Source organism: Conexibacter arvalis, from assembly GCF_014199525.1.
Lineage (GTDB): Bacteria > Actinomycetota > Thermoleophilia > Solirubrobacterales > Solirubrobacteraceae > Conexibacter > Conexibacter arvalis.
Genome location: NZ_JACHNU010000004.1, coordinates 1 through 222,755, shown reverse-complemented (window position 1 = coordinate 222,755; position 222,755 = coordinate 1). Strand labels below are relative to the sequence as shown.

The window sequence follows — 222,755 nt, the reverse complement described above, 5'->3', positions numbered from 1 at the left end:
TCATGTACTGCTGCCAGATCGGCGCCGGGATCGTCGCGCCGAAGACCTCGCCGTAGCCGGGCACGGCCGACATCGACGCGGTCTCGTCGGGGTAGCCGACCCAGACGGCGGTCGACAGGCGCGGCGTGAAGCCGATGAACCAGGCGTCGGTGAAGCTGTTCGTCGTGCCGGTCTTGCCGGCCGCCGGGCAGCCGATCCCCATCCCCGCGGCGGTGCCCGACACGAGCACGTCCTGCAGCGGGCGCGTCACCGCCGCCGCCTGGTCCGCGGTGAACTCCCTGCGCCGCGGCGCGGGGCGGCGCGGCTCCAGCTTCTCGCCGTCGCGCGTCACGCGCACGACCGCGGTCGGCGTGTTGCGCCAGCCGCCGCTCGCGATCGTCGCGAAGGCGTCGGCCATCTCCAGCGGGGTGACGCCTATCCGCAGGCCGCCGATCGACTCGGCCGGGAAGCCGTCGAGGTGGGAGGTGATGCCCATGTCGTAGGCGGCCTGGCGGATCGTGTCGCCGCCGAGGTCGGCGCCGAGCTGGGCGTAGACGGTGTTGTCGGAGGCGATGATCGCGTCGGCGAGCGTCATCGTGCCGTGGTAGCTGCCCTCCGAGGTGGCGACGCTCCAGGTCGGCTCCTGCGGCAGCCAGCCGGCGCCGAGCGGGCGCGAGACGTAGGTCTTCGACTCCGGGTCGATCCCCTCGCGCACCGCCGCCATCAGGTCGATCGCCTTGAAGGTCGAGCCCGGCTGGCGGCGGGCGCTGGTCGCGTAGTCGAACTCGCTGTCGGCGTAGGAGGCCGAGGTGACGAGCGCGCGGATCTGCCCGTTGGCCGGGTCGATCGTCGTCAGCGCCGCCGCCGGCTGGCCGGGCAGGGAGAGGTGGTCGGCGATCGCCTGGCGGCCGAGCGCCTGCAGCCGCGGATCGATCGCGGTCTCGACGCGGAGGCCGCCGCGGCGCACCGCCGCCTCGCCCCAGCGCCGTCTCAGCTCGCGCTCGACGAGGTCGACGACGTACGGCTCGCTCCGCTCGCCGTAGTGGCTGTTGCGCCGCACGCCGAGCGGCCGGCGCGACGCCTCCGCCGCCTCGGCCGGCGTGATCGCGTCGTTGTCGACCATCGCCCGCAGCACCTCGGCGCGGCGCTGTCTGGCACGGCGCGGGTGGAGGAAGGGGTTGTCGAGCGTCGGCGCCTGGGGGAGGCCGGCGAGCAGCGCCGCCTGGGGGAGCGTGAGGCGGCGCGCCGGCTGGTCGAAGAAGACGCGCGCCGCCGCCTCGACGCCGACGGCCGTCTGCCCGCCGACGGTCCCGTACGGGACGTTGTCGAGGTAGGTGTCGAGGATCCACGCCTTCGAGTGCTCGTCCTCCAGCTGCTCGGCGAGCTTCGCCTCGCGCACCTTGCGCTCGATCGTCTTGTCGTACTTGGTGCCCGGCAGGTAGAGGTTGCGGACGAGCTGCATCGCCAGCGACGAGCCGCCCTGGACGGTGCGGCCGTTGACGACGTTCTCGGCCGCCGCGCGCACGATCCCGACGACGTCGACGCCGCCGTGGGCGTAGAAGCGGCGATCCTCGATCGCGACCGTCGCCTGCTTCATCACGGTCGGCACCCCGCGGCCGCGGAGCGGATCGCGCACGACGTCGCCGGCGATGAAGCCGAGCCGTCTGCCGTCCGCGGCGTAGACCGCCGAGACGGCCGGCTGGGGCTTGGGGCGCAGCTGATCGATGTCGGGCGTCTCGTCGACGATCTGCACGACCCACGCGCCGAAGACGGTCCCGGCCGCCGCCAACGCGGTGAGCGCGACCGCGAGCGCGCCGAGCAGCGTCGTGCGCAGCGGATGGCCTCGGTGGCGCAGGCGCCGATGTCGGTCCCGACGACTCATCGCGTTGCCGGGAGCGTTCCCGCCGGCGCCGTCGCACCGCCGTCGGCGAGCGGCCCGCGTCAGGTTCCTGACGGTCCCATCCAAGGTGGCGCTCGGAAGCGTCCCCCGCTGCCCGTAGGCTGGTCCGGAATCCAGTCTTGCGCCGGCTGCCGGCGCGAGCGCCCGCAGCCGGTGCGGGCGGGCGGGCTACCGCTTGTGGCGCTGGCCGGCGGCGAGGCCCTGCGTGACCCTCGCGTTGCCGAGCCGCCGGGAGACGTCGGCCGACAGCTGCGGCGCGACGCCCGAGGCGATCGCGCCGAGCCGGAGGCTGAGCGGCGCGACGTCGACCTCGGCGCGGTTCTGCTCGATCGCGCGCTGGACGCCGGCGGCGACGTCGTCGGGGGTGCGGGTTCCGACGCCCTTCGGCAGCTCGACGCCGGCGTCGGCGAACATGCCGGCGTCGCGGATGAAGCCCGGGAAGACGGTCGAGACGCCGACGCCGCGGTCGCGCAGGTCCTCGCGCAGCCCGAGCGCGAAGCCGCGCAGCCCGAACTTCGTCGCCGAGTAGAGCGAGCCGCCCGGCTGGGCCGACTTGCCCGACAGCGAGGAGATGAAGACGAGGTGGCCGCGCCCGCGCGCCGCCATCGGCTCGGAGAGCAGCTTCGCGAGCGCGATCGGCGCGCGCAGGTTGACGTCGAGCGCCCGATCGACCTGCTCGAGCGTGTAGTCGTCGAGCGTCCCGCTGGCCGGCAGCGCGGCGTTGGCGACGAGGATGTCGACGTCGCCGGCCTCGGCGACCAGCCGCTCCGGCGCAGCGCGGTCGGCGAGGTCGGCCGCGAGCGCCCGGCCGCCGATCTCGCGCGCCAGCGGCTCGAGCACGTCGGTCCGCCGACCGGTGAGGATCAGCCTGCCGCCGCGCGCCGCCAGCGTCCGTGCGATCGCCTGCCCGATCCCGCCCGTCGCGCCCGTCAGCAGGATCGTCGTCCCTCGGATCTCCGTCATGGCCGACACCCTGTCAGAAACGACTGGCGACGGGTGCGGGATGGCCGCCACACCGCCGGTCCTACCGGCAGGTAGCATCGCTCGTGTGAAGCTGAGTGTGAGTGTTCCGGACGACGACGTGCGCTTCCTCGACGAGTACGCGCGTGCCCACGGGATGGCGTCCCGCTCGGCGGTCGTCCAGGCGGCGATACGCGGGCTGCGAACGGCCGAGCTGCAGGATGCGTACGGCGAGGCCTTCACCGCATGGGAGAGCGAAGGCGAGACGGCCGTCTGGGATCCCGCCGCCGGCGACGGCCTCTGATGCGGCGCGGCGAGATCCGCATGGTCGATCTCGACCCGGCTCGCCTCGCTCGACGACGCGCTGCGGTTGCACCTGGCGCTGTGAGGCTGCGCCTGCCGGCCGGCGCCGCCGCTCTACGCGCCCGACCGCTGCGCTGCGGATGCGGGCGGCGCCGGGCCGCCGCAGTGTGAGCGGCGGGCCGGGCGGCAAGGCTCACGGCCGTGACCGCGATCCACCGCGCGCCGATGCGAGCCCGTGACCGCGACCTGCCGGACGGCGCGGGCGCCGAGCACGCGCTGGCGCGCGGGGTCGTCGGGATCGGCGACCTGCTGGCGGAGGTTCCCGCGACGCTCGACGCTGCGGTCGCGGCCGCCGCCGCGGCCCACGGCGAGAAGGCCGGCCGCCTGCTGCGCCGCTTCGCGTCGGTCCCCGACGGCGCCTTCCTCTGGACGCGCGTCGGCGACGGCTCCTACCGGCTCGGCCGCCTCGCCGGCCCATGGCGCTACGACGACTCGGCCGCCGCCCGCGCGGTCGGGATCCCGCATGTGCGCCCGGCGCGCTGGCTCGAGCGGCCGTTCGGCGAGCACGACGTGCCGGCCGCGGTCGCCGCGACCTTCGCCCGCGGCGGCCGCAACTTCCAGCGGATCCGCGACCCCGGCGCCGAGCGCGCCACCGCCGCGCTGTGGGACGTTGGCTAACCTAGCTAAGCTGGTCTCGTGATCCAGGTCGGGATGCATGAGGCGAAGACGACGCTCTCGAAGCTGGTCGAGCGCGCCGAGGCCGGCGAGGAGATCGTGATCGCGCGCCACGGGACGCCGGTCGTCCGGCTCGTCCCGGTGCAGCGGCGCAACGCGATGGCGGAGGTCCGCGGCGCTTGGCGCGATCAGGTCGAGCTGGCGCCCGACTTCGACGAGCTGCCCGCCGACATCGCCGACGCGTTCGGCGCGTGAAGCTGCTGCTCGACACGCACGCCGCGCTGTGGTGGCTCGCCGACGACCCTCGTTTCGGCGACGCGGCCGCCGCGGCGCTGGAGGATCCCGGCAACGACGTGCTGCTGAGCGCGGCGGTCGTCTGGGAGGTGGCGATCAAGCGGTCGCTCGGGAAGCTGCGCGCGCCGAGCGACTTCGCCGCGACGCTGGTCCGCGGCGGTGTCCGCGAGCTGCCGGTCTCCGCGGCCCACGCGACGGTCGTCGAGCAGCTGCCATGGCACCATCGCGATCCGTTCGACCGCATGCTGGTCGCGCAGGCGACCGTCGAGGGCGCGACGCTCGTCAGCCGTGACGGGGCGCTCGCGTCCTACGGCCTGCCGGTCGTGTGGTGAGCGGGCGGGAACCCCCGCTCCACCGACCCGCAGCGTCCCGGCTCCACCGCGCCCGTCCCCGCGGACCGCGTGCCCGCTCGACGACGCTACCCGGGGAAGAAGCCCTCGCGGTCCTCGGGGTCGCGCTCGTCGCGGACCTCGCAGACGTCGGCGACGCGCGGCTCGGCGAGGCGCAGCAGGTCGCTGACGGAGACGAGCAGCGAGTGGCGGTGGTCGCCGGCGGCGAAGAGAGCGCGGTCGACCCCGACGAGGCGCACGTCGACGACGTCGATCGCCGGCAGCCGCGGACCGATCGGCGGGACCGCCCCGACCTCGTAGAGCGGCAGGTCGCGCGCCATCTCCTCCTCGCTGGCCAGCCGCAGATGGCTGCTGGCCCCGGTCAGCTCGCGCACGTGGGCGATGTCGAGGTGCTGGTCGGCCGGCACGACCGCGAGCGAGTAGCCGCGATGGTCGTGCAGCACGAGCGTCTTGCCGGCGGCGGCCGGGTCGACGTTGCTGGCCGCCGCGTCGCCGACCGCGGTCGAGGTCACGTCGTGCTCGACCACCTCGTACGCGACGCCGTGCGCGTCCAGGTGGTGGACGACGCTCTCGAAGCCGCTCGTCGCGCTCGGATCCGGGTTCTCCATCGCGCTCACCTCGCGATCCGGATACCCGCGCCCGCGGCGCGTCGATCCACCGGCGGTCAGCGCATCGCGGTCCGCGGGATCTCTCGCGTGCGCGTCAGGCACCGCCGCTGCGCCCCACGCGCGGCGGCCCGCGGCGCCCGCGCTCACGCGAACAGCGCGATCGTCGCGGTGAAGGAGTGCATTAAGCTCTGGCCGCCGACCGGGCCGATCTCGCCGGCGGCGAAGAAGCCGGCCGACGGCGCCCCGCCGAGCTCGGAGGCGAGCAGGCCGGCGTCGTGGTCGGCGATGCCGAACATCTCGCGGCCGCGTGAATGGCACGCGAAGGCGAGCGCCCCGGCCGCGCTGCCGCCGAGCGCCTCGACGCGCAGGCGCAGCTGGTCGTGCAGGTCCCTGTCGGCGGAGGCGGCGTCGCGCGCGTGCAGGCGCAGCACCTGGCCGGGCCGGACCGGCGCGGCGATCGCGATCGTCCCCGCGACCGGGTCGGCGCCGAGCAGGCCGCGCACGAGGAAGTCGCCGTGGCCGTACTCCGGCTGCCCGCCTTCGACGACGAGCCCGACGAGCAGGCCGCCGGCGACGAGCGTCCGCTCGCGCGCGTCGAGCTGCTCGATCGTCTCGCGTATGTGGTCGAGCGCGGGACGGCCGGCCAGCTCGGCGATCACGTTGCCCTCCGCGGCGGTGATCGTCATCTCCGGCCCGACCGGCGTCGCGCCCTGCGAGACGCACGGCAGCAGGTCGATCCCGTCGAAGCGGACGCCGACCGCGCCGCCGTCGCAGACGCGGTCGCCGTGGAAGAGGGCCGTCGAGCCCTCCTTGGTGCGGGCGCTCGCCAGCCCGCCGACGACCGGCACGCCCGGCGCCCGCGTCGCGAGGTCCTGCAGCAGCGCGTCGGTCGGGAAGGTGTACGGGTCGGGCAGCAGGATCGCGCCGCGCGCGCCGGTCAGGCTCTCCATCCCGGTGACGGCGATCGACTCGTCGAGCTGGCGCGCGGTCGCGTGGAAGGTCGTCGCGACGCCGTCGCCGAGCGCCGCCGCCCACACCGCCACCGCCGTCCCGGCCTCGTGCTCGGCGCCGCCGCCGAGCACCCCGCCGGCGCCGCAGCCGACGAGCGCCGGCGGCCGCAGCGCCTCGTGGACGCCCTCCAGCGTCGCCTCCGGCGCGGCGAGGTGGGCGCCGGCGGCGAAGACGACGGCGATGTCGGCCTTCTCGCCGCCGAGCGCCTGGCTGGCGGCATGGCCGGCCTCGATCGCTCCGACGCGCGCGTCGCCGTGCGTCGAGACCCCTGTGCCGATGCGGACCGCGCTCATCGCTCCACTCTACTGCCGGCCGCGAGGCCGCTCGACACCTCGCCCTGCGATGCTGCCGCCCGTGGCAAGAGCTGTCGTGATCGCCATCTTCGGGCCGACCGGGATCGGCAAGACCGCGGTCGCGCTCGCGCTCGCCGAGCGCCTGCGGGCCGCCGGCGAGGATCCGGTCGCGGTCTCGGCCGACGCGCTCCAGGTCTACCGCGGCCTGGAGGTGCTGACCGGCGCCGCCGACGCCGCCGAGCAGGCCGCGCTCGAGCACCGGCTGATCTCCTTCCTGCCGGTCGAGGAGACCTTCAGCGCCGGCCAGTACGCCCAGCTCGCCCACGCCGAGATCGACGACGCGCTCGCCGCCGGCCGCACGCCGATCGTCGTCGGCGGGACCGGCCTCTACCTGCGCGCTGCGCTGACCGAGCTGCGGCTGAAGCCGCCGCCGCCCGAGGGCGCGCGCGAGCGCTGGACGGCCGAGCTGGAGCGGATCGGCGCACCCGCGCTCCACGCCGAGCTGAGACGCCGCGCGCCGTGGGCGGCGACGATGGACCCCAACGACCGCCAGCGGATCGTGCGCGCCCACGAGCTGCTCGACGCCGGCGAGCTGGAGCCGCCGGTCGAGGAGGCCCCCTCGCAGCTGTGGACCGACGAGATGCGCCACCCGACCGTGCTCGCCGGCCTGACGATGGAGCGCGAGGCGCTGTACGCGCGGATCGACGAGCGCGTCGAGGCGATGGTCGCCGCGGGCGCGCGCGAGGAGGTGCTCGCCGCCAACGCCGCCGGCGCCTCGGACACCGCGCGCAAGGCGCTCGGCTTCGCCGACCTGCTCGCCGGCGACGTCGCGGCGATGCAGCGGCGCACGCGCAACTACGCCAAGCGGCAGCTGACGTGGATGCGCAAGCTGGCCGGCGTCGAGACGATCGACGTCACCGGGCGCGACGCGGCGGAGGTCGCGGCCGAGATCGCGGCGGCAGCCGATAATGTCCGCCGCCGATGACCCCGTCCCCGCGATCCCGACCCATGACCCCGGAGGCAGCGTGAAGTTCGAGAAGTGGCAGGCGCTCGGCAACGACTACGCGATCGTCGAGGCGAGAGACCTCCCGTTCGAGCTGACGCCGGCCCGCATCCGCGCCTTCTGCGCCGGCCATTTCGGCGTCTTCGCCGACGGCATCCTGCTGCTGAGCGAGAGCGAGCAGCCGGGCTTCGTCGCCGACCTGAAGATCTTCAACCCCGACGGCTCGGAGGCCGAGCTGTCGGGCAACGGCGCGCGCGAGGCGATCATGTACCTGCGCCAGCGCGGCTGGACCGACGCCGACGAGTTCTCGATCATGACCGCGGCCGGCGAGATCCGCCCGCAGATCACCGGGCCGACGACCTGCAAGGTCGACATGGGCCGTGCGAGGCTGACGTCGAAGGACTTCCCGTCCGGCCCCGCGGACGGCCTCGCCGAGCTGACCGCCGACGGCGCGACCTGGCGCTTCCAGCACGTCTCGATCGGCAACCCGCAGTGCTCGATCCGGGTCGAGTCGGTAGCCGAGCTGGAGGCGCTCGACCTGCCGGCGATCGGCGGCGCGATCGAGCACCACGAGCTGTTCCCCAACCGCACGAACGTCTCCTGGTACGCCGCGCTGGAGCCGGGCCGCATCCGCGCCCGGATCTTCGAGCGCGGCGTCGGCGAGACGCTCTCCTCGGGCACCGGCGCGACCGGCGCCGCGGTCGCGCACGTGATGCGCGGCGGCGGGGCGGGGGAGGACGTCTCGACCGTCACGGTCGTGCTCGACGGCGGCGAGCTCGAGGTCGAGGTCGCCGAGGACCTGCACGTGAACCTGACCGGCTGGGCCGTCCCTGTCTTCAGGGGCGAGCTGTCGGAGAACTTCCTGAAGGAGCTGCATGAGACCGAGTAAGCGACTCGACCTGATCCCGCCGTACCTCTTCGCCCAGCTGGAGAAGAAGATCGCCGACAAGAAGGCGGCGGGCATCGACGTCATCTCGCTCGGCATCGGCGATCCCGACACGCCGACCTATGAGCCGATCGTGAAGGCGATGCAGCAGGCCGTCGCCGACCCGGGCACCCACCAGTACCCGTCCAACCGCGGCCGCCAGGAGCTCCGCGACGCCGTCGCCGCCTTCTACGACCGCCGCTTCGGCGTGACGCTCGACCCGGCGACGGAGATCATGCCGGCGATCGGCGCGAAGGAGTGCATCTTCAACCTGTCGCTCTGCTTCCTCGATCCCGAGGACGTCGCGCTCGCCTCCGACCCCGGCTACCCGGTCTACACCGGCGGCCCGCTGCTCGCCGGCGCCAGAGCGGTGCTGATGCCGCTGAAGCCCGAGCTCGGCTTCGCCCCCGACCTCGACGCGATCTCCGACGCCGACGCCGAGCGCGCGAAGCTGCTGTTCATCAACTACCCGAACAACCCGACCGGCGCGATCGTGCCGGACGGCTTCTTCGAGAAGGTGGTCGCGTTCGCGAAGCAGCACGACATCCTCGTCGTGCACGACAACGCGTACAGCGAGACGACCTACGACGGCTACGTCGCCCCGTCGTTCCTCGCGACGCCCGGCGCCAAGGAGGTCGGCGTCGAGGTCTTCTCGCTCTCCAAGGGCTACAACATGACCGGCTGGCGCGCGGCCGCGATCGTCGGCAACGCGGAGGCGATCGGCGCCTACTGGAAGCTGAAGAGCAACGTCGACTCGGGCCTCTTCGAGGCGGTCCAGCTGGCGGCGGTCGAGGCGCTCTCGCCGGAGGTCGACGCCGAGGTCGCGAAGATGAACGAGGTCTACGCGCGTCGCCGCGACCTCGTCGTCGACGCGCTGAAGCAGGCCGGCGTCGACGTGACCGCGCCGAAGGGCACGATCTACGTCTGGGCGCCCGTGCCGGCCGGCTACGACAGCTCGGCCGCCTACTGCGAGCACGTGCTGGAGCAGGCCGCCGTCGTGATCTCGCCCGGCGGCGCCTACGGCACCAGCGGCGAGGGCTTCTTCCGCATCTCGCTCACCACCCCCGACGACCGCCTCGTCGAGGCCGTCGAGCGGATCAAGCAGCTCGGCTGACGCTCCTGTCGCGCCGCGCCCGGCCGCCCGGGCGCGGCGCCCGCGCGGCGCAGCGCGGCCACCGTCGGGGACGGCCGCCGCCGCTGGCCGCGCCACTAGACTGGAGGGGGTGACGACGACCCGCAGCCGCAACGGCCGAGTGGCCGAGACGAGAGGCCGAGAGAGCGCCGCCGCCGGGCGCGCCAAGCAGCGCGCGCTGATGATCGGCGCGCTGGAGGCGGGAGACGACCTCTCCGAGCTGCGGGAGCTGCTGCGGACCGCCGGGGTGGCGGTCGTCGGGCAGCTGGTCCAGCATCGCGAGAGACCGCACCCGAACACCTACCTTGGCCCCGGCAAGATCGAGGAGCTGAGAGAGCAGCTGAAGCGCTCTGACGCGAACGTGGTCGCCTGCGACGACGAGCTGAGCCCGCGCCAGGAGCGCAACCTGGAGAGACTGCTCGACGTGCCGGTCGTCGACCGCACGACGGTCATCCTCGACATCTTCGCCGGCCACGCCCATACGGCCGAGGGCAAGCTGCAGGTCGAGCTGGCGCAGCTGCAGTACAACCTCGCGCGCATGCGCGGGCTGTGGACCCATCTCGAGCGGCTCGGCGCCGGCGCCGGCGCGCCCGGCGGCGGCCCCGGCATCGGCACCCGCGGCCCGGGCGAGTCGCAGATCGAGACCGACCGCCGTCTCGCGCGCGACCGCATCACCGCGCTGCGCCGCCGGCTGGAGCGCGTGAGAGGGTCGCGCGAGACGATGCGCGCCGAGCGCGCGCGGGCGCAGCTGCCGACGGTCGCGCTGGTCGGCTACACGAACGCCGGCAAGTCGACGCTGCTGAACCGGCTGACCGGCGCCGAGGTCGGCGTCCGCAACCGGCTCTTCCACACGCTCGACCCGACGACCCGCTCCTACCGGCTCGGCGGGCGCGACTACCTGCTGACCGACACGGTCGGCTTCATCCGCAAGCTGCCCCACCAGCTCGTCGACGCCTTCGGCGCGACGCTGGAGGAGACGCGCATGGCCGACCTGCTGCTGCACGTCGTCGACGCCTCCGCGCCCGAGGAGGACCTCAACGAGATGATGAGCGCCGTCGACTCGGTGCTGGGGGAGATCGGCGCCGGCGACCAGCCGCGGATGCTGATCCTCAACAAGGCCGACGCGCTCGACGCCGAGCAGCGGATCGACGTCGGCCTGCGCCACCCCGACGGCCTGCTCGTCTCGGCGCTGACCGGCGAGGGGCTCGACGAGCTCGGCGACCGGATCGAGGAGGAGTTCGCCCGCCGCCTGCGCGACGTCGAGCTGCTGCTGCCCTACAGAGAGGGCGGCAGACTGGCCGAGCTGCACGAGATCGCCGGCGACCTCGTGCGCGAGGACACGCCCGAGGGCGTCCGCGTCACGGCGAGAGTGCCGGCGACGGTCGCCGCTCGCTTCCAGCGCTACGCGGTCGGCTCCGACGGCGCCGGTCCCGCCGCCGACGGCGACCGTCCGACCGCCGACGGCGACCGTCCCGCCGCCGACGGCAGCCGCCCCGCATGAGCACCACCGCAGCGACCACGGCGCCGCTTCCGATGAAGCGGCTCCATCCCGACGCGATCCTGCCCAGGCGCGCCTACGACGGCGACGCCGGCCTCGACCTCCACGCCGTCGAGGCGCTGACGCTGGCGCCCGGCGCCCGCGCGCTGGTCGGCACCGGGATCGCCGTCGCGATCCCGCACGGCCACGCCGGCCTCGTGCTGCCGCGCTCCGGCCTCGCCGCCAAGAGAGGGATCGCGCTCGTCAACGCGCCGGGCCTGATCGACGCCGGCTACCGTGGCGAGCTGCGCGTGCTGCTGCTCAACACCGACCGCGACGAGCCGTGCGAGATCGCCGTCGGCGACCGCATCGCCCAGCTCGTCGTGATCCGCGTCGAGCTGCCGCAGACGGTCGAGGTCGACGAGCTGCCCGACAGCGAGCGCGGCAGCGGAGGCTTCGGCTCCAGCGGCGCGTAGCGCAGGCCCGGCGCCGTCACGTCGCGCTTCCGCGGCGTCGAGCCCGCCGCGCTGCGACGCGCTCACCCGACCAGCTCGCGCAGCCGCTCCGCGTTTCTCGGCGCGAACGCCTCCCAGTCGTTGTTGAAGTAGGCGAAGACCTCGACCTTCCGCCGCCAGCCGCGCAGCCGCCGCGCCCAGGCGCGCAGCTCGGCGTCGGAGTAGTTGCCGCGCCGGCCTCTGCTGCCGTGGTGGAATCGGACGAGCGTGAAGCCGGCGGTCAGCCAGTCGGCCTGGAAGGGCCGCTGCGGCGTGTCGCCGATCACGAGCGCGACGCCGTGGTCGCGCAGCAGCGCCTCGACCTCGGGGACGAACCAGCTCTCGTGCCGGAACTCGAAGGCGTGCCGGCCCGGCGGGCGCGCAGCGACCGCCTCCAGCGCGGACGCGAGCCGCTCGTCGTCGCGGTGGAAGTTCTCGGGCAGCTGCCAGATCACCGGGCCGAGCTTGCCCGACTCGACCAGCGGCGCGATCGAGTCGTAGTAGCGCTCGACGCCGCGCGACAGGTCGGTCAGCCGCTTCATGTGGGTCAGGTAGCGGCTCGCCTTCGCCGCGAACAGGAAGCCCGGCGGTGTCTGCTCGACCCATCTGGCGACCGCGGCCGGTCTCGCGAGGCGGTAGAAGGTCGAGTTCAGCTCGACGGTCGCGAACCGCTCGGCGTAGGCGGGCAGCCAGCGCGACTGCGGGCAGCCCTCCGGGTAGAAGGCGCCGCGCCAATCTCTGTAGACCCAGCCCGAGCAGCCGACGTGGACGGGAGGCATGCCGTCCCGGTGCTACCCGGGACGGCATCGGCGCACCCGCTACAGGAGGCCGTTGGCCTCGAGGTACTGTCTCGCGACCTCGGCCGCGTCCTGCTTGTCGATGTCGACCGCGGCGTTCATTCTCTGCATCGCCTCGGTCGTCAGCACTCTGCTGATCGCGTCGACCGTCTCCTGGAAGCCCTGGCCCTGCGCGTCGAGCGCTCTGGTGGAGACGACCGGGGTGACGTTCTGTATCCCGAATATCTTCTTCGGGTCCTCCAGCACGACGTATCTGCCGCCGACGAGCTGGCCGTCGGTGGTGAAGACCTGCGCGACGTCGATCTTGCCGTTGTCGATCGCCTGGTACTGGAGGCCGATCGTCAGCGGCGAGAATCTCACGTCGGTGATCCCGTAGCCTCTCTCCAGACCGGGCAGGCCGGTCGGGCGGTTGCGGAACTCGGGCGCCGCGCCGAGGCGGAACCCTCTCACCTTCGTGAGGTCGGCGAGGCTTCTGAGCCCGTTTCTCTCCGAGTACTCGGGCGTCACCGCCAGCGCGTCGACGTTCTCGAACGGCGTCAGCGGCAGCAGCGTGAAGCCGTTTCTCTCCGCGTAGGCCTTGCCGGCCGCGTAGGCGGCCTCGGCGTCCGGGTAGGTTCTCGTGTCGCCGGCGACGGTCGTGTTGAAGATTCCGATGTACTCGGGATACATGTCGATCTGACCGCTTCTCAGCGCTCTGTCGGCGATCTCGGTCGAGCCGATGTTCTCCTTCAGGTTGACGGTGAACCCTCTCGCCTCGAGGCCCTGCCGGTACAGCTCGCCGAGCACGAACTGCTCGGTGAAGTTCTTCGTGCCGAGCGTGATCGCCGGCTTGCCCTCGCCGGGCGCGGTCGACGTCGTCTCGGCCCCGCCGCCCGCGGCGGCGGTCGTGCCGCTGTCGTTGTCGTCGTCTCCGCACGCGGCCACTCCGACCGCGAGCACGAGCGCGACCAGCGCCAGGAGCACCGTGCGCAACGTTCCCTGCTTCACGTTGAGTCGTCCTTTCTCTGTCGGCATACCTTCACACCAGCGTCCCCCTCTCCCAGGAACCGGACGTTCCTCCTCGTGCCGTCCGGCACCTCGCTGCGATCGCAGCCAGCACTACGTCTCCGTCGTCGTCGCCGGCCCGACGGCCGCTCCGGCGCGGTGGCGCTCGCGCAGCCCGCGCGGCGTGACCGCCCGCTGGAGCCCGGCGAACAGCAGCTCGGCGACCAGGGCGAGCGCGGCGACGCAGATCGCGGCGCCGAGCACCCCGGGCAGGCGGTACGTCGCCTGGTCGACGATGATGTCGCCGAGGCTGCTGGCCCCGGCGACCGACCCGAGCGTCGCGGTCGCGATCACGTAGACCACGGCCGTGCGGATGCCCGCGAAGATCAGCGGCAGGGCGAGCGGCAGCTCGACCCGCATCAGCACCTCCATCGGCGTCATGCCCATCCCGCGCGCCGCCTCGACGGCGTCGCGGTCGACGCCGTCGACCGCCACGTAGGCGTTCGTCAGCATCGGCGGCACGGCCAGCACGACGAGCGCGACCATCACGTTGACGAAGCCGATCCCGAGCAGCGCGACGCCGATCGAGATCAGCGCGAGGCTCGGCAGCGCGCGGCCGACGTTGGAGATGTTGATCGCGGCGAACGAGCCGCGGTGCAGATGGCCGAGCCAGACGCCGAGCGGGATCGCGATCACGAGCGCGATCCCCATCGCCGCGCCGGTCAGCGCGAGGTGGTCGAGCGTCAGCTGCCACAGCAGCGAGGCGTTGTCGCCGATGAACTGGAAGGCGTCGAGGAAGTCGTTCACGAGCGCGCCGTCCGGGTCCAGGGGGAGAGGGCGCGCTGCAGCAACACCAGCAGCGCGTCGGCGACCAGCGCGAGCGCGACGCACAGCGCGCCGGCGGCGATCAGCTCGGTCTTGAAGGTCTGCTGCAGCGCGCTGTAGATCGGCGCGCCGAGGCCCTCGTTGATGACGAAGACGGCGACGGTCGCGAGGCTGATGACGGTCACGGTCGCGATCCGCAGGCCGGCGACGATCGCCGGCAGCGCCAACGGCAGCTCGACCTTCCACAGCAGCTGGCGGGGCGTCATGCCCATCCCGATCGCGGCGTCTCTGACCTCGGCCGGCACGCCGGAGAGGCCGGCGAGCATGTTGCGGAAGAGGATCAGCAGCGTGTAGGAGACGAGCGCGATCTCGGCGGTGGTGCGCGTCAGGCCCGTGATCGGCACGAGCAGCTGGAAGAGCGCGAGGCTCGGGATCGTGTAGAGGAATCCGGTGGCGACGACGACCGGCGTCGCCAGCCAGCCGCGCTTGTGGGCGGCGAGCGCGAGCGTGAAGGCGATCGCGGAGCCGATCAGCACCGCGATCAGCGTCAGCGCGATGTGCTCCAGCAGCGCCGGCTGGAGCGTGCCCGACCAGTTGTCCTGCACCCAGCTCCAGCAGAAGAGGCCGTTGTCGCGCACGCAGGAGCTGCCTCTGCCGAACTCCGGGATGACCGGCTCGGCCTGGGCGAAGGGCGCTGAGAGCGCGAGTGACACGGCGCTCGTCACCCCGGCGGGCGGAGGGCGTCGCTGATCAGCTCGAGCGAGACGAGGCCGGCGAGGCGGCCGTCGTCCTCGACGACGACGAGCGGGCGGTTGCCGTCGGCGACGACGAGCGAGAGCGCGTCGCGCAGGGAGGTCTCGCGGCGGGCGGTCGCGACGAGCGGCTCGACGTCGGTCTGCGAGACCGGCTGGCCGTTGAGGCGCTCGACCGGCAGCCGGCCGATCGGCACCTCGCCGCCGTCGACGACGACCAGCTCGTCGGTCTGCTGGCGGTCGGCGAGCGCCCGCGCGGCGTCGGCGTCGTCGCCGACGTGGGCGGCGGCGCCGTCGATCAGGGATATGTCGTCGAGTCTGCTGAGCGTCAGCCGCTTGAGGCCGCGGTCGGCGCCGACGAACGAGGCGACGAACTCGTCCGCCGGCTCGGCGAGCAGCTCGTCGGGGGTCGCGTACTGGGCGAGCCGGCCGCCCTCGCGCATGACGGCGATCCGATCGCCCATCTTGATCGCCTCGTCGATGTCGTGGGTGACGAAGACGATCGTCTTGCGGATCTCGCGCTGGAGGCGCAGGAACTCGTTCTGGAGCCGTTCGCGGTTGATCGGGTCGATCGCGCCGAACGGCTCGTCCATCAGCATCAGCGGCGGGTCGGCGGCGAGCGCGCGGGCGACGCCGACGCGCTGGCGCTGACCGCCGGACAGCTCGCCCGGGTAGCGGGCGCCCATCTCCGCCGGGAGCCCGACCAGCTCCAGCAGCTCGTCGATCCGCGCGGCGGTCCGCTGCCTGTCCCAGCCGAGCAGCTTCGGCACGGTCGCGATGTTCTGCGCGATCGTCTGGTGGGGGAAGAGGCCGATCTGCTGGATCACGTAGCCGATCTCGCGCCGCAGCTCGGCGGGCTTGCGCGCGGCGACGCTGACGCCGTCGAGCAGGATGTCGCCGGAGGTCAGGTCGATCATGCGGTTGACGAGCCGCATCGCGGTCGTCTTGCCGCAGCCGGACGGGCCGACGAGGACGCAGATCTCCCCGGCGGGGACCGCGAACGAGAGATCCTCGATCGCGGCTCTGGAGGCGCCCGGGTAGCGCTTGCCGACGTGACGGAACTCCAGCGGGGCGGCTGTCGGGTAGCCCGACGGCCCCTCAGTCTGGGCGGTGTTCTCGCTGTTCACAGAGCAGTCCCTGTGGAAGGGAACGACACAGTCTAGTCTCCGCTCGGACGTCAGCACGCGAACGATCGCCCGCGCGCCAGGCGTCGTCCGGCTGACACGCGATGATCCGATCGCTACAGCACGGGCAGCCCCTGCCGATCCTGTCGGCAAAGCGCCCTCGTCCCGCCGTCAGACAAGGAAGTCCCCCCTCGTGCCACCGCTTCGCCGCGCCCTCAGCACCGGCTCGCCCCTGCTCGCCGCGTCGCTGGCCGGCGTCGCCGCCGCGGCGCTCCTGCCCGCGACCGCGGGCGCGATCGGGGCGCCGCAGCAGCGGGAGGGGCGCCCCACGTTCGACGCGCGCGACAGCGCGGTCGCCGCGCCGGCTCCGACCCCGGCCGTGCGCGAGCGGGCGGCGAGATCGGTCGCGCGGTCGCTCGGCCGCCACGCGGTGGTCGAGCTCGACCCGGTGACGCGCACGCCGCGCGTCATCGGCCGGACCGACGGCGCGCTGACCGGGCGCAGCAGCGCACCGCCAGTCGAGATCGCGCTGAACTGGGTCCGGGAGCGGCGCGGACTGTTCGGCCTCGCCGACGACGACATCGCCGCGCTCGGAGCGCCTGACGACTCGATCACGCCCGCGGGCATCCGCGTCCTGCGGTGGACCCAACGACACCGCGGGATCCCGGTGACCGGCGCTGGGCTGCGCGCGCACGTCGCGCCGGACGGGCGTCTGATCGACGTGCAGGGCCCGCCGCTCGCCGACGCCTCGGTGGAGCGCGTCACGCCGTCGCTCTCCGCCAGCGCGGCGCTCGGACGCGCCCGCGCCGACGCCGGCGCGACCGCTGCCACGCCGTCGGTCACCCGCAGCGACGGCGGCGCGCGCCGGACGACCCGGTTTGCCGACGACTCGATCGCGAGCCTCGTCATCCACCCGGCCGTCGGCGGGAACCGCCTCGCCTGGCACGTTCGCGTGCGCGTCGACAGCACGCACGTCTACAGCTACCTGATCGACGCGGCGGACGGTGAGGTCCTGAAGCGCGACAACATGGTGCGCTGGGCGGCGAGCGGCGACGTCTGGAGTTACAGCCCCTCGCCTGCGATCTCCGGCAACGACGGCCACATCCAGAGACCGCAGCCGTTCGGGGGCGACTGGGTCTACGACGGGTCGATGCTGCTGGGGAACAACGCGTGGGTCTACTCGGACGTCCACGACGACGACTCGCCGTACGGCGACGACGACCTGCCCGAGCCAGCGGACCAGGTCGAGTCGAACACGGGCACGCCGGCGGACCCGGCATGGGCGTATACCTTCGAGGCGGCCGGCGACCCGAGATGCCTGCCGGCGTTCCCGTGCGCGTGGAGACTGGGCGACGCCGACAGCGTCATCGCCAATCGCGAGCAGAATGCGGTGCAGGCGTTCTGGTTCGTCAACACCTTCGCCGAGCACCTGCGCGAGCAGCCGATCGGGTTCGACGAGGCATCGGGCAACTTCCGCTGGGACGACGCCGGAAGGGGCGACGGCGTCTTCGTCGAGACCAGCGACGGCGCCGTGACCGACGGCGGGGTGCCCGACAGATACCACCGCAACAACGCGAACATGTCGACACCGCCCGACGGCGAGTCGCCCGTGATGCAGCTGTATCTGTTCGACAGCCCCGTCGCGGCCAACGCCGGCGACGACGCCTCGGTTGTCTACCACGAGTACGCCCACGGCCTCTCGAACCGCCTCGTGATCGACACCGCGACCCGCGAAGGAGCGCTGACGAGCCCGCAGGGCGGCGCGATGGGCGAGGCATGGAGCGACTGGTACGCGATGGACTTCCTCGTCGGGGACGACCCCGAGGCGCGACTGCAGGCCGATGATCCCGAGGTCGACGGCGAGGTGGTGCTCGCCGCCTATCTCGGGGCGGGCGAGAGCACGCTGCGCTACTCGGCGCTCGACTGCCCGGTCGGCTCGACCGCGCCCCGATGCGCCCGAGGCGGATTCACCTATGCCGACTACGGCAGCGTGTGGCGGTCCGTGCAGGATGGCGAGGCGCTCGGCGCGCAGGTACACGCCGACGGCGAGATCTGGTCGCAGACGCTGTGGGACCTGCGCACGGAGCTGATCAGACGCCACGGTGACGTCGACGGGGTCCGACGCGCCCGCGAGCTGGTCACCGAGGGGATGCGCATCACGCCCGCCGAGCCGACCTTCCTCGACGCCCGCGACGCGATCCTCAGATACGACGCGACGATGAACGCACGCGTCGACCGCGACCTGATCTGGCAGGTGTTCGCGAGACGCGGAATGGGCTATTTCGCGGCGACGAGCGACGCCGCCGACCCCGCGCCGCTGGCCGATTTCGAGCTGGAGCCGCCGGCCGGCGCGTCGGTGACGCTGCGCGGGACCGTGACGGACGAGCAGACCGGGGCGCCGCTGGCCGGCGCGACGGTCGCGCTGCCCGGGCCGGGCGCGCCGGAGGTGACCACCGGCGCCGACGGCAGCTGGTCGCTGACCGCGAGAGCCGGCACGACCTACCCGCGGCTGCGCGTCACGCTCGCCGGCTACGACATCGCCGACACCAGGCCGTTCACCGTCGCCGGCGACGGCTCGTCGACCCGCGATGTCCAACTGCGCCGCAACTGGGCGCTCGCGTCGGGCGGCACCGCGGTGCTCGCCGGCGTCGACCCCGACTTCGGCCAGCCGTGCGCGGCGGAGAACGCGATCGACGGGACGCTCCACAACGGCTGGGCCAGCTACTCGCCGCAGTGGGATGGGGTCGTCAGCGACGACGACGACGAGTTCCCAGACTCGGCGCCCGGGCCGCGCACGATCGAGCTGATGCTCCCGCGGGCGGTCGACGTCGGCACGTTCCAGCTCGACCCGGGCGCGATCTGCGGCGACGACGACACGGCGTCGCTCGGCTCGTTCCGGATCGAGACCGCGGACGACACGCGGCAGTTCAGAACCTCGGTGACCGGCACGTTCCACCGCGCCGACCGGCCCAACCACAGACTGCACACCCTGACGCCGGCGGCCGGCACGACCGCCGCGGTCAGATACGTCCGCATCACGATGCTGAGCCCGCAGCGCAGCAACCCGGGCGACGCCGGCGAGAGATTCATGGACCTCGCCGAGTTCGGCATCCACGGCACGGCGAGCGTCGAGAGAGAGCCCGAGGAGCCGAGAAGACCCGAGGAGCCGAGAAGACCGGAGGAGCAGCCGAGACAGCCGGAGCTGGAGCTCGAGCCCGAGCCCAGACCGCGGCCGAGAGCCGACACGCGCAAGCCGCGGTCGTTGCTGAAGCCGGCTCCGCCCAAGCGCAAGGCGCTGACGGCGCTGCGCAGCCGCGCCGGGATGCCGGTGAAGGTCCGCTTCGACGAGGCGACGCGGGTGGCCGCGACGGTGACGCTGCCCGCGGCGACGGCGCGCAGGCTGGGGCTGACGAGAGCGCGCCGGGGGACGTTCCGACTCTCCTCGGCAGGGATCCGCAGACTGGCCGCACGCAAGACCGGGACGGTGCGCCTCAAGCTCCGCCCGGCGGTGAGACGGAAGCTGGCGCGGGCGCGATCGCTCCGGGTCACGCTGACGGTCACCGCGACCGACGGCGCCCGCAACAGGACGCGGATCGTCGCCAAGCCATTGCTGCGGCGCTGAGGACCCACAGCGCCGCCCGCGCGCATGAGCCGGGCGGCGCAGGCTGGGCAACGCCGCTGCTCGCGGGGCGTGCCGAGCTGCCCTCAGGGGCGTGCCGAGCTGCCCCCAGGGGCGTGCCGCGCATGTCGAACTGCCCCCAGGGGGCGTGCCGCGCTCCCCGCGTGCCGCGCATGTCGAACTGCCCGCGTGCGGCGTTCCGCGGTGCCGTCGCGGGCGTGCCGCGCCGCCCCGCGGGGCGTGCTGCGACCCTCGTGCGGGGCTGTCATGACATGACGTCCCCGTCGATGTCATGACATGACACGACGGAGAAGGGGGTGCGTGTCGTGCGGCCGCGACGGCGCCGCCACGCCAGGCCCGGCGGCGCGCCGCGCTCCACGCCGGGCCCCGGCGGCGCGCAGCGGTCCACGCCAGGCGTCGGGGCGCTCGCGCAGCGGTCCGCGCCAGGCCCCGAGAGGCCTGCTCAGCCGTCTGCGCGAGGCGCCGTGGCTGCCGCTCAGCCTTCCATGATCGAGACGCGCTCGATCACGACCGGATCGACCGGCTCGGAGCCCTGCGGGTCGGTCTCCTTCAGCGGCAGCTGGTCGATCATGTCGACGACGTCGAGGCCGGAGACGACTCTGCCGAGCACCGCGTACTGCGGCGGCAGCTGGGCGTCCTCGCCGGTGACGATGAAGAACTGGCTGCCCGAGGTCCCGTCCGGCTCGGTCGCCGTCTTCGCCATCGCGACGACGCCGTGCGTGTATCTCGCCGATCTCGGCGGCTTCTCGGTGATCGTGTAGCCGGGGCCGCCGGTCCCGTTGCCGAGCGGATCGCCGCCCTGGATCACGAAGCCGGGGGCGATCCGGTGGAAGCTGAGATCGTCGTAGAACCCTCTTCTCGCGAGGGTCGCGAACGACGCGGTCGTGCGCGGCGAGTGCTCCGTGTCGAGCGCGATCGTGAACGAGCCGCAGTTGGTCGAGACGACCGCCTTCCACTCGACCCCCGGGGTCAGCGGTTGCGACGGCTTTCTCGCCGCCTGCTCGGTCTTGGCGCCCGGGGCGGCGACTCTCACGCAGCCGACCGCGGTCGGGGTCGTCGTCGCGTCGTCGTCGGAGCCGCATCCGGCGGCGAGCAGCGCCACCACGACGCCGGCGAGGGGGAGGGAGAAGGAGCGTCGCACGGCAGGGCAGGATAATGGGAGCCGCCGTGTCACCGCTCTCGCAGACCCTCACCCCGCTGCTGCGGGCCTACGACCACCTCCTGCTCGACCTCGACGGCTGCCTCTGGGTCGGCGGAGCGCCGACGCGTGAGGCGCCGCGCGCGCTGGAGGCGCTGCGGGCCGCCGGCAAGCGCGTCGCGTTCGTCACCAACGACACCCGCTCGACCGCCGAGGAGTACGTCCGCAAGCTGTGGTCGCTCGGCTTCCGCGCCTCGCTGGAGGAGGTCGTCACCGTCGGCGGCGCGCTCCAGCACCACCTCGCCGAGACCCACGGCGCGCGCCGCTCGACCGCATACGTGATCGGCACCGCCGCGATCCACCGTCACGTCGCCGACGCCGGCCTGCGCGTCGTCAACGGCACGCCGCACGCGCCGCACGCCGAGGTCGTCGTCGCCGCCGGCCACGACGACCTCCGCTTCGACGAGCTGCGCATCGCGACGCAGGCGCTGATCGGCGGCGCCGACTTCGTCGCCGCCGGCCGCGACCGCACCTTCCCGATGCCCGACGGCATGTGGCCCGGCACCGGCGCGCTGGTCGCCGCGCTCGAGCACGCCGCCGAGCGGAAGGCGCGCGCCGTCGGCAAGCCCGAGCCGGAGATCTTCCGCACCGCGCTCGACCGGCTCGGGGCCGAGCCGGACACGACGCTCGTCGTCGGCGACCGGCTCGACGCCGACCTCGCCGGCGCCCACGCCGCCGGACTCGACGGCGCGATCGTGCTCAGCGGCGCGACGACACGCGCGCAGGCAGACGCCGCCGACCCCGCGCCGGTCGCGATCGCCGCCGACCTCGCCGCGCTCGTGCTCGGCGACGGCCCGCCGACGATCCTCCCGCCGACCCCCGGGCCGCCGGTCCCGCCGCTGCCCCCAGCCGAGTGGAACCGCGCCGCCGGGTAGGGTTCCGCGTCGAGATGGACCGGGACGTCGCCCTGATCGTCAACCCGTCGGCCGGCGGAGGCCGTCTGCTGCGCCTGCTGCCGGGCGTCGAGAGATGGCTGCGCGCGCACCGGATCGGCTACCACGTCGAGCGCACGCGCGACCTCGACCACGCCCGCGAGCTGGCGCTCGCCGCGGCGCAGGCCGGCGAGGTCGCCTGCGCCTTCGGCGGCGACGGGATCGTCGGCGCCGTCGCGGGGGCGCTCGACGGCAGCGACGGCCTGCTCGCCGTCCTCCCGGGCGGCCGCGGCAACGACTTCGCCCGCGCACTGAAGATCCCGCATTCGCCGGTCGCCGCCTGCACCGTCTTCGAGCATCCGCGCGAGCGGCGGATCGACCTCGGCGCCGTCGGCGACAAGCGCTTCGTCGGGATCGCCAGCTGCGGCTTCGACTCCGACGCCAACCGGATCGCGAACGCGACCAGGATCCCGGGCGCGCCGGCCTACGCCTACGCGGCGCTGCGCGCGCTCGCGACGTGGAGAGCGGCGAGCTTCGAGGTCGAGATCGACGGCGCCGCGCGAACGTTCACCGGCTACAACGTCGCCTGCGCGAACGGCTCCGCGTACGGTGGAGGGATGTACCTCGCACCGGACGCGCAGCTCGACGACGGCCTCTTCGACGTCGTGACGATCACGCACGTCTCCCGCGCCCGCTTCGTCTCCCAGCTTCCGAAGGTCTTCCGCGGCACGCACGTCCGCAACCCGGAGGTCGACGTGCGCCGCGGCCGCGAGGTCACGATCAGCTGCGACCGCCCCTTCACCCTCTACGCCGACGGCGATCCGATCGGTGAGCTGCCAGCGACGGTCCGCACGGTCCCGGGTGCCGTGCGCATGCTCGTCCCGTGATGGCGGGCCGGACGCTCGGAGCGAAGATCGCCGTCGCCCGCGCCGTGGGGACGGTCGCGCGCCGCGCCGGCCGCGGCGGCGGCACCAGCCTGCCGGGCAAGGTGCTGATGCGCCTGGAGCCGCACGCGATCGGCGCGCTCGCCGGCCGCCTGCCGCAGGGATCGGTCGCGATCAGCGCCACCAACGGCAAGACGACGACCGCCGCGATGGTCGCCTCGATCCTCGAGCGGCGCGGCACGCGGCTCGTCCACAACCGCGCCGGCGCGAACATGGCCGGCGGGATCGCCTCGACGCTGCTCGGCGCCGCGAGAGGCGGCGGGATCGACGGCCAGCTTGGCCTGTTCGAGGTCGACGAGTTCTGGCTCGGGCAGCTGGTCGAGGAGCTGAAGCCGCGCAAGCTGCTGCTCGGCAACCTCTTCCGCGACCAGCTCGACCGCTACGGCGAGCTGGAGACGATCGCCGACCGCTGGGCCGAGATCGTCGCCCGCCACGGCGCCGCGACGCAGCTGGTGCTGAACGCCGACGACCCGCTCGTCGCCGACCTCGGCCGCGAGCAGCCGCGGGTCGTCTTCTTCGGCGTCGAGGACGACGCGATGGCGCTGCCGGAGATGCAGCACGCCTCCGACTCCAAGCACTGCCGCAGATGCGGTCACGCCTACGAGTACGACGCGGTCTACCTCGGCCACCTCGGCCACTACCACTGCCCGCGGTGCGGCCAGCGCCGCCCGCGCCCTGCCGTCGTCGCCGAGCGGGTCGAGCTGCGCGGCACGCGTGGCGCCGCCTTCGCGCTGCGGATCGCCGACGACGGGAACGGCGGCGGGGAGCAGGTGGCGACGGTCGAGCTGCCGCTGCCTGGCCTCTACAACGTCTACAACGCGCTCGGCGCCGCGGCGCTCTGCCATGCGCTCGGCGTCCCGTTCGCGGAGATCGTCGCCGGCCTGGAGCAGGTCGCCGCCGCCTTCGGCCGCGCCGAGACGATCTCGCTCGGCGAGCGCGACCTGTCGATCCTGCTGATCAAGAACCCGGCCGGCGCCAACGAGGTGCTGCGGACGCTCGCGCTCGAGCCCGAGCAGGTCGACGTGCTCGCCGTCCTGAACGACAACGTCGCCGACGGTCGCGACGTCTCGTGGGTGTGGGACGCCGACTTCGAGCTGCTCGCCGGGCGCGTGCGGCGCGTCACCTGCGCGGGCACGCGCGCAGCCGAGCTGGCGCTGCGGCTCAAGTACGCCGGCGTCGACCCCGAGCGGCTCGTCGTCGTGCCGGAGCTGGAGCGGGCGCTCGACGCCGCCCGCGCCGACGGCGACGGCACGCTGTTCGCGCTGCCCACCTACACCGCGCTGCTGGCGCTGCGCGAGCTGCTCGCCAGACGCGGGCTGGCGCCGGAGTACTGGCAGTGACCGCCGCCGACGCCCACGACGAGCCCGGCTGCGCCGCCGGCCCGGTGCTCTGGCACGACCTCGAGTGCGGGAGCTACGACGCCGACCTGGCGCTGTGGCGCGAGCTGGCGGCGGCCGAGGGCGACCCGGTGCTCGACCTCGGCGCCGGCACCGGCCGCGTCGCGCTCGACCTCGCGCGCGCCGGCCGCCGCGTCGTCGCGCTCGACCTCGAGCCGCGCTTCCTCGAGGAGCTGCGCGGGCGGGCGGAGCGGGCCGGCGCCGCGATCGCCGAGCGGATCGAGACGGTCGCCGCCGACGCGCGCGACTTCGCCTTCCCCGGCCGCGCCTTCCCGCTCGTGGTCGCGCCGATGCAGACCGTCCAGCTGCTCGGCGGCCGCGACGGCCGCGCGGGCTTCCTGCGCAGCGTCAAGGCCTGCCTGGCGCCGGGCGGCCTGCTCGCCTGCGCGCTCGCCGACGCGCTGGAGGGCTTCGACGCCGAGCACACCGAGCCGCCGCTCCCCGACATCGTCGAGCGCGACGGGTGGGTCTACGTCAGCCAGCCGGTCGCGGTGCGGCCGGGGCCCGCGGGGATCACGATCGAGCGGATCCGCCAGGTCGTATCGCCGAGCGGCCGCCGCAGCGCGGAGGGCGACGCGATCCACCTCGATACCCTCGACGGGGACGCGCTCGCCGCCGAGGCGGCCGCCGCCGGTCTGCGCGACGCGGGCCGCGGGCGGATCGGCGCGACCGAGGAGCACGTCGGCAGCGAGGTCGTCCTGCTCCGTGCCTGAGATGAGCGAACCAGCCCCCGCGCCCCAGACCACCGTGAGCGAGCCGGCCGCCACCCTGCGCGTCTGCGCGCTCTATCCCGACCTGATGAACATCTACGCCGACCGCGGCAACCTGCTGCTGCTGCGCCGGCGCTGCGAGTGGCGCGGGATCGGCTTCGAGCTGGTGCCGGTCGGGTTGGGGGAGGAGCTCGGCCGGGCGGGGGAGGAGTGCGACCTCTTCTACATCGGCGGCGGTCAGGACCGCGACCAGAAGCTGTGCGCGCTCGACCTCGCGCAGGTGAAGCGGGACGGGATCCACGCCGCCGTCGCGCGCGGCGCCGCGCTGCTCGCCGTCTGCGGCGGCTACCAGCTGCTCGGCCACTCCTACGAGCTCGGAGAGGAGACGCTGCCGGGCGTCGGCCTCGTCGACCTGGAGACCGTCCGCAGCGACGGCCCGCGGCTGATCGGCAACGTCGCGATCGAGGTCGACCTCGGCGACGGGCCGAGAGTGCTCGCAGGCTTCGAGAACCACGGCGGCCGCACCCATCTCGGGCCCGGCGAGCAGCCACTCGGCCGCGTCCTCAGAGGCCACGGCAACGACGGCAGAAGCGGGTTCGAGGGCGTCCGCCGCGGCAACGTGATCGGCACCTACCTGCACGGCCCGCTGCTGCCGAAGAACGCCTGGCTGGCCGACTGGCTGATCGCCAGAGCGCTCGGCCGCGACGAGCCGCTGGAGCCGCTCGACGACACCTTCGAGTCGGCGGCCCACGTCGAGGCCCGCCGCGCCGCGGGCGCCTAGAAGAGCCCGTCCTGTCTCGGCGCCGCCGGCGCCTGCGCGGCGTTGACGGCCGCGGCGAAGGCGGCGAGGTCGTCGGGCTCGGCCTCGTCGAGGCAGTGCGGCCCGTCGTAGCGGGCGTCGTTGACCGCTCTGGAGACGGCGCGGGCGTGCGTCTCGGCGGCCGGCAGCGGCGCCAGCAGCTGGTGGAGCCGCTCGACCGGGGTCTCCGGGTCGAGCCAGGTCTGCTCGTCGCCCGGCGCGAGGATCACCGGCATGCGCGGATGGATCCCGGCGATCTTGTCGTTCGCGTGCGTCGTGACGATCGTGCAGGTGCGCAGCCAGGCGGCGTCCTCGTCCTCGATCGTCGGGTCCTTCCAGCCGGTCCACAGACCGGCGAAGGCGAACGGGGCGCCGTCCTCGCGCGTGATGTGGAACGGCTGCTTCGCTCTGCCGGCTCTCTCCCACTCGTAGAAGCCGTCGGCGAGGATCAGGCAGCGCCGTCTGGCGAACGAGGTGCGGAAGGCCGGCTTCTCGGCGACCGTCTCCGCTCTCGCGTTGATCAGCCGGTAGCCGATCGACGGATCTCTCGCCCACGGCGGCACCAGGCCCCATCTGAGCATGCGGCCGGTCGGCGCGCCGTCGCGCACGCCGACCGTGACGACCTGGTCGCCGGGCGCGACGTTGAAGCGCTGTCTGATCTCGACGGCCGACTCGCCGAGCGGGAAGCGGTCCCGCAGCTCGTCGGCCGTCGTCGTCGCCAGCGTGAAGCGTCCGCACATCGTGCGAGCGCCTCCGTCGTCAGCCGGCGGCCTTCGCGCGTGCGCGCGCCTGCCGCCGTCGTCCGAGCAGCGCCATCACGCCGAGGATCACGATGATCAGGACGATGCCGAGCAGGAAGCCGCCGATCGTGCCGACGCCGCCGAACGGGAGCGCGACGAGCTTGGCGAGGCCGAAGCCGATCGCCAGCAGCACGACGAAGAGGCCGATGATGATCGCGTAGCCGCGCAGGCGGATCAGGATGCTCGACCCGGGCGGCGGCGCGAGCAGGCCCATGAACTGGAGGATCAGCAGCTGGCGGTTGCTCGGCGGTCTCTGGCCGAGCTTCTCGACGGCATCCTTGAGGTCGCCGGCGCGGCGCTCGGCGAGCGCGATCGAGGCGTCGGCCATGCGACGCAGCTGCAGCCGCTCCTGCGGCCGCGCGGCCGCTATCGCTCTGGAGTACCAGGCGCGGGTCGCCTTCGCGTCGTAGCGCTCCGCCGCGCGGGCGCCAAGGATCGCGTACGCGGCCGCCTTGAACTTCGTCTCGGCCGCGAGATCCTCGTCGCTGCGGCCCTCGAGCCGCTGCATCGCCTCGAGCGAGCCGCGCTGCTCCATTCTCATCGGACGCTGCTTCTGCTGCTTCGCCATATGCCGTCCAGTCTAGTGGGCGGCGCCGGCTCGGCGGCGCGTCACGCGGGGGTGGAGCGGGCCCGCGCGGCGGCGATCGGAGGCGCCTCCGGCGCCTTCGCGCCGCCCGACGGGTCCGACAGGGTCGCCGGCGGCTGCGGCACCGGGACGCTCGGGGTCGCCGAGCGGTTCGGCTTCGCCCTCGGCGGGGCGTTGCGGGCTGCCTTCGCGCCCGGCGGCTGGACGTAGATCCGCTGGTTCTTCAGGTATCCGCCGCCGATCTCCTTGCTCGCCGGCGGCGTGCGGTAGACGTCGACGTGGCGGCCGATGATCGCGCCGCCGACGTCGTCGGCGCTGAACCAGCCGCCGCCCGCGCTGGTGCGGTACGCGGCGATGTAGACCTTGCTGCCCATCGGGATCAGGTCGGGATCGACGGCGACCGAGCGGTAGTACTTCAGCGGCCGCGACGGGCCGGTGCCGAAGCTGACGCCTGGCAGCGGGCGGTATCTGACGCCGCGGCCGTTGGACCAGCCGCCGCCGTCGAGCGGGAAGGTGACCGAGCGGTTGCGCGCGGTCCAGTAGCCGCCGGCCCGCCAGAACGGGCTCCCGCCGCGCCAGCCCTTGGCGGTCGGGATGCTCGGCCGGCCGCGCTCGTTCACCCAGCCGCCGTTGCCGAGGCCTGCGATGTGGTAGCGGTTGCCGTCGAGGCCGATCCCGTCGCCCTCCATCGACATCCCCTTCGACGAGTACAGCCAGTCGATCCGCGACAGCCGCGAGAGGCCGGGCGTCTTGACCTTCTTGCCGATGAACCACCACTCGGGCGCGGGGTAGTACTCGGTCACGGTGACGCCTCTGAGCCAGCCGGCTCTGCGGATCGGCTTCGCGTGGGTCGCCGGGGCGACCGCCGCGGAGACCAGCAGGGCGGCGAGGCCGGCGAGAATCGATGTACGTCTCACGGTCACGGAATGCTTCAACACGGGAACGCGCCAAAAGCTGCGCGCCAGGCTACGCGATCCGGCCCGGCCCGTGGTCCCATGCAAGCGATCGACCGGTCGCGGCCGATCTGGAGCGGGCGTGCGGGCGAGCGGTCAGCTCGCCGACGGCTCGCCGCCGCAGCTGGCGCAGACGCCGTCGACGACGATCGCCGCGCGGCCGGGCGCGAAGCCGGTCTCGCGCGCCGCGTCGAGCACGCCGTCGAGCGACACCTCGTGGTCGAGGTCCTGCACGGCGCCGCACGAGCGGCAGATGAGGTGGTGGTGATCGACGGTGCGCGAGTCGAACAGGACCGCGCCGCCGCCGGAGTTGACCCGCCGCACGATGCCGAGCTGCTCGAACAGCTCCAGCGTCGCGTAGACGGTCGGCAGCGAGGTGCCGGGAAGCGTCTTGGTGACGGCGCCGAGGACCTCCTCAGCCGTGACGTGCTGGTCGCGCGAGCGCAGCATCCGGTTGATCACCAGCCGCTGCGAGGTGACGCGCTGCCCCCGGGCGCGCAGGCGCTCGATCAGGTCGCGGTCGACTGCGTCGGTGTCGGTCGTCACGCGGCCGATGATACCGCAGGACATTTAAGTCACTTGCGTTAGCGCCCCACCGGACGTCACCGCGCGCGCCCGCCGCCGCGCGCCCCCTCGCCCGCCGCGCCCGCGCCGCGCGCCCACCACGCCCGCCTCGTTCTGCATGGGCTTTCTGCATGTCGTGAGCACGTGCAGAAAGCCAATGCGGCCGCGAAGCGCCTCATTCGTGTGGGATTCCGGCGGCGCGGAGGGCCGCGGCGACGGCGGCGCGGCGCGGCGGTTCGCTGACCTCCCACCAGTCGAACCGGAGGACGCGCCAGCCGGCGGCCGCGAGCCGGTTGGACTTGCGCCGGTCGCGCTCGCGGGCGTCATCGGTCCAGTGATAGGCCGCGCCGTCGACCTCGACCGCGACCCGCTGCGCGGGCCACACGGCGTCGACCTCGGCCCCGTCGACCAGCATGTTCATCCGCGGCCGCGCGAGGCGGTGCTCGATCACGAGGTCGAGGAAGAGGTCCTCGGCCTCCGAGCGCGTCCGCTGCGGGCCGTGGCGGCGCAGCTCGGCGAGCGCCGCGGTCAGCGCGGCGTGGCCGCCGCCGCGCCGGCCGCGCGTCCGCTCCATCGCTGCCGCGAGCCGGTGCGCGTCGGCGGCTCGCATCCGCTCCGCCTCGGCGAGCGCCTTGCGCAGGCGGTGCGCCGGGACGACCTCGCCGAGGTCGACCAGCGTCCGCTCGACGGTCGTGACCGGGATGCCGGCGATGGCGGTCCGCTCGTCCGCCGGCAGCGCGCGCCGGTCGTGCGCGTCGATCCGGGCGGTGCTCGCCATCCGCCGCGGGCTCGTCACGTCGATCCGCGCCCGCTCCAAGGAGAGGAGGCCGTGCAGCGCCGCCGCGTCGCGGTGGCTCAAGGCCGCGTCGGGGCCGGCGGCGAGGACGGCGGCCGTCCAGAAGCCGAATCTCGCCAGCCGCCGGTGGCCGAGCGCGTAGACGCCGCGGTGGAGCGGCACGAGCTGCCCGCGCGCCAACCGCGTCTGGATCATCGTCGGCGTCAGCCCCGCATCGACGAGCTGCCGCCGGCTCACCACACCGTGCTGGCGATCTGCCAGCTCGGCGGCGGCGCAGTCGGGCGCATTGGCTTTCCGCACGTGCTCAGGACGTGCGGAAAGTCGATGCTCGGAGGGCGCGGCGGGCATGGCAGGGATCGTGCCATCGGCGCCTGCGCGGGCGGACACGCTGAGCGTGCCGCGTTAGCCTCCAGCGCCATGGAGATTCGCGCAGCAGTCCTGGAAGAGTTCGGCAAGCCGCTCGTGGTGCAGACGGTCGAGCTGACGGAGCCCGGTCCGGAGGAGGTGCTGGTGCGGCTGGTCGCCTGCGGCGTCTGCCACACCGACATGTACACCGCCTCCGGCGCGGATCCCTCCGGCTACGCGCCGTGCGTGCTCGGGCACGAGGGCGCGGGCGTCGTGGAGAAGGTCGGCGCCGACGTGACGCTCGTGAGACCGGGAGACCACGTCGTGACGCTCTTCTCGCCCCAGTGCGGCGAGTGCGTCCACTGCAAGAGCGACAAGACCAACCTCTGCATGAAGATCCGCGCGCAGCAGAACGCCGGCTACCTGCCCGACGGCACGACCCGGCTGAAGCGCGACGGCGAGGAGCTGCGCCACTTCATGGGCACCAGCACCTTCGCCGAGTACACGGTGATGCCGGAGATCGCGCTCGCGAAGATCGACCCGGAGGCGCCGCTGGAGGGCGCGGCGCTGTTCGCCTGCGGCCTCTCGACCGGCCTCGGCGCGGCGCTCAGAACGGCGCAGGTCGAGCCCGGCTCGACGGCGGTGGTCTTCGGCGCCGGCATGGTCGGCCTCGGCGCGGTCGCCGGCGCGCGGCTCGCCGGCGCGGAGCGGATCGTCTGCGTCGACCTCTCGCCCGAGCGGCTCGAGCTGGCCAGAGGCCAGGGCGCGACCGACCTGCTCGTCGGCGGCGACGACACCGTGCAGCGGATCCTCGACATGACCGACGGCTTCGGCGCCGACTACACCTTCGAGGCGACCGGCCTCGTCAGCGTGATGAGACAGGCGGTCGAGGCGGCGCGGATGGGCTGGGGCCTCTGCACGGTCGCCGGCGTCGCCGGAAAGGGCGAGCACCTCGAGGTGATCCCGCGCTGGCTGATCCAGGGACGCCGCATCGCCGGCTCCTCCTTCGGCGGCCTGAAGGGCCGCAGAGACGTGCCGGAGCTGATCGACCGCTGGATGGCCGGCGAGATCGACGTCGACCCCTTCATCTCCCACCGCATCACGCTCGACGAGGTCAACAAGGGCTTCGACCTGATGCACGCGCAGGACGGCATCCGCAGCGTGATCGAGTTCGCCTGAGCGGCGGGGGCGCGGGGCGGCCGTCAGGCCGCCCCGTACTGCTCCTCCGCGTATGCGATCAGGCCGCGCTGCTCCAACGCCGCGACCGGCGCCCGGAAGGTCACCTGCACGACGCCCGGGTGGCGGCCGATCTCGATCGCGCCGGTGATCGTCGCGCGGTTCATGATCTCCGGGACGGTCGCGCCGAGCAGCTCGGCGGCGCGCGCGAGGCCGTTGTCGGTCGCGCTGTTGAGGTCGGGGCCGGTCCCGATCACCGAGATCGGCAGCGACGCCTCCAGCTCGCTCACGCCGTGGCGGGCGCCGAGCGCCGCCGCCTTCGCCTTCTCCTCCGCCGTCAGCGGCTTGGCGAGGAACGGCAGGTCGTCGGCGACCGGCAGCAGGATCGGGCCGTCGATCGCCAGCCCCTTGATCACCTCGACCTGGAGCGTGACGGTGCCGGAGACGTCGGCGGTGTGGCCGGCGATCTCGCCGTCGCCCTGGAGCGCGTGCATGTCGCCCATGTAGACGCCGCCGCCCGGCACCTTCACCGGGCAGATCAGGATCGCGCCGGCGCGCACGGCGTCGACGTCGAGGTGGCCGTCGGTCTTGTGGCGCTGCAGCTCCTCGGCGCTGAGCGCGTACCTGTGCGGGGCGCCGATCAGGAAGGAGCCGAAGTCGCCGGCGTTGTGCGAGTCGGGGATCGTCGTCGAGGGCGTCGTGCCGAGCTGGCCCATGAACGGGCGCAGGCGCGTCGCGAGCGCGACGAGGTCGTGGGGCGCGAACGTCAGGATCGGGTTCTGCCGCGAGCCGTCCGGGAGTCCGGCGGCGCGGGCGGCGTCGCGCGCGAAGCCCTCGGCCGTCTCCCGCGGCACCGTCACGCCGACGGTGTGCTGCTCGTCGAACGCGATCGTGTAGCCGTTGGTGAAGGTGAACGGCGTCGCGTCGGCGCCGCATCTGGCGCAGCGGACCGACGTCTCGCCGATCCCGTCGACGCGCGTGGCTGGCCACTCGTCGCCGCAGCCGGGGCAGACCGCGGCGCAGTACGGATCGCCGTTGAAGCGGCCCTCCATCGCCTGGTCGTTGCCGGAGGAGGTCGCGATCGAGGTGACGGAGATGTCCTTGATGCGGATCGCGATCGCGTCGCCGACCTCGGCGCCGGCGACCGCGACCGGCCGCGCGACCTCGTGGCCGCCGCGGATCGCGGGCGTGATCATCGGCCCCCAGCAGCCGGGCGCCGTGTTGACGACGATGTGGCCGCCGTCGGCGACCGGGCCGAGCATCGGCACCTCGGGGCCGAGCAGCCCGTCGGTGAAGGTGTCGACGAAGACGGTGCGATGGGGTGCGGCGGTGGCGGGTTCGACAGCCATCTGGATCAGCCTCCTGAGACGGGGAGCAGCAGAGCGACCTCGTCGCCGTCGGCGAGCGCGTCGGCGGCCGTCACGTGGCTGCCGGCGCGCACCGGCAGCGCCGACGCGAGCGCCGGCGCCAGCTCCGGCTGCTCGGCGCCGAGCCGCGACCGCAGCTCGGCGACCGTCGCGCCGTCGGGGAGGTCGAGCGTGAGCAGCGGCGCCGCTGCGAGACGGGCCAGTCCAGCGCCGAGGCGGACCTTCACACGCATGACCTCACGTTACCGGTGACCGGAAAGCGGGCTGCTGGGAGGCGCGCGCCTCAGCGGTCGATCGTCGACATGTCGGGGTAGCGCTCGCCGGCGGCGGCGCCGACGGGCGCCGCGGCGTCGATGCGGGCGAGATCGTCGGCGCTGAGCGAGATCGCCGCGGCGGCGACGTTCTCCTCCAGGTATCTGCGCCGCTTCGTGCCCGGGATCGGGACGACGTCCTTGCCCTGCGCCAGCACCCACGCGAGCGCCAGCTGGCCGGGCGTGACCTGCTTCTCGGAGGCGATCGCGCGGATCCGCTCGACGAGCGCGAGGTTGCGCTCCAGCGCCTCGCCGGCGAAGCGCGGGTTGGCGCGGCGGAAGTCGCCGGCGTCGAGCTGGTCGGCCGGCGATCTGATCGTGCCGGTGAGGAAGCCGCGGCCGAGCGGGGAGTAGGGGACGAGGCCGATCCCCAGCTCGCGCAGCGTCGGCAGGATCTCCGCCTCGACGTCGCGTGTCCACAGCGAGTACTCGGTCTGCAGCGCGCTGATCGGGTGGACGGCGTGGGCGCGGCGGATCGTCGCGGGGGAGGCCTCGCTGAGGCCGAGGTAGCGGACCTTGCCGGCCTCCACCAGCTCGGCCATCGCGCCGACCGTCTCCTCGATCGGCGTGTCGAAGTCGACGCGGTGCTGGTAGTAGAGGTCGATGTGGTCGACGCCGAGCCGTCTCAGCGACGCGTCGCAGGCGGAGCGGACGTAGTCGGGCGAGCCCTCGACGGTGCGCGTGCCGTCGTCGTGCAGGACGTTGCCGAACTTCGTCGCCAGCACGACCTGGTCGCGGCGGTCGGCGATCGCTCTGCCGACCAGCCGCTCGTTGGTGTGCGGACCGTACATGTCGGCGGTGTCGAGCAGGGCGACGCCGAGCTCGAGCGCGCGGTGGATCGTCGCGATCCCCTCGTCCTCGTCGGTCGCCCCGTAGAAGGCCGACATCCCCATGCAGCCGAGCCCCTCCTTGGACACGACCAGCCCCTGCGTTCCGAGTCTGCGCTGCTCCAGTGACATGGCGATCCTTTCGCGTCGAGGCCCTCATCGCAGGGTAGACCCACCGGCAGCGTGGCAGCGACCGACTCACCGCCGCCGACTCCGCCGCCGGACCCCTCCGATCGGGAGCGCGACCGGGTTCACCAAGAGCGGCGCGCGATCTGGCTGCTGGGGCTGCCGACGTTCGGGCTGGCGCTGTCGATCACGGTCGTCACGACGTACCTGCCGCTGGTCGCGCAGGAGTTCACCGACAGCTCGCTGGTCGTCGGCGTCCTGATCGGCAGCGAGGGGCTGCTGGCGCTCGTCCTCCCGCTCGTCGTCGGGACCTGGTCGGACCAGCTGAGATCGCCGATCGGCGGGCGCCTGCCGTTCCTGATCGTCGCGACGCCGCCGCTGGTCGTCGCGCTCGCGCTGCTCGGCTTCGCCGGCGGCCTGGTGATCGCGCTCGGCCTGGTGCTGATCTTCTTCGCCGCCTACTTCGTCGCGTACGAGCCCTACCGCGCGCTCTACCCCGACCTCGTCTCCGACGAGCGCGCCGGACGCTCGCAGAGCGTCCAGGCGATCTGGCGCGGCGCGGCGACCGGCCTTGCGCTCGTCGCCGGCGGCCTGCTGTTCGACCTCTCGCCGTGGGTCCCGTTCGTCGTCGCGGCGGTCGTGACGCTGGCGGTGATGGTGCTCTTCATCCACCGGATGGTCCCCACCCCCGGCCGCAGATGGCAGGAGCCCGAGCACCCGAAGCCGCTCGGCGCCGCCGTGCGCGAGCTGCGGATGCTGGTGGAGGGGCGGCCCGGCCTGCAGGCCTACCTCGCCGCCAACGCGCTGTGGGAGGCGTCGCTCGGCGCGCTGAAGACCTTCGTGCTGTTGTACGTGACGATCGGGCTCGGGATCGAGGTCGGCAGCGCCGCGCTGATCGTCGGCGGCGCCGCCTGCTTCGTGCTCGGCGGGGCGGTCGTCAGCGGGATGCTCGCCGACCGCTACGGGCAGCTGCGCGTGCTGCAGGTCACGCTGATCGTCTACGGGCTCGGCCTGCTGGTGCCGGCGGTGACGACGGAGACGCTGCCGCTCGCGCTGATCGCGCCGGTCGCGGCGTTCGGCGGCGGCACGCTGATGACGCTGCCCTACGCGCTGCTGATGCCGCACATGCCGAGCGGCTCGCACGGCGCGCTGACCGGCTTCTACAGCCTCAGCCGCGGGATCGGCACGATGCTCGGCCCGCTGCTGACCGGGGCCGCCGTCGACGTCTTCGCCGGTCCCTTCGACGAGACCGAGGGCTACCAGGCGATGTGGATCATCTGCGGCGGGACGGTGCTCGCGAGCCTCTGGTTCGTGCGCACGATGAAGGCCGTCTACGAGCCGTCGTCGCTCAACGACGCGTCGTAGCGCGAGGCGACCCGTCGCGATGGACGCCAACCGGTGGCGAACGGGTACCAACGTGACGATGAGCACGAGCGAGATGGCGCCGGGGTCGGGCGGCGGCGCGGGCGCGCAGGCGCCGCCGCAGGTCTCCCACGGCCGCGTGCTGGCGATCTTCGGCGGGCTGATGCTCGCGATGCTGCTGGCCGCGCTGGACCAGACGATCGTCGCCACCGCGCTGCCGACGATCGTCGGCGACCTCGGCGGGCTGGAGCACATCTCGTGGGTGACGACCGCCTACCTGCTCGCCTCGACCGCCTCGACGCCGCTGTACGGGAAGCTCGGCGACCTGTACGGGCGCAAGCGCGTCTTCCAGGTCTCGATCGTCATATTCCTCGTCGGCTCGGCGCTGTGCGGGCTGAGCCAGTCGATGCTGGAGCTGATCCTCTTCCGCGCGCTGCAGGGGATCGGCGGCGGCGGCCTGATCGTCGGCGCGCAGGCGATCATCGGCGACGTCGTCTCCCCGCGCGAGCGCGGCCGCTACCAGGGCTTCTTCGGCGCCGTCTTCGGCGTCGCGTCGGTCGCCGGGCCGCTGCTCGGCGGCTTCTTCGTCGAGCACCTCTCGTGGGAGTGGATCTTCTACATCAACCTGCCGATCGGGGCCGTGGCGCTGGTCGTGATCGCCGCGGTGCTGCCGGCCAGCGACATCCGCAGACAGCATGCGGTCGACTGGCTCGGGACGGCGCTGATGGCGACCGGCGTCAGCTGCCTGATCCTCTTCCTCAGCCTTGGCGGCACGACGCAGCCGTGGGGCTCGCCGCAGTCGCTGGCGCTGGCGGCCGGCGGCGTCGTGCTGACGTCGCTGTTCGTGCTCGCCGAGCGGCGCGCCGCCGAGCCGATCCTGCCGCTGCGGCTGTTCTCCAACCGCGTCTTCGCGGTCACGAGCGGGATCGGCTTCATCGTCGGCTTCGGGATGTTCGGCGCGATCACCTTCCTGCCGCTCTTCCTGCAGGTCGTCAACGGCGCGAGCGCGACCGACTCCGGCCTGCAGCTGCTGCCGCTCATGGCGGGCGTCCTGCTGACCTCGATCGCCAGCGGCCAGATCATCGCCCGCACCGGCAGGTACAAGCGCTACCCGATCGCCGGGACGTTCACGATGGCGATCGGCTTCGCGCTGCTGGCGCAGATGGACGCCGCGACCACCACCCTGCAGCGCTCGCTGTCGATGCTCGTGCTGGGCCTCGGCCTCGGCCTGACGATGCAGGTGCTCGTGCTCGCGGTGCAGAACGCCGTCGAGTACAGAGACCTCGGGACCGCCACCTCCGGCGCGACCTTCTTCCGCTCGATCGGCGGCTCCTTCGGCGTCGCGATCTTCGGCGCGATCTTCTCCAACCGGCTGACCGACACGCTCGCCGACCAGTTCCCCGGCGGGCTGCCCGCGGCGCTGGCCGGGGCCGGCGGCGGCCACGGCGGCGGCGTCGACCCGGCCGCGATCCAGCAGCTGCCGGGCGCGGCCCGCACCGGCTTCGTCGACGCCTACGCGGAGGCGCTGCAGACCGTCTTCTGGATCGCCGTGCCGATCGCGCTGCTCGCCTTCGCGCTGACGTGGCTGCTGCGCGAGGTGCCGCTGCGCAGAACGGTCGAGTCGAGCGGCCTGGGGGAGAGCTTCGCGGTCCCGAAGCCCGACGCCTCCTACGACGAGATCGCGCGCGCGGTCAGCGTGCTGGCGCGGCGCGACACGCGCCGCCGCATCTACGAGCGGCTGGCGGCGCGGGCCGGCGTCGAGTTGTCGCCCGCGGCCGTCTGGCTGCTGGCGCGGGTCTCCGAGCTGGCGCCGGTGACGCTGGAGGAGCTCTCGGAGCAGACCGGCGTCCCGCGAGCGCGGCTGAGAATCCCGCTCGGCGAGCTGGTGATGGAGCGGCTGGTCGACGCCTGCGACGTCGGCGGCGGCCCGCTCGCCGCCGACGCCGGCGACCCCGGCTGGGCGCCCGACGGCGTCGGCCCGGAGGCGGCCGCCGCCGGCGAGGTGCCGTTCGTGCTGACGCCGGCAGGCGTCGCCGTCCGCGACCGCCTCCTCGCCGCCCGCCGCGACCGCCTGGAGGAGCTGCTCGACGGCTGGTCGCCCGCGCAGCACGAGGAGCTGGCGGCGATGCTGACGAGACTGGCGCGCGCGCTGAGCGACGATCCCGGCGGCGGGCCGCCGCCGGCCCAGGCGGTGCCGCACCGCCCGCCGGGCACGACCGGCACGCGGTAACGGCGCGGCGTGGCGCGCGGCGCGGGGCGGGCCTACGCGCCCGGTCCGCGCTCCTCGACCCCGTGGGGAGCGCCGTAGTCGGCCAGCAGGTCGAGGAAGGGGGCGGCGTCGAACGCCTCCGGGCCGAGCACGCCCGTCCCCTTCCAGGTCCCGTTCGCGAGCAGCTCGAGCGCGACGACCGGGTTGATCGCGGTCTGCCAGACGACCGCCTGGCTGCCGTACTCGCGCATCGTCGTCTCGTTGTCGGCGACGTGGTGGAGGTAGAGCTCGCGCGGTCTGCCGTCCTTCCCGGTCCCGCGCACCCACGTGCCGGCGCAGGTCTTGCCGGTCATCCGCTCGCCGAGCGTCGCCGGGTCGGGCAGCGCCGCGGCGACGACGTCGCGCGGGGCGACCTCGACGCCACGCACCCGCACCGGCTCGGTCGAGTCGAGCCCGAGCTTGTGGAGCGTTCTCAGCACGTCGATGAACTCGCGTCCGAGGCCGTACTTGAACGTCACGCGGCGGCAGTGGACCCAGCGCGGGATCAGCGCGACCTCCTCGTGCTCGACGTTGACGCACTCGACCGGGCCGATCCCGGCGGGGAAGTCGAACACCTCCGGCTCCGAGAACGGCGGCGTCGTGAACCAGCCGCGCTCGCGCTCCCAGATCAGCGGTGGGTTGAGGCACTCCTCGATCGTCGTCCAGATCGAGAAGGTCGGCGCGAACTCGTAGCCCTCGACGACGAGGTCGGCGCCGTCGCGGACGCCGATCTCGTCGATCTCGGAGAAGAGGTGGTCCTGGGCGTATCTGGCGAAGACGTCGGAGAGGCCGGGCTCGACGCCGATGCCGACCAGCGCCAGCAGGCCCGCCTCCTCCCACGCGGGCGCGGCGGCGAACTGCGCGTCGCCGAGCATCACGCCCGTCTCGCTGTAGGGGTGGGTCGGATGGCGCCGCGACAGCGTCATCGCCATGTCGAGATAGGTGACGCGCGCCGTGTGCGCGGCGTTGAAGATCGGCTCGTTGAAGCGCGGATCGCAGGCGTTGAGGATGGCGTCGGCTCTGCTCGCGTGCATCAGCGCGACGAGCGCCGCCTCGTCGGAGGCGTCGATCTGCGCGGCACTGAAGCGATCGGGCTCGCCGAGCCGGTCGGCGACCGTCTGGGCGCGCGCGCCGTCGACGTCGGCGAGGACCATGTGGGAGAAGAAGCCGCGGCGCTGCGCGATCGCCGCCGCCGCGGCGCCGACCCCGCCCGTGCCGATGATCAGGATGCGCATGGGGCCAGCCTACGCCAGCCCCGACGCACCGGATCCGAGGTCTTTGCGCGGCGCGGCGACGGGATAGGATCCACCGCCATGGAGCACGTCGGCTTCATCGGCCTCGGGATCATGGGTTCGCGGATGGCCGCGTGCGTCCGCCGCGCCGGCCATCCCGTGCTCGTCTGGAACCGCACCCGCGCGACGGCCGAGGCGTGGGCCGCCGAGCACGGCGGCGAGGTCGCCGACACGCCCGCCGACGTCGCGGTCCGCTGCGACGTCGTCGTCACGATCGTCGTCGACGGCGCCCAGGTCGAGCAGGTGATCTTCGGCCCCGGCGGGCTCGCCGAGGCGGCGCGCGAGGGCCTCCACTGCATCGACATGTCGACGATCGCGCCGGCCGAGGCGCGGGCGCTCGCGGAGCGGCTGGCGCAGCACGGCGCCCGCTTCCTCGACGCGCCCGTCACCGGCTCCGCGCCGAAGGCCGCCGACGGCACGCTGACGATCATGGTCGGCGGCGAGCCGGCCGACGTCGAGCGCGTGCGGCCGGTGCTCGACGCGATGGGCGAGACGATCGTCCACGTCGGACCGGTCGGCCACGGCCAGACCGTCAAGGTGCTGAGCAACGCGCTCGCCGCCGCGAACGTGACGGCGCTCGCGCAAGCGCTGCTGATCGGCAAGCGCGCCGGCGTCGACCTCGAGCGGATGGTCGAGGTGCTGCCGAGATCGGCCGGCGGCTCGCGGATGGTCGAGCTGAAGGCGCAGCCGATGCTCGACCACGACTTCGCGCCGCTGTTCAAGCTCGAGCACATGCTCAAGGACGCCGGCCTCGCGCTCGACGCCGCCCGCGAGCTCGGCGTCCCGTTCCCCGCCGCGGCGCAGGCGCGCGAGCTGCTGAGCGCCGGCGTCGGCCGCGGCCTCGGCGAGCAGGACTTCGCCGCGGTCGTCGAGGTGCTCGAGAGCCTCGCCGGCCTGCGGCTCGACGACTGAGCGGACCGGGCCGCGGCAACGCGCCCGCCGGCGCCGGCGCGCGGCGCTCCGTGCCGCCGGTGCCGCCCGCGCCGCCGCGCGGATTGGACGCCCGTCCGCCGCGATCGTTTGCTTAATTCGCGCGCCCCAGGCATGCTCCGATTGATGCAGATCGTCTCGCTGGTGCCTGAGGGGGCGCCCAGCTCGCTGTACCGCTCGTTCATCCCGATGCAGGCGCTGGCGATCAACGGCCATCGCGTCCACGTCGAGGAGCGCAACGCCGTCGGCGACCCGGGCCCCCTGCTCGACGTCGACGTCGTCCACTTCTTCCGCCTCTCGCACCAGCCGGCGCGCCGGCTCGCGAGACAGCTGCGCCAAGCGGGCGTCGGGATCGTCTACGACAACGACTTCGACCTGACCGCGGCGCCCTCCGGCCATCCGGTCGCCGCCGCGCTGAGAGGGCTCGGCGGCCAGCGCGCGATCGCCGACGAGCACGCGATGGTGCGGCTCGCCGACGTCGTCGTCGCGCCGACCGAGGAGCTCGCCGAGCGCTATCGCGCCGCCGGCGCCGCCGACGTGCAGGTCGTCGAGAACTTCCTGCCGCCGACCTTCACGCGCCCGCGCACGCTGCCGGGCAGAGGCGTCACGGTCGGGTGGGCGGCGATGGCCGAGCACCGCTGGGACTTCGACCGGCTCGGCATCCGCGACGCGCTCGTCAACCTGCTCGAGCGCCATCTCCATCTGCGCCTGCTGGCGATCGGCACCGACCTCGGGATCTCGAGCCCGCGCTACGAGTTCCTCGACTGGCAGGCCTACGACGACCTGCCCGGCCAGCTGGCGCGCTGCGACGTCGCGATCGCGCCGCTCGCCGACGTCTCGTTCAACCAGACGCGCTCGAACGTCAAGCTGAAGGAGTACGCGGCGCTCGGCATCCCGTGGCTCGCCTCGCCGGTCGGCGGCTACGCCTGGATGGGCGAGGCCGAGGGCGGCCGGCTGGTCGCCGACGGCGAGTGGTCCTCCGCGCTGCATGCGCTGGTCGTCGACGAGGAGGCGCGCCGGCGCCTGTCGGCGGCCGGCCGCAGATGGGCCGCCAAGGAGGTCGTGCTCGACCACGTCGGCGAGCTGGAGGCCGTGTTCGAGCACGCCGCCGCGGCCGGGCGCGCCGGCTGACGGTCGGGCGCCGGTCGGGCGCCCGGAGCTGCGGCCCGGCGGCGCGCCGCACGCCGGCTCAGAGGCCGTCGAGCAGCCTGGCCAGCCGCCGCATCACGACACCGGCGGCCTCGAGCTCTCGCTCGGAGAGGTCGTCGGTCGCGGCCTCCCAGCAGCCGCGCCAGCGGGCGCGCTTCTCGCGCAGCAGCGCACGCCCGGCCGGCGTGAGCGAGACGACGACCTGGCGGCGGTCCGACTGGCCGCGCCGGCGCTCGACCATCCCCGCCTGCTCGAGCTGGTCGAGCATCGCCGTGACGCTCGCGGGGGTGAGGTCGGCGGCCTTCGCGAGCTCGCCGGCGGTCGCCTGCTCGGCGTCGTCGAGCCGCGCGAGCGCGCGCACCTGGGCGTAGGAGAGCGCGCCGGGCCGTTGCGGGTCGCGGCTGCGCAGCCGCCGCTCGGCCGCGAGCAGCTCGCCGAAGGCGGCGCGCAGCTCGTCGGTCCGCTGCTCGCGCGCGGCCGCCTCCGCGCTCATGCCGCCTCGGCCTCCAGCTCCGCGAGCGCCTCCGGCGGGACCGGCGTCGCCGCGTCGCGCGCGCGGGCGCGCCGCTCGACGACGGTCAGCAGGATCGTCGGCGCGAGCGCGACGACCGTCACCAGCAGCACGAGCAGGTAGGTCGAGCCGAAGGCGTCGGCGACCGCCGCGGGGGTGGCGGAGGCGCCGCCGGCGTCGGCGATCCGGCTGCTGAGCGCGACCGAGAGGATCGCCGTGCCGACCGATCCGCCGACGCGCTGGACGACGTTCAGCTGCGGCGTCGCGTGGTTGATCTGGTCGGGCCGCAGGACCGCGAAGGCGGCGGTCATCGACGGCATCATCGACATGCCGATGCCGAAGCCGCGCAGCACCATCGCGACGCCGAGCAGCACGAACGAGGTCTCGGCGCCGATCAGCACGAACGGGACCGTGGTGACGATCGTGACGACGCCGCCGATCAGCGCGGTCATGCCGCCGCCGAGCCGCTCGGTCGCACGGCCCGAGAAGGCCATCGCGATCGCGGCGCCGAGCCCCTGCGGGATCAGCAGCAGGCCGGTCTGCACGGCGTCCTGGTCGCGCACCGTCTGGAAGTAGAGCGGCATCAGGATCATCGCGCCGAACAGCGCCGCGCCGAGGCAGAAGGTCGTCAGCGACGCGGCCGTGAACGCCTTGTTGGCGAACAGGCGCACGTCGAGCAGCGGTCTCGGGATCCGCAGCGCGCGCACGACGAAGGCGGCGATCAGGACGAGTCCGCCGAGCGCCGGGATCAGGACGCTGTCGTCGGTGAGGCTGCCGGCCGTGCCGCTCTCCGCGAGACCGTAGGTGACGCCGACGAGGCCGACCGCGACGAGCACGAGGCCGATCGCGTCGAGCCGGCCGGCGGCCGGGTCGCCGCTGTCGCCGGGCAGCAGCTTGACCGCGGCGGCGACCGCCGCGACGCCGACGGGAAGGTTGACGAAGAAGATCCACTCCCAACCGGCGTGCTCGATCAACAGGCCGCCGAGCGTGGGGCCGAAGACGGGGGCGAGGATGATCGGGACGCCGATCGCGCTCATGATGCGCGGCAGGTTTCTCGGGCCGGCGGCCTTGACGAGGATCATCTGGCCGATCGGCGCGAGCATGCCGCCGCCGAGCCCCTGCAGCACGCGGGCGGCGATCAGCGTCCCGGGCGACCAGGCGAGGCCGCACAGCAGCGAGCCGAGCGTGAAGAGGACGAGCGACGCGATGTAGAGCCGGCGCGCGCTGTAGCGGGTCGCCGCCCAGCCGGTGACGGGGATCACGGCGGCGAGCGCGAGCATGTAGCCGGTGACGACCCACTGGATCTCGTCCAGCGGGGCGCGCAGCTCCTGTGAGAGGTCCTCGAGCGCGACGTTGACGATCGTCGTGTCGAGGACCGACATGATCATGCCCAGGATCACGACGATCGCGATCGGCCAGACGTGCGAGGGCACGCCGCCGCGGGCGGGTGAGGCAGTATGAGATTCGGACATCGGGGCCTGACGCTAGGAATCTTTAGGTGCCGAAAGATTAGAACACGAACGATCTTTCGCCTGCTGTGACCTCCATCACACGGCGCTCGCGGACGCGCGCGCCGATCGTCGCGCTCGGCGCGCTGACCGCGTTCGGGCCGCTCTCGCTCGACATGTACCTGCCGGGGCTGCCGGAGCTCAGCCGCGACCTCGGCACCTCCGCGCCGATGACGCAGCTGACGCTGACGGCCTGCATGATCGGCCTCGCCGCGGGGCAGCTCCTGGCCGGGCCGCTCAGCGACGCGCGCGGCCGTCGCCGCCCGCTGCTGGCCGGACTGGCGCTGTACGCGCTCGTCTCCGCGCTGTGCGCGGTCGCGCCGTCGATCTGGACGCTGATCCCGCTGCGGCTGGTCCAGGGCGCCGCCGGCGCTGCCGGGATCGTGATCGCGCGCGCCGTCGTCCGCGACCTCCACGAGGGCGAGGCCGCGGCGCGGGCGTTCGCGCTGCTGACGCTCGTCAACGGCCTCTCGCCGATCGTCGCCCCGATCGCCGGCGGCCAGCTGCTCGGCGTCACCGACTGGCGCGGCGTCTTCTGGGCACTGGCGGCGGTCGGCGTCGTGCTGTTCCTCGTCGGCTGGCGCTGGGTGCCCGAGACGCTGCCGGCGCAGGCACGCCACCGCGGCGGCTTCGGCGCGACCATAGGCGTCTTCGGGCGTCTGCTGCGCGACCGCGTCTTCGTCGGCTACACGCTCGCGCAGGGGCTCGGCGCCGCGATGATGTTCTGCTACATCGCCGGCTCGCCCTTCGTCCTGCAGGACATCCACGGGCTGTCGGCGCAGGCGTTCAGCGTCGCCTTCGCCGTCAACGCCCTCGGGATCGTCCTGCTCGCGCAGCTCAGCGGACGGCTGGCGGGAGCGGTCGCTCCGCGGCGGCTGCTCGCCGCGGGGCTGTGGCTCGGCGTCGCCGGCGCCGCCGGCCTGCTCGCCGCGGTCGTGCTCGGCGGCGGCCTCGTCGCGATCCTGCCGTCGTTCTTCGCGATCGTCTCCAGCTACGGCCTCGTCGCGCCGAACGCGACGGCGCTGGCGCTCGCCGGCGACCCGAGCACGGCGGGCAGCGCCGCGGCGCTGCTGGGCCTCTCGCAGTTCGCACTCGGCGGGGCGTTCGCGCCGCTGGCGGGGATCGGCGGCGCGGAGACGGCGCTGCCGCTCGCGCTCGTGATCGCCGGATTGGGCGCGGCGTCGGTCGCGGCCTTCGCGCTGCTGGCGCGGCCGGACGGGCGCGGGGGATCGCTCAGCAGGTCCCGCTGAGCAGGTCGGGGCCGGGCGGGCCCGGCTCCAGCGGGGCGGCGCCGTCGGCCCGCAGACCGTCGAGCACGACGCCGAGGTAGCGGCGCCACAGCTCCGGCTGGCTGGTGCGGAAGCGCTCCATCGTCGTCCCGATCGCGGAGGCGAGCACCGGGATGTCCTCGGCGGTGACGTCGCGGCGCAGGACGCCGGCGTCGCGGCCGCGTCTGAGGATCTCCTCGACGCCGCGCAGCAGCTCGTCCTGCAGCTCCTGGATGCGCGGGTCGCCGAGCAGCTCGGGCTTCGTCGCCTGGCCGAGGCAGCGGTCGGAGGAGGTCTGCTCGACGATCCGGGTCATCAGCGTCGTGAACGCCTCCCACGGATCGGGCTCGGCGAGCGCGGCCTGGAGGTTCTCGCTCATCCCGGCGGCGCGCTCGAGCACGACCGCGACCTCCAGCTCGAGCTTCGTCGGGAAGTGGCGGAAGAGCGTCCCGGTGCCGACGCCGGCGCGTCTGGCGATCGCCGCCACGCCGACGTCGAAGCCCTCCTCGGCGAAGGCCGCGGAGGCGGCGGCGAGGACGCGCTCGCGGTTGCGTCGCGCGTCGGCCCGCAGCGTCCGCTGCGCCTCGCCGCCTCGTGTGGTGTCGACCGTCGCCATCGCGTCTCGCTTCGACGATACCGAGGTCCGCTCCTCCGTCGCCGCCGTCAGTGCGCCATCTGGACCTGCCCGGCCTCGGCCGCGTTGATCGACGCGACGTCCCTTCTGCGGATCAGCAGGACGATCGCGGCGGCGCCGGCGGCGATGAAGACCGCGCCGATCAGGAAGGCGAGGTGGTAGCCGTCGACGAGCGCGCCGACCGGGTTGGAGCCGTCCGCGATCAGGCCGTCGGTCCGCGACGCGGCGAGCGTCGAGAGGATCGAGAGGCCGAGCGCGCCGCCGATCTGCTGGGAGGTGTTGAAGAGGCCGGAGGCGAGCCCGGCGTCCTCGGCCTCGACGTTCGTCGTCGCCAGCAGCGTCAGCGGGACGAACGTGTTGCCCATGCCGATCGACATCACGATCACGGCCGGCAGCAGCTCGGCGGCGTAGGAGCCCTCCGGCGTGATCCGCGTCATCAGCAGCAGGCCGATCGCGGCCAGCGTGAGGCCGCCAAGGATCTGCAGCCGCACGCCGATCCGCGGGATCAGCTGCTGGGCCATCACCGAGCCGGCGATGATGCCGACGGTGAACGGCAGGAAGGCGAGGCCGGCCTTCAGCGGCGAGTAGCCCATCACCTCCTGGACGTAGATCGTCGCGAAGAAGAACATCGCGAACATGCCGCCGGCGACGACGAGCATCACGCCGTTGGAGGTCGAGAGCGAGCGGATCTTGAAGATCCCGAGCCGCACGAGCGGGTCGCGATGGCGGGTCTCTATCGCGATGAAGGCGATCAGCAGCACGATGCCCAGCGCGCCGAAGCCGAGCGTCGCGCTCGAGCCCCAGCTCTCCTCGCCGGCCTTGACGATCGCGTAGACGAGCGACACGAGGCCGCCGGTGACGAGCAGCGCGCCGACGAGGTCGAAGCTCTGGCCGTCGCTCTCGCCCTTGGACTCGGGGATCAGTCTGAGCGAGAAGAGGAAGGCGGCGATGCCGATCGGGACGTTGACGATGAAGATCCACTCCCACGACAGCGACTCGGTCAGGAAGCCGCCGAGCAGCAGGCCGAAGGCCGAGCCGGAGGCGGCGATCGCGCCCCAGACGGCGAGCGCCTTCGTGCGCTCGGCGCCGTCGGCGAAGGTGGTCATGATGATCGAGAGCGCGGCGGGGGAGACGAGCGCGGCGCCGAGGCCCTGGAGGGCGCGGAAGGCGATCAGCGTCCCCTGCGACTGCGCCAGCCCGCACAGCATCGACGCGATGCTGAAGAGGACGACGCCGGCGAGGAAGACGCGCTTGCGCCCGAAGAGGTCGGCGGCGCGGCCGCCGAGCAGCAGGAAGCCGCCGAAGAGCAGCGTGTAGGAGTTGATGATCCAGGCGAGGTTGCCCGGGCTGAAGTTCAGGTCCGACTGGATCGACGGCAGCGCGACGTTCACGATCGTCGCGTCGAGCACGACCATGAACTGGGCGAGGCAGACGAGCACGAGCACGACCCAGCGGTTCGTCTCCGTGCTCGAGGCCTGCGCGGATGCGGCTGGGGCCTGTGTTGACATGCGGTCTTCTTCCGTCCCTTGATGTAACCGGAGTGGTTGATCCGGTTGCGCAAGGTAGCACAAGGGGAGCGGCCGCTCCGGTTAGCGTTCTGTGAAGATCGCCGCGCTCGGGCGGCCGCGTCGGACGGCCGCGTTCGGCGCATCGCGGCGCCGCGGCCGGGGCAGACTCCCGCCATGAGCCGATCGCACGAAGGAAGCCGATCGCGTCGGTCACGGCGAGGCGTCGCTCGGCGACGCGCAGTCGAGCAACCCGCCGGACGACGACGACATGATCACCGCCGACGCGCCGCCGCTCGACAGCGACGTCGACTACGAGGGCGAGGGCACCCCGCCGCCCGAGGAGCGCGACAACGAGGACCCGGCGCCGAACGCGCCGTAGCCGCCCCGCGCGTGGGGAGGAGTGGCGCTTTGGGGGTGCATATCACCCCCAGGGCGCCATTGGTCCGGGTCGGGCGCGTCAGGCGACCAGGAGCGCGGCGCCGATCGCGCCGCCGAGGTCGCCGAGCGCCGCCAGCCGCACGTCCGGCGGGCGGTCGTCGTTGAAGAGGTGGGGCATCATCGCGTCGGCGATCCGCGCGCGGTACTCCTCGCCCAGCCGCAGCCCGAGGCCGCCGCCGATGATCACGACCTGCACGTCGAGCAGGTTGACCGCGGAGGCGACGCCGGTGCCGAGCGCCTCGACCGCCTCGTCGACCAGCTCGATCGCGAGCTTGTCGCCGTGCGCGAGCGCGCGCGCCCAGATGCCGCTCGTCAGCCGCGGTCTGTCGTGCTTCCTCATCAGGTGGAAGAGGTCGGTCTTCTCACCCTCCTGGTGGCGCCTGCGGGCGCGTGCCTCCATCGCGCCGCGCCCCGCGTACGCCTCCAGGCAGCCGCGGCGGCCGCACGGGCATCTCGCGCCGCCCTGCTTGACGACCATGTGGCCGATCTCGCCGGCGGCGCCCTCGCCGTCCCACGTCCTGCCCTCCAGCACGACGCCGCCGCCGACGCCGGTGCCCCAGAAGACGCCGAGCAGCGAGCGCGCGTCCCTGCCGGCGCCGAGCGCGACCTCCGCGTCGGTCGCGACCGAGACGTCGTTGCCGAGTCTCACCGGCACGCCCTCCAGCGCGTCGGTCAGGGCGGCCGCGAGCGGGAAGACGCCCTCCCAGTCGGGCAGGTTGCGGGCCTGGCCGACCGAGCCGGCGCTTGCGTCGATCGCGCCGGGCGAGCCGACGCCGACGCCGGTCAGCTCGCGCGGCTCGACGCCGGCCTCGGCCGCCGCGTCGCGCAGGGCGGCCGCCATCGCCTCGGCGACGTCCTGCGGCCCGCCCTTCAGCGGCGTCGCGCGGCGCGCCTGTCCGAGGACCCGGTTGTCCTCGTCGACGACGACCGTCTGGATCTTCGTCCCGCCGAGGTCGATCCCGCCGCGTGCTGACATGGGGCCAGCATAGTCGGCGATCCTGCGCGCCAAACACGCAGGAGTCCGCGGCGCCGGCGGCCGAGGGGCCGGGCTCTTGGGCCGCCGGCCGCCTGGCGAACGGTCTGTCACACGCGCACTTGTCGTGCGATTGAGTCGGATGAGATGGACGACGCCCGCACCGACGAGGAGCTGCTGCGCGCGACCGCCGGCGAGCCGCGCGCCTTCGAGCTGTTCTACCTCCGCTACGCCGAGGCGGTGCTCGCCTACTTCGCGGTCCGCACGCGCCAGCCGGAGGCAGCGGCCGACCTCGCCGCCGAGACGTTCGCGGCCGCGCTGCGCGGCAGCCGCCGCTACCGGCCGAGCGAGGCGCCGGCGGCGGCGTGGCTGTTCGCGATCGCCCGCAACAAGCTCGCCGACGCCGCCCGACGCGGGGTCGTCGCCGATCGCGCCCGGCGCCGGCTCCGGATGCAGCCGCTGCAGGTGACCGACGACGACCTCGAGCGGGTCGAGACGCTCGCCGACCTCGCCGCCGGCGGGCGCAGGCCGCTGCTGCGGCTGCTCGACGGGCTGCCGGCGGCGCAGCGGGAGGCGGTCGTCGCGCGGATCCTCGACGAGCGCGACTATCCCGAGATCGCGCGCGAGCTGAGCTGCTCTGAGGCGGTCGTGCGCCAGCGCGTCAGCCGCGGCCTCGCGACGCTGCGCGCCCACTTGGAGGAGGAAGCATGAGCGACCTGATCCCGCGCCTCGGCAGCGAGCTGCGTGACGCCGCCGAGCGGCAGACGGCGCGCCGCGGCCTGCGACGCCTCCTCCCGAGCGGAGGTCGGCCTGAACGGCGCGGCGGGCGCGGTCCGATCGCGTGGCTGCGGCGCCGCTCCGGGCGCACGCTGCTGCTGGCCGGCGGCGTCACGGTCGCGCTGGCCGGCGTCGGCGGCGCGGCCGGGCTGCTCGCCGGGCGCGGTGAGGTCGGCGGCCCGCCGACGCTGACGTACGTGCGGCTGACCGCGGAGCAGCGCGCCGCCGGGCTGCGCGAGACGACCAGACCGGTCGTGATCGGACGCGGCCGCCAGCCGCACAGCGGCTGGAGCTGGCAGCTGATCGCCTTCCAGACGACGAGCGGGCTGTGCGTCGCGATCGACTTCCCGGCGATCGCCAACATCGGCGGCGGCTGCGCGGTCGACGTGCCGCGCGAGGGGCGGGCGATCGACTGGCAGGGCTATCTCGACCGGCTCGGCGGTCGCGGTCCCTCGACGTTGCTCGGCGCGGTCTCGCCGGCTGCCGCGCGCGTCACGCTGGCGCACGGTCACGGCGAGCGGCGGGTCGCCGAGCCGGCGCGGATCGTGCGCATGCACGACCGTCGGCTCCTCGACGCGATCGGCGTCGAGCGGCCGTTCGCGCTCTGGGTCGGCGAGGTGACGGAGGCCAACCCGATGGCGCGCGCGGTCGCCTTCGACGGTGCCGGCCGCGAGCTGGGCGCCGTCGGGATCCCCAACGGCGGCGCCGGCAGCGCCGGCTTCCTGCCGCGCGGCTGCGAGCCGCCCGGGATCGACGACGTGACGCTGTCAGACGCCGCGCTGCCGTTCCCGCCGGCGATTCGCGAGGGGTACGGCGCCCTGCGGCGCGCCCAGCGGCCCGACGACCGGCCGGCGTGGCTGGTCCGGCGGCTGCTCGGCAGAGGCGATCCCCGCGGGCGCTTCGCGCGGCCGTTCCTGATGCCGTACCGCGGCGAGATCGACCTCGGCGCGCTGCGCCGGACCGGGACCGCGCCCGACGGCCGGCCGCTCTTCCTCGTCACGATGCGGCGGCAGCTGCCGAAGCCTCCGGACGGCTGCCTGCGGTCGACGACCCCGCGCCTGCGACGCGAGGCGGCGCGGCTCGAGCGGGTGCGGCGGCGGGTGGCGAGAGAGGTCCACGTGATGCTCGTCGACTCGCGGCTCGCGATCTACGGCGGCATCACATCCGACCGCGTCCGCGGCGGGTGGGGCTCCCGCAGCGCCGGTCGCAGACGCGGCTGGTCGCTCGTCCACGGCATCGTGCCCGACGCGGCTGCGACGGTCGAGCTGGCCTTCGCCGACGGCCTGCGGCGGACCGTGACCGTGCGCGGCAACCTCGCGGCCGTCTCGGTCCCGCGCGGCGCCGGCCGCGTCCGGGTCGTCGGCGAGACCTGGCGCGACAGGGCTGGGCGCGTCGTGTGGCGCGGGCGGCGGTGAGGCGCCTGGTGCACGACGCCGCCGTGCGCGGCGCGTTGCGCGGGCGGCGGTGAGGCGCCTGGTGCACGACGCCGCCGTGCGCGGCGCGTTGCGCGGGCGGCGGTGAGGCGCCTGGCGCGCGGCGCCGCTGGGGACGCTGACAGCGCCGGGACGGGGCCAGGCGACGCCCCGGCGGGGGCGGTGTGGTGAACGTCGAGGCGCCGCGGCTACGGCTGCACGACGATCCAGCGGAAGCGGGCGCCCGGCTCGCCGGCGACGACGAAGCGGCCGGTGCGGGTCGCGCGGACGTTGGTCGGGCGCAGGGAGCGGCGGCGTGGGTCGGCGTACTGCACCAGCACGACGCTCGTCGTGCGGACGCGCCGGTCGACGACGGTCGCGAGGCCCTTGCGGCCGAAGCGGCGCGCCTTCGCGCCGGCGACCGCGCCGGCCGGTCCGGGCTCACCCGGCGGTCCGGTCGCGCCCCGCTCGCCCGGCGGTCCGGTCGCGCCCCGCTCGCCCGGCGCGCCGTCCGCGCCGGGCGGTCCCTGGAGGCCCCGCGGGCCTTCCGGCCCGTCCGCGCCGACCGCGCCGCGCGGGCCCTCGGGACCGACCGGCCCGTCCGCGCCGTCCGCGCCGGGCGGGCCCGGGGGACCGACCGGCCCGACCGCGCCGTCCGCGCCCTGGGGACCGACTGGACCGACCGGGCCCTGGGGACCGACTGGACCGACCGGGCCCTGGGGACCGGCGGGACCGGAGGCGCCGGCCGCCAGCAGGTTCCAGCTCGTCCCCTCGGCCGGCTCGACGTTCGTGCTCGGCGCCGTCGCGATCCACGACGAGCCGTTGGCGAAGACGGTGTCGCCGGTCGCGTATGCGGTCAGCGCGTTCCACGTGCCGCGCCAGACGATCAGGGCTGCGGCGCAGCGCGGCGAGGCGGCCGTCGCCTCGGCATCCGCGCCGGTGAGGCGCCACGTCAGCGGGCCGGCGTCGACGTCGTGGGAGACGCTGAACACCCTGCGCCGGACGCCGGGCTGGAACTCGATCGGCTGGCCGGGGCGGAAGTTCGGCGCCTGCAGGAAGTAGTTCGGCACCCCGACGTCGACGGTCACGGTCGTGGGATCGCTGTTCGCGTAGGCGAACCAGACGTTCTCGTTCGCGCCCGCGGTCAGCTCCACGCAGTCGACGAACGGGACGAGGTCTGCCCGCGCGGCCGACGGGGCGAGGGCGAGCGCCGCGCAGGCGGCGGCTCCGGCGATCCAACGGCGCATCCGTGCGTCCCTCCGTAGCTTCGAGCGATCTGCCGGGGCGCGACCGCCGCCGGACCGAGGGGCGTCAGACTAGCTGGCGCGTGGGCCGGCGGGAGCCAGCGCCCCCCGCTCGGCGACCGGTCGGTCGGCGCGCCTGCGGCCGCGGCGTGCGGCGCGCACCGCTCAGCGCGCGGGATCGCCGAGCTGCCGCTCGGCCCACTGCTCGACCAGGCGGCGCTGGACGTCGGTGAGCTGGAGCTCGCGGCCCTGCTCGAGCGCTCGCGCCGCCTGCGGCAGCGTCATCCCGACGCCGGTCAGGACGCTCCCGACGAGCGGCGGCACGTCGGTGCCGCAGAGCCCGGTGGTGCACGCAGGATCGTTGCCCATGCAACCGATCGTAGCGCGATGGCGAAGCGGCCTCGGATCATTGGCGGTTCGTACAGGAACAACCTGTACAAACCGCCAGAGAGCGCGGACGCGCCAGGGTGTCGGGCGCGGGCGGCGGCGGATCAGCGGGGCGGGGCGGGGGCGTCGGCGCCGCGGTCGCCGTCTTCGGCGTCGGCGATCGCCTCCTGGGCGGCCTGCAGCGCGCCCTCCTGCTTCAGCACGAGCCAGGAGAGCCACATGCCGACGGCGAACAGCGGCAGGCCCATCGCGACGCGCGCGACGCCGAGCGCGACGACGGCGCCCGCGAGGTACATCGGCAGCTGGACGGCCAGCCGGGCGGCGAAGACGAAGACCCAGATCCACGTCACGTGCGAGTAGATCCGCACCTTCGCCGGGTCTCTGCGCCATGCCGTGCCGGTCTGCGAGACGAGCCCGAGCGCGACGCCGGCGATCGGCCAGCGCAGGAAGATCGAGCCGGCGAGGCCGATCACGTAGGCGCCGCTGAGCAGCAGCCCGGGGAGGAAGAAGTCCTCGGCCTTGCCGGTGCGGGAGACGATGAAGGCGGCGATCGCGATCCCGAACAGGCCCGACAGCGCGAACTGGACCGTCTGGCGCCGCGCGAGGCGGGCGATCGCGAGCACGACGCCGATCGCGACGGCGACCATCGCCGCCTGCGTCGGCTCCAGCCCGCCGACGGTGTAGGCGATCACGAACGCGGCCGCCGGCAGCGCCGACTCGACGATCCCGAGCGGGCCGCCGAGCGCCTCGGCGAAGGCGGCGCCGGCCGTCGGCGCGCGGGTCGCGGCGGCGACCGAGTCGCGGCGCGGGTCGTGGAGCTGCTGCTCGCTCATCCCGTCAATGGTGACGGAGTCGGGACGGTCGCTGCGTCGCCGTGTCGGCGATCAGGCGGCGACCATGACCGGCGTGCCGATCGCGACGCGCTCGTAGAGGTCGATCACGTCGGCCGGCGCCATGCGGACGCAGCCGTGCGAGGCGGCGCTGCCGATCGAGCCGACGTCGGCGGTGCCGTGGAAGCCGACGGCGCCGTCGAAGCCGATCCAGCGCTCCTTCAGCGGGTTGTCGGGCGCGCCGCCGGGGATCACCTGACCGGCGAGGTCGCCGGCCCACTCGGAGTTCGGCACGTTCCAGGGCGGATCGACCTGCATCGTCTGGACGGCGAACTGGCCCTCGGGCGTCGGGTACTCGGCCGAGCCGACCGCGACGTTGTAGGTCTTCGTCAGCTCGCCTCTCACGAAGACGCGGACGGTCGTCGACGACTTCGACACGGTCACGACCGTCGGGGTCGCCTCCCACACCTGGTCGGTCGTCTTCTCCGGTCTCACGACGGTGACGGCGGCGGCGAATCTGCGTTCGCCGCGGGGCTTGCGGAGCGCGCGCACGAGCTGGCGGCGCAGTCTTCTCGGGTCGGCGAGCCTGGCGCCGTCCTGCGATCTCGTGACGGTGACGCTGTCGAGCGAGATCGCCAGCGCCGCGTCGACGGCCGGTCTGTCGACCTGCTTGGCGATCCGGTCGACGAAGGCGCCGACCGCCTTCTCCTTGACGGCGACCTTCAGCGTCTCGTTGCCGTCGACCTCGCCGCCGGTCAGCTCGCGCCAGCCGCGGGTGAGGAAGTTGCCCTCCTCGCCGCGGGCGAGGGCGCGCTCGATCGCCGCGTCGAAGGAGATCGCGACGCCCGCCCTCGCTGCGGAGAGCTCGACGGTTCTGCCGTCGACCTCGACCTGGACCGGGCGCTGGGCCGGTCTGCCGATCGCGCGGTCGAGCGTTCTGCGCGCCTCCGCGGCGGACATGCCGCCGACGTGGACGCCGCCGATCGTGACGCCGTTCGGGATGCGGTCGCTGGCCGCGTTGGCGTTCCAGCCGAGGAAGCCGACCGCGGCGGCCAGCAGCAGCACGATCGCGCCCGCGATGATCAGGAGCGTCCGTGCTCGAGACGTGTGAGAGCGCGTTGGCACGAGTCCAAGAAGGTAGACGACGCGGCGGCGCGAGTTGAAAGATCGCGTTCAACGATCCTCACCAATGTCAGCGTCTTGACCACGAGGGGAGGAGACGGCGAGGCGCCGCGCGCGCCGCGCCGACGGCGCCGCGAGGCCGCCGGGCAGCCGCTATCGTCGCCGCGGATGCCCGTCCCGTCGCAGGATCAGCGCGCCGCCGCGCCGCTCGCCGAGCTGACGACGCTCGGCCTCGGCGGCCCGCCGCGGCGGCTGGTCGAAGCCGCCTCCGAGCAGGAGCTGATCGCCGCGGTGCGCGAGCTCGACGCCGCCGGCGAGCCGCTGCTCGTGCTGGCCGGCGGCAGCAACGTCGTGATCGCCGACGACGGCTTCGACGGCACGGTCGTGCTCGTCCGCACGCGCGGGATCGAGCGCGACGGCGACAGCCTGCTCGTGCAGGCCGGCGAGCGGTGGGACGACGTCGTCGCGGAAGCCGGCGCGCAGGCGCTCGCCGGGATCGAGGCGCTGTCCGGGATCCCCGGCTCGACCGGCGCGACGCCGATCCAGAACGTCGGCGCCTACGGCCAGGACGTCAGCCAGACGGTCGCCTCCGTCCGGGTGCTCGACCGCCGCAGCGGCGCCGTCGAGGAGCTCGACGCCGCCGCCTGCGCCTTCACCTACCGCCACTCCGCCTTCAAGGGCAGCGACGAGCGGATCGTGCTGTCGGTCCGCTTCGACCTCGACGCCGCCCCGGACGGCCTCGGCCGGCCAGTCGCCTACGCCGAGCTGGCGCGGACGCTCGGCGTCGAGGTCGGCGAGCGCGCGCCGCTGCGGGAGGTGCGCGAGGCGGTCCTCCGCCTGCGCCGCGGCAAGGGGATGGTCGTCGACCCGAGCGACCCCGACTCGGTCAGCGCCGGCTCCTTCTTCACCAACCCGATCCTCGACGCGCCGGCGTTCGCGGCGCTGCGGGCGCGCGCGGCCGCCGACGGCGCCGGCGACCCGCCGGCCTTCCCGGAGCCCGACGGCCGCGTCAAGACCTCGGCGGCGTGGCTGATCCAGCGGGCCGGCTTCGAGCGCGGCCACGGCGACGGCCGGATCGGGATCTCCGCCAAGCACACGCTCGCGCTCGTCAACCGCGGCGGCGGCACGACCGCCGAGCTGGTCGCGCTCGCGCGCGAGATCGCCGCCGGCGTGCAGGCGGCCTTCGGCGTCGCGCTCGTGCCCGAGCCGGTCTTCATCGGCCACCGCTGGTAGGGGCCGCGCCGGCCCGCCGCAGCTCGGCGCTCGCGGCGTCGCGCAGCGCGAGCGCGCCGTGGCGGGCGGCACGCTGCACCACCTGCTCGAGATGGTCGGCCGCCTGGTCTCGCTCGCCCGCCGCCGCCAGCGCGCGGCCGTGCAGGAGCGTCGCCTCCAGCTCCTGCGCGAGCAGCCCGTGGCCGGCCGCGATCCGCACGGCGCCGGCGGCGACGCGGCGCGCCTCGGCGGTCGCGCCGCCCGCCAGCAGCACCTCCGCGGCGGCGCGCTCGGCGCGCACCGAAGTCGCGGGCAGGTCGCCGCTGGCCGCCGCCGCGACCGCCCGCTCGGCCCACCGCTGCGCCTCGTCGTGGCGTCCGAGCGCGAGCGCGGCGCGGGTCGCCGCGAGCAGCGGCACCGACAGCGCCGTGCGGTCGAGCCGCCGCAGCTCCTCTCCGCCGATCCGCGTGAGCGCCGCGAGCAGCCGCTCCGGGTCGTCGCCGTGGAGCAGCAGCGCGTTGCCGACGCGGCTGGCTGCGGTCGCGCCGTGCGGCTGGTGGAGGCGCAGCAGCGCGTCGCTGTCGCGCGCGGCCTCGCGGGCGGCGTCGCGCTCGCCGCGCGCGGCGAGCGCCTGCGCCCGCAGCGCGAGCGCGAACGCCAGCTCGTAGGAGAGATCCTGCAGCCGCGCGACCTCCTCGGCGGCGTCGGCGTGCTCCTGCGCGGCGTCGAGCTCCAGCAGCGGCAGCTCGGCGATCGTCAGCAGCAGGTGGACGTGGAAGACGAGATGGCTCTGGAGCGACTCGCGCGCGAGCCGCATCCCGCGCCGCAGCACCGGCGCCGCCTCCGCGCTGCGCTCGACCCGCGCGAGGTTGCCGCCGACCGTCCAGGCGGCGTCGACGTGCGCCGCCAGCTCGCCGTCGCCGACCGCCCGCAGGCGCCGCTCGGCCTGCGTCATCAGGCCCTGGTCGGGCTCGCCGCGAAGCGTGCGGCCGAGCGCCTGCTCCGACTCGACGGCCGCGCGCAGCGGCTCCATGTCGCGGCCTTCCAGCTCGCGGGCGGCGCGATCGGCCCAGTCGACGATGCCGTCGGGGTCGTCGGCGAAGGCGGCGACCTCGGAGCGGTAGTGGAGCAGCCGCGGCCGGGCGGCCGGCGGCGCCTCCTCCAGGGCGGCGTCGAGCCGCACGGCGGCGGTGCCGAAGGCGCCGAGCAAGACGTCGGCGACGGTGACGGCGGCGAGCAGCGCCGCGCGCCGCTCGGCGGCGTTGGGCGCCAGCAGCGCGAGGCAGTCGTCGAAGGCCGCGCGGCTCTCGTCGAGGCGGCCGGCGGCGCCGAGCGCGAGCGCCAGCGGCGCGAGCAGCTGCGCCCGCCGTGCCGGCTCGGCGTCGCGCAGCAGCGCGAGCGCCGCGGCGTACCAGTGCGCGGCTACCGACGGCGAGGCGTCGAGCGACGCCTGCGCCGCCTCGACGAAGAGCGCGACCGCCTGCTCGTCGCCGGGGCCGGCGAGGTGGCGGACGTGGTGGGCGCGCAGCGCCGGCGAGGCGCCGCCGGCGGCGAGCGCGGCGGCGGCGCGGCGGTGGGCGTCGCGCCGCCAGCCGCGCGGCGTCGCGTCGACGACGATCTGGTGGACGAGCGTGTGGCGGAAGCCGAACAGGTCGTCGCCCTCGCGCCGCACGACCTCGCCGGCGACGAGCGTCTCCAGCGCCGCGCGCGCCTCGGCCTCGGTCAGCTCGGCGGCGGCCGCCGCCACGGCAGGGTCGAACGGGTCGCCGGCGATCGCGGCGCCGTCGAGCAGCGCTCTCGTCCGCGGCCCGAGCACCTCCAGCTCCCGCGCGAGCGACTCCGAGACGGCGTCGGGCGCCGGCTCGTGGTGGGCGGCGGCGAGCATGCAGCCGCGCCTCAGCTCGCGCAGGAACAGCGGGCGGCCATCGGACTCGCGCAGGACGCGCTCGCGGACGGCCGGCTCCAGCCCGGAGCCGAGCACCGCCTTCGCGGCGGCGCGGCCGAGCGGCGCGGGGCGCAGCTCCCGCCAGCCGTCGGTGGCGCGCCCGGCGTCGAGCAGCCTCGCGCCGCCGCGCGACGGGCGCAGCGCGAACAGCAGCAGGAACGGGACCGGCGGCGGGCGGCGCATCAGGTGCAGGAGCAGCTCGATCGTGCCCTCGTCGGCCCACTGCACGTCGTCGAGCACGAGCGCCAGCGGCCGCTCGGCGCCGAGCCGCTCCAGCAGCTTGCGCACCGCGGCGTGCAGGCGGAAGCGCTCGGCCGGGCCGCCGGTCGGCGGCGCGGGCGCGCCGTCGTCGCGCGCCGCCGGCAGGATCGCGCCCAGCTCCGGCGGCAGCGCCGCCAGCTCGCGGCGGCCGAGCGCGGCGGCGGGCCGGTCGAGGGCGGTGACGACGAGCCCGAACGCGACCTCGCGCAGATGCTCGCCGGCGCGGCCGCGCAGCACGGTGAAGCCGCTCGCCGACGCAAGCGCCGCGCCGGCCTCCAGCAGCGCGCTCTTGCCGATCCCGGACTCGCCGCTGACGGCGAGCATCCGCCGCTCGCCGGCGCCGGCGCTCGCGACCGCCTGCTCGATCGCGCCCAGCTCGCCATCGCGTCCGTGCAGCCTCACGACCCGAAGGGTAGATCGCCCGGAGCGCGGTGCGTTCGGGCGGGCGAACGGTTGCGCGCCGGCCCGGCGCGCCGGCGCGATCTCGCGTCGCCGGGCGGCCACGGGAGCGACCTCAGTCGACCAGCCGCACGAGCATCTTGCCGGTGTTGGCGCCGGCGAGCAGGTCGCAGAAGGCCCGCGGCGCGTTCTCCAGCCCCTCGACGACCGTCTCGTGGTATCTGAGCGAGCCGTCGGCGAGCCATCTGCCGGCCTGCTCGAAGAATCTCCGCTTCAGGTGGGCGTGGTCGGAGACGAGCATGCCGCGGATCGTCCCGCGCGTCTGTATCAGGCGGAAGAGGTTGCGCGGGCCGGGCGGCAGTCTCGTCGCGTTGTACTGCGAGATCGCGCCGCAGATCGCGATCCGGCCGTGGACGCGCAGCGCGCCGATCGCGGCTTCGAGCTGCTCGCCGCCGACGTTGTCGAAGTAGACGTCGATCCCGTCGGCGGCGACGTCGTGGAGCTGGTCCTCCAGCTCGCCCTGCCTGTAGTCGATCGCGGCGTCGAAGCCGAGCTCCTCGACGACGTGGATGCACTTCTCGGGTCCGCCGGCGCTGCCGATCACGCGCGCGGCGCCGAGCTTGCGCGCGAACTGGCCGGCGGCGCTGCCGACCGCGCCGGCGGCCGCCGAGATCAGCACGACGTCGCCCGCTCTCACCGGCGCGACCTCGACCAGCCCGGCGTAGGCGGTCAGCCCCGGCATGCCAAGGATCCCGAGGTACGCCTGCTCGGGCACGCGCGAGATGTCGAGCCGTTGCGCGGCGTCGTGTCTGACGAGCGCCATGTCGCGCCAGCCGAGGCCGTGGAGCACGACGTCGCCGGGGTCGAAGCGGCCGCTGCCGCACTTGCAGACGACGCCGACCGCGCCGCCCTCCAGCGGCGCGCCGACCTGGTACGGCGCGACGTACGATCTCGCGCCGCTCATCCGCCCGCGCATGTACGGGTCGACGCTCATCCAGTGGTTGCGGACGAGGATCTCGTCGGGCCCCGGGTCGGGGAGCTGGACCTCCTCGAGCGCGAAGGTGTCGGCGTCGGGGACGCCATGCGGGCGCTGCGCCAGATGGATCTCGCGGCTCACATGGCCCATCTCTCGCGTTCCTCCTCGGTCGGTTCCTCCTTCGAGCATAGGAACCTCGGTCGTCGCCGCCCTGCCGAGGGGGCGAGACGACCGGACCTCACGCCCGCAGGCGCCGGTGCTCGACCTCGCCGCCGCGCGCGATCAACACGTCGGCGACGAGCGACGGCGGGAAGAGGCCGTGCGCGACGACGCCGGGCGTCGCGTCGAGGCCGGCGGCGAGCGCGGCCGGGTCGGCGAGCGGGCCGTCGGGCTCGTGCAGGTCGGCGATCAGGCCGCCGTCGGGCGACGGCTGGGCCGGCTCGCGCAGCCGCGCGCCGGGCAGCCGGCGCAGCGTCGACTCCAGCCCGAAGGCAAGCAGCTCAAGCGGGACCGGCGGCCGCAGCGCCTCGACCGGCTTGTCGGAGGAGACGATCACGACGAACCGCCGCGCCGCCGCCGCGACGAGCCGCTCGCGCGTGTGGGCGCCGCCGCCGCCCTTGACGAGCCAGCCGTCGGGCGCGACCTGGTCGGCGCCGTCGATCGCGAGGTCGAGCGCCGGCAGCGCGAACGGCTCGACCGCCAGCCCCAGCGCGCGCGCCGCCGCCTCGGTCCGCGGCGAGGTCGAGACGTAGCGGACGCCGCGCAGGTCGCGCGCGGCGAGCGCCGGCAGCAGCTGCGCGACCGTCGTGCCGGTCCCCAGGCCGACCGTCATCCCGTCCTGCACCAGCGTCGCCGCCGCCTCCGCCGCGACCCGCTTCTCGGCTTCGATCACGGCCGGCATGCTACGGCGCCGGCTCCGTGCCGGCGGCTCGCAGCGGTTATCGGGCCGCTCGGCTCCTCGTTCACGAGCGCACTCTACGCCGCCGGCAGGCGGCAGCGGGCGGGAAGCCGCTGTCGGGGTCGGACCGCCGGTGCGCCTGCGCGCTCGCTACGTTGCCGGCCATGAACGTCACCACCCGCCACAACCCGAGCTTCGCAGTCGCGCGCGTGCAGCTCTCGGGCAACGAGTCGATCAAGGCCGAGTCCGGCGCGATGATGGCCCACTCGGCCGGGGTCGCGATCGAGGCGAAGATGCAGGGCGGCCTGATGAAGGGCCTCAAGCGCAGCATGCTCGGCGGCGAGTCGCTGTTCGTGACGACCTTCCACGCGCCGGCCGAGGGCGGCTGGGTCGACGTCGCCGCCAACCTGCCCGGCGACGTCACGACGATCGAGCTGAACGGCGGCGCGCTCAACGTCTCGCGCGGCAACTGGCTGGCGTCGGCGGCGACGATCGAGCTCGACACGAAGTGGGGCGGCTTCAAGAACCTGATGGGCGGCGAGGGCGGCTTCCTCGTCCACGCGACCGGGACGGGGACGGTCGTCGTCTCCTGCTACGGCGCGCTCGACACCGTCGAGCTGGCGGCCGGCGAGTCGGTCGTGATCGACTCCGGCCACGTCGTCGCGTTCGACCCGACGGTCCAGTTCACGACCCGCAAGGTGACGAAGGGGATGATGGCGACGCTGAAGTCCGGCGAGGGCCTCGTGATGGAGTTCAGCGGCCCCGGACGGGTCCTGACCCAGTCGCGCGACCCCAGCGCGCTGATCTCCTGGCTGACGACGTCGCTGCCGTTCAGCCGCGCGTAGCCGACGCGGCCGCCGCGAGCAGCCGCACCCCGCCGGGCCCGGCCTCGAAGCGCAGGTGCGAGAGGTCGGGGACGGCGGCGTCGGCGTCGAGCTCGTCGAGGTGGTGGGTGCCGTCGACGGCGAGCGTCGCGCAGCCGGCGGCGCGGGCGCCGGTCAGGCCGGCCGGCGCGTCCTCGACGACGAGGCAGCGCGACGGGTCGAGCCCGAGCGCCGCGGCGCCGGCGAGGAACGGGTCGGGCGCCGGCTTGCCGCGCGTGACGTCGTCGAAGGTGACGACCGCGGAGGGCAGCGTCAGCCTCGCGGCGCCGGCGCGCGCGGCGGCGAGCACGCGGGTGCAGGAGGTGACGAGGGCGGCGGTCCCGTGCGGCAGCGCGGCCAGCGCCTCGTGGCTGCCGGGGCGCGCGACGACGCCGTCGGTGTCGGTCTCCTCGTAGCGGACGATCCGCGCCAGCGCCGCCTCGACCCGCGGCGCGGGCAGGAGGCGGGCGACGATCTCGGCGGCCGGCATGCCGTGGCTGCCCTGCAGCTGGAACAGGTCGATCCGCTCCTCGGCCGCCCAGCGGCCCCACGCCCGCTCCAGCGCGATGCGCGAGTCGATCAGCGTGCCGTCGAGGTCGAAGAGGATCCCGTCGAAGGTGTGGCCGGCGAACGCCTCGGCCGGGTGCGGGGCGGCCATCAGGCGGCCGCCTGCGCGTCGCCGGCACCGGACGCGGTCGCGGCCGCTGCCGTGCGGGCGGCGATGCGGTCGTCGCCGGGCGCCTTCGCCGGATCGACCGGCCCGTCGAGGCCGGCCAGCTCCGCGAGCAGCTCGTACGAGCGCACGCGCGCGGCGTGGTCGTGGATCGCCGAGACGACCATCAGCTCGTCGGCGCCGGTCTCGGCGACGAGCGCGTCGAGGCCGGCGCGGACCGTCTCCGGCGCGCCGACGACGGCATAGCGGAGCATGTGCGACGCCTGCGCCTTCTCGACCGGGCTCCAATACGCCTCGATGTCGTCGATCGGCGCCTTGTAGCGGCCAGGGCGGCCGCGGCGCAGGTCGGCGAAGCCCTGCTGGATCGTCGTGAAGAGGCGGCGGGCCTCGGCGTCGCTCTCGGCGACGACGACGTTGACGCCGATCATCGCGTGCGGTCTGGCGAGCTGCTCGGAGGGCGCGAACCGCTCGCGGTAGAGCCGCAGCGCCTCGTGCAGCGCATCGGGCGCGAAGTGGGAGGCGAAGGCGTAGGGGAGGCCGAGCAGCGCGGCGAGCTGGGCGCCGAAGGTGCTCGACCCAAGGATCCAGACCGGCACCTCGCTGCCGCCGCCGGGGACGGCCTGGACAGGCTGGCCGGGCTCGACCGGGCCGAGGAAGGCGCGCAGCTCCTGGACCTCGCGCGGGAAGTCGTCGGCGCGCGAGGGGTCGCGGCGCAGCGCCTGGACGGTCAGCTGGTCGGTGCCGGGCGCGCGGCCGAGACCGAGGTCGATGCGGCCGGGATAGAGCGCGTCGAGCGTGCCGAACTGCTCGGCGACGGTCAGCGGCGCGTGGTTGGGCAGCATGATCCCGCCGGCGCCGACGCGGATCGTCTCGGTGCCGGCGGCGAGGTGGCCGATCACGACCGCGGTCGCGGCGCTCGCGATGCCCGGCATGTTGTGGTGCTCGGCGACCCAGTAGCGGGTGTAGCCGAGCCGCTCGGCGTGGCGCGCGAGGTCGAGGCTGCGCTGCAGCGCCTCGCCCGGCGACCCGTCGTCGGTGACGGGGACGAGGTCGAGGACGGAGACGGGAGGGAGGACGCGTTGTTCGGCGGACATCGAAGTTCCATGGTAGCGGCGCGCTCCGCCGCCTCCGCGGTGGAGCGCGAGGTGGCGCGTCACACCTTCGCCGTTCGATCCACTGATAGGGCATGGGGAACGACGAACGGGAGGGCTGGCTGGCGACGTCCGCCTCCTTCACCGCCTTCTACCGCGCCCGCTCCGAGCCGCTGCTGGTCTGGTTCGCGCGCCGCGTCTGCGACGCCGAGGTCGCGCTCGACCTGGCCGCGGAGACGTTCGCGCGCGCCTACGACGGCCGCGCGACATTCCGCGGCGGCGACGACGACGCGGCGGGAGCGTGGCTGTACGGGATCGCGCGCAACCTGCTGCGCGACTGGTACCGCCGCGGCCGCTGCGAGCGGAGCGCGCTCGCGCGGCTCGGGGTCGACGTGCCGGCGCTCGCCGACGCCGAGCTGGCGCGGATCGAGGAGCTGGCCGGACTGGAGCCGCTGCGCGGCGCCGTCGCGGCCGGGCTGCGGACGCTGTCGCGCGACCAGCGCGAGGCGCTGCGGATGCGGATCGTCGAGGAGCTGCCCTACGACGAGGTGGCGCGGCGGCTGGGCGTGAGCGAGCAGACGACGCGGATGCGCGTCTCGCGCGGCCTGCGCGCGCTCGCCGGCGCGATCGACCCGGCGGCGACCGCCGAGGAGGTGTCGTGATGGAGGTGCTCGACGAGCTGGAGCGCCGCTTCGCCGCGGCGATCGAGGCGGAGGGACGAGAGGCGGCCGGCGAGGGCCCGCGCGCCCGCCCGCGCCGCGCCCGTCGTCGCATCGGGCCGCTGCCGCGCGCGACCGCGGGCGCGCTCGCCGCGCTGGCCGCCCTCGCGGCGGTCGTGCTGGTCGTCGCGGCCGGCGGCGGGGGCGGCGACGGCACGGGGGAGGAGCGGGTCCCGGCGGCGTCGATCGCGCTGCTGGAGCGGGTCGCCGACGCCGCCGAGCAGGCGCCCCCGCCGCCGGTCCTGCGCGACGGGGAGGTCTGGTACGTGCGCGAGGAGGGGATCGACCAGTGGGGTGTCAGAGGCCCGAGATCGGCGGACGGCGGGATCGAGATGCTCGGCGTGCGGCGCCTGTACTCGATCGAGCGCTGGAGCGGCTTCGGTCAGGTGGGTCGCACGCGAAGCCTGACGGTCCGCACGTGGTTCCCGTTCCGCGGCCACCGCGAGAGATGGCTGCGCAGCCACAGGCGCAGCCGCAGCGCGGCGCGGCCGACGCCACCCGACGCCGACGTCGCCTTCGCGCGCGTCACGGGCCTCCCGCTCGACACCGGGCTGCTCACGCCCGCGCAGGTGCGCGCGCTTCCGAGCGATCCGGCGGCGCTGCTCGACGCGATCGAGCAGGCGGTGCGGGCGCGCGGATCGCTGCCGGCCGCGGAGGAGTTCGGCGAGGAGAAGGCGCTCGCGGCGGCGCAGTTCGTCACGATCCGGTCGCTGTTGGCGCTGCCCGTCACACCGCGGCAGCGGGCCGGGCTCCTGCGCGCGTTCGTGCTGCTCCCGGGCGCGCGCGTGTACGGGATGGGGAGAGACCGGCTCGGTCGCCCGGGCCTCGTGCTGACGTTCCTGTGGCGCAACCGGCCGGAGCACGTGGTCGTCAGAGCGCGCGACGGGCGGCTGCTCGAGACGCGCGGCCCGCGCGGCGGGCGAGCGGACACCGTCGTCGCGGAGGGGGTGGCGCGGAACGTGCGGTCGCTGCCGGACGGCGTCGCGGCGCCGAAGGAGCGGCTGCCGAGAACGCGCTGGACCGACGCGCCGAGGCTGGAGCGACCCGGTCTGCCGTGAGACGGGCGGCGGCTCGCGGGCGGGACCCGCGGCCCGCCGCGAGGCCGGTCGTCGCCGCCGCCCACTACCCTGGCGCGCAGACGTCCCGATCCGCAGGAGCCCGCCGATGTCCCGCCGCCCGTCCCCGCTCACGACCGTTCTCGCCCTGCTGCTCGCCGCGCTGTTCACCGCGGGGGCGGCCGCGATCGCTGGCGCGGCGGCGCGGCCGGCGCCGCAGGCCGGCGCGGCCGCCGCGACGCTCGTCGCCGAGGGCGGGGGATGGGGGCACGGCGTCGGGATGAGCCAGTGGGGCGCGCAGGGCTTCGCGACCAACGGCCGCGGATACCGCTGGATCCTTGGCCACTACTACCGCGGCACGAAGCTCGAGAAGCTGCGTCGCACGCGGACGGTGCGGGTGCTGCTCGGGACCAGCGGCCCGGTGACGATCACCGGCGCCGTCCGCGCCGGCAAGCGGACGCTCAACCCGCGCGTCTCCTACCGCGCGTCGGTCGCCGGGAAGGCGATCGCGCTGCGCGGCGGCGGCCGCACGATCCGGATCGCTGCGAAGGCGCCGGTGACCGGCCGCCCGGTGGTCGGCGTCGGCGGCAAGGGCCGCTACCGCGGCGCGCTGCTGCTGTCGAGGGCGCCGGGCGGCGACCTGCGGGTCGTCAACCGGGTCGGGCTGGAGGACTACATGCGCGGCGTCGTGCCGCACGAGGCCTACTCGACCTGGCACGCGGAGGCGCTGAAGGCGCAGGCCGTCGTCGCGCGCACCTACGCGATCGCGATCGTCAAGGGCGACGGCCGCGACTACGACCAGTTCGACGACACCCGCTCGCAGGCCTACGTCGGGATCGCGAGAGAGACGGCCGCGACCGACGCGGCCGTGCGCGCCACCCGCGGCGAGGTCGTCACCTACGGCGGCGAGCCGGTCCCGACCTACTTCCACGCCTCCTCCGGCGGCCACACCGAGAACGTCGAGGTCGGCTTCCCCGGCAGCTCGCCGCGGCCGTACCTCGTCGGCGTCGACGACCCCTACGACGGCGCCGCCAGCAGCAACGTCAACCACAGATGGCTGCGGCGGATCCCGCTCGCCACCGCGCAGGCGCGGCTGCGCTCGGCCGGCCTGCTCGACGGCTCGCTGCTGGGCGTCGAGGTCGTCAGACGGGGCGCCTCGCCGCGGATCGCGACCGCCCGCGTGCTCGGCAGCGGCGGCATCCGCACCGTCGACGGCGCCGCCCTGAAGACGGCGCTGCAACTGCCCGAGATCCCGTCGAGCCTGACGCTCACGCGCTGACCGGGGCGGGGCGCGGCGCGGGCGCGGCCGGCGACGGGCGAGCGCGGCCGGTGCGCCCGGCCGCCGGCCTACGCGGTCTGCACACGACGGCGCCGGCGACGGGCGAGCGCGGCCGGTGCGCCCGGCCGCCGGCCTACGCGGTCTACACACGACGGCGCCGGCGACGGAGCGCGAGCGCGGCGGCGAGCGCCAGGAGCGCGGCGAGCGAGAGGACCAGCGGCCCGACCGGGGCGCCCGGCTGCTCTGGCGTCTCGCCGGCGCGGTGGTCGACCTGCGCCGGCCCGCCGGGGCCGTCGACCTCGATCCGCACGTCCCACTCCTTCCAGGCGTCGCGCGCCGGCTGGGCGAGCATCACCTCGTAGGTGTTCGCCGCACGCTGCGCCGCGTACGGGCGCGACCAGCCGCCGGCCGCGGTCCGCACGCGCAGCCGCACCGTCGCCGCCTCCTCGGGGCGTCCGTCGCGACGCAGCGTGACGGTGTAGTCGACGGCGCCGCCGCCCTCGCGCACCGGCACGGAGGCGTTCAGCGCGACCGCGTACGGCCCGGCCTCGCGCTCGAGCAGCAGCGCGCCGCCGTGGGCGACCGCCGCCGCCGGCAGCGCCAGCGCCACCGCAACTGTCAGGACGGCCACGGCCGCCAGCACCCGCACGGGGCGAGCAGTGGCGTTCTGGGGGTGATATGCGCCCCCAGAACGCCACTGGTGGCGGTGCTGCGCGCGCTCAGCCACGGTCGACCTCCTCCAGCAGCGGGAAGGCGCGCGCTCGGCGGGGCGGGACGGCGAAGTTCGCCCGCCGCGTGACGCGCATCCACTCGTTGATCCCGTTGTTGAGCTGACCGGTCAGCTGCGGCGCGGCGCGCGAGCGGGCGGCCGTCATCGCCCGCCGCGTCGCGACGAAGTCGTCGACCGAGCGCTGGAGCGCGACGAAGTGGAGCCCGGGGCCGCCGTCGTCGAGCGTGTTGACGTCGCGGCGGAGGATCAGCGGACGGCCGTCGCGACGGACCGTCGCGAGCGCCTGGACGTGGCCGACCCGCCCGTGCCGCGTGGCCGTGCGGGCGACGCTCTCGCGCGGCGCCGGCGCGTCGTCGGTGAAGCGGGTCGCCTGCGCCGGCGTCACCTGCGGCGCGTACATGCGCGCGACGCGATCGCGCTCGCTCAGCTCGTACCAGCTGCGGAGCTCGAGCGCGATCGCGCTGAGGTGGAGCGTCGTGCCGCCGGCGAGCGGGCCGGCGGCGATCGTCACGTCCTCCTCGCTCGCCTGGTTGCGGCGCAGGCCGGACTTGAAGCCCATGAACAGCGGCGCCTCCGCGGCGATCGGCCGCGCCAGCCCGAGCCCGCCGCCGCGCCGCTGCGCCCGCGCCGGCAGCCCGGCGCCCGCGAACCCGGTCCGCCGCTCCCGCAGCCGCAGCACGCCCGCGAAGGCGCCGCCGCTCGCACCGCCGCCGCTCGTGCCCGCCGCGCCGCTGCCGCTCGTGCCCGCCGCGCCGGCGCCGCTCGTGCCCGCCGCGCTGCCGCTCGTGCCCGCCCCGCCGCTGCCGCTCGCGCCCGCCGCGCCGCCACCGCTCGCGCCCGCCGCGGCGCCGTCGCTCGCATCCGTCCCGACCAGCTCCCGCTCGGCCGCGTCGAGCAGCCGCTCGTGGTCGCTGGCAAGGATCAGCAGCGCCGCGGCGTCGTCGATCTCCGGCAGTTCGTCGGCGTCGAGCGGGACGGCGGGCGGGACCGGGGAGGGCGCTCCGATCACGGCGAAGTAGGCCGGGCCCCAGGCGAGCAGCGTCAGCAGGCCATCCGGGCCGTGGGCGTGCCGGCGCTCCAGCCGCCGCAGCGCGTTCTCGACCTGCGCGGCGCCGGCCGCGTCGGGCTCCCGCGCGAGGTCGAGCAGCAGGAGCCGGTGGTGGCGCGGCAGCAGCGCGTTGCCGTGCTCGTCGCGGCGCAGCGTCGCATCCCATGCGTGCTGGGCGGCGGGAAGGCCGGGCGCGGCCGGCACGGTCACCCGTGCCGGCCGGTCGCTCACGGTCCCGGTGGACGACCCCGCGGGCACGTCCCCGCCCGGGCCGCCTGGCTCGCTCGGCCGTCCGCGCGCCAGCCAGGCGGCGGCGAGCGCTCCGCCGGCGGCGATCCCGCCGGCCGCGAGCGCCCCGCGCCGCGTGGCGCGCCCGCTCGCCGGCGCGGCGTCCCGCCTGTCGTCGCTCGCGCCGGGCCGGTCGACGCGCCCGCTCGCCGGCGCGGCGTCCCGCCCGTCGTCGCTCGCGCCGGGCCGGTCGACGCGCCCGCTCGCCGGCGCGGCGTCCCGCCTGTCGTCGCTCGCGCCGCGCCGGTCGACGCGCCCGCTCATCTCGGCGCGGTCCAGTCGAGCGGGAACGAGAGCTTGACCGGTCTGGTCCATCTGCCGGCCAGCTCTCTGTGGCGCGCGACCTCCGGGGCGCCGACGGTCACGACGGCGTCGAAGCGGCCCGACTCCGGCAGCGCGACGTTCTCGCCGTAGTGCATCCCGACGGTCTGCGCGATCATCGGCCAGAGGCGCGTGTCGAGCAGCCGTCTCCCGTCTCGCGACAGCGCGATCTGGACCGAGGAGTACGGGATCCGGTCGCCGGTCTCGACGTCGGTCAGGGTGACCATCAGGTGGGCGTTGTCGTCGGGCTTCGGTCTGTGGTGGATCGTTCTGCCGCCCTCCTCGACGGTGAACGGCTCGGGGCCCATCGCGACGACCTCGATCTTCATCCCGTCCTGCTCCTTGGTCGCGAGCGGTCTCATCTCGCCGTCCATCTGCATCGGGTCGCCGTGGCCGGCGCCGTGGTCCATGCCGGCGTGGCCGCCGGACTCGGCCGGCGTCGTCGCCGGCGCGGTCGCGGCCGCCGTCGCGGCGGCGTCGTCGTCGGAGGAGCTGCCGCAGGCGCTCGTCCCGAGCGCGAGCAGCGCGGCGGCGCACAGCGCCGCACAGGTGCGGGGAATCGTCATCTGTTCCTTTCGTCGGTGGCGGAGGCGGCCGGCCGACAGTCGGCCGGTCGCGGGCGGGGCGCCGCGAGGGCGCCGCCGCGGGTCAGCGCACCGGCGAGGGAGGCGGCCGGACGGCCAGCGACGAGCCGATCAGGAGGCCGCCGCGCGGGACGGCCCGGCCCGGCCGGGGCCGCGGGGCGCGCCCGGCGGTCGGGCGGCGGCGGGCCGGGCCGCGCCGCCGCGCGAGCAGCCCGCGCAGCCGCTCGAGCTGGTGCTCGCCGACGTAGCGGCCCGCGAACAGCAGGCCGAGCAGGAGCAGCAGCGGCGCGAGGTGGAGGACCCCGGCGCCGACGTGCGGGACGAGCGCGAGCGCCGCCGCCAGCACGATCGCGGCGACGGCGAAGAAGGCGCGGCGGGCGGTGCGGGGGCGGAGCACGGCGCCGATCGTACCCCGCCGAGCCCGCGCCCGGCCGCCCGCCGCCCCGCCTACCCGGCCTTGCGGTAGTAGCGGCTCGTCAGCGGGATGAAGATCGCCGTCAGCAGCGCCGCCTCGCCGAGCACGAGCGCGATGTCGCCGCCGTCGGCGTTCCCGTCCATCAGCCCGCGCGTCGCCGTCACGAGGTGGGTGATCGGGTTGACGTCGACGAACGCCTCCAGCGCGGCCGGCAGCGTCTCCGGCGCGACGAAGATGTTGCTGAGGAAGATCAGCGGGAAGAGCGCCATGAAGCCGGTGTTCATCACCGCGCTCGGCGAGCGCATCACCAGCCCGAGCGTCGTGAAGACCCACGCCAGCGCGAAGGCGAAGACGAGCACGACCAGGATCGCCCCGAGCACGCCGAGCACGCCGCCGTCGGGGCGGAAGCCAAGGATCAGGCCGAGCACGACGACGACCGCTCCGGCCGAGAAGGCGCGGATGCTGTCGCCCGCGACCGCGCCGACGAGCGGCGCCGGCCGCCACAGCGGCAGCGAGCGAAAGCGGTCGACGACGCCTCTGGTCATGTCGGTGTTGAGCGCGACGCCGGAGTAGACGGTCGTGAAGAGGACCGACTGGACGACGATGCCCGGCAGGATGAACTGCAGGTAGTCCTTCGTCGAGCCGGCGATCGCCCCGCCGAACATGTAGGTGAACATCAGCGTGAAGAGGACGGGCGTGATCGTCGCGTCCATCAGCTGCTCGGGGACGTGCTTGATCTTCAGGATCCCGCGCCAGGCGAAGGCGCGGCAGGCGGCGAAGGCGCTGGCGCGCGGCGGGCGGGTGCCGGAGGCGATCGCCTTGCGCAGCGCCTCCTGCTCGGAGGCGGTCGAGACGGCCGCCCCGGTCGTCGGTGTCGTGCTCATGCGACCCGCTCCTCGGTCGTCGCGGTCTCGGCGTCCTCGTCGGCGGGACGCCCGGTCAGGGCGAGGAAGACCTCGTCGAGGCTCGGCTGCCCGAGCGAGAAGCCGGCGACGGCGATCCCGTTGCGCCCCAGCTCGGCGATCGCCTCGGCGGCCTGGTCGGCGTCGCCGCACGGCGTCGACAGCGCCGCCGGGTCGACCTCCAGGTGGGTCGTGCCGATCCGCGCCGACAGCACCCGCTCGGCCTGCGGCCGCTGGGCCGGGTCGAGCAGGCGGACGTGCAGCGAGCCCGCGCCGACCGACGCCTTCAGCTGCGCCGGCGTTCCCTCGGCGATCACCCTGCCGCGGTCGATCACCGCGATCCCCTCGGCGAGCTGGTCGGCCTCCTCGAGGTACTGCGTGCAGAGCAGGATCGTCGTGCCCGCGGAGACCATCAGCCGCACGATCTCCCACACCTGGTTGCGCGAGCGCGGGTCGAGGCCGGTCGTCGGCTCGTCGAGGAACAGCAGCCGCGGCGTGACGACGATGCTGGCGGCGATGTCGAGCCGCCGCCGCATGCCGCCGGAGTAGTTCTTGACGAGCTTGCCGGCGGAGGCCTCCAGCCCGAAGGCGTCGAGCAGCTCGTCGGCGCGCTCGCGCGCGGCCGGGATGCCGTGGCCGAGCAGACGCCCCAGCAGGATCAGGTTCTCGCGGCCGGTCAGCTCCTCGTCGACCGAGGCGAGCTGGCCGGTGAGGCTGACGGAGCCGCGCACGGCGTCGGCCTCGCGCACGATGTCGTGGCCGAAGACGCGCGCGCTGCCGGCGTCGGGGCGCAGCAGCGTCGCGAGCATCCGGATCGTCGTCGTCTTGCCGGCGCCGTTGGGGCCGAGCACGCCGTAGACAGAGCCGGTCGGGACGGCGAGGTCGACGCCGTCGACGGCACGGGTCTCGCCGAACGTCTTGACGAGCCCGCTCGCTTCGATCGCGAGCGGTGATTCGGCAGTCATGGAGTTCCTCTGGTCGCTCTCGTGGTCGATCCGCGACGGGGCCTGCGGCGATTGTCGAGCTTCGACCAAGGTTGAAGTCAAGCGCCGCCGTGCGGAGATGTCGGTCATGAGACTGGAGCGGTTCCGAAAACTCATCGCCGCGCGCCGATCGGCCACGCGCTCGGCCTCACGCCGACGTTCGACGAGCTGACCGACCGCCCCGACGGCTGGGTCGACCGCGATCCGGAGAGTTGTCGATGGACGCACCTGCGAGCAGATGATTGGATTGCGCGATCGGGGCGCCGGGTGCGTCCGGGCCGTCGGGATCGGATGGGAGAGGTGCCGAGGATGGATGGGGATTTCGAGTGACGGGCGTGCGCGATCTGAGGTCGGCGGGGAAGGGGCCCTCCGGCGTACGCCCGCGTCGGCCGCGGCGCGTTCGGCGCACGACCGTCGCCGCCCTCGCGGTCGCCGCCGTTGCAGCGGCAGGTACCGCACCGACGGCCGCTCTGTCGCCGACCGCGGCAGCGGCCCCCGCGCCGGCGACGGCTGCGCCGGCCTCTGCCGCGCCGGCTGCCGTCCCGCCGGCTGCCGTCCGCCGGCTGCCGCCCCGCCGGCTGCCGCTCCGCCAGCTGCCGCCCCACCGGCTGCCGCGACGCCGCCCGCGCTGCCGCCTGGGACCGCCGAGCCGGTCGCCGTCGGCGCACCGTCGGCCCGCCTCGCGGCGGCGTCGGTGCCGCGGGCGGCCGTCGACGCGGCGACGCGGTGGGCCCGTCGGTACCTGACGGAGGCCGAGCGGATCCACGGGGTCAGCGGGCGCTGCAGCGTCCGCGCCAAGGGCTGGTGCCAGATCCAGGGGTTCGCGTTCGAGCCGCGGGGAGGGCCGACGGGCGGTCCGACCCAGCGACCGTGGGCGGCATGGGTGCGGCGCGACGGGAAGCGGTGGCGGGTCGTCGCGGCCGACGCACAGCTGCAGGACATCGGCCAGCGCGGCGTGCCGTCGGACATCGCCTGCTCGATCGAGCCCGGCTGCGGCCTGCCGCCGCGGGCGCCGGGCCCGGGCTTCGCGGTCGCGCTCGGCAAGGACGGGCTGCGGGTCGAGTGCTTCGTGTCGGCGGGCAGACTGCGATGCCTGACCTACGGCGGCGAGCGGAGGCCGCCGGCCGGCGCCTGCAACTTCGGCGGCACGATCCCGAGCGCCGCGCTGACCCGCGACGGCCGCCTCGAGGTCGGCTTCACCTGCGTCGACGAGGGCTTCCACGAGTGGTTCGAGCTCGCGCGCGGCCTGACCTTCCGCAGCGGCTCCTTCCGCTGCGCCCACCAGCACACGCGTCGGCGCAGCGCGCTGCGCTGCGTCAGCCGCGGGAGAGGGTTCGTGATCGGCACCCGCGGACGCGTCGGGAGGGCGTGAGGACCGCGGGCGGGCGCGCGGCGGTCGCTACCGCGCGAGCGCCGACCGCCCCGCTGACCGCGCCGCGCGCCGACCGACCGGTCCGGCGCGGACGCCCGCCGCGCTGACGGCCCCGCGCCGCGCGCCGAGCCGAGCGCCCCGGCGTGGATGACGCAAACGCGGAGCGCCGCGCGCCGGACCGAGCGGCCCGGCGCGCACCGACGCGAGCGCGGCACGCCGCGCGGCGGACGGCCGGCGGCTCAGCGCCGCAGCGTCGCCGCGGTCGAGATCGCTCTGCCGCCGGCAGGTGCGAGGCGCACGGTGACGCGGTGGCTGCGCGCGGCGGCGATCGTCCGCCGGCCGGCGGCGCTCGGACGCACCCGCACCGTCGCGGCGCGTCCGGACGCGACGCGGTAGGAGGCGGTCGCGAGCGCGCGCTTGCCCTTCGCGATCCGCACGCTGCCGCGGCAGGCGCCGGGGCCGCCGCAGCGGACCTTGACCGGGATCGCGCCGCCGCGGTAGCGCAGCTTCTTCGCCGCGAGCGCCGGGCCGGGAGCGGCGCCGCCGCCCCAGGCCGGCGTGCTGCCTCTGACGAGCTTGCGCGCTCTGCCGCCGCGCGTCGCGACGACGGCGATCCAGCCGTCGGGCGTCGTGAACGCGACCTGACGGCCGTCGGGGGAGAAGGAGGGGGCCCAGCCGCTCGCGAGGCGGCGGACCTCGCCGCCGCCGGCGGCGTCGTAGAGGCGGACGGCCGACTCCTCCGAGGGCGCCGGCTCGCCGACGGTCACCGCGATCAGCCTGCTGTCGGGCGAGCCGTCCGGGCTGGAGAGCGTCGTCGGCGAGGTGATCGGCGTGCGGCATTCGGAGGAGGCGTCGGTGCCCGGGGCCGAGATCACGCAGATCGAGTGCAGCTCGTCGCCGATCGTGTACCGGGAGCTGAGCAGCGAGCCGTCGCCGAGGAAGCCGACCCCGCCGCCGCCCGGGTGGCGGCTGCTTCTCTCCGCCGGCGGGGTGCCGGTCGTGAAGAAGGCGGCGCTCTGGTCGACGAGCTGGAGGCAGCCGCCGGTCAGCGGGCAGCCGAAGCGGTTCTCGACGTAGGAGTGGCTCTCGGCGACGCCGGAGCCGTCCGGGGAGATCGCGACGTCGTTCATGTCGCGCCAGCCGGCCCAGCGCTCCGTCAGGTTGCCGCCGTAGCCGCCTCTCATCACGTCGCCGCCGCGGGCGGCGACGAGCGTGCGGCCGTCGCGCGAGATCGCCGGCCAGCGGTACGGCGATCTCTCGCCGTCGCTCGTCAGGCGCGCCGAGGCGCCGGTCGCCGGGTCGACGACGCACAGCTCGGGCGCGCAGCTGTAGACGATCTTCGAGGCCGCGGCCTCGGTCGCAGGGGCCAGGACGGCCGCCGCCGCCAGGGCGCCGATCGCGTGCCGTCGTCTCAGGATGCTCCGGTTCATCGAACCTCCGCCGGATCTGGGGATCACGCGGCCGGACCATATGTGAACGTGCCAGCTTCGCGCGGTGCGCTGGCCGGCCGGCGGTCAGCCGTCGGACCGGGCGGCGGCGCCGCGGCGGCCGCGGCTCCAGTGCCGCCGGCCCGCCTCAGACGACGGTGAGCAGCTCGACGTCGCGTCCGGCCGCGAGCTGGTGCAGCCGCGCGTCGAACGTCAGCACGCGGGTGCGGTGGCGACGGGCGAGCGCGAGGAGATGCGCGTCGGTGACCTGCCGGTGGCCGACGAGGCGCGGCACGTCGTCGTCGACCAGCGAGACGTCGTCGGACAGGAAGCGGTGTCCCGCGACCGCGCGCAGTGACCTCAGGACGCCGCGGGCATCCTCGAGCCCGAGCGGGCTGGGAAGCGCCTTCGGGTTCGACGACACGCGCACGAAGCCGCTCTCGGTGACCGGGCAGGTCGCCCAGCCCGCGGCGCCGTGCGCGCGGAACCACTCGACCATCCGGCCGTGGTGGACATGCGAGTCCCACGCCAGCGCGACGAGCGCATTGACGTCCAGCAGCGCCATGCTCGGCTCAGCCCTCGTCGAGCGCGCGCCGCACCATCTCCGGCGTGATCGCCGGCGTCCCGGCTGGGACGCGGACGACCGGCAGCCCGGACTCCGAGGCGACGCGTGCGGGCGTCAAGCCCCGCCGCGCGAGCTCTGAGATCACCGCTCCGAGCGACCGTCTCCCACCGGTCGCCAACTCACGCGCGGCAGCGACCACGTCGTCGTCGATGTCGAGCGTCGTGCGCATGCAGATGATGCTAACGCATCAACGCATCACACCCGACGGCTACGCCCGCAACCTCCCGGCGAGCCCGGAGGCGCGCGCGGCGGGGCGGGCGACGGCCGCGCGGAGCGATTCCTCGGTGCCGACGACGATCAGGTGGCGGCGGGCGCGGGTGACGGCGGTGTAGAGCAGCTCGCGGGTGAGGATGCGCGAGTCGGCGGGCGGGACGACGACGGCGGCGGTGCCGAACTGCGATCCCTGGCTCTTGTGGATCGTCATCGCGTGGACCGTGTCGACGGCGCGCAGGCGGGTGGGACGGACGGTGACGATCTCGCCGCGGCGCTCGAAGGCGGCGGTGAGGCCGCCGGCGGGGCTGGCGATCACGACGCCGGTGTCGCCGTTGAAGAGGTCGAGGTCGTAGTCGTTGGCGGTGACCAGCAGCGGCCGGCCCGGATAGTCGCGGCTCCAGGCGCCGGTCGCGGCGATGTCGGCGGCGAGCCAGCGCTCGACCCGCGGCGCCCACGCCGACACGCCGTGCGGGCCGCGGCGGTGGGCGCACAGCAGCCGGAAGGCGCCCAGCGCGTCGAGCGCCGCGCGCCCGTCGCCGGCGCGGGCGGCTGCGATCACGGCCCGACCGGCGCCAGTCGCCGCGTCATGCACCGGCGCGAGCGCGGCCGCGGTGGCGGTCGCGGGGTCGGCCCCGTCGACGGGGATCCAGGTGACCTCGCCGGGCGCCCCGCCGAGTGCGGCGACCAGCGCGTCGGCATCGCCGTCGCGGACGGCGGCGCTGACGGCGCCGATCCCCGCGCCGAAGCGGTAGACCCGTTCGAGCCGGACGATGCCGTCGCCCGGTCTGGCGGAGCGGACGATGTCGCCGAGCACCGCGCCGGCCTCGATCGACGCGAGCTGGTCGGGGTCGCCGACGAGCACGAGGCGGGCGTCGGGCCGGACCGCCTCCAGCAGACGTGCCATCAGCGTGAGCGAGACCATCGACGCCTCGTCGACGATCACCATGTCGTGCGGCAGGCGCGTGTGGCGGTCGTGGCGGAAGCGGCTGTGGCTGCCCGGCCGCCAGCCGAGCAGCCGGTGCAGCGTCGAGGCGCGCAGGCCGGCGAGGTGGGCGCGCACCTCCGGCGCGGTGTCGAGCAGGGCGGCGCGCTGGTGGACCTGCTCCTCCAGCCGCGCGGCCGCCTTGCCGGTCGGCGCCGCGAGCGCGATCAGCGGCGCCGGTCGGCCGGCGCCGCGCGCCTGCTCGACGACGAGCGCCGCGATCTGCGCGACCGTCGTCGTCTTGCCGGTGCCTGGGCCGCCGGCGACGGTCGCGAACGGACGCAGGGCGGCCGCCGCGACGGCGCGGCGCTGCGAGAGATCACCGGAGCCGAGGCGCTCCAGCCGCGCGCTCAGCTCCCGCTCGTCGACCGGCTCGGGGATCTGGCCCGCGCGGCCGCGCAGCTCGGTCGCGACCTCGCGCTCCTCGCGCCAGTAGCGATCGAGGTAGAGCGCGCTGCCGACCAGCCGCAGCGGCATCGCGCCGCCGCGCGCGCCGCTCGCGCCGCCCACGGCGCCGCCGCCGCCGTCGTCTTCCTCGTCGCCGACCGCGACCAGCGGGCAGGCCGCCAGCGCCGCGGTCCATGCGCCGGGCTCGGGCCACGGCAGCGCGTCGAGGTCGATCGGCTCCTCGGTGTCGACCGCGACGGTCGCGCCGATCGTCGCGAGGTCGACGAGCACGTGGCCGAGCCGCGGCGCGCGCACCGCCAGCGCGAAGGCGAGCAGCAGCTCCGGCGCCTCGACGCCGCCGAGCCGCCCGAGGCGCCGCGCGACCTGGATGTCGGCGATCGACAGGACCCCCGCGTCGTTGAACGCCTCCAGCAGCGGCGGCGCCGTGCGCGCGAGCCGGACGTCGAACGGGTCGCGTTCGCGCAGCGAGGTCATCGCGCCGCCCCGTGCTCGAGCAGGTCGCTGAGCGCCGGCACCAGGCCGGCCGGCGGCCGCCACGTGAAGACGCCGCAGGGCGCGCCGTCGACGACCGGCGTCTCCGGACCGGTCATCCCGCGCAGGAAGAGGTAGAGGACGACCGGCCGGTCCCGCTCGGCGTCGTAGCCGGGTGCGCGCCAGCGCAGGTAGCGGTGCAGCGCGACCGCGTACAGCAGCGCCTGCAGCGCGTAGTGGGAGCGCTGCATCTCCTCGGCCAGCGCGGCGGGGCGGTGGTGCCAGGCGGTCAGCGCCTCGCCCGGGCCGGCGAGCCGGTTGGTCTTGTAGTCGACGAGCGCGTACGGGACGTCTCCGCCGGGGCGGGCGACGAGGTCGATCGCGCCGGCGAGATAGCCGCGCAGGTGCGAGCGCAGCGCCGGGTCCGCGAGCCGGTCGGCGTAGCCGGCGAGCGGGTCGCGCGGGTCGAGGCGCTCGCGCAGCACCCGCGCGACGGCGGCGAGCGTGAGGTCGCCGGAGGGCGCGTCGCCGCCGACCAGCGGCAGCTCGAATGCCGGCTCGTCGAGCCGCGCGCCGCGCGGCAGGTCGCGCAGGCGCCACCCGCCGGCGAGATCGCCGAGCGGCGTCTCGATCGCCGCGCGCAGACCGCTCGCGAGCGCGGCCGGGTCGCCGACGTCGACCCGCCGGCGGCCGAGCGCCGCGTCGATCTGCGCGGCCAGCTCGCCGTCGAGGTCCTCCGCCGCGAAGTCGGTCGCCTCCAGCACGCCGTGGACGAGCGTGCCGATGCGCGTGCCGGCCGGCAGCTCCGACAGCGGCACCGGGCTCGCCCGCAGCGCCGCGCCCGCGTTCGCGCCGTCGGCTCCGGAGGCGCCGGAGGCGGGGAGGAGGCGGGGCTCGTCGCCGCCGTCGTCGGCGCCGGCCGCCTCCTCGACCTCGCTCGCGACGCGCGCCTCGTGCGCGGCGGCGGTGATCGTCGTGAACGAGGTGCGCCGCCAGCGGACGTCGAGCGCGCGGTCGAACGACGCCGCCTCCAGCTCGCTGCCCGGCTCTCGCGGCGGCGACCAGCGGACCCCGTCGGCGACCGTCGAGCGCTCGACCGCGATCGCCCCGCCGGCCGCGGCCGCGAGCTGCTCGAAGCGGGCGGTCGCGGCCTCGTCGGTCGGGGTGAAGCTGCCGGTCGCCGGGACGTTGCCGTGCGCGTCGCGCTCGAAGACGAGCCGCCCGAGCGCCGAGTCGCGGCTCGACCACGAGCCGGCCCACCAGACGACCGCCTGGTGGCGGGCGCGCGTGAGCGCGACGTAGGCGAGCCGCAGCTCCTCGCCGAGCTGCTCCTCCTTGTCCTGGCGGCGGTGACGGCGGTAGTCGGCGTTGCCCTCGTCGAGCGCCACGTCGATCGTGCGCCGGCCGCCGTTGTCTGCGTCGTGGAAGGTGGCCGGGGTCGGCTCGTTCGGGATCCAGATCGGGTCCCACAGGTAGGGGCAGTAGACGATCGGGAACTCCAGCCCCTTGCTGCGGTGGACGGTCAGCACCTGGACCGCCTCGGCGTCGGACTCCAGCCGCCGCGCGCGGTCCTCGGCGTCGGCGTCGCGGTCGCCGGCGTCGATCCGGCGCCGCAGCCACGCCGCCAGCGCCGTGACGCCGAGCTGCCCGTCGACCGCCGCGGCGTGCAGCAGCTCGCCGACGTGGCGCAGGTCGGTCAGGCGGCGCTCGCCGCCGACGGCCTCCAGCAGCCGCACCGCGACCCGCTCGCTCGCCATGATCGTCTCGGTCAGCGCCGCGACCCCGTGGCGTCGCAGCACGCCGGCCCACACGTGCAGCCGCTGCTGCAGCTGGTCCCACGCCTCCTCGTCGGCGGCGGCGACGCGCGCGGCGCTCCAGCCGAGGAAGGCGGTCAGCGCCGCCGCGCGGGCGCGCGCGAGCAGCTCGGGCCGCTCCAGCGCCTCCAGCAGCGTGAGCCAGTCGCGCGCCGACTCGCCGGCGAAGACGCTGCCCGCCCCGGCGACGACGGCGGGCACGCCTGCCGCCTCCAGCGCCGCCTTGATCTCGCGCGCGTGCGCGTTCTTGCGCACGAGCACGGCGACGTCGCCGGGGCCGACCGGCGCGTGGCGCAGCGCGCTGCCGTCGGCGTCGCGCGTCTCGATCCGCGCGCCGGCGTCGAGCAGCGCGACGACGTCGGCGGCGAGGTCGCGGGCGACGTGGGCGCGTGCCGACGGGGCGCTCGCGTAGCCGCCCGGCGTCGTCCTGACGGACGGCGCGTCGCGCGGGACGACGCGGATTCGCAGCGGCGCGGCGCCCGGCGCGCCGTGGAGGCGCGGGGCGCGGTTGGGCGCGGCCGCCCTCACCTGCCGGTAGACGATCTCGTCGTGGCCGAGGCGCGCCTCGCCGAACAGCGCGTCGTAGGCGTCGAGCAGCCCCTGGTCGCTGCGCCAGTTGACGCGCAGGGTGGGGTGGGAGCCGGCCGCTCGCGCCGCGTCGAGGTAGGCGAAGACGTCGGCGCCGCGGAAGGAGTAGACGGCCTGCTTGGGATCGCCGATCAGCACGAGCGTCGTGCCGGTCTCGGCGAAGGCGCGGCGCATGATCGCCCACTGGTCGGGGTCGGTGTCCTGGAACTCGTCGACGAGCGCGACGCGGTAGCGCCGGTGCAGGCGCGCCGCGACGGCCGCGCCGTCGGGTCCCTCCAGCGCGGCGCGCAGGCGCAGCAGCAGGTCGTCGAAGGTGACGAGCGCCGCGGCGCGCTTGCGCCGGTCGAGCTCGGCGCGGGCGGCGGTGGCGAGGCCGTGGCGCATCCCGGCGAAGGTCGTTCTCGGCGCGGCGCTCGGCTCCAGCGCCGCCGACGGGTTGTCGATCGCCTTCAGCGCGACGCGCCCCGCCTCGGCGCGGCCGAAGTGGGGAGGACGGGTGAGGAAGCCGCGCACGTAGAGGTCGTCGACGACCTGGTCGGCGAGGTCGCGGACCTCCTCCTGGAAGCGGTGGTCGCGGTCGAGGTCGGCGGCGAAGCCGAGCTCGCCGAGCGCCTCCTGGCAGAAGCTGTGGATCGTCGTGATCGTCGCCGCGTCGAACTCGGCGAGCGCGCGGACGATCCGGTCGCGGCGCCGCGCGACCTCGGCGTTCGGGCCGGAGGCGAGCAGGCGCACGATCTCGTCGAAGCGCTCGGGGTCGGCGCCGGCGGCGATCGCGTCGAGCGCGTCGCGCGCGGTCGCGAGCCGGTCGCGCACGCGGTCGCGCAGCTCCCCGGTCGCCATCCGCGTGAAGGTGACGATCAGCAGCTGGTCGAGCGGGATCCCGTCGGCGACGTAGCGGGTCGCGAGCGCGGCGATCGTCCACGTCTTGCCGGTGCCGGCGCTGGCCTCCAGCACGGTGACGCCCTCCGGCAGCGGGCCGCAGGGGTCGAAGGCGTCGACGCCGGTGGCGGCGGTCACCGGTCGATCAGCTCCTCGTGCGCGAGCAGGCCGGACCAGAGGCGCCGCGCGTAGCGGCCGAAGCGGGTCGTCTCCGACGGCTCCCACCCGTCGCCCTGCTCGTCGTCGCGCGGCGGCTCGGCGAGCAGCCGCTCGAACGGCAGTCTCGCGCCGAACACGAGCAGGTGCTCGGGGTCGCGGTCCTCGCACAGCGGCTGGAAGTCGGTCTCCCACTGCTTGCGAGCCCGTGCGATCGCGTCGCCGCCGCCGGCGGCGTAGGCGGCGGAGGTGCGGCGGAAGAGGGGCAGCGGCTCGCGCATGCCGCGGTCGTGGAGGTCGACGATCCGCTCCAGCTCCGCGCGCGCCTGCGCGCGGCGGGCCTCCGGGTCGCCGGGCGGCTGCGTGATCCGCGCGATCGTCGTCGTCGCGTCGTCGGCCTCGGCGCGGGCGCGGCCGACGGTCGTCGCCACCAGCGGCCGCTCCGGGAAGGCGGCCGTCAGCGCCAGCAGCCGCACCCACGACTCCAGCCGCCGGCGCGGGTCGACGCGCGAGTAGGTGACGACCGGCAGCACGTAGTGGCCGACGCCGCCGATCGTGCCGGCGAGCGTACGGCCGTCGCCGAGCGCGATCCGCACGTCGACGGTGCGCAGCGGCCCGCCGCCGCCGACCGTGTCGGCGGCCGCGGCGAGCACCGCCTCGACCTCGGCGACGACCCCGTCGAGCACCGCGTCGCCGAGCGCGCCGGGCGGAACCATGCCGCGGGCGCGCTCGTCGGCGACCGCGACGGCCATCTCGACGCCGGCGCGGCGCGCCGCGAGCAGGCGCGCGCCGAGGCCCCAGCGCGCGAGCGGGTCGAGCTCGATCGGCAGGCTGTCGCTCAGCTCCTCGGCGCCGGCGTCGACGCCGACCCCGAGGCGCTGCCGCAGGAAGGCGCGGATCGGGTGGCCGACGAACGCGAGCAGCTGGTCGAGCTCGATCACGTCGAGCTGCCGCGGCGGCAGGGGGTGGGGGAGGAACGGCGGCCGCGCGTGGCGCTCGCCGCCGAGCGCCCGCGCCCCGGCGAGGGTGACGGCGTCGAAGCTCCAGGTCCGCCGGTCGACGAGCGCCGACGGGGCGAAGTTGGCGGCGTCGAACGGCTGCAGCGGGTGGCGGACGACGATCGCGTCGCGCGCCCGACCGCCGGCCGGTGCGCGGGCGGTGCGGTCGATCACGTCGAGCAGCTCGGCGAGCGGCACGGCCGGCGCGCGCTCGGCGTTCGTGCGCTCGCTGTGCCCGGCGTACGTGACGATCAGGCGGTCGCCGGCCGCCATCAGCGCGTCGAGCAGGATCTGGCGGTCCTCCGAGCGGCCGTCGCGGTCGCCGGCCCACGGCTCGTCGAGCAGCACGTCGTCGCCGTCGCGCGGGGAGCGGCGTGGGAAGACGTCGTCGTCGAGGCCCAGCAGGCAGATCACGCGGTGGGGGACCGACCGCATCGGCTGGAGCGTGCAGACGGTCAGGTGGCCGGTGCGGAAGTTCGCGCGCGTCGGCCGGCCGGCGAGGCGGTCGGCGAGCAGCGCGGCGAGGTCGGCGACCTCGAGCGCGACCGGGCTGACCGACCCGTCCGCGGCGGTCGCCTCGGCGACGACGTCGGCGAGCAGCCGCTGCAGCTCGGCGCGCTGCCAGGCGTCGCGGGGACTGGTCGCGGTGAGCGTGTCGGCGGCGGTCGCGATCGCGCTCGCCCACGCGGCGATCGGCTTCGGCGCGGCGAGCGCGTCGAGCGCGGTGCCGAGCCGCTCCAGCAGCTCGGCGAAGCGGCCGGCGAGGTCGATCGCCGCGCTGTCGACGTCGTCGAGCGGCAGGACGCCGGCGAGCGTGCGGCCCGGCTGCTCGGCGAGCGCGACGCCGGTCAGCAGGCGGTCGAGGCCGGCCTCCCACGTGCCCTGCTCGACGCGCTGGAGCTTGAACGGCGCGCGGCGGGCCGCGTCGAGACCCCAGCGGACCCCGCTCGCGGCGACCCAGTCCTCGATCCGCGCGAGATCGTCCTCCTCCAGCCGGAAGCGGCGACGGACCGGTTCGCGGTCGGCGAGGTCGAGCACCTCCGAGGCGGCGACGCGCCCGTCGGCGGCGAGCTCGAGCAGCCGCGTGACGACGCCGAGGACCGGGTTGGTCTGTCGCAGCGAGCGGTCGGCGAGCCGCACGCGCAGCTCGACGGGGTGGGGGCCGGAGCGGTCCGGATCGACGCCGGGGAGCGCTTCCTCGACGTCGGCGTCGCCGGCGCCGAAGGTCGCCTCGATCAGCGGCGCGAACGCCTCGATGTCGGGGCACATCACGATCACGTCGCGCGGCTCCAGCGTCGGGTCGTCGGCGAGCGCGTGCAGGATCGCGTCGCGCAGCACCTCGACCTGGCGGGCGCGCCCGTGGCAGACGTGGACCTGGACGCTGGCGTCGCCCTCGGCGAGCTGCAGCGGCGCGCCGTCGCCGGGCGCGCGGTCGGCGCGGACGTCGGCCTGCAGGCGGGCGAGGAGGGTGGAGGGCGGGGCGGGGCCGTCCGCTTCTGCGGTGTCGCCGGATCGGCCCGCGGCGCCGTGCGGTCCGGCCGCGGCGGTCGTCGCGCCGCCGTCGGCGCCGTGGACGGCCGCGTCCGGCAGCGGTTCGAGCAGCAGCTGCAGCTCGCGCCCGTCGCGGCCCCAGGAGGCGAGCAGCGGGTTGGCCGGCAGCGCGGCGCTCGCCGCCTGCGCGCGGGTGCGCAGCGGCGCGCCGCGGGCGGCCGCCTCCCGCGCGGCGTCGGCGACGGCGCGCCAGGCGGCCGGCGACGGCGTCGAGAGGAAGAGATGGACGTCGCGGCGCTCGGCGAGCGCGCGCAGCAGCGCGAGGTCACGCGCCGGCAGGCTCGTGAGGCCGAACAGCGAGATCCGCTCCGGCAGGTCGCTGAGACCCGGATCCTCGACCAGGCGGACCTCCGCGGTCTCCAGCAGCTCGGCCGGCCCGGCGACGCCGACGCGCTCGCGCAGACGCCGCCACAGCTCGGCCTGCCAGCGGTGCTCGGCGGCGAGCGGGCCGCCCGCGCCGTCCTCGTCGCGGCCCTCGGCCCACGCGCGCAGCATCGACGGACGGTGGAGCGCGTAGCGCTCGTACAGCCGCGCGACGTGCCGCACGGCGCTGAGGCGGCGCGACCGGTCGCCGGCGTCGCGGTCGAGATGGGCGCTCAGCCGTCGCAGCCAGCGCTCGCCGCCGGCGGCGTCGACCAGCTCCAGCAGCGGCCACAGCGCCCGCGCCGGCCGCCACGGATCGGTCGCCGGATCGAGCCCCGCTGCGGCCGCGATCGCCTCCTCGACCAGCCGGCGCGGCGTCGGGAACGCGACGTTCGCGCAGATACCGTCACCGCCGCCGGGCGAGGTCCCGAGCCGGCCGGAGAGCCGCTGCGCCAGCCACCGCTCGACGCCGCGCGTCGGCACCGCGACGACCTCGGCGGCGAAGGGATCGTCCAACGGCGCCTGCAGCACGTCGGCCAGCGCACCGACGAGCCGGTCGGCGCGGTCGGCGTGATGGACGTGGAGCATCTCTGCAGCTTGGCCGGTGCTGTGGGGCAGCCCGCGCGCGTTTCGACGGCGCCCGGCCTTGCAGCGTGTCAACCGTGCCGGACGGACGCGCGCGCGTCGGGAAGCGCGACCGACTTGACCCGCGGGTCAATACGGTATCTCCGCCCGCGACGCCGATCGCGATGCCCCACTTCAAACCGACCGAAGCGAAGGACGTGCATGTCGATCATCCCCGCTCCCAGCACGCGGCGCCCGCTGTTCGAGGACGTCCATGACGACTACCGCGAGAGCTTCCGCAGCTTCCTGAAGGCCGAGGTCGTCCCGCACCACGAGCAGTGGCAGCACGACCACATCGTCTCGCGCGACCTCTTCACGAAGGCCGCCGAGTACGGCTTCCTCGCGATGGCCGTCGACGAGGAGTACGGCGGCTCCGGCGTCGCGGACTGGCGCTTCAACGCGGTCCTCGCCGAGGAAGCGGCCTACGCGATGGTCCAGTCGTCGTGGATGGGGCCGAGCGTCCACAACGACCTCGGCATGCCATACCTGCTCGCCGCTGCGAACGAGGAGCAGAAGCAGCGCTGGTTCCCGGGCGTCGCGTCGGGCGAGAAGATCCTGGCGCTGGCGATGACCGAGCCCGGCACGGGCTCCGACCTCGCCGGCATCGCGACGCGCGCCAAGCGCGACGGCGACGGCTACGTCATCAACGGCGGCAAGACCTTCATCTCCAACGGCATCAACGCCGATCTCGTCGTCACCGCCGTGCGCACCAGCGACGATCCCCACCGCGGTCTGTCGATGTTCGTGATCGAGCGCGGGATGGAGGGCTTCGAGCGCGGCCAGCAGATCCACAAGCGCGGCCAGCACGCCAACGACACCGCCGAGCTGTTCTTCAACGACTGCCAGGTCCCGGCCGAGAACATGCTCGGCGAGGAGGGGACGGGCTTCGGGCAGCTGATGGCCCACCTGATTCCGGAGCGCCTCGGCCTCGCCGTCAGCTCGATGGCCGCCGCGGAGGCCGCGCTCGACCTGACGCTCGAGTACGTGAAGGAGCGCAGAGCGTTCGGCCGCCCGATCGGCTCCTTCCAGAACTCCCGCTTCGTGCTCGCCGAGCTGCAGACCAAGGTCGAGCTGTCGCGCTGCTGGCTGGACCGCACGATCGGCAGATTCGTCGAGGGCACCTGCACGGTGCCGGAGGCGGCGATGGCCAAGTACTGGACGACCGACCTCCTGTGCGAGGTCGCCGACGCCGGCGTCCAGCTGTTCGGCGGCTACGGCTACACGACCGAATACAAGATCAGCGAGCTCTGGGCCGACGCCCGCGTGAACCGGATCTACGCCGGCACCAACGAGATCATGAAGGAGCTGATCGGCCGCTCGATGGGCCTCTGACCTCCTGACGCTCGCCAGCGCGCGAGCCGGCCGCGGGGCGCGGCCCCGCTCGTGTCGCCGGTCATCGGTGACGTGCGAGTTCTGAAGGCGCGCTGCGCTCGTCAGCGGGTCACGAGGGCTGCGTCGAGGTCGGCGAGGTGGGTGGCGACGGGGCCGGCGGTGAGCAGGCCGCTGCCGGCGCCCGCGATCTCCGCGGCGGCTGGTGCGAGCGCTGCACGGGCGCGTTTGCAGCGGTCGTGGTCACCGAGCGCGAGCGCCGCCTGTGCCAGCAGGCACCAGATCGCCTCCATGAGAAGGTCGGGCGGCGGGTCGGGTGCGGCCCGCAGCGCCACTGCCGCGCCGTTCGCGTCACCGTCTGCGAGCAGGACGAGCGGTCGTGCCCATTGCGCGTACGGGCCCCAGTCGAGCGTGCGGTCGGTCGGCGCCGGCTCGCGTCGGGCGATGCGCAGGCAGAGCAGCGCGAGCGCCGGCAGCCCGCGCGTCAGCCCTGGCATGCCTGCGTCGGTGAGCTGGGCTGCGGCTGCGCGGTAGGCGGCGTCGGCGTCGCTGAGCGGTGCGACCGCGGTCGACGCATCGGCGGGAGAAGGCGTCGCCGTCACGGCGACGCGGAGCGCGCGGTACCAGGTGGTGAAGACCCCGGCGAGCGGACGCTCGTGCACTGCGGCGAGCCGGTCGACGGCGACGGCGTGCTGGTCGGCCGCAGCGAAGTCCGCGAGCGCGCTGCGCGCCTGCATCCGGATCAGGTGGCCGAGGATCTCGTAGCTCACGAGGCCATGACGTTCGGCCAGCGGGAGCAGCTCGGCGCCGATCGCGTCGCGCTCCCGCGCGAGGCCCGCGCGCTCGAAGCACTGCATCCATCGGCCGTTGAGCGCGAACGCTAGCAGTGCAGGGTCGTCGATCTCCCGTGCGATCGCCTCAGCCTCACGCGCGGCCTGCGCGGCACGCGAACTGCCGTCGCCGCGCGACTCGAGCGCGATCGTCGCGAGCAGACGCGCGCGGGCTGCGGCGGCGCCGCCTGGGAGCCGTGCCAGCGTCCGATCTGCAGCTGCGACGATCGCTGCCGCCTGGTCGGGGTCGTCGACCCGGGTCCAGCTCGCGGGGACGTCGTAGGCGCCGATCACGCGGGCCGTCAGCTCGGGGTCGCTCAGCTCCTCGGCCGCCGCTGCCGCGGCGACGCGCTGGCGCCGTGCTGCCTGCAGCCCGCCGCCGCCCGCCATGGCGAGGTCACGCAGCAGCCCGATGGTCGATTCCAGCCGCGATCGAGCGTCCGCCGCGACGGCGCGGTCGTAGGCAGCCGCCGTCTCTGTCCAGACGCGGCCGACGGGATCGTCGGCGGAGCGGCCGCCATCAGCGCGCGCGTAGCCCGCACCCTCCGTCAGGTGCTCGGCCTGGACGAGGATGTCGTGCTCCAGCGTCTGCAGCGCCGGCCCGGGCTCGATGGCCAGATGCTCGATCAGTAGCGCCCGCGCCCGTCGCAGCACCGCGAGCGCGTCGGCCTGGCGACCGCTGCGGTAGAGCGCCAGGGCGAGCAGTCGCCAGCCCTCCTCGCGCCACGGGTGCTCAGCGACGTGAGCCGCGAGAGCGGAGGCCGCGACCGGCCCGCGCCCGAGCGCCACCAGCGCAGCCGCCCGCTGCTCGACGGCGTGCAGCCGCAGCTCGGACAGACGCGCGCGCTCCGTACGGGCCCACGGCTCGTCGAGCCCCGCGTAGGCCGGGCCACGCCACCAGCCCAGTGCCTCTTCGAGCTGTGCCAGCCGGGCTGGAGCATCCAAACCGGATGCGGTTGATGTCGCCGCCTCGAAGCGGCGAGCGTCGACCGCTTCCGGCCCGACCAGGAGCGCATATCCCGGCCCGTCGGTGACGAGGAGCTGCGGCCGTGCACGGGGTGGACGCTGCGGCTCGAGCGCCCGTCGCAGCGCGGCGACGAACGTCCGCACTGCTCCGACCGCGCCCTCCGGCGGATCCGCCCAGAGATCATCGACGAGGCGGTCGACCGGAACGACACGGCCTTCGGCGACGAGCAGCCGCGCGAGCACCGCACGGTGGCGCGGCCCTCTCAGTGCGACCTCGGCTCCGTTGCGATCCCACGCGACGACGGGGCCGAGGACTCCGAAGCTGGCCTGCATCTCCTGCACGGTAGAGCGGCCGCTGATCGGATGCTCATCGGCGCGCGCGAGCCTGGTCCTTCCGCAACGAAAGGACTGACGCGATGACCCCGACCATCCCCGGCTTCTCGTACGAACGCGTGACCGTCGCCGACGGCGTCGCGCTGCACGCGGCGATCGGAGGCGCAGGCGAGCCGCTGGTGCTCCTGCACGGCTTTCCGCAGACGCACCTGATGTGGCGCCATGTCGCCGTCGCGCTCGCCGCCGAGCGGACCGTCATCTGCCCCGACCTGCGCGGCTACGGCGCCAGCGAGAAGCCGGCCGAAACAGCCGACGGCGACACCTACTCGAAGCGCACGATGGCCGCCGACATCGTCGCGCTTGCGCAGGCGCTCGGCCACGACCGGTTCGCGCTTGCCGGCCACGACCGCGGCGCACTGGTCGCACTGCGCGCCGGCCTCGATCACCCGGGCACGATCACCCACCTCGCCTGCCTCGACGTGCTGGCGACGCTCGACATGTGGGCGGTCCTGCGCGGCGTCACCGCCGCGCCCGCGTTCCACCTCTACCTGATGGCGCAGCCGCCCGGGCTTCCCGAGCAGCTGATCGCAGGCAGCCCCGACGCCTTCTTCGGCTCCTTCCTCGACGCCTGGGGCGCCAGCCCCGACGCGATTCCGGCCGCTGTCCGCTCCGCCTACCTCGACGCCTGCCGTGCCGCGGTCCCGTCAATCGTCGCCGACTACCGCGCCTCGGCCGGGATCGACATCGCACACGACCAGATCGATCGCGACGCTGGCACGAGGCTGACAATGCCGTTGACCGTCGTGCAGCAGGACTGGGGCGCCGCCCTTGGCTACGACGCACGAGCGCTGTGGAGCGCCTGGGCCGATGACCTCCACCACGTCACCGCCAACTACGGCCACTTCATGGCCGAGACCGCACCGACGGAGATCGCCGCGGAACTGCACACGTTGCTTCAACGCTGAGAGTGACGGTCCTGTTGGCGGGACCGAGTCGCGACCATCCTTGAGTCAGGCCGATGCGAGGGGCACGCGACCGAATCGCGACTCAAGAGGCCCGGCCGTCCCTGAACCGGTCACGGCCCCGAGATCGCCGCCGCGACGTGAGGTAGCGCCCTGAAGGGCGCTGCACTGCGGCGGTTGACGTCGCCCGTCTCGGCGTAGAGCGATCGAATCATTCGGGCGAGTACAACCGAGAGCACGACGCGCAAGCTCAGGGGCGTCGTACCTCTCGTTAGGAGCGCTACCAGGCGAGGAGTGCCACGCTGTCCCGCAACACCGAATACGCTTCGCGTGATGGGGTGGGAAATCGAGTTCTTCTCCGACGCGAACGGAAACCAGCCTGTTCGGAAGTTCCTCAAGGATCTCGACTATCGCAAACGCAACGCGCTTATTGCCGCGATCGAAACGGTCCTTGAACCTATGGGGCTGGATGTGTGCCAGACGGAATACGGAAAAGCGCTCGGTAGGGGGCTCTACGAGTTTCGCCTCCGGCACGACGAAGAAACGATCCTTAGAAAAGCTGGGAGACCTGCCGACGGAGCGAGCAGCACGGACCTGTTACTGCGTGTGTTCTTCCTCGCGTACGGCGAGAAGATCATCCTTCTTCTGGGCGCCTACGACAAGGGCCTCGACCCCTCGAAGCGACGGCAGGAGCGCGAGATTGCTCGCGCCCGGAGACGACTGCGGTCGTTCGAGTTGAAACAACAGCGGCTCAGCGCAGCTGCGAAGCGACAGCCTTGATGCCGAGTCCTTGCGCTTCCTCTAGGGTGATGGTATAAAACGCATCACACCCGATCTTGCCAGGGAGTCGACATGTCCAATAAGTTCCGCGACTTCGTAGAAGAAGTCGAACGTGATGCGACGCCGGCGGAACGTCGCGACCTGGATGCGCGCCGGCGCCAGTTCGGCATTGGCGCCAAACTCCTCGAACGACGACTTGCCGCCGGTCTCTCCCAGCGTCAGCTCGCGGACCTGAGCGGAATCGGGCAAGGCGACATCTCTCGTATCGAGCGAGGTCAAGGAAACCCAACAGTCGAAACGCTTCAAGCGTTGGGTGGCCCACTTGGCGTGACGCTGGATTTCACGCCAAACCTTTCGGCGTAACAGGGAGGTCGAGGTGGCGAAACGCAATCCATACAGCCTGGATCCGATCGACAACCCGCGACTGCTCAGCAGTCGGCGCGCCCAAATCAGACGCGCTGTCGGAGTGGCCACCTCACCTGACTCGATAGGACGCCACGTTCTTGTGCTCGGAGCACCACGCAGCGGACGGACGAGTCTGCTCGAGGAAATCGGACGACAGGCGCGCGAGCATGATGTCCTTGTTGTCCCGCTCCGCTTGGTGGACGAGGAGAACCTCGGCAATGGACTCCCAGCTTCCCTGCTAGCGGCAACAGCCGAAGCGCTCGTTCGAGACCAAGCGACGGCACCAGCCTGGTACCGAGCATGGTGCGATCGTGTCTACTTACGTGATCGCTCGCCGATGGGCGTGAGCGACGTGCTCGTCAGCGCGCTTGCCCTCGCTGCCGAACCCGGTACTTTGCCTGCGCCTGCAGTTCTTGAGCACGACCTTAGGAAGCTGAGCGCGCTCTCGAACGAACGGGGGTTCAAGCGCATTCTCGTCACCGTCGACGACAGTGACGCCCTTCTGGAGGATTGCGGCACCTTTGAGCGACTCGTGACGTTGCTGGATTCAGTGGGCGGATGGACGCTTGCAGTCGCTGCTACGTACCAAGGCGCCGAACATCTGGCCGAAGCAATCTCGCCTGCTCTGCGCCGTTTTGAGCGTGTCTCGCTTCGTCCTTTCTGGAGTCCGGACCGCATCTACCATTGCTTAGCGGCACCGCTGGATAGTGACGTAGCTGATCGCCTCGTTAGAAGAGGAGACCATAGCTTCCTGTTTGACGTCCTTCGACTGACGGGCGGTAATCCGTTCGAGATCGCGCTCGTCGGCCGCCATCTCTGGTTCGCATGTCAGCTTGGCGAACAGGAACATTACGTCTTGACTCCCGCGGTGCTCGAACGTGTCCTCGAAGAGCTGGCGTTGTACACAGGCGCCTCTCAGGAGCTGATCGCTGGCGCGAAGGCCGTCACCGATCTGAGTCCTGAGCGGATCGGTCCTGCTCTCAAGCTTGTCGCGCTTTCAGAGCTGACCACACGGCAGATCGCCATTGCACGGCTGCTCGGGCTGCCCAACGACGACGATCGTATCGCTCGACGGTTACTGACCGCAGATCTGGATGATGAACAAGAAAAGGTCATCGCTGAACTCGAGGCCTTAGAAACCGACGGAGTCGTTACGCTGTGCGATGACGGGCGTTTCACGGTGCAAGGCGGGCCTGCTGCGGCGCTGGCGTTGAAATATCAGGCCCGCATCTTCGCGGGCGATCAAGCTTCCGACGTCTCGTTCGAGATCCCGTTTCTCGCATGCGTGGGGGAGCCACTGGTCAAAGATTGCGCGACCCGGGTCTCAGAGCGCATCGGTGAGGCAACGCGCCTCGGCCATTTCTTCTCAATAGCCAGTAGAGCCTATGCTCCCGGCGCTCGCATGCGGCATTCGCTGAATGCCGTCCCGTTCGCTGGCCTCGAGGTCGACGTAATGCCCTTCGGCGACGAAGAGTTCGATCTCATGGCTGCGGTAATTCGGGGTACGGAAGACTTGGCCATTGCCCTAGTGAACTTTAGTGTGGGGTCTGACGGCGAGGAATTAAGTCGCGGTGAGATCTGGGTGCTGCCCTCAGCCGAGTGGACGGCCCACCAGATCAACGAGATCGTCTCCGAAGAGGTTGACGACTGGATGCCGATAGTCGTCGCTGCGGAGATGACGTGGAGTGGATCACACGTCGTCGTGCTCAGAAATGACGATGCACGAAAGGCCCTCACGCAGCTGATACCAGCCGCCGCCTTCAACGCGATGCACGCTGAGTTCAGAGACTGGGACGGAGGGGACCCTGAGGCCGCGCTCGCCCTCGCAACCAGGACAGTCGCGGCACTGCGAGGGGCGCGCGTGCAAGACACCTGGGATCTGAGTATCGCTCTCAGTCATCTCGGCTTCGTACGAAGTCTCTTTGAGGATCGGCTCAGCGAAGCGAGAGACGCATTGATCGAGGCGCTGGAGCGAGGCCCAGCAGACGGCTGGCCGACACAGTGGAATCTTGCCAACGTCAGCGCACGTGCCGGTGACTCCGGTCACGCGATCGATGTCCTCGACAGACTGCGGCCACAGACGGTTAACGCGCCGCCTGACGCCTCCGTCACGTTCTTCGTTCCCGGCCGACTTGCTCGTGACACCATGGTGAGCATCACCGAACAGAACGCGCTGGCGATGCTCGATCTGCAGCGGTTGGTCATCGGGTTCGTGGAGAATCCCGACAGACTGCCCGACCTCGAGCGAGCGCTTGTCGATGCAATCAATCCTGAGACAGCCGAATGGGTGGCCAGACTGATTGCCCACAGACAGGCCCAATGAGACACGCTCGAACTCGCGTACACGGCTGACGCGAGTGAGCGTACGGCGGCGTCACATCGGGTTGACTGGCGGGACAGAGCGGCCTGTTGAGCCTGCGCGTGCCAGGTAGCCGCGTGGTGGTCGGTGGGAAGCGCGCCATCGATCGTCGCGGTGGCGAGTAGTCGCCGGCGAAGCTGAGCGGGCCGGTCTGTCGGGGACGGCGGCCGCCGTAGCCGCTCGCGTGAATTCGGCATTGCGCGCTCGCGGGCGCCCAGGATCGTCGCCGGCGTCGCGCACGTGCATGAACAGGTCCACACGAAGCCAGCCGAAAGCCCCTTCCGAGTTCGTGGTTCACATAAGATCGATTATCGAGCGTAGGAGGCTCGCGCCCAGCGTTGCGGCCGCGTCCGGCTATCACGGTCAGGTCTCAGCCGAGCTAATCATGCTCCGGGAGAGAGGCACTCGACAGCGATACCAACACAATGCTCGTCTGGAGTGGCGGGATGCGCACCGCGAACGAAACGGCGACGTTCGACGTGGCAGACGTTCCAATCCTCGCCGGCGTTCACGGGCAGCAGATCTTTCTGTCAGCCATCGAGACCTTGCAGATCAGAGACCCCATCTGCGTCGCACAGGTGCCGATCCTCGGCATGGACCCAAACGCATGTCCCCCCGTGTCGCTGGTCAACGGCTGCCCCGTCGGTTCGGCCTTCTTGACTGTGCGGCCACCGACGATCGTCCCAACTCCGCCCGCGGACCCGAGACCCCAGGACGGCGTTTCGCGTGTGGGCGTCGCTGGCACAGTTCCTACTTGCCCGCGCTCACGCCTCAGTTTAGAGTGCCTATCTGCCAAAACACTGGCCGATGTTCGTCGCAGGGGAGGCGAGCACTTCGGGGGAAGGGCAGGGACATCGCGCCTCGATCAGGGAAGGGAGGGCCTCTCTTGGGAGGTTCACGTGTGCCGGTCGGGAGACCAGGCGGTTCGCCATCGCGCCTGGCAACGAGCGCGGGGATGTGGGCGCTGAGCTGTCGCCGTCGTCGTTGCGTGCGCGGCGCTCGCGTTTGCGGCGGGTTCGGCTCAAGCGGCGAGACAGGCGTGGACGTACTGCGGATACGTGTTCAACCCGAACCCGAACGCGTGTTTCGCCGTGAATAGCCACGGGTTCGACCTCAACAGAGCCACCTATCCAGGGTCAGGCAACCTTTGGGTGTGCGAGGGAGCGTACGTCGACATATTGGGCTACTTCGGTCCGCAGCGGTGCGGGAACAAGTACGCCGGCTCTGGCTACGACTTCGAGACCACCAGCGGTCTGCAGAAGCGCGGCTACAACCTGCATCACGGCAACAACCCGCACACGGTAAACGGCGCGATGTGGACAGGATGGTTCTCATGAAGACGGCAGCGAACAAGACGCGCTGGCGGATCGCTGTCGCTGGCGCGGTCGCCGTCGCGGCTGTGGCGGCGGGCGGTGCGATCGCGATTGCCGGCAGCGGCGAGGACACTGAGCATGGGCCCGCTCGGGCGCAGGCACCCGCAAACTCTGTCGACCCGCGCTTGCAGGAGGCCTTCGGACTGTTCCGCACCGATCGCCTGCTCGTCAGCGACAAGCAGACGGCCGAGGCCGGCCCTGCGGCATTCGGTCAGAACAAGGCGCTCGCTCGGGCCGTGCCGGTGCCAGGTGGCGGCAACGTCTTCATCGTTCCGGGCAACGACGCCGTCTGCCTCGGCGATGGCGTCAACGAGGGCCACGCCTGCGTTCCGGTCAACGACGCCGTCGATGGCAAGCTGCTGCTCGTGACGCTTGCGGACCCGAGAACACCGGGCACGACGGTCTCCGGACTTGTGCCCGACGGCGTCTCCGAGGTGTCGATCGCTCTCACCTCCGGCGACATGCTCTCGGTGCCTGTCCGCGACAACGTCTTCGACGCGGTGATCGAAGGGACCAAGCCGGCCGTCGCTGGGGTCGCGTGGAAGAGCGCCTCCGGTCAGACCTACTCCCAAGAGTTCCCCGGCGGCGTGCGACGGCCTGCACCGCCGGACGGCGCGGCGCTCCAAAGCGGCCGGCCCTCGCCGCCGAACTGACGGACTGAGGCGAGCAGCCGTTGGCGCTGTGCGACGAACGGTCGACGGCGCCTCATGGCGAGGAGACCGCGGCGGTCGGGAAGCTCCGACGGCCGCGGTCTCCGCTCGTGAGTCCCCGCAGAGGAGCGCTCCGTACAAGGCCACCAGCCCGCGTCCGGCGCCCCTGCCCCGGCGTCTCCCCTTCGCAGCGGTCAGCTGAGCGCTGGACGCCGCCGCAGAAGCGCTCCCCCTGCGGCCCGGGGCGACGAGCCACGTCGCCCGCATGACCGGCAGCTGCCGCCGACGCGGATCGAGGTCTCGTTGCGGCGGAAGCGCTCCGGCACCGTTTCGGCCAGCTCGCCGCTCGACAGCGCACCTGCTGCCGCAAGTGCGCCAAGCAGTTCCTCGTCCAGTTCGAGCAGCGTTTTGCGCTCCGCGGCATCGAGCGGCTGCTCGTCTCTCTCCCACCGGGCAAGGTTGCCATGCACCAGGTGGTCGGCGCCGCAACAGCGAACTGAACCGGCGCAGATGAGGCAGATAGGACGGAATCCAAGAGTCGCTCGCGCCCGCTGATTGCGTTCCGCTTGCGGTTGCGTTTTGCTTGCGCTACGGTCGAAGCAAATGCCGAGCGTCTCGTCTCCGCTGTTCGATGCGACCGAACCGGCCGAGGTCCTCGAGGAGCTGCGCCGCGACCGCGGCGAGCTGCTCGACGCGCTCGAGCGCGGCCTCGCCGACGGGCTCAGAGGTTCGCCGTCGGGCGCGGCGCTGTACGCCAACGCGGTTCACGAGCTGACGAGCTGGCTGTTCGCGACCGCGTCGAGCACAGGCGCCCCGGCGGCGGAGCTGCTCGTCGAGCTGGTCGAGGACGAGGCGGTCAAGGCGCCGTTCACCGCGTGGCCGCTGCCATCGCTCCACCACGGGGACGCGGCTGCGCTGCATCTGGTCGACGCCGTCCGGGAGTGGATCGACAAGCCTCCGGTCAAGCGCACGGCGAAGCGCTTCATCTCGTGGAGGTACGGCGACCGCGACGCGGAGCTGTTCGCGCGGCGCGTCCGGTCGCGGCTCGCGCACGGCCGTGAGAACGACCTGGAGCGGTTGATGCGGGTGTTCGAGCTGTCGAAGTCCGAGCTCGGGCGGCTGTTCGGCGTCACGCGACAGGCGATCGACGGCTGGCTCCTCGGCGGCGTCCCCGCCGACCGACAGGAGAAGCTGGCGTCGATGCTCGCGCTGGCAGACCTGCTGGAGCGCAAGCTCAAGGCCGGCCGCGTGCCCGGCGTCGCGCGCCGGGCGGCCGACGCGTACGGCGGGCTGACGATGCTCGAGATGGTCGCGGCCGACCGCCACGACGAGCTGCTCGCCTCGGTGCGCGACTCGTTCGACTGGGCCAGAGCGGCGTAGGCGGTGGCGGCGGCACGCGCCCGTTCGACCCCGTGCGGCGGGGCCTACAGCCGACTGGCCGAACCGGGCTGGGCCGATCCGCTCGACACCTCCTGGTCCAGACGCGCAGGCGGTCGCTGGAACGCTCGCGGCAGCTACGGCGTGCTCTACCTCAACGGATCCGACGAGCTGGCCCGCCTCCAGGTCGCCCACAAGCTCGCGGGCCAGCCGTTCGGCGTCGAGGACCTCGACCCCTCCGAGCAGCACGACCTCGTCCGCGTCGACGTCGCCGACCGGGAGGCGCGCGATTGCGTCACCGCCGACGGTCTCGCGGCCGTCGGCCTGCCGGCGAGCTACCCGCGCGACCACGCCGGCGACCTCGTCGGCCACGAGCGCTGCCAGCCGCTCGGCGCGGACGCGCGCGACGACGGCCTCGCGGGCGTGCTGTGCCGCTCTGCCGCGGGGCGCGGCCGCCACGACCACGAGCTGGCGCTGTTCGACTCCGCGATCGACGCCGTCACCCAAGGCGAACGGCTGCCGTTCGACCGGTGGTACTGGGGCGCTCGGAGCTGAGCGCGGGCGGCGACCGATCACGTTCCGCGCGTCGCGCGCCCGGCGATCGCGCCCCCCGCCCTGCACCGCCTGCGACGAAGGTCGTAGCTCCCAGCGACCTCCGGCAGGCGTGCGGCGTCGCGCCGGGACCTACGTTGGCTCGATGCGCCTGTTGCTTCCCCTCGCCCTCGCGGTCGCGCTGCTCGTCGCCGCCCCCGCCGCACACGCCTCCCCCGCCTCGCCGATCGCTGCCGCCGCAGCCAGAAGAGGCGCGGCGACAACGAGAGGCGCCGCCAGAAGAGGCAAGGCGAAGAAGAAGGGCCGGGCGAGAGCGCTCCGCTGCCCGCGCGGGACGGTCGCCTTCGGGTCGGCGAGAGCGCCCCAGGGCTGCGCCCGCCCGCCAGCCTCCGCCGGCGGCCGCTTCGACGCGCTCAACGCCGCACTCGCGCTCGCCCCGAGAGCGTCCCGCAAGGCGAAGGGGCCGAGCGCGCGCGTGCGCAAGCTCGCGCGGCAGCTCGCGAGCGGGATGCTGCAGCGCGTCCAGGCCGGAGAGCCCGCGCTGCGGGTCGTACGCGCCGGCGCCGCCCGCGCCGCCGGGCTCGCCCCCGCCTCGCTCCCCCACGGCATCGCCCGCGTCGCCTCCGGCGCCGCCGCCGCGTCGTTCCAAGGCCTGCCGAGCAGCGCGGGCAGATCGGTCAGCGTCAAGCTCGAGGCCGGCGGCGCGGAGGCCGTCTTCGACGCCGGCAGAGGCGTGACGACCAGAATCGACGTGCAGACCGACGAGAACGGCGACGCGACGAGCGCGACGATGGAGGTCACCGACAGACGCGGCAGCGGGCTCGTCTTCGGGATGGGCGAGAAGGGCCCGCCGACGCCGACGTGCCCGACCGGCGCGGGCGACTTGCCGTCGAGGCTGCGCCAGGAGGTGATCGTCGGGACGATCGCCGTCGACGGCAGAAAGCGCTATCGCCGCGTCGTCAAGCAGGTGATCGAGGGCAGATGGCACGGCTACGTCGCCGTCTCCGCCAGAGCGGAGAGATTCGACGTCGCGCTGCGCGGCGCGCTGGAGGTGCGCGCGCAGACCGAGTCGACCGCGACCGGCAAGGTGCTCAAGCGCGAGGGCACGCGCACGTTCCGGACCGCGCTCGACAAGCGCGGCGTGCCGATCGGGACCGATCCCGCGAGCCTGCTCAGAGAGATGCGGCTGCGCGGCCCGAAGGGCCGCTACCTCTCCTCCGGCGACGTCAGAGAGGCGACGACCCTCGTCGCGTTCACCGCCGTCGCGGTCGGCGACGTGATCAGCGAGCTGCACCGCGGCGACAGACGCTGGTACGACGATCGCGCCTGCGCGACGATCGACTTCACCAGCTCGCCGGAGCGCGTCGCCAAGGGCGGCCGCGCCGACTGGGAGGTCGTCGCGCTCGGCGCCGACGGCCAGAAGGTCGCCGACGCGACCTGGGCGCCGGCGTCGTCGTGCGGCACGCTGACCGCGTCCGGGACGCGCGGCCCGTCGATCACGCTGGCGGTCGTCGACGACGCCGGCAGATGGGGCCCTGAGCCGTACCAGCCGGCCTGCGCGACCGCCGAGGTCACGACGACCGGCGGCCGTCCGCGACCGTTCGACCACACGATCTTCCCGATCGCGAAGACCGACTGGCGCATAGAGATCAACGTCGCCTACCGCGAGGACATGGGCCCGGGGGTCGTCCCGACGGAGATGACCGGCAGCGGCACCGTCGCGATCAGACACGGCGAGGTGACGGCGCAGGGCGACGGCCAGTGGTCGGCACGCGAGTGGGCCGCGGCCGTCGACAACACCTGCGGGCAGGACATGATGCGGGGACGCGACGTCGCCGGCAGAGCGGTCGTCGGCGCGCAGCTCAACGACGACGGCACGATCTCGGTCGCCTTCACCGCGCTCGAGCGGCCCCTGAACATGGCGTGGATCGAGATATTCCCGCTCGAGGGCGGCAGACGCACCGTCACCAACGAGAAGCCGTTCTGCGGCGAGCCGCGACGCGCGAAGACGACCGCCGACATCACCGTCGCGGTGACGAGAGTGGAGCGACCCTGGGGGCAGTGAAGGCCGCGTGCGCTCGCGGTTCGGTAAGGTCGCGGGCGTGAGCGCCGTCACGAAGTAGCTCCGGGCCGTCGCACGGCCCCACGTGCGCGGGAGGCAAGCCGCCGTCCGCGCCTTCGTCGCCCCGCCCGCATAGGGCGGGCCTGTCGTCGACCTCGCAGCGTGCCGTCCGGCACGTCTGCCGAATCCCGGAGCTCTTCATGGATGCATCTCGCACCGCGGCCGGCCGGCCGGCCGCGTCCGCCGACGGTCGCAGCGCGCCGCCGCGCCACCGCTGGCTGCCGCTGGCGTTCCTCTCGCTGCTGCAGCTGCTGATCGCGATCGACGTCACCGTCGTCCACGTCGCGCTGCCGTCGATCGGCGCCGACTTCGGCGCCGGAACCGCGTCGCTGACGTGGGTCGTCACCGGCTACACCGTCGTCGGCGGCGGCCTGCTGCTGCTCGGCGGGCGCATCTGCGACCTGCTCGGCCGCCGGCGGATGTTCCTCCTCGGCGCCGGCCTCTTCGGCGGCGCGTCGCTGCTCGCCGGCGCCGCGCCGAACCTGGAGACCCTGGTCGTCGCGCGCTTCGCGCAAGGCGCCGGCGAGGCGCTCGCGTCGCCAGCGGCGATGTCGCTGATCGCGCTGATGTACCCACAGCCGGCGGAGCGCGCGAAGGCGCTCGGGGTCTGGGGTGCGATCTCCAGCAGCGGACTGGCGATCGGCGTCCTGCTCTCGGGGGCTGCGACCGAGCTGCTCGACTGGCGCTGGATCTTCCTGGTCAACCCGCCGCTGGTCGCGCTCGTGCTGCTCGCGACGCCGCGCCTCCTCCCCGCCGATGGCCCGCCGCGGCGCATGCCGCTCGACCTTCCCGGCGCGGCGCTGCTGACCGTCGCGCCGCTCGCGCTGATCTTCGCGATCGTGCGGGCGGCGGAGGTCTCGTGGGCCGATCCGACGGTCCTCCTCCCCGCCGCGGCGGCGGTCGGGTGCGCGGCGGCGTTCGCGATCGTCGAGGCCCGGTCGCGCCACCCGCTGGTGCCGCTCGCCTTCTTCCGGCACAGCACGCGCCTGGTCGCCAACGCCGCCACCGTCCTGCTCAGCGCCGCGCTGTCGACGACCTTCTACCTCTCGACCTTCGCGATGCAGCAGTCGTTCGGGCTCGGCCCGCTGGAGACCGGCCTCGCGTTCCTGCCGTTCTGCGCCGCGCTGCTGCTGGCGGTCACGCAGGTCGCGCGGCTGATCGGGCGGTTCGGCATGCTGCCGACGGCCGTCGCCGGCCTCGCGTGCACGGCCGCCGGGGTCGCCTGGCTGGCGCGACTGCCCGACGACGGCCGGCTGTGGGTCGACCTGATCCCCGGCATGGTCGTGGTCGCGGTCGGGATGGCCGTGGGGCTGATCGCGCTCCAGAACGCGGCGCTGTCCGACGTGACCGACGACGACGCGGGCACCGCGTCGGGCGTGCAGCGCTCGGTCGACCAGCTCGGCGGCGCGCTCGGGCTGACGGTGATCGTCGGCACGGCCGTGACGACCTCGACCGCCGCGGCCGCGGGCGGCGCCGACGTCGGCGAGTTCCGCACCGCCTTCCAGCTGGCGCTCGTCGGTCTCGCGCTCGCGATCGTCGGCGTCGCCTGGGCGGCGCGCCGCCGGTGACGGCCTCGCTCGGTCACGCCGTCCCCCACCTCGCGTCGTCGGCGGTGCGCGCCGCCCCGCGCCTTATCTGCCGGCCTGGGTGCGGAGGAAGGTGACGAGCGCGGCGAGCTGGGCTCTCGGGATTCTCTGGCCGAAGTCGGTCGGCATCGTCCCCGCCGCGAAGCCCGGGGCGATCACGGCGTCGGGGTCGACGATCGACTGGTGGATGAACGCGGCGCTTCTGCCCGGCAGGACCTCGTCGAGATCCGGTCCGACGCTTCCGGTCGCGTCGGCGGCCGCGAGCGTGTGGCAGCTGCCGCAGCCGTTGGAGTCGAACGCCTCTCTGCCCGTGGCGAGCACCGCGCTCCCGGCCGGTCCCGTGGTGGTGGTCTCGGGCAGCGTCGTGGTCAGCGGCCGCGTCGTGGTCTCCAGCGCGGTGCGGATCGAGCTGGCGGCGCCGCCCCCACTCGTGGTCTCGCCGCCGCCGTCGTCGCCGCAGGCGGCGAGCGCCAGCACCGCGCCGCAGGCCCCGGCCACCGCGAGCAGTCGCATGCGAGGAAGGTGCATCGCCGATTCATACCCGAAACTGGAGTATGGAGACGGTAGGAGCGGCGCTGCCCCAGGCGAGATCACCGCCCCGACCGCGCTCCCGCCGGCGGCCGCCGCGCATGCCCGCCCCTACGCCGGCGTGTCGGCCCCGGAGCGGCGCCGCGTCGCGAGCGCCCCGTACCGCGCCGCGACCGCGTCGAACGCCGCCTTGCGCTCCCACGCGTGCGGGTCGTCGGGCGAGACCTTCACGACGCCGAAGCTCGCCATGTCGAGGTCGTGGCGCGGGTCGTCGGGACGGTGCGGGAAGGCCGGCATCGCGAAGGTGAAGACGAAGGCGCCGTCGACGCCGGCCTCCTCGTACAGCGCGATCAGCTCGTCGAGGTACGCCGCCTGCGTCGCCTCGTCGCGCACCGCGCCGTCCTTGACGCGCGGCGGGCTCGCGAGCCAGTTGACGATCGTGAAGCCGGCCGGGCCGGAGCGCTCGGCGCCGCGGTGCGGGCAGCAGCCGAACTCGGTGATCGCGACCGGCTTGCCGGCGTCGCGCACGAGCGCGCGCACGCGCTCCGCGTAGCCGGCGTCGTCGGCGCCCATCCGGTAGAGGTTCACCCCCACGAGGTCGAAGCGCGACCAGTCGACCTCCTCCCAGTAGCCGGCGCCGTAGGTGACCGGTCCGCCGAAGCGGGCGCGCGCGACCTCGACCGCCTCGCCCAGCAGCGCGTCGAGTCGGCGGCGGATGCGGGCGCGCAGGCGAAAGCGGCGGGCGAACCGCAGCATCCGCAGGCGGACGAGCAGGTGCGGGCCGGGGATCAGCCCGCGCGCGAACAGCGAGTGCTCGCAGCCGGCGACGAACGTCACCCGCCCGGGATGGGCGACGCGCAACCGCTCGGCGGCTTCCGCGCCCCGGGCGAGATGCGCCACCGTCTCGCGCCGCCGCCGCTCCGCCAGCCGCGGCTGCACCCACACGTCGAGTCCCAGCTCGAGCGCGATCGCCCCGGCCGCCTCCAATCGCTCGACGTCGCGGCCGTAGACCATCACGGCGTTGCAGCGCAGCTCGTCGCGGATCGCGAGCAGGTCGCGCCGCACGGTCGCGGGCGCCCATGCGAGGTCGTGGTGGTCGTCGTCGACCGCGTAGGAGATCCCGCCAACCCGCATCGCCCGATCCTACGGCGTGCGAGCGGGGCGGCAGGTACGGCGAGCACCACCACGCCGACGCGCGTTGCGACCACGAGCGATCAAAACGACACCGTTCGCGCAACGGACTGGTGACGACACGATCACGAATCGATCACCGGATCGGCGGCGGGGGTTCATAGCGTCGCCGCGCGATGAGATCACCACTTCCCCGTCGCGTGCGCGGGCGGTTCGCGCTGCTGACCGCGGCCGCCGCGTGCGCGCTGACGCCCCTCCTCTCGCCGCCGCTCGTCGGCGACGCCGCCGCCGCCGAAGGCGACCGGTCGAGCTTCCTGCTGGGCGTGCTGCCCGACACCCAGTTCTATTCCCGCTACTCGACCGCCGGCTCGGGCGAGCTGTTCATGGACCGCTACGGCACCGAGCCGTACGCCGTCCAGACGAGATGGCTCGCCGACAACCGGGACGAGCTGCGGATCCCGTTCGTCACCCATCTCGGCGACGTCGTCGACCGCCACGGGCAGACCCAGGAGTGGGAGGTCGCCGACGAGGCGATGAGAACGCTCGAGCAGGCCGGTCTGCCGTACTCGATCCTGGCCGGCAACCACGACGTCGTCAACGGCTGCTCGGGCGTCGGCTGCCGCGACGACTCGCGCAACCTCGCGAACGAGAACTTCCTCAGATACTTCCCCGCCTCGCGCGCCGCCGAGCAGGCGAGCTTCGGCGGCCGCGACGAGAGCGGCTTCCACGAGTGGCACACCTTCACCGCCGAGGGCCGCACGTTCCTCGCGCTGGCGCTGTCGTGGGAGGCCTCCGACAGGGCGATCCAGTGGGCCCGCGACGTGATCGCCGCGCATCCGAGACTGCCGGTGATCCTCACGACCCACAACATCCTCGCGATCGACAGCGACGCGGTGACGGCCGTCGAGACCGGTCCGGGGCTGCGCCTCTGGAACGAGCTGATCAGAGACAACGACCAGATCTTCCTGACGATCAACGGCCACAACCACGGTTCGGCGCACCTGCGCAAGACCAACGACTTCGGCCACAGCGTCGACCAGATCGTCTGGGACTACCAGATGGCCTACATGGGCGGCAACGCCTACCTCGGGCTGATGGAGTTCGACTTCACCAACGACCGCATCGACACGGCCGTCGTCTCGCCGTGGGTGCGACTGAAGCCGACCGACACGCTGATCCCCGAGTACGACCAGGCGGTCAAGACGGGGCCGAACGAGAACCTCAGACTCGCGATCGACTGGGACGAGCGCTTCTCCCGCTTCGCCGACCCGGTCGCGGCGCCGGCGCCCTCCCACGGCTCGCTGCTCGACGCGGCGAAGGCCAGCGTGCTCGACGGCTACGACGAGCCGGAGGTCAGACAGCCGAGCCTCCCCCACGACGAGCGCGACTACCCGAAGGTCGACGGCACGCTCGCCCACTGGCGCTTCGACGCCTCCGCCGCGGGCGCGCTGCAGCCGGGCGCGGTCGGCGCGAAGGACGTCGAGGGCGGCGCCGACATGCGGCGCGCCCCGCTCGACGCCGAGGACGTCGTCGGCGCCGAGCTCGGCGACCTGACGATCACGCGCGACCACCACGCCCTCTCCTCCAACGGCGCCAGCGCCTGCTTCGCCAACGTCGGCAGACGGATCAGCTACATGAACACCGCCGCCGACGCGGCGGTCAACCGCGCGTGGTTCAGACACGGCTACACGATCGAGACGTTCATCAAGCTCGACGCCGACTGGAGCTCGACCGACAACGCGTGGATGGGCGCGCTGACGCGCGAGGGCAGCCGCCGCGACGTGCCGGGGATGGTCTACCCCGGCTGGAGCTGGGACGAGCCGGTCTTCACGCTGGCGATCTCGAACCTGCGCGAGGTGCAGTGGAACGCCGCCGGCGCCGACCCGATCGCCGAGCGCCCGAACTGGTCGGGCGAGATCATGGCCGACAGATGGATGCACGTCGCGACGGTCAACGACCCGATCGCGCGCACGACCACGATGTACGTCGACGGCGCGCCGGTGCTGCGCAACGCCGTCGACACCGTCGGCCTCTCGACGGCCGACCTCCCGTGGCGGATCGGCTCCGGCATGACGGCGAGAAGAACGGTCAACGGCTGGTCCGGCTGCATCGGCGAGACGCGCATCGTCGATCGCCCGCTGCCGCGCGACCAGTGGCTGACGACCCGCACCCACGTCGCGCCCGAGCCGGAGGAGCCGGGGCCCGGGCCCGAGCAGCCCGGCCCGCAGCAGCCCGGGCCTGAGCAGCCGGGTCCGCAGCAGCCCGGTCCGCAGCAGCCCGGGCCCGGCGGCACGCCGCCGACGACGGAGGCGCCCGGCCCCGGCGCCGTCCCGAGACAGCCCGCCGGCAAGCCGAAGCCGTCGGCGACGCGGGTGCGCGCGCTGCGGCTCCAGGGCCGCCAGCTGCGCGTGCGCGTGAGCGGCCGTGCGCGGCTGCGCGTCGCGCTCCGGCGCTGCAGCGGCAGACGGTGCGCCAGACGGCCGACGCGGACGCTCACCGCGACCGCCCGCCGTGCCGGGACCGTGACGGTCCGCCTTCCGCGCAGACTGCCGGCCGGCCGCTACCGCGTCGCCGTGACCGCGAGATCGAGCGGCGGCACGACGCGCCGCACCGCGACCGTGCGTGTGAAGCGCGCCGCGCGGACCAGGTAGCTGCCGGGCGCTGCTGTGCCGCCGGCGGAGCGGACGTCCGCTCCGCCGGCGGCCCGCCGCGCGCGGGCGTCGCCGCTCTCGCCCGCCCGCGCCGTCCGGCCGGAGTAGACCGCCCGGCCGGACGTGCGCGTCGATCAGGCGCTCAGCAGGAGGTGTTGCTGACGCAGACGGCGAGCGGGATCGAGCGGCTCCAGTTGGAGGAGCTGCCCGGCATGCTCGCCTGGACGTCGTAGACGCCGGTCGACGACGGCATTCTCAGCGTCGCCTCGCCGTTGGCGTCGGTGACGGCGGTCGTGCCGCCGACGGAGACGGTGTAGCCGGCCGGGTTGGTCGGCGGGCTCGGCGGGATGATCCAGTGGCCCGGGTCGTTCGGGTCGGGCGTGCCGAAGATGTCGGTCGGCCGGTAGGCGGTCAGCTTCACCGTCAGCGTTCTGCCGAGTCTGACGGGGCCGCTCGCCGGCGAGACCCGCTCGAGGAAGATCGGGATCGAGTCGGGTATGAAGTCCGGCGACGGGCCGGACTTGCCGGCCTGCCAGAGGACCGTGTCGCCGTCTTCGAGGTGCAGCTCGCAAGCGCCCCAGTCGGCGTAGTCGTTCTCGTGGTAGAGGATCCAGTACTCCTCGTTCGGCGACCAGCTGTGCGACTCGCCCGCGATCGTCTCGACGTAGGTCGAGCGGTCCCAGTTCCCTCTCAGCGCCAGCTCGGTCGCCTGGTAGACCGTGTCGTCGGCGCAGGTGTGCGGCATCGCGCCGACGCCGTTCCACGTGCTCGCCGTTCTCGTCCCGTCGCCGATCGTGACGGTCGTCTGCGCGAGCAGCGTGCCGCTTCTGCCCTCGACCCGCACCGTCACGTCGGCCGCGTGCACCGCGGCCGGGGCCGCCGCGCATGCCGCGGCGGCGAGCGCGGCGGCCAGCAGGGCGCGCATCCCGTGCGCACCGGTCCTTCTCGTGGACATTCGTCCCCCTTCGTTGGTTGGCAAGGCTTGCTCGTCAGCGGACGCGCACGACGATCCGCAGCCGCTCGCGACCGCCGCCGACGACGAGCACGGCGCGTCCGCGACCGATCGCGGCGGTCGCCTTCGCCGCGCGCTTCGCCCGGCGTCCCGCGGTCACGTCGGCGCTGGCGCGGCCGGTCGCGTCCGCCGCGCGGCTCGCGCGCCGTCGCTCCGTCGTGCCGGCGCTCCTCACGGCCATCAGCCGTCCGAGCGTGCCGCGCGCGATCGTGCGGCCGCCGCGGACGAGCCGCGCGCTCGTCGACGCCTTCGCGCGGACCCGCGTCGCGCCGGGCCTGCCCGACACGTACGTCACCGTGCAGCGCGCGCGGCGCGCGGAGGCGAGCTTGCAGGTCACGCGCGCGTCACGACCCCGCGGCCCGCGCGCGCCGCGCGGCCCCGTCGCGCCCTTCGGCCCGGCCGCGCCGGCGGGGCCGGTCGGACCGGACGGGCCGGTCGCGCCGGCGGGCCCCTGCGGGCCGGGCCCGCCCTCCGGGCCGCTCGGACCGGTCGCCCCCTGCGGGCCCTGCGGCAGCGCGCCGCCGGTCCCGCTCAGCGGCAGCTCCAGCGACTCGCCGCCGCCGGTCGGGAGGACCGTCAGCGTCGCGGTGCGCTCGCCGGCAGCCGATGGCGCGAAGCGGACGGCGACGGCGCACGTCTCGGTCGCCGTGAGCGTCTCGCCGCTGCAGCCGTCGTCGACGGCGAGGAAGTCGTCGCGGTCGGCGCCGGTCGCGACGATCCGCTTGACCGTCAGCGGGCCGCGGGGGTTGGTGAACGTCACCCGCTGCGCCGCGCCGAGCGCGCCGAGCGGCTGCTCGCCGAAGCTCAGCGACGCCGTCGCGAACGGAGCGGGCGCGGCGCGGACGACCGCCATGTGGCCGCCCGCGACGCCGCCTGCGAGGCCGGTGGCGGCGATGCCGGGCACCTGCCGCGGCATGTCGCTGCCGGGGCCGGCGTCGGGGCCGAGGCCGAGCAGCCCGCGCCAGTTGCTCCCCCACGCCCACAGCGAGCCGTCGGCGCCGCGGGCGAACTCGGCGCCGGTCGCGCCGACCTCGGCGACCGCCGGCAGGCCGGGGATCGCCACCGGCGCCCAGCGGGTGACGCCGTCACCGCCGCTGAGGCCCCACGCGACGACCGATCCGTCTCCGTGCAGCGCGAGCGCATGGGTCGACCCGGCCGCGAGCTGTCTGACCCCGGTCAGCGCGCCCGCGCCGCCGGGGGACCGCACGGCCACCGGCTGGTGGACCTGCTCGGGCGCGTCGGCGCCGTCGTGGACGAGCCCGTCGCCGAGCTCGCCGTAGCCGCCGTAGCCCCACGCCCGAACGGTGCCGTCGGCGAGCAGCGCGTAGGACGTCCACCCTGCTGCGGCGACGGCGACCGCGCCGGAGATCCCGGGCACGGCGGCCGGCACGGCGCTGTTCGCCGTCGCGGCGGGGTCGACGCCGAGCTGGCCATAGGTGTTGTCGCCCCACGCGATGACGGTCCCGTCGTCGCGCAGCGCGAGCGCGAAGTCGAAGCCGGCGGCGACCGCGGTCGCGCCGCTCGTCGAGACGGCGGACGGCGCCGGGCTCGTGTCGCCGCCGCGGCCGAGCAGGCCGCCGTCGCTCGCGCCCCAGCTCCAGATCGTCCCGTCGCCGCGCAGCGCGAAGCTGGTCGACGTGCTCGACGCGACGGCCGTCGCGCCGGTCACGCCGGCGACGGGCGCCGGGGCCGCGCGCCCGGTCGTCGTGCCGTCGCCGAGCTGGCCGGAGGCGTTCCCGCCCCAGGCGCTGACGGTGCCGTCGCCGTGGACGGCGAGCGTGTGCGAGTCGCCGACCGCGAGCGCGGTCACCGACCCCGTGCCTCTCACCAGCTCGGGGCGGTTCGCGTCAGCTCCCCTCCCGTTGCCGAGCTGGCCGTCGCCGTTGCGGCCCCACGACTCGACGAGCCCGGGCGGGGCGGCCGCGGCGGCCGCGGCGCCCGCCCCACCCGCGAGCGGCACGGCGACGGCGGCCAGCGCCGCCAACCCGACGAGGCGGCGGCCCGCCCGGCCGCGGGGCGACCGGCCGGCGCCGCTCGCCTGCTTCTGCGTTTCGATCGTGCGGACGCTCATCGGAGCACCCCGATCGTCGCGGCCGGACGGGCGGCGGCGGGCGATCGGCGCACGAGGCGCAGCTCGCCGCGCAGCCATCGGCCGCGGTGCTTGACCTCGAGCCGGTAGCTGCCGGCGGGCAGGGTGCGCGTCGCGCGGACGTCGCGCAGCGGCCCGCGCGCCCAGACGCGCCCGGCTCTGCGCAGCCGCGTCGAGGAGCGGGCCGCGACGCGCCGCGATCTCTTCGCCGTGCCGGTCGCGACCGCGCGGCAGCGCAGCCGCTTGGCGCCGGCGAGCCGGCAGCTGACGCGGACGGAGCGGCCGGCGGGCCCGCGGGCGCCCTGTCTCCCCCTGGCGCCGCGCGGGCCCTGTGCGCCGGCCGCGCCGGGCGCGCCGGGCGACCCCGCGGCGCCGGGTTCCCCGGCCGCGCCGGCCGGGCCCTCGGCGCCGGCCGGCCCCGGCCAGCCGGGCGGGCCGGCCGGAAGCGACGTTCCCTCGCCCACGAGCGCGATCGCTGGCGACGCGTCCGCGCCGGTGACGGCGACGGTCAGCAGCGCGCTGCCGAAGCCGGCGCGCGACGGCGCGTAGCGCACGCCGACCGAGCAGCTCTCGTCAGGGGCGAGCGTCTCGCCGCGGCAGTCGTCGCCGACGAGCGCGAAGTCGCCGCCGTCCTCGCCCGCGAGCCGCACCGCGCGGATGCTCACGGGCTCCGCCGAAGCGTTGCGCAGCGACACCCGCCGGGCGCCGGAGAGCAGGCCGATCGGCTGCACTCCGAAGTCGAGCCGGTCGACTTCGAAGTAGACCGGGTCGGGATCGACGAGCCGCAGCGAGACGATCTCCCCGAAGCCGACCGCCTGCGGCCCGGCCGGCTGCTCGGCGCCGCCGTGCAGCGAGGCGAGCCAGCCGCCGCCCGTCGCGTGGTCGATCGCCGTGACGATCCCGTCGTCGCCGACGGTCAGCGCGTTCACGCAGCCGGCCGGCCGCGAGGTGCTTCGCGCCGCCTCCAGGACGGCCGCGACGGTCGCTCCGACCGGCGCGTCGGTCGCGCACAGCCGCGGCGTGCCGCGACCGGCGTCGACGACCAGCGCGACCGGCACGACGGTGCCGTCCGCGACGGCCGGCGGCTGCCGCACGACCGGGTCGGCCGGGTTGGCGCGGGCCGGCGGGTCGACGACGAAGGCGGCGGCGCCGATCGCGCGCATCGCGTCGGAGGTCATGTACTCGTTCGGGTTGCCGTTGACCAGCCAGGCGCCGGCGTGCGGGCCGCTCGTCGCCTGCTGGGAGAGCAGCCAGTCGATCGTCGACTCGTCGTCGGCCGTCCAGTCGGGCGCACCGCGCCGCAGGCCGCATTCGCCGAGGCCGTCGAGCGCCCAGCTGGTCGAGTTGACGTTGCCGATCGCGCCGTTGGCGGCCTGTCTGGAGCGCAGGAAGGCGATCCCGCCGGCGACCGCCGGGTCGTCCGCGGTGCGCCCGGCGGCGCAGAGCGCGCCGATCGCGGCGCCGGTCGAGTCGATGTCGCTCGGTCGCGCTCTCGTGGCGGGGTCGGTCGCGGGGTAGCTGGTGTAGCCGCCGTCGTCGTGCTGGTTGCTCGCGACGATCGCCGCGGTGCGCGCCAGCAGCGTGTCGGGGACCGGAAGCGCCGACAGCGCGAGCAGGCCGAAGAGGGTGTGGTTGAAGAGCGAACTCTGCGACGTGAACCAGCCGTCGCGATAGAACGACGCCATGCCGGCCAGCAGGTTGCGCCCGGCCGACAGCCGCGTCGGCTGGAGGCCGATCGCATGCGCCTGCAGGATCGCCCGCTGCCAGTCGGTCGCCTGCTCATGCGAGAAGGCCCACCAGTCGCTCGGCTCGTTGACGGTCCAGATCTTCAGCTGGCCCTCCTGTGCGGTCGGGGCGGCGGCGTCGCCGCCCGGACGCAGGTCGGCGGCATGGGCGCCGGCGCCGGCGAGTCCGAGCAGGCCCCACGCCGGGTCGAGGCCGCTGTTGGTCCCGAACGAGCCGTCGGGAAGCTGGCGCTGGGCGTACCAGTCGATCGCGCGGTCGAGCGCGTCGCGGACCTCCGCGTCGGTCGCGGCGCGGGCCGGCGGGGCGCTCCCGGCGAAGAGCGGGAGCGTCAGGGCGGCGAGCGCGAGGCACGCCGCGACGAAGGGGCGCAGAGCCCTTGGATGCATGTCGGTGCTCCTGTTTCAGGGGCGGCGACGCGCACGGATCCGGCAAACCGGGTCGGTGAGAGCAGCCGCCTTGATCGCGAGGCGGTTTTCGCTCACCGGGTCTTCGGGCTCGGGCTCGACCTCCCGGATCTCCTTCCCGAGCCGTCGTCCGGCTCAGTGGCACTGCGATCCGTTCGTCACCCACACCGCTGCGCGACAGCCCCGGATTCTCACCGGAGTTCCCCGCTTTCGTGAGCGAAGAGAACGCTAGCGCGCCCGTCAAGCAGATGCCGCCGGTCGCGTCAGACGCGCCGCGAGCGGGCACGCGCCGCCTGCCGCTGCGCTACGCTGCCGCGCCACATATTCGGGATGGGCGGTCCGGGAAGCCGGTGAGAGACCGGCGCGGGCCCGCCACTGTGACCGAGGAACGACCGTCGCACGCGACGACGCAGCCACTGGGCGACGAGCCTGGGAAGGCGCGACGGAACCGCTCGGAAGCCAGGAGACCTGCCGCCGATCCGACCAGTCGAGAGCCCTCGTGGAAAGGGGCCGAGATGCGTTTTCGCCATGGGGCGCGGGTCGTCGCGCCGATCATCCTCCTCCTGCTCGCCGCCGCGCGGCCCGCGCCGGCAGACGTGCACGTCCGCGTCGAGGGCGTGCAGCGGACGCTGTTCGACCGCGTGATCCGCACCGACGGCCGCTCGCTGAAGGCCAGCTCCGACACCGTCGCGCGCCGCTGCGACGGCACCAACCTCGGCGCCAACCCGGCGCCCGGCCCGACCGCGACGGCCGCGACGGTCGACGCGATGGAGACCCTCCGGAGCGACTTCGACGGCAACTGGACGCCCGGCTTCGACGACTACTTCATCACCCGCTTCGGCGCGGAGAGCGACGGCGCCACGCATTGGTGGGGAATCCTCGTCAACCGCGTCTTCACCCCGGTCGGCGGCTGCCAGTTCCAGGTGAGAGCGGGCGACGAGGTGCTGTGGGTCAACGACGCCTTCAGCTCGCGCCCGTTCCTGTGGCTCGACGGACCGAACGGCGCGGACGGGATCGCGACGGCGATCGTCGGCCAGCCGCTCACCGTCACCGTCACGTCGACCGACTCCAGCACCGAGGTCAACCAGACGACGGGCCCGCCGTACGCCGGCGCGGTCGTCGCTGCGGTCGACGCCGACGGGCAGACCGCGCCGGCGGATGTCGCCGTCCCGGCGACGAGCGGCGCCGACGGCCGAGCGGCCGTCACCTTCGCCGTGCCCGGCTGGCAGCGGCTGAAGGCGCGGGCCGGCGGCGTCGTGCCGGAATCTGGTCATCCCGCTGCGATCGCCTCCAACAGCGTCGACGTCTGCGTCGAGGCGGCGCCCGGCGCCGGTTGCGAGGGTGTCCCGCCGAGCCGCCAGCCGGTCATCCCGGCCCGCTTCGTCGACGGCGGCGGTGGAAGCGGCGGCGACGGCGGCGCTGGTGGCAACGGCGCCGGCGGCGGCGGGACCTCCGACCGGCCGCGGGTCGAGCTGTCGAGACCGCGCGTCGTCGCGGGCGGGACGCGCGACGGCAGCGTGCGCGTCCGCTGGACGGTTCGCAGAGCGGGCGTCGGCGTCGCCTCGTGGCGGATCGACGCGAAGCCGCTCGGCGTGCCGCGTGCCCGCTTCTCTCGCGCCGCCTCCGGCACGAGTGCGACCTCCGCGACACTGCGGCTGCGCGCTGGACGCGCCTACGCGCTCCGCTTCACCGTCACGGACAGGGTCGGCCGGGCCGGCACCGCCGGCCTCGGGCAGTTGCTCGTCCCGCTCGACGACCGCGCGAAGGCGCTGCGGCTGAGCGGGCCGTGGCGGAAGGCCGCCGACGCCGGCGCCTGGCGCCGGACGGTCTCGCGCGGCGGCCGCGGGGCGGTGCTGCGGGTCCGGCTCGCCGCCGGGAGGCCGATCGTGCTGCTGCGCGGCGGGCCGGCTGCGCGGGTGCGCGTGAGCGCCGGCGGCCGCAGCCGCGTCGTCTCGCTCGGCGCCGCGCGCGCCGGTCGGACCCGCACGGTAGCCGGTCCGGCGCGCAAGCGGGCGAGCGTCGTCGAGCTGCGCGTCCTGCGGGGCTCGGTGAGCGTCGACGGTGCCGGCGTCCGGCCCTGATCGCCGGCAGAGCCGGCGCGTGCGGCCCGGCCGGCGCGGCGTCGGCTCGTGGCGCCGCGGCTCCCCGCGCCGGCGCATTCGCCGGCGCGTCTCGCTGGCCGCTGTCGCGGCCGGCCTCACGCTGCTCTCGGCTGCGGCGCTCGGCCTGACGCTGTCGAGCGCGGCGGCGCCGTCCGCGGACGACGGCTCGCTCGACCGGATGGTCCGCTACCTCCAGCAGGTCCAGCGCAGGGACGGCTGCTTCCCGATGAGAAGGGGCGGCCCGCCGGATCCGGCCTACGCGAGCTCGTGGGCGGCGATCGCGCTCGCCGCGGCGGGCGTGAACCCGCGCGAGCAATTCCGGCCCGACGGCCACCGGTCGGTGCTCCAGTGCATCCGCGGCGCGGTGAGGGACCTGCGCGTCACGACCGACTACGAGCGCGTGCTGCTGGTCGTCAACGCGGCCGGCGGCGCCGATCCGCGCAGCTTCGGCGGCGTCGACCTCGTCCGGCGGATCCTCGATCGGCAGCGGCCCGACGGCTCCTTCACGCACGACCCGGCGAAGCCGGCGCCCGGGGTCAACACGACGATCTGGGCGGTGCTGTCGCTGGCGGGGGCGCGCGGGCCGGTCGTCGATCGCGCGATCGCCAGGGCGGCCCGCTGGATCCTCTCGGTCCAGGCCGAAGACGGCGGCTGGCCGGCCGTCGCCGCGGGGATGGCGAGCAGCACCGACATGACCGGCGCCGCGCTGCAGGCGCTGCGCGCCGCGGGCCGGCTCGGCGGCGCGCGGGAGGATCGTGCGGCGGCGCGGGCGCGCGACCGTGCGCTCGCCTGGCTGCGGCGCGTGCAGCTGCCGGGCGGCGGCTTCCCGGACCTGGAGGGCAAGACGATCGGCAACTCGGCGTCGACGGCGTGGGTCGCGCAGGGGCTGTGGGCGGTCGGGAAGCATCCGGGGCGTTGGCGTCGCGGCGGCGCGAGCATGCTCGACTTCCTCGCCTCCCTCCAGCGCCCCGACGGCTCGATCGCGTGGACCGCCGCGGACTCCTCCAACGAGGTGTGGATGACCGCCTACACGGCGCCCGCCTACTCGGGCCGCTATCTCCCGCTCGCGCGGGTGCCGTTCGCCGGCAGCGTTCCCGACCCGCGCAACCGGCCGACCCGCGGCGAGGGCGGCGACGGCGCCGGCGGAGGCAGCGGCGGCTCGGGCGGCGACGGCGGCGGCGTGCTGATCGGCGGCGGCGGCGAGGGCGCGCCGCTCTTCAGCCGCCCGCGCCAGGGCAGCAAGGGCAGCACGGTCGGCGGCGTCACGAGCGTCGAGGCCGAGCGCGGTCGGCCCGAGCGGCGCCGAGAGCGGACGCAGCGGGAGCAGGACGAAGATCCGCTGCGGTCCGCGGCCGGCGATGGGACCGACGACGACGGCGGGGCGCCGCCGGCCGCCTCCGATCGGGCTGTCTCCGGGCCGGACGCGGAGCCGGCCGATGCCGCGTCCGGCCCGGCCGCGAGCGGCGGTGCCGATCAGGGCGCAGTCGCCGACGCCGCCGACCGGCGTGCCCGCGACGGCGACGCCGCCGCCGACCGGCGTGTTCTCGGCGCGGGCGGCGACACCGTGATCGGCGGCGCTTCCGGCTCCGGCGCAGACGACGAGCAGATCAGCGGCGTCGTCGTCGGCGGCGTCGGCGGCGACGACCGCACGACCGACGTCGGCGCCGCCTTCGGCCTGCGCGGCGCGTCGACCGGCGGCGACGCCGGCCCGTGGCCCGCCGTCGCGATCGCCGGCTCGCTGCTGCTGGCCGGCGGCCTCGGCGGCCTGCTCGAGCGCCGTCGCCCCGACCCCGACCCCGACCTCGACCCCGAGAGGACCCGATGAGCCCTCCTCCCCTCGCGATCCCGCTCCACGACCGCATCGGCGACGCGCTCGCGCAGCTGGTGTCGGTGCTCGCGATCCCGGTGCTGCTGCTGGCGATCGTCGCGCTGCTCGCATCCGCGCTGGAGTGCGGCCGCTTCGCGACCGAGTCCTGGCAGCGTCGCGCCCGCATGCGCAGGCAGCCGCTGCGCCAGCTCGCGGCGCGCGCCGTCGCGGCCCCCGGCGAGGCGCCCCAGCTCGCGCTCGTCGCGCCGACGGCGTTCGCGGCGGCCGCGGTCCGCCAGCTCGCCGCCGCCGTCTCGGCGAGACGGCCGGAGTCGGCCGAGCACGCGCTCGCCGACTTCGAGCTGGCGGCGCAGAAGCGCCTCGACCGCACGCGCATGCTCGTCCGCGCGGGGCCGGCGATCGGCCTGATGGGGACGCTGATCCCGCTCGCACCGGGCCTTCAGGCGCTCTCCGACGGCGACATCTCCCAGCTCGCCTCCGACCTGCGAATCGCCTTCGCCGCAACGGTGATCGGCCTGCTCGTTGGCACCGTCGCCTTCGCGCTGACGCTGACGCGGACCCGCATGTACACGGAAGACCTGACCGCACTCGAGCGGGCGGCCGCGGCGGTGACCGGGTGAGCCGCATCGGGCTCGGCCGCCACGGCAACCTCGACGACGCAGCCGGCGACCCGCTCGACGGCCTCGTCAACCTCTTCGACGTCGGCATCGTGCTCGCCGTCGCCTTCCTGATCGCCGGTCTCGGCCTCACCGCCGACCAGAGAAGCGCCGCGACCGGCAGGCCGCAGACCGGGCACGAGCGGCAGCGAGACCTCCCCTCCCCGGCGTCGGCGCCGCCGGCCAGCGGCCGCGGCAGAGCGGTCGGCGAGGTCTACCGCCTCTCCGACGGGCGCCTCGTCTACGTCGAGCGAGACGGCGGGCCGTGAGCGCCCCGTCGTGCGCGGTCCTGCCGCCCTGCCGCTACCGCCCCCTCCTGAACGGATCCGAGAAGCGCGGGTCGCGCGACAGGTCGGGGCCGTTCAGCGTCCGCAGGAAGGCGACGAGGTCGTCGCGGTCGCGGCGGCTCAACCTGATCGCTGCGATCAGCGGGTCCTTGTACGGGTTCGCGCGGCCGTCGCCGGCGTGCGGCCCGTCGGCGATCACGCGACCCCCCGCGGCGTAGTGGTCGACCGCCTCCTCGAGCGTCGCGATCGAGCCGTCGTGCATGTACGGCGCGGTCTTCGCCACGTTGCGCAGCGACGGCGCGCGGAAAGCGCCCATGTCCTCCATTCTCCCGGTCAGCTCGAACACGCCGCGGTTGGGCTCGGGGAAGGCGCCCGTTCCGCCGAGGTTGTAGAGCCCGGTGTTGTGGAACAGCGGCGGCTCGCCGGAGGCGCCGACGAAGGTCGCCTGGTCGCTGAAGATGAACGTGCCGTGGCAGTGGTGGCACTCGGCCTGCTCGCCCATGAACAGGTTCATGCCGCGCCGCTCGGAGGCGTTGAGCCGCGCTCTGCCGGCGAGGTGGCGGTCGTAGCGGGATCCGGCGGAGACGATGCTGCGCTGGAAGGCGGCGATCGAGCGGATCACCGTCGCCCACGAGATCGCCCTGCGCGCGCCCGGGAAGGCGCGCGGGAGGCGTCTCGCGTACCAGCGGTCGCGTCTGATGCGCCGCAGGACGCGGTCTCTGTTCGCGTCGGTGACCCCCATCTCGACCGGGTCGGTGCCGAACAGCGGCACCTCCATCTGTCGCTCCAGCGTCACGAGCGCCGGGTTCGCCCACGTCAGCGTCGCGTTGTAGGCGACGTTGACGAGCGATTGCGCGTTGCGCGGATGGACCTCGCCGGTCGACCCGACGGCCTGCGCCCTCCCGTCGGTGAACGCCAGCTCCGGCCGGTGGCAGCTCGCGCACGACTGCGTCCCATTGCCCGACAGGCGGGCGTCGTAGAACAGCCGCCGGCCGACCGCGACCTTCTCTCTGCTCATTTGGTTGGCCTTCGGGACACGCGGCTGCGGGAAGCCGTCCGGCAGTTGCCAGCTCCACGCTGCTCGGCGCACCGGTTTGTCGGCGCCTGCCGACGCCAGCCCGTGCAGCAGCGCGCTGCCGGCGAGGACGGCTGCGAGCGCGAGCGCGCGCACCGCAAGACGGCGCGGGACCGCCGCACGGCGGTCCCTGCCGCGGTCCCGCGCTCGGCTCATCGCTTGATCGCCCGGAAGACCGTCTGGCCCCCGGCCGCGGCCATCGCGTGGCCGCCGTCGCCGTCGGCGCCCGGGTCGCCGCCGCCCGCGTGGTCGCCGTGCCCGCCGGCTCCGTCGCCGGCGGCGGCGGGGAGGCGGAGGCCGAACGCTCTGAAGACGGGGCCGCACTCGGGGTCGCTCGGGTTCGCCATGCAGCCGGGCGCGCCGCCGCCGTTGCGCGTGACGTCGACGCCGGCGAGCAGCGCCTTCAGGTCGACCGCGATCCGCTGTCGCTTCGGGTCGAACCGGCGCAGCGTGACGCCGGCGCGGTTCGCGGCGGCGCAGCGGACCGTCGCGCCGGTGGCGGGATTGCCGGCGCAGCCGGTGCTGCCGAGGTGGACGAAGAACGTTCTCGCCGCCCACGGCGCGGCACCGTCGCCGGGATCGCTGACCTCGATCTTGGTGAACTTGCGGCCGACCTGCCACGACCACGCCATCGCGGCGCTGTTCAGCGGCGCCGGGGCGGTCGTCGCGTCGGTGTGGTTGAGCGCGAACGGCACGCCGACTGTCCAGCGCACGCCGACGTAGTCGCCGCGCCGGACCGTCCCGCGCACCGACGCGTTGGTGCCACGCGTGCCGCCGGCGCAGCCGCCGCGCCCGTTCTCGAGGTCGATCAGCGTCACCGCTGCCTTCCCGCGCGTGACGCGATAGGGCGAGTCGGCGCGGAGTTTCAGCGCGACGGCGCGGCCGTCTCTGCGCAGCAGCCGGACGTCGGAGACGAAGAAGCGCAGGTCGGTCAGCCGCGCCGTCGCCGCGGTCGTCCCCAACCCGGCGATCGGCTTGCCGCAGCTCACCGGCGAGCTGCCGGCGACGGCCGCGAAGTCGATCGCGACCGCCTGGCGTCTGGGCTGCTGCTTCTGTCTGCCTGCCGCGTCGGCCGGCGCGGCGATCACCGCGACGCCGAGCGCCGCGCACAGCGCCGCCGTAGCGGTGCGAACCGTCGTTCCCATGGTCTGCTCCTGAACTGCTCGTCGTTCGGCGGCGCGCGTGCGCCGCCCCTGGGTCGGTCGTCAGCCGCTCAGCGGTTCCCCGGCATCGCCGACCGCGCGGCAGCGGCCGCGCGAAACGCGACCGGACACGCGATCGAGACGGCGCTCACGCGCCGTCGGCCGGCCGTGCGCATCCGCGCGGCCGGGAGGTCGTCAGGGAAGCTGGCTGAGCGCGGCGACCGCCGGGGGCGGGCGCATCGCGAGCGCCGAGGCGCTCATGCGGGTGCGGGCGCGCACGAACACGGCGCGGTGGCCGCGGGCGACGACCGCCGTGGCATGGCGCCGACGCCGCGGCAGGACGCCGCGCCAGCGCAGCAGCAGGTCCTCGCCGGGCGCGCGACCGGCGAGCAGCAGCACGAGCAGGATCGCCGCCGGCGCGAGCATCGCCAGCGTGGCCGCGGAGGTGACGGCGGCGACGGCGACGAGGAGCAGCAGCAGCGCCAACGGCAGCGGCCGCGATCTCAACGGTCGTGTCACGCGGCCTCGGCTCATGCGACGGCGATTCATACCATGCGCCGACCGGCAGAACAGCACAACGTCAGATGTGAGATGACACACCATAAATTGGTTGTGATTCTGACGTGCGATTCTCCATAACTGCGGTCGGCGCGCTGACGCGCTCGGCCGGTGGGTATACGGTGGGCTCATGGGCACCCGGACGCTTGATCGTCGGCGACTCGACAGCCCCCATCGCGACCCGCTGCTCGAGCAGTTCGGGCTCGCGGTCCGCAGATTGCGCGAGCAGCGCGGCCTGACCCGCGACATGGTCGCGACCCGCTCCGGCCTCAGCGCCGTCTACCTCGGCAACATCGAGCGCGGCGAGGTCAACCCGACGCTGTTGACGCAGCGCAGGCTCGCCGATGGCCTCGGCGTGCCGCTCGACGAGATCGTCGCCGCCGCGCTCTGCCCCGAGCCGGCCCCGCGTTGAGCGACGCGCGTCGCGCCGTGGGCATGGCCGGGCCGCTCGGCTCGGGCCGACGCGAGCCGACGCCTCCCCTCCCCCGCGCGCCGCGTGCGCGACCCGCGCCGCACGTCGGAGCGGCGGCGGGGACAATCGACGTATGAGCCTCAACCCCTCCGACGCCGTGCCCGCAGACGACTCCGACTCGGCCGCCGCTTCCACCTTCGCCGATCTCGGGCTTCGCAGCGAGCTGCTCGACGCGCTCGCCGGGCTCGGCTACGAGGAGCCGACGCCGATCCAGCGGGAGGCGATCCCGCCGCTGCTGGTCGGTCAGGACCTGCTCGGCCAGGCCGCGACCGGCACCGGCAAGACGGCCGCGTTCGCGCTGCCGATCCTCGAGCTGCTGGAGCCCGGCCGGACGGCCGCCGCGCCGCTCGCGCTCGTGCTCGTGCCGACGCGCGAGCTGGCCGTGCAGGTGTCGGAGGCGCTCCACCGCTACGGTCGCGCGCTCGGCGCGCGTGTGCTGCCGATCTACGGCGGCCAGCCGATCGGCCGCCAGCTCGGCGCCCTGAAGCGCGGCGTCGACGTGATCGTCGGCACGCCCGGCCGCGTGCTCGACCACATCGGCCGCGGCACGCTGCGGCTGGAGGCGCTGGAGATGACGGTCCTCGACGAGGCCGACGAGATGCTCGACATGGGCTTCGCCGAGGACATCGAGGCGATCCTCGAGCAGGCGCCGGCCGGCTGCCAGACGGTCCTCTTCTCGGCGACGATGCCGCCGCGGATCGACCACATCGCCAGAGCGCACCTGAACGAGCCGGTGCGGATCGAGATCGCGCGTGAGACGACCGCCGCCGAGTCGGGCCGCATCCGTCAGCGCGCCTACGTGGTCGCGCGGGCGCACAAGCCGGCGGCGCTGGGACGGGTGCTCGACGTCGAGGCGCCGACGGCGGCGATCGTCTTCTGCCGCACCCGCGACGAGGTCGACCAGCTGACCGAGACGCTCAACGGGCGCGGCTACCGGGCCGAGGCGCTCCACGGCGGGATGACGCAGGAGCAGCGCGATCGCGTGATGGGCCGGGTGCGCGGCGGCACCGCCGACCTGCTCGTCGCGACCGACGTCGCCGCGCGCGGCCTCGACGTCGAGCAGCTGACCCATGTCGTCAACTACGACGTGCCGAACTCGCCGGAGGCGTACGTCCACCGCATCGGCCGCGTCGGCCGGGCGGGGCGCGAGGGCACCGCGATCACGCTCGCCGAGCCGCGCGAGCACCGCTACCTGAAGGTCGTCGAGCGGATCGCCAGACAGAAGATCGAGATCGAGAAGCTGCCGACGGTCGCCGACCTGCATGCCCGCCGGCTGGAGCTGACGCGCGCCGCGCTGGAGGAGGCGCTGGCCGAGGAGGGCGACGGCGAGCGGCTCGACCGCTTCCGCGTCGTCGTCGAGACGCTCGCCGACGAGCACGACGTCGTCGAGGTCGCGCTCGCCGCGGTCAAGCTCGCCCACGACGCGCTCGGCGGCGAGCAGGACGAGCAGGAGATCCCTGACGTGACCCCGCGCCCGCAGCGCGAGCGCGGCGAGGGCGGGGTGCGCGGAGCGCGCGGCGACCGCGGCGCGCCGTGGGAGCGCGGACGCGGCGCGGGCGGAGCGCAGGGACGCGGCGGCGACCATCCGGGCGGCGGTCGCGGGCCCCGCGGCCGCGGGCCGAGCGGGCCGACGACGCGGCTGTACGTCGCGCTCGGCCGGCGCGCCGGGATCCGGCCGCAGGACCTCGTCGGCGCGATCACCGGGGAGAGCGGCCTCGCCGGCCGCGAGATCGGCGCGATCGAGATCCAGGACCGCTTCTCGCTCGTCGAGGTGCCGATCGAGGCGGCCGACGGCGTGGTGACCGCGCTGCGCGGCAGCACGATCAAGGGCAAGCGCGCGAACGTGCGGCGCGAGCGCTACGAGCGCGGCCAGCGTCCCGACTAGCGCGCGGGCGCGCGGCTGGCCGGCGTCGCGACTTGCGGCCGGCGCGCGGCCAGCGTCGCGACTGGCGCCCGGCGCGCGGCCGGCTTCGCGACTGGCGCGCGGCTGGCCGACGTCGCAACTGGCGCCCGGAGCGCGGCCGGCTTCGCGACTGGCGGCCGGCGCGCCCTACCCGCCCGCCAGCGCGGGCTCGTCGGCGATCGACGCCATCGCGGTCAGGATCTGGTCGGCGAGCCTCGCGCCGTCGCCGGCGTACTCGGGCGTCGCCTGGATCCGCATCACGATCTCGTCGCCGACGAGCTCCTCGAGGCCGATGTCGGGCTGGGCGCGGAGCGGGACGGTGATCGCGTCCTGCAGGACGTTCTGGACGGCGGTCGGCTTCATCTCCTTGCTGAGCCGAGCGCGCAGGTCGACCGACGCCGGCTCCCTCAGCGGGACGACGGCGGCGCTGAGGACGACGCTGTTGGGGACCATGATGCGGTCCTCGCCGCGCGCGAGCGTCGTGTAGAGCAGGCCGAGCGAGCTGACGACGCCCTCGACCTGCCCGGCGATGCCGCCGGCCTGGAGGCGGACCCGTTCGCCGACTCGGAACGGCCGCGCGCTCAGCAGCACGGTGCCGGCGATCAGGTTGCCGAGCGTCTGCTGGGCTGCGAGGCCGACGACGACGGCGGTGAAGGAGCCGGCGACGAGCAGCGTCTGGGGCCGGATGCCGGCGATCCGCAGCGCGACGATCGTGAAGACGACGATCGTCAGCAGCCGCAGCAGGAAGCCGACGGTGCCGGCGGTGCCGGGATCGAGCCGCCGGAAGAGGTCGGGCGCGATCGCGGTCGCGACGTTGCGCGCGAACGCCCAGCCGAGCACGACCAGCGCGACGACGGTGAAGGCCCTGATCGGCGTGTCCCACGCCGCGCCGAAGAGGTCGACGCGATAGCTGTAGAAGACCATCACGCCGGCGAGCAGCGGCAGCATCACGAGCGCTTCGCGTCGCGCTCTCCGTGCCGCCTTCTGCCCGAGCTGCCGCGCGAGGCCGACCTCCTCCCACGCGTGGGTGCGGGTCTGGAGCATCTTCTCGAGCGCCCGTTCGCGGCTGCCCTTGACGCGCTTGATCTTTCTCGACGCCATCGCAAGAACCAACCAGCACGGTGGCGGACGGTTGCGGGATGCCGGCGTGCGGTCGGTCACACCGACCTACCCCCTACGCGCCTGAACATGCGCCGCGCGCCGATGCAGGCTGCACCCCTCCTCGCAGCTCCGCTTCGCTCGGGGCGCCCCACGCGGCCGGCCCACAGCGCAGATCCCGCTCCGCTCAGAACAGCGCCTGCTGCACCCCGTTTCTCGCCAGCCGCCGAACCGGCCGCGCTGCCGCCGGCGCGCCACGCCGCGCACCCGCCGAAGCGGCCGACTGTCGCGGCAGCGGCTCCTGCCGAGCACCCGCCGCTCCGCCCGCCAGCCGCGGCAACGGCTCCTGCCGCGCACCCTCCGCGCCGGGCGCCAGCCGCGGCAGCGCTTCTTGGCGGGAGCCGGTCGATCTCGCGGGCGCCGCGTCGACCGGCCGCGGGTCGGGCGGGCGCAGCCGCCACCGCGACGGCCGCCGGCCGCGGCCGCGCACGAGCGCGCTCAGCCGCGCCCGCTCCGCTCTCGGCGCGTACGCGCCACGTGCATAGAGCCGCTCGTAGCGCGGGACGAGGTCGGGCCGCGCCCCGCGCAGCCAGTCCATGAAGACGCCGCGCACGTCGCCGCGCAGATGCAGCGCGATCCCGCCGATCGAGACGGCGCCGGCCTCCTCGGCGGCGGCGAGCAGCGACTCCACCTGCTCGGGCGCGTCATTGATCCCGGGCATCAGCGGCGCGATCAGGACGCCGGTCGGGATGCCGTTGCGGTTCAGCTCGGCGACTGCCTCCAGCCGCGCCCGCGGATGCGGCGTGTGCGGCTCGGTCGCCCGCCACGCCTTCTCGTCGAGCGTCGGGATCGAGAGGCTCGCGGTGAAGTCGGTGACCGCCGCGAGCTCGCGCATGAGCGGCAGGTCCCGCAGCAGCAGCGGCGACTTCGTCAGCACCGAGCAGGGATTGCGCGCGTCCCGCATCGCCTCCCAGATCCCGGGCATCAGCTTGTAGCGCCCCTCGACCCACTGGTAGGGATCGGTGTTCGTCCCCAGCGCGACGTGCTCCCCTCTCCACGACGGCCGCGCCAGCTCGATCCGCACCACCTCCGGCGCGTTGACCTTCACCACGATCTCCCGCTCGAAGTCCCGCCCCGGCCCGAAGTCGAGGTATCTGTGCGTGGGACGGGCGAAGCAGTTGTGGCTGACGACACCGTTGGCGATGAAGTCCTCGGTTCCCGTCGTGATGTCGTAGAGCCGCATCGCCAGTCCCAGCGGCTCGACGGAGACGACGCAGCGGCCCCCGGCGCTCTTCAGCGCAACGCCGTCGAGCTCGCGCTTGCGCACGATCGCCGGCTCGCATGTGTGGAAGAAACGGAGCCGCTGCACGAGCCCTCCGGTCACGCGTATCGCCCGCACGCCGTTGGCCTGCGCCGGCTCGGTCACGAACGGGAAGCCGAGCCGGCGCAGGCAGGCCTCCGTCCAGGCGATGATCGCGGGGTCGCCGTTCGAGATCCGCAGCGCGCCGCCGCTGCACGATCCCTCCGCGTCGAAGATCCCCGCCAGGAACCCCTTCGCCCATGATTCCGAGGCGTCGAGCGGCCAGGCGATCAGTGCCGCGATCTCTTCCACGCCGGCCCGCCGCTGCGTCCGCACGGCCCGGATCTCGGCCCGCGCGCCGGCCGCCGCGGCGAACAGGAACTCGTCGGTCGCTATCCCGGCGGCGGAGATGAATCGCTGCGCCCGGGCCAGCGCCTCGGGGTCCTTCAGCGCGAGCCGGAAACGGTGGACGCGGCCGTGCGACCGCCCGGGCCGCTCGTACTCGCAGACGCCGAGGGAGCCGTCGCCGCGCACGATTCCGCAGACGTACCCGCGGCGGTAGTCATCGTCCTCGACGGGGCCGGTCGCGAACTGTCCGATGCCGAGCAGCCGGTCATTGCGGGTCAGATGCGGCCGCTGGCCCTCGCCGCGGCCTGTCGGCGTGACGTGCTTCCATCCCCGATTCGTGAGGAAGCGGTGGTCGCCGCTGGCGACCAGCGTCGTCCCGTCGGCGAGCGTCACGCGATAGGCGGGCTTGATCGTCGACCAGTGAGCGAGCACCTCGGTTCTGACGTACCGCCGGTGCCGCCCCTCCAGTCGGGTCCCGTAGATCTGATCGCCGACGCGCAGCTCGGCGAGCCGGCGCGTCGAGCCGTCGCCCATCAGGATCGGCGTTTCGCCGTCGAGGCAGTAGACGCACGCATGCGTGCAACCCCGATATGGGTTGATGGTCCATCTGAATGGCATGCGTGACTGCGGCGGTACGCGATTGAGCGCCGATCTGGCATGGACCTCGTAGAAGCGGATGTCGAGCGCCTCGGGGGCATCGAACCGCCGCACGACCGCGTCGTCTCTGTAGCCCGGGAGCCGGGCCGCCTCCTCGGCCGTCAGGGTGAGGTTGTCCCAACGCATCGAACACATGTTCGCATGCGCGGCGGACGGAGGCGCGCCAGCCGCGCCGAGGGCGTCAGGCCGGCGGCCGCGCCGGCGTGCCGAACTCGCGCCAGCGGTGGCGCGAGCGAGGGAACCAGGCGACGATCTCCTCGGCCGCCCGGCGCGTCTCGGCGCTCGGATGCACGACGCTGGGGTCGCCGGTCCCGATGTGGTCGCGCGCGACCTCGTGCAGATGCTCGGCGAGCCGGTCGGCACGGGCGCGACTGGCGAGCAGCCGGACGATCGGGCGGCCGAAGTCGTGGTACTCGTTCGCGGCGTCAGGGAACCACTCCGCGACGCCGATCGGGTCCCAGCGCCACAGCAGCAGCTCGCGCAGCTCGTCGTAGCCGGTGCCTCGCCACCACTCCTCGAGATCGTCGTCCTCGAAAGGGCGGTAGCGCTCATCCTCGCTCGGCTCGATCCAGCCGGGCGCGGGCGGATGCGTCACGCTCGCGTACCGGTGCCCGCGCCCTCTACGCGACACGCCCCGGCACCTCGTCGAGCGACCGCACGACCTCGGCGCCGGCCGCCAGCAACGGCAGCGCGGCGTCCTCGGGCGCGCCGGCGGGCAGGTAGCCGAGCACGCGCATGCCGGCGGCGCGGGCGCCGCGGATGCCGAGCAGCGAGTCCTCGACGACGACGCACTCGCCGGGCTCCCAGCCGCAGCTGCGCGCGGCGTAGAGGAAGAGGTCGGGCGCCGGCTTCGGCCGCTCGACCATCGTCGCCGAGAAGATCCGCTGGGCCGCGAAGAGATCCGACAGGCCCGTCAGGCCGAGCGTCTGCTCCATCTTCGCCGGCCTCCCCTGCGACGCGACGCAGGTCTCCCACCCGTCGGCTCGCACCCCCTCGACCGCCGCGCGGGCGCCGGCTATCGGCCTCAGCTCGCGTTCGAAGACCTCGGCCCGAACAGCGTAGAACTCGTCCATCCAGCCGTCCGGCACTGGCGCGCCGCGGCGGCGGGACACCTCGCGCTCGATCGTCGCGAAGTCGGTGCCGACGAAGGTCGCGTGGACCTCCTCGAGCGGCATCGGCACGCCGACCGCGCCGATCGCGTCGGTGAGGACGCGCATCGAGATCGGCTCGCTGTCGACGAGCACGCCGTCGCAGTCGAAGATCACGAGGCCGGGAGCGCGCATGCGCCAGAGCCTACGACACCGCGCGCGGCGCGGGTCAGGCGCCGACGCGCGAGAGCAGCGACTCCTCGCCCATCAGCGTCTGGCTGGTCGCGCTCTCGATCTCGACCTGGACGTACTCGCCCGGCTGCGCCAGCCCGGTGAAGTTGACGACCTTGTTGTGGCGCGATCTCCCGCGCAGGCGGGTCGGGTCGGTCCGCGACGGGCCCTCGACCAGCACCTCGAGCGTGCGGCCGACGAACCGCTGGGCGCGCTCGCGGGCGTTGCGCTGGATCACCTCGACGAGCCGCTCCATCCGCTCGACCTTGACCTCGTGCGGGACCTGATCCTCGAACTCGGCCGCCTCGGTGTGACGGCGCGGCGAGTAGACGAAGGTGAAGGCGCCGTCGTAGGCGACCTCCTCGCACAGCGACAGCGTCTGCTCGAAGTCGTCGTCGGTCTCGCCGGGGAAGCCGACGATGATGTCGGTCGTCAGCGCGACGTCGGGGACGTGCTCGCGCAGCAGCGCGACGCGGTCGAGGTAGCGTTCGCGCGAGTAGGTGCGGCGCATCCGCTTCAGCACCGCGGAGGAGCCCGACTGCAGCGGCAGGTGGACGTGCTCGCACAGCGCGGGCAGCTCGGCGTGCGCGCGGATCACGTCCTCCTTCATGTCCTGCGGGTGCGGCGAGGTGTAGCGGATCCGCCTGATCCCCTCGATCGCGTCGATCGCGTGCAGCAGGTCGGCGAAGTTCGCGCGCGGGAAGCCGCGTCTGGCGAGGTCGCGGCCGTAGGCGTTGACGTTCTGGCCCAGCAGCGTCACCTCGCTGACGCCCTCGGCGGCCATCCGCTCGACGTCGGCGACGAGCGTCTCCAGCGGTCGGCCGACGTCGCGGCCGCGCGTCGAGGGGACGATGCAGTACGAGCAGGCCATGTTGCAGCCGACCGAGATCTGCACCCAGCCCTGGAACTCGCGGGCGCGCTTCTCGGGCAGGTCGCCGGTGAAGCCCTCGAACTCGAAGAAGCCCTGCGCGCTGAGCGAGTCGCTCGTGAGGAACTCGGCCAGCTTGTGGACCTGTCCGGGACCGAAGGCGACGTCGACGAACGGGAACTTGCGGAAGACCTCGTCCTTGACCGACTGCGCCCAGCAGCCGCCGACGCCGATCACGACGTCCGGGCGCTCGCGCTTGCGCCGCTTGGCGTGGCCGAGGTGGGCAAGGAACTTGCTGTCGGCCGCCTCGCGGATCGAGCAGGTGTTGAAGAGGATCAGGTCGGCGCCGTCGGCGTCGGGCGCCTCCGCGTAGCCGATCGACTCGAGCATGCCCTTCATCCGCTCGGAGTCGTGCTCGTTCATCTGGCAGCCGAACGTCGTGACGTGATACCGCTTCATCGCCAGGAGAGGGTACCTCGCCGCCGACCGCGGCAGCCGCTCACCCTGGGAGATCGGCCTCTGGCCGATCTCCCGACCAGATGGACGGCCTCTGGCCGGTCATCTGGCGTACTCGACGGCGCGCGACTCGCGGATGACCGTGACCTTGATCTGGCCCGGGTATTCCAGCTCTCTCTCGATCTCGCGGGCGATCGCGTGCGAGAGCAGCGTCGCGCCGTCGTCGTCGAGGGCGGTCGGCGAGACCATCACGCGGATCTCGCGGCCGGCCTGCATCGCGTAGACCTTGTCGACGCCGTCGTGGCGGGTGGCGATCTGCTCCAGCTCGCGCAGCCGTCTGACGTACTGCTCCAGCGACTCGCCGCGGGCGCCGGGCCGGGCGCCGGAGAGCGCGTCGGCGGCCTGCACGATGACCGCCTCGACCGTCTGCGGCTCGACCTCGTTGTGGTGGGCCTCCATCGCGTGGACGACCGCCTCCGGCTCGCCGTACTTGCGCGCGAGGTCGCCGCCGACGAGCGCGTGCGGCCCCTCGATCTCGTGCGAGACGGCCTTGCCGATGTCGTGCAGCAGCGCCGCGCGGCGCGCCGTCTTCGGCGAGGCGCCGAGCTCGTGGGCCATCATCGCGGCGAGGTTGGCGCATTCGACCGAGTGCGCGAGGACGTTCTGGCCGTAGCTGGTGCGGAACTTGAGCCGGCCGAGCAGCTTGATCAGCTCCGGGTCGAGCCCCTGGACCTTCGCCTCGAAGACGGCCTCCTCCCCCAGCTCCTGGACGTGCTCCTCCAGCTCCGACTTCGCCTGGTAGTACATCTCCTCGATCCGCGCCGGGTGGATGCGGCCGTCCTGCAGCAGCTTCTCGAGCGTGAGGCGGGCGGTCTCGCGGCGGACGCCGTCGAAGCCGGAGAGGACGACGGCGTTGGGCGTGTCGTCGATGATGAAGTCGACGCCGGTGAGGTTCTCCAGCGCGCGGATGTTGCGCCCCTCGCGGCCGATGATCCGGCCCTTCATGTCGTCGGAGGCGAGCTGGACGACCGAGACGGTCGTCTCGGTCGCGTGGCCGGCGGCGATCCGCTGCATCACGACCGAGAGGATGTTGCGGACGCGGCGGTCGGCCTCCCGCTTGGTCTCCTCCTCGACCTGGCGGATCAGCTTCGCCGACTCGTGGCGGACCTCGTCCTCCAGGTCCTTGAGCAGCATCTGCTTCGCCTGCGAGGCGGTGACGCCGGCGAGGCGCTCGAGCGACTGCTCGTACTCGCGGCGGCGCTCGGCGACGGCGGCGACCTCGCGCTCGAGCGCCTCGGTGCGGTCGTCGAGCGAGCGCTCGCGGCGGGCGAGGTCGGCGCGCTGGGCGTCGAGCGCCTCCTCCTTCCCAAGGATCCGCTCCTCGATCCTCACGATCTCGGCGCGCCGCTCGCGCAGCGCGGCGTCCACGTCGGCCGCGGCGCGCTCGTTCGCCGCGGCCGCCTGGCCGCTCCCCCGTCTCGCGTAGAGCGCGGCGGCGACCATGAGGCCCACTGCCAGCACCGCCGCCGCGATCACGATTTCCATTGCCGTTCCTCTCCTCGCAGCCCGATCGCGAGATCAGGCTGCTGGTCACTGTCGCTTTGGGTAGCGGCCGACGGGCCGTGCGGGGCACGGAACGGAATGCCAGGTGCGACGCGGAGACGCCGCCCTTCATGTGCCGGCTAGGCCGGTGTTCGTGTCGCCTGCTGCAAGCGCGGACGGCCTGCTGACATGCGGGATCGGACAGTCACGGTTGAAGGTTCTGGTTCCAGGATCTAGGTGATTTGCTGGTGTTTCACGCCCTTGCGGGCCAGTCGTTCGCTGGTCGGGATCGTAATACCGCGCAACAGTTGACGCAATCGCGCAACGGATTGCGCGCCGGCGCGCCGTCAGTCGTCGAGCCCGCCGCCGCGCGCGTGGGCGCGGACGAGATCCCACGCCAGCTCGGAGTCGTAGCCCTTGCGCACGAGCACGCCGATCGCGCGGCGCTGCTCGCGCGGGTCGTCGCCGAGCTGCGGGAAGCGGCGGCGCAGCAGCGCCATCGCCGCCTCGGCCTCGTCGTCGCGGTCGCGCGCGCCGACCGCGGCGCGCACGAGCTCGTCGGGGACGCCGAGCGACAGCAGCTTGCGCGCGATCCGGTCGGAGCCCCACTCGTCGAGCAGGCGCTTGTCCTCGGCGAACTCGCGGGCGAAGCGGGCGTCGTCGACGTATCCCTGCTCGCGCAGGCTCGCGAGCGCCTGCTCGATCGTCTCGGGCTTGACGCGCTTGCCCTCCAGGTACCGCCGCAGCTCGACCTCGGTCCGCGCCCGCGGACCAAGGTATCTGAACGACAGGTCGAGCGCGTGCTGGAGCCGCTGCGCCGGGTCGAGCGCGCGTCTCGGCGCCTCCTCGGCCGCTCCGAGGTCCTCGTCGGCCAGCACGCGAGCGCGCGGCGCCACGTCGTCGTCCGGTGCCCGAAGCTACGCCGCCGCCGGCTCCGGAGCCTTCTCCCCCTCGCCTCCGATCGGCGCGACGAGGTCGCGGTCGAAGCCGAGCGCGGCGTAGATCTTGTCCTCGATCTCCTTCGCCATCTCGGGGTGCTCCTTGAGGAAGTTCTTGGCGTTGTTGCGCCCCTGCCCAAGGCGCTCGTCGCCGTAGGAGAAGAACGAGCCCGACTTCGTGACGATGTTGTGCTCGATGCCGTAGTCGATCAGGCAGCCCTCGGTCGAGATGCCCTGGCCGAACTCGATGTCGAACTCGGCCTGCTTGAACGGCGGGGCGACCTTGTTCTTGACGACCTTGACGCGGACGCGGTTGCCGACCGCCTCGGTGCCGTCCTTGAGCGTCTCGATGCGGCGGATGTCGAGCCGCTGCGACGAGTAGAACTTGAGCGCGCGGCCGCCCGGCTGGGTCTCCGGCGAGCCGAACATGACGCCGACCTTCTCACGGATCTGGTTCGTGAACAGGCACATCGTCTGCGTGCGGTTGAGGTTCGCGGTCAGCTTCCGCATCGCCTGCGACATCATCCGCGCCTGGACGCCGACGGTCGTGTCGCCCATCTGGCCCTCGAGCTCGGCGCGCGGCGTCAGCGCGGCGACCGAGTCGACCGCGACCATGTCGACGGCGCCGGAGCGGACGAGCATGTCGGCGATCTCGAGCGCCTGCTCGCCGTAGTCGGGCTGGGAGACGAGCAGCTCGTCGATGTTGACGCCGATTCTCTGCGCGTAGAGCGGGTCCATCGCGTGCTCGGCGTCGATGAAGGCGCAGACGCCGCCGAGCTTCTGGGCCTCGGAGATGATGTGGTAGACGAGGGTGGTCTTGCCGGAGGACTCCGGGCCGAAGACCTCGACGATCCGTCCGCGCGGGACGCCGCCGATGCCGAGCGCGAGGTCGAGCGAGAGCGCGCCGGTCGGGATCGCGTTGACTCTCACGCGAGCCCCCGGATCGCCCATGCGCATGACGGTGCCCTTGCCGAACTGGCGCTCGATCTGTGTCAGCGCCCCTTGCAGGGCGGCGTCGCGGGCCTTCGCGGCCTTGTCCTGCTCGCTCATTCCTCGAAGCTCCTTGGTCACGTCGTGAGAACTGGAAGGTACGCATCCGGTCGGACGGAATACGAACACATGATCGTGTCGCCCCCACGCTAGGCGACCGTCGTGCGCAGGCGCTACGCGGCTCTGCGCAGGCGCTCGCGCGCGAGCGCCTCGTAGCGCGCGCCGCCGCCTCCGAGATGGGAGCGGTAGAGCGTCACCGCCTCCCCCGCGAAGGCATGCGTCGGCGGCGCCGGCAGCTCGCGGCGCGCGAGCGCTCGGGGGTCGCCGCCGCGGCGCACGCGCGCGACCGTCACGTGCGGCAGGTAGGGCCGCTCCTCCGGCGCGAACCAGCCGCCGGCCGCGAGCGCCGCCGCGAGCGCGCCCTGCAGCGCGCCGAGCGCCCCGTCACGGTCCCTGAGCGCGACCGTCAGCGCGTGCGGCCGCCGGCGCGGCAGCCACAGGGGCGCGCCGAGCGCGAGGCCGCCGACGGCGACGGACCCGCCGGCCGTCACTTCCGCGATCGCCGCCGCCAGCGGCTCCACGGCGGCCAGCGGCTGCTGGCCGAGGAAGCAGAGCGTGACGTGGAGCGCCTCGTCGGCGACCGGCCGCAGCGCCGCGTCGGAGGCGACGAGCAACGGGGCGCGCCACGCGATCAGCTCGGCGCGCACCTCGGCGGGCAGGTCGAGCGCGACGAAGAGACGTGCCCGCTGGCCCTCCATCGCGCTCAGCCGACGGCGCCGCCCGCGGCGGGCTCGTCCGGCGTCCCGCCCCCGCCCTCGGCCGGGTCGTCGAGCTGCCCGAGCAGCACGCGGCGGATCATGTGCATCGCGACGGTCGTCGTGCGGTCGCGCACGTCGGCGCGGTCGCCGGGCAGGTTCAGCCTGCGCGTCATCCGCCGGCCGTCGGCGAGCGCGACCGAGACCCAGACGAGGCCGACCGGCTTCTCGGGCGTCCCGCCGCCGGGTCCGGCGACCCCGGTGATCCCGACGCCGACGTCGCTGCCCAGGCGCGCGATCGCGCCGTCGGCGAGCTGCTCGGCGACCTCGCGCGAGACGGCGCCGACCCGCTCCAGCGTCTCCTCGGAGACCCCGGCGAGCGCGACCTTGGCGGCGTTCGAGTAGACGACCAGCCCGCCGCGCACGTAGGCGGAGGAGCCGGCGCGGTCGGTCAGCCGCGCGGCGAGGAGGCCGCCGGTGCACGACTCGGCCGTCGCGATCGTGCGCGTCTGCGGGCCGTCGAGCAGCGTCGCGACCTGGGCGTCGATCGTCGAGCCGTCCTCGGAGAAGAGCAGGTCGCCGTGGCGCTCGCGCACGAAGGCGGCGAAGCGGGAGTAGAACGGCTCGGCGGCCGCCTCGTAGCGGGTGGCGATCTCGATCTCGCCTCTGCGCAGGCAGGTCGTGATCTCCAGCGGCGCGAGGTCGAGGCCGTCGCGCTCGGCGGCGAGCAGCGACTCGGCGATCTCCGACTCGGGGATGCCGAACAGCCGCATGATCCGCCACTCGAAGCGGGTCGCGCCGGCGATCGCGGCGCGGAAGGCGTCGGTCTCCTGCGCGGCGCGCCACATCGGCTGCAGCTCGCGCGGCGGGCCGGGGAGCACGAGCACGGTCGGCCCCTCCGCGCCGGTGGCCCCCTCCGGCGACGGCGGCACGACGAGGCCCGGCGCCGTCCCGACCGGCTCCAGCACCGTCGCGCCGCGCGGCACGAGCGCCTGCTTGCGGTTGGAGCGCAGGACCGCCTTGGGGTCGAGGTCGGGCCAGCGCGTCATCAGCGGCCTGAGGATCGCGGCGATGCGGTCGAACAGCGGCCCGTCGAGCTCCAGCTCGCGGCCCTGGAAGCGCGCCACGATCTCGGCCGTGAGATCGTCGGCGGTCGGTCCCAGGCCGCCGCTGGTGACGATCAGGTCGACGCCCTCGCCGGCGAGGAAGCGCAGCGCCGCCAGCAGGTCCTCGGGACGGTCGCCGACGACGACGATGTGGGCGGCGTCGACGCCGATCTCGCGCAGCCGCTCCGACAGCCACGGGCCGTTGCGATCGCTGATGATCCCGCTGAGGACCTCGGTCCCGGTGACGACGATCCCGGCCCGGGCGGCCATCAGCAGACCGGCCGCTCGTTCTCTCCGAGCGGCGTCGCGCCCTGCGGGGTGATCGCGAACCCGATCGGGTCCGAGGACGGCTCGACGGCGACCGCTCTGCCGTTGACTCTCATCTGCACGTTGCCGTTGCCGAGCGTCAGCCGCATCGATCTCGCACGCTGCAGCGGGATCGGCTCGCCGGCGGTGTAGATCGTGCCCGGGATCAGTCTGTTGCCGTCCTGGTCGAACAGGCAGACGTAGACGGTGTCCGTCGCGGTCAGGCGCAGGCCCGCCTGCGTCGGCGCCGGCGCTCTTCTCTGCCGTCTGCGCTGCGCTCTTCTCTGTCTCCCCTGTCTTCTCGGCTGCGCGGGCTGCGTCTGGGCCGGCGTCGTCGCGCTGCCGCCGTCGCCGTCGTCGTCGCCGCCGAGCGAGCCGACGAGGTACAGCGCGGCGGCGATGATCGCCAGCAGGCCGAGCGTGATCAGCCAGCGCGGAGCGCTGCCGCCTCCGCCGCCCAATCCGCGCCCCCCGCCGCGCGACCCGCCGCGGCGGTCGCGGCTCAGCCCCGGGCTGACCGCGCGCAGCTCGCTCTCGCTCGGGCGCTCGTAGCGGAGCTTGTACTCCTCGACCAGCGAGCGGGAGTCGATCCCGAGGTAGTCGGCGTACTCGCGGATGAAGCTCTTGACGAAGGTGGAGCCGGGCAGCAGCTGCCATTCCTCGTTCTCGATCGCGCGCAGGTACTTGGCGCGGATCTTCGTCGCCTGCTCGACCTCGGTGATGTCGATGCGGGCGCGCATGCGCGCCTCGCGCAGAGTGGAGCCGATCTCGGGCATGGAGCGGCGAAGGCTATCGAGCCGGGGCCCGTCCGCTAGTGCCCGTCATCGTCCTCATCGCCGGTGCGACCGGAGTCGCCGCCGGCGCTCGGCGTCGGCAGCGGCATCTGGTCGCCGGGCCGCTCGCCGGGCGGCGGGCCGGCTCTCTCGGCGAGCGCGACGAGGATCCGCGGCACGTCGGCCTCGGTGATCAGCACCTGGCGCGGCTTGGAGCCCTCGTAGCCGGAGATGATCCCGCGCCGCTCCAGCATGTCGATCAGGCGGCCGGCGCGCGTGTAGCCGAGTCGCAGGCGCCGCTGGAGCATCGACGTCGACGCCGTCCCCATCTGCGCGACGAGGCCGATCGCGTCCTCCAGCAGCGGGTCCTCGTCGGGGTCGAAGCCGTCGTCGGCGGCGGCCTCCTCCTCGGCGTCCTCGTCGATCACCTCCTCCAACAGCTCCTCCTGGAACTCGGGCTCGCCCTGCGTGCGCCACTGCTCGGTCAGCTCGGCGATCTGGTCCTCGTCGATGTAGGCGCCCTGGATCCGCTGGAGCTTGGAGGAGCCGACCGGCGAGAACAGCATGTCGCCCTGGCCCAGCAGCGACTCGGCGCCGTTCTGGTCGAGGATCACGCGCGAGTCGGTCTGGGAGGAGACGGCGAAGGCGATCCGCGACGGGACGTTCGCCTTGATCATGCCGGTGATGACGTCGACGCGCGGCGACTGCGTCGCGAGCACCAGGTGGATGCCGACGGCGCGCGCCTTCTGCGCGAGGCGGATGATCGAGTCCTCGACGTCGGCCGGCGCGACCATCATCAGGTCGGCGAGCTCGTCGATCACGCAGAGGATGTACGGCAGGCGGGACTCGCCGCGCTCCTCGCGCCGTCTGTTGAGCTCCGGCAGCGAGCGGGTGCGGGCCAGCGACATGATCCCGTAGCGCTCCTCCATCTCCTTGACGAGGTTCTGGAGCGCGTTGGCGGCCTTGCGCGGGCTGGTGATGACCGGCGTCAGCAGGTGCGGGATCGACTCGTAGTGGTTGAGCTCGACCTGCTTGGGGTCGACCAGCACGAGCTTGACCTCGTGCGGATCGGCGTGCAGCAGGATGCTCGACAGCATCGCGTTGACGCAGCCCGACTTGCCGGCGCCGGTGGTGCCGGCGACGAGCAGATGGGGCATCTTCGCGAGGTCGACGCCGATCGCGCGCCCGGCGACGTCCTTGCCGAGCCAGACGGTCAGGGGGCTCCAGTCCGACGGCGGCTCCTGGAAGACGTCGCCGAGGTGGACGACCCTGCGGCGGGCGTTCGGCACCTCGACGCCGACCGCCTGCTTGCCGGGGATCGGCGCGAGGATGCGCACGTCGGTCGCTGCGAGCGCGTAGGCGAGATCGTCCTTGAGGTTGGCGACCCTGCCGACTCTCGTGCCCGGCGCGAGGCGCAGCTCGTAGCGGGTGATGTGCGGGCCGGCGACCATCCCGACGACTCTCGAGTCGATCTTGAAGTGCTCGAGCGCCTCGACCAGCTGCGCGGCCGTTCTCTCCTGGCCGGCGGTGTCGGGACGGGTCTGCTCCGGCGTCGAGCGCTTCAGGAAGCGGCTGGTCGGGACGCGCCAGACGAAGTCGGGCGAGTCGGTGACCGAGGCGCGGTAGCGGCCCTGCGGGGTGAGGTCGGCGGGGTCGACCGCCGGGCGATCGTCCCCGCCAGCCCCGGTCGTGACGCCGGGCTCGTCGGGCTCCTCCAGCTCCAGCTCCGGTATGTCGGCGTCGTCGTCGTCGGCCGGCCCGTCGTCGTCGCTCGCGTCGACGACCGGCGCCGGCGTCAGCGTAGGGAAGTCGTCGGTCTCGGCCTCGTCGGCGAGCGCCGGCGGCTCGAGCGGGGAGTCGTCGCCTTCGTCGTCGTCCCAGGCGAGCGGCGCCGGCGGCGCGACCGCCGCGGCCTCGTCGTCGCCGTAGAGGTCCGGGTAGCGCTCGGCTCCGTCGAGCGACGGCGCCTCGACGTGGGTCGCGCGGACGACCAGTCTCGACGGCTCGAGCTCGGGCGGCGTGAGCGGCTCGGGGACGCCGGCGAGCGTGCCGTCGTCGGCGGCCTCGCCGCCGGCCGCCTCGTCGTCGGGCGCCGCCACGATCGTGCGGCGTCTGCGCGGCGCGCCGGCCGGCGCGGGCGCGGGCTCCTCGACGTAGCGCGACGGCGCCAGCGTGGCGGCGCGGCGGCCGGTCTCGGCGACGCCCTGGCCGGCCGAGCGCAGCACGCTCGCGATCGTCACGCCGCTCAGCAGCACGAGCGCGGCGAGGAAGAGGAAGATGGCGATGATGTGCGCGCCGACGTCGGAGAAGAGCGTCGAGGCGACCCAGTAGAGCGATTCGCCGATCGCGCCGCCGCGCTCCTTCAGCACCTCGGACTCCCACAGGTCGCTTCCGGGGCGTCCGCCGCCGCCGAGGCCGAGCGTGCCGGCCGCCAGCGACAGCTCGATCGCCCCGAAGAGGCACCAGGCGCCGGCGCGCAGCGGCCTGATGCTGGGGATCAGCGAGCGCGCGATCACGAGCACGCCGCCGAGCACGAGCACGACCGGCGCGGCGTAGGCGACCCGTCCGAACAGCAGCATGAGTCCGTCCTGGAGCCCCTCCCCCAGCTGCCCGCCGGCCGAGCCGGCGTACATCACGAAGGCGAGGAAGACGCCGAGCGCGCCGATCGCGAGCCCGACGAGGTCGATCTGATGCGGTGCGAGCTGAGGGAGACCGAGGCCCGGCGCCGAGGAGCGGCGCGCGCGCGATCTCGCGCGAGATCTCGATCTCGCAGGTCTACGGCGGCTGGTTCTGGCCATCTTCCGGTCTCCGTTCGACACGCGCGCGCGCAGACCTCCCGCAGCTGGCGCACCGGTAACGAATCGCTAAAAACCCGCACGGAGCGGGCCTTTCCCCACTACCATCGAACCTCATGAGCGACTACGCCCGCCCTGCCCGCGTGCTCGTCGTCGAGGACGACGACGAGATCGCCCAGGTCCTCCAGCGCTCGCTGCGGATGGAGGGCTATGACGTGCGCACCGCCGGGGACGGCGTCAGCGCGCTCGACGAGGCGCACTCCTTCCTGCCGGACCTCGTGATCCTCGACCTCGGCCTGCCGAAGCTCGACGGGATCGACGTGGCGAAGACGCTGCGCAGAGGCGACGACGTGCCGATCCTGATGCTGACCGCGCGCGACGCGCTGGAATCGCGCGTCGAGGGGCTCGACGCCGGCGCCGACGACTACCTCGTCAAGCCGTTCGAGCGCCAGGAGCTGCTGGCGCGGCTGCGCGCGCTGCTGCGCCGCCGCCCGCCGCGCGGCTCGGCGCCGCTGACCGTCGGGGACCTGCGCCTCAACCCCGACACGCACGAGGTCCACCGCGGCGAGCGCTCGATCGAGCTGACGCAGCGCGAGTTCGAGCTGCTCGAGTACCTGATGCGCAACGAGCGGATCGTGATCTCGCGCCAGCGGCTGCTGGACGAGGTGTGGGGCTACGACCCCTTCTCGACGACGAACACGATCGAGGTGTTCGTCTCCAACCTGCGACGGAAGCTGGAAGCGGACGGTGAGCCTCGACTCCTCCATACGATCCGCGGCGCAGGCTACGTCCTCCGCGTACCGTAGGGTCCCGACCCGCTGGCGCCTCGCCGGCGGGTCGGCGGCGCTCACGTTCGTGATCCTCTGCGGCTTCGCGATCATCGTCGGCTTCCTGACGACGCGCCAGATCGAGATCCAGTTCAACGACTCGGTCCGCAGAACGGCCCAGTACCTCGCCGAACGCGCCGACGTCCGCTACAGCGACGACGGCTTCTCGGCCTCCTGCGGCAAGCTCGGCGACCTCTCCAGCGGCGAGGGCGCCAAGGTCGCCGTCTACGACCTCACCAACCGCCAGCAGATGTGCGTCTTCGGCAGCTCGCTGGAGAGAGCGCTGGTCCCGCACGAGGGCTCCTATCCGCGCGACGAGGGCGGCTATCGCGTCGAGGCGCGCCAGGTCCAGATCCACCCGATCGGCACGGGGATCCTGCTGTACGCGCGGCCGCTGTCGGCGACGAAGGCGACCGCCGCGAAGGTGCGCGTCTTCCTCGCGCTCGGCGTGCTCGGCGGCACGGCGCTGGCGCTCGCCGCCGGCCTGCTGGTCGCGCGGCGCGCGATGGCGCCGGTGCAGGAGCTGACCGCGACCGCGCGTGAGATCGCCCGCACGCGCGACCCGAGCCGCCACCTGCCGATGCCGGAGGCCGACGACGAGGTCGCCGAGCTGGCGCGGACGCTCGACGGGATGCTGGAGGCGCTCGACGCGGCGCAGAGCGAGACCGAGGCGATGCTCGAGCGCCAGCGCGAGTTCGTCGCCGACGCCTCGCACGAGCTGCGCACGCCGCTGACGAGCGTGCTCGCCAACCTCGAGCTGCTCGAGGAGACGCTGGAGGGCGACGAGCGCGACGCCGCCGCCTCCGCGCTGCGCTCCTCCCGCCGGATGCGCAGACTGGTCGCCGACCTGCTGCTGCTGGCGCGCGCCGACGCCGGCCGCGTCGTCCCCCACCATCCGACCGACCTCGCGCAGATCCTCTTCGACGTCGCGGCCGAGCTGGAGCCGCTGGCGGCGCGCGACGGGCACGAGCTGTCGGTCGACGTCGGCCCGCCCGGCGCGGCCGCGGTCGTCTCCGGCGCCCGCGACGAGCTTCACCGGCTCGCGCTCAACCTGATCGAGAACGCGCTGCGCCACACCCCGCCCGGGACGCACGTCCACGCGGCGCTCGGCGCCGACGACGAGGGCCACGTCGTGCTGACGGTCCAGGACGATGGCCCCGGCATCCCGCCGGAGCTGCGCGCCCGGCTGTTCGAGCGGTTCGTGCGCGGGGCGGGCGACGGCGGCGGCAAGGGCGGCGGCTCGGGCCTCGGCCTCTCGATCGTCCGCGCGGTGGCGGTCTCGCACGGCGGCGACGTCGCCGTCGACGACGCCCCCGGCGGCGGCGCCCGCTTCACCGTCCGCCTGCCGGCGCTGCCGATGCCCCAGCACGCGCCGGTCGCCTGAGCGCGGCCGGCGGCGCGAGGGCGGTTCGCTGAGGCGGCGGCTCAGACCTCGACGACGACCGGCAGCACCATCGGGCGGCGCTTGAGGCGGTCGTAGACGAAGGCGGCGAGGTCGTCGTGCAGCTGCTGCTGGAGCAGGTCGACCTCGCGGACGCTGTCGCGAGCCGCCTGGTCGAGCGACTCCTCGACGGCGCCGCGGATCTCCTCGACGAGGTCGTCTGCCTCCGCCAGGAACGGGACGCCGCGGAAGATCACCTCGGGCGGGGCGACCGACTGGCCGTCCTGCTCGGAGATCGTCGCGACGACGATGAAGATGCCGTCGGCCGACAGCATCCTGCGGTCGCGCAGCGCGACGTCGGCCGGGTCGCCGATGTCGACGCCGTCGACGAAGATCATGCCCGACTGGACCTTGTCGCCCCAGCGCGCGCCGCTCTCGTCGATGTCGAGCGGGAGGCCGTTCTCGCCCTGGAAGATCGCGTCCGGGTCGATCCCGACCGCCTCGGCCAGCTGCGCGTGGAGGTGGATGCGCTTGAAGTCGCCGTGGACCGGCAGCACGTATCTCGGCCGCGTCAGGTTGAGCATCAGCTTCAGCTCCTCCCGATAGCCGTGGCCGGAGGCGTGGACCGGCGCGTCGGCGGTCGTGATGACGTCGCAGCCGATGTGGTAGAGCCGGTCGATCGTCTCGTTGACGGCCCGCTCGTTGCCGGGGATCGGCGTCGCGGAGAAGACGACCGTGTCGCCCTCGTGCAGCTTCACCTGGCGGTGGTCGTTGTGGGCCATCCGCCGCAGCGCCGACAGCGGCTCGCCCTGGGAGCCGGTCGAGATGATCACGATCCGATGGTCGGGGAAGTCGTCGATCTCGCGCGGCTGGATCAGCATCCCCTCCGGCACGTCGATGTGCCCGAGCGAGCGGCCGATGTTGACGTTCTTGCGCATCGAGCGGCCGACCAGCGCGACCTTGCGGTTGAGCGCGGCGGCGGCGTCGACGACCTGCTGGACGCGATGGATGTTCGACGCGAAGCTCGTCACGACGATCCGGCCCTCGCAGCGGCCGAAGACCTCCTCCAGGTGCGGGCCGACGCCGGCCTCCGACGGCGAGTAGCCGTCGCGGTCGGCGTTGGTCGAGTCGCCGCACAGCAGCAGGACGCCCTCTCTGCCGAGCTCGGCCAGCCGCTGCATGTCGGCCGGCCGGCCGTCGACCGGCGTCTGGTCGAACTTGTAGTCGCCGGTCAGCAGCACCGTCCCCAGGTCGGTCGTGATCGCGACCGCGTTCGAGTCGGGGATCGAGTGCGTCATGTGGATCAGCTCGATGTCGAACGGTCCGGCCTCGATCGTCTCGCCGTCGTGGACGTCCTCCAGGACGACGTCTCTGATGCGGTGCTCGTCGAGCTTGGAGCGGGCCATCGCCATCGCGAGCGGGCCGCCGTAGACCGGCGGCGCGTCCTCCAGGCCGAGCTCGCGCAGGACCCACGGCAGCGCGCCGAGATGGTCCTCGTGGCCGTGCGTGATGACGATCGCCTCGACGTCGGAGACGCGGCCGCGCAGGTAGGTGAAGTCGGGCAGGACGAGGTCGATGCCCATCTGCTCGGCGGTCGGGAAGCGCAGGCCGGTGTCGACCACGACGATCCGCTCGTCGTACTCGACGACCGTCATGTTCTTGCCGATCTCGCCCAGGCCGCCGAGCGGCAGGACGCGGAGCGTTCCGTTCGTCATCGATTCTCCTCGCGGTCGCGGGCGGGAGCCCCTGGCGAGCGCTCGCCCGGAAGGCAAGCCGTCAAGGCGCGGCCTTCCGCACTCACGCGGAGGCGGTCGCGAGCAGACCGAGCCGTTCGAGGGCAGTGCGGACGACGGCCGTCTCGCGCTCGTCGGCCTCGACGAGCGGGAGTCGCAGGCCGCCGACGTCGTGGCCGAGCAGGTTGAGCGCGGCCTTGACCGGGATCGGGTTGGTCGTGACGCCCATCGCGGCGTAGACCTCGTGGAGCCGCGCGTCGATCTCGCGCCGTCTGTCGGGCTCGTCGACCATCCGCCGCATCTGCTCGCCGACGACGTGGCTGGCGACGAGGATGCCGCCGGCGCCGCCCATGTCGAGCACGTCGGCGAGCATGTCGTCGTTGCCGGCGTAGATCTCGAGGCCGTCGACCGGCGCGAGGTTGTCGGGGTTGGCCTGCTTGACCGCGACGACGTTGTCGATCTGCGCCAGCTCGGCGAGCAGGTCGTTCGGCATGTCGGTGCCGGTGCGCGCCGGGATGTTGTAGAGCACGATCGGCTTGTCGGTCGCCTTCGCGCACTCCTCGAAGTGGCGGACGATCCCGCGCCGGTTCGGGCGGTTGTAGTAGGGCGTGACGTGCAGCAGCGCGTCGGCGCCGAGCTCGGTCGCGCGCTCGGTCAGGTGGACCGCGTGGCGCGTGTCGTTGGAGCCGACGCCGGCGATCACGGTCGCCGGCTTGCCCTTCATCGCGCCGATGACCAGCTCGATGACGCGGAGGTGCTCATCGTCGGTGAGCGTTGTGGCCTCGCCGGTGGTCCCGCAGACGACGAGCCCGTCGGAGCCGTGCGAGACGAGGTGTTCGGCGAGGCGGACGGTCTGCTCCTCGTCGACGCGCAGCTGCGCGTCGAACGGGGTGACCATCGCGGTGAGGATCGATCCCAGCCCTGACATGCGACTTCGCATTATCGCAAGCGCAGCGCATCGGTGAAGCGCCGCGGCACGCGCGGGGTGCCGACGCGGCCCTCCTCCCACAGCGAGATCACGACCAGCTCGCCGCCGGCGCGGTCGCGGCGGCAGACGAACAGCAGGTCGCGGTCGACCAGGTCGCGGACGTAGACGGAGCCGCGCGCGGCGTTGGCGCCGGGCGGCGGCTGCTCGCTGACGCGGCCGGCCTCCCACGCCCGGCGCACGCGGCCGGCGATCTCCGGTCTGGGGTCGAGCGCGCCGGTGCGGCTGCCGACGCGCTGGCGGAAGCGCTCGACGGCGTGGTCGGTGATGGCGATCAGCATCGCGCTCCAACGTAGCGGGGCGCGCGGCGCGTCGAGCGGCCGCCTCACCCCTCCGCGACGACCCGCCGCACCGCGACCCCGGTCGCGCGCTCGATGCGGCCGGGGAGGTCGCGCGCCAGCCAGCGCGAGCGGCCGGGCGGGTGGGTCGCGAGCACGATCTCGTCGAACTCGCCGGGATCCCACGCCTGCGTCACCGCGACGAGCGGGTCGGCGTCGCCGAGCTGGCCGGCGACGTCGAGGCCGGCGCCCCTCAGCCGCTCGACCGCGTCGACCAGCCGCCGCGCCCGCTCGCAGGCGTCGCCGTCGCCGGGCAGCAGCAGCGTGAACTCGGCCGGCCCCGCGGCGGCGCGCGCGAGCAGCGCGCCGCGCAGCGCATCCGAGAGGGCGGTGCGACCGGCGACGACGAGAACGTGGCGGGTGACCTCCGCCATTGCGCTCCTTCCCCGACTCACGCTGAACAGAGAAGCGGACGATAGCCGGGTCGGCCGTGCCGCGGCAACCGCCCCGCGGCGCGCGGCGGCCCTCGACTCGCCGGCCGCGCCGGCCGCGCGCGCCTCTACAGGAAGTGCTCGAGGCCGACGAGCGGCGAGGAGTCGATCGCGGCGACCCTGCGGACCGCCAGCAGCACGCCGGGCATGAACGAGACGCGGTCGATCGTGTCGTGGCGGATCGTCAGCGTCTGGCCGAGGTCGCCAAGGATGACCTCCTGGTTGGCGACCATGCCCGGCAGGCGGACCGAGTGGATCGGCGGCTGCTCTCCCCCGCTCGCGGCGGCCATCAGCTCGGCGGTGCGCGCGGCGGTGCCGGACGGCTTGTCGAGCTTTCTGTCGTGGTGCAGCTCGATGATCTCGGCCTTCGCCATGTGCTTGGCGGCCTCGGCGGCGAATCTCATCATCAGCACCGCGCCGATCGCGAAGTTCGGAGCGTAGAAGGCGTTGGCAGTGGAGGCGGCGCTCGCCTCGCGCAGCGGCTCGATGTCGAAGCCGGTCGTGCCGATCACGACGTGGACGCCGGCCTCCAGGCACTGGAGCGCGTTCGGCAGCGCCGTGTCGGGCCGCGTGAAGTCGACGACGACCTCGGCGTCTCCCAGCACCTCGGCGAGCGTCGTGCCGAGCGCCGGGTCGGCGCGGCCGGTCAGCTCCATGTCCTCGGCGCCGTTCACGGCGTCGCAGACGGTCGATCCCATGCGGCCGGCGGCGCCGGCGACAGCGACTCGGATCAAGGTCAGGCCCTCGCTGGTTGTGGTGAGAGCGGCCCCAGCGCCGCTCTGAAGACGTCCTCGTCGGGGCCGATGCCGGCGGTCGACAGGCGCTCGACCGCGAACAGCTCCTCGGCCAGCTCGGCGACCGTGTCGAGCGCGACGGCGTCGATCCGCTCGACGACCTCGTCGACCGACAGCAGCGGCGTGTCGTTCAGCAGCGCCGAGCCGAGCTTGTTCATGCGCGCGCCGGTCGACTCCATCGACAGCACGACGCGGCCCTTCAGGTTCTCCTTCGCGCGCGCCAGCTCGTCGGCCGAGGCCGGTTCGCGGCGCAGCCGCTCCAGCTCTCTGGCGACGACCTCCATCGCCGGCGCGAGGTTGTCGCCGCGCGTGCCGACGTAGAGGCCGACCTGGCCGGTGTCGGAGAACTGCGCGGTGAACGAGTAGACCGAGTAGGCGAGCCCGCGCCGCTCGCGCACCTCCTGGAAGAGGCGCGACGAGGAGGTCCCGCCGAAGATCGTGTCGAGCACGCGCAGCGCGAATCGCCGCTCGTCGTCGCGCGCGATCCCGGTGCCGCCGAGGCAGACGTGGTACTGCTCGGTCTCCTTGCGCTCGAACAGCGCGCGCGGGGCATGCGCCGCCGGCGCGGCGCTCGGCCGCGGCGCGTCGGCGCTGCGACCGCCGTTCGGCACGCGCCCGGAGGCCCACTCGACGAGCTGGTCGTGGTCGACCGCGCCCGCCGCCGCGATCACGACGTTGGAGGCGACGTAGCGCGAGTCGTGGAAGGCGCGGATCGCGTCGATCGGCGCGCCCGCGACGACGTCGGCGGAGCCGATGATCGAGCGGCCGAGCGGGTGGTCGCCGAAGACGGCGGTGCCGAGCACGTCGAAGACCTTGTCCTGCGGGTCGTCCTCGTACATCGCGATCTCCTCGAGGATCACCTCCCGCTCGCTGTCGACGTCGTCGAGCGCCGGTCTGAAGACCATGTCGCTCATCACGTCGAAGGCGAGGTCGAGGTGCTCGTCGATCACGCGCGAGTAGACCGAGGTCGTCTCCTTGCCGGTGCCGGCGTTCAGCTCGGCGCCCATGCCGTCGAAGATCTGGTCGATCTCCAGCGATCTGTACTTCGCGGTGCCCTTGAAGAGCAGGTGCTCGATCAGGTGCGAGAGCCCCGCCTGCGCGTCGCTCTCGCCGCGCGAGCCGGTCCCGATCCAGTAGCCGAGCGAGACGGACCGGACGGAGGGCACCGCCTCCGTCACGATCCGCACGCCCGAGCTCAGCTCGGTGATCCGGTGGTCACTCATGTCCACGTCGCATCGCAGCTCCGCCGAAGCGGCGGTCGGCGCGCGCAGCCGCGGAGCTCGCGATGCGACGCACGATCAGCCGCGGTCGGGATCGCTGTCGCGGCTGCGACGGCCGCGGCCGCCGCCGTCGCGGTCACGGCTGCGGCGGGCGCCGCGCTCGCCCCGCGGCGGGCGGTCGCCCCGCTCGCCCCGCTCGCCGCGGTCGCCGCCGCCGTTGCCGCCGGCGGCTGCCGCCGCCTTCAGCTCGTCGGCCGACTTGTCGGCGACCGACGGGTCGTCGGCGAGGCGCAGGCCGATGCGGCCGCGCTCGCGGTCGACCTCGAAGACGCGGACCTTGATCTCGTCGCCCTTGTTGAGGACCTCCTCGACCGTCGCGACGCGCTGGCCCGGGGAGATGTTCGAGATGTGCAGCAGGCCGTCGGTGCCCTTCGCCAGCTCGACGAAGGCGCCGAAGGTCGTCGTCTTGACGACTCTGCCGTTGAACTCGTCGCCGACCTCGACCTCCTTGGTCATCGACCGGATGCGGTCGGCGAGGGCGTCGCCGAGCTCGCCGTTCTGGGCGTAGATGAGGACCTGGCCCTCGTCGTTGACGTCGATCTGCGCCTCGAACTCCTCCGAGAGGCCGCGGATCGTCTCGCCGCCCTTGCCGATCAGCAGGCCGATCTTCTCGGGGTCGATCTGGACGGTCGCGATTCGCGGCGCCCACTTCGACAGCTCCTCGCGCGGCGCGGCGAGCGCGTCGGCCATCTTGCCGAGGATGAACTCGCGGCCCTTCTTCGCCTGCGCGAGCGCGTCGCGCAGGATCTCGAAGGTGACGCCGGTGATCTTGATGTCCATCTGGAGGGCGGTGATGCCCTCCGAGGTGCCGGCGACCTTGAAGTCCATGTCGCCGAGGTGGTCCTCGATGCCGGCGATGTCGGAGAGGACGATGTAGTCGTCGCCCTCCTTGATCAGGCCCATCGCGATGCCGGCGACCGGGCGCTTGAGCGGGACGCCGGCGTCCATCAGCGACAGCGACGAGCCGCAGACCGACGCCATCGAGGAGGAGCCGTTGGACTCGAGGATGTCGGACACGACGCGGATCGTGTACGGGAACTCCTCGATCGTCGGCACCATCGGCACGAGCGCCCGCTCGGCGAGCGCGCCGTGGCCGATGTCGCGGCGCTTGGGGCCGCGCATGAAGCCGGCCTCGCCGACCGAGAACGGCGGGAAGTTGTAGTGGTGGAAGTAGTACTTTCTGGTCTCGAGCCCGAGCGTGTCGAGGCGCATCTCCTCGCGCGTCGTGCCGAGGGCCGCGGTCGACAGCGCCTGCGTCTGGCCGCGCGTGAAGAGCGCGGAGCCGTGCGTGCGCGGCGTGACGCCGACCTCGATCGTGATCGGCCGGATCTCGTCGGCCTTGCGGCCGTCCGGGCGCTTCTTCTTGACGGCGATCCGCTCGCGGATGATCGACTTCTCGAGCTTGTCGAAGGCGAGCTGGACGGCCTGGCGCTGCTCGACGTCCTCCTCGTCGGCGGCGAACTTCGCGAAGACCTCCTCCTCGACGGCCTTCGTCGCCTCCTGGCGCTCGAGCTTGTCGACGACGGCGGTCGCTCTGTCGAGCTTTCTGCCGAACGATCTCGTGATCTGTCTGAGCAGTCTCGCGCCGACCTGCGGGACCTCGACCTCGGCCTTCTCCTTGCCGGCCTGCTTGGCCAGCTCCCACTGGAGCGCGCAGAGCTTCTTGATCGCGTCGTGGGCGATGTCGAGCGCGTCGAGGATCTCGGCCTCGGGGATCTCGTTGGCGCCCGCCTCGACCATCAGGATGGCCTCCTCGGTGCCCGCGACGATCAGGTCGAGGTCGGTGTTCTCGAGCAGGTCCTCCTCGTTGGGGTTGACGACGAAGTTGCCGTCGACCTTGCCGATGCGGACCGCGCCGACGGGCGTCGGGAACGGGATGTCGGAGACCATCAGCGCCGCCGAGGCGCCGTTCATCGCGAGGATGTCGTACGGGTGCTCGTGGTCGACCGAGAGCGTCAGCGTGACGAGCTGGGTCTCGCGGCGCCAGCCCTTCGGGAACAGCGGGCGGATCGGGCGGTCGACCATGCGGGCGACGAGCGTCGCCTTCTCGCCGGCGCGGCCCTCGCGCTTGAAGAACGAGCCGGGGATCTTGCCCGCGGCGTACATGCGCTCCTCGACGTCGACCGTGAGGGGCAGGAAGTCGACGTCGCGGAGGTTGCCCGCGGTGGCGGTCGACAGCACCATGGTGTCGCCCGAGCGGACGACGACTGCGCCAGAGGCCTGCTTGGCCATGCGGCCGGTCTCGAACGAGATCTCCTTGCCGGCGATCTCCACGGCAAGCCGCGTAACGGCGTCAGACATGTGGGTAGTTCCCTTCTGCTCCGCCCGTCGGTCGGCGGAGTGCTTTGCGTCTTTTCTGTATCCGAACCCCGTCATCGTAGCGATCTCGCTGCAAAGCGCAGACGTATCCCTCGATGCCCGTCGACGTCCTGACGCGAGCGCGGCCGTTCCCCGCGCGGGGCGCCGCTCAGGCGAGCCGGTCGAGCAGCGCGTCGTCGGGCAGCCCGGGGTGGGCGATGCCGTCGAGGAAGAGCGTCGGCGTCGTCACGACGCCGGCGCGGACGCCGTCGGTGAAGTCGCGTCTGACCCGCGCCGCGACCGCGTCGGAGCGGCGGTCGGCGTCGAAGCGGTCGACGTCGAGGCCGAGCCGCTCGGCGCGCGCCCACAGGTGCGGGTCCTCGAGCCGGCCCTGGTCGTCGAACAGCGCCGCGTGCATCTCCCAGAAGCGGCCCTGCAGCCCAGCCGCCTCGGCGGCCGCGGCGGCCGCCCAGGCGCGCGGGTGCTTCGATCTGACCGGGAAGTGGCGGAAGACCCGCTGCGCGCCGATCGCGCGCAGCCTCAGCTCGAGCACCGCGCAGTAGGGGCACTCGTAGTCGGCATAGACGATCGCCAGCGGCCGGTCGGCGGGACCGGTGCGATGGTCGTCGCCGCGCGGCGGCGGAAGCGGCGCGCTGCGCAAGCCGCTCATCACGTGGTCACCGCGTCTGGAAGAACGAGCCCCCGGGGCGAGTTCTTCCGGCGGAATGCAAGGCCGCAGGCCGCCGCTTTACGCGAGGCCGTCGAAGATGAGGTTGGCGCCCGGCAGGTCGCCCGGGGAGGGCGCCTGGTAGCTCCACTTGACGACGCCCTCGGGATCGACGATCACGAGCGCGCGCTGCGGGAAGCCGCCTTCGTGGAGGACGCCGAAGGCGCGGCAGGCGGCGCCCTTCGGCTCGAAGTCGGAGAGCTGCTCGATCGTCACGCCGAGCTTCTCGCGGAACGCTCTCTGCGTCCACGAGGAGTCGCAGGAGACGCCGTACAGCGTGGCGCCCTGCGCGGCGAACTGGTCGAGCACCTCTTCGTAGAGGTTGAGCTGGTCCGTGCAGACCGGGCTGAACGCGAACGGGTAGAAGACCAGCACGGTCGTTCTGCCCTTGAGGTCGTCGCGGGTGAAGCTCCCGCCGTCCTCGCGCTGGAGCGTGAACTCGGGCGCGGGGGTGCCCGGCTGCAGGACGCTCACTTGCGCAGCCCGAGCTCTCTCACGAGCGCGCGGTACCCGTCGAGGTCTCTGCGCTGGAGGTAGTTCAGGAAGCGGCGACGCCGGCCGACGAGCATGAGCAGGCCGCGGCGCGAGTGGTGGTCCTTCTTGTGGGTGCGCAGGTGCTCGGTGAGATCGTTGATCCGCTCCGTCAGCATCGCGATCTGGACCTCGGTCGCACCGGAGTCCTTCTCGTCTCTGCCGTACTTCGCGATCAGCTCTTGCTTGCGCTCGCTGGTAAGGGTCGTCATCGGCCGGGCAGCGTAGCAGAATCCCCCGCACAGACCGCACGCGCCGTCGCCACGTCGCGGTGCATCTGCGCGATCAGCTCCTCGGCCGAGTCGAACCGCTGCTCGCCGCGCAGGCGGCTGAGGAACTCGACCGTGACCGTGCGGTCGTAGAGGTCGCCGCTGTAGTCGATCAGGTACGGCTCGATCAGCAGGCCGAGGCCGCTGTCGAAGGTCGGGCGGACGCCGACGTTGGTCGCCGCGCACCAGGACTCGCCGGTGTCGGCGAGCGTCACGCGCGTCGCGTAGACGCCGTTGCCTGGGCAGACCAGCTCGGGGTCGGGCTCGAGGTTGGCGGTCGGGAAGCCGAGCTGGCGACCGCGCTTCTCCCCGTGCTGGACCACCCCGCGTATGCGGAACGGCGAGCCGAGGAAGCGGTTGGCGTGCTCGACCTCGCCGGCGAGCACCAGGCCGCGCACGTGCGAGGAGGAGACGATCTCCTCCTCGATCTCGACGAGCGGGACGAAGCGCGACTGGAAGCGCTCGTCGGCGCCCAGCAGCGCGGTGTCGCCCTTGGCGCCGTGGCCGAAGCGGAAGTTCTCGCCGACGGTGACGTGCGTCGCGCCGAGCTTGCCGACGAGCACGTCGTCGACGAACGCCGCGGCGCTCTGGCGCGCGAAGGCGTCGTCGAACGGGATCACGACCAGCTCCTCGACGCCGAGCGAGGCGACCAGCTCGGCCTTCAGCTCGAGGCTGGTCAGCAGCTTCGGCGCCGCCTCCGGTCGCACGACCGCGAGCGGATGGGGCTCGAACGTGAGGACCGTGTCGCTTCCGGCGATGACGGCGCGGTGACCGAGGTGGACCCCGTCGAACTCGCCGACGGCGACGCGCCGGGGCCGCGGCGCGACGTCGGGCAGCCAGGTGATCTGCATGGCGCGGAAGAGTAGTGGTCGAGCGTCCGGGCGCGCGCTTCACCCGCGCAGGCCGACGACCGGCTTGAGCGTCGGCTCGCCGTCGGGGCCGGTGCGCGGCTCGGCGATCGCGATCAGGCCCTCGCCGTCGACCAGGCGGACCGGCCCCTCCTCCTCCCCGCTCCCGGGCACGGCGACGCCGTGGGAGGCTCTGCGCGCGAGATCTCCCTCGAGGCGGACCGACGGCATGATCCGCGCCAGCGCCTCGTCGAGCGGCACGATCCGCTCGGGGTCGGCGTCGGCGACGTCGAACGGGCCGATCGCGGTGCGGCGCAGCTCCTCGCAGTAGGCGTCGCCGAGGTCGGCGACGAGGCTGCGCACGTAGGTGCCCGACGAGCAGCGGATCGCGAAGGCCCGCCGGTCGCCGTCGCGCCACAGCTCGTCGAAGGCGTGGACGGTCACCTCGCGCTCGGGCAGCTCGACCTGCTCGCCGCGGCGGGCGCGGGCGTACGCGCGCTCGCCGTCGACTCTCAGCGCCGAGTAGGCCGGCGGCCGCTGGCGCACGAGCCCGGTCGGCAATGCGAGGTCGCCGGCAGGCACGCGGCCGGTCTCCGCGATCTCGCCCTCGCTGTCGCCGGTGGTCGAGACGGCGCCGAAGCGGGCGATCGTCTCGTAGGTCTTCTCCAGCCCCATCAGGAAGCGCTGCGCGCGCGTGCCGCGGCCGACGAGCACGAGCAGCAGGCCGGTCGCGAACGGGTCGAGCGTGCCGGCGTGGCCGACTCTCGTCCTGCGCGGCAGCGCCCGCCGCACGCGGTAGACGACGTCGTGCGACGAGATGTCGCGGGGCTTGTCGTAGAGGATGACCCCGTCGATCGGGGTGGCACCGCTCACGCGGGCGCTCCTACAGCTGCGCGTCGACTTCGACGCGCAGGAAGGCGATCAGCTCCTCCCACGACAGCGTCGTCGTGAAGCCGGCCGCCTGGCGGTGGCCGCCGCCGCCCTGGGCGCGGGCTATGACGGAGACGTCGACCCGCTCGTCGGCGGCGCGCAGGGAGACCTTGCGCTTGCCCTCCTGGCCGGGGCCGAGGCGGTCGCGGACCATCGCCGCGACGGCCGTCCCCTCGACCGAGCGGAGCTGGTCGATCACGCCCTCGGAGTAGTTCTCCTCCGCGCCGGTCTCGCGGAAGTCCTCCAGCGTCAGCCGCGTGGCGGTCAGGCGGCCGCCGTCGTAGCGCTCGACGTTGGAGAGGCCGCGCGCCAGCAGCGCCAGCTTGCCGTACGGGATCCCCTCGTAGATCCGCCGGTAGATGTCGTGGACGTCGACGCCGGCGTCGATCAGCTCCGCCGCCATCACGTGGGCGCGCGTGCCGGTGTTCTCGTACATGAACTTGCCGGTGTCGGTGACGAGGCCGACGTAGAGCGCCTCGGCGATCGAGGTCGTCGGCTCGACGCCGAGGCCGCGCATCAGGTCCCAGACGATCTCGGCCGTGCACGACGCCTCCGGCACGACGTGGTTGACCGTCCCGAAGTGAGTGTTGTCGTGGTGGTGGTCGACGTTGAGGATGTGCGCGCCCTCGAACTTGAGCGCGTCGGCCGGGTTGCGGTCGATGTTGCCGCAGTCGAGCAGCACGATCGTGCGCTCCTCGATGTCGGGCGGCGGCACGCTGACGAGGCCGTCGAGCGAGAAGAAGCGGTACTCGTACGGCAGCGGGAACTCGTCGGCGTCCATGAACATGATCGAGTCCTTGCCGTGCGCGACGAGGATCTGGTGCATCGCGACGAGCGAGCCGAGCGCGTCGCCGTCGGGGTGCTCGTGGGTGCCGAGCAGGAACTTCTCGGCGCCGCGGATCTCGTCGAGCACCTGCGCGCGCGTCGCGCGCTTGCCGTTGGCGACCGGACCGGTCACTCGCCCTCCCCGGCTTCTCTCAGCAGCTCGTTGATCCGCATCCCTCTGTCGACCGAGTCGTCGTAGGCGAAGGTGATCTCCGGCGTGTACTTCATCCGCACCGCCTGCGCGACTCTGCGCTGCAGGAAGCCCTGGGCCGAGCGCAGCCCCTCCAGGCCGGCGCTGCGCGTCTCCTCGTCTCCAAGGATGCTCACGTAGACGCGGCAGTGGCGGAGGTCTGAGCTTGTTCTCACGGCGGTCACGGTCACGAACCCGACGCGCGGGTCCTTCAGTTCCTGCGTGATGGCGTCGCTGAGAACGGCGCGCACCGCCTCGTCGACACGACGAATCCGACTGCCGCTCATCCTAACCGTCGCTCCGCATCCACGTTCTCACTGTTCACTCACCGCCGCGCAGGTCACCCACCGAGCGGATGTGACGCTCGACGCTGACCCCCTGCGGCAGGCGCTCCTCCAGCCACCGCTCGACGCCGTCGGCGGCCGACTCCAGCGCCGGCAGCGAGCCGCCCGTCAGCGCGACGGTCAGCTCGGCTCGCTGCCACAGATCCTGGTGCGCGGTCTCGGAGACCGCGCAATGGAGGCGCTGGCGGAGCTGCGTCTTGAGCGACGACAGCTCCTTGCGCTTGCCCTTCAAGCTCCCCGCCTCCGGGAAGTGGACGTCGACCACGAGCACGGCGACGAAGCCGCCTGTCATCAGGCCAGCTCGCGCTCGACCTTGCGCGTGGTGTACGCCTCCATCACGTCGCCTTCCTTGACGTCGGCGAAGTCTCTCAGCACGATGCCGCACTCGAAGCCCGAGGCGACCTCTCTGACGTCCTCGTTGAAGCGCTTCAGCGAGGCGATCTCGCCGTCGTAGACGACCGTGCCGTCGCGCACGAGGCGGACCTTCGCGCCGCGCGTGACTCTGCCGTCGGTGACGTAGGAGCCGGCGATCGTGCCGATTCTCGAGGCGCGGAAGATCGCGCGGACCTCGATCGTCGCGATCTGGTCCTCGACCTCCTCGGGCTCGAGCATGCCCTCCATCGCCGCCCGCAGGTCCTCGATCGCGCGGTAGATGACCGAGTAGGAGCGGATCTCGACGCCCTCGCGGTCGGCAACTCTCGCCGCGTCGCCGACCGGGCGGACGTTGAAGCCGAGCACGACGCCGTCGGAGGCGGCCGCGAGCATCACGTCCGACTCGTTGACGCCGCCGACGCCGCGGTGGACGACGTTGACCTGGATCTCGCTCTGCGGCAGCTTCGCGATCTCGTCGTCGATCGCCTCCAGCGAACCGGCGACGTCCGACTTGAGGACGATGTTGAGCTCCTTCAGCTCGCTCTTGAAGATGTCCTCGAGCGTGACGCGCTTGCCGGAGCGGCGCGCGAGCGCCTCGGTCTTGAGGCGGTTGGCCCGCTCGCCCGCCAGCTGGCGTGCCTTGCGGTCGTTCTCGACGACGCGCACGAACTCGCCGGCCTCCGGGACGGAGTCGAAGCCAAGGATCTCGACCGGCTCGCCGGGCTCGGCCTTCTTGACGCGCTCGCCCTTGAAGTCGTTCATCGCCCGCACCTTGCCCCAGTGCTGGCCCGCGACGAGCGCGTCGCCGACTCTCAGCGTGCCGCGCTGGATCAGCACGGTGCAGACCGCGCCGCGGCCCGGGTCGAGCTTCGACTCGACGACGACGCCCGACGCCTCGGCGTTCGGGTTCGCTCTGAGCTCCTCGACCTCGGACATGACGAGGATCGTGTCGAGCAGGTCCTCGAGGCCTCTCTTCGTCTTCGCCGAGACGTCGACGAACTCGGTCTCGCCGCCCCACTCGACCGGCTGCAGGCCGAGCGAGGTCATCTCGGTGCGGACCCGCTCGGGCTGCGCGCCCTCCTTGTCGATCTTGTTGACGGCGACGAGGATCGGCACTCTCGCGGCCTTCGCGTGGTCGACCGCCTCCTGCGTCTGCGGCTTCACGCCGTCGTCGGCGGCGACCACGATCACGGCGATGTCGGTGACCTTCGCGCCGCGGGCTCGCATGGCGGTGAACGCCTCGTGGCCCGGCGTGTCGAGGAAGGTGACCGTTCTGTCGGAGTGATGGACCTGGTAGGCGCCGATGTGCTGCGTGATGCCGCCGGCCTCGCCGGCCGCGACCTCGGTCTGGCGGACCGCGTCGAGCAGCGACGTCTTGCCGTGGTCGACGTGACCCATGATCGTGACGACCGGGGCCCGCTCGACCAGCTGGTCCTCGGCATCCTCGAAGACCGGCTCGGCGTCGACGTCGTCGGCGGCGCGGACGATCTCGGCCGTCTTGCCGAACTCGTCAGCGAGCATCTCGACGGCGTCGTCGGAGAGCGTCTGCGTCAGCGTCGCCATCTCGCCGAGCTGCATCAGCTTCTTGATGATCTCGGGGACCGGGATGTCGAGGTACTCGGCGACGTCTCTGACGGTCGAGCCCGACGGCACTCTGACGTGCGCGGGACCGGTGTTGACTCTCGTCTCCAGCGGCGCCGGCTCTTCGTAGGTGCCACGGCGACGCCGGCCCCGGCGCTGACGGCGCGGCGGCTGGTTCTGGGGGCCGCCGCCGCCGGGCGAGCGGCGCGAGGCCTGCGAGTCGATCACGACGCGGCGGCGACCGCCGCCGCCGGCGCCGGCGCCGGGCATCGAGTCGCGCGTCGCGCGTCTCTGCGGCTCCGGCGGCTGGCCGTTGCCGCGCTGGTCGCCGCGGCCGCCGGGACCGCCCTGGCGCTGGCCGGGGCCGCCCTGACGCTGACCGCCGGGGCCGCCCTGGCGTGGACCGCCGGGTCCGCGGCCGCCGGGACCGCCCTGACGCTGGCCGGGGCCGCCCTGACGCTGACCGGGCGCGCCGGGGCGCGCCGGACCGCCGCCGGCGGGGCGCTGCGCCGCGCGGGCGCGCGGGGCGATTCTCGGTCTCGGTCTCTCGGGCGCGTTTCTGTCGCGGTAGGTGCCGGCCGTCGGTCTGGCCGCCTTGCGCTTGATGCCCTGGGCGCCGAGCACTCTGGTCGCGGCGTCCTCGTCGACGGTGGCCGACGGGACGGGCGCGTTGATGCCGGCAGCTCTCAGCGTGGCGATCAGATGGCCCGCGGAGATCCCGTGCTCTTTTGCGATGTCGCTGACGCGCTTCTTGCTCATGCAGTATCCAAGTGTACGTTCTCTGAAGAATCGAGCTGTGCGGCCTGTCGCCGCGGGCTCGGCGGGGGCGCGTCTGGCGCGGCCCATGCCGGTGGCGCGGCCGGCGCTCTCACGGCCCGGCGGAAGGCGCGGTTGAAGCCTCCGCGCGTGCGCGCCAGCTCGTAGCAGTCGGGCGCGCGGTGGGTGTAGGCCCCGCGGCCGGACAGCCGGCCGGCGGGATCGACGACGAGCGCTCCGTCGCGGACGACGTAGCGCTGCAGGGAGCGTCTCGGCGCCGTGCGGCCGCAGCCGACACAGCGCCGGGTTGGCTCCCCGCCCGTTATGAGGCGGTCTCCTCCGCGGGCTCGTCGCCCGCCGCCTCATCCTCGGGCTGCTCGTCGTAGCCCTCCTGCTCGTAGGTCTCCGCGTCGCCGGCGGCCTCGTCCTCGTAGGCCTCCTCCTCGGCGTACTCGCCCTCGTCGACCAGCTCGGCCTCCTGCTCGAGCTCGGCCTCCTCCTCGGCGACCGCGTCGGCCGCGCCGCCGGTCAGGGCGGCGACCTCGTCGCCGTCGATCTCGGCCAGCGCCTGGTGGGTCTCGAGGCCGCAGTAGCGCGAGCCGGGCAGCGCCGCGTTCGGGCAGCGGCGGCCGTTGGCGAGGATCGCGGCGCAGCGCCCGCCCTGGACCTCTTCCTCCTCGTAGCCGCCCTCGGCCTCCTCGGAGGCGAACTCGGTCTCGGAGCGGATGTCGATCCGCCAGCCGGTCAGGCGCGCGGCGAGGCGCGCGTTCTGGCCCTCGCGGCCGATCGCGAGCGACAGCTGGTCGTCGGGGACGATCACCGTCGCCTGCTTGCCGTCGTCGTCGACGAGCACCTCGCGCACGCGCGCCGGCGACAGCGCCTTCGCGACGAAGCGGGCCGGCTCGTCGTTGTAGGGGATGATGTCGATCTTCTCGCCGCGCAGCTCGGAGACGACCATCCGCACGCGCGAGCCGCGCGGGCCGACGCAGGCGCCGACCGGGTCGACGCCGTCGGCATGCGAGACGACCGCGATCTTCGAGCGGTAGCCGGGCTCGCGGGCGACGTTGGTGATCTCGACGAGGCCGTCGGCGATCTCGGGCACCTCGAGCTCGAACAGCGCCTTGATCAGCTCCGGGTCGCGGCGCGAGACGATGATGCTCGGGCCCTTCGTCGAGGCCGAGACGTCCTTGATCACGGCCTTGATCCGCTGCGAGTGGTCGTAGCGCTCGCCGTCGACCTGCTCGGACTTCGGCAGCAGCGCCTCGACGCGCTCGCGCAGCTGCACGAGCGTGTAGCGGGAGTCGGACTGCTGGACGATGCCGGTGATCAGCTCGCCGACGCGGTCGCGGTACTCCTCGAACATCATGTCGCGCTCGGCCTCGCGGATCCGCTGCAGGATCACCTGCTTGGCGGTCTGCGCGGCGATCCGGCCGAAGTCCTCGGGCGTCACGTCGACGCGCTCGATCTGATCCTCGTACTCGGCGAGCTTCTCGAAGTCGAGCTCGGGCTCGGGCAGCTGGCGCTGCTCGCCGGTCTCGGGGTCGACGCCGGAGAACTCGGCGGCGATCAGCTCCTCCTGCTCGGTGATGAGCTGGTCCTCGAGGTCCTCGGGGATCTTCAGCTCCCAGACGGTGAAGTCGCCGCTCTCGCGGTCCATCTCGACCTGCGCGTAGGGCGCCGCGCCCGGCTGCTTCTTGTAAGCGGACAGGAGGGCGTCCTCGAGCGCGACCATGAGCTTCTCGCTCGAGATGTTCTTCTCGGCCGCGAGTCCACGGACGGCATCCAGGATCTCTTTCGACATGCTGCTTACTCTCCTGGGACGAGGTTGGACCGTTTGATTTCGGTGTAGGGGATCGAGACGACGCCGCTCTCGGCGGCGATCGTGATCTCGGAGTCGGTGGCGCCGACGAGCTCGCCGGTGAACGAGCCCTGGCCGCCGTGGGAGCCGCGGGTGCGCACGCGCGCCCGCCGGCCGAGGAAGCGCCGGAAGTGGTCGGGCTTCGTCAGCGGGCGGTCGCCGCCAGGCGAGGAGACCTCCAGCGCATAGCGCTCGCGCACGCTGTTCAAGTGGTGGGTGACCCGCTCGCAGAGGTCGAGCGAGACGCCGTCCGGATGGTCGATGAACAGGCGCACGGTCTTGCCGCCGAGCACCTCCGCGAGCACCACCTCGACATCGGGCTCGGCCTGCTGCAGCGTCGCTTCGATCTCGGCTTGGATTCTGCTCATCGCGTGTTCACCTCCTTCATAAAAAAAAGTGGGCGAGCGCCCACTTTCGGAACGGCCGCCGGGCAGGGCCCGGCGCAGAAAGCTGTGCGCCCAGGTTAGCACCGCTGCATCTCGACCGCCGCGAATCCGCTGCAATGCACGTCCCTTTGCGCGCGACCCGTATCGTTCCCGGGCCAGATGAGCAGAGATCCACGCACGACCGTCGAGCGATTCGTCGCCGAGCTGGAGGGCGAGACGCGCAGACTCGCCTTCGCCGAATGGGGCATCACCGTCGACGCCGCCGGCTGGCCGCTGGACGTCGGCCTCGCGATCCGCGACGGCCTCTTCCGCGCCCAGGCGCACGTGATCGGGCCCGATCGGATCGACCCCCACGACCTGCTGCGCTGGAACCGCCAGATCCCCTACCTCTGCTTCGCGCACACGCGCGACGGCGAGGTCTGGATCCAGGGCGAGCTGCCGCTCTCCGCGATCGACCCGCCGCAGCTCGACGCGTTCCTCGGCCTGCTCGTGCTCAGCGTCGTGCAGGCGCGCGAGGCCGCCGGCCGCGCCAAGGAGGACTAGCGGCTGCGCTCGGCTCGTCCGGGCCCTCTCCCGGCGGCGGCGCGGGAGCGGTCGCGGTATCTGCGGTAGTCCCTGCGGTCGGGGCGCAGGCCGGCGGCCTGGGCGAGCGGGCGGCGGGCCTCCGCGTGACGGCCGAGCTGCTGCAGCGCGCGGCCGAGGCAGAAGAGCGCGTAGTCGTTGGTCGGCGCCCGCTCGACGACCGCCTCGAACTCCGCCGCCGCCTCGTCGTACTCCTGCACGTGGAAGAGGGCGCGTCCGAGCGCCTCGCGCACCGAGGTCTTGTCGGGGGCCGCGTCGCGGGCCTTGCGCAGCGGGACGGTCGCCTGGTGGTAGTCGCCCGCGTCCAGCAGCGCCATCCCCCGGTGGAAGAGCTGGTACACGTCGGCAGCCATCGCTCCAGTGTAGGCGCCGCCCCAGCGGCACCCGCGCGGGGCGGTCAGCGGGAGGGCGGGACGAGCGCGGAGCGCCGCGGCTTCAGCGGCGGCGCGGGCGCGGGCGGAGTCGGTGAGCCGCTGCGCCGCGGCGGAGTCGGTGAGCCGCCGCGCCCCGGCGGGCCGGTCAGCCGCCGCGCCGCGGCGGCAGCGCGAGCAGCGCGCGCAACCTGCCGGCGGCGCCGAGGTTGCGCGCCAGCTCCGCCCGCAGCGCCCGCCGCTGGCGCGCGGTCACCACCGCCTCGCCGTCGCCGAAGCGCGCCAGCCGGATCGCGCGCACGTACGCCGCGGCGTCGGGCGCGTCGTGGAGCCTGCGCTCCAGCTGCAGCAGCGTGACGTGCGGCTCCGGCGGCCTGCCGGTCCGTCGCAGCGCCCGCTCCAGCTCGGCCAGCAGCGCGTCGGTGCCGTGCAGCGGGCGCAGGAGCCGGGCGAGCGCGAGGCCGACCGCGAGCGCGAGCGCGCCGAGCACGGCCGCCAGCCCGACCGGGAAGGAGCCGCCGTCGTCCGCGGCCGCGCCGGCCGCCGGCGTCTGCGCTCCGCCCTCCGGCTGCGCGGGCAGCTCTCTGCGCGCCGGCGCTCTCTGCGGCGGAAGCGCCGTGCCGGTGACGCTGGTGCTGCGCGAGCGGGCCGGGGCGGTCGTCGGCGTCGGGTCGAACTCGATCCACCCGACGCGGGGGAACCACACCTCGATCCAGGCGTGCGCGTCGTAGTCGCGCACGACGTATTCGGTCGCTCTGCCGCGCTGCTCCGGCGTGCCGCCGGTGAAGCCGGCCGCGACGCGCGCGGGGACGCCGCCGAGACGCAGCAGCAGCGCCGCCGCGCCGGCGAACTGCTGGCAGTAGCCGAGCCTGTCGCGGAACAGGAAGGCCTCCAGCGGCAGCTGGCGCCGCGGCGGCTCCTCGCTGTAGGTGAAGGCGTCGCTGCGCAGGTGGGCGAGCACCCGCTGGACCAGCTCGTACGGCGAGGCGGCGCCGTCGCCGAGCTGCCGCGCGAGCACGTCGACCCCGGCGTAGGGGCTCAGGCGGAGCTGCTGCCGGACCGCGGGCGGCGAGCTGCTGCCGAACGGCGCGACCCGCACCGCGCTGGTCCCCGGCCGCAGCCGTCTGGCGCCGCTCGGCTCGCGCCGCGGCAGCCCGACCGTCAGGTAGCGGTCGGCGATCGCCTGCGGGTAGTCGGCGCCGGCGGCGCGCAGCTCGCCCCGTCTCGGTCTCGGCACGACGACCTCGGCGGTGTAGGCGTCGCCGCGCTCGAGCGGCTCGTTCGCGATCCACGTGCCGGGGCTGGAGCCGGCCTGGAAGTTGACCGGGGCGCCCGGGAAGCGGAGCGTCGTGCCGGCCGCGACGACCTCGGAGGTCGCGAAGTCGCCGATCTCGACGGCGATCGAGTGCTGCCAATCGCGCTGGCGCAGGACCTCCGACGGCAGCTCCGCGTCGGGCTCGGCCGGCGCCGGCAGCGGGAGCGACGTCCAGCGGATCCCGTCGAAGCCGTCGAGGTTGCGCGCCTTCCAGTAGCTCCGCTCCGACGAGCGGACGCGCAGCACCTCGCGCCCGTCGCGCGGCCAGTCGAGCGGCCCGTACCGCTGCGACCAGTCGAACCGCGCCGGCTGCGGTCTGTCGAGGCCCTCGACGAGCGCCTGCACGTCGACCCACGGCTCGTCGCGGTCGAGCGGCCCGGTCGCGAGCGCGCCGGCGAGCGCGGCGACGACGACCAGCGCCAGCGCGCCCGGCAGCTGCACGCGCGGCAGCCGCTCCAGCCACAGGAAGCCGGCGAGCAGCGCGAACAGCAGCAGCCCCTCCTCCACCGGCGCCGCCGGCTCCATGATCGCCGTCGGCAGGACGGCGGCGGTCGTCAGCGGGACCGCCGCGGCGAGCCGCAGGCGCAGCCCGCCGCCGAACGGCGCGCGGCCGCGGAAGGGCGTCCCGTGGCGGCCCGGGGAGAGCGCCAGCACGCAGCCGAGCGCGAGCAGCAGGGCGCCGCCGAGCAGGATCGCGATCCGCGGCCAGATCGCCGCTCTGGAGTACGGCACGAGCACCTGCGGAAGCGCGTCGATCCCCTGCTGGAGCCCGGCGGCCAGGTCGTCCCAGTGGGCCGGGTCGAGCACGCCGGAGGCCGGTGCCCCGGCGGCGAGCACGCTCGTCGCGGCCCAGCCGACCACGACCGCGACGGCGGCCGGCGCCTGCAGCAGCGGCGGCAGCAGCGACAGCTGCGCGACGGCGAGGCCGGTCGCGAGCGCGAGCACGAGCAGCAGCAGCATCCGCCCGGCGCCGCCGGGCTCGACCAGCGTCCCCCAGCGGATCGCGGCCCAGCTGCCGAGCGCCGCCAGCGTCAGCACGCGCGCCAGCGGCGGCGACAGCAGCGGCAGCGCCCGGCGCCCGTCGCCGTGCGGCGGCGGGGGGGCCGGTGTCGGCGGTGTCGCCGGTGGTGACGGCGCGGGAGGCGCGGTCGCGCTCATCGCGCGCTCCGGGGAGCGGTGCGGGCGGCGGCCGCGCGTGCGGCGGCGAGCGGGCGTGCGGCGGCGGCCGCGCGTGCGGCGGCGGGCGGGCGTGCGGCGGCGGGCGGGCGTGCGGCGGCGACCGCGCGTGCGGCGGCGCGGCTCATCGGCCCGCCTCCCCCGCGCCGGCGCGCGGCGGTCGCGACGCGACGCGGTAGCCGCGGCAGCCGGCGACGGCGAGCACCGGCTCGCGCGCGTCGAGGCGGCCGGGCACGACGAGCAGCGTCTCCGCCCGCGCCGCGGCCCGGACCGCGGCGGGCAGCCGCTCGACGGTGCGCGCGGCGACGTAGACGAGCGGGCCGGTGCGGTGACCGGCGCCGCCGAGCGCCGGAGCCGGGCAGTCGTCGCCGCCCTCGACGAGCGCGAGCCGGACGTGCGCGGCCGGCCAGCCGCCAAGGTCCTCCTCGATCGCGCTCGGGCGCCGCTCGCCCGGGAGCAGCAGCGCGCTGCCGCCCGAGCGGGCGAAGGCGAGCGTCAGCGACGCGGCGGCCCGCACGGCCATGTCGAGCGCGTCGCGCGAGGCGGCGCCGCGGGCGTCGAGCACGACCAGCGGCCGGGCGTCGGACTCGATCCGCAGCCGCCGCTCCATCAGGCCGGCGCCGCGCGCCAGCGTCGGCCAGTGGATCCGGGCGGCCGGCGTCCCCTCGCGGTAGGGCCGCACGCCGTCGACCTCGGTCGCCGTCGCGCCGAGCAGCGCGCTCGCGCCGCCGTCGCGACGGCCGTCGGCGCCCTGCCCCGGCGCGAACGAGACGGGGCTGGTGCGCGGCAGCACGAGCAGCTCCCGCTCGCCCCTCCCCCGCACCCGCCGCCGGCACAGCTCGAGCGGGTCGCCGAGCGCGAGCGCCGGCGGCGCGACGCGCACCCTCCCCCGCCGCGGGAAGCGCGCGACGGCGGTGAAGCGGTGGGAGCGCGCCGTCGTCGGCAGCCGCAGCGACGCCTCCAGCAGCGGATCCTCGACGACCGCGACCGGCAGCGGCGGCGCGACCCGCGCCGAGCGCACCGACAGCCGGATCGGCACCGGCTGCTCCTCGACGACGTGGCGCGCGTCGAGCTCGCGCTCGACGGTCGCGCCGCGGGCCGCCAGCGCGACCCACGCCGGCGCGAGCAGCCCGAGCGCGAGGAAGCCGACGCCGGGGACGTAGAGCGGCGCGGCGTCGAAGAGCCCGCCGCACGCCACCAGCACGAGCCCCAGCAGCGCGATGCCGGCGGCCGAGCGCATCGCTACAGCGCGGGCACCGCCGCGATCGCGTCCGCGACGACCGCCGCCGCGCCGACGCCGACCGCGTCGGGCGCGAGCACGAGTCGGTGGGCGAGCACCGGGCGGGCGAGCGCCTGGACGTCGTCGGGCTCGACGTGGCCGCGGCCGTAGAGCATCGCGCGCGCCTTCGCGGCCCGCAGCAGCATCAGGCCGGCGCGCGGGCTGGCGCCGAGGTCGACGCGCGCGTCCTCGCGCGTGCGGGCGAGCAGGCGCACGAGGTACTCGCGCAGCGGCTGGGAGGCCTGGACGCGCGTCGCGACCTCCTGCGCGGCGAGCACGTCGGCCGCGGTCACGACCGGCTCCAGCAGCTCGACCCTGTCGCCCATGCCGTGGTCGCCGAGCATCGCGACCTCGTGGTCGAGGTCGGGGTAGCCGAGCGAGACGCGGACCATGAAGCGGTCGACCTGCGCCTCGGGCAGCGGGTAGGTGCCCTCGTACTCGACCGGGTTCTGCGTCGCCAGCACGAGGAACGGGCGCGCCAGCTCATGCGTGTGGACGTCGACGGTGACGCGCCGCTCCTGCATGCACTCGAGCAGGCCAGACTGGGTCCGCGGCGAGGCGCGGTTGATCTCGTCGACGATCACGACGTTGGCGAAGACCGGCCCCGGCCGGAACTCGAAGCGGCCCTCGCGCTGGTTGTAGACGTTGGTGCCGGCGACGTCGGCCGGGAGCAGGTCGGCGGTGCATTGGATCCGCGCGAACTGGCAGTCGACCGAGCGCGCGAGCGCGCGCGCCAGCGCCGTCTTGCCGACGCCGGGATAGTCCTCCATAAGCACGTGGCCCTCGGCGATCAGCGCGACCAGCACGTGCTCGAGCGTCCGCCCCTGCACCTGCACGGCGGAGCGGACGTTCTCGGCGATGCGGCGGGCGGTCGCCGCCGCGGCCTCACACTCGTGCGGCGCGACCGGCGGCAGCTGGTCCACTGGCTCCATCGCTCCCTCCTCTCGCGCGCAGGCGCACGACCTCGTCGAGGATCGCGTCGGCGATCTCCTCCTTCGGCGCGAACGGCAGCGCCAGCTCCCGCTCGGCGGTGACGACCGTCACCTCGTTCTCGCGCGCGTCGAAGCCGATGTCGGGGCGCGAGATGTCGTTGACGACGATCGCGTCGAGCCGCTTGCGCTCGCGCTTGCCGCGCGCGTAGGCGAGCGCGCCGTCGCCGTGCTCGGCGGCGAAGCCGACGACCGTCTGCGCGGCGGTGCGCCGTTCGGCGAGGCCGCCGAGGATGTCGGGCGTCCGCTCCAGCCTGATCGTGTCCGGGGCGTCCGCGTCCTTCTTGATCTTCCCGTCGGGCGGGTCGACCGGCCGGAAGTCGGCGACCGCGGCGGCCATCAGCAGCACGTCGCAGGCCGGGAAAGCCGCGGCGCAGGCGTCGGCCAGCTCGGCGGCGGTCTCGACGTCGCGGTAGGCGACGCCGTCGGCGCGCGGGAGCGCGACGTTGGCGGCGAGCACCGTCACCTCCGCGCCGCGGCGGGCGGCCCGCTCGGCGAGCGCGAAGCCCATCCGCCCCGAGGAGCGGTTGCCGACGTAGCGGACCGAGTCGATCGGCTCGCGCGTGCCGCCGGCGGTGACGAGCACGCGCAGGCCGTCGAGGTCGCGGTCGGGCGCCGGGGCGGCCGCCGGGCCTCGCACGGCCGAATCCGTCCCGGCCGCAGGCGCGCCGGCGGTCGCGGTGCGCCCGGCGAGCACCTCCTCGCAGACGGCGAGCAGCTCGGCCGGCTCGGCGAGGCGGCCGACGCCGTGCTCGCCCTTGGAGGCGAGCGACCCGACGCCGGGGTCGATCACGCGCACGCCGCGCTCGCGCAGCGTCGCGAGGTTGGCCTGCGTCGCGGCGTGCTCGTACATCGCGTCGTTCATCGCCGGAGCGACCAGCAGCGGGCAGCGGGCGGCGAGCGCGGCGCTGCTCAGCAGGTTGTCGGCGAGCCCGTGGGCGAGCTTGGCGATCGTGTTCGCCGAGGCCGGCGCGATCAGGTAGAGGTCGGCGTTGAGGACGAGCGCCAGGTGGCTGATCGGCTCGTGCTCGGGCTGCGGGTCGCCCGGGAAGGCGCCGCGGGCGGGGTCGGGCTCGAACTCGCTCCTCAGCACCGGCGCGCCGGTGATCGCCTCGAACGAGGCGACCCCGACGAAGCGCTCGCTCGTCGGGGTCTGGACGACGCGGACGCTGTGGCCCGCCTTCGTCGCGAGGCGGACGAGCTCGAGCGCCTTGTAGGCGGCGATCCCGCCGCTGACGCCGAGCAGGATCCGCGCCACGTCGCCTCCTCAGCCCGCCTGCCGCGACCTAGCGGTAGTGGTACTTGATCTTGCCGTCGGCGACTTCCTCGAGCGCGATCGTCAGGTAGTTCTTCGAGCGCGTCTCGACCATCGGGGGCGGGAACTCGTCGAAGGTCCCCTCGCCGAGGTTGTGGTAGTAGCTGTTGATCTGCCGCGCGCGCTTGGCGGCGACGACGACGCTCGCGTAGTCGGAGTCGACGTGCTGGAGCAGGCGATCGATGCGGGGAGAGATCAAGAACGTGCCTTTCGCGGTCGTTGAGGGCGAATTCTAGCCATTACCGGCTGAAAGCCAGTCCAGGATCGCCTGGCGCGTGAACCGCCACTCCTCGCCGATCTTGCGGCCGGGCAGCTCGCCGCGCTCGGCCAGGCTCGCGACCGACGTCTCCTCGACCTGCAGCAGCTCGGCGGCGTCGGCGAGCGTCAGCACGTCGGCGACCGGATCGGGGCGGAAGTCGTGGCGGCCGAGCGTGAGGCCCTGCGGCGCCGGCTCGATCGTGATGCGGTTGCCGTCGGCGTCGAGCGGCCCGTGGAGCGCCCGCAGCGACTCGAGGCTCGCCGCCGAGGAGGGATCGACGTAGCGCTCGAGCAGGGCGCTGACGAGGTCCTGCTTGGAGAGCTTCAGCTCGAAGGAGGCGCGGTCGAGGTCGCGCGCGCGGTCGGTGGGGATGCGGACGTAGAGCGCCTCGCGCTCGCTGCCGCGTGGTCTCGTCGCAGTCATGGCTAGCAGGATAGCCTGATAGCCGAATAGCGAAACGCCAAGGTTGCGCGCCGGTCAGCCCGCGCGCAGCTCGCGCGCGACGATCCGCTCGAGCTCGGAGACCGCGTCCTCCAGCCGGTCGTTGACGACCCGGTACTGGAACTCGTCGCAGGCGGTCAGCTCCTGCTCGGCGACGCCGAGGCGCCGCTCGACGTCCTCGGGGCTGTCGGTCCCCCGCCCCACGAGCCGCTCGCGCAGCGCCTCCCTCGACGGCGGCACGATGAAGACCTGGACGGCGTCGGGCATCGTCTCGCGCACCTGGCGCGCGCCCTGGACCTCGATCTCCAGCACGACCGGCGCGCCGGCGGCGGTGCGCTTCTCCAGCTCGGAGCGGAGCGTCCCGTAGCGGCGGCCCGAGTAGTCGGCGTGCTCGACGAAGGCCCCTTCGTCGACCCGCTGCTCGAACTGCTCGTCGGTGAGAAAGTGATAATGAACGCCGTCCTCCTCGCCGGGCCGCGGTCTCCGCGTGGTCGCGGAGACCGACAGCTCCAGCTCGGGGACCCGCGAGAGCAGGTTCCGGATCAACGTTCCCTTGCCGACCCCCGAGGGGCCGGTGATGACGAAAACCCTGGCCAACTGACGTGGCTCGGGTCTAGCGGCGCAGCAGCGCGACGAGCTCTCCGCGCTGACGCTGGGAGAGCCCGCCGATCGTCTTGCTCGGCGAGATGCGGCACTGCGTGAGCACCTTGTTGGCCTTGACGCGCCCGTACTTCGGGACGGCGAGGAGCAGGTCGAAGACCTTGGCGGTCTCGATGTAGCTCGGCGGCTCCATCAGGAGCTCGTGGATCGCCGCGCGTCCGGCCTTGAGGTCCCGCTTGAGCTGCGCCCGCTTGGTGCGGATCTCGTTCGCTCGGTTGAGCGCGTCCATGCGCTGGTTCAGGGAACGCTCCGGCGCTGTCGCGGTCTTGGTGGGGGCGGGGATGGCCGGCGGCATGGCGGCGAGTCTACATCTTGCGAGAGGCGGTTCAAGCGACAAGGGACGAATTCGTCTCGACCTCAACTTGAGGTTCAGCGATGTCGAGAGTGCCGTAGCAGATCCCATCTCTTTGCAGGAGTTTTCCCGAGCGGTTCATGTTGATGCTGGCGCGTCGGCGCCCGGATTCGACCCTTCTCGGCGCAGCTCCGCCAGCTCGGCCGCGACCCGCCGTCCGGCGAGCGGATCGCGGAAGCTCTCGGTGCCGACGGCGACCAGGGTCGCTCCCGCCCGCAGCAGGTCGTCGGCGTCGCGCCCGCGCTGCACGCCGCCCATCGCGACGAGCGGCAGCGAGACCCGCCGCGCGACCTCCTGGACCTGCGCGAGCGCGATTGCACGAACCGTTGCACCCGAGACGCCGCCGGTGCCCGCGCCGAGCCACGGCTCGCGCGTGCGCGGGTCGAGCGCCATGCCGCGGATCGTGTTGATCAGGGACAGCGCGTCGGCGCCGGCCGCCTCCGCCGCCTCGGCGACGGCGCCGGGGTCGGTCGCGTTCGGCGTCAGCTTGACGATGATCGGCTTGGCCGTGAGCGGCCGCACGCGCTCGACGAGCTTCGCCGTCTCCCCCGGGTCGGCGCCCATGATCAGGCCGGTCTCGACGTTCGGGCAGGAGACGTTCAGCTCGAGCGCGGAGACCTCCTCGCGCTCGGCGAAGGCGTCGACCAGCCGCGCGACCTCCTCGCGCGTGAAGCCCATCACGTTGACGATCAGCGGGACGGGCAGCCGCGCAAGCTCCGGAAGGTCGTGCGTCAGATATCCGTCAAGCCCCTTGTTCGGCAGGCCGATCGAGTTGATCAGGCCGCCCGGCAGCTCCCACAGCCGCGGCGGCGGGTTGCCCTCGCGCGGCGCGACGGTGACCGTCTTGGAGACGAAGGCCGAGAAGGGGAACTGCTCGACGAGCGCGTCGCCGAAGGCGCGGCGCGCGGCGATCGCGTCGAAGGTGCCCGAGCCGTTGACGATCGGGTGGGCCAGCTCGATCCCGCAGAAGGTCGTCGGCAGCGAGGGCGTCGCGTCGATGCCCGCACCGGTTCCGATCGCGGGCATCAGTGACCGGCCCCCGGGACGAGCGCCGTCTCCAGCTGCTCGCCGTCGAGCACCGGCCCGTCGACGCACAGCCGCACGTAGCCGCTCTTCGTCGGCACGACGCAGCCGAAGCAGGCGCCGTAGCCGCACGCCATCCCCGACTCCAGCGCGAGCTGGACGGGGACGTCGCGCTCGGCGCAGAGCGCCCGCACCGCCTCCAGCATCGCCGGCGGGCCGCAGGCGTAGACCTGCGCGCGCTCGTCGCGGTCGAGCTCCTCGACCAGCAGCTCGGTGACGCGGCCGTGGTGGCCGACCGAGCCGTCGTCGGTCGCGACGCGCGCGCCGTGGCGCAGCAGGGCCGCGCCCTCGGCGTGGGGCGCGTCGCGGAAGCCGAGCAGCGCCGGCGCCAGGTCGGCGGCGCCGGAGGCGGCCAGCTCGTCCTGCAGGATCGCGAGCGGGGCGATCCCGACGCCGCCGCCGGCCAGCAGCGGCCGGCGACCGCCCGCCTCGAGCCCGAAGCCGATCCCGAGCGGCCCCAGCAGCCACAGCGCGTCGCCGGCCTCCAGCTCGCACAGCCGCTCGGTGCCCGGGCCGACGTCCTCCAGCAGGAACTCGGCCTCGCCCGGCGCGGGGATGCGCGCGACCGAGAAGGCGCGCGGCAGGAAGGGACGCTCGCCGTCCCCTCCGCCCCACCGCTCGGCCGCGGCCAGCATCGCGAACTGGCCGGGACGGGCCGGCTGCCCCTCCGGGTCGGCGACGCGCAGGACGACGTAAGAGCCGTGGACGCGCCGCTCGATCACCGTCGCGCGGCGGCGGCCGGGCGGCGAGAGCGTCCGCCGCCCGTCGTCGGTCGTCGTCGCGGTCGCGCTCACGACGGCTCTCCGACGGGAGCGCGCTCCTCCTCGGCGGGCGCTCCCGACGGAACCCGTGCCGCCGCGCGCGGCGCCCGCAGGTCCTGCAGCGCGATCACCGTCGGGTCCTCGCGGCCGCCGGCGGCGATCGCCTGCGCGGCTGCCATCGCACCGGTCATCGTCGTCATGCACGGGATCCCGTTGGCGATCGCCGCCGAGCGGATCTCCCAGCCGTCGGTGCGGGCGCCGGTCCCGACCGGCGTGTTGACGACCAGCTGGATCTCGCCGCGCTCGATCAGCTCGAGCACGTTCGGCGAGCCGGAGCCGATCTTCTCCAGCGCCTGGACCGGGATCCCCATCCGCTTGATCGCCTGCGCGGTGCCGTGCGTCGCGACGATCCTGAAGCCGAGGCCGTGGAGCGCCATCGCGACGCCGGCGGCGGCCGGCTTGTCGCTGTCGGTGACGGTGATGAAGACCGTCCCCTCGCTCGGGAGCACCGAGCCGGCGGCCGCCTGCGCCTTCGCGAAGGCGGTCGGGAAGTCGTGGGCGATCCCCATCACCTCGCCGGTCGAGCGCATCTCGGGGCCGAGCAGCGAGTCGACGCCGGCGAAGCGGTCGAACGGCATCACCGCCTCCTTGACGCAGACGACGTCGCCGACCGGGTCCTCGGGCAGGCCGAGGTCGGCGATCTTCTCGCCGAGCATGATGCGGCAGGCGAGCTTCGCGAGCGGGAGGCCGATCGCCTTGGAGACGAACGGGACGGTGCGGGAGGCGCGCGGGTTGGCCTCGATCACGTAGAGCTTGCCGGACTTGTCGACGGCGTACTGGACGTTCAGCAGGCCGACGACGCCGAGCGCCTTCGCGATCCCCTCGGTGTGCTCCCTGATCTGCTGGAGCGCGTCGGGACCGAGCGAGTGCGGCGGCAGCACGCAGGCCGAGTCGCCGGAGTGGATGCCGGCCTCCTCGACGTGCTGCATGATCCCGCCGATCCAGACCTGCTCGCCGTCGCAGAGCGCGTCGACGTCGACCTCGATCGAGTCCTCCAGGAAGCGGTCGAGGAAGATCTCCTTGCCGGAGCCGTGCTGGGCGCCGACGCGCGTCAGGTAGTCCTCGAGGCCCTCCAGCGAGTAGACGATCTCCATCGCGCGGCCGCCGAGCACGTAGCTCGGCCGCACCAGCAGCGGGAAGCCGACCTCCGGCGCCTTCGCGAGCGCCTCCTCGGGCGAGTGGGCGGTCGCGTACGGCGGCGCGGAGTAGCCGAGGTCGGCGAGCAGCCTGCCGAAGCGGCCGCGGTCCTCGGCGTGGTCGATCGCGTCGATGCTCGTGCCAAGGATCGGGACGCCGGCGGCCTCCAGGCCGGCGGCGAGCCGCAGCGGCGTCTGGCCGCCGAACTGGACGATCACGCCCTCCGGTCTCTCGACCTCGCAGACGCCGAGCACGTCCTCCAGCGTCAGCGGCTCGAAGTAGAGCCGGTCGGAGGTGTCGTAGTCGGTCGAGACCGTCTCCGGGTTGCAGTTGACCATCACCGCGTCGCGGCCCGACTCGCGCACGGTCATCGCCGCGTGGACGCAGCAGTAGTCGAACTCGATCCCCTGGCCGATCCGGTTGGGGCCGGCGCCAAGGATCACGACGCTCGGCCGGTCGCCGCGCTCGACCTCGGAGGCGGTGACGCCGGAGCGCCGCGGCCGCTCGCGGGAGGAGTAGTAGTACGGCGTGCGGGCGGCGAACTCGGCGGCGCAGGTGTCGACCGACTTGAAGATCCGCTCGCCGGCCTCGGCCGCCTCGGGATCGAGCGCCAGCTCCTGCAGCTCGCGCAGGAACCACGGGTCGATCTGCGTGCGCGCGTGCAGCGTCTCGACCTCGACGCCGCGGCGGAAGGCCTCCAGCACGAGGTCGAAGCGGTCGGGGCCGCCGGTCTCCAGCGCCGACAGCAGCTCCTCCAGCTCCTCCGGCGGCGTCGCCCGCTGGTCGAGCTCCCGCGAGCGCAGCGCCTTCGCGAAGGCCTGCTTGAAGGTGCGGCCGATCGCCATCGCCTCGCCGACCGACTTCATGTGGGTGGTCAGGCCGGCGTCGGAGCCGGGGAACTTCTCGAACGCGAACCGCGGCCACTTGACGACCGCGTAGTCGATCGTCGGCTCGAACGAGGCCGGCGTCGCGCGCGTGATGTCGTTGTCGATCTCCGGCAGCGTGTAGCCGACCGCCAGCCGCGCCGCGATCTTCGCGATCGGGAAGCCGGTCGCCTTCGAGGCCAGCGCCGAGGAGCGCGAGACGCGCGGGTTCATCTCGATGACGATGACCTCGTCGGTCTGCGGGTTGACGGCGAACTGGACGTTGGAGCCGCCGGTCTCGACGCCGACGGCGCGGATCACCTCGATCGCCTGGTGGCGCAGCTTCTGGAACTGCTTGTCGGTCAGCGTCTGCTGCGGCGCGACGCAGACCGAGTCGCCGGTGTGGACGCCCATCGGGTCGAGGTTCTCGATCGAGCAGATGATCACGACGTTGTCGGCGTGGTCGCGCATCACCTCGAGCTCGAACTCGCCCCAGCCGAGGACCGACTCGTCGATCAGGATCTGGTTGATCGGCGAGGCCTCGATGCCGCGATGGCAAATCGCCTCGAACTCCTCGACGGTGCGGGCGATCCCGCCGCCGCGGCCGCCGAGCGTGAAGGCCGGGCGGATGATCATCGGCAGGCCGATGTCGTCGAGCGCGGCGCGCGCCTCCTCGAGCGTGTGCGCGATCGCGGAGCGCGGCACGCGCAGTCTCGCCGCCTCCATCGTCTCGCGGAAGCGGTCGCGGTCCTCGGCGCGGTCGATCGCGTCGTAGTTGGCGCCGATCAGCTCGACGCCGTATCTCGCGAGCGTGCCGTCCTCGTGCAGCGCCTTGGCGAGGTTGAGCGCCGTCTGGCCGCCGAGCGTCGGCAGCAGCGCGTCGGGGCGCTCGCGCTCGATCACCTGCGCGACCGGGCCGGGCAGCAGCGGCTCGACGTAGGTCGCGGTGGCGATCTCGGGGTCGGTCATGATCGTCGCCGGGTTGGAGTTGACGAGCACGACCTCGTAGCCCTCCTCCATGAGGACCTTGCAGGCCTGCGTGCCGGAGTAGTCGAACTCGGCCGCCTGTCCGATCACGATCGGCCCGGAGCCGATGATGAGGATCTTTCTGATGTCGGTGCGCTTCGGCATGGCGTCTGTTCCCGGCCTACGCGCCGGCGATCTCCTTGATGAACCGGTCGAAGAGGTAGAGCGAGTCGCGCGGGCCGGGCCCGGCCTCGGGGTGGTACTGGACGGTCGCGCCGACGACGTCGCGCAGCGCCAGCCCCTCGACGGTGTGGTCGTAGAGGTTGACGTGGGTCAGCTCGGCGATCCCGAAGTCGGTCTCCCAGCGGACCGGGGCGTCGGTCGGCACCGTCGCCGAGCCGCCGGGGCCGCGGACCGAGAAGCCGTGGTTCTGGCTGGTGATCTCGACGCGGCCGGTGGTGAGGTCCATCACCGGGTGGTTGGCGCCGCGGTGGCCGAACGGCAGCTTGTAGGTCTCCAGGCCGACGGCGCGGCAGAGCAGCTGGTGGCCGAGGCAGATCCCGTAGACCGGCTTCTTGCCGACCAGCTCGCGCAGCGTCGCGACGAGGTAGTCGAGCGCGGCCGGGTCGCCGGGGCCGCTGGCCATGAAGAAGGCGTCGGCGTCGCCGGCCAGCAGCTGCTCGGCGGTGACCGTGCAGGGATGGAGCTCGACGGTCGCGCCGCGCAGCCGCAGGTTGCGCAGGATCGACGCCTTGACGCCGGTGTCGATCATCGCGATCCGCGTGTGCTCGGCGCCGGCCGGCCCCTCGCCGAGCGGCTCGAGCACGACCGTCTCCGACGGCGTCACCGCGCGCGCGAGGTCGCGGCCGGCCATCGGCGGCTCGGCGGCTATCAGCGCCCGCGCCTCCTCCTCGGTCATGCTCGCCGGGAAGAGGCCGCCGCGCATCGCGCCCTGGTCGCGGATGTGGCGGACGAGCGCGCGCGTGTCGAGGTCGGTGATGCCGGGGATGCCGTTGTCGCGCAGCCAGTCGAGCCAGCGGCCCTCGGCGCCGGGGGCGTCGTCGCGGTTGGTCGCCGCGCGCATGATCGCCGCGCGGGCGTGGATCCGATCGGACTCCATCGCCTCGGCCGAGACGCCGTAGTTGCCGACGTGCGCGGTCGTGAACGTGATCAGCTGGGCGTTGAAGGAGGGATCGCTCATCGCCTCCTGGTAGCCGGTCATCCCGGTCGTGAAGACGACCTCCCCGACGGCGTGGCCGTCGGCGCCGCAGGCGATGCCGTCGAAGCGCTCACCGTCCTCGAGCAGGACGTAGGCGGTCGCGTCGTTCATGCGGTCACTCCGGTGGTGGCGGGGGTGGTCGAGGGATGGCGGTGGGCGATCGTGCCGGCGGCGACCGTCAGCTTCACGACGCCGTCGAAGGCGCGGCCGTGGAAGCAGCTGTTGGCCGAGCGGCTGGCGTAGCCGTGCTCGCCGACGACCCACTGCTCGCGCAGGTCGACCAGCGCGAGGTTCGCGGGCGAGCCGACCTCGATCTTCGGCGTGCAGAGGTCGAACAGCGCGGCGCCGGAGGTCAGCTTCTCGACCAGCAGCGCGAGCGGGACGATCCCCGGCTTCACCAGCTCGGTGTAGATCGAGGCGAACGAGGTCTCCAGCCCGGTGACGCCGTTGGGCGCCTCCTCGAACGGGACCTCCTTCTCGTGCGCGGCGTGCGGCGCGTGGTCGGTCGCGATGCAGTCGATCGTGCCGTCCTTGAGGCCGGCGATCAGCGCCTGGCGGTCGGACTCGGCGCGCAGCGGGGGGTTCATCTTGAAGCGCGTGTCGAGCGACAGGACCGCCTCGTGGGTGAGCGTGAGGTGGTGCGGCGACGCCTCGCCGGTGACCTGCGCCCCTCTCCCCTTCCAGTACGCGAGCGCCTCGACCGACTCGGCCGCGGAGAGGTGCTGGAAGTGCATCCGGCCGCCCTCGAAGGCGGCGATCGCGGCGTCGCGCGCGACGATCGTCGACTCGCCGATCGACGGGTAGCCGGCGAGCCCGAGGCGGGCGGAGACCGCGCCCTCGTGCATCACGCAGCCGTTCGACAGCGACGGGTCCTCCTCATGCAGGCCGAGGACGCCGCCGGCGAGGCGCTGGTACTGGAGCGCCTTGCGCAGCATCCCGGCGACGACCACCGGTCTGCCGTCGTCGGTGAAGCCGAGCGCGCCGGCGTCGCGCAGCTCGGCCATCTCGGTCAGGTCGTCGCCCTTCAGCCCTCTGGTGATCGCCGCGAGGAAGCCGACCGGGACGCGCGCCTGCAGCTCGGCCGCCTCGCGCAGCGCGCGCAGGACCGAGGCGTCGTCGATCGTCGGCGAGGTGTTCGGCATCGCGATCACGGCCGTGAAGCCGCCGGCGGCCGCGGCGGCGGTGCCGGTCGCGAGGTCCTCCTTGTGCTCCTGGCCGGGCGTGCGGAAGTGGACGTGCGGGTCGACGAAGCCCGGGAAGAGGTGCTGCCCCTCGGCCTCGATCGTCTCGACGCCCTCGGGGGCGGCCAGCGCGCCGGGCGCGCCGAGCTCGGCGATCTCGCCGTCGCGCACGAGCAGGTCGCCGGGGCCGTCGAGGCCGGTGCGCGGATCGAGCAGGTGGGCGCCGCGGATCAGCAGCTCGGCGGGACGACCGCCGCGGAAGTACAGGCCTTTGACGCTCATGCGGCGACTGCGCTTTCGACGTTCGGGTTGACGGAGAGCGGCGCTCTGCTGTTCGCGCCGGCGAGCAGCTCGTAGAGGACCGCCATGCGGACGACGACGCCGGCCTCGACCTGCTGGGCGATCAGCGCCTGCGGCGAGTCGATCGCGTCGCCGGACAGCTCGACGCCGCGGTTGACCGGGCCGGGGTGCATCAGCAGCTGGTGGGGCTGCAGGCGCTCGGCGTTGATCTGGTAGCGGGCGGCGTACTCGCGCAGCGACGGGACGTAGGCCTCCTCCATCCGCTCGCGCTGCATCCGCAGCACGTAGACGACGTCGGCCTCCGGCAGGCGGTCGAGCGTCGGCTCGACGGTGCAGCCGAGCGCCTCGATCCCGCGCGGGATCAGCGTCGGCGGGCCCGACAGCGTCACCTGCGCGCCCATGCGCGTGAAGGCGAGGATGTCGGAGCGGGCGACGCGCGAGTGGAGCACGTCGCCGACGATCCAGATCTTGACGCCGTCGAGCGAGCCGAGCCTCTGGCGCAGCGTGTAGACGTCGAGCAGCGCCTGCGTCGGGTGCTCGTGCTTGCCGTCGCCGGCGTTGACGACCGCCGCGTCGGTCCAGCCGGCGACCAGCTGGGCGGCGCCGGCGTGCGGCGAGCGGATCACGATCGCGGCCGGGTCGTAGGCGGTCAGCGTCGTGATCGTGTCCTTCAGCGACTCGCCCTTCGTGACGCTCGAGGTCGCGGCGCGGATCGATACGAGGTCGGCCGAGAGGCGCTTGGCGGCCAGCTCGAAGGAGCTGCTGGTGCGCGTCGAGGCCTCGTAGAAGAGGTTGACGACCGTCCGTCCCCGCAGCGCCGGGACCTTCTTGATCTCGCGGCCGGCGACCTCGGCGAACGAGGCGGCGCGATCGAGCACGCGCTCGATGTCGGCGCGGGCGAGGTCGTCGATCGACAGCAGGTGCTTCACGTCGTCGTCACCTCCTGGGTGGCGGTGCTCGCTTCGGAGATCGTGACCTCGTCGACGTCGTCGAGCTCCTCGACGCGGACGTTGACGCGCTCCTCGCGCGCGGTCGGAAGGTTCTTGCCGACGTAGTCGGGGCGGATCGGCAGCTCGCGGTGGCCGCGGTCGGCGAGCACGGCGAGCTGCACGCGCGCCGGGCGGCCGTAGTCGAAGATCGCGTCGATCGCCGAGCGGACGGTGCGGCCGGTGTAGAGGACGTCGTCGACGATCACGACCGTCAGGCCGTCGAGCGGGAAGTCGACGTGGGAGGCGTGGACGACCGGCGCGCTCGGCCGCGTCGCGAGGTCGTCGCGGTAGAAGGCGATGTCGATGTCGCCGAGCGGAGGATCGACGTCGAGCAGCTCGGAGACGAGCGCGTGGAGCCGGGCGGCGAGCACGGCGCCGCGCCGGTGGATGCCGACGATGGCGAGCTGCTGGGCTGGGTTCTTCTCGACGATCTCATGCGCGATGCGCACGAGCGTTCGCCGCATGTCGTCGCGGTCGAGGACGACCTTCTCGTCTGTCACACGCGCCTTCCTGGCCTCACGGGACCGGGTTAAAGGAACGGAATCTGCGTCCACCCTAGCAACGGGCGCAGGCGGAACGGCGCCCGGTCGGGCCGCGGCGTCGAGCGCGGAGCGCCCTCAGCGGCGGTCGAGCGTGATGCGGACGGTCGAGCCGCGCTCCAACAGCGTCTCCGCGGCGGGATCCTGCTCGACGACCTCCCAGTTGGAGTCGACGATCGTCCCGAAGAGGCCGCCCTTCTCCTCCTTGACGAGGAAGCCGGCCCGCTCGAGCCGCTCGTGCGCGACGTCGAGCCGCTCGCCGGTCACGTCGGGGACGGCGGTGCGGGTGATGACCGTCTCGTCGCCGCTCAGCGGCGGCGCTCTGCTGAGGACGGTGACCGTGCGCGTTCTCGGCTCCTCGGCCGAGCCGATCCCGAGCGCGACGACGAACAGCACGCCGATCAGGAAGCCCGACGCGACGCCGAGCGCCACCGCCGTCCAGCTCGCCGGCCGCCTCGTCGTCACGCGCCCGGCTCCACGGCCGCGATCTCAGCGTCGGCCTCCTGCGGCAGCGGCGCGCGCGGGTCCCAGCGCACCAGCTGCGGGCCGCCGCGCTCGGGGAACGGCACGTCGATCGCGTCGAAGTCGCGCGGCACGACCGTCTCGCGGAAGAGCGCCCGCGCCTCGTCGCGGATCTCGCGGCCGCCGTAGCGGGTCGAGAGGTGGACGAGCGCGAGCATCCGCACCTCCGCCTCGGCGGCGGCGCGCGCGGCCTGCGCGGCGGTCGAGTGCTGCGTCTCCCTCGCCCGCTCGGCCTCGTCCTGGGTGAAGGTCGCCTCGTGGACGAGCAGGTCGGCGCGGTGGGCCATCTCGATCAGCTCCTCGCTCGGGCCGGTGTCGCCCGAGATGACCAGCTTGCGTCCGAGCCGCGGCTCGCCGATCACCTGCTCCGGTCTGACGCCCGCGACCGTCTCGCCGCGCTGGATGCGGCCGAAGTCGGGGCCGGGCGTGACGCCGAGCCGCTCGGCCAGCTCGGCGTCGAACCTGCCCGGCCGGTCGTCCTCGGTGATCGCGTAGCCGTAGGCGGTGCCGCGGTGGTTGACGGGGAACGGCTCGATCACGTACTCGTCGCGTTCGACCATCGCGTCGGGCGGCAGCTCGACGAGCGCGATCTCGTAGCCGCAGCCGCCCCAGATGTGCCTGATCGAGTGCATCAGCGCGCGCAGGCCGGGCGGCCCCCAGATCGTCAGCGGCTTCTCGCGCGCGCGCAGGTCGAAGGTCTTCAGCATCCCCGGCAGCCCGAGCCAGTGGTCGGCATGGAAGTGGGTGATGAAGACGTCGCTGAGGTCGGCGAGGCCGGCCGAGCGCAGCAGCTGGCGCTGGGTGCCCTCGCCGCAGTCGAAGAGGATCCGGTCGGCGCCGCGGCGCAGCAGGATCGCCGGCAGCCCGCGCCGGGCGGTCGGCACCGAGCCCGCGGTGCCGGCGAAGAAGAGCGAGAGGTCCATCTGCCTTTCTGAGGGTAGTGCTAGGGCTGATCGGCCGGGCCGGAAACGCGCGCCGCGCCGGGCTCGTCCAGCACGATCAGCTCGAACCGCACGGCGCCGTCGGAGACGGTCGCGACGCCCATCGTGTGGTGCGGCGCCCGCCGCCGCTCGGTCGGGCTGCCGGGGTTGAAGAGCTGGAAGCCGCTCGCGGGGTCGGTCTCGTGCAGCGGGAGATGCGAGTGGCCGAAGACGAGCGCGTGCGCGTCGGGGAAGCGCAGCCGCATCCGCTGCAGGCGTCCCTGGGACGGGCCCGCGTCGTGGGTCATCGCGATCCGCACGCCGCCGGGCAGCTCGACGATCCGCTCGGCCGGCAGCTCGCGCCGCAGCGGCGCCTCGTCGACGTTGCCGTGGACGGCGACGACCTCGCCGTATGCCTGCAGCTCGAACAGCACCTCCTCGCGGACGAAGTCGCCGGCGTGGAGGATCAGGTCGGCCGCGCGCAGCCGCGCGACGCACGCGGCCGGCAGCGCACGTGCGCCCTTCGGCATGTGGGTGTCGCTGACGATCGCGAGCTGCACGGCCCGTGGATGATGCCGGATGCGGCGCGCGGCCGAGCGCGCGGCGGCGCTCGCGCCGAGCGCCGCCGCGTCGGCGTCGGTCCGCGCGGGCGAGCGGCGCTTGACAGCCTCCGCGACGCGGCGGAGCCTCGGCGGATCCACTCGCCCACGATCGATCGGAGGTGGATCGATGCCCCGGATCACCACCAAGCTCGGGGCCGCCATGGCCGCGACCGCCATCCTCGCCGCGGGAGGGGCGGCGATCGCCACCGGCCAGGACGACGGCCGCAGAGGCCAGGGCGGTCCGGGGGCGACGACCTTCAGGGCGTCGCTGACCGGCTACGAGGAGGTCCCGGCGGTCTCGACCGAGGCGAGCGGCAGGTTCCGCGCGACGCTCGACGCACGCGCCGGGAGGCTCGCCTGGCGGCTCTCCTACCGGGAGCTGGAGGGAGCGGTGCAGCAGGCGCACATCCACTTCGGCCAGGTCGCGGTCAACGGCGGCGTGAGCGTCTTCCTCTGCACGAACCTGCCGGGCGCGCCCGCCGGCGTGCAGAGATGTCCGCCGCCGCCCGCGACGATCAGCGGCGTGGCGACCGCCGCGAGCGTCGTCGGGCCCGCCAGACAGGGCATCGGCCCCGGCGACCTCGGCGAGCTGGTCGCCGCGATGCGCGCGGGCGTCACCTACGCGAACGTCCACAGCGACACCTTCCCGGACGGCGAGGCGCGCGGGCAGATCGCGGCGATCGGCCGCCGCGCTCACGCCCGTCGCTGAGCGGCGGAGGGCCGCGGAACGACGAGAGCCCCGCCGGCGGCGGGGCTCTCGATCAGCGCGCCCGGCAGGATTCGAACCTGCGACCTCTTGCTCCGGAGGCAAGCGCTCTATCCACTGAGCTACGGGCGCGTGAGCACGTCAGCTTACCGTGCCGGTGGGCGGCGCCGCGCGCCGGCCGCCGCTCACGCGTCGCTCAGGCGCTCCTCGTACATGCTCACCAGCTCGGAGAGCGGGACGTCGAGCGCCCGGCTGACGTGCACGAGCGCGGTGAACGACGGGTTCATGCGGCCCGACTCGAGCGACGTCATGTAGTTTCGGCTCAGCCCGGCGGCCGCTCCGACCTCCTCCTGCTTGAGCGCCTTGCGAGCACGCAGCTCGCGCACCGCCGTCGCGAGCGCACGGACGTCGTTGGGCAGCGGAGCGGGCACACCTGAACCCTCCACCGGATCTCCGCTGCAATCCACCACCTATGGCGGGGAACGTTCACGCTATAGAGGGGATCCCGCGCCGGAGGCTGGGGGACTCCCCCATTCCGGCGGGTTCCGAGCCGGCGGCGGGGCGTCCCGATCGCGTCGGCGCGGAAGGCTGGATCGCCGCCGCGCGGCCTGCAAGACTGGTTGGCGATGGCCGCCCCCGCCGACGACCCGCTCGCGCAGCTCGCCGAGCAGCTCGAGCGGCTCAGCAGCGCCAACCTCGCCCTCGGCGAGGCCGCCGAGCAGCTGATCGCCCACGCGCGCGAGGAGCGGATCGCGCTGCGCGAGGCGGCGCGCGAGGCCCGCACCGCCGCCCGCGCGGCGGCCGCGGCGAGCGCCCGCACCCATGCGCTCGCCGACGACGGCGACCGCTAACGGCTCGCGCGCACCCGGAACGGCGCCGACGCCATCACGCGGCATCTGTGCCGGCAGGCGTAGGCGACGTAGCGTCCCGGGCGCACCGCTCTGAGGATCGTGATCGGCGCGACGAACTCGCCGGCGCGGTCGGTGTCGGCTCTGCCGATCCGCGTCCGGGCGCCGCCGGGCGGGCCGGCGAGCAGGACGACGCGGGCCCGCGGCGCGAAGCCGCTGCCGTGCAGCACGACGGTCCCGCCCTGACGAGCCGCTCTCGGTCTGACCGTCATCGACGGCGCCTGCGCGGCGCGTCTGGCCGCCGGGGCGACGGCGACGGTCGCCGCCCAGCCGCATGCGGCGGCGAGCGCGGCGGCGACGGCGCCGGCGACGATCCTCCGGCCCATCCACTGCTTCTCGGTCGAGCGCGACATCCGGCCGATCCTATGCCGAACGCGCGGGACGGCCCAGCGACCTGGACGGGCAGACGACCGGCGACGCGCCGACGGCGGCCCGCAGGCCGCCGTCGTCGCACCGCTCCTCAGCTCGCGGCCGAGCGCTCAGCCGCCGGCGACCGCCGGCAGGATCGTCACCTCGTCGCCGTCGGAGACGGTCGTCTCGAGGCCGTTGAGGAAGCGGATGTCCTCGCCGCCGATGTAGACGTTGACGAAGCGGCGCAGGCCCCCGTCGTCGGCGATCCGGTCGCGCAGCTCGCCGAACTGGACGTACAGCGCGTCGAGCACCTCGCCGACCGTCCCGCCCTCGACCGAGGCGGTCGCGGCGCCGCCGGTCGCGGCGCGCAGCTGGGTCGGGATCTTGACCGTGACGGCCATCAGGCTGCGACCTCCGCCGGCAGATCGACCTTCTCCTCGAACGACTCGTATCTGGCGTCGATCTCGTACGCCTCGAAGGTCCCGCGCACGACGTCGAGCGTCTTCAGGCCCTCGCCGGTGATGATCGCGACGACTCTCTCGTTCGGGTCGATGTCGCCGCGCTCGGCCAGCTTCTTCAGCACGGCGGTCGTGACGCCGCCGGCCGTCTCGGTGAAGATGCCGGTCGTCTCGGCGAGCAGCTTGATCCCCTGGCGGACCTCGTCGTCGCTGACGGCGTCGATCGCGCCGCCGGTCTTGCGCGCCAGCTCGACGGCGTACGGGCCGTCGGCCGGGTTGCCGATCGCCAGCGACTTGGCGATCGTGTCCGGCTTGACCGGGCGGCAGATGTCGGTCCCCTCGGCGAAGGCGGTCGCGACCGGCGAGCAGCCGGCAGCCTGCGCGCCGTTCATCGTCGGCACCGCGCCCTTGACCAGACCGAGCTCGATCCACTCCTCGAAGCCCTTCGCGATCTTCGTGAAGAGCGAGCCGGAGGCGATCGGGCCGACGATCCGGTCGGGCACCGCCCAGCCGAGCTGCTCGGCGATCTCGTACGCGATCGTCTTGGAGCCCTCGGCGTAGTAGGGCCGCATGTTGATGTTGACGAAGGCCCAGTCGTGCTCGCCGGCGACCTCGGTGCAGAGGCGGTTGACGTCGTCGTAGTTGCCTCTCACCGCGACGAGGTGCGTGCCGTAGACGCCGGTCGCGAGGATCTTCTGCTCCTCGAGATCGGAGGGGATGAAGACGTAGGAGTCGAGGCCGGCCGCCGCGGCGTGGGCGGCGACGGCGTTGGCGAGGTTGCCGGTCGAGGCGCACGCGACGACCTCGTAGCCGAGCTCCTTCGCCCGCGCGAGCGCGACGGCGACGACGCGGTCCTTGAACGAGTGCGTCGGGTTCGCGGCGTCGTTCTTGATCCAGACCTCGCCGAGGCCGAGCCGCTCGGCGAGCCGGTCGGCCTTCAGCAGCGGCGTCCAGCCGGCCGGGAGCAGGCCCCTTGGGGCGCCGTTCGCGAGCGGCAGGAAGTCGCGGTAGCGCCACAGCGAGTGCGGGCCGGCCTGGATCCGGCGGCGCAGCGCGTCGGCGTCAATCTCGGCCGGGGGCGCGTAGGCGACCTCGAGCGGTCCGAAGCAGCGCTCGCAGACGTACTTCGCCTCGAGCGGGTAGACCGTCTTGCATTCCTTGCACGTCAATGACTCTGGCGGCATATGAAAAAACCTCCGCCGGGGTCCGTGGGCAGAGGTTGGAGAAACCGCCGAACCACATCTCCCAGGCTTGTTGCTTGCCTGTTGGACTTGGCACCTTCCCCTTGCGGGGGGTTGCCGGGGTTTCGTCGGGCCAATTCCCTCCACCCCTCTGGATGCGTACTGCTATGTGGCCGCCGAGTATACGCAGTCGTGTGACGGAGTCGCAACGCGACATTCCGGAAAACGCCGCCGCCCGAGTAGAATCCCTGCCGTGCCGTACGAGACGACCGACGTGAGCGACGAGCCGCGAAGTTCCCATGCCGAGCTTGCCCAAGCCTCGTTTCGTTCGCGTACCCCGCGGCCGCGGACCGGTCGCGGCCCCTCAGGTCGAGCCTGAGAGCAGCGCGCCCCAGATCCTCGACGGCAGGGGCGTCCGCTGGATCAACATCGAGCAGCCCCAGCACAGCCATCGCGGCTGGCTGGAGGAGCGCTTCGACTTCCACGCGCTCGCCTACGAGGACGTCTACTCGCGCAACCAGCGGCCGAAGATCGACGAGTACGACGACTACCTCTTCATCGTCCTCTACTTCCCGCGCTTCGACAAGCAGGTCGGCCGCCTCAACGCCGCCGAGCTCGACCTGTTCGTCGGGCCCGACTTCCTCGTCACGCTCCCCAACCAGCCGCTGCAGCCGGTCGAGTGGCTGTTCGAGCGCTGCCGCGCCAACGACGAGCTGCGCGAGAGCTGGTTCTCGAAGGGGACCGGCTACCTGCTCTACAAGATCATCGACGCCTGCGTCGACGCGAGCTTCCCGATGCTCGCGAAGATGGGCAACAAGCTGGAGCGGATCGAGGACGAGATCTTCGCCGGCAACTCGGCCGAGGTCGTGCGCGACATCTCCAACGTGAAGCAGGAGATCATCAACTTCCGCAAGGTCGTGCGGCCGCAGCGCGCCGTCTTCGGCGACCTCGAGCGGACCAAGCAGCGCTACCTCGCCGACGACCTCGACGTCTACTTCGACGACATCAACGACGCCTCCGAGCGCGTCTGGCAGATGCTGGAGACCTACAAGGAGACGGTCGAGGCGCTCGAGGCGACGAACGAGTCGGTCCTCTCCCACCAGCTGAACGACATCCTGCGCGTGCTGACGGTCCTGAGCGTCGTCTTCCTGCCGCTGACGCTGATCGCGTCGATCTTCGGCATGAACGTGAAGGTCCCGGGCGAGGGCAGAATCGAGCCGTTCTGGGTCGTCGTGACGCTGCTCGTGCTCGTCGGCGTCGGGATGCTGGCCTTCTTCCGCAAGCGCCGCTGGCTGTGACGCGCCCGGTGCGTAACGGCTGCGCCGCGGCGGAGTAAGAAGGTCGTGGCCGCCACTTCCTTCGACTCGCTCGAGCGCCTCGCGGAGACGTTCGGGTCGACGAAGCCGAGCAAGCGCATGCTCGTGATCGTCAACCCGTACGCGACGACGGTCTCGGAGCGACTCAAGCACCTGGTCGTCTACGCGCTGCAGGGTCGCTACCAGGTCGATTCCGTCGAGACGCAGGCGCGCAACCACGCCACCGAGCTGTGCCGCGAGGCCGCGCAGGAGGGCTACGACGTCGTCTGTGCCTTCGGCGGCGACGGCACGGTCAACGAGGCCGCCAACGGCCTCGCCGGCTCCGAGACTCCGCTGACCTGCCTGCCGGGCGGCTCGACCAACGTCTTCGCGCGGATCCTTGGGATACCGAACGACGTCGTCGACGCGACCGAGCACCTGCTGCGGCTCGCCGACGAATGGAGCCCGCGCGCGATCGACCTCGGCGTCGTCGACGACCGCCGCTTCCTCTTCACCGCCGGGATCGGCCTCGACGCGAGCGTCACCGAGCGGGTCGACGCCAAGCCGCGCCTGAAGGCGAGATTCGGCCCGTGGTTCTACTCGGTGGCGGCCGTCTCGGCCTTCAACCGCAACTACCTCGTGAAGCCCCCGCGGCTGGTCGCCGAGGTCGGCGGCGAGCGCGTCGAGGGCGTCACCGCGATCGTCCAGAACACGACGCCCTACACCTACTTCTCGCGCCGTCCGATCGACCTCGCGGAGGATGTCGCGCTCGACGACGGCACGCTCGCCGGCGTCGTGCTGAGACGGGCGAGCCTGGTCGACATGCCGACCGTCACCTGGCGGGCGCTGTCGCACAGAGCCCGGATCGTCAAGCACCGCCGCGTCGCCGCCTTCTCCGGCGCCGAGGCGTTCACGATCCGCTCGCTCGACGCGCGGGGCCTGCCGCTCCAGGTCGACGGCGACTACCTCGGCACGGTCCCCGCCGCCGAGTTCCGCATCGACGCCGGCGCGCTGCGCGTCGTCGCGTAGCGCGGGCGCTCAGGCGCCCGCGCCGGGCGTGACGCGGTAGGCGTCGAAGACCGCCTCGATGTTCCGCAGCCGGGTGATCGTCGAGTCGAGCGTCTTGGTGTCGGCGACCTCGACGACGAACCGATTGCGGATCATCGGCGGGTTCGACGAGCAGCGCGCATCGACGATGTTGATGCCCGCCTCGCTGAACGTGCGCGCGAGGTCTTCCAGGAGGCGGTGCCGATCCCAGCCGTCGATGTGGATCTCCACCTTGAACGACGTCGCCGCCTCCCCGTCCCAGGAGACGGGCGTGAAGCGGTCGGGATCCTTGCGCAGGACGCCGACGTTGGGACAGTCCTCGCGATGGATCGTGATCCCGCGGCCGAGCGAGACGTAGCCGACGATCGGGTCGCCGGGGACCGGGCGGCAGCACTTCGCCAGCCGCAGCATCACGTCGCCGACGCCGTCGACCGAGATGCCGAACTTCGACGAGGAGGTCGTCGGCCGGCGCTCGCGCTGCGGGCTGGTCTTCAGCAGGTCGTCGGCGGCGGTCGGCGTGCCGTCGGCGGCCTCGCCCTGCTTCAGCCGCTGCATCACCTTGTTGACGACCGTTCTGGGCGAGACCTTCGCCGCGCCGAGCGCGATGTAGAACTCGTCGCCCTTGCGGAAGCCCATCTCGCGGATGATGTCGGCCAGCAGCGGCGAGCCGACGACGCGCTGCGCCGGCAGCCCCTGCTTCTTCAGGTGCTCCTGCAGCAGCTCGCGGCCGGCGTGCTCGGTGTCCTTGCGCGATTCGCTCTTGAACCACTGCTTGATCTTGTTGCGGGCGCGGGTCGTCTTCACCAGCGCCAGCCAGTCGCGCGACGGGCCGCGCTCGCGCTTGGAGGTGAGCACCTCGACGATGTCGCCCGACTTCAGCGTGTACGAGAGCGGGACGATCTTGCCGTTGACCTTCGCGCCGACGCAGCGGTGGCCGACGTCGGTGTGGACCTCGTAGGCGAAGTCCAGCGGCGTCGCGCCGGCGGCCAGCGACTTCACCTCGCCCTTCGGGGTGAAGACGAAGACCTCGTCCTCGAAGAGGTCGACCTTCAAGGTGTCCATGAACTCCTTGGGGTCCGACATCTCCTGCTGCCAGTCGAGCAGGCGGCGCAGCCACCTCAGCTTGCCGTCGCCGTCGTTGGCGGTCGGGTCCTGCTTGTAGATCCAGTGCGCGGCGATGCCGAACTCGGCCATGTCGTGCATCTCGCGCGTGCGGATCTGGATCTCCAGCGGGCGGCCCTCGGGCCCGATCACCGTCGTGTGCAGCGACTGGTACATGTTGAACTTCGGCATCGCGACGAAGTCCTTGAAGCGGCCCGGAAGCGGCTTCCAGAGCGAGTGGATGACGCCGACGGCCCCGTAGCAGTCCTTCACCGAGTCGACGATCACGCGCATCGCCGTGAGGTCGTAGATCTCGTTGAACTCGCGGCCCTTTCTCGTCATCTTCGAGTAGATCGAGTAAAAGTGCTTCGCGCGGCCGGAGATCTCCGCCTCGATCCCGAGCGCGTCGAGCTCGCGCGCCAGGTAGGCGCCGGCCTCGTTGACGTAGCGCTCCCGCTCGGCCCGCTGCTGGTTGACGAGCCCCTTGATCTCCGCGTACTTGCGCGGATGCAGCGTCGCGAACGCGAGGTCCTCCAGCTCCCACTTGATCGCGTGGATGCCGAGGCGGTGCGCGATCGGGGCGTAGATGTCGAGCGTCTCCTTCGCCTTCTCGATCTGCTTCTGCTTCGACATCGCCTCGATCGTGCGCATGTTGTGCAGGCGATCGGCGAGCTTGATCAGGATGACCCGGATGTCGGAGGCCATCGCGACCATCATCTTGCGGTAGTTCTCGGCCTGCGCCTCGTCGCGTGAGGAGAAGGTCAGGCCGGTCAGCTTCGTGACGCCGTCGACCAGCCCGGCGATCTCCTCGCCGAACTTCTCGCCGACGTCCTCCAGCGAGGCGGAGGTGTCCTCGACGGTGTCGTGCAGCAGCGCTGCGCAGAGCGTCTCGGTGTCGAGGCGCATGCCGGCGCAGATCTTCGCGACACCGACCGGGTGGTTGATGAACTGCTCGCCCGACTTGCGGCGCTGGTCGGCGTGGTGCTCGCAGGCGTAGACGAAGGCGCGCTCGACCTTGTCGCGGTCGATCGGCTGCGGGCTGCCGGCGGCGTGCTCCTCGACGATCGCGAACAGGTCGCCGAGCAGCTCGCGCTCGCTCGGCGACAGCTCGGCGCGCTCGACCGGGCTGGCGACGAGCGGGTGGTCGACGCCGTCGACCGGCATGCGGCCGCCGCCGACCGCGTCCTCGGCATGGGCGACCGCGCCGTCGCCGTTGGCGGCGCCCTTGGCCCGCGTCAGCCGGTGCGTGCGTCCGTTGGTGTCGTCTCGAGCAGGAATCGCTGGCCGTCCTCGTATCGCTCCGTCGCGGCCCGGTGGATCGCGGAGCGCTCGAGCGCGGTGCGCTCGGCGTCCAGGACCCTCAGGGCCTGCAGCTCCCGGTCGAGGCTGACGAGCCCGAGCTCCTCGAGGACGCCGACCAGACGAGCGGCGAGCGCCGCCGACCGTCCGTGTCCGTCCCCGCGGAGCAGACGCCCGAGCTCCTCGCCGGCCGCGCCGCCGCGATCCCGCAGGACCCGGTAGAGCGGCACGAGCGAAGCACGGATGCCGTACTCCGACTCATGGATCTGCACAGCAAATCGTAGCTCAGCGTCGCCCCACGCCAGATGGGCGTAGGTCTGACCCCGTGCCGGAGCCCCGGCGCGCAGCCGCTCCTCCTGCGCCGGCAGCGCCGGCGGATCGAGCGCGACGAGGTGGTCGAAGCGGTCGGCGAGCGCCGGATCGCGCTCCAGCGCCGCCCACGAGCAGAGCGCGAAGCCGCCGACGCGCGCCGCCAGGCCGTCGACGCGGCGCGGCACGTCGGCGACGAGCGCCAGCACCGACGCGCCGCCGAGCACCAGGTCGCTGAGGATCGCCGCGCCGCCCTCGCCGCGGCGGTCGAGCAGCCGGCGCGGCGGCGCCGCCGGGCCACCCGGCCCCGCGGCGAGCGGCCCGCCGTGCGGGGCGCCGAGGCCGCCGCCGACCGCCGTCATCCCGCCGACCGGCACCGCCGCCGGCACGGGCGCGCCGCCGGAGGCGCGCAGGCGGTCGACCTCCGCGAACACGGCCGCCAGCCACGCGGCCGGCTCGGCCGGGTCGCCGCCGAGCAGCTCGATCGCCGCCGGCGCGCTCGGCGCCGCGTGGCGCAGCAGCAGGCGCGGCTCGACGGCGCCGTTCCACTCGTTGCGCTCCAGCCGGAAGACGACGTCGGCCGGGCAGTCCTCGTCGACCGGGAGGCGGCCGTCGCAGCCGAAGGAGACGGCGCGGCAGCGGACGCCGCCGCTCTCGACGGTGAAGCGGGCGTGGCGCCCCTCCTGCCCCATCGGCCGCACGTCGACCAGCTGCGCCGCGGGGACGAGCAGGTTCGGCCGCGGATTGCCGATCCCGCACGGCTCCAGCCGCGCCAGCTCGTCGGCGAGGTCGAGCCCGAGCGCGCGGCCGCCGACGACGGCGTCGACGCGCTCGACCGGGACGAGGTCCTCCGCGGTCAGGACCGCGGCGGCATGCGCCTCGAACGCCTCGCGCAGGGCGTCGACCCGCTCCGGCGAGACCGTCACGCCGGCGGCGGCGCGATGGCCGCCGTAGCGGTCGAGCAGCGGCGCGGCGGCGTGGAGCGCGCCGAGCAGGTCGAAGCGCGGTATCGAGCGGCCCGAGCCGGTGGCCGGTCCGCCGTCCCGGTCGAGCGCGATCAGCAGGGCGGGGCGGTTGGTCCGCTCGACGACTCTGGAGGCGACGATCCCGATCACGCCGGGATGCCAGCCCTCGCCGGCGAGCACGTACGCCGGCCGCTCCCCCAGCTCTCGCACCTGCTGCTCGGCCTCCCACAGGATCCGCTGCTCGGTCAGGCGCCGCTCGGCGTTGGCGTGGTCGAGCTCGTCGGCGATCGTGCGGGCGCGCGCCTCGTCCTGCGTCAGCAGCAGCTCGACGCCGGCGTCGGCGCGGTAGAGGCGGCCGGCGGCGTTGATGCGGGGCGCCAGGCGGAATCCGACCGCGCCGGCGTCGAGCCCGCTCGGATCGAGTCTCGCCACCCGCATCAACGCCCGCAGCCCGGGCTTGCCGGTGCTCGCCAGCGCCCGCAGCCCCTCCCGCGCCAGGCGGCGGTTCTCGCCGCGCAGCGGCACGAGGTCGGCGATCGTCGCGAGCGCGACGAGGTCGAGGTCGTCGTCGGGCGACCAGCCGTCCGCGGCGAGGCCGTCGGTCGCGCGGTGGAGCGCCTGCGCGAGCTTGTGCGCGACCGCGCCCGCGCAGAGGTCGGGGCAGGGATAGCCGCAGATCGCCGGATGGACGATCGGCGCGTCGGGCAGCCGCCCGTCGGCGCGCGGCTGGTGGTGGTCGGTGACGATCACGTCGATGCCGGCGGCGCGCGCCTGCGCCACCTCCTCGACGGCCGTGATCGCGCAGTCGACCGTGATCAGCAGCCGCGTCCCGCGCTCGGCGAGCCGTCCGACGGTCGCCTCCGAGAGGCCGTAGCCGTCGTCGATGCGGCTCGGCAGGAACCAGTCGGCGTCGGCGCCGAGCGCGCGCAGCGCCCGCAGCAGGATCGCGGTCGCGCAGACGCCGTCGACGTCGTAGTCGCCGTGGACGGTGATGCGGCTGCCGGAGCGGACGTGGCCGAGGATCGCCTCGACGGCGACGTCGATGCCGGCGAAGGCGCTGGGATCGTGCCGTTCGTCGGCGGCGAGGAAGGCGCGCGCCGCCGCCGGGTCGGCGTGGCCGCGGCGGACGAGCACCTGGGCCAGCGCTCGGCTGCAGCCGAGCGCCTCGCGCAGCGTCTCGACCGCGAGCGGGTCGCACGGGGCCAGCTCGATCCGTCGCGCCGGCGGCGCCGCCGGCGGCGCTCCCGTGACCGTCGCGCTCGGCGCGGGCGGTGAGACGGGAGGCGGCAGCGTCGCGGACACGGGTTCAGGGTTATCGATCGACCAGACGGAACGGCGAGGGCGCAGCGCGCGGGCGGCGCGGCGTCTCCTCGTCGGCGGCGGCCGACCGACGGCGCCTCCGACAGGCGGGACAGCCGCACTGTACGCGGCCGGGGAGGCCGATAGCCTCGCGCTCGTGCCCGAGCTCGCGATCCGCAGCCTGACCGACGCCGACGCGGGCGCCTGGGACGAGTGCATCGACGTCGCCTTCCACGAGGCGACGCCGCCCGCCTCACGCGAGCGCGGGCGGTCGCTGATCCCGCCGGAGCGGACGGCGGCCGCCTTCGACGGCGAGCGGCTCGTCGGCACCTCGGGCGCCTATCCGCAGCGGCTCTCGATCCCCGGCGGGGAGCTGCCGTGCGCCGGCGTGACGGTCGTCACCGTCCTCCCCACCCACCGCCGCCGCGGCATCCTCACGCGGATGATGGCGCGGCTGTTCGAGCAGGCGCTCGCCGCCGGCGAGCCGATCGCCGCGCTGTGGGCCGCCGAGGGCGGGATCTACGGCCGCTTCGGCTACGGCGTCGCGGCCCGCACCGCGACGATCGAGCTCGACGGCGGCAGTCCGCCGCCGGTGCGGGCCGACGCGCCGGCGGTGGAGCTCGCACTGCTGCCGCTGGAGGGCGCCGCGCCGCTGCTCGCGCCCGTCTGGGAGGCGCTGCGGGCCCGCCGCGCCGGCGTCCCGGCGCGCGCCGAGGCGTGGTGGCGCCGACGGGTGCTCGACGATCCCGAGCACGAGCGCGACCGGCGCCGCCCGAAGCGGCTCGTCGTCGCGCGCGACGACGGCGGCGCCGTCCGCGGCTACGCGCTCTACCGCGCCCGCGGCCCGGAGGGATCGACCGTGCTGGAAGTCGACGAGCTGATCGCGCCCGACCCCGTGGTAGAGGCGGCGCTGTGGGGGTTCTTCTGCGGCGTCGACCTCGTCGAGCGGGTCAGAGCCGAGCTGCGGCCGGTCGACGATCCGCTCCCCTACCGCCTCGCCGACTTCCGCCAGGCGCGCACGACCGTCGTCGAGGACGGCCTCTGGCTGCGCCTGCTCGACCTGCCCGCGGCGCTCGCGGCGCGCGCGTACGCGACCGGGCTCGACATGACGATCGCCGTCGCCGACGCCCGCCTCCCGGCCAACGACGGCACCTGGCGGCTGGAGGCGTCGCCCGGCGGCGACGCCCGCTGCACGCGGAGCGACCGCGCGCCGCAGCTCGCGCTCGACGTCGCCGCGCTCGGCGCCGCCTACCTCGGCGGCACCCCGCTTGCCCGCCTCGCCGACGCCGGCCGCGTGCGCGAGCTGGAGCCGGGCGCGCTCGCGCGGCTCGACCTCGCGCTGCGGACCCCTCGCGCGCCCTGGATCCCCGAGATCTTCTAGCGGTCGCGCCCGCTCCGGCGGCGGCCGTCGCGACGACGCGTGCGGCCGGGCGCGGCCCGCCGCCGCGACGCGCTCCCGAAACGACGACGGCCCGCCGGATGGCGGGCCGTCGATGCAGCGTGTGCGCGCGTCCGGCGCCGCTCAGAGGCCGTAGCTGACGCCGGCCTTTCTCTCGCGCCGCAGGCCCTCGAAGTAGCAGGCGGCGAGACCGAGCGCACCGCCCGGGATGCCCTCGGCGGCGGTCATGATCGACACGTCGTCATTGCCCGGGATCGAGAAGCCGTTGACGACGAGGCCGAAGACGATCGCGCCGAACATCGCGGCCAGGAAGGCGCCGACGATGCCGCCCCAGAAGTGGTCGGGGATGAAGACGGTGAAGTGCCAGACGGCAAGTCCCATCATGACCCAGCACAGCATGCCCATCAGCGCGGCCTCCCGTGGCGGCGACGTCGCGTGCTCGGTCTCTTCGGCTCCTTCAGCACGCCTTCGTTCTCAGGTTCGTCGGGCGCACGCCCGTCTGCGTCGAGCTTCGGTCTCGGCTTCGGCTTGCGCTCCGGCGGAGCGGGCGCCGCGGTCGCGCCGCGCGACCTCCGCGGCGGGCGGGTGATCGCCGCCGGGCTGTCGTCGACGTCGAGGTCGCGCTTCATCTCCTCGAACTCGTCGGCGGAGACGCGCCGCTCCGGGTCGTCGGGCGCCGTCAGGCGACCGCGTCTGCGGACCCTTCTCTCGGGCTCGACGTCGGCGCTCGTGAGCGCGTACGCCGGCACGACGCCGCCGTTCTCCTCGGCGATGCGCCACCGCCGCGCGGCGTAGACCGGCTCGCGCTCCTTCCAGTGCCACAGCACCGGACCGGCGATGAAGACCGACGAGTACGCGCCGGAGAGGACGCCGACGAACAGCGCGAAGGCGAAGTCCTGGAGCGTCTCGCCGCCGAACAGCAGCAGCGCGAGGATCGGCAGGCCGGTCGAGAACGAGGTCGCCAGCGAGCGCGTCAGCACCTCAGACATCGAGCGGTTGACGACCTGCGAGAAGGCGGCCCGCGGCATCCGCGGCATGTTCTCTCGGATGCGGTCGAACACGATGATCGTGTCGTAGAGCGAGTAGCCCAACACGGTGAGGAGCGCCGCGACCGTCGACGCCGTCACCTCCCGGCCCGTCAGCGCGTAGATGCCCGACACGATCAAGATGTCGTGCGCGACCGCGATCAGCACCGGCACCGCGAATCTCCACTGGAAGCGGAGCGAGAGATACGCGGAGATCACGAGCAGCGAGGCGATGATCGCGACGATCGCGCTGTTGGCGACGGTCTTCCCGAAGGTCGGTCCGACCGACGAGCTGGAGAAGTTCGAGACGCCGCCGAAGTCTCTCTCGAGCGTCGCTCTCAGCTGCGCGACCTGTCTGGGCTCCAGCTGCTCGGTCGAGATCTGTATGACGTTCGGCCCGAGGTCGGCGTTGGAGACTCTCTGGATCTTCGCGTCGGTCGCGCCGAACGCCTCCAGCGACGAGCGCACCTGCTCCTCGCTGGCCGGTCTCACGAGGTTGGTCGTGATGCGCGTGCCGGAGGTGAAGTCGATGCCGAAGTTGAGCCCCTTGGAGCCGATCGCCAGCGCGCAGATCAGGAGGATCACGCCGGAGATCGAGAAGAACCACTTGGAGAGGCCCATGAAGTCGGCCTTCCATCTGTGGCCCTCGCCGCTGGCGCCGAGCGCCGACGGCCGCCCGAGCAGTCTCGTGCGGCCCATCGTGACGAGTATCGCCTGGGTCGCGAGGACCGCGGTGAAGAGCGAGACGAGCGTGCCGACGCCGAGCGTGAAGGCGAAGCCCTTGACGCCCGCGGTCGCGAGCATGAAGAGGATGAACGCGACCATCACGGTGACGACGTTGGCGTCGATGATCGCCGTCAGGCCCTTGCGGTAGCCGGCGGAGATCGCGACCGGGATCGAGCGCCCGGCGCGCACCTCCTCCTTCACGCGTTCGAAGATGACGATGTTGGCGTCTGCCGCGACGCCGATCGTGAGGATCGTTCCGGCGATGCCCGGGAGGGTCATCGTGATCGGGACGAGCTTGACCAGCGCGAAGAAGTAGGCGCCGTAGATCAGGAGCGCGACCGTCGCGATCACGCCGAGGATCCGATAGAAGGTTATGAGGAAGAGCGCCACGAGGGCGAGGCCGACGAGGCCGGCGACCATGCCCTCGTCGAGCGCCTGCTTGCCGAGCGTCGCGGAGACCTGCGACTGCGAGATCAGGTCGAGGCCGATCGGGAGCGCGCCGAGCTTCAGCAGGTTCGCGAGGTCCTGCGCGCTCTGGATCGTGAAGCCGCCCTCGATGATCGCGCCGTTCTCGCCGTCGATGCCGTCGGGCAGGCGCTGCGGGTCGATCGAGGCGACCGAGATCAGCTTGCCGTCGAGCGCGACCGCGAAGTGCTGGGCGACCGCCTGCGAGCTCATGCCCGGCAGGGCGAGGCTCTGGCCGCGCTGCGAGATCTCGCGGGTGACTCTCTGGAAGGCGTCCTTGCCTCTGTTGGTGAATCTGAACTCGACGTCCGGCTGCTGGAGGTCGTTGAAGCCCTGGGTCGGATCCTTGATGTCGTTGCCCGACAGCGCGACGTTGTCTCTCAGCACGTAGAAGCGCGCGATCGGGTCGTCGGGCTCGACCGTCTGGCCGGCGTTGGTCGACGTCGCCTGCAGCACGACCCATCCCTGCGGCACCTCGAGCAGCTGGCTGCCCTCGGGCAGCTCTCTTCTCTCGATCGCGGAGAGGACGTCTCTCTCGGACTTCTCCGGGCCGGCGAGGTATCTGTCGTCTCTGTCGAAGAGGTAGTACGCCGTGCCGGAGCGCGAAGCGTTTCTCAGGTCCTCGCTCGGTCTCTGTCTCGCGGCGAGCTGGACGGCGTCGTAGAGCGTCTGGCCCTGAGCGCTGCTGCCGCCCTGCTGGGAGATCGCGACGGCCGTCGAGTCCTGCGCGTTGAGCAGCGGCGCCACGAATCTACCGTCCGGCGTGAGGACGTTCTCCTCCCAGTCGTAGAAGAACAGCTGGGCCGGCGTGCCGACCTGGTTCTTCGCGCGCTCGATGTCCTGGACGCTCGGGAGGCCGACCGAGATCTGGTCGCTGCCGGCGCGCTGGATCTCCGGCTCGGCGACGCCGAGCTGGTCGACGCGCTCGCGGATGATGTCGACTGCGCGGTCGATCGACGCGGCGTCGACCGTCGGGACCTGCGGCGTGGGCTGGCCCTGGTAGACCAGCTCGACCCCGCCCTCGAGGTCGAGGCCGAGTTTCGTGTCCTTCGTCGCGATGACGATGCCGGATGCGGCGAGCAGTCCGACGACGAGGAGCAGGATGAAGCCGGTGCGGCGACGTTCGTTCATTGGTCGGTGATGCTACTTGGACGGAGTGAGCACGAGCAGCAAACCGCCGTCGTCGTCGTATGCGGGAAAGAGGTCCGCGACGGCGTGCGCCGGCAGGTCGCCCTCGGCGTGGACGGTCACCGGTCTCCCTAGAGCGCGCACGCCCCATTCGAGCACGGTGCCGACGGGATCCTCCCCGCCGTCGCCGAAGTCGAGCCCGAGCACCTCGCGGACCGAGCGGCCGATGACCCTCTCGTCGTCGAGGCCGGTCAGCTCGAAGGAGCCGCGGCCGCAGCCGATCACCCGCCCCTCTCTGTCGCAGACGAAGAAGGCGGCGTTGGGCGCCGGGTAGTAGTCGTCGAGCAGCTCGAACAGGAAGCCGAAGCCGCACTTCGCGCATCCCTTGGGGACGCGGCTGAAGCCGGCGGTCCGGTCCGTCTCCGACGTGCGGGTGCCGCAGTTCGGGCAGATGAAGAGGTGGGCCATCTCGAGGCTTAGGATACGTGGGTCGGACTGAAGCGCGGGTTGGGAACCGATCAAGGAAACCTAAAGCCGGACCCTCACGAATCCGAAGTTCGGCGCGCCCCCTGTGATCGCGTCGCCGCGCTGGCCTGGGACCGACTCCCTCAGAACAGCTTGACGCCTTCCGACGGAGGGTCGATGCCGAGGTGGCGCCAGGCGCGGACGGTCGCGACGCGGCCGCGCGGCGTGCGCTCGATCAGGCCCCGCTGGAGCAGATACGGCTCGTAGACGTCCTCGATCGTGTCCTGCTCCTCGCCGACTGCGACGGCGAGCGTCGACAGCCCGACCGGTCCGCCGGAGAACATCTCGCAGATCGCGCGCAGCAGCTCGCGGTCGAGCCGGTCGAGGCCCTCGTGGTCGACCTGCAGGAGGTCGAGCGCATGTGCGGCGACCTGCTCGGTCACGACGCCGTCGCCGCGGACCTCGGCGTAGTCGCGCACGCGCTTGAGCAGGCGGTTGGCGACGCGCGGCGTGCCGCGGCTGCGGGCCGCGATCGCGATCGCGCCGAGCGGGTCGATCTCGATCCCCAGCAGGTCGGCCGAGCGGGTGACGATCCTGCCGAGGTCGTCGGCGTCGTAGTGCTCGAGCCGGTGCTGGATGCCGAAGCGGTCGCGCAGCGGCGTCGTCAGCAGGCCGGCGCGGGTCGTCGCGCCGACGAGCGTGAACGGCGGCAGGTCGAGCGTCACGACCCGCGCGCCGGCGCCCTGGCCGACGGTGATCGGCAGCTGGCCGTCCTCCATCGCCGGGTAGAAGGTCTCCTCCAGCGCGCGCGGGAGGCGGTGGATCTCGTCGACGAAGAAGACCGCGCGCGGCTCCAGCGCCGTCAGGAACGCGGCGACGTCGCCCTTGCGCTCGAGCGCCGGCCCGGCCGTCTGTATGAAGGGGACGCCGAGCTCCTCGGCGACGATCTGCGCCAGCGAGGTCTTGCCGAGCCCGGGCGGCCCGGCGAGCAGCACGTGGTCGAGCGCGTCGCCGCGCGCCTTCGCGGCCTCGATCGAGACCGACAGCTGGTCGCGGACCGACTCCTGGCCGACGAAGTCCGCCAGCCGCCGCGGCCGCAGCGAGCGGTCCTGGTCGTCCTCGGGCAGCTCTCCGGGCGTCTGGATCCGCGCCACGCTCATCGACGGGAGGTCCGCAGGGCGTGGGCGATCAGCTCCTCGGCGGTCTCGCCGGGCGCTCTCTTCAGCAGCGCCTCCGCCTCGTCGAGCGAGAAGCCGAGGCCGACGAGGCCGTCGCGCGCGACGACCCGCGGGTCGTCGTCGGCGGCGACGGTGACGCCGGCCTCCTCAGGCAGGGACACGCCGGCCTTCTCGTGCAGCTCGACGATGATCCGCTCGGCCGTCCGTCTGCCGATCCCCGGCACCGCCTGGAAGCGCTTCGAGTCGCCGGCCGCGAGCGCCGCCAGCAGCTCGCGCGTCGAGCCGCCCGAGAGGACCGCGAGCGCGACCTTCGGGCCGACCGACTGGACGCCGAGCAGCATCAGGAAGAGGTCGCGCTCCTCCTCGGTCGCGAAGCCGTACAGCTGGAGCGCGTCGTCGCGGACGATCAGGTGGCTGTGGAGCGTCACCTGCCTGCCGGCGGCCGGGACCTGCCTGAGCGTCTCGCTCGAGACCGCCAGCCGGTAGCCGACGCCGTTGACGTCGACGACGACGTCGCCTCCCGCCGGCGGCGAGGGCCGGCGCCCCGCGACCTCGCCGCGCACGAGCGCGATCACGCGGTCGCCCCCATCGCGGCCGCGAGCGGCGCGCGGTTGGCATGGCAGATCGCGACGGCGAGGGCGTCGGCCGCGTGGTCGGGCCGCGGCAGCTCGGTCAGCGACAGCAGCCGCTGGACCATCTGCTGGACCTGGAGCTTGTCGGCGCGACCGCTGCCGCAGACGGCGCTCTTGATCTGCTGGGGCGTGTAGGAGCTGCACGGGATCTGCTGCTGACCGGCGGCCAGCAGCACGACGCCGCGCGCCTGGCCGACGGCCATCGCCGACCTCGCGTTGGCGCCGAAGTAGAGGTCCTCGATCGCGAGCGCGTCGGGACGGTGCTCGGCGATCAGCTCGCGGAGGCGGCCGTGGATCGTCGCGAGCCGCCGCTCCAGCGCCTGTCCCGCCGGCGTCTCGATCACGCCGCCGTCGAGCGCGACGACGCGCCCGCGCCGTCTCGCGACGACGCCGAAGCCGGTGTTCGCCGTGCCGGGGTCGATGCCGAGGACGATCATGTGTTCGTATTCTGCGGCAGGCCGCGGACGCCTTCCGGCTTGTCCTCGCCGCGCCTGCCTTTGTCCTCGCTCGCTCATGTGCTGGACGCACACCACGCTCACTGCGTCCGCGCCAGGCACGACGATGACTGCGCCGGATCCGAGTTCGTCAGCCTGCGATGCGCTCGAGCACGTCGCCGTCGACGTCGAAGTTGGCGTGGACCTCGTTGACGTCGTCGTTCTCGTCGAGCGCGTCGATCAGCTTCATCAGCTTCGTCGCGCCGGCCTCGTCGAGCGGCACGCGCGTCTTGGGGCGCTGCGTCACCTCGGCGTTCTGGATCTCGATCCCCGCCTCCTCGAGCGCTCTGCGCACGGCCGAGAGGTCGGACGGCTCGGTCAGGATCTCGAAGACGTCGTCGTCCTGGGCGATGTCGGAGGCGCCGGCGTCGATCGCGACCATCAGGTCGTCCTCGCCGTAGCGCTCGGCGTCGACGACGACCACGCCCTGTCTGTCGAACAGGTAGGCGACCGAGCCGGGCTCGCCGAGGCTGCCGCCGTGCTTGGAGAGCAGGTGGCGGACGTCGGCGCCGGTGCGGTTGCGGTTGTCGCTCAGCGCCTCGATCAGCAGCGCGACGCCGCCGGGGCCGTAGCCCTCGTAGAGGATCGACTCGATCGCGTCGGCGTCGCCGCCCTCGCCGGTCCCCTTCGCGATCGCGCGCTCGATGTTGTCCTTCGGCATCGAGGCGTCCTTCGCCTTCTGCACCGCGTTCGCGAGCGAGGCGTTCAGGTCCGGGTCGCCGCCGCCCTCGCGCGCGGCGACGGTGATCGCGCGCGCGAGCTTCGTGAAGGCCGCGCCGCGTCTCGCGTCGACGATCGCCTTCTTGTGCTTGATTCCCGCCCACTTCGAATGTCCGGCCATGTACGTGATTGTATGTGGCCGTCCGACGAAAGTGGTCTGCACTGATGAAGCGCTCCTCCCTCCTCTCCCTGCTCCTCGCCACCGGCGCGCTCGCGCTCGCGGGCTGCGGCGGCGACGGCTCCGGCACCTCGACCGGCGGCTCGAACGCCGGCCGGGCGGCGTCGAGCGGTCCCAAGACGACGGCCGACGGCGGCATCGAGATCGCGATGAAGGGGATCGCCTACTCGCCGCAGACCGTCTCGGTCAGAGTCGGCCAGAGAATCACCTGGGTCAACGAGGACGACGTCCTCCACGACGTCGCGTCGACCTCGGGCGACGAGTTCAAGTCCGAGCTGTACCCGAAGGGCGAGTCGTACTCGTGGACGCCGACCGAGCCGGGGCGGATCTCCTACGTCTGCACGATCCACCCGGGCATGGAGGGCACGCTCGACGTGACCGGATAGCGGCGGCGCGCGGCGGCGCCGTCACGACCACGTCTCGGGATGGTCGCGGTACCACGCGACCGTCCGCTCCAGCCCTTCGTCGAGGTCGACGGCCGGCCGCCAGCCGGTCAGCTCGCGCAGCTTGGAGGGATCGACCCACTGGCGGTCGATCTCGCCGTCGGGCGTGCCGCTGCCGCGCACGTCCGGCGCGACGTCGGTGCCGGCGATGCGGCAGATCCGCGCGACGACGTCGAGGACGGCACGGGGCTCGCCGCCGCCGGCGTTGAACGCCTCGCCGCGGGCGCGCTCCTCCCCCGCCGCCGCGCCGGCGTCGGCGTCGAGCGCGTCGGCGAGCCGCAGGTAGGCGTCGACGGCGTCGCCGACGTAGAGGAAGTCGCGCTCCGGCGTCCCGTCGGAGCGGATCACCGGCGCCCGCCCGGCCAGCGCCGCCGCGACCGCCTCGGGGATCAGCCGCGAGCGGTTGAGGTCGCCGCCGCCGTAGAGGTTGGCGAAGCGCGTGACCGCGACGGGGAGCCGGTAGGTGTGCCAGTAGGAGCGCGCGATCAGGTCGGTCGCCGCCTTGCTCACGTCGTAGGGGAAGCGCGGCTCGAGCGGGTGGTCCTCGCGGTAGGGCAGCGTCGCGCTCGCTCCGTAGGCCTTGTCGGAGGCCGCCACGACGACCCGCTGGGCGCCGTGGAGGCGGCACGCTTCCAGCAGCAGCCAGGTGCCGCGCACGTTCGTCTCGAAGGTCGCCAGCGGCGAGCGGTTGGCGGTGCCGACGATCGTCTGCGCCGCGAGGTGGAAGACGGTGTCGACCTCGTACTCGCCGAGCGCGCGGGCGACGAGGCCGGGGTCGGCGAGATCGCCGTGGACGACGTCGATCCGCCGCTCCAGCGCGCCGAGCAGCAGCGCGCTGCGCGGGGTGCGGTCGCGCTGCAGCACGACGACGCGGTCGCCGCGCTCGACGAGCGCGCGCACCAGCCACGAGCCGAGCAGCCCGTAGCCGCCCGTGACGAAGACCGACCGCGGCACGTCAGCCGGCTCCCGCCGAGGCGGCCAGCGGGGGCGGGCCGCCCGGCGCGTCCTCGTCCGGGAGTCGGACCGCCGGGCGGGGTGCGCGCAGCCACGGGGCGCGGCCCTGGGCCCACAGGTCGTTCAGCAGCACCGCGTCCTTGTACGTGTCCATGCAGTCCCAGAAGCCCTCGTGACGGAACGCGCACAGCTCGCCGGCTTCGGCGAGGCGCTCCAGCGGCTCGCGCTCGAGCACGCTGTCGTCGTCGAGCACCGCGGCGACGCCGGGCTCGAAGCAGAAGAAGCCGCCGTTGACCCAGTGCTCGGAGCGCGGCTTCTCGCGGAAGCCGGTGACGCGCCCGTCGTCGGCGATCTCGGCGACCCCGAACTGCAGCTGCGGCCGCACGACCGTCATCGTCGCGAGGCCGTCGTGCGCCGCGTGGGCCGCGATCAGCGCCCGCAGGTCGACGTCGGCGACGCCGTCGGCGTAGGTGGCGCAGAACATCCGTCTAGGCGCGCAGCCGCTCTCCAGGGCCCGCAGGATGCGTCCGCCGGTCGGCGTGTCGAGGCCGGTGTCGAGGCAGTCGACGACGACGCCGTCGGGCCACGGCTCGGCCGCGGCGAACTGTTCGATCAGCTCGCCCTTGTAACCGGTGCACAGCGTGAATCTGCGGAATCCCGCGGCCCGGTAGAGCTCGATCACGTGCCAGACGATCGGCCGCCCGCCGATCTCCACGAGCGGCTTGGGAATCGACTGCGTCCGCTCCTGCAGACGGGTCCCGCGGCCACCGCAGAGGATCACCACGCTCAGGTCGCCCGGCTCCATGGGCCGGGCATGATGGCAGAGCGACGCTCCCCCCGCGCCCAATACGATGGCGTCGATCATGCGCGAAGTCTCCCCCAACATCTTCAAGGCGTACGACATCCGCGGGCTCTACGAGCAGGACATCGACGGCGACGTCGCCGAGCTCATCGGACGGGCGTTCGCCCACGTCCTCGCCGACCTCAGCGGCAAGAAGGTCACAGCGCTGACGGTCGCGCTCGGACGCGACATGCGGCTCAGCGCGCCGGAGCTCGCGGCGCGCTATCGCGACGGCCTCGTCAGCGAGGGCGTGACGGTCCTCAACGCCGGCCAGGTCGGCACCGAGATGCTCTACTGGCTCGTCGGCTCCCGCGACCTCGACGGCGGCCTGATGTGCACCGCCTCCCACAACCCGAAGGCGTACACCGGCGCCAAGCTGGTGCGCAAGGGCGCGCTCGCGCTCTCGGGCGACAGCGGGATCCAGGACATCCGCCGGCTCGTCGAGACCGGGATCCCCGACTCGCTCGGCGGCGGCCGCTGCGAGTCGGTCAACGTCTACGACGACTTCCAGCAGGCCGCGATGTCGTTCATCGACCCGGCGGAGGTCAAGCCGCTGAAGGTCGTCGTCGACGGCGGCAACGGGATGGCCGGCCCGATGGTCGGGCCGCTGCTGGAGCAGCTCGGGCTCGACCTCGTCACCGCCTACTGGAGACCGGACGGCAACTTCCCCGACCACGAGCCGAACCCGCTGCTGCCCGAGAACCGCGAGTTCATCATGCGCAAGGTCGTCGAGGAGAGAGCCGACCTCGGGATCGCGTGGGACGGCGACGCCGACCGCTGCTTCTTCATCGACGACACCGGCCGCTTCGTCGACGGGGACTTCCTCACCGCGCTGCTGGCCGAGTCGCTGCTCGACAAGCACCCGGGCGCGACGATCCTCTACGACGTGCGCGCCAGCCGCGCGGTCAGAGACCTCGTGCGGGCCCGGCACGGCACGGCGCTGATGAACCGCGTCGGCCACGCCTTCTTCAAGACGCGCATGCGCGAGACGGCGGCGATATTCGGCGGCGAGGTCTCCGGCCACTACTACTTCCAGGAGTTCTACTGCGCCGACTCTGGCACGCTGCCGGCGCTGCTCGTGCTCGAGCTGATCTCCCAGAGGGGCAGAAGACTGAGCGAGCTGCTCGAGCCGTTCCGCGACAGATACTTCATCTCCGGCGAGATCAACAGCGAGGTCGCCGACGGCGAGGCGACGATGAAAGCGCTCGAGCAGCGGTACTCCGACGGCCGCATCCAGCACCTCGACGGCCTCTCGGTCGACTACGACGACTGGCATTTCAACGTGCGCGCGTCGAACACCGAGCCGCTGCTGCGCCTCAACCTCGAGTCGCTCGTCTCGGAGGCCGACATGGCGTCGCGCCGCGACGAGGTCCTCGCGCTGATCCGCGGCTGACGATGGGCGCCGCGGAGCTGGCAGCGGACGAGGCGCGCGCCGAGGCGGCGCGCGCCGGCATCCACGTGCTGCCGATCTCGACGCCGTTCCTCGTCGGGAAGGTCAACCTCTACCTGATCGACGACGACCCGCTGACGCTCGTCGACTGCGGTCCCAACTCCGGCAAGGCGCTCGACGAGCTCGAGCGGGCGCTGGCCGAGCACGGCCGTCGCGTCGAGGAGATCGAGCTGATCGTCATCACCCATCAGCACATCGACCACATCGGACTCGTCGACGTGCTCGCGAGGCGCTCGGGCGCCGAGGTCGCGGCGTTCGACGGCCTCGTCGGCTACCTCGGCGACTACCCGGCGGCCGCCGAGCTCGACGACGAGTTCGCCGTCGCGCTGATGCGGCGCCACGGGATCCCGCCGGACGTCGCGGAGGCGCTGCGCGCGGTCTCGACGGCCTTCCGCGGCTGGGGCAGCGGCTCGACCGTCACGCGCCCGCTCGCCGACGGGGCGCGGCTGCAGCTGCGCGACCGCACGCTCGAGGTCCTCCACCGGCCGGGCCACAGCCCTTCCGACACGGTCTTCTGGGATGCCGAGCGCGAGCTGCTGATCGGCGGCGACCACCTGATCAAGCACATCTCCTCCAACCCGCTGATCGCGCGGCCGCTGACGGCGCCGGGCGAGCCGGTCCCGACTCCGGAGGAGGCGGCGGCCAACCGCCCGCAGGCGCTGCGCACCTACCAGGCGTCGCTGGCGCGGACAGCGGCGCTGCCGGCGCGGCTCGTCCTCTCCGGTCACGGCGACCCGGTCGGCGACCACGCCGCGCTGATCGGCGAGCGGGCCGGGATGACCGACCGGCGCGCCGCCAAGATCCACCGCCTGCTGCAGGAACGGCCGCTGACCGCCTACGAGCTGGCGCAGCGGATGTGGGGCAACGTCGCGGTCACGCAGGCGTTCCTGACGATCTCCGAGGTGCTCGGCCACCTCGACCTGCTGTGCGACGACGGGCGCGTGCGCGAGCTCGACGACGGCTCGGTCGCACGTTTCGAGGCGCTGACCGCGCCCTAACCTCTCATACCGGCGCGTTGACCAGATATGAGCGGTAGCGTCACGTCCGTGATCGCGGACTCCCCCGACGCGACGCAGCTTCCCGTACCCGCGTGCGCTTGGTGCGACGCGCCGCTCGGCCTGTCCGCCGAGGTCGTCGGCGGCCTGCGCCGCTGCGCCAGCTGCGGCTCGCGCACCGGCTCCTGGCCGACTGACGAGGAGCTGGCGGCGCTGCTGGCGCGCACGCCGCAGGAGATCGCAGCGGCGCGACGCTGCGCGCTCGCCGAGGCGCTGCGCGGTCGCGCACGCCGGCGGACCGCCGCGCGCGTCGCCCGCATGGCCCCGCCGGGGCCGGTGCTCGAGGTCGGCAGCGGCGACGGGATGCTGCTCGACGCCCTCCGCGCCACGGGCCGGGTCGCGACGGGGATAGGCCGGCCCTCGACGCGCGCCGACGTCCGCGACGTCGAGATCACCGAGGTCGGCGGCCGCTACGCCGCGATCGTCTTCTGGCAGTCGCTCGGGCGGACGCGCGCGCCGCGGACCTCGCTCGAGCACGCCGCCTCGCTGTTGAAGCCCGACGGGCTGCTGACGATCGCCCAGCCGACGACGGTCGCGCTGCCTTCGATGACGGAGCGCTGGCGCGGCGTCGCGGCGCCGGCGCAGCGGATCCGCATCCCCCAGCGCGCGCTCGTCGAGCGGCTGCGCGCGCTCGGGCTGGAGGTCGTCCACGCCGACCGCATGCGCGCGGGTGCGGGCAGCCGCTTCGGCGCCTGGTCGGCGACCTTCCTCGGCGGGGTCGTCTCCGTCGAGGCGCGGCGGTAGCCGCGGCGCGGCGGGCTCAGCGCTGGCCGGTCGGCTCGGCCGGCCGGCAGGTCGCGTCGACGGTCGCGACCGCCTCCTCGGCGCTGTCGACGAGCGCGATCCGGTCGATGTCCTCGGCGACGAGCTTGCCGGTCGCCAGCAGGCGGTCGCGCAGCCAGTCGAGCAGCGGCTCCCAGAACCAGCGGCCGACGAGCACGACCGGGAAGCGGCGGATCTTTCTCGTCTGGATCAGCGTCAGCGCCTCGAACAGCTCGTCGAGCGTGCCGAAGCCTCCCGGCAGCACCACGAAGGCGCGCGAGTAGCGGACGAACATCACCTTGCGCGTGAAGAAGTAATGGAAGTTGAGCGCGAGGTCGAGGTGGTCGTTCTGCCCCTGCTCGAACGGCAGGTCGATCGTGAGCCCGATCGAGAAGGCGCCGGCCTCCCTCGCGCCGAGGTTCGCGGCGGCCATCGCCCCCGGGCCGCCGCCCGTGATGACGGTGTAGCCCTGCTGGCCGAGCAGCCGGCCGAGCGTGCGCGCCAGCTCGTGCTCGGGGTCGTCGGAGGGCGTCCGCGCCGAGCCGAAGACGGCGATCCCGTCCCTCACCTCGGAGAGCGCGGCGAAGCCCATCTCCAGCTCGCCGCGCATCCGCTCGACGCGCGACGGGTCGGTCGCGACCGTCACCCGCTGGTCGAGCAGCTCCTGGTCGGGCGTCCAGTCGTGCCGACGCGGTCGTCTGCGGTCCTTCACGACTCCCACGCGTGCGGCTTGTAGACCGCTTGCCGGTTGTCGGCGCCGAACAGCATCTGCGGGTCGCCGCACATCTCGACCAGGCGCGAGAAGTTCCGGTCGGTGATGTGGCGGGCGAGCCAGCGCGGGTCGATCGCGCCCGACCCCTCCTCGGCGTCGCCGGTCAGGTCGCAGGTGAAGACGATCGACTTCTCGTTCTCGTAGCGCCCGTTGACGATGTTGTAGAGCTGCTCGAGCACCCAGTCGGTCGGCCGCGCGACCGCGAGGTCCTCGACGTGCAGCAGCTCGACGTTCGTGAGCCGGTCGATCAGGTCGAGCGTCGCGCCCGGCGTGTCGTCGTCGTAGGTGCGGCGGATCTCGTCGAGCAGGCGCGGGCCGGTGTAGATCGCGACCGAGCGGTTGGCGGCGAGCGCCGCCTGCGAGATCAGGTACGCCAGGTGGCTCTTGCCGGTGCCCGGGCTGCCGAGGAACCACATCCCCTCGCCTCTGTCGAGCATCTCGTCGATGCGATCGCAGAAGCGTCTGACGGCGCGCACGACGTCGGGCGCGGTGCGCGCGATCGACGGCAGCGGCTCGCGCTCGAAGCCGATGTTGCGGAAGCGCTTGGGGATCTCGCGCGAGAGCCGTCTGGAGCGGCGGCGCTGCACCTGCTCGGGCCAGCAGCGGCAGCGGTAGCTCTCGTTCGCGTCCCAGTCGACGATCATGCCGCCGCCGTCGCACAGCTCGTACGGGCACGGTGCGACGTAGTTGGACTGCTCGGCTGCCACGGAGTCAGTGAATCACACGGGCGCGCCGGCTCACCGCTCGTCCTCGATCGCGGCGAGATGGGCGACGTTGGCGGTGTCGTCGTCGGCGTCGCTCGGGCCGGCGGCGAACCAGGCGTCGAGGATCTCCTCCAGCTCGGCGTGCGAGGTGGCGCGCAGGCTCAGCGCGAGCACGTTGGCGTCGTTCCAGCGCCGGGCGCCGGCCGCCGTCGCCGCGTCGCCGCAGAGCGCGGCGCGGATCCCGCGGACCTTGTTGGCGGCGATCGAGGCGCCGGTGCCGGTCCAGCAGCAGACGACCGCCTGATCGGCCCGGCCGTCGGCGACGTCGCGCGCCGCCCGCTCGCTCGCCCACGCCCAGTCGGCCCGCTCGCCGGCGGCGAGCGCGCCGTGCGCGACCGGCTCGTGCCCGCGGGCGCGCAGCGCCTCCAGCACGGCCTCGGCCACCCCCGTCCGCTCGTCTGCCGCCACCGCGATCCGCATGGGGCCGAGTATCGCACCGCGCGGCCGGCCGCGGTGCGGCGCGAGGGCTCCCCCGAACCCTCGCGCCGTCGCGCCCCCTCTCTCCCCCGTTCCCCCGATCGCGGCCCGCGCGCGGCCGCTTCCTGCAACTACGTCACGCCGCCCGCGACCTCGAAGCTCGACAGGACCGTCGCCGCGAGCTCGGCGTCGCCGCCGATCCGCAGGCCGGCGCGCGAGCGGTCCGGCCCGAACGCCTGCGCCCACGCCCGCGGCGTCGCCTTGATCACCGCGTCGGCGTGCGCCGCCGGTCTGTGCGTCACGACGACGTCGCCGTGGCTGAACGCCAGCGTGTAGAGGTCGAGCGCGACCTCGTCGTCGTCCTCGATGATCAGCTCGATCTCGGCATCGACGCCGGCCGGCGCGTCGACGACGCAGCCGGCGAGCCGGAACAGCGCCGTCACGTCGACCCACTCGTCCGGGCTCGGCGGCGTCCACGCCCAGCGCAGCGCCCAGCGGACGACCGGGCCGAGGATCGCGACGAGGTCGCGGCCCGCGTCGGTGAGGTCGAACTCGACCCGCGGCGGCACCTCGGCGAACCGCTCCCGCGTGATCACCCCCTCGGTCGTCATGCGATGGAGCCGCTGCTCGAGCGCGCCCGTCGAGAGTCCCGGGAAGGCGCGCTGCAGCTCGGAGAGGCGCTTGGGGCCGAAGGCGAGCTCGCGCACGATCAGCAGCATCCAGCGGTCGCCGATCACCCCCAGTCCGCGAGCGTCCGGCGCCCACTGGCGCCGGCGTCTGATGCCCGACGGTTCGCATCGCTGCACGACTGATCCCCTCTCGTCAGCTCTCCGCGATGCTGGCCTCGCGCATGCGCGAGCCCACCGCGCCCGCGCTTGCACCCCCAAGTCGCGGTCCGGTGAGAACACCAGCTCCGTAGGGGAACCTACATGACTCCCAACGGGCTGTCCACCACCTCCTGGACGGTTCTCCGATGGGCCGGAGCCCCCGTCGCGCCGGGCTTCCCGAGCTGGCAGACGGCGCTCCGGTGAAGGTTTCCTGTTCAATCAGCGCAGCGTCGGCGACGGCACGGTCGCCGCGCTCCGCCCCGGACGGGCGCGCTGCGCTCCGCCTGCGGGCGGGATGAAGAGTGGGCTATTGTAAACGCGCTCGTATTCGGAGTGGCTTTGCATGCGACCAACCAGGACCGCAGATCAGCCTGACGACCAGGGTGCGCCGGCACCGCGCCCGATGCTGCCCGTCACGCAGCGGGAGCGCCTGCTCGACGGGATGGCGCAGACGGTCGCCGCGCAGGGGTACGCCGCGACCTCGGTCGCCGACGTGCTGAAGATCGCGGGCGTCTCGCGCCGCACCTTCTACGAGAGATTCTCCGACAAGGAGGACTGCTTCCTCGCGGCCTACGACGCGATCGTCGCCGTCGCGCTCGAGCGGGTCCGCGGCGCGTGCGCCGAGGCGCCCGAGCCCGACCTGCGGCTCGAGCGCGGGCTCGACGCGCTGCTGCAGGTGCTGGCCGAGGAGCCGGCGTTCGCGCGCCTGGGCATCGTCGAGGTGCTCGCCGCCGGCCCGCGCGGCCTCGCCCGCCGCGACGAGACGCTGAGGCTGTTCGTCGGCTTCATCCAGGACCACCGGGAGCAGCTCGGCGACGCCGGCGCGCCGCCGTCCGGGCTCGTGTCCCAGGCGATCGTCGGCGGCATCTACGAGCTGCTCTACTCGCACATCGTCCGCGGCGAGGCCGACCGCCTTCCCGAGCTGAACGCCGACATGCTTCATTACACCTTCATGCTGCTCGGTATGGAGCGTCCGACGGTGTGACCGAAGTGGGCGCAATCGCCCGTCGCGTCGGCGAGTCGGTCGGCTGACGTGTGTTAACTTGCACCGACTCATCGTGCAGCGGGTCAGGTGAAAAAGCAGGACATGGACTGGACGCCGGCCCAGCTTCCCAGCGGCCGCCACGGGCTTTCGCGCGAGTTCGTCATGAACTCGCAGCGGACCCGTCTGCTCGGCGCCGCGATCGTGATAGCGGGCGCCGAGGGCTACGCGGGCATGACCGTCAGCGCGGTGATCGCGAAGGCGGGCGTCTCGCGCAAGACCTTCTACGAGTTCTTCTCCGACCGCGAGGACATCTTCCTCGCCGCGTTCGACCTCGTCGTCGAGCGGGCGCTCGACGGCTGCCGTGCCGCATACGAGCAGGAGGGCAGCTGGACCGAGCGGCTGCGGCGCGTGCTCGAGCAGGGGCTGACGGCGCTCGCCGAGCATCCGCACGAGGCGAGAATGGGCTTCGTCGAGGTGCTCGCGGCCGGTCCGCGGGCGCTGCAGAGGCGCGACGCCGCGATGCGCGAGTTCATGCAGTTCCTCGCTCCCGGCTACGACGCCGCCGCCGAGCGCGACGGCGCGGAGCGGATCCCGCCGCTGATGCCCGAGGCGATCGTCGGCGCGATCTTCGAGATCGTCTACGCGCGCGTGCTGCAGGAGCGGACCGCAGAGCTCCCCGAGCTGCTGGAGCAGCTGATGTACTGCGCCCTGGCGCCCTTCCTCGGCCCGGCCGAGGCCGCCGCCGAAGCCGCCGTCGGCGGCGAGCGCAGGCGTGCGGCGCGGCGCAAGAGCGCCTGACGCGACGGACATTCGCGCCTTTCACTGGACACCGCGCCGTCGCGCGGTGAAGATAGGCGCACGGGAGGCCGCGAGGGCACTGGGGGTGCCGATGTCGACCGCATTGCTGGAAGTCGCGGAAGGTGAGCTGAACAGTGGGGAGGTCGCGGGCGTCTTCGTCGCGGCCCTGCGAGACCGTGCCTACGGCCGGGCGGTCAGCGCCTGCGCGGCGTGGGCGCGGCTGGAGCAGGCGGCGCGCGCCTCCGGCGATCGCCACCTCGCCGTCCAGGCCGGCGCCGAACGGGCGCTGACGCTGACGTGGATGGGATCGCTCTCGGGCGCCGGCGTGCTGTGCGAGCTGCTGCTCGCCGAGCTGGAGGAGCTCGAGCTGGAGGGCGCGACGCTCGCCCCTCCGCCGCTCGACCGCGCCGTGATCGACGGCTGGGCCGGCGCCTGGTTCTCGGTCGCGGGGCTGCACCGGCTGCGGGCCGAGCAGCTGCGGCGCTCGGGCGACTACGCCGGCGCCTTCGAGGAGCTCGAGGAGGCCAACCGCCGCCCGGACCAGCGCCCGCACGCCGCGCTGCCGCTGTGGGGGCGCGTGATCCTGTCGGAGGCGCTGCGCCTGGCCGGCGACTTCGAGGGCGCCTTCGAGGTCGCCGCCGCCGCGGCGGCGCGCGCGGGCGAGCCGGGGATCCATCCGTGGATCCGCGTGACCGCCCGCCGCGCGGAGGCGCGCGCGGTGCTCGCGCTCGGCGAGCTCGACGAGGCGATCGCGCGCTTCGGCCGGATGGCGCGCGAGCGCGACCACCGCCACGCCGACGGCCGCATCGCCTGCGACCTGGGGATCGGCGAGGCCCATCGGCGGCGCGGCGAGCAGGAGCGCGCCGCGGCCCATCTGCAACGGGCGCGCGCGACCGCCCTCGCCCACGGCCACGTGATCGGCTGGATCCACGCCCAGCTCGGGCTCGCCGAGCTGGCGCGCGTGCGCGGCGCCGACGCCGCGGAGGTCAACGCGATCGTCGGCGAGGTCCACGACCGGCTGCCGCTCGCGGAGCATCCTTGGCTGCGGCTGCGGGCGTACGCGATCGCCGCCCTCAGCGCGCCGCCGGCCCGCGCCGAGCAGCTGCTCGACCGCGCCGAGGACGAGCTGCCGCGGTTCCATCGCCGCAGCGGCGATCTCGAGCTGGAGCGCGATCTGGTCGAGCGCTGCCGCGACGCGGTCGGCTCCGGCGAGCGGCTGGAAGCGATCGAGCTGGACATCCTGTGAGCGCGCTCCGGGCTCGTCGCAGAGACGGTGAACGGGCGTCGCGAATCGGGTAGACGCCTGTCATGAGCACGTCGCTGAAGCTGATCCTCGGACTGCTGCTGATCGGCTCGCTGCTGCTCGCCTACCTCGCCCCTCCCCCCTCCAGACAGGTCGCCCTGCGCGTCCGCGGCGCGCTGCTCGTCGTCGGACTGCTCTGCTACGTGATCGCGGCGGTCGCGCTGACGTCGGGCTCGATCCTCGCGGGCGTGCTGGCGCTCGCGATCGCGAGCGAGCTCGTCTGCGCGGCCGGCTGGCTCGGCCGCGGCGACTCGCCGGGAACCGACGAGGACGACGACGGCGGAGGCGGCGGCGGAGGCGGCCGCGGCCCCAAGCCCCCGCCGCGCGACTGGGACTGGGACGCCTTCGAGCACGCCTTCCGGCGCTACGCGCGCGACCGCGACAGACAGCCGGTCTAGGCGATCCGGGCTAGGAGGCGCGCTCAGCGGCCGCGCGCGCGACCAATGCGAGGAAGCGCTCGTGCAGCCGGCGCTCGCCGCTCAGCTCGGGATGGAATGAGATCGCGAGGAAGTTGCCCTGCTGGACGGCGATCGGGTGGCCGTCGACGGCGGCGAGCACCTCGACCTCCTCCCCGTGCTCGGCGACCCACGGCGCGCGGATGAAGATCGCGCGGACGGGCGGGCCGTCGACGCCCGCGATCGTGAGGTCCTCCTCGAAGGAGTGGACCTGCCGGCCGAAGGCGTTGCGCTCGGCGACCGTGTCCATGATGCCGAGGTGGTTGCGGTCGAGCACGATCAGGCCGGCGCAGGTGCCGAAGATCGGCGTGCCCGCTCCGGCGAGCGCCCGCAGCGGCTCCGCGAGCCCTTCCCGCTCGATCCCGAGCGTCATCGTCGTCGACTCGCCGCCGGGGATGATCAGCCCGTCGAGGCCGTCGAGGTCGGCCGGCACGCGCACCTCGCGCGCCTCCGCCCCGAGCTCGCGCAGCACGCGAGCGTGCGCGGCGAAGGCGCCCTGGAGCGCCAGGACGCCGACGACGGGCTGCATCTCGGTGCCTGCTACCAGCCGCGCTGCGACAGCAGCTGCTCGGACTCGAGCTTGGAGGTCTCGAGGCTGAACATCGGCGCGCCGAGGCCGGTCGAGGCGGCGGCGACGCGCTCGGCGTCGGCGAAGTGGGTCGTCGCCTCGACGATCGCCTTCGCGCGGTGCTCGGGGTTCTCGGACTTGAAGATGCCGGAGCCGACGAAGACGCCCTCGGCGCCGAGCTGCATCATCAGCGAGGCGTCGGCCGGGGTCGCGATGCCGCCGGCGCAGAAGAGGACGACCGGCAGCTTGCCGTTCGCGGCGACCGAGCGGACGAGGTCCAGCGGCGACTGCAGCTCCTTGGCGGCGGTCGCCAGCTCGGCGTCGTCGAGGCCCTGGAGGCGCTTGATCTCGCCCTTGATCTTGCGCATGTGGCGGACCGCCTCGACGATGTCGCCGGTGCCGGCCTCGCCCTTGGAGCGGATCATCGCCGCGCCCTCGCCGATCCGCCGCAGCGCCTCGCCGAGGTTGGTCGCGCCGCAGACGAACGGGACCTTGAAGCCCCACTTGTCGATGTGGTTGGCCTCGTCGGCGGGCGTCAGCACCTCCGACTCGTCGATGTAGTCGATCTCGAGCGACTCGAGCACCTGCGCCTCGGCGAAGTGGCCGATCCGCGCCTTCGCCATCACGGGGATCGTGACGGCCTCCTGGATGCCCTTGATCATCTCGGGATCTGACATGCGCGCGACGCCGCCGTCGCGTCGGATGTCTGCCGGGACGCGCTCGAGCGCCATCACGGCGCAGGCGCCGGCGGCCTCGGCGATTCTCGCCTGCTCCGGGGTGACCACGTCCATGATCACGCCGCCCTTGAGCATCTCGGCCAGACCGGCCTTGACGGTGAAAGTTGCTTCGTCGCGCATTGCTCGGAATATAGCTGCGCTCCGGCGCGACAGGCAGTCCGCTCACGTCCAATCGCGGACGCCGTGACGCACCGCGATGGAGCACCGCGCGCGGCCGGGAGGCCTCCCGGCCCTCCGCGTGGGCGGCTAGCATCGCGAGGCGTGACGGATCACGAAGCGATCTTCCTCCCGGCCGGCGCCGACCGGTTCCAGCCGACCGAGCTCGCGCGCGGCCCGTGGGATCCCGCGGCCCAGCACGGCGGCGCCCCGGCCGCGCTGCTCGCCGGCGCGCTGGAGCGGGTGCCGAGCGACGTCCCGATGGGCGTCCTGCGGCTGACCTTCGAGTTCATACGGCCGGTGCCGCTGTCGCCGCTGCGGGTCGAGACGCGGATCGCCCGCCCCGGCGGCCGCGTCCAGCTGGTCGAGGCGCTGCTGCACGCGGAGGAGACCGAGACGGTCGTCTGCCGCGCGGTCGCGCTGCGCGTCCGGCGCGCGGTGGTGCCCTCCCCGGCGCGCGACGGCGAGCTGCCCGACGTGCCCGGGCCCGAGCGCAGCGGCCCCGTCAGGATGGCGCTCTTCGACGCGGGGCCGACGATGTTCGCGCGCGACGGGATGGAGGTGCGGATGGCGCGCGGCGCCTTCGACGAGACCGGCCCCGCGGTGGCGTGGTTCCGGCTGCGCCGTCCGCTCGTCGCCGGCGAGCCGACGACGCCGCTGCAGCGCCTGGCGGCTGCGGCGGACTTCGGCAACGGGATCAGCTCGGCGGTGCCGTGGTCGACCCACGTCTTCATCAACCCCGACCTGACCGTCTACGTCGAGCGGCTGCCGGCCGGCGAGTGGGTCGCGCTCGACGCGACGACGCGCGTCGGCGACAGCGGCGCCGGCGTCGCCGAGAGCGTCATCTTCGACGCCGACGGCCGGCTCGGGCGCTCGCTGCAGGGGCTCTACGTCTCCGAGCGGTGAGCGCCGGCGCGCTCCCCGCTCGCCGGGCTACTTCAGGCGGTAGGCCTTGATGCGCATGTCGTACTGCTGCGCGTCGCGCGAGTAGACGCCGTACGCGAGCGCCTGGATCAGCGACAGCAGCGCGGCGTGCGAGCGCACGTAGGCCGGGCTGTTGGAGGAGTAGTAGAGCCGCACGCGCGCGAGGCGGGCGATCTCCGACAGGGTCGCGTCGGTGATCGCGATCGTCTGCGCTCTGCGGTGGCGCGCGAGCTTCATCGTGCGCGCGATCAGCGGATGCGGGCGGCCGGCGGAGAGGCCGATGACGAGCGTCTCCTCGTCGATCCGGGAGAGGCGGCCGAGCGCCTCCTGCGACGGGCTCGCGACGACCTCGGCGCGGATGTCGAGCAGCGACAGCAGATGCCTGAGATAGCTGGCGAAGAAGGCCATCTGGTCCGTTCCCGCGATCAGCACCTTCTGCGCGGTCGCGATCGCCTCGATCGCCGCCTCGACCTCGCTGCGCGACAGCTTGCGCGCCGTCTCCTCCACGTTGACGTGGTCGGTCGCGAGCGCGGTCTCGTACTCGGTCTGGTCGAGCGAGAAGAGCGGACCGGCCGCGGCGGCGTCGGGCGCGGCGCCCGGCGCCGGTCGGCGGCGGTACTCGTCGCGGGCCGCCTGCTGCAGCTCGGGGAAGCCCTCGAAGCCGAGCGCCTGCGAGAAGCGCACGACGGTGCTCGACGACGTCGACGCCCGTCGTGCGAGCTCCTCCGCCGTCTGGAAGGCGGCCTCGTCGAGGTGGTCGACGATGTACTGCGCGACGTCCTTCTGCGACCGCGAGAACTCGTCGAAGCGGGCGGTGATGTAGTCGGAGAGCGCCTGGTGCCCGTGCGGGGGCGTCGGCGCGGTGGGAGTCGTGGCGGTGGCTCGCTTCATGGGCAGCGAAGCTTTCGACGCCCGCCCCGGCCTCTCCTTCACGTCACGTCGGCGGCGCGCCGGGCGCCCGGCGCGCACGGCGGCGGGTTCTCTAAGCTGCGCGACCGATGAGAACTCTCGCCACGCGCATCGACGGCCTCGTCCTGGTCGAGCCTCGGGTCTTCGGCGACCACCGCGGATTCTTCGCGGAGACCTTCCGCGCCGACGCCTGGTCGGCTGCCGGGATCGACGTCGACTTCGTGCAGGACAACCACTCGCGCTCGCGGCGCGGGACGCTGCGCGGCATGCACTTCCAGACGGCGCCGGGACAGGCGAAGCTGGTCCGCTGCGCGCGCGGCGCGATCGTCGACGTGGTCGTCGACCTGCGGCGCGGCTCGCCGACGTTCGGGCAGTGGGAGGCGTTCGAGCTCGACGACGAGTCGATGCGCCAGCTGTTCGTCCCGGTCGGCTTCGCCCACGGCTTCTGCGTGACGAGCGAGATCGCGGACGTCGCCTACAAGTGCTCCAACTACTACGACCCCGCGACCGAGGCCGGCATCGCCTACGACGACCCGGCGATCGGGATCGAGTGGCCGTCAGAGGTGGAGCCGATCGTCTCCGAGCGCGACGCGAACGCGCCGACGCTCGCCGAGATCGCCGACACGCTGCCGTTCTGAGCGCGGCCGGAGACGCGAACGGGCGCCGTCGCGGCGCCCGTCGTGCGAAGCGTCGATGCGAGCAGTCGCCGACGGAGGGGCCGCCGGCGTGCGGTCAGTCGAAGCTCGCGTTGCGCACCTCGGCGTTCTGCGAGCGCTCACCGACGACCTGCGCGACGGCGTAGCCGATCAGGACGTTGGCGACGACCCCGATGCCGAGGAACGTGATGAGCAGCGCGACCGTGAACTCGGTCGCGACGGAGGCGAAAGTGAGCACGTGCAGGAGCTTATCGGAGCGTTCGGCCGCGGCGCGCCGAGGGGTCGCTTGCGGCGAGCACGCAGATCCGATCGGGTACCGTGTCGGAGATGGACTCCGCGCCTGAGCCGCCCTCGGAGCAGCCCGCCGACGCGACCGGCGAGCCCGCTCCGGCGCATCTCTGCCCGAACTGCTCGGCGCCGGCCGAGCCGGGCCAGCGCTGGTGCCTGGAGTGCGGCGCGGAGCTGCCGCAGAGGAAGCGCTCGGGGATGCGGCCGGTCGTCGGCATCGCGACGACGCTGACGGTGCTGGTCGGCGCCGCGTCGGCCGCCGGCTTCACGCTCCTGCAGGACGGCAAGCAGCCGCCGCCGCCCCCGACGACGATCGCGCAGACCCCTCCCCCGGTCACGCCGCCGCCGGCCGACGCCACCATGCCGCCGCCTGCCGACGTCACGCCGCCCGACGACACGCTGCCCGACACCGCCGACGACTTCGACCTGCCCGACACGGGCGGGAGCGGCGGAGGAGGCGGCGGCTCCCCCGACGCCGGGCTGCCGCCCGACGACACGATCCCGGACCTCTCCGACGACATCGACACCTCGACGGAGAACCCGCCGCCGCCCGACGAGGACGCGGGTGACGTCGACACGGGCGACGACGGCGACGGGAGCGTCGAGGACGACCCCGACGCCGGCAGAAGAACGAGAAGAAGAGCTCCGAGACCGAGACTGCACCCGACCAACGTCGCGCTCGCCGCGGCGACGTCGGTCTACGGCGACCTCGGCGACAGCGTCGACCCCGGCGATCCCAGCCTCGCGGTCGACGGGTCGAGAAGGACGGCGTGGAAGACGCCGCTGTCGCCCGATCCCGCGGTGCCCGCGCCCCAGGCCGGCCTCGTCGTCGACCTGGCCGGCCAGGAGAGATTGACCAAGGCGATCGTCTCGACGACCACCCCCGGCCTCTCGTTCGAGCTCTACGGCGCCAAGAGCGGGCCGCCGAGATCGGTCACCGGCACCGGTTGGACCCACCTTGGCTCCAAGGAGGGCGCGGGCAGGGACACGACGTTCTCGCTCGGCGGGCAGAGATTCCGCTACGTGCTGGTGTGGGTGACCGCCCTGCCGCCGGAGACGCAGCAGGCGGCGATCGCCGAGCTGACGATCGTCAGCCCCCAGCCCTGACGCCCCGCGCGGCCCCAGCGCTCCGTTCGGAGGTGCGCTTGCGACGGTTGCCACTTGAACGCGCGCGTCCAGGCTGAGAAGCTGATGTGCATCCCATCCGCCGACTCCGAGGAGGTCGCGTCTACCATCGAACCGCCGACGGCGAGCTGACCGCGCGTGGAACCGGGGACTTTCACGCACAGCGACGGTCGCACGCCGTGCACGCAATGCAACCGATTGGGGGGCGCAACTTAGGAGGAGCAGTATGTGCAAGACGGCACGGGAGTTCGTGACCGGAGTCGGAGAGTGCGTCAGCGAGTACGAGACCGTGCTCGAGGGCGCGCGCAAGCTTGCCGCGTTCGGCGTCGACGCGCTGCCGGTCTGCGGCGACGACCGCAACGTCGTCGGGATGCTGTCCGAGCGTGACGTCGTCCGCATCGTCGCCGAGCGGCGGGACCCCGACGCGATCCGCGTCGGCCTGCTCGCCGACGGCGTCTCCGTCGTCGACGCCAACGCTCCGATCTCGGAGGCGTGGACGACGATGATCGAGCGCGACCTCGACAGCGCTCCGGTGACGGAGGAGGGCCGTCTGATCGGCATGCTCCGTCGCACCCACCTCGACGGACGGATCGGCGAGCCCGCCGAGATCCGCGCCGCCGCCCTCGCGCGTCTCTGAGCGCGCACGGTCGAGATCGACGACGGTGCAACGGCACGGCGAACGCCGTGCCGTTTCGCGTTCGCGATCGGCGGGGGCGGTTCGCGGGCGGGTGCGCGGCGCGAGCGCGCCCGGACCGGACGCTCTGGCGAGGCGGAAGATGACGCGGCCGGGGCGGATCCCATCCGCACGCCCCGGCCGCGTCGAGCGCAAGGCTGGCACGTAGCCCTGCGCCCGGGTGTTCCCGGGGGAGGGAACCCTGCGGGCGGACAACGCTCGAACGAGAGGCGTCGAGCAGTGAGCCGCCCGCACGACTCCGCCGCGCGGATACACCATGTCGTCCTGCCGCGCGAGGGCGGTCCGGGTCGGATCCGGTGGGCTCTCGGCGCTGTCCCCTAGCACCACGAAAGCCCAGCAATTCCGCCGGATTGCGCGGCCCCGTGCCGTCCTCGCGCATAAAAACTATAAACGTGTCCGTCTTCTGTTGTCAACGGGCTTCTCAGCGGCTAGTGTCGCTGCGTGGGGCAGCAGCAGATCGACCTGGCTCCGGCGCCATCGACCGTGACGGCCGCCTTTCCGGTGCGCACCCGGCGCGACCGCCTGATCGCCGCGATGGCCCACGTCGTCAGCGAGGAGGGCTACGGCGCCGCGTCGGTCAGCAAGGTCGTCGCGGCCGCCGGCGTCTCGCGCAACAGCTTCTACGAGCACTTCGCCAACAAGGAGGAGTGCTTCCTCGCGGCCTACGACGCGGCCGTCGACCGCGTCGTCGCGCGTGTGCGCGCCGCGGCTGACGCGGAGCGCACGCGGCAGGAGGCGTTCGAGGCCGGCTTCGCCGCCTTCCTCGGCTTCGCGGCCGCGGAGCCCGATCTGGCCTGGCTGTGCGTCGTCGAGGTGCTCGCCGCCGGTCCCCGCGCGCTCGCGCGGCGCGACGACGCGATGCGGCGGTTCGCGCTCTTCCTCGAGCAGGGGCGCGTCGACGACGCCGCCGCCGACGTGCCGCCGCTGATGACCGAGGTCGTCGTGGGCGGCATCTACGAGGTGATCTACGCGCGGATCCTCGAACGCGACACCGCTCGTCTCCCCCAGCTTCTGCCCGACATCATGTACGTGTGGCTCGCCCCGTACCTGGGCGTCGCCCGCGCGACCGCCGTCCGAGCCGGCGTCGCACGCCGGATCGGCGCGCCGCGCGAGGGACTGCAAATAGCACCGGAACCCGGATGATCAGCGAGGACATAGATGTTTTCTGAGCGTGTCTATGGTCGCCAGGTGCCCGCAGGATCGGATCGGTCTCCTCAACGCCTGCCGCGCGGCCGTCACGGCCTGCCTCGGCGGTTCATCGTCCACAATCAGCGCGAACGGATGCTGCTGGCCGTGGCGGAGGCGGTCGCCGAGCAGGGGTACGCGACCACCACCGTTGCCGACATCATCGCCCGCGCGCGCCTCTCGCGCCGCACCTTCTACGAGCACTTCACCGACAAGGAGGAGTGCTTCCTCGCCGCCTACGACACCGTCGTCGAGCAGATGCTCGCCGGCGTCGGGAAGGCGTACGAGGGCGGCGGCAGCGAGTGGACGCGGAGGGTCTACGAGGGCCTGGAGGCGTTCATCCAGTACCTCGTCGACGAGCCCGCCTTCGCGCGCATGTGCATCGTCGAGGTCGTCGCCGCCGGCCCGGAGGCGCGCGGCCGGCGCGACGCCGCGATGCGCGTCTTCGTCGAGTTCCTCGAGCCCGGCCGCGCCGAGGCGCCCAACGGCGTGGTCGTGCCCGAGCTCGCGGCCGACATAGTCGTCGGCGGCATCTACGAGATCATCTACACGCGCCTGCTGCGCGACGCGGCCGGCGAGCTGCTCGAGATGCTCCCCGAGCTCGTCTACTGCGCGCTGGTGCCGTTCGTCGGCCACGAGGCGGCCGCGGAGGCCGTGCGGGCCAACGAGGCGCGCAAGGCGCAGGAGCGCGCCGAGTCGGCGCCCGCCGGCGACGGCGACTCCTGAGCGGCGCCGACGCGGCGCGGCGAACCTTCGCCGGCACGGCGTGCGCCCGACCGTCGCACGGGCCGGCGCGGCGGTGGAGGCGTGCCCGCTCCGATCAGCGGGCGAGCACGCGCAGGTAGACGATCGCCAGGTTCGAGCGGCGCCCGTCGGCGGTCGTCGCCTCGAGCACCACGCGGTAGCGGCCGGGCGCGAGCGAGCCCGCGCGGAGCGTGCGCAGCAGCGCGATGCGGTGCTCGCCCGCTCCTCGCGAGAGCGTCCGGCTGACGGTACGCGTCCGCCCTCGCCGCGTCGCGCTCCCGACCGCACGCGGTGCTCTGCCGGCGCGTCTCGACCGTCGCTGCGGTCTCGGCGAGCCGGTCGGGATGCGGTTCACGTAGCGGGCGGGGCCGCTCGCGGGCCCCGGTCGCGGGCAGAAGCGGAAGAGCCGCCCCGGCGGCACGCGGCGCTGCAGGCGCAGCGTGACGCGCGCCGGCTCGCTGAGCGTGACGCGGACGCGGACGTCGCGTGCGGCTCCGCGTCGCGAGCCGACGCAGCGCGCGCTCGGCTCGAGCGCGGCGATCGCGAGCGGCGCCCGGAACGGCTCGAGCGGCGGGTCGACGTGCGGCGGATCGGCCGGCGGCGACTCGACCGGCGGGCTCTCCGGCGGGGTGTCGCGGCCGCGCAGCTCGTACGTGGCGCTGCGAACCGCGGAGACGTTGCCGCGGATGTCGACCGCGATCCACTTGAGCGTCGTCGACGAGTCGATGCGCAGCGGCGCGACCGGATCGAACGGCCCGGTCGGGGCGTACTGCGGCGAGGCGAGCGTCGGCGTCGAGCCGTCGAGCGTGTAGTGGATCGCCGCCGGCTCGTCGGAGCGGAAGCGCACCTCGATCGGGTCGGGCGAGCTGTGCGGGCCGGGCGTGGTCGTGACGTCCGGCGGCGCCGTGTCGTCCGCATAGGCGCGCGCCGCCTCGAGCACGGCGATGAGGCCGTCGGCGAACTCCTGCGCCTGCGGGCCGCCCTCCGTCGTGAAGGCGGGGATCCGGCCGACCGGCGTGCGCCTGCCGGAGGCGTCCATGCGGTCGACGCCGACCTCGATCCCGAGCGCGAGCACCCCGTGGGCGTAGTGGGCCTCGTCGACCAGGTTGCCGGCGCGCGAGCCGAGCACCTCCGTCGCCGCGCCGACGTCGGTCGGCACGAGCGCCGTGCCGCGCGAGCGCGCGACGCGGGACGCGATCCTGCCGGCGAGGTCGTCGAGATACCGCTGCGTCAGCCAAGGCGGCCGCGGCAGCGTCACGCGCCCGGAGGACGCGTACGCTCCCGGCGACCACGTCACGGTGCCGCCGGAGGCGCGCACGTCCGCGGCGAAGCGGATGTTCGGGAACGTCGAGAGCAGCCACAGCAGGTTGCGGGTCTCGGGCTCGGAGGCCTCGAAGGGGCCCGAGAACAGGTCGCTCGTGCAGCTGGTCGCCGCGCCCGCGAAGCCGTCGAAGAGCGACCCGACCGTGAAGTTGCGGTCGATCGCGACGCCCCACTGGCCGCGCGCGGCGGGGTCGGTCAGGCCGCCGGGCGCGCAGTGCGAGCGCATGTTGCGGCGTTGCCCGGTGCTGTCGTAGAAGGAGTAGAGCGCGCCGTCCGGGTTGGCGGCGGGCACGATGAAGATGTCGAGCGCATCGACGAGCGCGGTCGTCTCCGCGTCCGTCCCGTAGTTGCGCAGCAGCCGCTCCGCGAGCTCGAGCGCGACGAGCGGCGTCACCCGCTCGTCGCCGCCGAACCCGGCGGTCACCAGGACGCCGGGCCGCGAGCCGTCGCGGACGCCGCCGATCCGCAGGGCGGCCATCTGCCGGGGGCCGCGCGCCACCGTCGCCGGCGCGTGGAGCGCGTCCGTCAGCGCGACGAAGCCGGACGTCGGCGCGACGATCCCGGCACCGGCGTTGCCGCGGTAGGTGGCGGCGCTCACGAGCGCGGCCGCGCTCCCTGAGGCGTTGAGCAGCCCGGTCACCTGCGCCGCCGTGCTCGTGACGGCTCCGGCGCCGTCGGTCGCGAGCGAGACGGTGATCGCGTCGCCGGCGGTGCTCACCGACAGCGGCGCGTTCGCGGCCGCGGGATGCAGGAGCCGCACGCTGACGTCGTCGCCGCCGGACTGGCCGACCGCGACGGAGGTCAGCACGACCGCCCGAGCGGCGTCGGCCGCGCTGACCGCAGCGAGCGTCCCGTTCGGGTCGGTGCCAAGGATCATCTGCGAGCGGCGCTGGTAGCCGTCCGTCTGCATCGGCAGCGTCAGGCGCTCCGCGATGCTCGGGAACTCGCTCGCGAGGTCCGCGACCCGATCGGCCGCGTCGTCGGGATCGAGGTAGCCGGTCTGGAAGTCGGACCGGTAGCCCGGCGGGGGCGCCGGCGACGGCGTCGCCCAATCGGTCACCGCGATGCGGCTCCAGTTGTCGGCGTCGCGTCTGACGACGACGTGGTCGGGCCGGCCGGCGACCGGGACGAGCACGCTGTCGTGGAGGTAGACGCCGCCGTCCTCGCTGCGCACGAGCGCCGCCGTCCCCTGCGGCGCCTCGACACCATCAGCGAACCACTCCGCCGACAGCTCGGTCGCCGCGGTGTCGCGCGCCTTGACGACGAGGAACTGGCCGGCGTAGCTCTCGAACCACTGTGCGCTGATCGCGCGCGTCGTGCCGACGTCGCGCGGCGGCGGTGCGGCGGCCGCCGGCGCGACGGCGCCGACGCCCGCGAGCAGCACGGCGGCCGCTGCGAGCGTGAGTCGCGCCGAACAGCGGAATATGGTCCAGCGAGCCGTCATGCACCGGCCTCCGTTCGGTCCTTCGCGACGTTCCGGCCATCCTAGTTGGCGCGGCGGAGCGCCAGGGCGCTCGTAAGCGGGCAGCGCCGGGCGGCAAAGCGAGAAGCCCCGCGGCGCGGGGCTTCTCGAGATGGCCCAGCCAGGACTCGAACCTGGGACCAACGGATTATGAGTCCGCTGCTCTAACCAACTGAGCTACTGGGCCGCTGCGGAGTCGACGCTACCAGAGCCGTGCGCCGCGGTGGAGGCGAACCCGCCAGATCGCCTCCAGCCTCAGCGCAGCAGCCGCTCCAGCACGGCCGCGTCGGGCGCCATCGCGACGCGGACCTCGCGGCCGCTGCCGCCGACCTGCACGAGGCCGTCCTGGCCGACACGGGAGATCACCTCGTCGGCGTCGACACCGGCGCCGTCGAGCGTCACCGCGATCCACGTCTCCAACGCCGAACGCAGCCGGCGCGCCGCACGCGCCGAGTCGAGCCGCAGGCGCAGCGCGAGGGCGTCGCGGGCGCGGCACGGCGCGGCGCAGTCGGCCGCCGGCAGGGGCCCGCGGCGCCACAGCACGACCGTCCCGCCGGCCCAGCCGGCGGCGAGTCGCCCCGCGGGGCGCTCGTCGAGCGGGTCGCGCAGCAGCTCGCGCAGATCGTTCTCGCCGAAGGTCGACTGGGAGATGCGGCGCCAACCGGCGCCCGGCGCGTCGGCGGCCGGGACCGGCACGCGCTCGGGACGGACGGCGCGCAGCCAGCGGTCGGCGTCGAGCAGCTCCGCCGAGGAGGCCGGCGGGCGGTCGCGCAGGGCGACGTCGACCAGTCTCCAGTCGCCGGTCGTCCCGTACAGCCGCCGGACGAACCGCTCGCCGGCGAGGTACGGGAAGGTCAGCGAGCGCATGATCGCCTCCGGCAGCGGTCTCGCGGCGCTCGCGCTCAGCAGCTGCCCGAACGCCTCGCCGAACGACACCGCACCGGGATTGCGCTCGAGGTAGCGCGTCATCACCAGCATCGCCGTCCCCTCGACCAGGCCCGACTCGCCGACGGCGCCGTCGCCGTCGTAGACGACGCCGTCGGCATCGCCGAGGCGCTCGAGGTCGTAGTGCTGGTCCTCGAGCGCGTGGGTCAGCTCGTGCGCGAGCGTCCCGTCGTCGATCCCGACCCCCTCGACGAGCACGAGCCGCTCCTCCACCGGGTCGTAGAAGCCGGCGACCTGCTCGCCGAAGAGGTCGGCCGCGAGCGAGTCGAAGTCGTAGCCGGGCTCGACGAGCCCGAGCAGCATCATCAGCTCGCCCCCGGTCGCGACCGCCTGTCGCGCGTCACCGTCGGTCTCCCGCTCCGCGTAGGCGCGCGCCTCGTCGGCCGTCATCACCTCGACGCTGACCGGCCGCTTGAAGCGCAGGCCGCGGATCTGCTCGACGCCGCGCTCGACGCGCGCCAGGCGCTCCGGGCTGACGACGGTCCGCGTCGGCTCCGCCTTCCCGCCGCCGAGCAGCAGGGCACCGGCGACGAGCAGCGCGAGCACGGCGACGACGGCCAGCTCAGGGGTCCCGAAACGACGCTGTCGCATCGGCGAAGCGTATTGGGGCGGCGGCAAGCGGGGAGCCGGCCGTCGCGCGAGTGATTGGATACGCGCCGCGGGGCGCGGCCCCGCTCCACGAGCGGATGACCGGAGGGTGAGATGGCGCAGCGCGCGGCGATCGTGACGGGGGCTTCGAGCGGGATCGGGCTGGAGATCGCCCGCATGCTCGGCGAGGAGGGCTACGCGCTGACGCTCGCCGCCCGCCGTCCCGAGAAGCTGACCGCCGCCGCCGACGGGCTGCGCGCCAAGGGCCTCGAGGTCCAGGAGGTCGCCGCCGCGCTCTCCAAGGAGGAGGCGGTCAAGGCGGTCGTCGCCGCGCACGAGCAGCGCTACGGCCGGCTCGACCTGCTCGTCAACAACGCCGGCGTCGGAATCGGCGCGCCGGTCGCCGAGATCGAGACGAAGCGGCTCGACATGCAGCTCGACGTCAACGTCCGCTCGCTCGTGCTGTTCTACCGCGAGTGCGTCGGGCTGCTGCGCGCAGCGGCCGCCGAGCATCGCGGCGCGCTGGTCGTCAACACGGCGTCGATCTCCGGCAAGCGCGGCCAGCCGTGGCTGTCGGTCTACTCGGCGACGAAGGCGGCCGTCGTCGGCTTCACCGAGGCGATGAACAAGGAGCTGGCGACCGAGGGGATCCGCTCGACCGCTCTCTGCCCCGCGTTCGTCGACACGCCGATGACCGACTTCGCGAAGGCCGGCGGGGTCGCCGCCGAGGCGATGATCACGACGCGTGACATCGCGGAGGCGGTGCGGATGCTGTTGAAGCTCTCCCCCGCCTGCCTCGTGCCCGAGATCATCTTCGAGCGCCCCGGCGATCCGCTCTGAGCGGGTCGGAGACCGCCGGCCCGCGGCCGTCCTCAGACGCCGGCCGGCTGGGCGCTGCGCTCGTCGTCGTCCGGCGCGCCGTCGTCGCCGAGGTCGCCGTCGAGCAGCGCCAGCAGCGCGTCGACGACGCGCGGGTCGAGCTGCGCGCCGGAGACGCGCCGCAGCTCGGCGCGGGCCGCCTCGGCGGTGCGCGGCGGCCGCCACGGCCGTGGCGAGGTCATCGAGACGTAGACGTCGCAGGCGAGCAGGATCCGCGCCTCCAGCGGGATCTCGTCGCCGGAGAGCCCGTCGGGGTAGCCGGCGCCGTCCCAGCGCTCGTGCTCGTGGCGGACGATCGGCGCCGCGTCGCGCAGCAGCGGCAGCGCCCGCAGCATCCGCTCGCCTATCAGCGGATGCTCGCGCAGGATCGCCCGCTCGTCGTCGTGCAGCTCGCCGGGATGGGCGAGCAGCGCCGCCGGCACGCCGACGGTGCCGACGTTGTGGAACAGCGCGGCGAGGTAGAGCGCGCGGCGCTCGTCGTCGTCGAGCTCCAGCGCCCGGCCGACGCGCCAGGCGAGGTCGGCGAGGCGCCACTGCTCGGCGTCCTCCCCCGGGACGCCGGAGCGCGCCGCTCCGGCCCTCTCCGCGTCCGCGTCGGCGGCGATCCGGTACAGCTCGCCGAAGCCCGAGACGCTCAGCTTGTCGAGCAGCCGCCGGCACGACAGCGCGCGGCCGAGCTGCTGGGCGATCGCCTCCGCGAGCGCCCGCTCGACGATCCCGTAGGCGCGCGGGCGGTCGCACGCGATCAGCAGGCAGCCCCACGTCCCGTCGCCGTCGGGGACCGCGACCGCCAGCTCGCTGCGGACCGGCGCGCCGTCGAGCCACGGCAGGCGCGGATCGTCCTCGACGACCGCCGGGCCGGCGGCGGCGAGCGCGCGGCGGACGCTCGCGCGCGCGGCGAGCACGCCGCCGGCGTCGTCGGGCTCGCCGCCGGAGCCGAGCACGACCAGGCGCGGCGACAGCGTCGCGGCGTGCGTCGGGTCGGCGTGCGGCCAGAGCGCCAGCGCGGCGGAGCCTATGGAGTCGAAGGCGCCGGTGAGGAAGGCGACGGTCGTGTCGGCGAGCGTCCGCTCGTCGCGCGCGCCGGCGAGCGCACGCGCGAGGCCCGACAGCAGCGCGAGGCGCGCCGTCTCGCCGCGGCCGAGGCGGCCGGCGGCCGGGCGTCGGCCGCTCGGCCGCGGGCGGTCGGGCGACCTGGCGCCGCCGGTCTCGCGCTTGGCGCTGCGCAGGGCGGCGTCGGCGTGGAGGATCAGCTCGTCGGCGCTGCGCGCCGGCTCGCCGAAGGTCGCCCAGCCGGCCCCGGCTCCGAGCCGCCGCTCGCCGTTGACGCCGAACGGGATCTGCTCGATCGCGCGCACCAGCCGCTCGGCCAGCTCGCTCGCCTCCTGCGCGCCGGCGCGCACGGCGATGACGGCGAACTCGTCGCCGCCCTGGCGGCAGCAGACGTCCTCCTCGCGCAGCGTCTCGCGCAGCGCGGCGGCGACGTGGCGCAGCGCGTCGTCGCCGGCGAGGTGGCCGAGCTCGTCGTTGATCGCCTTGAAGCCGTCGAGGTCGAGCAGGACGAGCGAGAAGGGATCGTCGTGGCGGCGCGAGCGCGCGACCTCGGCCGCCAGCTGCCGCGAGAACATGCGGTAGTTGCCCAGGCCGGTCAGCTCGTCGAGCTCGGCCATCCTCAGCGCGTCGGCCTCGCGCTGGGCCAGCTGGGCATGCTCGTCGCGGAGGCCCGAGAGCGCGCGCACCAGCGCGAAGACGCCCGCGGCGCCGGCGAGCGCGGCGACGACGGCGCCGGCGATCCACCAGGTGGCCGGCAGATCGGCGACGGCGATCGCGAGCGGCAGCGCCAACGCGATCGCGCATGCCGCGATCGCGCCCCGGACCCTTCGCATGCCGCGCGGCGCCGGGCGCTGCGCCCGCGTCGGCGGGCGCGCCGAGGCAGGTGCTGCCGGCGCGGCTGCGCCTGGCGGCATGGTCTGCTCGTATCCTCGCGGCCGCTCAGTGGCCTCTTCGCGCATAGGGCCCCGTTGTCTTCGGTCATCCGTGCCGGTCATCCGTGACGAACGTCATTAAACCTCATCAAACCTACGCAGTTTCTGCACCGCTTGGCGGTGCGACGCGGCGGTCCCCGCTGCGGCTCTTCCTCGGCGCCTTCGGCGATCCCGGCCACGCCTTCCCGATGCTCGCGCTGGGGAGCGAGCTGGCGCGCCGCGGCCACGACGTGACGCTGGAGACGTGGTCGCGCTGGCGCGACCACGTCGAGGCCGGCGGGATGCGCTTCGCCGCCGCTCCGGAGTACGCGGTCTTCCCGACGATGGAGCGGCCGATGACGATGTACGAGGCGGTCGTCAGAGCGGTCGAGGTGACCCGTCCGGCGGTCGCGCGGGCGCGGCCCGACGCGGTCGTCGCCGACATCCTCACGCTCGCCCCCGCGCTCGCCGGCGAGCTGGAGGGCGTGCCGGTCGCGACGCTGATCCCGCACGTCCACCCCGCGCCGCCCGCCGGCGCCGCCCCGTACTCGTTCGGCGCCCGCTGGCCGCGGACGGCCGCCGGGCGCGCGCTGTGGCGCCGGCTCGACCCGCTCGTCGAGAAGGGGCTGCGCTACGGGCAGCGCGAGCTGAACGAGACGCGCGCGCAGCTCGGGCTGGCGCCGGTGGAGCGCGTCCATGGCGGCCTCAGCGAGCGTCTGTGCCTCGTCGCCACCTTCCCGCAGCTGGAGTATCCGCGCGCGTGGCCCGAGCACACGCACGTCGTCGGGCCGCTGCTGTGGGAGCCGCCGACCGAGCCGGTCGAGCCGCCGCCGGGCGACGAGCCGCTCGTCCTCGTCGCGCCCTCGACCGCCCAGGACCAGGACCACAGACTGCTGCGCGCGGCGCTCGCCGGCCTCGGCGAGCTGCCGATCCGCGTGCTGGCGACGTGGAACCGCCGGCCGCTGCCGGGGCCGGCGGCGGTGCCGGCCAACACGCGGCTGGTCGAGTGGCTCTCCTATGCGCAGACGATGCCGCGCTGCGCGCTCGTCGTCTGCCACGTCGGCCACGGGACGATGGTGCGGGCGCTGGCGTCGGGGACGCCGGTCGTCGCGACCCCGGTCGCCGGCGACATGGGCGAGAACGCCGCCCGGCTCGACTGGGCCGGCGCCGGGGTGCGGCTGCCGTGGCGCTTCACCGGCCCGCGGGCGCTGCGGCTCGCGGTGGAGCGGGCGCTCGGGGAGCCGGCGCTGGCGCGGCGGGCCGCGGAGCTGGCGGCCTGGAGCCGCGCCCACGACGCCGCGGGCCGGGCTGCCGACCTCGTCGAGCAGCTGGCGCGGGGCGAGCGCTGAGCGGGCGGCCAGCGCTGAGCGGTTGGCTGGCGCGCGGCGCGGGCTGGCGAGCGGGCGGCGAGCGCTGAGCGAGCGGGCGACGGCGGGCGAGCGGGCGGCGCGCGATCCGCGCCCGCCCGCCCACCCGCTCGCCGCGGCTCAGTGGCCGTCGGCGGCGCCGACGCGGCCCGAGTCGGCCGCGGGATGGGCGGCCGCCCAGGCGATGATCTTGTCCGAGTCGTGGATCGCCTCGCCCTCGTCGGTGACGAGCACCGGGACCCACGACTGGCCGGTCAGCTGCTTCACCTCGCGACGCCCCGAGGTGGCGTTGAGCGCGTTCGGGAACCCGCCGAACCCGTATGCCTTCACGACCTCGGGGTCGTGGCCGGCCGCCTTCAGCGCGTCGAGCGCGTCACGGCACGGGTGTCTGCGGGCGGGGATGTTGAACGTCCCCCAGCACACGTAGAGCTTCACCTCGGGTCTCCTCCTCGGGATCGACGCTGTCGCCCTGCTGCCGTCTGGGCGAGCCTACGCGACGCCGAACGGCTCGACCACCGCGAACGGTGCGCGCGCGACCGTGTCGCCGTCGATCGTGAGGCGCCACTCGTACTGGCCGACGCCGAGCACGAGCCCGCTGAGGTTGAACGCGAGCGGCATGTTGAGCGTCGATCCGGGCTTGACGCCGGCCGGGCGGCCGAGCTCGAAGCGGCCGCTCGGCGCGACCGCCTCGCCGTTCATGACGATCCGCTCGCCGTCGGCGTCGAGCAACTCGGCGACCAGCTCGTGGCTCTGGTCGGCCTCGTCCCAGCCGACCTTCACCACGATCGCCAGCGCGACCGAGATCGCCTGGTTGGGCGCCTGGAGCATGTTCCAGGCCGCGCCCATGATGTACAGCTTGCCGTTGATGGCCTCCGCGTGATCGCAGAGGAGGAGATCAGCTTCCATGTTCTCTTACGCCGCTTTCAGGAAACCGCCGCTGGGGCGGATCGACAGTCCGGGATTGGGGCCGGGAGCCGCGAGCTCGAGGCGAGTGCGCTGGCCGACGCTCGGCGAGGTCCACCACGAGCGCGGGCCGGGCACGAGGTGGCGCAGCTCGAGCTGCTCCTCCGCCCACCACGGCGCGCCCTCGCGCACGAGGCCGCGCACCTCCTCGAAGCTCGCGCCGACCGCCGAGTAGCCGGGCAGGTCCGGCGACGCGGCCCACCAGCCCTCAGGCTCGGCGTGGTAGATCAGCTGCGCAGTTCGCATCAGAGCAGTTTCCTCGCCTCATCTTCGCTCAGCCCGACATCTGCAACAAGGACCTTCTTCACGAGGCCCGGTGGGATCGTAATGCCGTCGTGGAACGAGAAGCCGATGTCGGGGTGGCCGTTGCGCGAGCGGAGCCGCCGGTGCGACCCCTTCTGCCGCACGATCTCGTAGCCGAGCGGCTCGCGCCGCAGGACGGCGAGCAGCTGCTGTGGCTTGAGCGCCGGAAACCGCACGCCGCGTTCCCCCTCGTCATCCGCTTCCCCCGCGTCGGTCGATCGTCCGCGAGTCTACGGGCTGGCCGCGGCGGCTGCAGGCTCCGTCTGCGCCGGCGCGGCGTCGGCCGCAGCCTCCGCCGCGCGGCGCTCGCGCAGGCGGGTGTAGCGGACGGCCTGCGCCAGCGCGAGCGCCGAGAAGCAGAGCATCGGCGCCAGCGCGACGCGGAAGCGGGCCGCGTCGGGGTCGGCGCCGAGCAGCAGGCCGGCGAGCTGGAGCGAGGCGATGCCGGCGAGGAATCCGCCGCAGTTGACGATCGCGGTCGCGGCGCCGGCCGACGCCGCCGGGTTCTCGCGGCGGCCGAGGTCGAAGGCGACCATGCCGCCGGCCGCGCCGGCGCCGCAGAGCGCGAAGCCGGCGAGCAGCAGCGGATGGGGCACGTCGCCCACGCGGGGCCACAGCAGGATCGTCGCCCAGGTGCCGAGCACCAGCGCGTTGAGCGCCAGCAGCGTGCGGTTCTGCGCGCGGGCGCCGCGGTCGGCGAGGTGGCCGACGAGCGGTCCCGCGACGGCCATGCCGGCGGAGAGCACGAGCAGGTACGCGGCGGCGGCGCGCTCGTCGAACTGCTGGCCCTCGATCAGGAACGGGGCGCCCCACAGCGCGCTGACGACCTGGAAGGGGCCCATCAGGCCGAGATGGGCCCAGAAGCCGTGGCGGGTGCCGGGGCGCGCCCACGCGGCCCTCAGCGTCGCGCCGATCGGGGCGTGGGCGCTCGCGTCCGGCGCGGGGACGCCGGGCGGCCGATCGCGGATGACGGAGAAGGCGACGGCCGCCAGCGCGAGCGTCGCGACGCTGCTGCCGGCGAAGGTCGCGGTCCAGCCAAGGTGGTCGAGCGCGAGCTGCAGCGGGATCGTCCCGAGCAGCTGCCCGAGCGCGCCGACGACGCCGGTCAGCGCCGCCAGCAGCGAGCCCATCCGCGGCGGGAACCACGACTGCGCCAGGCGCAGGACGTTGATCAGGATCAGCGCGTCGCCGCAGCCGATCAGCGCCCGTCCGGCGATCGCCGGCGGCACGCTCTGGGCGAGCGCGAAGACGAGCTCGCCGGCGGCGATCGCGATCAGGCCGGCGGCGAGCGTGCGGCGCGGGCCGATCCGGTCGGCGGCCAGCCCGGCCGGGATCTGCATCAGCAGGTAGATCAGGAACTGCAGCGCCGTGAAGCTGGCGAGCACCTCGTGCTCGAAGCCGAGCCGCTGCTCGGCGCGCAGCCCGGCGACGCCGAGCGCCATGCGGTGGAAGACCGCGGTGAAGTAGAGCGCCGCCCCGACGCCCCACACCAGCCACGCGCGGCGGGTCGGGCCCCGTTGCTCGACAGCTTGCATCTATGCTGAATCTATCGCAGTGCCGACCGCTTCCGCGCGCAACCCGCTACCATGCCCAAGCCGCACGATCCCCGGTAGCTCAATTGGCAGAGCATTCGGCTGTTAACCGAAGGGTTGTTGGTTCGAGTCCAACCCGGGGAGCTACCAGAAAAGGCCCGCGCTTGAGGGTGTCGCACAAACCCCGGCCTGTGGCCGGGGTTTGTGCTGTCCGGGGGCTTTAAGACGATGCCGTGGTCGGCGTCGTCGGGGAGGTGCTGT

Annotated in this window: 207 protein-coding genes, 3 tRNA genes and 3 riboswitches (1 of these 213 running past the window's edge); of the genes, 71 read left to right on the top strand and 139 right to left on the bottom strand. The window is 73.8% G+C overall.

What is annotated here, in order from left to right; all coding sequences use genetic code 11:
* A protein-coding gene (locus BDZ31_RS15565) for a transglycosylase domain-containing protein (protein WP_183343259.1) crosses the window boundary here: on the bottom strand, positions 1-1,861 show its 5' portion. 137 nt of this gene lie to the left of the window's left edge; 1,861 of the gene's 1,998 nt are visible here — the first part of the coding sequence; it begins with the start codon at positions 1,859-1,861; its stop codon lies off the left edge, out of view.
* Positions 1,862-2,047: 186 nt separating this feature from the next.
* Positions 2,048-2,842: an SDR family NAD(P)-dependent oxidoreductase gene (locus BDZ31_RS15560; RefSeq protein WP_183343258.1), complete on the bottom strand. Its 795-nt coding sequence runs from the start codon at positions 2,840-2,842 to the stop codon at positions 2,048-2,050.
* Positions 2,843-2,927: 85 nt separating this feature from the next.
* On the opposite strand from BDZ31_RS15560, the gene BDZ31_RS15555 reads away from it, so the two are divergent.
* From BDZ31_RS15555 to BDZ31_RS15540, 4 genes are all read left to right on the top strand, one after another.
* On the top strand, positions 2,928-3,143 hold the full coding sequence (locus tag BDZ31_RS15555) for a ribbon-helix-helix domain-containing protein (RefSeq protein ID WP_183343257.1): 216 nt from the start codon (positions 2,928-2,930) through the stop codon (positions 3,141-3,143).
* 200 nt (positions 3,144-3,343) lie between these two features.
* Positions 3,344-3,820 (top strand): hypothetical protein, encoded by a 477-nt coding sequence (locus tag BDZ31_RS15550; protein ID WP_221243096.1) that lies wholly within the window; start codon positions 3,344-3,346, stop codon positions 3,818-3,820.
* 18 nt (positions 3,821-3,838) lie between these two features.
* Complete coding sequence (locus BDZ31_RS15545) at positions 3,839-4,072, top strand: type II toxin-antitoxin system Phd/YefM family antitoxin (protein ID WP_343075600.1); 234 nt, start codon at positions 3,839-3,841, stop codon at positions 4,070-4,072.
* Entirely contained in the window at positions 4,069-4,443 is a 375-nt protein-coding gene (locus BDZ31_RS15540; RefSeq protein ID WP_183343256.1) for a PIN domain-containing protein, read from the top strand. Before BDZ31_RS15545 ends, BDZ31_RS15540 begins: the two co-directional genes overlap by 4 nt.
* An 86-nt stretch (positions 4,444-4,529) precedes the next feature.
* On the opposite strand, the gene BDZ31_RS15535 is transcribed toward BDZ31_RS15540, so the two are convergent.
* Together BDZ31_RS15535 and BDZ31_RS15530 are read right to left on the bottom strand one after the other, a co-directional pair.
* Positions 4,530-5,069, bottom strand: coding sequence for an aminoacyl-tRNA deacylase (locus tag BDZ31_RS15535; RefSeq protein WP_246345334.1), 540 nt, complete (start codon positions 5,067-5,069; stop codon positions 4,530-4,532).
* Between the two features lie 143 nt (positions 5,070-5,212).
* The gene (locus tag BDZ31_RS15530; protein ID WP_183343254.1) at positions 5,213-6,373 is read right to left on the bottom strand and encodes an FIST signal transduction protein; all 1,161 of its coding nucleotides are present in this window, start codon (positions 6,371-6,373) and stop codon (positions 5,213-5,215) included.
* Between the two features lie 61 nt (positions 6,374-6,434).
* On the opposite strand from BDZ31_RS15530, the gene miaA reads away from it, so the two are divergent.
* The 5 genes from miaA (at position 6,435) to dut (ending at position 11,386) form a co-directional block, all read left to right on the top strand.
* Complete coding sequence (miaA, locus tag BDZ31_RS15525) at positions 6,435-7,358, top strand: tRNA (adenosine(37)-N6)-dimethylallyltransferase MiaA (protein ID WP_183343253.1); 924 nt, start codon at positions 6,435-6,437, stop codon at positions 7,356-7,358.
* Between the two features lie 40 nt (positions 7,359-7,398).
* Complete coding sequence (gene dapF / locus BDZ31_RS15520) at positions 7,399-8,265, top strand: diaminopimelate epimerase (RefSeq protein WP_183343252.1); 867 nt, start codon at positions 7,399-7,401, stop codon at positions 8,263-8,265.
* A complete protein-coding gene (locus BDZ31_RS15515; protein ID WP_183343251.1) occupies positions 8,252-9,415 on the top strand; it encodes an LL-diaminopimelate aminotransferase in 1,164 nt (387 codons plus the stop codon). The genes dapF and BDZ31_RS15515 overlap by 14 nt, the downstream gene beginning before the upstream one ends.
* 109 nt (positions 9,416-9,524) lie before the next feature.
* The gene (gene hflX, locus BDZ31_RS15510; protein WP_183343250.1) at positions 9,525-10,934 is read left to right on the top strand and encodes a GTPase HflX; all 1,410 of its coding nucleotides are present in this window, start codon (positions 9,525-9,527) and stop codon (positions 10,932-10,934) included.
* Entirely contained in the window at positions 10,931-11,386 is a 456-nt protein-coding gene (gene dut / locus BDZ31_RS15505) for a dUTP diphosphatase (protein ID WP_183343249.1), read from the top strand. Before hflX ends, dut begins: the two co-directional genes overlap by 4 nt.
* Positions 11,387-11,448: 62 nt before the next feature.
* Here the strand turns inward: dut and BDZ31_RS15500 are convergent, their stop codons facing one another.
* The 5 genes from BDZ31_RS15500 to BDZ31_RS15480 form a co-directional block, all read right to left on the bottom strand.
* Entirely contained in the window at positions 11,449-12,183 is a 735-nt protein-coding gene (locus BDZ31_RS15500) for a DUF72 domain-containing protein (RefSeq protein ID WP_183343248.1), read from the bottom strand.
* A gap of 39 nt (positions 12,184-12,222) precedes the next feature.
* Positions 12,223-13,164 (bottom strand): ABC transporter substrate-binding protein, encoded by a 942-nt coding sequence (locus BDZ31_RS15495; protein WP_343075610.1) that lies wholly within the window; start codon positions 13,162-13,164, stop codon positions 12,223-12,225.
* Positions 13,165-13,299: 135 nt separating this feature from the next.
* Positions 13,300-13,992: an ABC transporter permease subunit gene (locus tag BDZ31_RS15490; protein ID WP_183343246.1), complete on the bottom strand. Its 693-nt coding sequence runs from the start codon at positions 13,990-13,992 to the stop codon at positions 13,300-13,302.
* Positions 13,989-14,723 carry an ABC transporter permease subunit gene (locus BDZ31_RS15485; RefSeq protein WP_183343245.1) on the bottom strand — a complete coding sequence of 245 codons (735 nt, stop codon included), beginning with the start codon at positions 14,721-14,723 and terminating at the stop codon, positions 13,989-13,991. Before BDZ31_RS15485 ends, BDZ31_RS15490 begins: the two co-directional genes overlap by 4 nt.
* Before the next feature lie 8 nt (positions 14,724-14,731).
* On the bottom strand, positions 14,732-15,889 hold the full coding sequence (locus BDZ31_RS15480) for a betaine/proline/choline family ABC transporter ATP-binding protein (RefSeq protein WP_183343244.1): 1,158 nt from the start codon (positions 15,887-15,889) through the stop codon (positions 14,732-14,734).
* Positions 15,890-16,079: 190 nt separating this feature from the next.
* Here BDZ31_RS15480 and BDZ31_RS15475 point away from each other — a divergent pair, with 190 nt between their 5' ends.
* On the top strand, positions 16,080-19,508 hold the full coding sequence (locus BDZ31_RS15475) for a M36 family metallopeptidase (protein ID WP_183343243.1): 3,429 nt from the start codon (positions 16,080-16,082) through the stop codon (positions 19,506-19,508).
* Between the two features lie 493 nt (positions 19,509-20,001).
* Here the strand turns inward: BDZ31_RS15475 and BDZ31_RS15470 are convergent, their stop codons facing one another.
* The gene (locus BDZ31_RS15470; RefSeq protein ID WP_183343242.1) at positions 20,002-20,667 is read right to left on the bottom strand and encodes a peptidylprolyl isomerase; all 666 of its coding nucleotides are present in this window, start codon (positions 20,665-20,667) and stop codon (positions 20,002-20,004) included.
* A gap of 26 nt (positions 20,668-20,693) precedes the next feature.
* Between BDZ31_RS15470 and BDZ31_RS15465 the strand changes: the two genes are divergently transcribed.
* From BDZ31_RS15465 to BDZ31_RS15445, 5 genes are read left to right on the top strand one after another with little or no spacing between them, the layout of a single operon-like run.
* Entirely contained in the window at positions 20,694-21,599 is a 906-nt protein-coding gene (locus BDZ31_RS15465) for an HAD-IIA family hydrolase (protein WP_183343241.1), read from the top strand.
* Positions 21,600-21,613: 14 nt separating this feature from the next.
* Positions 21,614-22,483, top strand: coding sequence for a diacylglycerol/lipid kinase family protein (locus tag BDZ31_RS15460; protein WP_183343240.1), 870 nt, complete (start codon positions 21,614-21,616; stop codon positions 22,481-22,483).
* The gene (locus BDZ31_RS15455; RefSeq protein WP_183343239.1) at positions 22,483-23,880 is read left to right on the top strand and encodes a Mur ligase family protein; all 1,398 of its coding nucleotides are present in this window, start codon (positions 22,483-22,485) and stop codon (positions 23,878-23,880) included. The genes BDZ31_RS15460 and BDZ31_RS15455 overlap by 1 nt, the downstream gene beginning before the upstream one ends.
* A complete protein-coding gene (locus tag BDZ31_RS15450) occupies positions 23,877-24,650 on the top strand; it encodes a methyltransferase domain-containing protein (RefSeq protein ID WP_183343238.1) in 774 nt (257 codons plus the stop codon). Before BDZ31_RS15455 ends, BDZ31_RS15450 begins: the two co-directional genes overlap by 4 nt.
* Position 24,651: 1 nt before the next feature.
* Entirely contained in the window at positions 24,652-25,428 is a 777-nt protein-coding gene (locus BDZ31_RS15445) for a type 1 glutamine amidotransferase (RefSeq protein WP_183343237.1), read from the top strand.
* Here the strand turns inward: BDZ31_RS15445 and BDZ31_RS15440 are convergent.
* From BDZ31_RS15440 to BDZ31_RS15420, 5 genes are all read right to left on the bottom strand, one after another.
* Positions 25,425-26,186, bottom strand: a complete 762-nt coding sequence (locus BDZ31_RS15440) for an SOS response-associated peptidase (RefSeq protein ID WP_183343236.1) — start codon at positions 26,184-26,186, stop codon at positions 25,425-25,427. The genes BDZ31_RS15445 and BDZ31_RS15440 overlap by 4 nt on opposite strands.
* A gap of 19 nt (positions 26,187-26,205) precedes the next feature.
* Complete coding sequence (locus tag BDZ31_RS15435; RefSeq protein WP_183343235.1) at positions 26,206-26,814, bottom strand: NfeD family protein; 609 nt, start codon at positions 26,812-26,814, stop codon at positions 26,206-26,208.
* 41 nt (positions 26,815-26,855) lie between these two features.
* On the bottom strand, positions 26,856-27,749 hold the full coding sequence (locus tag BDZ31_RS25565) for a 3D domain-containing protein (protein ID WP_221243093.1): 894 nt from the start codon (positions 27,747-27,749) through the stop codon (positions 26,856-26,858).
* Positions 27,750-27,881: 132 nt separating this feature from the next.
* Positions 27,882-28,331 (bottom strand): transcriptional repressor, encoded by a 450-nt coding sequence (locus tag BDZ31_RS15425; protein ID WP_183343234.1) that lies wholly within the window; start codon positions 28,329-28,331, stop codon positions 27,882-27,884.
* 193 nt (positions 28,332-28,524) lie between these two features.
* Positions 28,525-29,445, bottom strand: a complete 921-nt coding sequence (locus BDZ31_RS15420; protein WP_343075599.1) for a type IV toxin-antitoxin system AbiEi family antitoxin domain-containing protein — start codon at positions 29,443-29,445, stop codon at positions 28,525-28,527.
* A gap of 117 nt (positions 29,446-29,562) precedes the next feature.
* On the opposite strand from BDZ31_RS15420, the gene BDZ31_RS15415 reads away from it, so the two are divergent.
* On the top strand, positions 29,563-30,669 hold the full coding sequence (locus BDZ31_RS15415) for an alcohol dehydrogenase catalytic domain-containing protein (RefSeq protein WP_183343232.1): 1,107 nt from the start codon (positions 29,563-29,565) through the stop codon (positions 30,667-30,669).
* Between the two features lie 23 nt (positions 30,670-30,692).
* Here the strand turns inward: BDZ31_RS15415 and BDZ31_RS15410 are convergent, their stop codons facing one another.
* From BDZ31_RS15410 to BDZ31_RS15400, 3 genes are read right to left on the bottom strand one after another with little or no spacing between them, the layout of a single operon-like run.
* On the bottom strand, positions 30,693-32,015 hold the full coding sequence (locus BDZ31_RS15410) for an acetamidase/formamidase family protein (protein WP_183343231.1): 1,323 nt from the start codon (positions 32,013-32,015) through the stop codon (positions 30,693-30,695).
* 5 nt (positions 32,016-32,020) lie between these two features.
* Positions 32,021-32,266, bottom strand: coding sequence for a MoaD/ThiS family protein (locus BDZ31_RS15405; RefSeq protein ID WP_183343230.1), 246 nt, complete (start codon positions 32,264-32,266; stop codon positions 32,021-32,023).
* Between the two features lie 50 nt (positions 32,267-32,316).
* Entirely contained in the window at positions 32,317-33,303 is a 987-nt protein-coding gene (locus BDZ31_RS15400) for an aldo/keto reductase (protein WP_183343229.1), read from the bottom strand.
* Between the two features lie 51 nt (positions 33,304-33,354).
* On the opposite strand from BDZ31_RS15400, the gene BDZ31_RS15395 reads away from it, so the two are divergent.
* Together BDZ31_RS15395 and BDZ31_RS15390 are read left to right on the top strand one after the other, a co-directional pair.
* Positions 33,355-34,662 carry an MFS transporter gene (locus tag BDZ31_RS15395; protein WP_183343228.1) on the top strand — a complete coding sequence of 436 codons (1,308 nt, stop codon included), beginning with the start codon at positions 33,355-33,357 and terminating at the stop codon, positions 34,660-34,662.
* A gap of 58 nt (positions 34,663-34,720) precedes the next feature.
* Positions 34,721-36,889: an MFS transporter gene (locus BDZ31_RS15390; protein WP_183343227.1), complete on the top strand. Its 2,169-nt coding sequence runs from the start codon at positions 34,721-34,723 to the stop codon at positions 36,887-36,889.
* A gap of 32 nt (positions 36,890-36,921) precedes the next feature.
* Here BDZ31_RS15390 and BDZ31_RS15385 read toward each other — a convergent pair whose 3' ends face one another.
* Positions 36,922-38,142, bottom strand: coding sequence for a saccharopine dehydrogenase family protein (locus BDZ31_RS15385; protein ID WP_183343226.1), 1,221 nt, complete (start codon positions 38,140-38,142; stop codon positions 36,922-36,924).
* Positions 38,143-38,220: 78 nt separating this feature from the next.
* Between BDZ31_RS15385 and BDZ31_RS15380 the strand changes: the two genes are divergently transcribed.
* Both BDZ31_RS15380 and BDZ31_RS15375 read left to right on the top strand, forming a co-directional pair.
* On the top strand, positions 38,221-39,111 hold the full coding sequence (locus BDZ31_RS15380; RefSeq protein WP_183343225.1) for an NAD(P)-dependent oxidoreductase: 891 nt from the start codon (positions 38,221-38,223) through the stop codon (positions 39,109-39,111).
* 144 nt (positions 39,112-39,255) lie between these two features.
* Entirely contained in the window at positions 39,256-40,260 is a 1,005-nt protein-coding gene (locus tag BDZ31_RS15375; protein ID WP_183343224.1) for a glycosyltransferase, read from the top strand.
* A 58-nt stretch (positions 40,261-40,318) separates the two neighbouring features.
* Here the strand turns inward: BDZ31_RS15375 and BDZ31_RS15370 are convergent, their stop codons facing one another.
* Together BDZ31_RS15370 and BDZ31_RS15365 are read right to left on the bottom strand one after the other, a co-directional pair.
* On the bottom strand, positions 40,319-40,771 hold the full coding sequence (locus tag BDZ31_RS15370) for a MarR family winged helix-turn-helix transcriptional regulator (RefSeq protein WP_183343223.1): 453 nt from the start codon (positions 40,769-40,771) through the stop codon (positions 40,319-40,321).
* Positions 40,768-42,261 carry a DHA2 family efflux MFS transporter permease subunit gene (locus tag BDZ31_RS15365; protein ID WP_183343222.1) on the bottom strand — a complete coding sequence of 498 codons (1,494 nt, stop codon included), beginning with the start codon at positions 42,259-42,261 and terminating at the stop codon, positions 40,768-40,770. The genes BDZ31_RS15370 and BDZ31_RS15365 overlap by 4 nt, the downstream gene beginning before the upstream one ends.
* Before the next feature lie 65 nt (positions 42,262-42,326).
* Between BDZ31_RS15365 and BDZ31_RS15360 the strand changes: the two genes are divergently transcribed.
* The gene (locus tag BDZ31_RS15360; protein ID WP_183343221.1) at positions 42,327-43,547 is read left to right on the top strand and encodes a Bcr/CflA family efflux MFS transporter; all 1,221 of its coding nucleotides are present in this window, start codon (positions 42,327-42,329) and stop codon (positions 43,545-43,547) included.
* Here BDZ31_RS15360 and BDZ31_RS15355 read toward each other — a convergent pair.
* The 3 genes from BDZ31_RS15355 to BDZ31_RS15345 form a co-directional block, all read right to left on the bottom strand.
* Positions 43,531-44,181: a TetR/AcrR family transcriptional regulator gene (locus BDZ31_RS15355; RefSeq protein ID WP_183343220.1), complete on the bottom strand. Its 651-nt coding sequence runs from the start codon at positions 44,179-44,181 to the stop codon at positions 43,531-43,533. The genes BDZ31_RS15360 and BDZ31_RS15355 overlap by 17 nt on opposite strands.
* 47 nt (positions 44,182-44,228) lie before the next feature.
* Positions 44,229-45,707, bottom strand: a complete 1,479-nt coding sequence (locus BDZ31_RS15350) for an MFS transporter (protein WP_183343219.1) — start codon at positions 45,705-45,707, stop codon at positions 44,229-44,231.
* A gap of 457 nt (positions 45,708-46,164) precedes the next feature.
* Entirely contained in the window at positions 46,165-47,121 is a 957-nt protein-coding gene (locus tag BDZ31_RS15345; protein ID WP_183343218.1) for an ROK family protein, read from the bottom strand.
* A gap of 144 nt (positions 47,122-47,265) precedes the next feature.
* Between BDZ31_RS15345 and BDZ31_RS15340 the strand changes: the two genes are divergently transcribed.
* Positions 47,266-47,829, top strand: a complete 564-nt coding sequence (locus BDZ31_RS15340; RefSeq protein ID WP_183343217.1) for an RNA polymerase sigma factor — start codon at positions 47,266-47,268, stop codon at positions 47,827-47,829.
* Complete coding sequence (locus tag BDZ31_RS15335; protein ID WP_183343216.1) at positions 47,826-49,310, top strand: hypothetical protein; 1,485 nt, start codon at positions 47,826-47,828, stop codon at positions 49,308-49,310. Before BDZ31_RS15340 ends, BDZ31_RS15335 begins: the two co-directional genes overlap by 4 nt.
* Positions 49,311-49,516: 206 nt before the next feature.
* Here BDZ31_RS15335 and BDZ31_RS25560 read toward each other — a convergent pair whose 3' ends face one another.
* From BDZ31_RS25560 to BDZ31_RS15315, 4 genes are all read right to left on the bottom strand, one after another.
* The gene (locus BDZ31_RS25560; RefSeq protein WP_183343215.1) at positions 49,517-50,554 is read right to left on the bottom strand and encodes a collagen-like protein; all 1,038 of its coding nucleotides are present in this window, start codon (positions 50,552-50,554) and stop codon (positions 49,517-49,519) included.
* 162 nt (positions 50,555-50,716) lie between these two features.
* On the bottom strand, positions 50,717-50,920 hold the full coding sequence (locus tag BDZ31_RS15325) for a hypothetical protein (RefSeq protein WP_183343214.1): 204 nt from the start codon (positions 50,918-50,920) through the stop codon (positions 50,717-50,719).
* 122 nt (positions 50,921-51,042) lie between these two features.
* Complete coding sequence (locus BDZ31_RS15320; protein ID WP_183343213.1) at positions 51,043-51,771, bottom strand: DUF3159 domain-containing protein; 729 nt, start codon at positions 51,769-51,771, stop codon at positions 51,043-51,045.
* A gap of 51 nt (positions 51,772-51,822) precedes the next feature.
* Entirely contained in the window at positions 51,823-52,893 is a 1,071-nt protein-coding gene (locus BDZ31_RS15315) for a L,D-transpeptidase family protein (protein WP_183343212.1), read from the bottom strand.
* 165 nt (positions 52,894-53,058) lie between these two features.
* Here BDZ31_RS15315 and BDZ31_RS15310 point away from each other — a divergent pair, with 165 nt between their 5' ends.
* Positions 53,059-54,123 (top strand): UDP-N-acetylmuramate dehydrogenase, encoded by a 1,065-nt coding sequence (locus BDZ31_RS15310; RefSeq protein ID WP_183343211.1) that lies wholly within the window; start codon positions 53,059-53,061, stop codon positions 54,121-54,123.
* Here the strand turns inward: BDZ31_RS15310 and BDZ31_RS15305 are convergent.
* From BDZ31_RS15305 to rpiA, 3 genes are all read right to left on the bottom strand, one after another.
* On the bottom strand, positions 54,104-56,710 hold the full coding sequence (locus BDZ31_RS15305; RefSeq protein ID WP_183343210.1) for an AAA family ATPase: 2,607 nt from the start codon (positions 56,708-56,710) through the stop codon (positions 54,104-54,106). The genes BDZ31_RS15310 and BDZ31_RS15305 overlap by 20 nt on opposite strands.
* 112 nt (positions 56,711-56,822) lie before the next feature.
* Positions 56,823-57,833 (bottom strand): NADP-dependent oxidoreductase, encoded by a 1,011-nt coding sequence (locus BDZ31_RS15300; protein ID WP_183343209.1) that lies wholly within the window; start codon positions 57,831-57,833, stop codon positions 56,823-56,825.
* Between the two features lie 88 nt (positions 57,834-57,921).
* The gene (gene rpiA / locus BDZ31_RS15295) at positions 57,922-58,575 is read right to left on the bottom strand and encodes a ribose 5-phosphate isomerase A (protein ID WP_183343208.1); all 654 of its coding nucleotides are present in this window, start codon (positions 58,573-58,575) and stop codon (positions 57,922-57,924) included.
* Between the two features lie 170 nt (positions 58,576-58,745).
* Here rpiA and BDZ31_RS15290 point away from each other — a divergent pair, with 170 nt between their 5' ends.
* Positions 58,746-59,426 carry a TIGR00266 family protein gene (locus tag BDZ31_RS15290; RefSeq protein WP_183343207.1) on the top strand — a complete coding sequence of 227 codons (681 nt, stop codon included), beginning with the start codon at positions 58,746-58,748 and terminating at the stop codon, positions 59,424-59,426.
* Here BDZ31_RS15290 and BDZ31_RS15285 read toward each other — a convergent pair.
* Complete coding sequence (locus BDZ31_RS15285) at positions 59,413-60,102, bottom strand: HAD-IA family hydrolase (protein ID WP_183343206.1); 690 nt, start codon at positions 60,100-60,102, stop codon at positions 59,413-59,415. The two genes, BDZ31_RS15290 and BDZ31_RS15285, sit on opposite strands and share 14 nt — an antisense overlap.
* Positions 60,102-61,211: an LLM class flavin-dependent oxidoreductase gene (locus tag BDZ31_RS15280; protein ID WP_183343205.1), complete on the bottom strand. Its 1,110-nt coding sequence runs from the start codon at positions 61,209-61,211 to the stop codon at positions 60,102-60,104. The genes BDZ31_RS15285 and BDZ31_RS15280 overlap by 1 nt, the downstream gene beginning before the upstream one ends.
* Positions 61,212-61,303: 92 nt before the next feature.
* On the opposite strand from BDZ31_RS15280, the gene BDZ31_RS15275 reads away from it, so the two are divergent.
* From BDZ31_RS15275 to BDZ31_RS15265, 3 genes are all read left to right on the top strand, one after another.
* Positions 61,304-61,870, top strand: coding sequence for an RNA polymerase sigma factor (locus BDZ31_RS15275; RefSeq protein ID WP_183343204.1), 567 nt, complete (start codon positions 61,304-61,306; stop codon positions 61,868-61,870).
* Positions 61,870-62,985, top strand: a complete 1,116-nt coding sequence (locus BDZ31_RS15270) for a CU044_5270 family protein (protein ID WP_183343203.1) — start codon at positions 61,870-61,872, stop codon at positions 62,983-62,985. Before BDZ31_RS15275 ends, BDZ31_RS15270 begins: the two co-directional genes overlap by 1 nt.
* A gap of 106 nt (positions 62,986-63,091) precedes the next feature.
* Positions 63,092-64,261: a SpoIID/LytB domain-containing protein gene (locus tag BDZ31_RS15265; RefSeq protein WP_183343202.1), complete on the top strand. Its 1,170-nt coding sequence runs from the start codon at positions 63,092-63,094 to the stop codon at positions 64,259-64,261.
* 142 nt (positions 64,262-64,403) lie between these two features.
* Here the strand turns inward: BDZ31_RS15265 and BDZ31_RS15260 are convergent, their stop codons facing one another.
* The 6 genes from BDZ31_RS15260 to BDZ31_RS15235 all read right to left on the bottom strand — a co-directional run bounded on the left by BDZ31_RS15260 (position 64,404) and on the right by BDZ31_RS15235 (position 69,514).
* A complete protein-coding gene (locus BDZ31_RS15260; RefSeq protein ID WP_183343201.1) occupies positions 64,404-64,988 on the bottom strand; it encodes a hypothetical protein in 585 nt (194 codons plus the stop codon).
* Positions 64,981-66,591 (bottom strand): DUF7405 family protein, encoded by a 1,611-nt coding sequence (locus BDZ31_RS15255; protein ID WP_183343200.1) that lies wholly within the window; start codon positions 66,589-66,591, stop codon positions 64,981-64,983. Before BDZ31_RS15255 ends, BDZ31_RS15260 begins: the two co-directional genes overlap by 8 nt.
* Complete coding sequence (locus tag BDZ31_RS15250) at positions 66,588-67,214, bottom strand: iron transporter (protein ID WP_183343199.1); 627 nt, start codon at positions 67,212-67,214, stop codon at positions 66,588-66,590. Before BDZ31_RS15250 ends, BDZ31_RS15255 begins: the two co-directional genes overlap by 4 nt.
* Positions 67,215-67,296: 82 nt before the next feature.
* Positions 67,297-67,629 (bottom strand): hypothetical protein, encoded by a 333-nt coding sequence (locus BDZ31_RS15245; RefSeq protein WP_343075597.1) that lies wholly within the window; start codon positions 67,627-67,629, stop codon positions 67,297-67,299.
* 50 nt (positions 67,630-67,679) lie between these two features.
* Positions 67,680-68,531, bottom strand: coding sequence for an ABC transporter permease (locus BDZ31_RS15240; protein WP_183343198.1), 852 nt, complete (start codon positions 68,529-68,531; stop codon positions 67,680-67,682).
* Entirely contained in the window at positions 68,528-69,514 is a 987-nt protein-coding gene (locus tag BDZ31_RS15235) for an ATP-binding cassette domain-containing protein (protein WP_183343197.1), read from the bottom strand. Before BDZ31_RS15235 ends, BDZ31_RS15240 begins: the two co-directional genes overlap by 4 nt.
* Before the next feature lie 712 nt (positions 69,515-70,226).
* Here BDZ31_RS15235 and BDZ31_RS15230 point away from each other — a divergent pair.
* Entirely contained in the window at positions 70,227-70,904 is a 678-nt protein-coding gene (locus tag BDZ31_RS15230) for a hypothetical protein (protein ID WP_183343196.1), read from the top strand.
* A gap of 239 nt (positions 70,905-71,143) precedes the next feature.
* On the opposite strand, the gene BDZ31_RS15225 is transcribed toward BDZ31_RS15230, so the two are convergent.
* The 6 genes from BDZ31_RS15225 to recC all read right to left on the bottom strand — a co-directional run bounded on the left by BDZ31_RS15225 (position 71,144) and on the right by recC (position 81,967).
* Positions 71,144-72,334, bottom strand: coding sequence for a PD40 domain-containing protein (locus BDZ31_RS15225; protein ID WP_183343195.1), 1,191 nt, complete (start codon positions 72,332-72,334; stop codon positions 71,144-71,146).
* 145 nt (positions 72,335-72,479) lie between these two features.
* Positions 72,480-72,896, bottom strand: coding sequence for a TA system VapC family ribonuclease toxin (locus BDZ31_RS15220; RefSeq protein WP_183343194.1), 417 nt, complete (start codon positions 72,894-72,896; stop codon positions 72,480-72,482).
* A 7-nt stretch (positions 72,897-72,903) separates the two neighbouring features.
* Positions 72,904-73,125 (bottom strand): antitoxin, encoded by a 222-nt coding sequence (locus tag BDZ31_RS15215; RefSeq protein WP_183343193.1) that lies wholly within the window; start codon positions 73,123-73,125, stop codon positions 72,904-72,906.
* Positions 73,126-73,164: 39 nt separating this feature from the next.
* Complete coding sequence (recD, locus tag BDZ31_RS15210; protein ID WP_183343192.1) at positions 73,165-75,033, bottom strand: exodeoxyribonuclease V subunit alpha; 1,869 nt, start codon at positions 75,031-75,033, stop codon at positions 73,165-73,167.
* Entirely contained in the window at positions 75,030-78,449 is a 3,420-nt protein-coding gene (locus BDZ31_RS15205; protein ID WP_183343191.1) for a UvrD-helicase domain-containing protein, read from the bottom strand. Before BDZ31_RS15205 ends, recD begins: the two co-directional genes overlap by 4 nt.
* Entirely contained in the window at positions 78,446-81,967 is a 3,522-nt protein-coding gene (recC, locus tag BDZ31_RS15200) for an exodeoxyribonuclease V subunit gamma (RefSeq protein ID WP_183343190.1), read from the bottom strand. Before recC ends, BDZ31_RS15205 begins: the two co-directional genes overlap by 4 nt.
* Positions 81,968-82,165: 198 nt before the next feature.
* Between recC and BDZ31_RS15195 the strand changes: the two genes are divergently transcribed.
* Positions 82,166-83,335 carry an acyl-CoA dehydrogenase family protein gene (locus BDZ31_RS15195; protein WP_183343189.1) on the top strand — a complete coding sequence of 390 codons (1,170 nt, stop codon included), beginning with the start codon at positions 82,166-82,168 and terminating at the stop codon, positions 83,333-83,335.
* 101 nt (positions 83,336-83,436) lie between these two features.
* Here BDZ31_RS15195 and BDZ31_RS15190 read toward each other — a convergent pair whose 3' ends face one another.
* Positions 83,437-85,461: an AfsR/SARP family transcriptional regulator gene (locus BDZ31_RS15190; protein ID WP_183343188.1), complete on the bottom strand. Its 2,025-nt coding sequence runs from the start codon at positions 85,459-85,461 to the stop codon at positions 83,437-83,439.
* 83 nt (positions 85,462-85,544) lie between these two features.
* Here BDZ31_RS15190 and BDZ31_RS15185 point away from each other — a divergent pair, with 83 nt between their 5' ends.
* Both BDZ31_RS15185 and BDZ31_RS15180 read left to right on the top strand, forming a co-directional pair.
* Complete coding sequence (locus tag BDZ31_RS15185; protein WP_183343187.1) at positions 85,545-86,426, top strand: alpha/beta hydrolase; 882 nt, start codon at positions 85,545-85,547, stop codon at positions 86,424-86,426.
* Positions 86,427-86,756: 330 nt separating this feature from the next.
* Positions 86,757-87,203 carry a hypothetical protein gene (locus BDZ31_RS15180; RefSeq protein ID WP_183343186.1) on the top strand — a complete coding sequence of 149 codons (447 nt, stop codon included), beginning with the start codon at positions 86,757-86,759 and terminating at the stop codon, positions 87,201-87,203.
* A 21-nt stretch (positions 87,204-87,224) separates the two neighbouring features.
* On the opposite strand, the gene BDZ31_RS26050 is transcribed toward BDZ31_RS15180, so the two are convergent.
* Positions 87,225-87,677 carry a hypothetical protein gene (locus tag BDZ31_RS26050; protein ID WP_246345254.1) on the bottom strand — a complete coding sequence of 151 codons (453 nt, stop codon included), beginning with the start codon at positions 87,675-87,677 and terminating at the stop codon, positions 87,225-87,227.
* Between the two features lie 274 nt (positions 87,678-87,951).
* Here BDZ31_RS26050 and BDZ31_RS15170 point away from each other — a divergent pair, with 274 nt between their 5' ends.
* The 3 genes from BDZ31_RS15170 to BDZ31_RS15160 all read left to right on the top strand — a co-directional run bounded on the left by BDZ31_RS15170 (position 87,952) and on the right by BDZ31_RS15160 (position 91,993).
* A complete protein-coding gene (locus BDZ31_RS15170) occupies positions 87,952-89,931 on the top strand; it encodes a hypothetical protein (RefSeq protein WP_183343184.1) in 1,980 nt (659 codons plus the stop codon).
* A 1,094-nt stretch (positions 89,932-91,025) separates the two neighbouring features.
* Positions 91,026-91,304 carry a hypothetical protein gene (locus BDZ31_RS15165; protein ID WP_183343183.1) on the top strand — a complete coding sequence of 93 codons (279 nt, stop codon included), beginning with the start codon at positions 91,026-91,028 and terminating at the stop codon, positions 91,302-91,304.
* Complete coding sequence (locus tag BDZ31_RS15160) at positions 91,301-91,993, top strand: hypothetical protein (RefSeq protein WP_183343182.1); 693 nt, start codon at positions 91,301-91,303, stop codon at positions 91,991-91,993. The genes BDZ31_RS15165 and BDZ31_RS15160 overlap by 4 nt, the downstream gene beginning before the upstream one ends.
* A 191-nt stretch (positions 91,994-92,184) precedes the next feature.
* On the opposite strand, the gene BDZ31_RS15155 is transcribed toward BDZ31_RS15160, so the two are convergent.
* Positions 92,185-92,460, bottom strand: a complete 276-nt coding sequence (locus tag BDZ31_RS15155; protein ID WP_183343181.1) for a hypothetical protein — start codon at positions 92,458-92,460, stop codon at positions 92,185-92,187.
* Between the two features lie 133 nt (positions 92,461-92,593).
* On the opposite strand from BDZ31_RS15155, the gene BDZ31_RS15150 reads away from it, so the two are divergent.
* The 4 genes from BDZ31_RS15150 (at position 92,594) to BDZ31_RS15135 (ending at position 97,609) form a co-directional block, all read left to right on the top strand.
* On the top strand, positions 92,594-93,370 hold the full coding sequence (locus tag BDZ31_RS15150) for a hypothetical protein (protein ID WP_183343180.1): 777 nt from the start codon (positions 92,594-92,596) through the stop codon (positions 93,368-93,370).
* A 3-nt stretch (positions 93,371-93,373) separates the two neighbouring features.
* The gene (locus tag BDZ31_RS15145) at positions 93,374-93,922 is read left to right on the top strand and encodes an RES domain-containing protein (RefSeq protein ID WP_183343179.1); all 549 of its coding nucleotides are present in this window, start codon (positions 93,374-93,376) and stop codon (positions 93,920-93,922) included.
* A 142-nt stretch (positions 93,923-94,064) separates the two neighbouring features.
* The gene (locus BDZ31_RS15140; protein ID WP_183343178.1) at positions 94,065-95,984 is read left to right on the top strand and encodes a hypothetical protein; all 1,920 of its coding nucleotides are present in this window, start codon (positions 94,065-94,067) and stop codon (positions 95,982-95,984) included.
* A 197-nt stretch (positions 95,985-96,181) separates the two neighbouring features.
* Positions 96,182-97,609 carry an MFS transporter gene (locus tag BDZ31_RS15135; protein WP_183343177.1) on the top strand — a complete coding sequence of 476 codons (1,428 nt, stop codon included), beginning with the start codon at positions 96,182-96,184 and terminating at the stop codon, positions 97,607-97,609.
* A gap of 63 nt (positions 97,610-97,672) precedes the next feature.
* Here the strand turns inward: BDZ31_RS15135 and BDZ31_RS15130 are convergent, their stop codons facing one another.
* Together BDZ31_RS15130 and BDZ31_RS15125 are read right to left on the bottom strand one after the other, a co-directional pair.
* Entirely contained in the window at positions 97,673-98,155 is a 483-nt protein-coding gene (locus BDZ31_RS15130) for a c-type cytochrome (RefSeq protein ID WP_183343176.1), read from the bottom strand.
* A 111-nt stretch (positions 98,156-98,266) separates the two neighbouring features.
* Entirely contained in the window at positions 98,267-99,289 is a 1,023-nt protein-coding gene (locus tag BDZ31_RS15125; protein ID WP_221243092.1) for a glycoside hydrolase family 113 protein, read from the bottom strand.
* 173 nt (positions 99,290-99,462) lie between these two features.
* On the opposite strand from BDZ31_RS15125, the gene BDZ31_RS15120 reads away from it, so the two are divergent.
* The gene (locus BDZ31_RS15120) at positions 99,463-101,937 is read left to right on the top strand and encodes a LamG-like jellyroll fold domain-containing protein (RefSeq protein WP_183343175.1); all 2,475 of its coding nucleotides are present in this window, start codon (positions 99,463-99,465) and stop codon (positions 101,935-101,937) included.
* Positions 101,938-102,079: 142 nt separating this feature from the next.
* On the opposite strand, the gene BDZ31_RS15115 is transcribed toward BDZ31_RS15120, so the two are convergent.
* From BDZ31_RS15115 to BDZ31_RS15105, 3 genes are read right to left on the bottom strand one after another with little or no spacing between them, the layout of a single operon-like run.
* Positions 102,080-102,892, bottom strand: a complete 813-nt coding sequence (locus BDZ31_RS15115; RefSeq protein WP_183343174.1) for a DUF4430 domain-containing protein — start codon at positions 102,890-102,892, stop codon at positions 102,080-102,082.
* A 34-nt stretch (positions 102,893-102,926) separates the two neighbouring features.
* A complete protein-coding gene (locus tag BDZ31_RS15110) occupies positions 102,927-105,020 on the bottom strand; it encodes an RCC1 domain-containing protein (RefSeq protein ID WP_183343173.1) in 2,094 nt (697 codons plus the stop codon).
* A complete protein-coding gene (locus BDZ31_RS15105) occupies positions 105,017-107,170 on the bottom strand; it encodes a choice-of-anchor D domain-containing protein (RefSeq protein WP_183343172.1) in 2,154 nt (717 codons plus the stop codon). Before BDZ31_RS15105 ends, BDZ31_RS15110 begins: the two co-directional genes overlap by 4 nt.
* Positions 107,171-107,247: 77 nt before the next feature.
* Positions 107,248-107,439, bottom strand: a riboswitch (cobalamin riboswitch).
* 67 nt (positions 107,440-107,506) lie between these two features.
* Positions 107,507-107,678, top strand: a riboswitch (cobalamin riboswitch).
* 25 nt (positions 107,679-107,703) lie between these two features.
* Between BDZ31_RS15105 and BDZ31_RS15100 the strand changes: the two genes are divergently transcribed.
* Genes BDZ31_RS15100 through BDZ31_RS25050 form a run of 4 tightly spaced genes read left to right on the top strand, consistent with a single transcriptional unit; the run spans position 107,704 to position 112,043 of the window.
* Positions 107,704-109,269, top strand: a complete 1,566-nt coding sequence (locus BDZ31_RS15100; protein WP_183343171.1) for a hypothetical protein — start codon at positions 107,704-107,706, stop codon at positions 109,267-109,269.
* Positions 109,270-109,288: 19 nt separating this feature from the next.
* Positions 109,289-111,115 carry a prenyltransferase/squalene oxidase repeat-containing protein gene (locus BDZ31_RS15095; protein WP_183343170.1) on the top strand — a complete coding sequence of 609 codons (1,827 nt, stop codon included), beginning with the start codon at positions 109,289-109,291 and terminating at the stop codon, positions 111,113-111,115.
* On the top strand, positions 111,112-111,738 hold the full coding sequence (locus tag BDZ31_RS15090; protein ID WP_183343169.1) for a MotA/TolQ/ExbB proton channel family protein: 627 nt from the start codon (positions 111,112-111,114) through the stop codon (positions 111,736-111,738). Before BDZ31_RS15095 ends, BDZ31_RS15090 begins: the two co-directional genes overlap by 4 nt.
* A complete protein-coding gene (locus tag BDZ31_RS25050; RefSeq protein WP_183343168.1) occupies positions 111,735-112,043 on the top strand; it encodes a DUF2149 domain-containing protein in 309 nt (102 codons plus the stop codon). Before BDZ31_RS15090 ends, BDZ31_RS25050 begins: the two co-directional genes overlap by 4 nt.
* Before the next feature lie 34 nt (positions 112,044-112,077).
* Here the strand turns inward: BDZ31_RS25050 and BDZ31_RS15080 are convergent, their stop codons facing one another.
* The 3 genes from BDZ31_RS15080 to BDZ31_RS15070 all read right to left on the bottom strand — a co-directional run bounded on the left by BDZ31_RS15080 (position 112,078) and on the right by BDZ31_RS15070 (position 114,812).
* Positions 112,078-113,292 (bottom strand): methanobactin export MATE transporter MbnM, encoded by a 1,215-nt coding sequence (locus BDZ31_RS15080; RefSeq protein WP_183343167.1) that lies wholly within the window; start codon positions 113,290-113,292, stop codon positions 112,078-112,080.
* Positions 113,289-114,281: an MbnP family copper-binding protein gene (locus BDZ31_RS15075; protein WP_183343166.1), complete on the bottom strand. Its 993-nt coding sequence runs from the start codon at positions 114,279-114,281 to the stop codon at positions 113,289-113,291. The genes BDZ31_RS15080 and BDZ31_RS15075 overlap by 4 nt, the downstream gene beginning before the upstream one ends.
* Before the next feature lie 192 nt (positions 114,282-114,473).
* Positions 114,474-114,812, bottom strand: a complete 339-nt coding sequence (locus BDZ31_RS15070) for a hypothetical protein (protein WP_183343165.1) — start codon at positions 114,810-114,812, stop codon at positions 114,474-114,476.
* A 154-nt stretch (positions 114,813-114,966) separates the two neighbouring features.
* On the opposite strand from BDZ31_RS15070, the gene BDZ31_RS15065 reads away from it, so the two are divergent.
* Entirely contained in the window at positions 114,967-115,248 is a 282-nt protein-coding gene (locus tag BDZ31_RS15065) for a helix-turn-helix domain-containing protein (protein ID WP_183343164.1), read from the top strand.
* A gap of 133 nt (positions 115,249-115,381) precedes the next feature.
* Complete coding sequence (locus BDZ31_RS15060) at positions 115,382-117,193, top strand: DEAD/DEAH box helicase (RefSeq protein ID WP_183343163.1); 1,812 nt, start codon at positions 115,382-115,384, stop codon at positions 117,191-117,193.
* Between the two features lie 165 nt (positions 117,194-117,358).
* Here BDZ31_RS15060 and BDZ31_RS15055 read toward each other — a convergent pair whose 3' ends face one another.
* From BDZ31_RS15055 to BDZ31_RS15000, 12 genes are all read right to left on the bottom strand, one after another.
* Positions 117,359-118,312, bottom strand: coding sequence for a mechanosensitive ion channel family protein (locus tag BDZ31_RS15055; protein WP_183343162.1), 954 nt, complete (start codon positions 118,310-118,312; stop codon positions 117,359-117,361).
* Between the two features lie 184 nt (positions 118,313-118,496).
* Positions 118,497-120,740, bottom strand: coding sequence for an intein-containing Rv2578c family radical SAM protein (locus BDZ31_RS15050; RefSeq protein WP_183343161.1), 2,244 nt, complete (start codon positions 120,738-120,740; stop codon positions 118,497-118,499).
* A gap of 55 nt (positions 120,741-120,795) precedes the next feature.
* Complete coding sequence (locus BDZ31_RS15045; RefSeq protein ID WP_183343160.1) at positions 120,796-121,209, bottom strand: hypothetical protein; 414 nt, start codon at positions 121,207-121,209, stop codon at positions 120,796-120,798.
* Positions 121,210-121,234: 25 nt separating this feature from the next.
* On the bottom strand, positions 121,235-121,897 hold the full coding sequence (locus tag BDZ31_RS15040; protein WP_183343159.1) for an HAD family hydrolase: 663 nt from the start codon (positions 121,895-121,897) through the stop codon (positions 121,235-121,237).
* A 34-nt stretch (positions 121,898-121,931) separates the two neighbouring features.
* A complete protein-coding gene (gene miaB / locus BDZ31_RS15035; protein ID WP_183343158.1) occupies positions 121,932-123,260 on the bottom strand; it encodes a tRNA (N6-isopentenyl adenosine(37)-C2)-methylthiotransferase MiaB in 1,329 nt (442 codons plus the stop codon).
* A gap of 99 nt (positions 123,261-123,359) precedes the next feature.
* Positions 123,360-124,802, bottom strand: a complete 1,443-nt coding sequence (gene rny / locus BDZ31_RS15030) for a ribonuclease Y (RefSeq protein ID WP_183343157.1) — start codon at positions 124,800-124,802, stop codon at positions 123,360-123,362.
* A 344-nt stretch (positions 124,803-125,146) separates the two neighbouring features.
* Positions 125,147-125,695, bottom strand: a complete 549-nt coding sequence (locus BDZ31_RS25045; protein ID WP_183343156.1) for a RecX family transcriptional regulator — start codon at positions 125,693-125,695, stop codon at positions 125,147-125,149.
* A gap of 21 nt (positions 125,696-125,716) precedes the next feature.
* The gene (gene recA / locus BDZ31_RS15020) at positions 125,717-126,787 is read right to left on the bottom strand and encodes a recombinase RecA (RefSeq protein ID WP_183343155.1); all 1,071 of its coding nucleotides are present in this window, start codon (positions 126,785-126,787) and stop codon (positions 125,717-125,719) included.
* A 113-nt stretch (positions 126,788-126,900) separates the two neighbouring features.
* Positions 126,901-127,485 (bottom strand): RNA 2',3'-cyclic phosphodiesterase, encoded by a 585-nt coding sequence (gene thpR, locus BDZ31_RS15015; protein WP_183343154.1) that lies wholly within the window; start codon positions 127,483-127,485, stop codon positions 126,901-126,903.
* 5 nt (positions 127,486-127,490) lie between these two features.
* Positions 127,491-128,858: a competence/damage-inducible protein A gene (locus BDZ31_RS15010; RefSeq protein WP_183343153.1), complete on the bottom strand. Its 1,368-nt coding sequence runs from the start codon at positions 128,856-128,858 to the stop codon at positions 127,491-127,493.
* Complete coding sequence (locus BDZ31_RS15005; RefSeq protein ID WP_183343152.1) at positions 128,858-129,670, bottom strand: helix-turn-helix domain-containing protein; 813 nt, start codon at positions 129,668-129,670, stop codon at positions 128,858-128,860. The genes BDZ31_RS15010 and BDZ31_RS15005 overlap by 1 nt, the downstream gene beginning before the upstream one ends.
* Before the next feature lie 35 nt (positions 129,671-129,705).
* Complete coding sequence (locus tag BDZ31_RS15000) at positions 129,706-132,465, bottom strand: DNA translocase FtsK (protein WP_183343151.1); 2,760 nt, start codon at positions 132,463-132,465, stop codon at positions 129,706-129,708.
* Between the two features lie 113 nt (positions 132,466-132,578).
* Between BDZ31_RS15000 and BDZ31_RS14995 the strand changes: the two genes are divergently transcribed.
* The gene (locus tag BDZ31_RS14995; protein WP_183343150.1) at positions 132,579-133,268 is read left to right on the top strand and encodes a response regulator transcription factor; all 690 of its coding nucleotides are present in this window, start codon (positions 132,579-132,581) and stop codon (positions 133,266-133,268) included.
* Positions 133,210-134,673 (top strand): ATP-binding protein, encoded by a 1,464-nt coding sequence (locus tag BDZ31_RS25040; RefSeq protein WP_183343149.1) that lies wholly within the window; start codon positions 133,210-133,212, stop codon positions 134,671-134,673. Before BDZ31_RS14995 ends, BDZ31_RS25040 begins: the two co-directional genes overlap by 59 nt.
* A 41-nt stretch (positions 134,674-134,714) precedes the next feature.
* Here the strand turns inward: BDZ31_RS25040 and BDZ31_RS14985 are convergent, their stop codons facing one another.
* The 19 genes from BDZ31_RS14985 to BDZ31_RS14895 form a co-directional block, all read right to left on the bottom strand.
* A complete protein-coding gene (locus BDZ31_RS14985; protein ID WP_183343148.1) occupies positions 134,715-136,385 on the bottom strand; it encodes a ribonuclease J in 1,671 nt (556 codons plus the stop codon).
* Between the two features lie 82 nt (positions 136,386-136,467).
* Complete coding sequence (dapA, locus tag BDZ31_RS14980) at positions 136,468-137,331, bottom strand: 4-hydroxy-tetrahydrodipicolinate synthase (protein WP_183343147.1); 864 nt, start codon at positions 137,329-137,331, stop codon at positions 136,468-136,470.
* A gap of 11 nt (positions 137,332-137,342) precedes the next feature.
* The gene (locus tag BDZ31_RS14975) at positions 137,343-137,669 is read right to left on the bottom strand and encodes a hypothetical protein (RefSeq protein ID WP_183343146.1); all 327 of its coding nucleotides are present in this window, start codon (positions 137,667-137,669) and stop codon (positions 137,343-137,345) included.
* A 44-nt stretch (positions 137,670-137,713) separates the two neighbouring features.
* A complete protein-coding gene (locus tag BDZ31_RS14970; RefSeq protein ID WP_183343145.1) occupies positions 137,714-138,100 on the bottom strand; it encodes a hypothetical protein in 387 nt (128 codons plus the stop codon).
* Positions 138,101-138,225: 125 nt separating this feature from the next.
* Positions 138,226-138,891: a 4-hydroxy-tetrahydrodipicolinate reductase gene (locus tag BDZ31_RS14965; RefSeq protein ID WP_183343144.1), complete on the bottom strand. Its 666-nt coding sequence runs from the start codon at positions 138,889-138,891 to the stop codon at positions 138,226-138,228.
* Between the two features lie 2 nt (positions 138,892-138,893).
* Positions 138,894-140,174, bottom strand: coding sequence for a M16 family metallopeptidase (locus tag BDZ31_RS14960; RefSeq protein ID WP_183343143.1), 1,281 nt, complete (start codon positions 140,172-140,174; stop codon positions 138,894-138,896).
* A gap of 75 nt (positions 140,175-140,249) precedes the next feature.
* Positions 140,250-142,532: a polyribonucleotide nucleotidyltransferase gene (locus tag BDZ31_RS14955; RefSeq protein ID WP_183343142.1), complete on the bottom strand. Its 2,283-nt coding sequence runs from the start codon at positions 142,530-142,532 to the stop codon at positions 140,250-140,252.
* 166 nt (positions 142,533-142,698) lie between these two features.
* Positions 142,699-143,199: a DsbA family protein gene (locus tag BDZ31_RS14950; protein WP_183343141.1), complete on the bottom strand. Its 501-nt coding sequence runs from the start codon at positions 143,197-143,199 to the stop codon at positions 142,699-142,701.
* Positions 143,200-143,277: 78 nt separating this feature from the next.
* Positions 143,278-143,730: a redoxin domain-containing protein gene (locus BDZ31_RS14945; protein WP_183343140.1), complete on the bottom strand. Its 453-nt coding sequence runs from the start codon at positions 143,728-143,730 to the stop codon at positions 143,278-143,280.
* On the bottom strand, positions 143,727-143,999 hold the full coding sequence (rpsO, locus tag BDZ31_RS14940; protein WP_183343139.1) for a 30S ribosomal protein S15: 273 nt from the start codon (positions 143,997-143,999) through the stop codon (positions 143,727-143,729). Before rpsO ends, BDZ31_RS14945 begins: the two co-directional genes overlap by 4 nt.
* Positions 143,996-144,907, bottom strand: a complete 912-nt coding sequence (locus tag BDZ31_RS14935) for a bifunctional riboflavin kinase/FAD synthetase (protein WP_183343138.1) — start codon at positions 144,905-144,907, stop codon at positions 143,996-143,998. The genes rpsO and BDZ31_RS14935 overlap by 4 nt, the downstream gene beginning before the upstream one ends.
* A gap of 39 nt (positions 144,908-144,946) precedes the next feature.
* Positions 144,947-145,777: a tRNA pseudouridine(55) synthase TruB gene (gene truB / locus BDZ31_RS14930; RefSeq protein WP_343075595.1), complete on the bottom strand. Its 831-nt coding sequence runs from the start codon at positions 145,775-145,777 to the stop codon at positions 144,947-144,949.
* A 10-nt stretch (positions 145,778-145,787) separates the two neighbouring features.
* A complete protein-coding gene (locus BDZ31_RS14925) occupies positions 145,788-146,792 on the bottom strand; it encodes a DHH family phosphoesterase (RefSeq protein WP_183343137.1) in 1,005 nt (334 codons plus the stop codon).
* A complete protein-coding gene (gene rbfA / locus BDZ31_RS14920) occupies positions 146,789-147,136 on the bottom strand; it encodes a 30S ribosome-binding factor RbfA (RefSeq protein ID WP_221243090.1) in 348 nt (115 codons plus the stop codon). Before rbfA ends, BDZ31_RS14925 begins: the two co-directional genes overlap by 4 nt.
* A 34-nt stretch (positions 147,137-147,170) precedes the next feature.
* Entirely contained in the window at positions 147,171-147,485 is a 315-nt protein-coding gene (locus BDZ31_RS14915; protein ID WP_183343136.1) for a DUF503 domain-containing protein, read from the bottom strand.
* Positions 147,485-149,905 (bottom strand): translation initiation factor IF-2, encoded by a 2,421-nt coding sequence (gene infB / locus BDZ31_RS14910; protein ID WP_183343135.1) that lies wholly within the window; start codon positions 149,903-149,905, stop codon positions 147,485-147,487. The genes BDZ31_RS14915 and infB overlap by 1 nt, the downstream gene beginning before the upstream one ends.
* The gene (locus tag BDZ31_RS26045; RefSeq protein ID WP_183343452.1) at positions 149,902-150,228 is read right to left on the bottom strand and encodes a DUF448 domain-containing protein; all 327 of its coding nucleotides are present in this window, start codon (positions 150,226-150,228) and stop codon (positions 149,902-149,904) included. Before BDZ31_RS26045 ends, infB begins: the two co-directional genes overlap by 4 nt.
* A complete protein-coding gene (nusA, locus tag BDZ31_RS14900; protein WP_183343134.1) occupies positions 150,225-151,703 on the bottom strand; it encodes a transcription termination factor NusA in 1,479 nt (492 codons plus the stop codon). Before nusA ends, BDZ31_RS26045 begins: the two co-directional genes overlap by 4 nt.
* Positions 151,704-151,708: 5 nt before the next feature.
* The gene (locus BDZ31_RS14895; RefSeq protein WP_183343133.1) at positions 151,709-152,128 is read right to left on the bottom strand and encodes a ribosome maturation factor RimP; all 420 of its coding nucleotides are present in this window, start codon (positions 152,126-152,128) and stop codon (positions 151,709-151,711) included.
* A gap of 177 nt (positions 152,129-152,305) precedes the next feature.
* Between BDZ31_RS14895 and BDZ31_RS14890 the strand changes: the two genes are divergently transcribed.
* Positions 152,306-152,689 carry a hypothetical protein gene (locus BDZ31_RS14890; RefSeq protein ID WP_183343132.1) on the top strand — a complete coding sequence of 128 codons (384 nt, stop codon included), beginning with the start codon at positions 152,306-152,308 and terminating at the stop codon, positions 152,687-152,689.
* Here the strand turns inward: BDZ31_RS14890 and BDZ31_RS14885 are convergent.
* The 19 genes from BDZ31_RS14885 to BDZ31_RS14795 all read right to left on the bottom strand — a co-directional run bounded on the left by BDZ31_RS14885 (position 152,686) and on the right by BDZ31_RS14795 (position 171,985).
* Positions 152,686-153,081, bottom strand: a complete 396-nt coding sequence (locus BDZ31_RS14885) for a tetratricopeptide repeat protein (RefSeq protein WP_183343131.1) — start codon at positions 153,079-153,081, stop codon at positions 152,686-152,688. The genes BDZ31_RS14890 and BDZ31_RS14885 overlap by 4 nt on opposite strands.
* A gap of 166 nt (positions 153,082-153,247) precedes the next feature.
* A complete protein-coding gene (locus BDZ31_RS14880) occupies positions 153,248-155,572 on the bottom strand; it encodes a transglutaminase domain-containing protein (protein ID WP_183343130.1) in 2,325 nt (774 codons plus the stop codon).
* Between the two features lie 142 nt (positions 155,573-155,714).
* On the bottom strand, positions 155,715-156,830 hold the full coding sequence (locus tag BDZ31_RS14875) for a DUF58 domain-containing protein (RefSeq protein ID WP_183343129.1): 1,116 nt from the start codon (positions 156,828-156,830) through the stop codon (positions 155,715-155,717).
* Positions 156,831-156,832: 2 nt separating this feature from the next.
* Positions 156,833-157,801, bottom strand: coding sequence for an AAA family ATPase (locus tag BDZ31_RS14870; protein ID WP_183343128.1), 969 nt, complete (start codon positions 157,799-157,801; stop codon positions 156,833-156,835).
* Entirely contained in the window at positions 157,755-159,116 is a 1,362-nt protein-coding gene (locus BDZ31_RS14865) for a phosphopantothenoylcysteine decarboxylase domain-containing protein (protein ID WP_183343127.1), read from the bottom strand. The genes BDZ31_RS14870 and BDZ31_RS14865 overlap by 47 nt, the downstream gene beginning before the upstream one ends.
* Before the next feature lie 28 nt (positions 159,117-159,144).
* Positions 159,145-159,372 (bottom strand): DNA-directed RNA polymerase subunit omega, encoded by a 228-nt coding sequence (rpoZ, locus tag BDZ31_RS14860; RefSeq protein ID WP_221243089.1) that lies wholly within the window; start codon positions 159,370-159,372, stop codon positions 159,145-159,147.
* 33 nt (positions 159,373-159,405) lie between these two features.
* Positions 159,406-159,855: a helix-turn-helix domain-containing protein gene (locus tag BDZ31_RS14855; protein ID WP_183343126.1), complete on the bottom strand. Its 450-nt coding sequence runs from the start codon at positions 159,853-159,855 to the stop codon at positions 159,406-159,408.
* Positions 159,856-159,909: 54 nt separating this feature from the next.
* On the bottom strand, positions 159,910-160,470 hold the full coding sequence (gene gmk / locus BDZ31_RS14850; RefSeq protein WP_183343125.1) for a guanylate kinase: 561 nt from the start codon (positions 160,468-160,470) through the stop codon (positions 159,910-159,912).
* Positions 160,471-160,486: 16 nt separating this feature from the next.
* Complete coding sequence (gene mihF / locus BDZ31_RS14845; protein WP_183343450.1) at positions 160,487-160,828, bottom strand: integration host factor, actinobacterial type; 342 nt, start codon at positions 160,826-160,828, stop codon at positions 160,487-160,489.
* Between the two features lie 135 nt (positions 160,829-160,963).
* A complete protein-coding gene (locus BDZ31_RS14840; RefSeq protein WP_183343124.1) occupies positions 160,964-161,911 on the bottom strand; it encodes a dihydroorotate dehydrogenase in 948 nt (315 codons plus the stop codon).
* Positions 161,911-162,762 (bottom strand): iron-sulfur cluster-binding protein, encoded by an 852-nt coding sequence (locus BDZ31_RS26040; protein ID WP_183343123.1) that lies wholly within the window; start codon positions 162,760-162,762, stop codon positions 161,911-161,913. The genes BDZ31_RS14840 and BDZ31_RS26040 overlap by 1 nt, the downstream gene beginning before the upstream one ends.
* A complete protein-coding gene (carB, locus tag BDZ31_RS14830; RefSeq protein WP_183343122.1) occupies positions 162,759-165,920 on the bottom strand; it encodes a carbamoyl-phosphate synthase large subunit in 3,162 nt (1,053 codons plus the stop codon). Before carB ends, BDZ31_RS26040 begins: the two co-directional genes overlap by 4 nt.
* Before the next feature lie 16 nt (positions 165,921-165,936).
* Positions 165,937-167,085, bottom strand: a complete 1,149-nt coding sequence (gene carA, locus BDZ31_RS14825) for a glutamine-hydrolyzing carbamoyl-phosphate synthase small subunit (protein WP_183343121.1) — start codon at positions 167,083-167,085, stop codon at positions 165,937-165,939.
* Positions 167,082-168,437, bottom strand: coding sequence for a dihydroorotase (locus BDZ31_RS14820; RefSeq protein ID WP_183343120.1), 1,356 nt, complete (start codon positions 168,435-168,437; stop codon positions 167,082-167,084). Before BDZ31_RS14820 ends, carA begins: the two co-directional genes overlap by 4 nt.
* Positions 168,434-169,384: an aspartate carbamoyltransferase catalytic subunit gene (locus tag BDZ31_RS14815; protein ID WP_183343119.1), complete on the bottom strand. Its 951-nt coding sequence runs from the start codon at positions 169,382-169,384 to the stop codon at positions 168,434-168,436. Before BDZ31_RS14815 ends, BDZ31_RS14820 begins: the two co-directional genes overlap by 4 nt.
* Entirely contained in the window at positions 169,381-169,944 is a 564-nt protein-coding gene (pyrR, locus tag BDZ31_RS14810) for a bifunctional pyr operon transcriptional regulator/uracil phosphoribosyltransferase PyrR (RefSeq protein WP_183343118.1), read from the bottom strand. The genes BDZ31_RS14815 and pyrR overlap by 4 nt, the downstream gene beginning before the upstream one ends.
* Positions 169,945-170,061: 117 nt before the next feature.
* Entirely contained in the window at positions 170,062-170,448 is a 387-nt protein-coding gene (locus BDZ31_RS26035) for a PASTA domain-containing protein (RefSeq protein WP_183343117.1), read from the bottom strand.
* A complete protein-coding gene (rnz, locus tag BDZ31_RS14800) occupies positions 170,445-171,428 on the bottom strand; it encodes a ribonuclease Z (protein WP_183343116.1) in 984 nt (327 codons plus the stop codon). The genes BDZ31_RS26035 and rnz overlap by 4 nt, the downstream gene beginning before the upstream one ends.
* 20 nt (positions 171,429-171,448) lie before the next feature.
* Complete coding sequence (locus tag BDZ31_RS14795; RefSeq protein ID WP_183343115.1) at positions 171,449-171,985, bottom strand: YfcE family phosphodiesterase; 537 nt, start codon at positions 171,983-171,985, stop codon at positions 171,449-171,451.
* Positions 171,986-172,154: 169 nt separating this feature from the next.
* Here BDZ31_RS14795 and BDZ31_RS14790 point away from each other — a divergent pair, with 169 nt between their 5' ends.
* Positions 172,155-172,736, top strand: coding sequence for a CHRD domain-containing protein (locus tag BDZ31_RS14790; RefSeq protein WP_183343114.1), 582 nt, complete (start codon positions 172,155-172,157; stop codon positions 172,734-172,736).
* A gap of 56 nt (positions 172,737-172,792) precedes the next feature.
* Here BDZ31_RS14790 and BDZ31_RS14785 read toward each other — a convergent pair.
* Both BDZ31_RS14785 and BDZ31_RS14780 read right to left on the bottom strand, forming a co-directional pair.
* A tRNA-Arg gene (locus BDZ31_RS14785) sits at positions 172,793-172,865 on the bottom strand.
* A 53-nt stretch (positions 172,866-172,918) separates the two neighbouring features.
* Positions 172,919-173,164 (bottom strand): helix-turn-helix domain-containing protein, encoded by a 246-nt coding sequence (locus BDZ31_RS14780; protein WP_183343113.1) that lies wholly within the window; start codon positions 173,162-173,164, stop codon positions 172,919-172,921.
* Positions 173,165-173,359: 195 nt separating this feature from the next.
* On the opposite strand from BDZ31_RS14780, the gene BDZ31_RS14775 reads away from it, so the two are divergent.
* Positions 173,360-173,584 (top strand): hypothetical protein, encoded by a 225-nt coding sequence (locus BDZ31_RS14775; RefSeq protein WP_183343112.1) that lies wholly within the window; start codon positions 173,360-173,362, stop codon positions 173,582-173,584.
* Here BDZ31_RS14775 and BDZ31_RS14770 read toward each other — a convergent pair.
* The 3 genes from BDZ31_RS14770 to thrC all read right to left on the bottom strand — a co-directional run bounded on the left by BDZ31_RS14770 (position 173,581) and on the right by thrC (position 175,634).
* Positions 173,581-173,994: a hypothetical protein gene (locus BDZ31_RS14770; RefSeq protein WP_183343111.1), complete on the bottom strand. Its 414-nt coding sequence runs from the start codon at positions 173,992-173,994 to the stop codon at positions 173,581-173,583. The two genes, BDZ31_RS14775 and BDZ31_RS14770, sit on opposite strands and share 4 nt — an antisense overlap.
* A 126-nt stretch (positions 173,995-174,120) precedes the next feature.
* On the bottom strand, positions 174,121-174,393 hold the full coding sequence (locus BDZ31_RS14765; RefSeq protein ID WP_183343110.1) for a ubiquitin-like small modifier protein 1: 273 nt from the start codon (positions 174,391-174,393) through the stop codon (positions 174,121-174,123).
* A complete protein-coding gene (gene thrC / locus BDZ31_RS14760; protein WP_183343109.1) occupies positions 174,393-175,634 on the bottom strand; it encodes a threonine synthase in 1,242 nt (413 codons plus the stop codon). Before thrC ends, BDZ31_RS14765 begins: the two co-directional genes overlap by 1 nt.
* Before the next feature lie 51 nt (positions 175,635-175,685).
* A riboswitch (SAM riboswitch) is annotated at positions 175,686-175,793 on the bottom strand.
* Positions 175,794-175,930: 137 nt separating this feature from the next.
* Between thrC and corA the strand changes: the two genes are divergently transcribed.
* A complete protein-coding gene (gene corA / locus BDZ31_RS14755) occupies positions 175,931-176,929 on the top strand; it encodes a magnesium/cobalt transporter CorA (protein WP_183343108.1) in 999 nt (332 codons plus the stop codon).
* A gap of 45 nt (positions 176,930-176,974) precedes the next feature.
* On the top strand, positions 176,975-177,955 hold the full coding sequence (locus tag BDZ31_RS14750; protein ID WP_183343107.1) for a diacylglycerol kinase family protein: 981 nt from the start codon (positions 176,975-176,977) through the stop codon (positions 177,953-177,955).
* Positions 177,956-177,964: 9 nt separating this feature from the next.
* On the opposite strand, the gene BDZ31_RS14745 is transcribed toward BDZ31_RS14750, so the two are convergent.
* Together BDZ31_RS14745 and recJ are read right to left on the bottom strand one after the other, a co-directional pair.
* A complete protein-coding gene (locus BDZ31_RS14745) occupies positions 177,965-180,238 on the bottom strand; it encodes a RelA/SpoT family protein (RefSeq protein WP_246345250.1) in 2,274 nt (757 codons plus the stop codon).
* Positions 180,239-180,309: 71 nt separating this feature from the next.
* Positions 180,310-182,949: a single-stranded-DNA-specific exonuclease RecJ gene (recJ, locus tag BDZ31_RS14740; RefSeq protein ID WP_183343106.1), complete on the bottom strand. Its 2,640-nt coding sequence runs from the start codon at positions 182,947-182,949 to the stop codon at positions 180,310-180,312.
* Between the two features lie 154 nt (positions 182,950-183,103).
* On the opposite strand from recJ, the gene BDZ31_RS14735 reads away from it, so the two are divergent.
* Positions 183,104-184,327 (top strand): GNAT family N-acetyltransferase, encoded by a 1,224-nt coding sequence (locus tag BDZ31_RS14735; protein ID WP_183343105.1) that lies wholly within the window; start codon positions 183,104-183,106, stop codon positions 184,325-184,327.
* Between the two features lie 141 nt (positions 184,328-184,468).
* On the opposite strand, the gene BDZ31_RS14730 is transcribed toward BDZ31_RS14735, so the two are convergent.
* From BDZ31_RS14730 to BDZ31_RS14700, 7 genes are all read right to left on the bottom strand, one after another.
* Positions 184,469-184,726 (bottom strand): hypothetical protein, encoded by a 258-nt coding sequence (locus BDZ31_RS14730; RefSeq protein ID WP_246345247.1) that lies wholly within the window; start codon positions 184,724-184,726, stop codon positions 184,469-184,471.
* A gap of 23 nt (positions 184,727-184,749) precedes the next feature.
* Positions 184,750-187,692, bottom strand: a complete 2,943-nt coding sequence (secD, locus tag BDZ31_RS14725) for a protein translocase subunit SecD (protein ID WP_183343103.1) — start codon at positions 187,690-187,692, stop codon at positions 184,750-184,752.
* 12 nt (positions 187,693-187,704) lie between these two features.
* Positions 187,705-188,157, bottom strand: a complete 453-nt coding sequence (locus BDZ31_RS14720) for a PAS domain-containing protein (protein WP_183343102.1) — start codon at positions 188,155-188,157, stop codon at positions 187,705-187,707.
* 140 nt (positions 188,158-188,297) lie between these two features.
* Entirely contained in the window at positions 188,298-189,314 is a 1,017-nt protein-coding gene (gene ruvB / locus BDZ31_RS14715; protein ID WP_183343101.1) for a Holliday junction branch migration DNA helicase RuvB, read from the bottom strand.
* Positions 189,311-189,907, bottom strand: a complete 597-nt coding sequence (ruvA, locus tag BDZ31_RS14710) for a Holliday junction branch migration protein RuvA (RefSeq protein ID WP_183343100.1) — start codon at positions 189,905-189,907, stop codon at positions 189,311-189,313. The genes ruvB and ruvA overlap by 4 nt, the downstream gene beginning before the upstream one ends.
* Entirely contained in the window at positions 189,904-190,401 is a 498-nt protein-coding gene (gene ruvC, locus BDZ31_RS14705) for a crossover junction endodeoxyribonuclease RuvC (RefSeq protein ID WP_183343099.1), read from the bottom strand. Before ruvC ends, ruvA begins: the two co-directional genes overlap by 4 nt.
* 148 nt (positions 190,402-190,549) lie before the next feature.
* A complete protein-coding gene (locus BDZ31_RS14700) occupies positions 190,550-191,299 on the bottom strand; it encodes a YebC/PmpR family DNA-binding transcriptional regulator (protein WP_183343098.1) in 750 nt (249 codons plus the stop codon).
* A 44-nt stretch (positions 191,300-191,343) separates the two neighbouring features.
* Between BDZ31_RS14700 and BDZ31_RS14695 the strand changes: the two genes are divergently transcribed.
* The gene (locus BDZ31_RS14695) at positions 191,344-191,742 is read left to right on the top strand and encodes a cupredoxin domain-containing protein (protein WP_183343097.1); all 399 of its coding nucleotides are present in this window, start codon (positions 191,344-191,346) and stop codon (positions 191,740-191,742) included.
* A gap of 21 nt (positions 191,743-191,763) precedes the next feature.
* On the opposite strand, the gene BDZ31_RS14690 is transcribed toward BDZ31_RS14695, so the two are convergent.
* Together BDZ31_RS14690 and BDZ31_RS14685 are read right to left on the bottom strand one after the other, a co-directional pair.
* On the bottom strand, positions 191,764-192,753 hold the full coding sequence (locus BDZ31_RS14690) for a GDP-mannose 4,6-dehydratase (RefSeq protein WP_183343096.1): 990 nt from the start codon (positions 192,751-192,753) through the stop codon (positions 191,764-191,766).
* A gap of 1 nt (position 192,754) precedes the next feature.
* Positions 192,755-193,558 (bottom strand): sugar phosphate nucleotidyltransferase, encoded by an 804-nt coding sequence (locus BDZ31_RS14685; RefSeq protein ID WP_221243088.1) that lies wholly within the window; start codon positions 193,556-193,558, stop codon positions 192,755-192,757.
* A gap of 58 nt (positions 193,559-193,616) precedes the next feature.
* Here BDZ31_RS14685 and BDZ31_RS14680 point away from each other — a divergent pair, with 58 nt between their 5' ends.
* The 3 genes from BDZ31_RS14680 to BDZ31_RS26030 are packed head-to-tail and all read left to right on the top strand — an operon-like array spanning position 193,617 to position 196,843.
* On the top strand, positions 193,617-194,987 hold the full coding sequence (locus BDZ31_RS14680) for a phosphomannomutase/phosphoglucomutase (RefSeq protein ID WP_183343095.1): 1,371 nt from the start codon (positions 193,617-193,619) through the stop codon (positions 194,985-194,987).
* A 2-nt stretch (positions 194,988-194,989) separates the two neighbouring features.
* Positions 194,990-196,042 (top strand): MBL fold metallo-hydrolase, encoded by a 1,053-nt coding sequence (locus tag BDZ31_RS14675; protein WP_183343094.1) that lies wholly within the window; start codon positions 194,990-194,992, stop codon positions 196,040-196,042.
* 48 nt (positions 196,043-196,090) lie between these two features.
* The gene (locus BDZ31_RS26030) at positions 196,091-196,843 is read left to right on the top strand and encodes a methyltransferase domain-containing protein (RefSeq protein ID WP_183343093.1); all 753 of its coding nucleotides are present in this window, start codon (positions 196,091-196,093) and stop codon (positions 196,841-196,843) included.
* A 16-nt stretch (positions 196,844-196,859) separates the two neighbouring features.
* Here the strand turns inward: BDZ31_RS26030 and BDZ31_RS14665 are convergent, their stop codons facing one another.
* The 4 genes from BDZ31_RS14665 to BDZ31_RS14650 all read right to left on the bottom strand — a co-directional run bounded on the left by BDZ31_RS14665 (position 196,860) and on the right by BDZ31_RS14650 (position 199,620).
* Positions 196,860-197,582 carry a TIGR00730 family Rossman fold protein gene (locus tag BDZ31_RS14665; RefSeq protein WP_221243087.1) on the bottom strand — a complete coding sequence of 241 codons (723 nt, stop codon included), beginning with the start codon at positions 197,580-197,582 and terminating at the stop codon, positions 196,860-196,862.
* Positions 197,570-198,340: an ATP-binding protein gene (locus BDZ31_RS26025; RefSeq protein ID WP_183343092.1), complete on the bottom strand. Its 771-nt coding sequence runs from the start codon at positions 198,338-198,340 to the stop codon at positions 197,570-197,572. The genes BDZ31_RS14665 and BDZ31_RS26025 overlap by 13 nt, the downstream gene beginning before the upstream one ends.
* Positions 198,341-198,370: 30 nt before the next feature.
* The gene (locus tag BDZ31_RS14655) at positions 198,371-198,817 is read right to left on the bottom strand and encodes an RpiB/LacA/LacB family sugar-phosphate isomerase (protein WP_183343091.1); all 447 of its coding nucleotides are present in this window, start codon (positions 198,815-198,817) and stop codon (positions 198,371-198,373) included.
* Positions 198,818-198,945: 128 nt separating this feature from the next.
* The gene (locus tag BDZ31_RS14650; RefSeq protein WP_183343090.1) at positions 198,946-199,620 is read right to left on the bottom strand and encodes a winged helix-turn-helix transcriptional regulator; all 675 of its coding nucleotides are present in this window, start codon (positions 199,618-199,620) and stop codon (positions 198,946-198,948) included.
* 424 nt (positions 199,621-200,044) lie between these two features.
* Here BDZ31_RS14650 and BDZ31_RS14645 point away from each other — a divergent pair, with 424 nt between their 5' ends.
* From BDZ31_RS14645 to BDZ31_RS14630, 4 genes are all read left to right on the top strand, one after another.
* Entirely contained in the window at positions 200,045-200,626 is a 582-nt protein-coding gene (locus BDZ31_RS14645) for a TetR/AcrR family transcriptional regulator (protein WP_183343089.1), read from the top strand.
* A 102-nt stretch (positions 200,627-200,728) separates the two neighbouring features.
* A complete protein-coding gene (locus BDZ31_RS14640) occupies positions 200,729-201,424 on the top strand; it encodes a TetR/AcrR family transcriptional regulator (RefSeq protein WP_183343088.1) in 696 nt (231 codons plus the stop codon).
* Positions 201,425-201,515: 91 nt separating this feature from the next.
* Positions 201,516-202,670, top strand: a complete 1,155-nt coding sequence (locus BDZ31_RS14635) for a hypothetical protein (protein ID WP_183343087.1) — start codon at positions 201,516-201,518, stop codon at positions 202,668-202,670.
* Between the two features lie 62 nt (positions 202,671-202,732).
* Positions 202,733-203,125: a hypothetical protein gene (locus BDZ31_RS14630; RefSeq protein ID WP_183343086.1), complete on the top strand. Its 393-nt coding sequence runs from the start codon at positions 202,733-202,735 to the stop codon at positions 203,123-203,125.
* A gap of 10 nt (positions 203,126-203,135) precedes the next feature.
* On the opposite strand, the gene pdxT is transcribed toward BDZ31_RS14630, so the two are convergent.
* Both pdxT and pdxS read right to left on the bottom strand, forming a co-directional pair.
* Complete coding sequence (gene pdxT, locus BDZ31_RS14625; RefSeq protein ID WP_183343085.1) at positions 203,136-203,711, bottom strand: pyridoxal 5'-phosphate synthase glutaminase subunit PdxT; 576 nt, start codon at positions 203,709-203,711, stop codon at positions 203,136-203,138.
* Positions 203,712-203,722: 11 nt separating this feature from the next.
* Complete coding sequence (gene pdxS, locus BDZ31_RS14620) at positions 203,723-204,607, bottom strand: pyridoxal 5'-phosphate synthase lyase subunit PdxS (RefSeq protein WP_183343084.1); 885 nt, start codon at positions 204,605-204,607, stop codon at positions 203,723-203,725.
* 141 nt (positions 204,608-204,748) lie between these two features.
* On the opposite strand from pdxS, the gene BDZ31_RS14615 reads away from it, so the two are divergent.
* Positions 204,749-205,549 carry an acyl-CoA thioesterase domain-containing protein gene (locus BDZ31_RS14615; protein WP_183343083.1) on the top strand — a complete coding sequence of 267 codons (801 nt, stop codon included), beginning with the start codon at positions 204,749-204,751 and terminating at the stop codon, positions 205,547-205,549.
* 27 nt (positions 205,550-205,576) lie between these two features.
* On the opposite strand, the gene BDZ31_RS14610 is transcribed toward BDZ31_RS14615, so the two are convergent.
* Positions 205,577-206,458, bottom strand: a complete 882-nt coding sequence (locus tag BDZ31_RS14610; protein ID WP_183343082.1) for a MurR/RpiR family transcriptional regulator — start codon at positions 206,456-206,458, stop codon at positions 205,577-205,579.
* Positions 206,459-206,565: 107 nt separating this feature from the next.
* On the opposite strand from BDZ31_RS14610, the gene rfbC reads away from it, so the two are divergent.
* Positions 206,566-207,114, top strand: coding sequence for a dTDP-4-dehydrorhamnose 3,5-epimerase (rfbC, locus tag BDZ31_RS14605; RefSeq protein ID WP_183343081.1), 549 nt, complete (start codon positions 206,566-206,568; stop codon positions 207,112-207,114).
* A 94-nt stretch (positions 207,115-207,208) separates the two neighbouring features.
* Here rfbC and BDZ31_RS14600 read toward each other — a convergent pair whose 3' ends face one another.
* Entirely contained in the window at positions 207,209-207,370 is a 162-nt protein-coding gene (locus BDZ31_RS14600; protein ID WP_183343080.1) for a hypothetical protein, read from the bottom strand.
* Between the two features lie 89 nt (positions 207,371-207,459).
* Between BDZ31_RS14600 and BDZ31_RS14595 the strand changes: the two genes are divergently transcribed.
* From BDZ31_RS14595 to BDZ31_RS14580, 4 genes are all read left to right on the top strand, one after another.
* The gene (locus tag BDZ31_RS14595) at positions 207,460-208,527 is read left to right on the top strand and encodes a zinc ribbon domain-containing protein (protein ID WP_183343079.1); all 1,068 of its coding nucleotides are present in this window, start codon (positions 207,460-207,462) and stop codon (positions 208,525-208,527) included.
* Positions 208,528-208,771: 244 nt separating this feature from the next.
* On the top strand, positions 208,772-209,182 hold the full coding sequence (locus BDZ31_RS14590) for a CBS domain-containing protein (RefSeq protein ID WP_183343078.1): 411 nt from the start codon (positions 208,772-208,774) through the stop codon (positions 209,180-209,182).
* A 498-nt stretch (positions 209,183-209,680) separates the two neighbouring features.
* Positions 209,681-210,382 carry a TetR family transcriptional regulator gene (locus BDZ31_RS14585; protein WP_183343077.1) on the top strand — a complete coding sequence of 234 codons (702 nt, stop codon included), beginning with the start codon at positions 209,681-209,683 and terminating at the stop codon, positions 210,380-210,382.
* Between the two features lie 138 nt (positions 210,383-210,520).
* Positions 210,521-211,150, top strand: a complete 630-nt coding sequence (locus tag BDZ31_RS14580; protein WP_183343076.1) for a TetR/AcrR family transcriptional regulator — start codon at positions 210,521-210,523, stop codon at positions 211,148-211,150.
* 94 nt (positions 211,151-211,244) lie between these two features.
* Here BDZ31_RS14580 and BDZ31_RS14575 read toward each other — a convergent pair whose 3' ends face one another.
* The 3 genes from BDZ31_RS14575 to BDZ31_RS14565 all read right to left on the bottom strand — a co-directional run bounded on the left by BDZ31_RS14575 (position 211,245) and on the right by BDZ31_RS14565 (position 215,489).
* Positions 211,245-213,935 (bottom strand): M14 family zinc carboxypeptidase, encoded by a 2,691-nt coding sequence (locus tag BDZ31_RS14575; protein ID WP_183343075.1) that lies wholly within the window; start codon positions 213,933-213,935, stop codon positions 211,245-211,247.
* A 131-nt stretch (positions 213,936-214,066) separates the two neighbouring features.
* Positions 214,067-214,140, bottom strand: a tRNA-Ile gene (locus BDZ31_RS14570).
* A gap of 68 nt (positions 214,141-214,208) precedes the next feature.
* On the bottom strand, positions 214,209-215,489 hold the full coding sequence (locus BDZ31_RS14565) for a hypothetical protein (protein ID WP_183343074.1): 1,281 nt from the start codon (positions 215,487-215,489) through the stop codon (positions 214,209-214,211).
* A 111-nt stretch (positions 215,490-215,600) separates the two neighbouring features.
* On the opposite strand from BDZ31_RS14565, the gene BDZ31_RS14560 reads away from it, so the two are divergent.
* Positions 215,601-216,326: an SDR family oxidoreductase gene (locus BDZ31_RS14560; protein ID WP_183343073.1), complete on the top strand. Its 726-nt coding sequence runs from the start codon at positions 215,601-215,603 to the stop codon at positions 216,324-216,326.
* A gap of 32 nt (positions 216,327-216,358) precedes the next feature.
* On the opposite strand, the gene BDZ31_RS14555 is transcribed toward BDZ31_RS14560, so the two are convergent.
* Complete coding sequence (locus BDZ31_RS14555; protein ID WP_183343072.1) at positions 216,359-218,251, bottom strand: diguanylate cyclase; 1,893 nt, start codon at positions 218,249-218,251, stop codon at positions 216,359-216,361.
* A 287-nt stretch (positions 218,252-218,538) separates the two neighbouring features.
* Between BDZ31_RS14555 and BDZ31_RS14550 the strand changes: the two genes are divergently transcribed.
* Complete coding sequence (locus tag BDZ31_RS14550; protein ID WP_183343071.1) at positions 218,539-219,678, top strand: glycosyltransferase; 1,140 nt, start codon at positions 218,539-218,541, stop codon at positions 219,676-219,678.
* A 138-nt stretch (positions 219,679-219,816) separates the two neighbouring features.
* Here the strand turns inward: BDZ31_RS14550 and BDZ31_RS14545 are convergent, their stop codons facing one another.
* The 5 genes from BDZ31_RS14545 to BDZ31_RS14525 are packed head-to-tail and all read right to left on the bottom strand — an operon-like array spanning position 219,817 to position 222,497.
* Positions 219,817-220,131 (bottom strand): glutathione S-transferase N-terminal domain-containing protein, encoded by a 315-nt coding sequence (locus BDZ31_RS14545; RefSeq protein WP_183343070.1) that lies wholly within the window; start codon positions 220,129-220,131, stop codon positions 219,817-219,819.
* A gap of 54 nt (positions 220,132-220,185) precedes the next feature.
* A complete protein-coding gene (locus tag BDZ31_RS14540) occupies positions 220,186-220,602 on the bottom strand; it encodes a DUF6941 family protein (protein WP_183343069.1) in 417 nt (138 codons plus the stop codon).
* A gap of 6 nt (positions 220,603-220,608) precedes the next feature.
* Complete coding sequence (locus BDZ31_RS14535; RefSeq protein ID WP_183343068.1) at positions 220,609-220,905, bottom strand: type II toxin-antitoxin system HicB family antitoxin; 297 nt, start codon at positions 220,903-220,905, stop codon at positions 220,609-220,611.
* Positions 220,905-221,138, bottom strand: coding sequence for a type II toxin-antitoxin system HicA family toxin (locus tag BDZ31_RS14530; protein ID WP_183343067.1), 234 nt, complete (start codon positions 221,136-221,138; stop codon positions 220,905-220,907). The genes BDZ31_RS14535 and BDZ31_RS14530 overlap by 1 nt, the downstream gene beginning before the upstream one ends.
* A 54-nt stretch (positions 221,139-221,192) precedes the next feature.
* Positions 221,193-222,497, bottom strand: a complete 1,305-nt coding sequence (locus tag BDZ31_RS14525) for an MFS transporter (RefSeq protein ID WP_183343066.1) — start codon at positions 222,495-222,497, stop codon at positions 221,193-221,195.
* Positions 222,498-222,565: 68 nt separating this feature from the next.
* On the opposite strand from BDZ31_RS14525, the gene BDZ31_RS14520 reads away from it, so the two are divergent.
* A tRNA-Asn gene (locus BDZ31_RS14520) sits at positions 222,566-222,638 on the top strand.
* The last annotated feature ends 117 nt before the right edge of the window (positions 222,639-222,755 follow it).

Coding starts and splice junctions, on each gene's coding strand:
- BDZ31_RS15560 (WP_183343258.1), bottom strand. CDS start 2,842: ATGACGGAGATCCGAGGGACGACGATCCTGCTGACGGGCGCGACGGGC.
- BDZ31_RS15535 (WP_246345334.1), bottom strand. CDS start 5,069: ATGGAGAACCCGGATCCGAGCGCGACGAGCGGCTTCGAGAGCGTCGTC.
- BDZ31_RS15530 (WP_183343254.1), bottom strand. CDS start 6,373: ATGAGCGCGGTCCGCATCGGCACAGGGGTCTCGACGCACGGCGACGCG.
- BDZ31_RS15515 (WP_183343251.1), top strand. CDS start 8,252: ATGAGACCGAGTAAGCGACTCGACCTGATCCCGCCGTACCTCTTCGCC.
- dut (WP_183343249.1), top strand. CDS start 10,931: ATGAGCACCACCGCAGCGACCACGGCGCCGCTTCCGATGAAGCGGCTC.
- BDZ31_RS15500 (WP_183343248.1), bottom strand. CDS start 12,183: ATGCCTCCCGTCCACGTCGGCTGCTCGGGCTGGGTCTACAGAGATTGG.
- BDZ31_RS15460 (WP_183343240.1), top strand. CDS start 21,614: ATGGACCGGGACGTCGCCCTGATCGTCAACCCGTCGGCCGGCGGAGGC.
- BDZ31_RS15455 (WP_183343239.1), top strand. CDS start 22,483: ATGGCGGGCCGGACGCTCGGAGCGAAGATCGCCGTCGCCCGCGCCGTG.
- BDZ31_RS15445 (WP_183343237.1), top strand. CDS start 24,652: ATGAGCGAACCAGCCCCCGCGCCCCAGACCACCGTGAGCGAGCCGGCC.
- BDZ31_RS15440 (WP_183343236.1), bottom strand. CDS start 26,186: ATGTGCGGACGCTTCACGCTGGCGACGACGACGGCCGACGAGCTGCGG.
- BDZ31_RS15435 (WP_183343235.1), bottom strand. CDS start 26,814: ATGGCGAAGCAGCAGAAGCAGCGTCCGATGAGAATGGAGCAGCGCGGC.
- BDZ31_RS15415 (WP_183343232.1), top strand. CDS start 29,563: ATGGAGATTCGCGCAGCAGTCCTGGAAGAGTTCGGCAAGCCGCTCGTG.
- BDZ31_RS15410 (WP_183343231.1), bottom strand. CDS start 32,015: ATGGCTGTCGAACCCGCCACCGCCGCACCCCATCGCACCGTCTTCGTC.
- BDZ31_RS15405 (WP_183343230.1), bottom strand. CDS start 32,266: ATGCGTGTGAAGGTCCGCCTCGGCGCTGGACTGGCCCGTCTCGCAGCG.
- BDZ31_RS15400 (WP_183343229.1), bottom strand. CDS start 33,303: ATGTCACTGGAGCAGCGCAGACTCGGAACGCAGGGGCTGGTCGTGTCC.
- BDZ31_RS15390 (WP_183343227.1), top strand. CDS start 34,721: ATGAGCACGAGCGAGATGGCGCCGGGGTCGGGCGGCGGCGCGGGCGCG.
- BDZ31_RS15385 (WP_183343226.1), bottom strand. CDS start 38,142: ATGCGCATCCTGATCATCGGCACGGGCGGGGTCGGCGCCGCGGCGGCG.
- BDZ31_RS15380 (WP_183343225.1), top strand. CDS start 38,221: ATGGAGCACGTCGGCTTCATCGGCCTCGGGATCATGGGTTCGCGGATG.
- BDZ31_RS15375 (WP_183343224.1), top strand. CDS start 39,256: ATGCAGATCGTCTCGCTGGTGCCTGAGGGGGCGCCCAGCTCGCTGTAC.
- BDZ31_RS15370 (WP_183343223.1), bottom strand. CDS start 40,771: ATGAGCGCGGAGGCGGCCGCGCGCGAGCAGCGGACCGACGAGCTGCGC.
- BDZ31_RS15365 (WP_183343222.1), bottom strand. CDS start 42,261: ATGTCCGAATCTCATACTGCCTCACCCGCCCGCGGCGGCGTGCCCTCG.
- BDZ31_RS15355 (WP_183343220.1), bottom strand. CDS start 44,181: ATGGCGACGGTCGACACCACACGAGGCGGCGAGGCGCAGCGGACGCTG.
- BDZ31_RS15350 (WP_183343219.1), bottom strand. CDS start 45,707: ATGTCAACACAGGCCCCAGCCGCATCCGCGCAGGCCTCGAGCACGGAG.
- BDZ31_RS15345 (WP_183343218.1), bottom strand. CDS start 47,121: ATGTCAGCACGCGGCGGGATCGACCTCGGCGGGACGAAGATCCAGACG.
- BDZ31_RS15340 (WP_183343217.1), top strand. CDS start 47,266: ATGGACGACGCCCGCACCGACGAGGAGCTGCTGCGCGCGACCGCCGGC.
- BDZ31_RS15335 (WP_183343216.1), top strand. CDS start 47,826: ATGAGCGACCTGATCCCGCGCCTCGGCAGCGAGCTGCGTGACGCCGCC.
- BDZ31_RS25560 (WP_183343215.1), bottom strand. CDS start 50,554: ATGCGCCGTTGGATCGCCGGAGCCGCCGCCTGCGCGGCGCTCGCCCTC.
- BDZ31_RS15325 (WP_183343214.1), bottom strand. CDS start 50,920: ATGGGCAACGATCCTGCGTGCACCACCGGGCTCTGCGGCACCGACGTG.
- BDZ31_RS15320 (WP_183343213.1), bottom strand. CDS start 51,771: ATGAGCGAGCAGCAGCTCCACGACCCGCGCCGCGACTCGGTCGCCGCC.
- BDZ31_RS15310 (WP_183343211.1), top strand. CDS start 53,059: ATGCCCGTCCCGTCGCAGGATCAGCGCGCCGCCGCGCCGCTCGCCGAG.
- BDZ31_RS15300 (WP_183343209.1), bottom strand. CDS start 57,833: ATGGGCCATGTGAGCCGCGAGATCCATCTGGCGCAGCGCCCGCATGGC.
- BDZ31_RS15290 (WP_183343207.1), top strand. CDS start 58,746: ATGAACGTCACCACCCGCCACAACCCGAGCTTCGCAGTCGCGCGCGTG.
- BDZ31_RS15285 (WP_183343206.1), bottom strand. CDS start 60,102: ATGGCCGCCCCGCACCCGGCCGAGGCGTTCGCCGGCCACACCTTCGAC.
- BDZ31_RS15280 (WP_183343205.1), bottom strand. CDS start 61,211: ATGTCCGCCGAACAACGCGTCCTCCCTCCCGTCTCCGTCCTCGACCTC.
- BDZ31_RS15275 (WP_183343204.1), top strand. CDS start 61,304: ATGGGGAACGACGAACGGGAGGGCTGGCTGGCGACGTCCGCCTCCTTC.
- BDZ31_RS15270 (WP_183343203.1), top strand. CDS start 61,870: ATGGAGGTGCTCGACGAGCTGGAGCGCCGCTTCGCCGCGGCGATCGAG.
- BDZ31_RS15265 (WP_183343202.1), top strand. CDS start 63,092: ATGTCCCGCCGCCCGTCCCCGCTCACGACCGTTCTCGCCCTGCTGCTC.
- BDZ31_RS15255 (WP_183343200.1), bottom strand. CDS start 66,591: ATGAGCGGGCGCGTCGACCGGCGCGGCGCGAGCGACGACAGGCGGGAC.
- BDZ31_RS15250 (WP_183343199.1), bottom strand. CDS start 67,214: ATGACGATTCCCCGCACCTGTGCGGCGCTGTGCGCCGCCGCGCTGCTC.
- BDZ31_RS15240 (WP_183343198.1), bottom strand. CDS start 68,531: ATGAGCACGACACCGACGACCGGGGCGGCCGTCTCGACCGCCTCCGAG.
- BDZ31_RS15235 (WP_183343197.1), bottom strand. CDS start 69,514: ATGACTGCCGAATCACCGCTCGCGATCGAAGCGAGCGGGCTCGTCAAG.
- BDZ31_RS15225 (WP_183343195.1), bottom strand. CDS start 72,334: ATGAACCGGAGCATCCTGAGACGACGGCACGCGATCGGCGCCCTGGCG.
- BDZ31_RS15220 (WP_183343194.1), bottom strand. CDS start 72,896: ATGGCGCTGCTGGACGTCAATGCGCTCGTCGCGCTGGCGTGGGACTCG.
- BDZ31_RS15215 (WP_183343193.1), bottom strand. CDS start 73,125: ATGCGCACGACGCTCGACATCGACGACGACGTGGTCGCTGCCGCGCGT.
- recD (WP_183343192.1), bottom strand. CDS start 75,033: ATGACCTCGCTGCGCGAACGCGACCCGTTCGACGTCCGGCTCGCGCGC.
- recC (WP_183343190.1), bottom strand. CDS start 81,967: ATGCTCCACGTCCATCACGCCGACCGCGCCGACCGGCTCGTCGGTGCG.
- BDZ31_RS15195 (WP_183343189.1), top strand. CDS start 82,166: ATGTCGATCATCCCCGCTCCCAGCACGCGGCGCCCGCTGTTCGAGGAC.
- BDZ31_RS15190 (WP_183343188.1), bottom strand. CDS start 85,461: ATGCAGGCCAGCTTCGGAGTCCTCGGCCCCGTCGTCGCGTGGGATCGC.
- BDZ31_RS15185 (WP_183343187.1), top strand. CDS start 85,545: ATGACCCCGACCATCCCCGGCTTCTCGTACGAACGCGTGACCGTCGCC.
- BDZ31_RS15180 (WP_183343186.1), top strand. CDS start 86,757: ATGGGGTGGGAAATCGAGTTCTTCTCCGACGCGAACGGAAACCAGCCT.
- BDZ31_RS15160 (WP_183343182.1), top strand. CDS start 91,301: ATGAAGACGGCAGCGAACAAGACGCGCTGGCGGATCGCTGTCGCTGGC.
- BDZ31_RS15150 (WP_183343180.1), top strand. CDS start 92,594: ATGCCGAGCGTCTCGTCTCCGCTGTTCGATGCGACCGAACCGGCCGAG.
- BDZ31_RS15140 (WP_183343178.1), top strand. CDS start 94,065: ATGCGCCTGTTGCTTCCCCTCGCCCTCGCGGTCGCGCTGCTCGTCGCC.
- BDZ31_RS15135 (WP_183343177.1), top strand. CDS start 96,182: ATGGATGCATCTCGCACCGCGGCCGGCCGGCCGGCCGCGTCCGCCGAC.
- BDZ31_RS15130 (WP_183343176.1), bottom strand. CDS start 98,155: ATGCACCTTCCTCGCATGCGACTGCTCGCGGTGGCCGGGGCCTGCGGC.
- BDZ31_RS15125 (WP_221243092.1), bottom strand. CDS start 99,289: ATGCGGGTTGGCGGGATCTCCTACGCGGTCGACGACGACCACCACGAC.
- BDZ31_RS15120 (WP_183343175.1), top strand. CDS start 99,463: ATGAGATCACCACTTCCCCGTCGCGTGCGCGGGCGGTTCGCGCTGCTG.
- BDZ31_RS15115 (WP_183343174.1), bottom strand. CDS start 102,892: ATGTCCACGAGAAGGACCGGTGCGCACGGGATGCGCGCCCTGCTGGCC.
- BDZ31_RS15110 (WP_183343173.1), bottom strand. CDS start 105,020: ATGAGCGTCCGCACGATCGAAACGCAGAAGCAGGCGAGCGGCGCCGGC.
- BDZ31_RS15105 (WP_183343172.1), bottom strand. CDS start 107,170: ATGCATCCAAGGGCTCTGCGCCCCTTCGTCGCGGCGTGCCTCGCGCTC.
- BDZ31_RS15100 (WP_183343171.1), top strand. CDS start 107,704: ATGCGTTTTCGCCATGGGGCGCGGGTCGTCGCGCCGATCATCCTCCTC.
- BDZ31_RS15090 (WP_183343169.1), top strand. CDS start 111,112: ATGAGCCCTCCTCCCCTCGCGATCCCGCTCCACGACCGCATCGGCGAC.
- BDZ31_RS15080 (WP_183343167.1), bottom strand. CDS start 113,292: ATGAGCCGAGCGCGGGACCGCGGCAGGGACCGCCGTGCGGCGGTCCCG.
- BDZ31_RS15075 (WP_183343166.1), bottom strand. CDS start 114,281: ATGGGAACGACGGTTCGCACCGCTACGGCGGCGCTGTGCGCGGCGCTC.
- BDZ31_RS15070 (WP_183343165.1), bottom strand. CDS start 114,812: ATGAGCCGAGGCCGCGTGACACGACCGTTGAGATCGCGGCCGCTGCCG.
- BDZ31_RS15065 (WP_183343164.1), top strand. CDS start 114,967: ATGGGCACCCGGACGCTTGATCGTCGGCGACTCGACAGCCCCCATCGC.
- BDZ31_RS15060 (WP_183343163.1), top strand. CDS start 115,382: ATGAGCCTCAACCCCTCCGACGCCGTGCCCGCAGACGACTCCGACTCG.
- BDZ31_RS15055 (WP_183343162.1), bottom strand. CDS start 118,312: ATGGCGTCGAGAAAGATCAAGCGCGTCAAGGGCAGCCGCGAACGGGCG.
- BDZ31_RS15050 (WP_183343161.1), bottom strand. CDS start 120,740: ATGCGTTGGGACAACCTCACCCTGACGGCCGAGGAGGCGGCCCGGCTC.
- BDZ31_RS15040 (WP_183343159.1), bottom strand. CDS start 121,897: ATGCGCGCTCCCGGCCTCGTGATCTTCGACTGCGACGGCGTGCTCGTC.
- miaB (WP_183343158.1), bottom strand. CDS start 123,260: ATGAAGCGGTATCACGTCACGACGTTCGGCTGCCAGATGAACGAGCAC.
- rny (WP_183343157.1), bottom strand. CDS start 124,802: ATGGAAATCGTGATCGCGGCGGCGGTGCTGGCAGTGGGCCTCATGGTC.
- recA (WP_183343155.1), bottom strand. CDS start 126,787: ATGAGCGAGCAGGACAAGGCCGCGAAGGCCCGCGACGCCGCCCTGCAA.
- thpR (WP_183343154.1), bottom strand. CDS start 127,485: ATGGAGGGCCAGCGGGCACGTCTCTTCGTCGCGCTCGACCTGCCCGCC.
- BDZ31_RS15010 (WP_183343153.1), bottom strand. CDS start 128,858: ATGGCCGCCCGGGCCGGGATCGTCGTCACCGGGACCGAGGTCCTCAGC.
- BDZ31_RS15005 (WP_183343152.1), bottom strand. CDS start 129,670: ATGCCCGAGATCGGCTCCACTCTGCGCGAGGCGCGCATGCGCGCCCGC.
- BDZ31_RS15000 (WP_183343151.1), bottom strand. CDS start 132,465: ATGGCCAGAACCAGCCGCCGTAGACCTGCGAGATCGAGATCTCGCGCG.
- BDZ31_RS14995 (WP_183343150.1), top strand. CDS start 132,579: ATGAGCGACTACGCCCGCCCTGCCCGCGTGCTCGTCGTCGAGGACGAC.
- BDZ31_RS14985 (WP_183343148.1), bottom strand. CDS start 136,385: ATGACGAACGGAACGCTCCGCGTCCTGCCGCTCGGCGGCCTGGGCGAG.
- dapA (WP_183343147.1), bottom strand. CDS start 137,331: ATGTCAGGGCTGGGATCGATCCTCACCGCGATGGTCACCCCGTTCGAC.
- BDZ31_RS14975 (WP_183343146.1), bottom strand. CDS start 137,669: ATGCTGATCGCCATCACCGACCACGCCGTCGAGCGCTTCCGCCAGCGC.
- BDZ31_RS14970 (WP_183343145.1), bottom strand. CDS start 138,100: ATGGCGGAGGTCACCCGCCACGTTCTCGTCGTCGCCGGTCGCACCGCC.
- BDZ31_RS14960 (WP_183343143.1), bottom strand. CDS start 140,174: ATGAGTGACCACCGGATCACCGAGCTGAGCTCGGGCGTGCGGATCGTG.
- BDZ31_RS14955 (WP_183343142.1), bottom strand. CDS start 142,532: ATGTCTGACGCCGTTACGCGGCTTGCCGTGGAGATCGCCGGCAAGGAG.
- BDZ31_RS14950 (WP_183343141.1), bottom strand. CDS start 143,199: ATGAGCGGCTTGCGCAGCGCGCCGCTTCCGCCGCCGCGCGGCGACGAC.
- rpsO (WP_183343139.1), bottom strand. CDS start 143,999: ATGACGACCCTTACCAGCGAGCGCAAGCAAGAGCTGATCGCGAAGTAC.
- BDZ31_RS14935 (WP_183343138.1), bottom strand. CDS start 144,907: ATGCAGATCACCTGGCTGCCCGACGTCGCGCCGCGGCCCCGGCGCGTC.
- rbfA (WP_221243090.1), bottom strand. CDS start 147,136: ATGAGCGGCAGTCGGATTCGTCGTGTCGACGAGGCGGTGCGCGCCGTT.
- BDZ31_RS14915 (WP_183343136.1), bottom strand. CDS start 147,485: ATGACAGGCGGCTTCGTCGCCGTGCTCGTGGTCGACGTCCACTTCCCG.
- infB (WP_183343135.1), bottom strand. CDS start 149,905: ATGAGCAAGAAGCGCGTCAGCGACATCGCAAAAGAGCACGGGATCTCC.
- nusA (WP_183343134.1), bottom strand. CDS start 151,703: ATGTCGAAAGAGATCCTGGATGCCGTCCGTGGACTCGCGGCCGAGAAG.
- BDZ31_RS14895 (WP_183343133.1), bottom strand. CDS start 152,128: ATGAGCAGAATCCAAGCCGAGATCGAAGCGACGCTGCAGCAGGCCGAG.
- BDZ31_RS14890 (WP_183343132.1), top strand. CDS start 152,306: ATGAGCAGAGATCCACGCACGACCGTCGAGCGATTCGTCGCCGAGCTG.
- BDZ31_RS14885 (WP_183343131.1), bottom strand. CDS start 153,081: ATGGCTGCCGACGTGTACCAGCTCTTCCACCGGGGGATGGCGCTGCTG.
- BDZ31_RS14880 (WP_183343130.1), bottom strand. CDS start 155,572: ATGAGCGCGACCGCGCCTCCCGCGCCGTCACCACCGGCGACACCGCCG.
- BDZ31_RS14875 (WP_183343129.1), bottom strand. CDS start 156,830: ATGCGCTCGGCCGCCGGCATCGCGCTGCTGGGGCTCGTGCTGGTGGCG.
- BDZ31_RS14870 (WP_183343128.1), bottom strand. CDS start 157,801: ATGGAGCCAGTGGACCAGCTGCCGCCGGTCGCGCCGCACGAGTGTGAG.
- BDZ31_RS14855 (WP_183343126.1), bottom strand. CDS start 159,855: ATGACTGCGACGAGACCACGCGGCAGCGAGCGCGAGGCGCTCTACGTC.
- mihF (WP_183343450.1), bottom strand. CDS start 160,828: ATGCCGCCGGCCATCCCCGCCCCCACCAAGACCGCGACAGCGCCGGAG.
- BDZ31_RS14840 (WP_183343124.1), bottom strand. CDS start 161,911: ATGCCCGCGATCGGAACCGGTGCGGGCATCGACGCGACGCCCTCGCTG.
- carB (WP_183343122.1), bottom strand. CDS start 165,920: ATGCCGAAGCGCACCGACATCAGAAAGATCCTCATCATCGGCTCCGGG.
- carA (WP_183343121.1), bottom strand. CDS start 167,085: ATGAACGACGCGACCGCCTACGTCCTGCTCGAGGACGGTGAGCGCTTC.
- BDZ31_RS14820 (WP_183343120.1), bottom strand. CDS start 168,437: ATGAGCGTCAAAGGCCTGTACTTCCGCGGCGGTCGTCCCGCCGAGCTG.
- rnz (WP_183343116.1), bottom strand. CDS start 171,428: ATGGACCTCTCGCTCTTCTTCGCCGGCACCGCGGGCTCGGTGCCGACC.
- BDZ31_RS14790 (WP_183343114.1), top strand. CDS start 172,155: ATGCCCCGGATCACCACCAAGCTCGGGGCCGCCATGGCCGCGACCGCC.
- BDZ31_RS14775 (WP_183343112.1), top strand. CDS start 173,360: ATGGCCGCCCCCGCCGACGACCCGCTCGCGCAGCTCGCCGAGCAGCTC.
- BDZ31_RS14770 (WP_183343111.1), bottom strand. CDS start 173,994: ATGTCGCGCTCGACCGAGAAGCAGTGGATGGGCCGGAGGATCGTCGCC.
- BDZ31_RS14765 (WP_183343110.1), bottom strand. CDS start 174,393: ATGGCCGTCACGGTCAAGATCCCGACCCAGCTGCGCGCCGCGACCGGC.
- thrC (WP_183343109.1), bottom strand. CDS start 175,634: ATGCCGCCAGAGTCATTGACGTGCAAGGAATGCAAGACGGTCTACCCG.
- corA (WP_183343108.1), top strand. CDS start 175,931: ATGCCGAGCTTGCCCAAGCCTCGTTTCGTTCGCGTACCCCGCGGCCGC.
- BDZ31_RS14745 (WP_246345250.1), bottom strand. CDS start 180,238: ATGCCGGTCGACGGCGTCGACCACCCGCTCGTCGCCAGCCCGGTCGAG.
- BDZ31_RS14730 (WP_246345247.1), bottom strand. CDS start 184,726: ATGGGACTTGCCGTCTGGCACTTCACCGTCTTCATCCCCGACCACTTC.
- secD (WP_183343103.1), bottom strand. CDS start 187,692: ATGAACGAACGTCGCCGCACCGGCTTCATCCTGCTCCTCGTCGTCGGA.
- BDZ31_RS14720 (WP_183343102.1), bottom strand. CDS start 188,157: ATGGCCCACCTCTTCATCTGCCCGAACTGCGGCACCCGCACGTCGGAG.
- ruvB (WP_183343101.1), bottom strand. CDS start 189,314: ATGAGCGTGGCGCGGATCCAGACGCCCGGAGAGCTGCCCGAGGACGAC.
- ruvC (WP_183343099.1), bottom strand. CDS start 190,401: ATGATCGTCCTCGGCATCGACCCCGGCACGGCGAACACCGGCTTCGGC.
- BDZ31_RS14700 (WP_183343098.1), bottom strand. CDS start 191,299: ATGGCCGGACATTCGAAGTGGGCGGGAATCAAGCACAAGAAGGCGATC.
- BDZ31_RS14695 (WP_183343097.1), top strand. CDS start 191,344: ATGAAGCGCTCCTCCCTCCTCTCCCTGCTCCTCGCCACCGGCGCGCTC.
- BDZ31_RS14685 (WP_221243088.1), bottom strand. CDS start 193,558: ATGGAGCCGGGCGACCTGAGCGTGGTGATCCTCTGCGGTGGCCGCGGG.
- BDZ31_RS14680 (WP_183343095.1), top strand. CDS start 193,617: ATGCGCGAAGTCTCCCCCAACATCTTCAAGGCGTACGACATCCGCGGG.
- BDZ31_RS14675 (WP_183343094.1), top strand. CDS start 194,990: ATGGGCGCCGCGGAGCTGGCAGCGGACGAGGCGCGCGCCGAGGCGGCG.
- BDZ31_RS14655 (WP_183343091.1), bottom strand. CDS start 198,817: ATGCGGATCGCGGTGGCGGCAGACGAGCGGACGGGGGTGGCCGAGGCC.
- BDZ31_RS14645 (WP_183343089.1), top strand. CDS start 200,045: ATGCTGCCCGTCACGCAGCGGGAGCGCCTGCTCGACGGGATGGCGCAG.
- BDZ31_RS14640 (WP_183343088.1), top strand. CDS start 200,729: ATGGACTGGACGCCGGCCCAGCTTCCCAGCGGCCGCCACGGGCTTTCG.
- BDZ31_RS14635 (WP_183343087.1), top strand. CDS start 201,516: ATGTCGACCGCATTGCTGGAAGTCGCGGAAGGTGAGCTGAACAGTGGG.
- BDZ31_RS14630 (WP_183343086.1), top strand. CDS start 202,733: ATGAGCACGTCGCTGAAGCTGATCCTCGGACTGCTGCTGATCGGCTCG.
- pdxT (WP_183343085.1), bottom strand. CDS start 203,711: ATGCAGCCCGTCGTCGGCGTCCTGGCGCTCCAGGGCGCCTTCGCCGCG.
- pdxS (WP_183343084.1), bottom strand. CDS start 204,607: ATGCGCGACGAAGCAACTTTCACCGTCAAGGCCGGTCTGGCCGAGATG.
- BDZ31_RS14610 (WP_183343082.1), bottom strand. CDS start 206,458: ATGAAGCGAGCCACCGCCACGACTCCCACCGCGCCGACGCCCCCGCAC.
- rfbC (WP_183343081.1), top strand. CDS start 206,566: ATGAGAACTCTCGCCACGCGCATCGACGGCCTCGTCCTGGTCGAGCCT.
- BDZ31_RS14595 (WP_183343079.1), top strand. CDS start 207,460: ATGGACTCCGCGCCTGAGCCGCCCTCGGAGCAGCCCGCCGACGCGACC.
- BDZ31_RS14590 (WP_183343078.1), top strand. CDS start 208,772: ATGTGCAAGACGGCACGGGAGTTCGTGACCGGAGTCGGAGAGTGCGTC.
- BDZ31_RS14580 (WP_183343076.1), top strand. CDS start 210,521: ATGCTGCTGGCCGTGGCGGAGGCGGTCGCCGAGCAGGGGTACGCGACC.
- BDZ31_RS14575 (WP_183343075.1), bottom strand. CDS start 213,935: ATGACGGCTCGCTGGACCATATTCCGCTGTTCGGCGCGACTCACGCTC.
- BDZ31_RS14565 (WP_183343074.1), bottom strand. CDS start 215,489: ATGCGACAGCGTCGTTTCGGGACCCCTGAGCTGGCCGTCGTCGCCGTG.
- BDZ31_RS14560 (WP_183343073.1), top strand. CDS start 215,601: ATGGCGCAGCGCGCGGCGATCGTGACGGGGGCTTCGAGCGGGATCGGG.
- BDZ31_RS14555 (WP_183343072.1), bottom strand. CDS start 218,251: ATGCGAAGGGTCCGGGGCGCGATCGCGGCATGCGCGATCGCGTTGGCG.
- BDZ31_RS14550 (WP_183343071.1), top strand. CDS start 218,539: ATGCTCGCGCTGGGGAGCGAGCTGGCGCGCCGCGGCCACGACGTGACG.
- BDZ31_RS14540 (WP_183343069.1), bottom strand. CDS start 220,602: ATGGAAGCTGATCTCCTCCTCTGCGATCACGCGGAGGCCATCAACGGC.
- BDZ31_RS14535 (WP_183343068.1), bottom strand. CDS start 220,905: ATGCGAACTGCGCAGCTGATCTACCACGCCGAGCCTGAGGGCTGGTGG.
- BDZ31_RS14525 (WP_183343066.1), bottom strand. CDS start 222,497: ATGCAAGCTGTCGAGCAACGGGGCCCGACCCGCCGCGCGTGGCTGGTG.